Raw genomic sequence first — 230,686 nt, 5'->3', positions numbered from 1 at the left:
TCCTGATGGTCAGATGTTGTAACGCTACCGCCAAGTTGTTGAACCATTGTTTGTTGGCCATAGCATATTCCCATTACTGGAATACCCATGGTAAACAAACGCTCTGGCGCACGCGGTGTGTCGGCATGGGTTACTGACGCGGGGCCGCCGGACAGAATAACCCCTTTGGGTGCAAAGTCGTCTAGAATTTCGTCTGCTTTGTTGAACGGAACAACTTCACAGTATACGCCAGCTTCCCGCACACGACGGGCAATTAGCTGTGTAACCTGAGAGCCGAAATCAATGATGAGAATATTATCGCTCATTCTGTGCCTCTATCATCTTGTATAGTCTGAATGCAAAAAAGGCCCAGACGTGTCTAGGCCTCTTGTTGATTATTCGCCATCCTTTTTAGGTGGCTCAACGGTTCTGATGTGCAACTCGCGTAGTTGCTTAGGCGACACTTCAGAAGGCGCCTGCATCATCAAATCTTCTGCCCGCTGGTTCATCGGGAACAGGATGACTTCGCGGATATTTGGTTCATTTGCCAGCAGCATTACAATACGGTCAACGCCTGGTGCGATACCACCGTGTGGAGGGGCGCCATATTTAAAGGCGTTCAGCATGCCGCCGAACTCTTCTTCTACCACTTCTTCCGAATATCCGGCGATACCAAAGGCTTTGATCATGATATCTGGGCGGTGGTTACGAATGGCACCGGAAGACAGTTCAATGCCGTTACAAACGATGTCATATTGGTATGCTAGGATGCTAAGAGGGTCTTCGTTTTCCAGCGCTTCCATACCGCCTTGTGGCATAGAGAATGGGTTATGAGAGAAGTCAATCTTCTTATTGTCTTCGTCGTATTCGAACATTGGATAGTCAACAATCCAACAGAACTTAAACTCATCATCCGGAATAAGACCCAGGTCTTCACCAACTTTTGTACGGGCAACGCCTGCAAGCTTGGCTGCGCCTGCTTCTTTATCACAAGCAAAGAAAACACCGTCGTTATCGCCTAGGCCAAGTTGATCAATAATTGCCTGTGTGCGCTCTTCACCGAGATTCTTGGCAATCGGACCACCAGCTTCACCATCAGTGATTTTAATATAGCCAAGACCTGCAAATCCTTCCTTCTTGGCCCAGTCGTTAGTGCCGTCGAAGAACTTACGAGATTTTGCACCTGCACCAGGCGCAGGAATTGCACGGACAACAGCGCCGTTTTCAATCATGCTGGCAAAGATACCAAAGCCAGAGCCGCGGAAATGTTCAGTGACGTCCTGAATGATCAACGGGTTACGCAGGTCAGGCTTGTCATTCCCGTATTTCATCATGGATTCAGCAAATGGAATCCGCGGGAAAGCGCCACCGTCAATCTTCTTATCTGAAAACTCGCGGAAAACGCCGGCAATAACAGGTTCAATGGCGTTGAATACGTCTTCCTGCGTAACGAAGCTCATTTCCATATCCAACTGGTAGAATTCGCCTGGGCTACGGTCGGCACGCGCATCTTCATCGCGGAAACAAGGGGCGATCTGGAAGTAGCGGTCGAAGCCAGAAACCATGATGAGCTGTTTAAACTGCTGCGGTGCCTGTGGAAGCGCATAGAACTTCCCAGGGTGTTGCCGTGCAGGTACCAGGAAGTCACGGGCACCTTCCGGGCTGGAAGCAGTCAGGATAGGTGTCTGAAACTCGGTAAAGCCCTGATCAATCATGCGGCGACGCAGGGACGCGATAACATTACTACGTAGCAATATGTTCTTGTGCAAACGATCGCGGCGCAGATCAAGGAAGCGGTACTTAAGTCGGATATCTTCCGGATATTCCGTTTCGCCAAATACCGGCAAAGGAAGTTCCTGCGCGGCGCTTTGAATTTCAATAGCGTCCACAAAGACTTCAATGTCACCTGTTGGCAGGTCTTTGTTTACAGTCTCGTCGGAGCGTGCTTTGACACGTCCGTCAATTGTAATAACGCTTTCAGAGCGTAGCGCCTCGGCAGTATCGAATGCCTTACTATCAGTATCCAGAACGAGCTGCGTAAAGCCGTAATTATCTCTCAGGTCGATAAACAGGACACCGCCATGATCTCGCTTCCGGTGAACCCAGCCTGAAAGTTTTACAGTGTCACCTACGTTTTCTTTACGAAGGTCGTTACATGTATGCGAACGATACGCGTGCATGGTGCTATCTGCCCCTTTGTTTAAGATACAATTTCGCCGGAAAAGCGCACGAAACACTATGAATGTCAAGCATTGAGGCGAAAGAATTCATAGAAAGCGTGACGAATGACCTTTTCCTGTGTATTAGAAGCACTTATTACAGCTTTGCTGCCGTGTTTGGCAAAATAAAAATTTTGGAATGGTTTAATGCCGATTACTTCTACTGATGCCCTGAATAGCTTGTGTGAGCGTCTATCTAAAGCGGAATATGTAACAGTCGATACCGAGTTTTTACGCGACAATACATATTACTCGAAATTATGTCTTATTCAGGTGGCAGATGATGAAGGGGCCCACGCTATTGATCCTCTGGCAGAGGACATTGACCTGACTGCATTTTTTGACCTGATGAAGAATACAGGTGTTCTGAAAGTCTTTCATGCGTGCAGGCAGGATATCGAGATTTTTTATAATCTTATGGACGGTGCCCTGCCCGAGCCTATTTTCGATACTCAAATAGCCGCGATGGTTTGTGGATTTGGCGACTCGGTTGGCTATGAGACACTGGTAAACAAGATTGCACGTGCGCAATTGGATAAAACGGCACGGTACACAGACTGGTCTAAACGTCCCCTGTCAGAAGCTCAGTATAATTATGCGCTCGGTGATGTGACGCACCTTCGCAAAATCTACATGAAGCTGAAATCAGAGCTTGAGAAAACAGGACGGACAGAATGGGTTGCCGAGGAAACTAAGTACCTCCAGGACCCAACTCTTTATGTCACGGAGCCTGATGATGCCTGGAAGCGTCTGAAAGTGCGCACAAACAAGCCGCGCTTCCTTGGGCTTCTTACAAAGGTTGCAGCTTGGCGGGAAAAAGAGGCAATTCGCCGTGACCTGCCCCGAAATCGTATTGCCAAAGATGAAACAATCCTCGAGGTTTGTGCGCATCCACCAAAGGACGAAACTGGCCTTGAGCGTGTACGCGGTCTTCCTTCTGGTTTCAGCAGATCACGTGCGGGTAAATCGCTTCTTGCCGCAATTGAGGAAGGTATGGCAATTCCGGATGATGATTTGCCAAAAATTGAACGGACTAAACCACGTCCGGCTACCCCGCCAATGGCTGATCTATTGAAAGTCCTTCTGAAAATAAAAAGTCAGGAGACGAATGTTGCGCCGCGCATGATTGCCAACTCGCAAGAGCTAGAGGCACTTGCGGCTCAACCATCTGCAGACAGTAAAATCATGCAGGGCTGGCGCAAAACTATTTTTGGGGACGATGCCCAAAAGCTTATCCAGGGAACCCTTGCCCTGACAGCCAACAACGGTGACATCGAGGTCGTTGAACTGATGGACGATGAATAAGCCCCATAAGATCTGAAGGTTTGTGCCTATAGATCTTATGAGCTAGCTATATTCTTCCATGTGCGCGAGGCTGACTGATCCAACTTGAATTAATGGTTTTCTGCCAATGAGTTGAGCCAGGTTGCTAAGGCGTTTTTCTACGACTTCATTGGCAATGTCTCGTTGAGCCGTTGATATTTTCAAGATTAATTTTGATTTGGTTACAATGAGTGAACTTGCCTCCAGCGCGACCTTCGCCCCGCCCGATAAGCGCTGTGCCAATCTGATTGCTGCCCCCATCATCCGCGCTTCCTGCATATCGCCGACGGTCAATAGAGGCAGTACTTTCGCGATGAGTTGTTGATCAATGGGCGCACCGTAGACATCATTTAACGCCACTCCGATATAAGACCGGTCTGCGTGACTAACTCCGAAAAAGTTACCGTGCAGAATTGTCTCTACTGCTCGTTCAGCTCTGAAGTCAGGGTGTCCCCGCCATGCAATGTCTGCGAGGAGACAAATAGCTGTATGAAGCCTGTGTTGACGTTTGATGTTTTTAACCTTGTGGGTTTCAAATATTGGTCTTGTCCAGTCAAAAAGAAGATCTGCGTGTTCTACAAACCTGCAACGTTCCTCTGCCAATTCCCGGCAAGTATATAAAAATGGGTCCAATTTCTTCTTGGGTTTGCTTAAGTGATCAAATAAAAATCCCTCACGAAGGCCGTAGGATGACAAAATGACAGACTTTGGCTTTGTAATGGAAATCAATTCTTTCAAGATCAAAGCAGCCATTGGTAATACATCCCTCCGGCGCGCGGACAGCATTTGTCCAAACGGGAGGTCCTCGGGCCGTACACCACTAATGCGGCGGCAATAATCCGACATTTCTTTCTGGCTTGTTTCAAAGCCGTGAAGGATAGGCAAAGGTGCTGCACGTTCCCGCATCATCAGCTTTGAAATGTTTCGCCATGCACCACCCACGAGATAGAGGTTGTTGCCACCATTTTCCTGCAGCCAATCAATTGCAGAAAAAATGGACCGCAGTTCTTTTTTGAGGATTCTTGTGCTTCTTCCATGTTTGGCGGTTAACCGCAATGGACCAATAGGCAGGCTGATTTTTTCGTGAACCTGCCCTTCTGCCACACGCACCAGTTCCAGAGAGCCGCCCCCAAGGTCGCCGACAATGCCAGTGGCCGTTGGCTCGCCAGATATGACGCCGAGAGCAGAAAGTCTACCCTCTGCTTCGCCGGAAATAATTTCTATTGGCAGACCACATTCCTGCTCAACTTTCTTTTTGAAAGCTGGGCCGTTTTTTGCGTCTCGCAGCGCTGCTGTTGCAAGGGCATAGACTTCTTTAACTTCCATCTGATGACATAGTGCCTTGAAACGTTTCAGCGTAGACATAGCAAGTTTCATGGAAGCTTTGCCCATATTGCCAGTAGTGCCAACATCAGCGCCAAGACCGCAAAGTGTTTTTTCGTTGAAAATGATTTCCGGCACTCTGTGAAAGCCGGAAAAAACAACTAGGCGAACGGAGTTAGAGCCAATGTCGATTACGCCAACATAATTGTTCGGATTTTTACTCAATGACAGTTTTCCCGTGGTCATAGATTGGTGAAACTTCCTCTCCTTTCAATGCTGTACCCATTCCGGACATTGAAGGATTGGTCATGAAATAATGATGGGCACTGAAGGGAGCTATGCCTTCGGTAAGTGTAACCCGACTGTAGTTGCCGTCACAGTCCATCGTCCAGGTTTGCTGATTGTCCATTAGATTCGCGGCCATAACTTGCCCCATGATCTGATTATGGACAGTCTGGTTTTCTATAGGGACCAGCGTTTCAACGCGACGATCAAAATTGCGCGGCATCCAGTCAGCAGAAGATATAAAAATTTGTGCAGATGTTGACGGTAGTCCACTTCCGTTGCCAAAGCAGCAGATGCGGGCATGTTCTAGGAACCTGCCGACAATGGAGCGTACGCGAATGTTGGAACTTAGCCCCTTTATCCCCGGGCGCAGCGTACAAATACCGCGCACGACCAAATCTATTTGAACACCGTTTTGTGACGCTTCATACAGTTTGTCGATAATTTCAGGATCTAGAAGGGAGTTTAATTTAACCCAAATAGCAGCTGGTTTTCCTTCACGTGCGTATTGAATTTCCCGTTCAATCAGATCAATAAGGTGTGACCGCAGGTTAAACGGTGACAGCGATAGTTTTTCGACGCCTATGGGCTCTACATATCCGGTCAGATAATTGAACATGCGGTTAGCATCGCGCGACAAGGCCTTGTCGTCGGTGAAAAAGGACAAGTCTGTATATACTTTGGCCGTGATAGGGTGATAGTTTCCTGTGCCAAAGTGCATATACGTATGCAATTGCCCTTCTTCGCGGCGCACTACCATCGAAACTTTTGCATGTGTTTTCAAGTTGATGACACCGTACACTACGTGCACTCCCGCACGTTCCAGGTCCCTTGCCCATTTGATGTTCTGAGCTTCATCAAAGCGGGCTTTCAGTTCAACGACGGCGGTAACGGATTTTCCATTTTCTGCGGCTTCGATAAGTGCGCGGATGATCTGGGACTGTGACCCTGCCCTGTATAATGTTTGTTTGATAGCGACTACATCAGGATCATTTGCCGCCTGCACTAGAAACTGGTGGACAACATCGAAGGATTCGTAAGGGTGATGAACGACAAAGTCTTTGGACTTGATGGCCTTGAAAATATCACCACCAAAATCACGAACCCGTTCCGGGAAACGGGCGTTATATGGGGTGAAAATCAAATCTGGAAAATCATCCACGATAAGCTGACTTGTTTCATTAATACCAAGAATGCCGTCAACGAGGATTACTGATTCTTCATCCGCATCCATTCGCGATATGACGAGATTTCGTAGTCTTTCTGGCATGTCTACATTCATCTTCAGGCGAATGACACGGCCTTTTCTGCGCCGTTTGAGCGCACTTTCAAAGACACGAACAAGATCCTCTGCTTCTTCTTCAATTTCCATGTCACTATCGCGAATGACACGAAACACGCCGGTGCCGTTAATCGTATATCCTGGGAAAAGTTGGTTCAGGAACATCTCCAGAATACGCTCGATCGCAATAAATCGTACTTCTGATGTATCAGATTTTGGCAAACGGATGAAACGCTGCACCTGATGCGGGACAGGCAACAAAGCAACCATATCATGATTGTCAGTATTGCGTGTCAGCGACAGAACCATGGTAAAGCCCTGATTCTGGATGAAGGGGAATGGATGCGCGGGGTCAACAGCGATTGGTGTTAGTACCGGTAGAACAGATTCAAGGAAATAATTCTCTACCCAGGAAAATTCCTCAGGGGTGATTTCTTTTGGGTTCAGAAGAATGATCCCATTCTCGCGCATTTCCTTAATCAGCTCGGCCCAAATTTCCTGCTGATGCACCATCAGTTTGTCTGTGGTTTCATTGATGCGAACGAGCTGCTCGGCTGGAGACAGACCATCATCAGAGCGCACTGACACGTCCATATAGGACTGGCCCTTCAAACCGGCGACGCGCACCATGTAAAATTCATCAAGGTTATTGCCCGAAATTGACAGGAAACGCAGTCGTTCCAGTAGCGGGTGGTTAGAGTTTCTAGCCTCTTCAAGTACACGGATATTAAATTGCAACCAGCTAAGTTCACGGTTCAGGTATTTATCTGCACCGCGTAAATTGTTGATTTTTTCACGAATCTTTTCACGTGAAATCTGCGGTTTTACCTTATTCCCGTCCATGCTCTTATCCTGTTTATTAAGAGATAGTATATGACCAATTATTGATCAGCACAATCAAACAGACTTTTGTGACAATAACGTTACAGGACAGAACCTTAATAGAGTGTTAGCCCTGTTATACGTCCTGACTGGCAGAATACGCCGGTGAGGCAATATATTCGCGAACTAAAGGTATGCTTATTTTTTGCTTTTTCGCCAGGGCAATCTGGTCAAGCGCAGCTACCATTTCTTTCAGTGCCTGAAAAGAACGTTCTGTCCTAGATAGGATATAGTTAATAACTGGAAGATCAACCTGTAACTGCTTGTCTGAAAACATTTTAAACAGAACAGCAGTCAGTGTACCATCATCTGGTTCGTCCATTGTGTAGGTGGATACAGTCGCCAGTCTGGACGACAAATCTGGTAAGGATATGGTAAGATGATTCATGGGATAGCGGCTCAGGATAAGAAGAAAGCCACCTGTCTCCTTAACCCAGTTGAAAAGATGGAATAACCATGTCTCATCTAATGGTTTTTGTTCCTGTTGAAAGGGCGATAAATCAAGAAGGATGCATTCCTCTTTTGATATTTGCGAAATATCGTTGCCCATCTGAATAACCTTGCCACCTGTCCGGCTTAGCCAAACAGCAGCCAGGTGGCTCTTACCACTGGCGGCTGGGCCAACAAGCGCAGCAGCATGGCTTGGCCAGTTCGGCCATGCCATTATATTTTCGACAGCCATACGGTTGCAGTCTGCAATGAAAAAGTCAGCGAGGTCATAGCTTTCGCTATGAATTAGCTTCAGGGGAAGCTGGCTGATTTTCGGCGGCATGTTCTGCATTATTTTTCTCTGTGCCTTCTATACTGTCTGCGGCCGGAAGGCCAAAGTTACCAATTTCGTGATGTTCCAGATAGCGGTCTATAACAAACCTGACAAGAACTGCAATAGCAGCCGCCGCGGGCAGAGCCAAAAGAACACCAACAAAGCCCATTAGCTCTCCGCCTGCAAACACGGAAAATAAAACCCATACTGGATGCAGGCCGATACGTTCACCAACAAACTTGGGTGTCAAAAAGGCACTTTCAATAACCTGAACAATACCAAAAACCCCAAGAACAAGTCCCAGTTGAAGCGGGTCTGCCCCCCACTGTCCCAAGCCAATTAAGAGGGCAATGAACACCGCGAACAGCGATCCTACAAAAGGAACAAAGGCTAATACACCGGCTAGAACGCCAAGTAGCAAACCGAAATCTAGACCGACCAGTGACCAGCCAATGGCATAGAGTGTACCCATAGCAAGGCTAACCAGAACCTGGCCGCGAACGAAACCGGCAAGAACCTCGTCCACCAATTTGAGTTGTTCCCGGATAATGCCTGCATTCTTTGGGGGTAGCCAACTATTGGCCTTGGCTACCATCAAGTCCCAATCACGCAACATATAAAAGGCAACGACAGGCGAGATAATGAGAAGCGACAAAAGACTGAAGAAGGCAAGACCGCCGCGCAGTATGCTCCCGGTTGCGTCCTTGGCCCGGTCAAGCAGAGTGCCGGAATACTGGGACAGTATTTGGTCAATATCCGTTTCCAACGTCAGGTTAAAACGTTCCGCAAATGCAGTTGCTGTTTCTGTAAACCACGGCCGTATGGCAGCCAGTGCTTTAGGAATAGCGATGATTGCACCTGCGATCTGTGATTGGATTATAGGCCACATGGCCAGAAATACACCAACGATAATCAGGAAGAAAAACAGCAGAACGAGAACGGTTGCAATTGATCTTGAAACGCCTTTTTCTTCGAGCTTGTCAGCAACAGGATCAAGAAAATAGGCTACGGCCAAACCTGCGAGAAAGGGAAGCAGTATCCCTTTGGTTAAATAAAAGAATAATGCAGTTGCAGTCAATATAACTGCTGTCCATATTCGAGGTGCTGTCCAGAATGGTGTTGCCGTCATCTTAGGTAATCCCCCATTGCCTAATATTAAATAAATTTATTGGTTCGCTAGCTGGAGCATCTTGCCGTCCACAGTATTTACAAGTTCCAGTCCTGCATAGCCCAGAGCCAGTTCTAATTGACTTTCAGTCCCTTTATACTCGATTTCCAGAATGCTGACGGGGACTTTCACTGAGACAACTTGGTGTTTTGTTATCAGGGATATGCCCGCAATTCTATCCGTAAGGTTTATGAAGTCTTTCAAAGCCGGGGTCGCAATAATCAGTGTTATGCTGCCTGTGATATCTGTGTCGACTAGTAATTGTGCTTTCCAGCGTTCGTCTATGTCGTCCAGGATATTTCTATACATTTTGATAAGCGCAGTCTCTTCGCTTTCCAAAGTTACGCCAGGTACTTGAATATGGTCTTCTGTGATACCCCCTGCCCGTGTCGTACCATATTTATAAGTAAGTCTTGAGGTAACACTTTTATAGTCGCGGGTGATGCTGCTGGAGATAAGCAGAGCCGAGGGCATGTTAAAGTTTCGTAAGCGCGACGCGATAGTTCTATGATCAATGCTAGAGACCGCCTTGAAAGGAAAATTCATGCGAGCATTATGGGAACTTTCAAGAAGAATGGGTTGCCGGATTCGGTTTGACCAGTCAACGGCCGCTCGCGCTTTTTCAAGGGTGGTATCGTCCTCCCACAAGATATTTTTTACGCCGCGGGTATGGGCATGAAGTATCATCAATCGACCACCAGCTTCCAAAATATGTGGAATGTTATAGGTGTCAAGAAGTTCACTTACCAAAGCAGGTTCGAACCTTATATTCACAGTTGCCAGATATCTGCGACTGGATGTTTTTTCATCCAGAAAGTCGATACCAACCATCAACGTTTGTTTTTCACGCCGAGAAAGTGGGGGGAGTTTGTCCTTGTCACTTTGACGGATAATCTTGGAAAGCAATATGTCAAATGCTTCTGATTCTGCTTTTTCAATGGCAGCACTTCTCGCCTGAAAAGCCGAACTGGCTGTTTCGTCCAGTTGCAGGTTTCTGACGGTGAACAAGGTGTCGAGGCTGGTGTTAACAGCCTGCGCCTGTGCAATAGGTGCTATAGTAACACAGGCAAAAAGGGAAGCTGCAAGTACACTGGCCAGAAAGGATAGTTTCCGCAAAAAGTCTAAACGTAGGAAATGAAACATAAGAGCTTTCAAAATGTGCAGGGCCCGACTATAACGCCAATAAATTTTATAAGTGATTCTTTTATACAATCCCTATATGGATTAGTACATAAGACGTGTTTAAAATAGAAATATGGCATTTCTATAAGAACTTCAATGATTGTGACAGGTATCCCCGTGACCGATTCAAAATCCTATACATATAAAGATGCTGGCGTAGATATTGATGCTGGTGAAGCTCTTGTTGACCGAATTAAGCCAATGGCTGCCAGTACCAAACGCCCTGGCTCAGACGCAGACCTTGGCGGCTTTGGCGGCTTGTTCGACTTGAAAGCTGCTGGATTTAAAGACCCTATTCTGGTTGCCGCTACTGATGGTGTTGGCACCAAATTAAAAGTGGCTTTGGATGCAGATATGCACGACACGGTTGGCATAGACTTGGTTGCCATGTGCGTAAACGACTTGGTCGTTCAGGGCGCAGAGCCGCTGCTGTTTCTAGACTATATGGCGACCGGCGAGTTGAATGTTGACCAGATGGCAAGTGTTGTATCTGGCATTGCTGAGGGCTGCAGACAGTCTGGCAGTGTTTTGATCGGTGGCGAAACAGCAGAAATGCCCGGAATGTATGCTGGCAATGATTATGACCTGGCTGGCTTTAGCGTAGGTGCTGCTGAACGCGGTACAATGATTAATGGATCCACTGTTTCTTCCGGTGATGTACTGATTGGCCTGGCATCCAGCGGTATTCACTCTAATGGGTATTCACTGGTTCGTAGAATTGTAACGGATAAGGGTTACAGCTACTCAGAAACTGCGCCTTTCGATGACACTAAAACGCTTGGTGCAGCACTGCTGGCACCAACGAAAATCTACGTCAAAAGCTGCCTGAAAGCTATCCGTGCAGGCTACGTTAAAGCCCTGTCACACATCACAGGCGGTGGTTTTCTGGAAAACATGCCGCGTGTTTTGCCGCTGAATACACAGGCGGTTATCGATATATCTGCATGGGATCTGCCGCCTGTATTCAGTTGGTTGCAGAACGAAGGCAATATTGCCACCAGGGAAATGGCCCGGACTTTCAACTGCGGTATGGGTATGGTCGTTGTCGTTGCCGCAGAACATGCTGAAGCTGCCTTGGAAATTCTTCGCGCTGAAGGTGAAGATGCCCGTGTTATCGGCTCGGTGAAGACTGCTGATGGCAAACCCACCTGTTTGGTACATGGTCCCGCTGGTTCTTGGGGCTCTTCCGAGGCATGGTCTGCAGTTACTGAGATCGAAGGATAAGCAGAATCATGCGGAAGCTGAAACTCGGTGTTCTAATTTCTGGATCCGGAACTAATTTGCAGGCGTTGATTGACGCGGCGGCACAGGGTGATTATCCCGCAGAAATCAATGTTGTCATTTGTAATCGGCCGAATGCGGGTGGCATTGAACGCGCTAAAAAGGCCGGTATCCCTGTAGCGGTGATTGACCACACAGAGTATGAAATTCGCGAGAAGTTTGAAGCGGCACTGCAAGAATGCCTGATGGAACATGGTGTACAACTTGTTTGTCTTGCTGGTTTTATGCGCATTCTAAATGCTGATTTTGTAAATAAATGGCGTGACAGAATGATCAACATTCACCCAAGTTTATTGCCGGCCTATAAGGGGCTGCATACACATGCCAGGGCGCTTGAAGACGGTGTGCGTTTTGCCGGATGCACCATTCATTTTGTCAGGCCAGAGATGGATAATGGTCCCATTATAATGCAGGCAGCCATACCAATTCTGCCCGTAGATACCCCTGAAAGCCTTGCTGCCAGAACATTGACCTTTGAACATCAGATGTATCCAGCAGCCGTACGATTGATCGCGGAAGGCAAAGTAAGGGTTTCCGGGCACAAGGTCGTTATCAAGGAAGCCGATATACCGCCGGGTGGGATGATTAGTCCCGTCCCCTGATTACCCTGCATATCAATAAAAAAAGCCCCGGAAAGTTCCGGGGCTTTTCTTTTAGGTGACGGTTAGAATTAACCGACGATTTCGTTGCCTGCAAAGAACTGAGCAATTTCAATCGCTGCAGTTTCAGGAGCATCAGAACCGTGAACAGAGTTTTCACCGATTGATAGAGCAAACTCTTTACGGATTGTACCTTCTGCAGCTTCTGCTGGGTTAGTTGCACCCATAACTTCGCGGTTTTTCGCGATTGCGTCTTCGCCTTCAAGAACCTGAACAACTACTGGCTCAGACGTCATGAACTCAACCAGTTCACCGAAGAAAGGACGCTCAGAGTGAACAGCGTAGAAAGTTTCTGCCTGTGCAGTTGTCATGCGAATACGTTTCTGAGCAACGATGCGCAGACCAGCTTCTTCGAATTTAGCGTTGATAGCGCCAGTCAGGTTACGCTTAGTTGCGTCAGGCTTGATGATAGAAAATGTACGTTGAATAGCCATTTTGGACTTTCCTTTAGTATTCTGTCGCCCTCTAACACTTAGCTGGCGGGTTAATGATTCGGGCGCCTTATAACTTTATTAGCACTAAAATCCAAGCCCTTCGTTGCAGAGCGCATACCTCTATGATACTGGACTGCCATGTTACATGTTACAGACTTGGTTTATAGAATTGGTGACCGTGTTCTTCTGGACCGCGCAACCGTTGGGATTCCGGCTGGTCATAAGGTTGGTTTTGTCGGGCGAAATGGTGTTGGGAAATCAACACTGTTGAAGCTCATCCTTGGTGAGATTGCGCCTGAATCCGGTGCGGTGAAAGTTAGACCAAGTGCGCGCGTGGGCCACGTTGGTCAAGAGGCCCCAGATGGGCCGCAAAGTCTGATAGCAACGGTTTTAGAATCAAACAAAGAACTGACTGCGCTGAATAAAGAAGCAGAAACAGCGACTGATCCCCACCGAGTTTCAGAAATCCACACTCGTCTTGCTGACATAGGCGCCCATACAGCCGAGGCGAGAGCTGCCACCATTCTGTCAGGTTTGGGTTTTGATGAAGATGCACAGGCGCGCCCATGCCAAAGTTATTCAGGTGGCTGGCGTATGCGTGTTGCGCTTGCATGTGTTTTGTTTAATGAACCAGATTTGCTGCTGCTTGATGAACCTACAAACTACCTTGATCTTGAAGGGGTGATGTGGCTGGAGAATTTTCTCAAGACATACCCCTATACTGTTGTGATTGTGAGCCATGACAGGGACTTGCTGAATAAAGCGGTTAGCCATATTGTCCATCTAGAGAACGGCAAACTAAACCTATATACGGGTGGCTATGATACGTTCGAGAAAATGCGCCGTGAAAATATTGAACGGCAGATGGCGCTGAAAACACGTCAGGAGAGTGAGCGGCGCCGTATTCAGGCATTTGTGGATAGATTCCGTGCAAAGGCCAATAAGGCGAAACAAGCACAAAGTCGCGTCAAGCTTCTGGAAAAAATGAAGCCAATAGCGACAATGGTGGAGGAAGGGACTATTCCTTTTAACTTTCCAAAGCCTGACCCACTTTCGTCCCCTTTAATTGCCCTTGAGAATGTATCGGTTGGGTATGATGTTGGGCACCCTGTTCTAAAAAACCTTGATCTTCGAATTGATATGGATGACCGGATTGCACTACTTGGGGCAAATGGTAACGGTAAGTCCACATTCGCCAAGTTGCTGGCAACCAAGCTTGCACCGATGGAAGGTAAGCTAAGAAAGTCTCGTGTGCTCCGGGTTGGATATTTTGCACAGCACCAGTTGGATGAACTCTCCCCTAAGCAGTCACCGTTAGATCATTTGGTGAAGTTGATGCCTGATGCTATTGAGGCAAAAGTAAGAGCGCGTCTTGGTTCCTTTGGGTTTGGCGCTGACAAAGCGGATCGGTCAGTCGAAAGTTTGTCCGGTGGCGAAAAAGCAAGATTAATGTTTGCGCTGTCAACTTTTGAAAATCCGCATTTGCTAATTATGGATGAGCCAACAAACCATCTGGATGTAGATAGTAGAGAAGCCCTGATTCACGCCATCAATGAATATGATGGTGCAGTCCTTTTGATCAGTCACGACAGGCATCTGGTTGAAGCCTGTGTTGACAGGTTATGGATTGTGGAAAAAGGCGACGTGAAAAGGTTTGAAGGTGATCTGGAGGATTACCGGGATAAACTTTTGGCAGACCGTGCAGGTGAACGCAGGCAGGGCAAAGATAAAAAGGTAAACCATCAGAAAGTAAACAGAAAAGAACAGGCGGAAGCACGGGCAAAGCTGGCGCCGCTTAGGAAGGCTGTTTCTGATGCGGAATCCCGCGTGGAGGCGCTTGCAAAGAAACTGGCAATTGGGGAAAAAAATATGGCAAACCCCAAGCTTTATGAAGACATGTCTTCTGAAGGCGCTGCGAAGATTGCCAAATTCCAGGCCGCTATTGCAGAAGTGAAAAACGAGCTGGAGGAAGCTGAGGCTATTTGGCTGGACGCTGAGACAGCTTTGGATGAAGCCATACAGCAATCAGCAGAATAAGAGTCTGAGGGCTTGCGCAGGTTTCTCTTTAGCTCTGAGCTTTTTGGTAAACATCCCAATCTACTATTTCCATCAGAATATCGGGATTTTTCAGGTCGTTAAAACCAAGTTTTCTATAAAGAGACTGCATATCCCTTGTTGCCAGCATCAGGCGTCTTAGCCCTTGTAGGTCCGGGTGCTGCATGAGTGTTCCCACCATGAATTCAGCCAGTTTTTGCCCTCTGTGCTGCTCAAGGATGAAAACATCCCCCAGATACGCGAAGGTTGCCCGGTCTGTTGTCATACGGGCTGCTCCGATTGTTTCGTTACTTTCAGTGAGGAGCACAATTGAAATCGAGTTGTGAAAAGACTTGATTACTGTTTCTTTGGGAATGCCTTTAGACCAGTAAACGTTTGTCAAAAAAGCATGTATAATGTCAAAGTTAAAGTCCTCTAGCTGATAGCTCAACCTGTACGGCAAGACGGGGTGTGTAATTATTTCCATGAATTTTCTGTCTCTTGGAACGATACGTCAGGCCTTTTGTTCCCAGCCGCCCTGCTCTCGCTGTTGCCAGTATGACATGTCAATTTGAAGTTCTTTATAGGATTTCCAATGACTGCGGGCTTTATCTACAATGCTGTCATTGCGACCATCAAACATATATAGACAGCGCTGATATTTGGGAATGTGTTCACTGCCTACGGCATTTATTAAAACGAGAACCTCTGCATTATTGTCGTTTCCATCTTCAAGAGTTAACAGAAACTGCTGTTCCGTTGGATGAGCGCAGTTTGCAGTATCGTGTGGGAGGAAACTGGCTGCATCGTATGTCCACAATATAGTGTTCAGATTGTCCATGGTTTCCTGGTCCGGACATTTTATCAGCGCACGCAGGCCCGCCCCTTGAACACGTTCAAGAAGGCGGGGAAGTGCTTCTTCCAAAGGCTGCTTCTGCAGATGATAAAAGCGGATGTCCGCCATACTCAGTAGCCCCTGCTTTATTCTTCGTAATTATCAGCTACGAAGCGATCAAGAAGACGAACACCATATCCGGTGCCGCCTTTTTCACTCAGCGGAAGGTCTTTGTCGGACCAAACTGTACCAGCGATGTCAATATGAACCCAAGGCACATCGTTCGTGAAACGTTTCAGGAATTGCGCAGCTGTGATGGAGCCCGCACCTTTTCCGCCAATGTTTTGCATGTCTGCGATCTGGCAATTGATCTGCTTGTCATAGTTTGCATGTAGTGGCATCCGCCATGTTTTGTCGCCTGTTGCATCACCAGCAGAGAAAAGCGCGCTTGAAAGCTCGTCGCTATCGGTAAAGTGCCCTGCATATTCATGGCCCAGTGAAATGATCATCGCACCGGTTAGGGTTGCCAGATCAATCATAAACTTAGGCTTGTAACGGTCCTGGCAGTACCAAAGCGCATCAGCGAGCACCAAACGTCCTTCAGCATCGGTGTTAAGAACTTCGATTGTTTGACCGGACATGCTTGTAACTACATCACCGGGTCTTTGTGCTGTGCTGGACGGCATATTTTCCACAAGTCCGACAATGGCAACAACATTTACCTTGGCTTTCCTGGAAGCGAGCGCCTTGACAAGGCCTACTACTGTACCTGCACCGCCCATATCCCACTTCATCTGTTCCATACCTGGCCCAGGTTTTAGTGATATGCCGCCGGTGTCAAATGTAACCCCCTTACCGACAAAGGCGATAGGCTGTGCATCAGGATCAGAGGCCCCATTCCAGCGCATGATTGCTAGCTGTGACTCTCTTGCAGAACCCTGCCCGACACCTAACAGCGCCCCCATGCCGAGTTCTTCCATTTCTTTTTCGCCGAGAACTTCTACTTCTACGCCCAGACCTCCGAGATCACGGATGAGGTTCGCAAAGCTTTCAGGATAGAGGATGTTTGCGGGCTCGGTAATTAGGTCGCGGGTGAAGAAAACACCAGATGCTACAGCTTCTCGAGTTTTGAAATCATCAGCGGCATTTTTTTGGTCTGTAGCGACTTTAACGTCCTGCAGGCTAGGTTTTTTATTTTCAGGCTCTTTTGTGCGGTACTTATCGAATCTGTAGGAGCGCAGCAGAGCACCCTCTGCAATTGCAGCGGCATTTAGCTCTTCGAGATCTGCGATAATGCTGACTTCTGTACTGCCACTTGTGATTAATTTTGCAACGACGGTCGCTCCAAGTTCCAAGTGATCAATTTCCTTCAGTTCAGACAGTTCACCAGTGCCAACAAGTAGAATGCGATCAAGCTCAGTTCCAGCAGGTGCCAGTATCTCAAGTGACGAACCTTTGCCGCCATTAAAGCGGCTGTTTTTCATAGCGCGGGTCAAGCTACCATTTGTAGTTTCATCAAGAGAGGCCCCTGCCCCAGATAACACATTATCCTTGGCAACAAAGATGGCGACTGCGCCGGATTCTGGAATGCTCACTGATGCAATTGTGACTTTCATTGGGTACCCTCAATATAAAATGTTTGAAAATTGATAGCGTCATTGCTTGTTCTGACATCTTCATACCCCTGTCGAAAGGGATAACGCAAGCATCTGCCGTTAAATTGCCTACTTTTTACTGCAATGGGACAATCTAATCTATTGCGGCAGACAAGCGCAGAGGGTATCAAGGTGTCGATTATCCAGTGGAATAAGCAGTTACGTGACTAAAACAGCCAAAAAAACTTTATTGTCGTCTGTAGTTGATGGCTGTGCAGCGGCCATTGCAGTTGGCATTTTTTGCGCGCCGTCTGTGGGGGCACAAGCAGTGTCATCTGCCGAAGTCTTGGGCTTGCAGTCCAGCGTTGATTTTAGCGCTGATAAAATCACCTATAACGCTGAAACAGGTGATGTTCGTGCTTTGGGGCAAGTTGTACTTAAGCGGGACGGTTTTACGCTTTTGGCAGGCGAAATCCGTTACAACGAACAGACTGGTAAGGCGGTTGCGCTTGGTGCGGTTGAACTACAACTAAAGGATGGCTCCCGGATTGTGGCACCTAGGCTGGAGATGAACGATAATCTGAAATCCGCATTTGTGCAGGACATCCGCTTTGTCATGACAGACGGTGGCCAGGTTGCTGCCGCAGAAGGGTCGTATGACCAGGACAAGGCAGAAACGGTTCTAAAACGCGCTGTTTATAGTCCTTGTAAAGTCTGTATCGACGATCCGGATGACGAGCCTGTCTGGCAAATCAAGGCTGTTAAGGTGACGCATGACAAAAACAAACGTCGCCTCTATTATAAAGATGCCTTTCTGGAGTTTTTAGGTGTGCCTGTTTTGTGGACACCTACCCTGTCTCACCCTGATCCAACGGTTGATCGAGCTTCGGGCTTTTTGCCGTTTGAGATAAAAACCAATAAACATCTGGGTCTTGTTTTGGGCGCACCTTACCATCATGTTTTCTCTAAGAGTAAAGACATGACAGTTACTCCAATCCTGACAACACAGGAAGGGCTGGTGGTGACGGGCGAGTACCGCCAGCGTTTCTCAGATGGTCAATTGGTAACCGACGGCAGTATCACATACGCTGACAAACGTGATCAGAATAACATTAAGTCTGGGGGGCAGGAATTCAGAGGAAATATCTCCGCTGAAGGATATTTCAATCATAGTGATACCTGGCGATCAACATTTGATTTGAACTGGGCATCTGATGATACATATCTCCGCCGATATGATTTCTCCGACGCTGATACACTCGTTAATGACTATAAATTTGAAGGATTTTACGGGTCATCCTACATATCTGCGCGTGCTCTTGCCTTTCAGGGGTTACGTCTTGAGGATGTAACAGGGCTTACGGCGTTCGCGCTTCCTCTTATTGATGCTGAATTTATACCTGATTATAGGCCACTGGGTGGTGTTGTGCGCATTGAAGGTAATGCGCTTGCATTGCACCGACTGGACGGACTTGACACGCAAAGGGTAACGGCCGCCGCGAGTTGGGAACGACGTTTTGTGTCCAGTGCAGGCGTTGTTCTTGATGTCAATGCCAGCGTTCGCAGCGATGCTTACAATATTGATGATATAGAGTATCCTGATGATCCTGCATATGTTGGTAACGCTGAAAGTGATGTCAGGACTATGGCGCGCCTGTCGGGTCGTTTTAGCTGGCCACTTGTCAAGTATGGGGAAACAAACAGCCATACTATTGAGCCAATAGTAGAAGTCACCGTTGCCCCAACACGCAGAAATGCACAGTCGTTTATCAATGAAGACAGCAGGTCTTTTGAGTTAACTGACAGAAATATATTCTCTCTGGACAGACCAACTGGCTATGATCTGTATGAAGACGGTAGTCGTGTCACGTATGGTTTCCGGTGGCAATATGATGGCGAAGATGTGCAAACCGAAGTCATGCTTGGACAAAGTTGGCAGGTATCCGGTGATTATGGTGCCTTGTTCACAGGGACGGGTCTAGACGGCGATAGCTCTGACATTGTTGGTCGGACGCAGGTATCATACCGGGATTGGCTGTTCCTAGATCACAGGTACAGGCTTGATGATAGCAAGCTGGCTGTTCGCCGTAATGATATTGACCTAACCATTGGTAACGAAGAACGGTCTGTGACTTTGGGCTATTTCAAGCTTAATCGTGATTTGACGGACTTTGTAACCGGAGACCGCGCTGACAGAGAAGAAATTCGTGCGACAGGCAGCTATCGTTTCTATAAAAACTGGCACCTTTCGGGTGGAGTTATTCAAGATCTGACGAGTGGATTTGACGGTGTTGAATATAATATCGGTGCAAGTTACAAGGACGAATGTATCGAAATTGGTTTGCAATTCAGGGAAACCTATACCCGTGACAGGGACATTGTTCCGGGCACCTCAATATTATTTCGTTTAAAATTGAAGAATTTGGGCTAGTGCTAAGGACTGAAACTGTCTAAAAGGCTAGATGGTCGATTTGATAGTAACCAGAAAAAACAACAAGGCTAAAGTGTGAGCATTAAGAAAATTACAGGGTCATTCATCAAATACCTCAGAACGGTTGCAGTTTTCAGTGGCTTGCTGGTTGCACCAACAGTATGTGTATCTGCACAGCAGGCACTTAACAGTGTTGAAGTTCTGGTGAATGATGAACCAATCACTAGTTTTGATATTAATCAGCGTTTGAGGTTGGTTGTTGCTATTTCTGGTGGAATCAGATCAGAAGAAGAATTTCTGAAAGTGCGTGAGCAGGTTATCCGGTCAATGATCGATGAACGCTTACAGTTGCAGGAAGCAGCGGAACTGGAATTCTCTATTTCTGATAGCGAAGTAGAAGGTTTCTTTGTACGCCGTGCACAAGGTGTTGGCCAAACACCTGAGCAGTTTGAAGCTGCATTGCAGCAGATTGGCTCCAGCAAAGAAACGCTCAGCATGCAGATGAAAGCTGAATTTGCCTGGTCACAGATTGTTCAGGGACGCATGGGGTCTTTTGTAAGTGTTTCTGACGAAGAAGTAGAAGCCCAGATCCAACGTATCCGCGATAACAAGGGTAAGTTCGAATACCGGTTGGCTGAGATTGTGTTACAGGTCTCTAATCCTGATCAGGAAGCAAGTGTTGCCGCAACCGCAGAGCAGCTGGTTTCTCAGGTCCGTGCGGGCTCTTCCTTCCCGGAAATAGCCCAGCAGTTGTCCGCCTCTCCTACGGCTGCGGTCGGCGGTGATCTTGGCTGGATTACAGCGGATGAGATGGCGGAAGAGCATGCCGCTATTATTGAGAATCTTGATGTAGGACAGGTCTCTGATGCGATCCGTACGCCGGGTGGTTATTTGATATTGGCCCTGCGCGACCGCAGAAGAATCCTTACCGCTGATCCTCTGGATACGCGTCTAAGTCTCCGTCAGGTATATCTGACAAGTGAACAGCTTCTTGAGGACGGCCGCAAAGAAAAGTATGAGAGCTATGTTAATGCCCTCGATCCATCTTCCACTAATTGTGGTCAGGTTCAGCGCTATGCAACAGAGGCAGGTGCTGATGAAAACACTGAAATCGGAATTATCCGTTTGCGTGATTTTAATGCTGAGTTACGGGCGTATGTAACGGACCTTCCTATTGGCCAACCAAGTGAGATTGTAAAACTGGAAGATGGCTGGCGCACTTTCTTTGTCTGTCAGCGAGAAGAAGCGCAAATTCAGGAACCGGATTTTGACGCAATCTACAGTCAAATCGAACAGCAACGCCTTTCGATGATGGGTCGCCGTTACCTACGTGACCTGCGTCGTGATGCGATCATCGACTACCGGTAAGTTTAAAGATGTCAAACGCCCCGCTGGCAATTACGATGGGGGAACCGGCAGGTGTCGGTCCTGAACTAATTGCCAAGCTGTGGCAACAGAGAGACGAAGTCAGTCTTCCTTTTTGTTTTTATATTGGTATGGCATCTGCACTACCTGACGTTATCCCTGTTATTAAAATTGAAAAGCCATCAGATGCTTTAGGTGTATTTGATAAGGCTTTACCCGTAATGGAGACCACGTCATCTGGTAGCTTTACGCTTGGAGCGCCGTCACCAAGTTCAGGTAAATCTGTGATTGAAGCGATTGATCAGGCTGTTGCGCTGTGCAGATCTGGAGATGCTGGCGGTATGGTTACTGCCCCCATACATAAAGCTGTCCTGTATGAAGCCGGTTTTTCATCACCGGGACATACGGAATATCTCGCGTCTTTGTGTTGCATGTCCTCTGATAGCAGTGTCATGATGTTGGCGGTAGAGGGGCTACGTGTTGTCCCTGTGACAGTTCATATGTCAATCAAGGACGTACCAAGATATTTAACTGTTGATAAGATTGTACATACTGCATCTGTTACTGCAGCTGACCTGCGGGACCGTTTCGGCATTTCCCATCCCAGACTGGCTATTGCCGCACTTAATCCACACGCAGGTGAAGGCGGTACCATGGGTATGGAAGAGGCAACACACATCACCCCTGCGATATGGCAGCTCCAGGATATGGGGATTGATGCCCAAGGCCCCTACCCGGCAGATACGTTGTTTCATGAGGATGCACGGGCAACATATGATGCCGTCATTTGCATGTATCATGATCAGGCTTTAATACCTCTCAAAACACTCGATTTTTGGGGCGGTGTTAATATAACTCTCGGGTTGCCTATCATTCGTACTTCCCCTGACCACGGCACTGCGCATACGATCGCCGGTAAGGGCATTGCAAGAACTGATAGCATGCTTGCTGCTATCCGAATGGCAGATAGAATGGCAAAATCGAACAAAGGCACAGCCCCATGAATGACCCATTGCCGCCTCTTAGGGAAGTTATTCGAGAATATGATTTAAGGGCAAAGAAGTCATTCGGTCAGAACTTTCTGTTAGACCTCAATCTTACCAGAAGAATTGCCCGTATTCCCGGCGACTTGTCAAAAGCGGTTGTTTATGAAGTTGGACCGGGGCCTGGTGGATTAACCCGTGCGCTTTTGATGGAAGATGCTGGTCGTGTGCTATCTGTTGAAATGGATAAACGGTGCCTCCCTGCCCTTGCGGATGTTTCAACGGCATTCGGTGACCGTTTGACTGTTGTTGAAGGAGATGCCCTTCAAATTAATGAACCAGAGGTGCTAGGCCTGTCTGACACTCAGTCAAGTGGTGTGACGGAAGCCCATATCGTATCGAATCTACCGTATAATGTGGGCACGCAACTGTTGATTAAATGGCTAACACTGGCTGACTGGAAGCCTTGGTACACATCCTTGACCCTTATGTTCCAGCGTGAAGTTGCCGAGAGAATTGTAGCCAAGCCCGGCACCAAGGCTTATGGACGGCTGTCTGTTCTTGCCCAGTGGCGGGGACAAGTAAAGATCGCAATGAAAGTGCCAGCAGCTGCATTTACACCGCCGCCGAAGGTAGAAAGTGCCGTAATACATTATAGACCATCAGAGCCGATTGATGCTGATGTAAAGCTTGGTGACCTTGAAAAGGTTGTTGAGAAGGCCTTTATGCAGCGCCGTAAGATGCTGCGTGCCAGCCTTAAAGGATTGGTACCAGATACAATATCGTTGATCGAAGCAGCTGGTCTGGAGCCCACTCAGCGTGCGGAGACTGTGTCGGTTGAGCAATTTGTGAGGTTGGCAAAGGTTTACAGAAGAACACTGGACGGTACCGCCTGATCTGTTTATCAGGCGGTTCGCTATCATTATTTATTTGTTTTTGGGCCGTTCATCCATAAGTTTTCTTACAAATTCAGATAGACCCGGACGTCTGCGGCGGCGTTCTCGTTCCGCTTTGATAATAACCTGCAAGCGCTCAAACGTATCCTCCAGGTCGTCATTCACCAGAACATAGTCATATTCAGCCCAGTGACTGATTTCGCTCTCAGCTTCGGCCATTCGCTTTTGAACGACATTTTCCGGGTCCTGAGCTCTTTTGCGTAAACGGTTTTCCAGTTCGGCAACGCTTGGAGGCAAAATAAAGACGCGCACCAAATCATCGCCAGCACTTTCTGCAAGTTGTTGTGTGCCTTGCCAGTCGATATCAAAAAGAACGTCTTTGCCTTCGTTTAGTGCCTGCATAACGGGACCGCGGGGTGTTCCGTACCGGTTTTCGAAAACAACTGCGTGTTCAAGGAGTTCACCGTGATCGATCATTTCTCTGAAGCGTTCATGTGTAACAAAGAAATAGTCTTTTCCATTTTCTTCACCAGGGCGTGGTTCGCGCGTTGTCGCCGATACGGACATCACGACAGAAGAGTCAGATTCGAGCAACCGCCGGGACAAAGTAGTTTTCCCTGCGCCAGAGGGTGAGGACATGACGAGCATCAAGCCACGCCGGGAGCTAACAGATTTAGTAGTCATAAATCGCCCTGTTATTATTCAATATTCTGGACCTGTTCACGGAACTGATCAATGGTTGTCTTAAGGTCTAGCCCAATACGGGTCAAGCTAACATCCCCCGCTTTTGAACAAAGAGTGTTGGCTTCGCGGTTAAATTCCTGACACAGAAAATCCAGTCTGCGGCCGATAGGTTTACCCGAATCGAGCAGGCTGATAGCTTCTTCGATATGGGCATAAAGCCTGTCTATTTCTTCCCGAATGTCTGCTTTGACTGCAAGCATGGCTACTTCCTGCGCCAGACGTTCCTCAGGCACTGGTTGGGCAATGCCGCTTAATTTCTCCAGTTGGCTGGCAAAACGGTCCCGCATTGATTGAATACGGTCATGTGCAGCCTCTTTTGCCGAGGTGGTCAGCGCTGTAATCGTTTTTATCTGATCGCGTAAAGCGTTTTCCATACGCTGGCCTTCATCTTCCCTTGCTGTAACAAGCTGATCAAGGCAGGCATCCACTTCTGTAAGTAAAAGCGTTTCGAGATCTTTACGCTCACTGTCGGTAATATCTTTTTGCAGTATTTCAACCACGCCTTTGACAGCAAGTAATCCGTCCAGCGATGCAGGTGTCACACCTTCGACATCCTTGTATTTCTGAGCGACGTCGAACAGCGTTTTAAGTCTATCTTCGTCAACATGACATTTTTCAGAGCCGCCATCCTGCTGGCAGTTCAGGCTGAAAAATACAGATCCGCGTGCGAGCTTTTTCCCAATATGTTTTTTCAGCGTAAGGTCAAAACCATCAAGAAAGGACGGCAGTTTGGTGCGAATATCCAACCCTTTGTTGTTGACGCTTTTCAGTTCCATGGTCCAGGTAAAGCCGGCACCGCTGTTTGATGAACGGGAAAAGCCCGTCATGCTCTTTATTGTCATTGTCTTGTCCTGTGCAGGAGTGTTTTATCCTTGATATCGGCCTTGCGGATATATCACAAGTTTTTCTCAATTTGTCGCCATTTTGCCACGTTTCGATTATGTTCTTTCAGGGTTTTGGCAAAGGCATGGCCCCCACTGCCGTCCGCCACAAAATAGTAGTAGGGAACATCTGGTGGGTTCAGAACTGCCTTGATAGAATCCAGTCCAGCATTTGCGATAGGACCCGGAGGTAAACCGTTTATTCGGTAAGTGTTGTAAGGTGTTTCAGTGCGAAGTTCAGATCGGGTTATGCCGCGTCCAAGTGGTAGCCCCTGTGTGATGCCGTAGATAATGGTCGGGTCAGACTGAAGGCGCATACCCTGTCTTAGTCTATTGATAAAGACTGCGGCGACCAAAGGACGTTCACGGGCTACGGCTGTTTCCTTTTCAACAATACTAGCGAGTATGATTGCTTCTGCCTTTGACTTGATAGGTAAATCATTTGCACGTTGATCCCACAGTCGCTCCAATTCAGATGCAAGCGCTGTTTGCATCCTGCTAATGATCGCGTCAGCTGTCTCTCCGCGTTCGTAAAAATAGGTATCTGGTAGGACACTACCTTCTGAAATTGTAATAGGTCGACTAACTTCAATGCCAAAACTGTTTTCAACAAGAATGGCTACCTGTTTCGAAGACAACCCCTCTGGCACGACAAGGCGTCGCTGAATACGCTCCCCTTTAACTATGCTATTTAGAAAGCTTTCTAACGTTTGGTCTGGTGTAATTCTATATTCACCGGCTTGTAGTCTACCGCTCAGTCCAAGTGCTTCTGAAGTTATGACGGTGTGCCACAGTGCACGAGTGGCTCTTTGGTCCCACAGTTGGTAGGCCAGACGTAACAGGCCGTCCCCCTTTGCTAAATATACGGTGCGACTTTCATTGCCGCTGATCAGTTTTTGTTGGCTGATCGCAGTCCATACACCCCACCCTAAACCAGAGGCAAGGGAAAGAAGAGCCACTACAAGCAGGACTGAAAAATAAAATCGCCTTCGAATCATTGAAAGAGTTTAACAGCAACTCTTCTTTTTCGAAGACGATTTTTATGTTTTTTGCCACCCAGTATTTGTTAGGTGCGATGCGCCTATATTTTAGTCGCCATTATATTCCTTAACGATGATTGTGGCGTTGGTGCCGCCAAAACCAAAGCTGTTGGACAATGCAATTTTAACATCCTTTTCCTGTGCTGTATGAGGTACCAGATTGATTCCAAAGCAGCTATCGGAAGGGTTGTCGAGGTTCAGTGTCGGCGGAACTATATTGTCGGTGATCGATTTGATGGCAAAAATACCTTCAACTGCCCCTGCTGCCCCCAGCAAGTGTCCGATCGCTGACTTGGTAGAGGACATGGCAACAGAACCTGCTGCATCACCAAGGAGGCGCTTAACTGCACCAAACTCAATCTCATCACCAAGCGGAGTAGAAGTACCGTGCGCATTAATATAGTCAATGTCTGCAGTGCTAATGCCAGCACGCTTAACAGCAGCTTCCATAGCGCGGTAGCCGCCATTGCCGTCGGGTGCAGGTGCCGTCACATGGTACCCATCACCGGACATGCCGTATCCAATGATTTCCGCATAGATTTTGGCGCCGCGTGCTTTTGCGTGCTCCAGCTCTTCAAGAACAACAACGCCTGAGCCTTCACCCATGACGAAACCATCACGGTCTTTGTCCCATGGGCGTGATGCCTTTTCGGGTGTGTCGTTATATTTGGTAGACAGTGCACGTGCCTGAGCAAAGCCGGCAGTGGCTACAGCACAGATTGTACCTTCTGCACCCCCGGCAATCATCACATCAGCATCATCAAGCGCTACAAGGCGTGCTGCATCACCAATCGCATGTGTACCAGTTGCACACGCAGTTACAACAGCATGGTTTGGACCACGGAATCCGTATTTGATGGATACATTACCGGATACGAGGTTAATGATAGAACCCGCAATAAAATGTGGGCTTACACGGCGAAGGCCGCGTTCTTTAAGCGTGACTGCCGTATCGGCAATCCACTGAAGGCCGCCAATCCCGGAGCCGATCATTACACCGGTACGAAGACCTTCTTCCTCGCCAGGGTCGGTCCAGCCAGCATCTTCGATCGCCTGCGTGGCTGCGGCCATACCATAAACGATGAAATCATCGACGCGACGCTGATCTTTAGGAAGCATCCAGTCGTCAGGATTGAAGGTGCCGTTCGTGCCGTCTCCAAGCGTGACTTCACAGCCGATTTTGCAAGGAAAAGTTTCCGCATCAAATTTTGTAATACGGCCTGCACCGGATTCACCGTTAATCAGTCGGGTCCATGTTTCGTCCAGGCTGGAAGCCAATGGAGAAACCATACCCATACCAGTTACAACAACACGTCTCATAGATCATCCCTTTACTGATAGAGCTTATAGATTTGTGTACCCCATCTTCATAAAAAAAGGCAACAGCCAATCCCGTATGGGAGACTATTGCCTTTAGAATTCATTTTCCTAACCGAATTAGGAATTCGCGCTGATGAAATCAATTGCGTCTTTTACAGTTTGAATTTTCTCAGCTGCGTCATCAGGAATTTCGATTCCGAATTCTTCTTCAAACGCCATAACCAGCTCAACTGTGTCCAGGCTGTCAGCGCCAAGGTCGTCGATAAAGCTTGCAGTTTCGGTTACTTTGTCTTCGTCAACACCAAGGTGCTCGACAACGATTTTCTTCACCTTTTCGGCGATATCGCTCATTGCTCATATCCTTAATTTTCACGTCTTTTTCTTTTTGGGCTTCAAGTATGCCCTGGAAATAAACGTATCGGTTAATAATTCCGTGCCGGCTATTCGTCACACCCGGGTGCAAGTACCACAGTTTTTTCTCTTTGAGAAGTCAATGTTACTGATTTATTGCTCTTTTGACGTAAAAGTCCTCATCCGGGTCAAAGAATATCCTTTTAAATCATAGCCATACCGCCGTTCACATGGAGTGTCTGGCCGGTTACATAGCCACCTTCATCACTTGCAAGATACAATACTGCGGCTGCAATATCCTCTGGTGTGCCAAGCTTACCAGATGGAATATTGGTTGTGATAGCGGCCTTTTGGTCGTCGTTTAGTTCGTCTGTCATAGGCGTGACAATAAACCCGGGAGCTACACAGTTAACGGTTAGGCCGCGGCTTGCTACTTCCTGTGCCAGTGACTTCGACATACCAATCATACCTGCTTTACTAGCTGCATAATTTGCCTGCCCCGGGTTTCCTGTAACACCAACAATAGATGTAATGTTAACAATCCGGCCCCAGCGTGATTTCATCATTCCGCGCATCAGGCCTTTGCTAAGGCGAAATGCAGTTTCAAGATTAACCTGCATAACGCTGTCCCATTCGTCTTCTTTCATACGCATGGCAAGATTGTCGCGTGTAATGCCTGCATTGTTAACAAGAATGTCAATGGTCCCTGCTACAGCTTGCGCGTCCTTGATTAAAGCATCAACACTTTCACGCTCAGACAAATTTGCGGGTACCACATGAACGCGGTCCCCTAACTCGTTTTTCAGTTCTTCAAGTTTTGCAGCGCGTGTGCCTGAGATAATGACTTCTGCTCCGGCACTGTGTAGTGCCCGCGCAATTGCAGCGCCAATGCCGCCTGTAGCACCTGTTATGAGTGCTTTCTTACCTTCTAGATTAAACATTGTTTCCCTCTTTAATAATGTTCTTATTCAGTCAGCCTATAAAGACTCAATGAAAGCTTCCAGATCTTCAGGGCCTTGAATGTTCGACATTTCAAGACTGCGATCGATTCTGCGGATCATGCCGCTTAGGGCTTTGCCAGCCCCTACTTCGGTGACTGCACTGATCCCCATATAAGCAAAGGAGGCGACGGATTCTCTCCACCGAACCGAGCCAGTTACCTGCTCTACCAATAGTTTTTCTATTCCTTCAGGTTCTGAAATAGGTGCAGCAATCACATTTGCGACCACCGGAACAGTTGGTCTGTTGATCTTTACCGACTTGAAAGCCTCAGCCATTTCAGCAGCGGCAGGCTTCATCAGAGGGCAATGGAAAGGGGCAGATACAGGCAGTAGCAGTGCACGTTTGGCGCCTGCGCCTTTTGCAGCTTCGGCTGCAGCTTCCACCGCGGCGGTTTCACCAGAAATAACAACCTGCCCGCCACCGTTGTCGTTTGCCGGAACGACGATTCCGTGCGTAGATGCTTCTTCGCAAATTTTAGAAACCTGATCCATTTCCATGCCGAGGATTGCTGCCATCGCACCCTGTCCTACTGGTACAGCGCGCTGCATTGCTTGTCCGCGCAGCTTCAGGAGACGCGCCGTGTCTGAGAGGCTAAAAGCGCCAGCTGCACACAGTGCCGTATATTCACCAAGTGAATGCCCTGCTACATGAGAAGCAATGTCAGTAACAGTTTTACCGTTTGCTTCAAGCGTACGAATGATGGCCATTGAATGCGCCATCAAAGCTGGCTGGGTATTCTCTGTAAGCTTCAGGTCGTCTTCAGGGCCTTCCCACATGATTTTGGATAATTCTTGGCCCAGGGCATCATTGACTTCCTCAAAAACCAGACGTGCGGGTTCAAAGGCATCAGCCAGGTCTTTACCCATTCCTATATACTGGCTTCCTTGTCCTGGAAATACGAGTGCTCTTGACATTACTGTCCCTCCGCTGTGATTGGATATGTGCTAAAATATAGCGTCGCTCATGACATAGCCAAGGTAATTTTATCAAGCCAAATATCTTGATAGCTAAAAAATAAGAGTTTTCCTTGCGTTCGCGGGCTTCTGGCGGTATGTAAGCGCGTCCTGATTCACAAAAGACCATTCGGGTAGTGGATAGAGGGCCATTGGAAGCGAGCTGGAGGCACCAGAAATAAAGACCTGGTGAGCGATCAGCACATAGGAGAGAAACATGGCTTTATATGAGCATGTTTTCATCGCGCGTCAGGAGATTAGCTCCTCGCAGGTGGAAAATATTGTAGCCGATCTCACTAAAGTTCTGGAAGAGAACGGTGGGAAGGTTCTGAAAAACGAATACTGGGGTCTGAAGACTCTTGCCTACAAAATTAAAAAGAACCGTAAAGGACATTATGTTCTTTTGAATCTTGATACACCATACCCTGCTCTGGCAGAAATGGAGCGTCAGGTTCGCCTTAACGAAGATATCCTCCGCTTTATGACTGTAAGCGTTGAGGAACTCGAAGAAGGTCCATCTATCGTACTTCGTAGTAAAGCTGATAAAGAACGCCGTGGTCCACGTGGTGATCGTCCAGCACGTAAGGAGGCTTAATAATGTCTGCACGTCGTCCTTTTTTCCGTCGTCGTAAAACTTGCCCGTTTTCTGGCGACAATGCACAGGTAATCGATTACAAAGACGTCAAGCTGCTTCAGAAATATGTTTCTGAGCGTGGAAAGATTGTCCCAAGCCGTATTACTGCCGTATCAGCCAAGAAACAGCGTGAGCTTGCGCGTGCTATTAAGCGTGCACGTAATCTTGCTCTGCTGTCTTTCATGGTTCAATAGTCGCGTCATAGAGGAGAATTAAAATGGAAGTTATCCTGCTAGAACGCGTTGAGAAGCTGGGTCAGATGGGTGACACTGTCACTGTTAAAGACGGTTTCGCACGTAACTACCTGCTGCCACAAAACAAAGCTATGCGTGCTACAGTAGCAAACAAAGCTGTTTTTGAAGCAGAGCGTGCTCGTCTCGAAGCTGAAAACCTTGAGCGTAAGTCTGAAGCTGAAGCTGTAGCTGCAAAAATGGATGGTCTGAAATCAGTACTTATCCGTTCTGCTGGTGAATCTGGGCAGCTTTATGGTTCTGTTAACAGCCGTGACATCGCAACTTCTGTTACAGAAGCTGGTGTTGCTGTTAGCCGTAGCCAGATTGTTCTGGACCGCGCTATCAAAACTCTGGGTCTGCACGATGTTATCATTCGTCTGCACCCTGAAGTTTCTGCAACCGTTGTTATCAACATTGCTCGTTCTGAAGAAGAAGCTCAAACTCAGTTTGAAACTGGTTCGATCGTTTCCTCATCTTTTGATGATGAAGATGAGCTGGATGTTTCAGCTGAAGAAATCTTCGAAGAAGAAGCAGAAGTTGATGTGGAAGTATCTGAAGAAGCTGAAGAAGAAACAGCTGAGTAAGACTGCTTACACTTTGAAATTAAGAGGCGGCTCCTTGTGGGCCGCCTTTTTCTTTTATCAATAAGCGTATATTGATAAAAGTTATCCCCATAATTATCCACCTGTGGAAAGAATACCGGGGGAAAAGTAAAATACTCCTGACAAAAGTGTCAGCGTTTTTGTATATCAGTGCACAGCTTACTATTTTTACTATTGGGGTGAACATTTTTTATGAACGGCACCAAACCACAACCAGCGAATGACATCGAAGATCGTGGCACAGGCAGCAATACATTAAGTTATCGTCAGCCACCACATAACCTGGAGGCAGAACAAGCACTTCTGGGCGCAATACTGGTTAACAATGAGGCTGCGCAGAAAGTGCAGGGTTTTCTGGAGCCTGAGCATTTTTATGAACCTGTTCACGGTAAAATTTATCACTCGGTCCTGAAACTACTGGATAAGAATCAGATCGCAGACCCTGTTAAGCTTAAACCATTCTTCGATCATGATGAGGCATTAAGTGATGTGGGCGGCGCACAGTATCTTGTCAGGCTGGCAGCAAGCGCGGCGACTATCATTAACGCCGAAGACTATGGACGTACAATTTACGATCTGGCGCTGAGAAGAGCATTGATTCAGATCGGTGAAACTATGGTCAATGATGCATATGATGCAGAGGTTGATGCAGAAGCAGCGGATCAGATATCGGAAGCAGAGAAACAACTCTTTGATCTTGCTGAAATGGGACAAGCTGAATCAGGTGCGCAGTCCTTCTCGAAGGCGCTACGAACGGCTGTCGAGAATATTGAAAATGCCTACAGGGACCCGGACAGCCTTGCAGGTGTTACCACAGGCCTGACCCGACTAAATGAAAAAATCGGTGGCTTGCATAATTCTGACCTTGTGATTTTGGCGGGGCGTCCTGCTATGGGTAAAACTGCTCTTGCTGCAAATATTGCCTTTAATGCAGCCAAAAGATACGCGGACGACCGGGACGCCGGCCTTGAAGTAGAGCGCAGTAAAGGCGCCGTAGTGTGTTTCTTCTCTCTGGAGATGTCAGCGGATCAGCTTGCAGCCCGTATTTTGTCTGATCGTGCCAATCTTCATTATAATGGCCCAGATTCTATTCAGTCACACCATATGCGACAAGGGAAACTGACGCAGGAGCAGTTCGAAGCAATCGCCCGCGCGGCAATGGAATTGGAAGACACGCCACTATTCATTGATGATACGCCTGCACTAACAATTGCAGGACTTCGTACAAGGTCCAGACGTTTAAAGCGTCAGCATAACCTTGGTTTGATTGTTGTCGACTATTTGCAGCTACTGCGTGGTTCCAGTAAAGGCGGCAGTGAAAACAGGGTTCAGGAGATTTCTGAGATTACACGTGGACTTAAGGGGTTAGCGAAAGAACTTCACGTTCCCGTTCTCGCCCTTTCACAGTTAAGCCGTACCGTTGAGCAGCGCGAGAATAAGCGCCCTATGCTATCTGACTTGCGTGAATCAGGCTCGATTGAGCAGGATGCCGATATGGTGATGTTCGTATTCCGTGAGGAATATTATAAGGAAAAAGAACAGCCGTCAGAAGCAGACTTAGAAAAGCATTCTAAATGGCAGGCGGAGCTGGAGTCGCTCTACGGAAAGGCTGAAGTCATCATCGGCAAGCAGCGTCACGGTCCTGTTGGTACAGTTCATCTGGCGTTTGAGAAGGATGTAACACGCTTCTCTGACTTGGTTGAAGATGATCATCTGCCAGAACGGTTTGAGTAGATCAGGAGTGATTTTGCTTTGAATGATAGCTAAGCATTAAGCTAGTCCAAGGTCAGAACCCCATCATGTTCCGGCTTTCCTTGGGCAGTTTAACGCGCATACCGTCCATATCCTCTGAAACGATGACCTGACATCCCAGACGTGAGGTGGATGTTAGCCCTGGCGCAAGGTCCAGCATCTCTTCTTCTTCCTCAGAGGCTTCTGGTAGTTGTGCGAAATGTTCGCGGTCAATTATCATATGGCAGGTCGAGCATGCCATATTCCCTTCGCATGCGCCTTCGATATCTAGCCCCTCTTCCTGCGCTAACTGCAGTAAAGAAACCCCTGGTGCCGTAGTTGTGACTAACTCGTCGCTGTCATGTTTGATGAAGGTTACGGTTACATGTGTCATAAACAGCGCCTTTCTTTTTGGTCTTTGACAGCGGTGATAATACAGTCCGCAGCTTTGTCGAGTTCTTCGTCTGTTGTAAATCGTCCAAAACCAATGCGTATAGATGATTTGGCGTCTTCTTCCGAAACGCCCAGAGCTTGCAGAACATAAGATGGTCCCGACACAGCAGACGCACACGCAGCCCCGGAAGATACTGCAATCATCCGTGTATCAGCGAGAAGTAAATCGCCGTCGACTTTAGGAATTGTGATATTCAGATTCCCTGGCCAACGATGTTCCATAGATCCATTAATCTTGAGGTCAGTAATGTTATTTGTAAGACGTTTGATAAAACGTTCCTGCATTCCTTGTAGGCGCGTGTGTTCCTGACGCATATCCTCGGATGCCAGTTTGGCAGCAGCACCAAGGCCAGCTACAAGTGCAGGCGCCTGTGTTCCGGATCGAAGGCCTGCCTCCTGACCGCCACCGTTCATCTGCGGTGTCAGGGTAACTGCGCGCGCATTTCGTTTATAAAGAGCCCCTATCCCCTTTGGACCATAGATTTTGTGGCCAGAGATACTAAGAAGATCAATGTGCATCAAGTCGACATCAAGGGGGATTTTCCCGAATGCCTGCGCCGCATCACAGTGAAAAAGTGCACCAGCTTTTTTTACTATTCTGCCAATGTCTTCGAGCGGTTGGATAACGCCGATCTCGTTATTCACTGCCATAATACTGACTAGCGCTGTGTCTGGACGGATAGCGCCCTCTAACACATCTAAATCAATTAAGCCATCTGCGTTTACTGGCAGGATTGTAACGTCACAACCAAGCTTCTTTGTAGCGAGCGCAGACTCTAGAACGCATTTGTGTTCTGTCTCAACTGTAATCAGATGCGGTTTCTTTGCTGCCCATGTTTCCATCAGTCCTTTGATGGCGAGATTGTTCGACTCTGTTGCACCAGAGGTAAAGAGGATTTCTTTCGGCTCTGCCCCGATAAGCTCTGCAACTTGTTCCCTAGCAATATCGAGGGCGATATCCGCTTCCCAGCCAAATTTATGGGTTGATGAATGCGGGTTGCCGAATTTTTGTGTCAGGTACGGAAGCATAACCTGAAGGACCCGGTCATCCAGTGGAGTAGTCGCCTGATAATCCAGATAAATTGTCTCGTTTGCAGTCATTACCGGCTTGCTCGATTATAAAGGCTTTCCCAGGCATTAATGGCTGCGTCTACATCTTCCTCAGTCGTTTTGTAGCCAAGTGAAATGCGGATTGAGTTTTGGGCTTCATCATCGCTAAACCCCATAGCTGTTAGCACGTGTGAGTTTTTCACTTTGCCTGACGAGCATGCAGAGCCGCTTGATATGCAAACACCGTTTAAGTCAAAATGCATAACTTGGGTTTCCCCCTTAACACCAGGCATAATGATGCAGGACGTATTGCCAAGACGTTCTGTGTTGGAGCCTGGAATAATGACTGTATTACAGAGACTTCTGACTGCCGTCTCAAGCTTGTTACGATAGGTTGCGATCGCATTCATCTGGCTGAGCTGGGTAAACGCAGCGACTGCGGCTTCTCCAAATCCAGCGATGCCAGCAACATTTTCTGTGCCAGAGCGGCGACCAAGTTCCTGTCCGCCCCCGACAATAAAGGCATCAAGGGGTGCTGTCGGGTGCATGGCAATCGCCCCAACGCCTTGTGGTCCGCCAATTTTGTGGGCAGAAAGTGTCATATACTGAACACCTAGCTTCTGCATATCCAGTGGGATTTTCCCCGCCGCCTGTACAGCATCGGTGTGAACGCGAGCGCCGTGTTTCATGGCAACTGTCGCAATCTCAGAAATTGGCTGGATAACGCCGGTTTCATTATTGGCAAATATTACGGAAACAAGTGTTGATTGGTTTGAGTGTTCAACTAGCAATTGCTCAAGCTTTTCCAGATTTACGATGCCGTCAGCAGATACCGGTAAAACCGAGACTTCTTTACCACTCGCCTTTGCTGCTGCAACGGCACTTTCATGCTCTGTTGCAGAAATAATAATATGATCAGCACCGGTAGATCGCAGCACAGCATTATTGGCCTCGGTCCCACTTGCTGTAAAGACGATGTCCCGAGCGCGGGCCCCCACAAGTGCTGCTACTTTTTCCCGTCCTTCATCCGCAATAGATTTAGCGCGACGACCAAATGCATGGACAGAAGATGGGTTACCAACTTCTGACATTGCCTGGCATACACTGGTGATCACAGTTTCGCGAATCGGTGCTGTCGCGTTATAGTCAAGATATACAGGCTTTTTCATGGTTTAACTATTTCTGCTATCACTTTGTATTTGTTGATATATTGTTGTTTGGTAAAATCAGAAAGCTTGCTCTTTATACCCTAAATTGGATATAGAAGGTGGACTGTATCAAATCCTGAGTTCACGAACAGCCGTTATGTGACCGGGAAAACGAGAAAAAGACATAACATATGCCGGAAATTATTTTCAATGGACCTGCGGGTCGCCTCGAGGGCCGTTATCAGCCAGGCAAGGATAACAGCGCACCCGTTGCCCTAATTCTTCATCAGCATCCGCAGTATGGCGGCAACATGGATAATAAGGTTGCATACTACCTCTACCACATCTTCGCGCATCGTGGCTTTGCGACACTTCGGTTCAATTTTCGCGGCATAGGTCGAAGTCAGGGCGAATTTGATAATGGAGTTGGGGAGCTTTCAGATGCTGCCGCTGCCCTTGATTGGCTTCAGAGTATGAATGCCAATTCAAGCAAAACATGGATAGCGGGATTTTCTTTTGGAGCCTGGATTGCGATGCAGCTTCTGATGCGCCGCCCTGAGATTGAAGGGTTCATTTCTGTGGCGCCGCCAGCGAACCTTTATGATTTCTCATTTTTGGCGCCTTGTCCGTCATCAGGATTAATTGTCCAGGCGGAAGATGATGATCTGGTCACACCGCATTCCATCGAGAAACTGGTTGAAAAGCTTCATATTCAGAAACAGATCACGATAGATCATTCCACAATTTCAGGTGCCAATCATTTCTTTGAGAATGAACTGCAGCTACTTGTGAAGTCAGTGAATACATATTTGAACAAGCGTTTGGGTACACCCTAGGCTGAGTTGTGACAGACTGATATGAAGAAGGGGCCACATGGCCCCTCTTTTATTTATATAACCTTTACCGTTTAAGCCGCCGGCCGATTGGCTTATGCAAAACGCCGCCTGTGGTCGGGGTCTGGCAACCTGTTGTTGCAGGAATAGTTAGTGGTAAGTCGCGCACGGACCGTACTGCAAGAAAAGCAAAAGCCTCTGCTTCCAAGGCATCGCCGCGCCAGCCTAGTGTCTCGACGGGCTCTAACAGAACGGGAAAACGACGCCGCAGACGCCGCATGAGCGTTGCATTGTGTCGGCCACCACCACATACATACCAGGCTTCCGGAGACTTTGGAAAATGGCTCTGTGCTGAAACCATTGATTCAACGATTACTTCGGTAAGTGTCGCGGCCCCGTCTTCGGCTGATAAACCACGAACCGGCTGCGTGTTAAAATCATCGCGGTCCAGTGTCTTTGGGGGTGTTTCATCAAAATAGGGAGACGCCATCAGACCCATGACAACTTCTTTGTGAATGATGCCGCGGGAGGCCAGGTTTCCATCAGTATCGCACGGTGTACCTGTATGAATTTCCGCCCAGTCGTCCAAAATTGCATTACCTGGACCTGTGTCAAACGCCATGATCGCTGGATTATCTTGATCTTTTGAAAAGTCTATCCATGTAACGTTTGCAACACCGCCAATATTCAGCACGGCAACAGTATTATGTTTGTGATGCCGTGTCAGCAGCGCCGCATGATACAAGGGCACTAGCGGCGCCCCTTCCCCACCTGCACGCATATCTGCGGATCTGAAGTCATTAACAACGGGTATGCCAACACGGCCCGCCAGACGACCACCATCACCGATTTGCCACGTCCATTTTCTATCAGGGCGGTGCATGATTGTTTGGCCATGAAATCCTACGACATCAACTGATTTTGGGTCTTGACCTGTAACGGATAACAATTCAAATACGGCGTCAGCGTGCAGGTCGGTTATGTCCTGTTCCAGCAGTTTTATCTGCGGATCATCTTGCTTGGGCTGAAGACAGGCACTGGCAACTTGCATTGCTTGTTTAATCCGGTCCCTGAGGCCATCCGGGTATTCGATTGTAATAGATGGTCCCAGACGTTCGACTGATACACCGTCGGTGAAAATCATTGCAGCATCAATACCGTCCATTGATGTACCGCTCATCAAGCCGATTGCGCATTTTATTTGTCCCGGCTGTCCCAGCGTTGACATAGATTGAAGGCTCCTACTCTGTGTATTGGCTATTGTTTCTTTGCCTTTGGACCAGCTTATGCTACATCACCGCACACTTGAAGACATTTGTTAGCTTTTTGGACAAAACATCATGACTACACTTAAATCCGAATTTTTACAGATTTTGACTGAACGCGACTTCATTCATCAGACAACCGACCTTGAAGGTCTGGATGCCAAGATGGCGGAAGGCCCAATTTCAGCATATATAGGATTTGATTGCACTGCACGTTCACTACATGTTGGCGGGCTTGTACAAATTATGATGCTTTATTGGCTCCAGAAAACGGGTAATCGCCCTATTGTTCTTCTGGGTGGTGGTACAACACGTATCGGCGATCCGTCAGGTAAGGATGAAAGCCGTAAACTGCTGACTGACGATGCTATCGCAGACAATATGGCGGGTATTCGCACGGTTTTTGAAAAGGTACTTTCCTTTGGCGATCAACCAACAGACGCGCATGTTGTCAATAATGATGACTGGCTCAGTGGTTTGAACTACATCACTATGCTGCGTGAAGTTGGGACACAGTTTACGATCAATCGGATGTTGACCTTTGATAGCGTTAAGCTTCGCCTTGACCGGGAACAGCCGCTTACATTCCTTGAATTCAATTATATGATCCTGCAGGCATATGACTTCATGGAACTTGCACAGCGGGAGAATTGTATCCTGCAGATGGGTGGTTCTGACCAGTGGGGTAATATCGTTAATGGTATTGAGCTGGGCCGCAGGAAACTCCAGAAGCAGCTATTTGGCATTACGACCCCCCTAATCACGACTGCAGACGGTAAGAAGATGGGGAAAACGGCTGCTGGTGCTGTTTGGCTAAATGAAGATCATTTGCCAGCCTATGACTACTGGCAGTTCTGGCGTAATACACAAGACGCAGATGTCGGTCGATTCCTACGGTTATTTACAACACTACCAATGGATGAGGTACGCCGGCTGGAAGCACTGCAAGGTGCTGAAATTAATGAGGCAAAAATCATTCTGGCAAATGAAGCTACTGCCATTTGCCGTGGTCGTGATGCTGCGATAAATGCAGAGAAAACTGCCACTGAAACCTTCGCCAACAAGGGCGCAGGTGATGACCTGCCTACAGTTTCAGTAGCAGCAACATCGTTGTCAGCAGGTATCAATATTGTAGATTTGTTTCTTGAGGCCGGTCTGGGTAAGTCAAAGGGTGAAATCAGACGTCTGGTTCAGCAAGGTGGCGCAAAAATTAACGATGAAAAAGTTGATGATATTGATGCGACCATTACTGCCAATGATTTGGATGGTGACCATATCAAATTATCTGCGGGTAAGAAGCGTCACGCCCTCGTTAAGACTTCATAAGTCAGTATATGCTGAGTTTATAAAAGCTCCTGGGTTTTCTCAGGGGCTTTTTTTATGCAGGAACGTGTGACGGAATTGTATCACCTTCGCCTTTGCTTTGTGCCTGTTCTGTATCTTTGGCGTTTTGATCTGGATCTTCAGGTTTTTTCTCTTTTTCTTCTGGTGTCTGTACGTTCGATACTTTGCCTTTTGCACCCTCGAAAAGTAAGCGCAGGAAGCCAGGCGCCAGACCAGACAGGGGATTTACGTTGAAGGCAGGATCATCAATTGTACCCTTTACACGGTACGAAAATCCGAAGATACCTTTACCGGCCCCACCGGTTAAGATTGCGCCGATGACAGGGATTTTTCCAAAAAGTGCATTCAGGCCATAGGCGGGAACAATCACACCGTTCAGGTTAACTTTGTTTTCCCCAGTGTGAATTTGACCCTCAAGCGTCATCCCCAAAGATGCACCGTTTGCCTTTACTGAATCGAAGTCAAGCAGCCCCTTGTCATATGATAAGGAGATAGTGGTTTCTGTCAGGCTAATGGGATCCCCTTTCAAATATTCGTCCAGTCCCTGAATTACGCCTTCGGTTACATTGTCACCAAGCTCATCGGACGATTGAACCAGAATGTTAGACTTTGACCCTCCTTTTCCTTTTAGATACAGGGTACTGCCCCATCCTGACGTCTCCCCGGTAAATTCCATGGACCCTCCATTGAGGTGGGAGAAAAGTCCCATGCCGCGCAAAAACGCTCCGGCATCATCTGTTTTGATTGTGAGTGCATTTACGGTGTTTGCTTGAGGGATGACTGCAAAAGAAACTGCAGATTGACTTTTCTCTAGCGTGCCAGTCAGTTCAATGCTGTCAGGTTCATGACCTTTGAAAACAGTTTCAAGCTTAACGGCTTGAAGTATTTCATCGTTTAGAAGTAATAGTTTCTTTGCCTCAAGATTGACTGTAGTCATCGACACTGCAGGAGTATCGTCAGTGTTGTCAGCCTGTTGTAGTGGCACTGTTTCCTGCTCGTGGTCATCTGTAAGGATAGGACGTGCATCAAAAACATCTGCCCTAAGACGAATGTCAGCGCTGTTATCGTTATCAACAGAAAAACCAAGGATAAGATTTTTCGTGTCATTCAGTTCCGTAAAGTGTAATTGACCAGTCACACCGCCGATGGCTGAGGGACGAATAAATATGTTGCCAGTTGCGGAGAGGTTCTGTCCACTAAGGGCAAGAGTGTTAACCGAAGTGCCTGTTTCAGCGAAGCTAACGTCCCCGGCAAAAGCAAAAGGCATATCTGACGGACGCTGGTAAGCGAGTTCTTCAATCTTTAATGTTGCGCCACTGGACTCTCCTGCGAAGTCAACATGTTTCAAGTTCATGGACCGTCCAGTGAAGGTAGCGTTGCCTGTAACTGGTCCTTCTACAAATTTAGTAATATCTATCTGTAGTGCCTTTAAGCTATCGGCAGAAGCCGTGGCATGGGTGATCAGAAGTGTAGTATCTGCGTCTGGATCATCTCGCCCTGTCTTAAAGTCTTCAATCCAGTGCATATCAACTGAAACGCCGTTTAACATGGCAGTACCGCCAATGGTCAAAATGTCAGGGTCTAGGCCAAGTGATAAATCACCGTCACTGATCCCGTCACCGTTCAAAATGTCTCTTACAAAAGCATTGTCGATGTCCGCGCTAACTGTATATAGAACATCCTCCGTCGGAAGGTCTGGTCGAAGCGGGACATGAATTTCTGCCTCAACAGAGGCGTTCCCACCAATCCTGTCTAGATCAAGGGCAATTTTCTGGCTGATATTTACTGGATCAGTATCGATAATATTTAAAATCTGCCGCACGGGCCCTTCTAAATTGATGGTGAAGGTCCCGGTAGCGTCTATGCCTTTATCAATATCTTCAAGCAATACACGGCTATTGGTGACAGGCAGCCCGTCAATGGTTGCGGTATTGATTTTTATATCCAGAGTATGTTCAGTTAGAACCCCACTACCTTGAGCATTGATAATTGGGGTCATTTCCTTCAAATAATTCGTCTTAATATCGTCAAAGCCGAAATCCAGGCGAAGTTTACTTCCCCCTTCAAAACCACCTTGCCCTTTTGGGTCAATATTCAATGAAAATACTGCATTACGACCTGTTCCTGAGATCATATTTTGGCTCACCCAGGCACGTCCACCCCTTTGGCTGCCGTCAGGGTGATATTTTGCAGGCCAGTAGCGCAATATTTCATCAAGACTGGCCTCTGGTGTCTCAATAGTAAACTGAACGCCAGGCTTTGAGATATCATCGCTCCAGTAGAGCATGCCGCCGCCTGAAACAAGCCTGGTGCCTGTCGATGCCTCGAATTCATCAATGGTGAAAACTTCGGCTTGGGGGTCAAAGGTGCCTTCCAATGCAGCGTATTTAACTGGTGCAAGTTCAGGGAACATCAGTGGGTCGTCTAAGAAACCTTCGCCGATATCTGCTTTGATGTCAGCCTTTGTTAAGCCGGCAGTGGAGGATAATGATGCGTTGATTTCGAAAGAGGCCGGAATGTTAAAGATTTTGACCATTTCAGGCAGGTTGGCTGCCTCATGAATGTGAGCAAGGTTAATGTCGTGAATCCAGAAAATCACGTTCAGGATTTTGTCTTCCAGACTGGTGGCGCCGTATGTCGAAATTTGTATCGGCTCGCCGCCAATGCGTGCATCAATAAGCGCATCAAGCGTAATATCCTGCACGTCATTTTTTGTCAGGAGAAGTCTAGGGGCATTGACGATGGCATCTTCAAACCCTTCGTCGCGTTTAATTATGACCCTGGTGTTTGTGAACCGAATTGCATCAAGATCAGGTGTAAGTCTGATCATTCTGCTTTTTACACGAAAAAATGCATTCGTCAGTGGTTTAAAGATCTCCAGCGTCGGGGCGCCTGAGTCTGCGAAAAGGTCATCGAGCATTCCCGGACTGGCTGGTACGTTTTCATCAACAGCATAAAGCCCGGCGATATCCTTGATCACGACAACCGCATTATCGAGATTTATCTGTGCAGGTGACACAACACCGGCAAGAATAGTACGATCTAGGCCGAGCTTTCCTGTAGGGACGTCAATAGTCAGCCTACCCCTTTTGTCTGTAAGTTTGATATCTTTAACCTGTATCCAGGGTCTGAGGTCAGACCAGTCCCAGCCGATTTCAGAGGTTGAATAATCAATCTCCCAATTGGGGAATAGCCTGGATACCTGCTCAGAAACGACAGGTTGGGCAAAGGATAAATCAATTGGCGCGTATAAAAGCCGAAGTGACACTGCACCAAAGGCCAGTAGAAAAATTGTTAGAGCCCACCAGAAGACTGCGTTTAAAAATTTTCCGGCTAATTTCACTTATTATACCTCGTCAGCCCTATGGACCTTACCGGATACCATTTTATCGGTTGCACCGTGCTATCAAGCAGTTACTAATGGGTCAAGGCAAGAACATTTTCATCACGAGTTAATTATGTCTGACCCTGACACTATATCAATTACCTATCAGTATAGCGAAAAAGCAGACGAAATTTGGGCAGAATTGGCTAAAGGTCATACAAAATTTGCCCCAGATACTGAGTTTTCCAAAGATTGGCGCGCTATCGCAGCTCACAGTCCGTTTCTACTGGAATTGCTGCCGCGCAATATCGAAGTGCTTGCGGCAATTGCAGATCATGGGCCAGACCATGTCTTGCAGACTGTCATGGCTGACCTCCGGGGCACAAGGCCAGAGGGCGAGCGTAAAGAAGATTTGATGATCTTTCTGCGTCAGATGAAAGCGCGCATATCGCTGGTCTGTGCCTATGCTGATATTACTTCGCAGTGGACAGTTGAGAAAGTTACAAGAGCATTAAGTGAATTTGCAGATGCATGTATTAACATTTCTGTGGCGCATCTACTTCACGCGAGAATGCTAAAGGGAGAACTTGCATGGCCCGCCGGGGATATTGAGGGTGTTTCACCAGCTTTAACCAGGAACAGTGGTCTGATAATTCTGGGCATGGGCAAATTAGGGGCCTTCGAATTAAATTATTCGTCTGACATTGACCTGATTATCTTTTTTGACCCTGATGTCGCCACTTATACTGGCCGCAAGTCTTTGCCCGAATGTTACGTTAAGCTAACGCAGGAACTGGTTCAAATACTGGATCAACGTACAATGCACGGCTATGTTTTCCGTACTGATCTGCGGTTACGGCCTGATCCTGGAGCAACACCTGTCGCTATTTCAATCTATGCAGCAGAACATTATTATCATTCTCTGGCCGCAAACTGGGAGAGATCTGCCATGATCAAAGCGCGCGCCGTAGCGGGAGATGTTTCCGCAGGTGAGGCTTTTCTGGAGCTTATGCGCCCCTGGGTCTGGCGTAAAAATATGGACTTTGCGGGGCTAAGCGACATTGCTGCCATCAAAAACCAGATCAATCGTCACTATGATCAACAGGAAGTTCATTTTTCTGGATTTGATGTCAAACTCGGACAGGGGGGTATCAGGGAAATTGAGTTCTTCGCGCAGGTCAACCAGTTGCTTTATGCCGGGCGGCATCCCGAACTGCGTATCAGGGGCACGTTGGAGGCTCTCTCTGTCTTGGCTGATCTGGGGCTTATTACTCAAGAAGCGTTTATGTTTCTCACGAACGCATATAAATATTTAAGAGCTATCGAACACCGCATTCAGATGGTGGAGGACAAACAAACACACACTATACCCGTTGATGAGCGAGCACAGGAAAATCTGGCCAGCTTCTGCGGCTATAGCTCTACACAGGCCTTTAGTGATGAATTAATGTCTGTTTGCTCCCGTGTTCAATCAATTTATGATGGTCTGCTGCCTGAGCAGTCCGAGCAGGACTCTGGCATTTTGAATGATGACCAAATACTCCAATTGCTGGAAGATGCTGGTTTTCCTAATCCAGATGCTGCCTTCTCTTCACTTGAAAATATGTTGCGTGGACGTTACCGGGCGTTAAAGACGGAGCGAGCACGTCGGCTATTTTTTCAGTGCCTGCCTGGTTTGATTGAGGCTTTTTCTACTGCACCTGATCCACACGCGGCCTGTGCAAGATTTGATGGTTTTGTATCCAAACTACCTGCAGGAGTTCAGCTTTTCTCTATGCTTCGTGCTAATCCCGGTCTTTTTGGACTAATGTCCCGCATAATGGCGTTAGCACCTGCGCTTGCAGAGACGCTTAGCAAAAATACGGCGCTGTGGGACAATGTGCTGGAACCGTCCTTTTTTGAGCCTATTGAATCGTATGAAGTCTTAATGAAGGAATTAAATCATCTTCTAAGAGCAGCTAGTGACTATCAGGATGTTCTGGATATCGTGCGAAGATTTGCAGCTGATTACAAGTTCCGCTCGGGGGTGCATTTGCTGGAAGCACTTGCAAATGTGCGGGAGACAGGGGAAGCCATGACAAGAGTTGCGGATACTGTTTTGCAGACGCTTGTTCCCCATGTTGAAAAGGAATTCGCACGGCGTCACGGCCGTTTCCCTGATGGTGGAATAGCTATACTGGCACTTGGTAAATACGGTGGTCGGGAACTGACACATACCTCTGATCTGGATATTGTATTTCTGTATCATACAGAAGACATGTCATCGGTGTCTGACGGGGACAAGCCGCTGATGCCCAGTCAGTATTTTTCTCGTCTTGGTCAGAATATCATTACGGCCATTACAGCATTGACGACAGAAGGCCGCCTGTATGAAGTAGATACACGACTGCGTCCATCCGGGTCACAGGGGCCCCTTGTTGTGACATTGGAAACTTTTGAGAACTATTACGAGCAATCTGCGTGGACGTGGGAGCATATGGCGCTTACCCGTGCCCGGATTATATTGGCGCCAGAAAAATTACAGCCCAGTCTTGAAAAAGCAATTCAACATGTTTTGTGCGCCCCGCGTGAGGATGATAAGCTTGTCGTGGCAGTTGCTGATATGCGGGAAAAACTATTTTCTCAATTTGGAGATAGCAACCCATTTAACATCAAGCACTGTCGAGGTGGTTTGGTTGACATAGAATTTATCATTCAGTTTCTTCTTTTGAACAACGGATCCGAAACGTCAGGCTTGTTTGCGCCAGAGTTGGATAAAGCGATCAACGCGCTCAGTAGTTCCAACTATTTATCGGAGGACAGAGCAACGCTTTTAAAAGAGGCTCATACCTTTATGCAGAATATTCAGTCTGTGTTGCGGCTATGTTTAGGGGATAAGGAGCCACAATATTACGACGGTAAAGCAGACATTGCGGATGCTTTGCAGACTGTTCTTGCCAAGGCAGCTGAACAGGATAGTTTTGAACAAATGCTTGCCAAGCTGGTTGAAACACAGAACGAAATATATACTTTGTATGAAACATTGATTGCGGCCCCTGCCCGCATGATTAGTGATCAAAATAATTAGGAGTATTCAATGACTTTAGAGGTTGGACAGCCTGCACCAGATTTTACGCTTCCCGGTGATGGCGGTACGGATATCAGTCTGGAGGATTATAAGGGCAAAAAACTTGTACTGTTTTTCTACCCCAAAGATAGCACGCCTGGGTGTACGACAGAAGCTATTGGCTTTACAGAAGCACTTTCGGACTTTGAGGAAGCCGGTGCTGTTGTGGTAGGCATGTCCAAAGATAGTGTTAAACGTCACGATAATTTCATTGCAAAGAATGACCTTAAAGTGCGTCTGGCATCTGACGAGGAAGGTACGACGATCGACGCCTATGGTTCCTGGGTTTTGAAGAAACTTTATGGCCGCGAATACATGGGTATTGATAGATCAACATTTCTGATTGATGAAACTGGAACAGTTCGAAAGATTTGGCGTAAAGTCAAAGTCAAGGGACATGTTGAGGAAGTATTAGAAGCAGTTAAGTCTCTGTAGGAGACTTAAAGCAAATGAGCACTGAAATATACCAAGCATTAGATCAAGCCTGTCTTGCTGTCCTGTCAGAACCTTCACCCATGGAGAAAGCATCGAAAGCAAGGCAGGTAAAAAGTCTTTGGATGGAAGGTGCACTACAGCCAGTCTACCATGTGCCTGCTCCTAAAAGACCTGCACGCCCTGCCCGGCCCGTTTTAATGGCGCCCGGCGCAATGCCAAAACGCCGCAAAGGTGGGAATCTGGCAAATAAACAAGCATTGTTACACGCAGTCGCGCACATAGAATTAAACGCAATAGATCTTGCATTTGATATAGTTCTGCGGTTCGGAGGTAGCATGCCAAAAGCCTTCACTGACGATTGGCTGCTGGTTGGGGATGATGAGGCCCGGCACTTCATGATGCTTGAAGATTGCTTGTCACATCATGGCATATCATATGGTGACTTGCCTGCGCATGACGGTCTGTGGGAATCTGCTATACAAACCAGTCACGACCTTGATGCACGACTTGCGATAGTTCCGATGGTACTGGAAGCAAGGGGTCTGGATGTTACACCTGATATGATAAAACGCTTTGAACGATTTGGCGATCATAAAGCGGCGGAAGTTCTTGGCGTTATTTACGAAGAAGAAAAAAGTCACGTCGAAGCTGGTAGCAGATGGTTCAAATATCTCTGTGGTCAAAAACAAATGGATGAAGAACAATATTTTCATCAATTAGTCAGGTCTTACTTTGCTGGATCATTGAAACCCCCTTTTAATAAACCAGCAAGAGATGAAGCCGGCATGCCGCCAAGCTTCTATGAACCCTTGGTAGAGATGTTGCGGATATCCAACTAAAGTTGCTTCTGGCAACTAAAGACTTGACCTTAGGGTTCAAAATCTGTGCAATGCATCAATCCTGTGGGGTGTGGCTGGTTGATCATAGTTTTGGGGAACTTATCCTAGTCATGTATAATAGATTAATAAAATTAGGTAACTAATTGAATACGAATAAAAATATGTCAGCAAGGCTTGCGGCTTTTCGTGATAAATATTTCCCTGTACGTCAGCTATTTCTTCGTAGCGAAGGGCGCGTGCGATTCCTTACGTTCAGTCCAAATTTTCAGATGGCGTCGGCTTCTGTGCTTGTTATCTTTATGGTTTGGGCTTCGATTACAAGCGTCGCATATCTGACGCGTGACCTTGTTTTAGAAGAAAAACAACGTACGATTAAGAATATTTCAGCGCAGTATGAAAGCCTGTCTACTGACTTCTCTACACTGGAAAAAGAGGTTGAGTTTCGGGCTGCTGAACTGGAAACCCGACAAAAAATTCTAGAAGACATGTTGGTCAGAACACCGACACTGTTACAGCCAGCGTCCCTTTCAGAGGAGGCCGCTCCCTCCGAAAAGGTGGAACAGGAGACTGATGAAGATTCTGGACCTTCGAAGTCAGATACCAAAGATGATGTATCCCGTCCGATAGCTTTTCTGCAGGAAGTATTTGGCAGTCACCCAGCCGTTGCCTCTGATGAGGACGTAGGTGATGAAATGGCCTCAACACAAGATCGCCGCCGTATTTTGTTGGAAAAGCTTGAGAAACTGGCCTTAGATCAAGAACTGCTTGCAGAACAGTTGGTTCGTCAGGTTACCCTGGACCGGAAACATCTTGATGACTTATTACTACCTGCAAAGATTTCATCAGATTTATTGATCGCACGTGTGGGAACAGACGACGCAGCTGTTGGTGGCCCCTATATCCCGGAAAGTGACCCTACACCTATTTTTCGTGATAATGATCATTTAGCATTTCAAAGCCTTATAGAGGAAAGTCATAACCTCGATAAATTACTGACGGCTCTTTATAGTTTTCCTGTGGTCGTCCCTGCTGAGAAATATTATGTTTCCAGTCGTTTTGGCCGCCGTAAAGACCCATTTAAGAAAACCTGGGCCCGGCACTCTGGTCTGGATATGGCTGGGTGGCCCGGCACGAAAATTCTGGCAGCTCAGGCTGGCAAGGTTGTGAAGGCTGGTGCATGGGGCCCTTACGGCAACATGGTGGAAATTGATCACGGAAATGGTTTTAGGACACGATATGGCCATATGCGCAAGGTAGTAGTCAAGCGCGGACAGGAAATGGAAGCGGGCCAGCATATCGGTGATATGGGGAAAAGCGGTAGAGCTACTAGCTCCCACCTACACTATGAGGTCTGGTTTGATGGCAAGGTAATTGATCCTACGCCAGTTTTGAAAGCCGCTGAAACTATCAGGAAGATTCAAGGGATTGAAGATGAAAAAGAGAACACTTAGTAACCCTGGCAGCGGCCTAGCGCCCAGCCATACGCCGTCAATCATTGGTGCAGACGTTGAAATCACCGGTAATGTCAAAACGTCAGGTGAGTTGCAGCTTGATGGCGCTATCAGCGGCGATTTATCGTGTGGTGGCTTGGTGATGGGCGAAACGGGCAAAGTTAAAGGCTTGATTTCAGCAGAAAGTGTTACCATCAGAGGGCATGTGCAAGGTGAAATACGCTCCAAATCTGTTCGTCTTGAAAGTACAGCAACTGTAGACGGTGATGTATACCATGAGAACCTATCCGTTGAATCCGGGGCAAAATTAAATGGTCGTTTTGCTCATTCAAGTGATTTGTCAGCGGCACCCGCCCCTAAATCAGCTGATGAGTTAGCTGCCCCGTCATTCCTGAAGCCGAAAGCTGACGCGGCAGAATAAATAATCTGATCATCAAATAGATAAGGGGGCATGCGCCCCCTTTTTCTTTTGATAACTGTGCATCATACCCGTTAATCAATATCTTCAACCACAGTATCAGAGCCGTGTACTCTTGCAGCTAGTGCAGCCCTCATAAAGGGGTCCAGAGCTCCATCAAGAACTGAGTTGGGCTGTGAAGATTCCTCACCAGTTCTTAGATCTTTCACCATTTGATATGGTTGCAGCACATAAGATCTGATTTGGTGGCCCCATCCAATCTCACTTTTTGAGGCATTGACCATATTTGCTTCTTCTTCACGACGGCGCAATTCTTCTTCATACAGACGTGCTTTTAGCATCGACATGGCAGCCGCACGGTTTTTATGCTGGGATCGTTCGTTCTGACACTGGACAACCACACCGGTAGGGACGTGGGTAATCCTGACCGCACTATCAGTTGTGTTGACGTGCTGACCACCTGCCCCACTGGCACGGTATGTATCTACTTTCAGGTCACTGTCATTAATTTCAATCTCAATTGAGTCATCAATCACAGGATAAACCCATACTGAAGCAAAACTTGTATGCCGTCGTGCGTTAGAATCGTACGGAGAGATGCGAACCAGCCTATGAACACCAGACTCGGTTTTAGCCCATCCGTAGGCGTCTTCACCCTTAATAATGATGGTCGCAGATTTAATGCCTGCTTCTTCACCTGGCATATATTGTACAGTGTCTACCTTAAAGCCTCTGCTTTCAGCCCACCGTGCATACATTCGCAGTAGCATGCTTGCCCAGTCCTGGGATTCGGTCCCGCCAGCGCCAGAGTGAATTTCGATGTAGGTATCGTTACCGTCAGCTTCACCAGAAAGCAGTGCCTGCATTTCAGCGTCTTTTGCTTTTGATGCAAGCGCATGAAGGCTTTCAAGGGCATCAGCTTCCATCTCTGTGTCGTCATCAAGCTCAGCAAGCTCGATAATTTCAACAGTGTCACGCAAGTCTTCCTCAATCTCCAGTACTGCGGAAATTGACTGATCAAGTTTTGTACGCTCGCGCATGAGCTTCTGTGCAGCCTGAGGGTTGTCCCATAGTGTAGGGTCTTCACTCAGCGCATTTAGCTCCTCTAAACGAAGGGTAGCACGGTCCCAGTCAAAGATGCCTCCTCAGCAGCGATAAAGACTGCTTGAGTTTGTCTACGGCTGCCTGAGCTTCGGCACGCATAGATATTCCTTTCAAAAGTATGTGGGTGATCACCCTGACTAATAAATTCCGCCAGTTCCTTTACGGACGGAGCTTTTGCTTTTACCCAAAGAATCGACGCCGTCAAGTACTGCGAGCTGTCCGAACCGTGGTTCTGTTCCAGGTTTAAAGGCTTCAAGTATCACGGATTTATCATTTGTTTGTGCTGGCTGGCCATTTTCAGCGTTGATCCATACCATACGAATACCGTTTGGTGCCCGGAATGGAATGCCGGGTTGACCGGCGAGTGCGTCTTTCATGAAATCCCGAAAGACCGGAACGGCGACACTGGACCCTTCTTCATATGTCCCAAGGGATCTGGGGCGATCGAAACCAACATAAACTCCGACGGCCAAGTCAGCAGAAAAACCAACAAACCAGGCATCGGTAGAATCATTTGTTGTGCCTGTCTTGCCAGCAAGGGGTTTACCGACTGCACGAATTTTGCGACCTGTGCCGTTCTGGACGACTCCTTCAAGCATAGATACCATCTGATAAGCTGTATGCGGATCAACAACCTGTTCTCTGTCATCAGGGATTTCTGGTTCCTGCGAGGATATTTGCCAGCTCCTCTGGCAGGACACACAAACTCTATCGTCGTGGCGATATATTGTTTTACCTCGGCGGTCCTGAATACGGTCTATAAGGGCGGGCTGAATTTCTTTGCCGCCATTCACAAGCATGCCGTATGCGGCTGTCAGGTCGAGGAGTGTGACCTCGCCTGCTCCTAACGACGCAGCAAGTGTTGGCTCCATATTGTCTTCAAGGCCGAAACGCTTTGCATAGGACATCAACGTGTTCATGCCCAGATTCTGGGCAAGTCGAACCGTCATCAGGTTCCGGGATTTCTCAATACCTAGTCTGAGTGTGCTCGGGCCGTAAAACTTGTTCGAGCTGTTTTTAGGTTTCCATTTGGCTTGCCCCTCGCCCTGGTCAATAACAAAGGGAGCATCCAGAACGAGGCTGGCAGGTGTGAAGCCTTTGTCCAGTGCCGCAACATACACAAAGGGTTTAAAGGCACTACCCGGCTGACGCTGTGCTTGTGTTGCGCGGTTATATTGGCTGGACGCATAGGAAAACCCGCCTGACATGGCCAAAACACGACCAGTATGCGGATCAAGTGCGACCAGCGCACCATTAACGTCAGGAATTTGTTGCAGGCTGTAAACTGGAAGACTGGCTGAGATCAGCCCTTTCTGTGTCATGATGTTATCAAGCTGTATCTGTGGCTCATTCTGTATGGCCTTAACGGCAATGATGTCACCCAAATTAAGAACAGACGCGATATCTGTGATCTTGGGGCCTAGTCTTTCACGCGGCTGCCACGCACGGGCCCATTTAACTTCCTCCAAAGGAATCACACCGTATGTGCCGTCAGTGAAGCCGATAACGGCGACCTGTTCGCGCACTTCATGAACCACTGCCTTACGCCAATTTTCAACACCAAGTCCTATGTTCTTGGACTTCAATGTATCTTGCCACGCATCATCAATTTGCATGCGGCTTAGGGGGCCACGCCATCCGTGGCGGCGGTCATAGGCTATCAAGCCTTCTTGAAGACGTTTTTCTGCAATTTCCTGCAAACGCGGTTCAAGGGTAGTTCTTACAGACAAGCCGCCTTGGTAAAGAGTTTTCTCACCATATATTTTCAGCACGCGGCGCCGTACTTCCTCAGAAAAATAGTCTGCGGTGAAACGGTCTTCACTATTTCTCTCCCGCATTACCAATTCTTCATTAATAGCAGTCTGATAGTCAGAATCTGAGATGTATCCAAGGATATGCATGCGTGACAAAACCCAGTTTCTGCGGGCGGTAGCACGAGCCTTATGGCGAACAGGATGGTAATTGTTGGGTGCCTTGGGGACGGCTGCCAGGTATGCGGCTTCCGCATATGTCAGCTCTGACAAAGGTTTGTCAAAATACTTCAGGGAGGCAGCTGCTACGCCGTAGGCCAGACCAAAATTGATTTCATTAAGGTACAATTCCATGATCTGTTCTTTGGAAAAAGTACGCTCAATGCGGAGGCTAAGTATTATCTCTTTAATCTTACGGTCAAGGCGCTGATCCAGTGTTAGCAGGAAGTTTCGTGCAACCTGCTGCGTAATGGTTGACCCACCTTGCAGCGGGCGACCCGTCAGCATATTGCCGACGTTACGGATGTTCCCACGAACCATGCCGAGGTAATCAAGACCGCTATGTTCGAAGAAGTTTTTATCTTCTGCTGAGATGACAGCATGAATAAGCTTGTCTGGAAAAGCGCTGTAGGGAACGAAAATTCTTCGCTCTGTTGAATATTCTTTTAGAAGGCTACCGTCACCGGCATGCACCCGTGTCATGACGGATGGTTCATAGCTGGCCAGCTGACGATAATCAGGAAGATCACGACCATAGTAGACAAGCGCCCACAGAATGACGCCTGTCACGGCTATTAAACCGACAGCAGACAGTATAAGTCCGACTTTGAATAAGCGTTTGAACCAATGCTTTTTTGTTTTTTCTGACACTGTAGTTTTCTGCTTTGGGTTTTTATCGTCGTTTTTGTTGACGTTGTCAGACATTCTAAATCCCTGATACTTAGGTAAGTCTAGGTATCATATATTCGGCAATTGTGACAATGTTTTGGCTGATTGATAGTATATCTGCTTATCTGCCCATGGCGCGCATCTGACCAAAATACTTATCAAACGCTCTTACCATCGCCTGCCCTACTTTTCGTTGGTAAGATTTTGTGTTCAAAAGTTTGGCATCTGTTTTGTTTGATAAATATCCGGTTTCGACCAGGATAGAAGGTACAGTTGGTGACTTGAGAACCATCAGGCTTGCATACCGGTGCGCACGTTTGTGCATTTTAATGTCGCGCCGCATTTCCGGGACAAGAAATTCTGCGAGTTGAGCAGACAGGTTCAGTGTTTCACGCTGTGCTAACTCCACGAGTATGTTTTGAACCTCATTATCATATTCAGCCATTACAACACCGGCTATCAGGTCTGATTTATTCTCACGTGCAGCAAGGCGGCGTGCTTCATCATCGGAAGCCTTGTCATTTAGCGTGTAGACAGTCCCACCACGCACGTCTTTGTTTTCAATCGCATCAGCGTGGATGCTCACAAAGAGGTCAGCTTCTAGTCTTTGGGCCATTTCATAACGCTGCCTGTGCGGAATATAAATGTCTCTGTCCCTAGTCAGATGCACTTTATACCGTCCGGTCGCTTCCAGTTCGCGTTTGATCTCCCGCGCCATGTTCAGAACAATTACTTCTTCATTCACACCCAGAACACCAATGGTGCCAGGGTCTTTGCCGCCATGACCTGGGTCAAGCACAATAACGTGCTTAGCAGACTGCTGGATTTGGGCGCGCTGTGATTGTTGTGCTGGTTGTGTTGATTTAGGTTGGCTGGCAGACGGCGTAGCCTTTGCAAATTGTTTGGCATTACTGGCCCGTAGAGGTGCCTGTTTCGTGTCAGCGACTGCCTGGGCAAAACGGCTTGTTGATGTCTGTTCCAAATCAATAACAAGGCGTGGTCCAAACTGCCCTTTGGCGGGCAAATGAAACAAGTCACTGACTATGACGGGACGTTTCAAATCCAGTACAATACGGTAGATATTAGATGTAAATTGGCCGTGTCGGTAGGACCGAATGTCACCCATCGCTTTAACACCGCCTCTAGCATTCCATTTCGCATTAGGCAGATCAATGACAATACGCTGAGGGTTTTCCAGTAAAAACACTCTTGGGTCGGTAGTTTCACTTAGATCAATAACAAATCGAGTGCCATTATCCTGAACACCCATCCGTAATCCCGTAATATCGGACGCACTAGTCGATATGGAGGATAAGAGCAGTACGCAAAAGAAACTGAATACAAGATAGAGTCGTCTGATCATGTGTATACCCAACCCAAGCACTTATTTATTCATGACTGTTAGGACCGTTTACCCTTCAAATACTTAATATCACCTGAATGAAATAAAGGAAAGAAAGTTAAATTCTCTTGCAGGAACGAAAACTTTTATTTATTGGTCGAATGTACCGCAGTAGATTTTAAAATACTTCGGCACATAATGTAAGAAAAGAATTTTGACCGTGCGGAGGTTTCTGACCGGTCAATTGACAGCCAAGTGATCAGGAGCCAGATATTGGAGACAATCATTTGACTGTCCCCAATGGACTAGAACCCGGAATGCAAACCTGGCGCGCATACAGGCATCAAGCCACTCTGCCAATCGGCACAGAACTGCAGGACATAACCATGTCCCACACGCCCGCGCATACGGCTATCGCCCATCCTTATTATTACACTGTTTTAAAACCCAACCACAGGTTTGCCAGCGCCCGCCAAATATTTGAGGCAAGGAAGCGCGGCTCCCTGAATGGAGACGAATTGTATGTCTACAAGAATGCTAATAGACGCGCGTCACGACGAAGAGACGCGGGTTACGATTGTCAAAGGAAGCCGAGTTGAGGACTTTGACTATGAATCATCCACACGCCGTCAATTAAAAGGTAATATATATCTTGCACGTGTCACACGTGTGGAGCCTTCGTTACAGGCCGCGTTTGTGGAGTACGGTGGTAATCGCCACGGCTTTTTGGCTTTTAGTGAAATCCATCCTGACTATTATCAAATTCCTACACAGGACCGTGATGCAATTGTTGCAGAAGAAATGGCTGCTGCGAAAGCTCGTGCGAAACGTGAGGAAGAAGAAGATGATCATAAACAGCGTAATCGCCGTCGTCGCCGTTCCAAAGCAGTAGAGCCTGATGAGGTTTCTGGTGATACTGATTCAGAAGATACGGATGTATCTGATCTTATTCCTGATGATGAAACTGACAATGTCACTGATTCAGAGGCTGCATCTTCTGATGATGAAATCAGCACATCTATTGCAGAAGACGCTGGAACAGATGAGCCTGCGATAAAAGAAAGCGAAGAAGAAGAGAAAGATCAGGAACTTGAAGACGCTTCACTGCGTCGTCAATCGCTTCGTGCTTTGAAACGCCGCTATAATATTCAGGAAGTCATCAAAAAGCGTCAGGTCCTGCTTATTCAGGTCGTGAAAGAAGAGCGCGGCAACAAAGGTGCAGCGCTGACAACCTATCTTTCGCTTGCGGGTCGTTACTGTGTGTTAATGGCGAACTCTACACATGCTGGTGGCATTAGTCGTAAAATTTCCAACGGTTCTGATCGTAAACGTCTTAAGAATATTATTTCATCGCTTGATGTTCCATCAGAGATGGGATTGATCGTTCGTACAGCTGGCTTGCAACGTACAAAGGTCGAGATCAAACGCGACTATGATTACCTGGTCCGATTGTGGAATGGCATTCGTGAACTGACTTTAAAGTCCATTGCCCCTGCCCTGATTTATGAAGAAGGTGATTTGATCAAGCGGACTATTCGTGACCTGTACACGCGCGATATTGATGAAATCCTCGTCGAGGGTGAAAACGGATACCGTTCTGCCAAAGACTTTATGAAATTGTTGATGCCTAGTCATTCAAAGAAAGTTCAGCATTACAAAAGCAGAATTCCTTTGTTCCATAGATATCAGGTGGAGACGCAGCTGGAGAATATGTATTCACCAGAAGTTCATCTAAAGTCTGGTGGCTATATTGTGATGAACCCGACAGAAGCATTGATTTCAATTGATGTGAACTCTGGCAGGTCGACAAAAGAGCACAGCATTGAAGAAACGGCCCTTCGCACTAACCTTGAGGCTGCTGAGGAAATTGCGCGTCAACTCCGCCTTAGGGATTTGGCTGGCCTGATCGTTATTGACTTTATCGACATGGAAGAGCGTGCAAATAACCGTGCGGTCGAGCGTCGTATGAAAGAAGTCCTTAAAAACGATCGTGCTCGGATACAGGTTGGTAGAATTTCCAGCTTTGGGTTGATGGAAATGTCACGTCAGCGGCTGCGTCCTAATCTACTGGAAGCAAGTACTGTCACGTGTCCAACATGTGAAGGTGCTGGCATTGTCCGGTCACTTGAATCAGTAGCACTATTGGCGCTCCGTCAGCTGGAAGAAGAAGGTATCCGTGCCCGCAGTGCTGTCGTTCGCGTAGGTGCACATCCTGATATTGCCATTTACTTGTTGAACCAGAAGCGTAATGACCTTGTGCGCCTGGAGGAGACATACAATTACAGAATTGAAATACTGGCAAGCAGGGATGTGCCTCTTTCTGGTGTTGAGATTACCCGTGAAGCGGCACCAAATGGACAGGTAACTAATGATGCTGCGTCAGATATTGTTGTAACGCCTGATACGATAATTGATGTGTCTGATGATGTTGAAGAAGACGATGTCGAAGAGACAGTTGATTCTTCTGAGAATAATAGTCAGGAGGAGCGCGGGCGCCGCAAGCGCCGTCGCCGTCGCCGCAACAGACGCGATAGAGACGACAATCAAGACCAGGCTGAGACGTCCGAAACATCATCAGACGAAACTGATGTTGAAGTCTCTGATTCTGAGGCTGACAAGGATCAGGATGAAACCAGCGAGCAGAAAGAAGGACGTTCCCGTCGTCGTCGTGGTCGTCGTGGTGGCCGTCGTCGTGGCCGCAAGGATGATACTGTAACTGAAGAGTCTGCAGAAACTGAATCATCACCAGCACCAGAAGATACAGGCGATAAGCAAGTAGCTGAAGGAGTTGGAGCGGAAACAGACGTAGATGCCCCGGTTGACGACAAACCGAAGCGTCGTCGCCGTGTACGCCGTAAGCCGACTGAAGATTCTGCTGTATCCACCGATGATGCGGAGAAAGCGTCTGATGAAAAGGCAGCTGAGACTGCTCCGGCCGATGACACAGCGGAACCTGCGAACGAAGAAAAGCCAAAGCGTCGTCGCAGAACAAAAAAACCTGAAGCATCAGATACTGATACTGCAGCAGTGAAAGTGGTGGCTGAAACGTCCAGCGATGCGCCTGAAGCTGCCGTTGTCGAAGAAACAGCTGAGAAGCCAAAACGTCGCAGACGTCGTGTTAAAAAGGACGAAGCAGAAACCGCAAACGCTGATGCTGTAGATGCTTCATCTGAAAATGCCTCACCTGAGGAAAAAACAGAAGAAAAGAAACCGCGCACTCGCAGGAAAGCGGCACCAAAGAAAACAGCTGAGGCTGCTGAAACATCTGTTGATAAAGCTGATGCAGTGGAAGCAGTTGCTGAAGAAAAGCCAAAGCCAGCCAGAAAGCCCCGTGCAAAGAAGGCAAAGCCAGCGGAAGCTAAAGCGGAGACTGTTGAGGCAAAAGCTGGCCCGAAAGCACCCAAATCGAAGGTTGCGGCGGAGGAAAATACCGCTGTCCCTGCTTCCGCAAGTGTAGAGAGCACTAAGAAGCCAGCAGAATCTACAGATGACGCACCTGACGCACCTAAGAAAAAAGGCTGGTGGAACCGAACCTTTGGATAGGTAAGGAAATTAAACAGTATAATAATAATGGCGAGGATTTTCTCCTCGCCATTTTTTTGACGATTAATCGTGTTATCACAACATAGTTAGGCCGATGTTCATTGACCGTTCATGAGCAGCGTTATAGCGTGTGATAAATGTTGGGAGAATATGGTTGTTGATTAGTGTTCGCCATTTTTTATGTATAGTATCTCTGTTGCTTGCAGGGTTTATTCCTGTGCAAGCGCAATCCATTTTGCGAGATGCCGAAACAGAAGCGTTTTTGCGCGAATTGACAAATCCCATATTCAGGGCAGCCAATATGGCGCCTAATAGTATTCAACTTGGATTGATTCACGATAATAGTATCAATGCTTTTGCTGCCGGTGGAACCTCAATATATCTTCATTCGGGGCTTTGGATGGCAGCGGATGATGTTGGTGAACTGCGTGGTGTATTGGCACATGAAGCCGGTCACATCGCAGGACGGCACTATTCCCGAACCAGAGATGCATACCAAACAGCGGGCATGACCAGTATTGTTTCAATGGTACTTGGTGCTGCTGCGGTTCTCGCAGGTGGTGGTGATGCCGGTATGGGCCTTATCATGGCGGGTCAGGGTATGGCGCAGGGGCAGGTTCTTGCGTATTCCCGTGCACAGGAAAGCACAACTGACCAAGCAGGTGCATCCTATTTGGATGACATCGGAGTCAGTGGTAAAGGAATGATCTCTTTCTTTGAGAAGTTGCGTTCCCAAGAGATTTTAGCGCAGGTACGACAAGACCCCTACATGCGCTCCCACCCGTTGAACAGCACGCGGATAATGAATTTACGGGACATTCTTGAGAAGAGTGAACATTGGGATAAACCGGTGGAGCCTGACTTGAATGAAAAGTTCTTGCGGTTAAAAGCGAAGCTTGCCGGCTATCTACAGCCTCCATCAAGGACATTGAAACAATATCCACTGACCGATACGTCAATTTCAGCCCGTTATGCACGTGTTTATGCCTATCACAAGGCACTGGAATGGGACTTGGCATTGGCAGAAGCTGACGCTTTGATCGCATTAGAGCCAGATAACGCCTATTTTTATGAAATTAAAGGCCAGATCTTATTTGAAAATGGCAGAGTTGAGGAAGCCCTTCCGGTGCTTGAAAAAGCCGTCCAGACTGCCCCGCAAGAGCCGCTGATCATGACTGCCCTCGGTCAGGCACTTGTAAGCCAGGAAAACCTTGACTGGATGGCGCGTGCTGTCCCCATTCTGGAAGACGCTGTAAGGCTGGACCGGTCAAACAGTTTTGCGTGGTTCAATCTAGCACGTGCATACAGTTGGCTTGAACAGGACGGCGATGCCGCGCTAGCCACAGCCGAACGATTTTATTCGGTGGGTGCAGCGCATCTCGCATTGGGGCATGCAAGAAAAGCAATGCAAGAGTTTAAAGAAGGTACTCCTAAATGGTTGCGAGCACAGGATATTTTATTCGTATCCGAAGAGGCAGCAGCCAAAATATTAAAACAGCAGCGCCGTCAACGCCGTGCTGCAGTAGTTCACTAAAATCAGATAGGAAAAGTATGCTCAGAAGTATTTCGTGCGTTCTGTTTTCTTCCCTTATTGCCCTAAGTCCTCTTAGTGCGCAGGAAGATGTAGCTGTTACACCACAAGAAAAGGCCAAGATACGGTCAGCATTGATAGAGATTTTTGAAGAAAACCCTGAAATTGTTATTCGTGCAATTCAGGAATTTCAGCGGAGGTCGCAGGTCGCATCCATGCTGCCAAAAATTGATATGTACCGAGGGTATCTGGAAAGCGATCCTTCCCTGCCCGTGCTTGGTAACCCTAATGGCGATGTTACGATCGTAGAGTTTTTTGATTACCGCTGTGGCTATTGCCGTCGTCATTTTCCTGAACTGATGCGGTTGGTCAAAGAAGACGGCAACATTCGTTTGATACCACATCAATTACCCCTTCTGGACCGTCCTGGCCAAACGCCTGTGTCACGTCTTGCAGCACGTGCGGCAGTTGCAGCCCATAAACAAGGGAAGTTCAGTGAATTACACTTTGCCATGATGTCAACGCCGACCAGCCTGACAGAAGACATGATCTATTCACTCGCGGAAGATCAGGGTATTGATGTTGAGCGTCTGAAAAAAGACATGGCGGATAAACTGATTGATAAAACTGTGGGTAACAGTGTGGCGATTGCGCGGGATATTGGTTTTGAAGGAACGCCAGGCTATATCATCGGGAATGATGTTGTTCTGGGGGCCGCAGGCTTTGACCGCATGAAAGAGGCCGTTGCCCGCGCCCGCGCAGAAAATAAGAAAAATTAAATCAAGCCAGCTAACGGTGAGCTTGGGTCAGCGTATTTTTTCTTAGGCATACGGCCTGCAAGATATGCTGCCCTGCCCGCCTCTGTCGCCAGCTTCATAGCCCGGGCCATTTGGACCGGGTTTTTTGCTTCTGAAATTGCGGTGTTCATCAACACGCCGTCACACCCAAGCTCCATTGCAATTGCAGCGTCTGATGCTGTCCCGACACCGGCGTCAATGAGAACAGGCACAGATGTTTGTTCAATGATCAGGCGAAGCTGCACGGGGTTTTGAATACCAAGGCCGGAACCGATCGGCGCACCAAGAGGCATAATCGCGACACATCCAAGGTCTTCCAAACGTTTGGCCATGATTGGGTCGTCAGAACAGTAAACCATAACCTTGAAGCCGTCTTTGATAAGGACTTCTGCAGCTTCCAGTGTTTCAACCATGTTGGGATATAATGTTTTCTGGTCGCCTAAAACCTCAAGTTTAACCAGGTCCCAGCCCCCTGCTTCGCGCGCCAGACGAAGGGTGCGGATAGCATCATCTGCCGTGAAACAACCAGCGGTATTCGGCAGATAGGTTATTTTTTTCGGATCAAGATAGTCGACCAGCATAGGCTGGTTTGGGTCCATCACATTGACACGTCTAACCGCCACAGTTACAATTTCTGCGCCCGACGCTTCAACAGCAGCAGCAGTTTCTTCGAAATCTTTATACTTGCCTGTTCCAACGATCAGCCTGGAACCATAAGTCTTGTCACCTACCTGCCAAGTGTCTGTAGTATCGGTCACGCGTTGTTTCCTCCGCCTATAAAATGAACAATCTCGAGAGTATCCCCTGCGGATAGTACCTGTGTATTGAATGTCGACTTAGGTGCAATTTCGCGGTTACGCTCTACTGCTACCTTTGTAGGGTCAAACCCCAGACCAATAATATAGTCTGCGATCGTCTGACCTTCAGAAATCCGTTTTTCATCGCCATTGACGGTAATGGTAATCACAAAAGACATCCCTAAATAACCTGATGACAGTCTCATTGCTGTCTTGCATGTATTCAATATGGCATTATATAAGGTGCATCAAGTTATCTAGTCACCTTAACTGTAAAAATATAAACGGAATGCAAGGTGAACAGGGGGAAACATATGGCAGATGCTGCTCAAAAGCGCATTTTGGTTCTGAATGGTCCTAATTTAAATATGTTAGGCACACGTGAGCCTGAAACCTACGGAACAATGACTCTTCAAGACATTGAAGCACTTGTGCGCGCAAAAGCAGATGCGCTTGATGCTTCTATTGACTGGCGTCAATCAAATTCCGAAGGTGAACTGGTTTCCTGGATACAGACTGCCGGTGAAAATGCAGATGCTATTATCCTGAATGCAGCGGCCTATACACACACATCGGTTGCTATTCATGATGCAATTGCGGCCATTCAAATACCCGTGGTTGAAGTGCATCTGTCCAATGTCTTTGCCCGTGAAGAATTCCGTCACCACTCTTTCATCTCGGATGTAGCCGTAGGTGTTATTTGTGGTTTTGGTGCTGATGGTTATGTGCTTGCACTTCAGGCAGTAACGTCTATGCTGCCGCGCAGCGTTTAATCAAGCTCAATATTGATCAATCGATAAGGATCATTGAATGTCAAAACTTAAAGAATATAAAGAACTAATCCGCGAACTGGCGGAATTGTTGGACAAATCTACACTTTCTGAGATTGAGGTTGAAGAAGATGATTTCCGCATCCGTGTTGCTCGTGAGAGTGCAGAACCAGTAGCGTATTCGCTGCCGCCTGCCCATATGGCCGCACCTGTCATGCAGGCTGCTCCTGCTCCTGTAGCTGCCCCTGCAGCTGCGGCTCCTGCGGCTGCCCCTGCGGCGGAAGATCATCCAGGTGCAATTTCTGCCCCAATGGTAGGAACTGCATACACTGCGGCACAGCCTGGCGCGGATCCTTTCATCAAGGTTGGTCAGCAGGTCAAGGAAGGTGAAACCATTCTTATCATCGAAGCGATGAAAGTGATGAACCAAATTCCTGCACCGAAATCCGGTACTGTTAAAGAAATATTCTTCTCGGATGCTCAGCCCGTCGAATACGGTGAAATTCTCTGCATTATTGAATAGGAATTAGCATGTTCGAAAAAGTCCTGATAGCTAATCGCGGTGAAATTGCTCTGCGTATTCACCGTGCTTGTCATGAAATGGGCATCAAGACTGTAGCTGTTCATTCAACAGCTGATAGTGAGGCAATGCATGTTCGTCTTGCTGATGAATCTGTATGCATTGGACCGCCTGCGTCTAAAGATAGCTATCTCAATATTCCGTCCATATTGGCTGCGGCAGAGATCACTGGTGCAGATGCTATTCACCCTGGCTACGGTTTCCTGTCCGAAAATGCACAATTCGCTGATATAGTCGAAGACCATGGTATAACTTTCATCGGTCCTTCCGCTGATCATATTCGCATGATGGGCGATAAGATCATGGCGAAAGAAACAGTTAAAAAGCTTGGTATTCCAGTTGTCCCGGGTTCTGACGGTGGCATTACTGAAGATGATGAAGCTTTTAAGGTATGTAAGGAAATTGGCTACCCTGTGATTGTTAAAGCGGCTGCCGGTGGTGGTGGTCGCGGCATGAAAGTGGTTAGGTCTGAAAGTGAACTTTCATCTGCCCTTTCTTCATGCCGTACAGAAGCCAAGGCGGCTTTCGGTGATGATGCAGTTTATATTGAAAAGTTTCTTGGTAAACCACGTCATATTGAATTTCAGATAATTGGTGACCGACATGGTAATTGCATCCACTTAGGTGAACGTGACTGTTCCTTGCAAAGACGCCACCAGAAAGTTCTGGAGGAAGCGCCCTCACCCGTTATCGATGCTGAGACACGGGCACGGATGGGCGGAATTGTTGCAAAGGCAATGGCAGACTTTGGATATGTCGGTGCTGGTACAATTGAGTTCCTGTATGAAAATGGTGAATTTTACTTCATTGAAATGAATACACGTTTGCAGGTTGAACACCCTGTAACAGAGATGATTACTGGTATCGATCTCGTACGTGAGCAGATTAGTGTAGCCGCGGGTAACCCATTAGCTTACAAACAGGAATGGGTAGAATTCAAAGGCCACGCAATTGAATGTCGGATAAATGCCGAACATCCATTCAATTTCACGCCAAATCCGGGCAAGGTGACAAATTGCCATGTTCCTGGCGGTTTGAATGTTCGCTGTGATAGTGCGGTGTACACCGGCTATAATATCCCTCCTTATTACGATAGCATGATCGGTAAACTTATCGTTTCCGGCTATACGCGAGAAGGCTGCATTCTGCGTCTGCGCCGTGCGCTTGAAGAATATGTAATTGAAGGGGTGACAACGACGATACCTCTTCACCAGACGCTGATTGACAATGAGGATTTCAGGGCTGGTGATTACGATATTCACTGGTTGGAAAAATTCCTAGCTGATAATCCTGAAGGATAGCCACAAGGAAAAAAATGAAATATAATCGGGGGTATGCCACATGAAGTCATTACCCCCGATATTCTTTTAAATGCCTATGCTTCTGGCATTTTTCCGATGGCGGAAGACCGCCTGGACCCTTCTCTGTTTTGGCTAGACCCTGAAGAACGCGGCATTATACCACTGGATATATTCACAGTTAGCCGTTCTATGCGTAAGATCGTTCGAAAAGACAAATTCACAGTCACAATAGATCAAGCGTTTCCAAAAGTTATGGAAGCTTGTTCTGCGCCCTATGATGACCGTCCTTCTACCTGGATCAGTGAACGCATTCAGAGCCTTTATACTGATCTGCATCGTTGCGGTTTCGCGCATAGTATTGAATGTTGGAATGACGGCAATCTTGTAGGGGGCTTATACGGTGTTAGGCTAATGGGGGCTTTCTTTGGGGAAAGTATGTTTCATACTGAAAGGGACGCAAGCAAAGTTGCGCTTGTGCACTTGGTCGCACTGTTGAGGCGTGGAAACTTTACCTTACTGGATACACAGTTTGTTACGGATCACTTAAAACAGTTTGGCGCTGTGCAGGTTGAGCGTGCTGATTATAAGGGGCGGTTGGCAGAAGCGCTTGAAAATGCGGAAGCAGAGTTTCCTGAAAAAGGCTATTCTGTGTCTGGTGAAGATGCCTTGCAGTTGAGCACCCAAACATCATAGACAGGGTGTTCAAACGAATTTAGTGCAGGACTTGATGCAAGCATCCAACCGCTAAACACATCTTTTGCAGACCCGTCGCGTTGTATCTCGTAGATATCAAGGTACGCATAGGTCTCAGGTGGTTCAATCGGCGGTGTTGTTCTGCAATATCTGGCTGTTAATGTCAGAGAACCCAGCGAATACTCTTCGCCTATACGTAGCTCAATTTCTTTGATACGAGCTGTAACTTTATCCAGCGTACGCAGGACAATCGTTGGGCTTTCAATTTCAATCGCAGTAGCACCCGGAGAAGTACCCTGCGTTTGTTGCGCATATAGTGGTAGTGTAAAGCATGCTGCGAACAACAAAGGGGTAAAAAGCGCAGAGATAACGGATTTGCCCGTTATCTGATGCCTGAGGTCAGTTTTAATTGGATGATGGCTTTTCATCATTACTGCCATACATGAATTTACCAATTAGCCCTACCAGATCGACAGCATCCTGAGTTTCAGAGATTTCATCGCCGTCTTCGAGTAGTTCGTCGTACCCGCCTGGTATTAGACTAAGATATGCACCGCCAAGCAGTCCTTCAGACGTGATTGCCGCTGCAGTATCTTCTGGAAGACCGATTTTATCCTGTACGGTAAAGGTTACCACCGCCTGATAAGTAGCAGGATCAAGTTCCTGCCGAATAACGGTGCCGACTTTAATGCCGCTAAGGCGAACGTCACTACCAATGTTCAGGCCGTCTACACGGTCGAATTTGGCGACAAGAGAGTAACCGTCACCGCCAGCTGCCATGTCCGTGCGTTCATATGCAAAGACCAAAAACCAGCCTGCCACTACTAAAACAACAGCACCAATTATTGACTCAACAAGATTGCCAGACATAGACCACCCTTACATTGTTTATCAGATATGTAGTCATCAACTACAGTCGGAATACGCCCTAATTATGGCTTCCAAGCTTCATAGTCTGATGTTGTTGCTGCGCGATCACCCTGAATGCGCTTACTGCCGGCCGGAGCATATGCGGCCATAGTACCTGTCAGGTTTGGCAGGTGATCTTTCTCCCAGTCTTTAACGACGGGCGGCTGTTCAGATGGTGGAACGTCCACAGTATAATGAAGCCATCCGTGCCACTCTGCTGGTACGCGGGAAGCCTCCACAGGGCCGTTCTTATAGATTACCCAGCGGCGCGGACCATTTTTTTCCTTATAATAGATATTACCTTCTTTATCCTCGCCAACTTTTACACCTTTGCGGCTGGTAAACAGGCGCGTGCCAAAAGTGGCAGAATTCCACCATGTGAAAACTGGGGATCCAAAAATCTTATCTAAAAGAGTAGCCATAATCTTTACATTCCAGATTGTGATTAAGCGATTAGCGGATCGTTTAGCATACTATAAGAGTCGGGGAAAGAACCCTTTGGCATTTTTTGCTCGTTATCAGTCCAGAATACTGATTGTGTTGAAAGCAGCGCAGAATTTCTTTGTATGACAATGGGTTCCTCTGATCCCTTAAACTAAGTGTGAACGATGCAGATTTATTGCGCGATTTTGCTAGTCATTTTCTGGTAAATTTTTTTTAATGTAAAATCATCGGTCGACTCATTGAAGGCTAACGATTCGTGGCTTAACCTTGGCCAGTTCACCATTTGTCAAACGCATTTTTGGCTTGTCTATGCAGCCCCTCACACATACAGTTGTGTTCGCTTGATGGGCGCACCACAAGATATAGTATAACTTAAAGGGGGCGTGTTGTTAGGCGGGGGATTGGTGTTTTGGGTGCTGGGCAAATGGTCAACTTCGGTTGATCACGGCGGGGGCTGCCGCTTTATTGTCTGATCTAACGTGCCTTATCTCCTTTAAAAATGAATTTATAGACACACGTTACTTATTCGGGGGCGCCTTATGCGTATTGATCGTCGTTTTACCAACACTGATGCTTGCCCATATTCCGGTATGGAATGGAGAACCGCTGTTAGCGAAATTCGAAACCCTGATGGGTCGGTAGTTTTCCATATGGGTGAGGTTGAAGTGCCAACAAGTTGGTCACAGGTGGCGACGGATATTATTGCACAAAAATATTTTCGAAAAGCTGGCGTGCCGAAGGCATTAAAAGTTGTAGAAGAAAATACTGTGCCAAGCTGGTTATGGCGCAAAGAGGCAGATGAAGAGGCTTTGCTGTCCCTACCGGAAGACAAGCGATATGGATCAGAAACATCCGCTAAGCAGGTGTTTGATCGTTTGGCAGGCACCTGGACCTATTGGGGTTGGAAAGGCGGCTATTTCGATAGTGAAAGTGACGCTCGGACCTTCTTTGATGAAATGCGCTATATGCTAGCGTGTCAGATGGCTGCGCCAAATAGCCCGCAGTGGTTCAATACGGGCCTTCACTGGGCATACGGTATTGATGGTCCGGCGCAAGGTCATCACTATGTTGATTTTGAAACTGGCAAACTTGTTAAGTCTAAAAGCTCCTATGAACACCCACAGCCGCATGCATGTTTTATCCAGAGCGTATCAGATGATCTGGTAAACGAAGGTGGCATTATGGATCTTTGGACCCGAGAAGCCCGCTTGTTTAAGTACGGTTCTGGTACAGGCTCTAACTTCTCTAATATTCGCGGTGACGGAGAGGGCCTTTCTGGTGGTGGCAAGTCTTCTGGATTGATGAGCTTCTTGAAAATTGGTGACCGCGCTGCTGGTGCAATCAAGTCAGGCGGTACTACACGCCGTGCTGCAAAGATGGTTGTCGTTGATATTGACCACCCGGATGTTGAGGAATTTATCAACTGGAAGGTCGTCGAGGAACAAAAGGTTGCTGCCCTCGTCTCTGGTTCCAAATTGAATGAAATTCATTTGAATAGAATCATGAAGGCGGTGCATCAGAATGCTTCAGACCTTGGGGAAGACACCTATAGCCCCAAGGTAAACAAAGAGCTTAAAAAAGAGATCATTGCAGCAAGGAAAGTGATGATCCCGGAAAACTATATTCAGCGGGTCATCCAGTTTGCCAAACAGGGCTACGCATCGATTGAATTCAAGACATATAATACTGACTGGGATTCGGATGCGTATTTGACTGTATCAGGTCAAAATTCAAACAACTCTATCCGTGTATCAGATGCCTTCATGAATGCTGTGGCAAAGAATGATAACTGGCAGCTAATCAACAGAAAAGACGGTACGGTTGCCCGTGAAATGAGCGCCAGGGATCTTTGGAAGGACGTGGGCCACGCTGCCTGGGCCTGTGCAGACCCTGGTATCCAGTTCCACACAACAATCAATGATTGGCATACGTGTCCGGCAAGTGGTGAAATTCGGGCTTCTAACCCCTGCTCCGAATATATGTTTCTTGATGATACAGCTTGTAATCTGGCATCTCTGAATTTGATGACATTTAGAGGCGATGATGGCGGCTTTAAAGTCGACGACTTCCGTCATGCAGTCAGATTGTGGACAATGGTTTTGGAAATTTCTGTCCTGATGGCACAGTTTCCATCAAAAGAAATTGCAAAATTATCTTATGAGTTCCGTACTCTTGGTCTGGGTTATGCCAATATTGGTGGTTTGCTAATGAGCCTGGGGCTGTCGTATGATAGTGACGAAGGGCGTGCTCTGTGCGGTTCCATCACAGCACTGATGACGGGTGAATCCTACGCTACATCTGCTGAGATGGCAGGTGAGTTGGGCGCTTTCCCCGGGTACAAGAAAAATGCCGATCACATGCTGCGTGTTATTCGCAACCACAGACGTGCAGCGTACGGACAAGACAGTGGGTATGAAAAGCTGCATATAAACCCAGTTCCTCTTGATATTGAGAATTGCACAGATTCGCATATTGCAGTTGCCGCGGCAGAAGCATGGGATCGTGCACTGACACTTGGTGAAGAACACGGCTACCGCAATGCTCAGGTTTCAGTGATTGCGCCAACAGGCACAATCGGTCTGGTCATGGACTGTGATACAACCGGTATTGAGCCTGATTTTGCCTTGGTGAAGTTTAAAAAACTCGCAGGTGGCGGCTACTTTAAGATCATCAACCGTATTGTACCTCAGGCATTGACCACGCTTGGCTACACTACTGAGCAAATCAAGGAAATCGAAGAGTATGCAGTCGGGCATTGCACACTGAAAAACGCACCAGGGGTTAATCACGACAAACTAAAGGCGAAAGGCTTTACCGACAAAGAAATTGATGCGGTAGAAGCCCAGCTAAAGAATGCCTTTGATATCAAATTTGTCTTCAATCAGTGGACGCTCGGTACTGATTTCTGCAAAGAGACGCTGGGTCTGAATGATGATCAGCTTAATGATTATAATTTTGACCTGTTAGCTGCGATTGGCTTTTCAAAAAGCGAGATAGAAGAAGCCAATTTATTCTGTTGTGGTGCGATGACACTTGAGCAGGCGCCGCATCTTAAAGAAGTGCACTATGCCGTTTTTGATTGTGCGAATGTTTGCGGGAAAATCGGCACGCGGTACCTGTCATGGGAAAGTCATATCCATATGATGGCTGCGGCACAGCCGTTTATTTCTGGTGCAATTTCCAAGACAATCAATATGCCGAATTCTGCAGATGTTGATGACTGTACCGCTGCATATGAACTTTCATGGTCACTGGCCCTGAAAGCTAACGCTCTTTACCGGGATGGCTCCAAACTCAGCCAGCCTCTGAATGGTTCACTCCTTGAGGATGAAGACCTGGAAGAGGAAATTGCTGAAAAGTCATCAACTGAAAAAGCAACAGTTGTAGCAGAGAGAATTGTTGAGCGTATTGTCGAAGTTGAACGAGAGGCAAGTAAACAGCGTCGTCGCCTGCCTGAACGCCGTAAGGGATACACGCAAAAAGCCATCGTGGGTGGTCATAAGGTGTATCTTCGTACCGGTGAGTATGATGATGGATCTGTCGGTGAAATCTTCATTGATATGCACAAGGAAGGTGCAGCATTCCGTTCTTTGATGAACAACTTTGCCATCGCTATTTCCATTGGGCTTCAATATGGTGTGCCACTTGAAGAGTTTGTCGACGCCTTCACATTCACACGTTTCGAGCCATTTGGCCGTGTTGAAGGCAATGACACGATCAAGATGGCGACATCTCTTCTTGATTATATCTTCCGTGAACTTGCCATCTCCTACCTCGGCAGAGAGGATCTTGCGCATGCAACGCCAGCGGACCTAATGCATGATAGTATGGGCCGTGGTGACAAGCAGGACGGTTTGCCAGAAATGGATAAAGACGTCACAGAAGCACTGGAGCGCGTACAGAAGTTTGCTTCTTCCGGCTATGTCCGCGGTAATAATCTGGTTGTTTTAAAGTCTAAGCAGACCAGCAGGGACAAAGACAGTGAACTTGAAACTGTTGCTGTAGCAACCGGCACTACAGATTCTGTATCCATATCTACAGGTTCAGCTATGGTGAACGGCGCAACAGAAGCAACAGCAAATGCACGCGTTGAGGCTCGGATGAAGGGCTATGAAGGCGACGCATGCGGCGACTGCGGTAATTTCACGCTGGTTAGAAATGGCACCTGTATGAAATGTGATACTTGCGGTTCTACCAGCGGGTGCAGCTAGTAAATAAAGATTATGAATGTGCTATTTGCTAACCCGTCCCAGCAGATAGCATATCCTCAGGGGGAGGCTAGCCTTCCCCTTTTTTCTAACTGTTTACATAGCAATCAAAAAATTTTGTTTGATAAGTGTTAATTAGTCTTTCTTTTTACCAAATCTTTACTAGTGTGGACGCAAGGTGGCTGTACTGCAGTGTAAACAGCAGTCAATTTTATCAGGTAATTTGTCAAAAGGGGCCGAGTGTTGACGGACTCGCGCGAAAAGAAAATCTCCCATATCTCAGATCACGCTTCTGGCAAGGGTTTTTCCGCACGTATTGTAAATACTAGTGCCGTAATTGATAAACTGCCTATCGGTGTCATGGTTATTGGTAAAACCGATACTGGTTTGGTGGAGACTATTTTCATCAATAGTTTTGCCCGTAACATTTTCGCCATTCCTTCCACATTTGAAGTGCCGTGCCAGATAGAGACTATTTGGGGCGCTAATGATGCAGTCGCCCTTAAAAATCAGGTATTTGAGGCATTTTCTTCAAGCATGCCGTCATATTTTGAATGGTCAATTTTGTCCGGCGGGATGGAAAGGCATATCAATAGTCAGCTGATTCCCCTGTCTGATCATGAAGGACAGGTTACGCAGGTAATCTGTACACTCGAAGATCAGACTGCCGAAAAAATGGCGGAAAAGAATTTGTTGCATCATGCCTTTCATGATGCTCTCACTGGCCTACCTAATCGTGTTTTATTCAGATCAAAACTGGAAGAAGCCGTAAGTGAATTTAAGTCAGGAGAAGCAATCGACGGCATCGGATGTGCTGTCCTGATTATCAATATTGACCGGTTTCAACAGATTAATGAAAGCTTTGGCCACAGTGCCGGCGATCGTTTTCTTGTGTCAATGGCAGCAACCTTGCGCCGCTGCATTCGGTCTTCTGATACATTAGCTCGCCTTTCTGGTGATGAATTTGCTGTCCTTGTTTCTAAATGCAGAGACCTGGAAGAACTGTGCATGATTGGGGAGCGTATTCACGATGCGATGCGCATGCCGTATGATCTGGACGGGAATGAGGTATTCACATCGGTGTCTATTGGTGTTGCGACGACCCTTTCCAGCGCCATGCATCCAGAGGACCTTATTCGTGATGCTGATTTTGCAATGCATAGCGCCAAGACAGCAGGTAAAGCGCGGACAGAGATTTATAAGCGAGAGACTCACAGACGTGCGCAGTCACAATTCCACCTGGAAACAGAGCTTAGACGAGCGGTAGAACGTGATGATCTAGAGCTTCATTATCAGCCAATTATTGATCTTAAAACCATGAAGCTTAAAGGTTTTGAAGCCTTAACACGGTGGGTTCACAAAGATAAAGGCTTCGTCTCTCCAGCAGAGTTTATCCCCCTTGCAGAAGAAACAGGGGTGATTGTTGACTTAGGCAGGTGGGCCATGCGTACTGCCTGCTCACAAATCAGAAGCTGGATTGACACTTACGGTGAAGAAAAAGCTGTTCCTGTAAATGTGAATGTATCAGGTATTCAGTTTGCACGAGATGACGTCGCCGCGATGATTCGGGAGACGATTGAAGAGTTTGGTATCCGCGGCGAGATGATCAGGATTGAACTGACTGAAAGCGCCATCATGGCCAACCCTACCAGGATATCTGAAGTGTTGACCGAGATCCGGAAGCTTGGCGTTAAAGTAGCACTGGATGACTTTGGTACCGGTTATTCCTCCTTGAACTATCTACATCAGTTCCCTATCGACATAATTAAAATCGACAGAAGTTTCATTGCACAGCTGCGCAAGGGTAATGAATTATACAAGATTTTGACGATGATTTCCCAGCTAGCGAATTCACTAGGCCATGAAGTTGTTGCCGAAGGGATTGAGGATATCGAACACCAGGGAATGTTACGGGATATGAACTTCCAGTTTGTTCAAGGGTTTTATTATTCCAAACCGTTGCCAGCTAAAGATGCCGGTGATCTCCACTCTGGGAATGTACCCTGGATAAAGTCCTGATTGGACATTTAGTCCGCTAGCTTGATATTTCTGCACTCTTTCCTACATACAAAATATGAAGTTTTCTATATAAAGGCTTCTAGATATCAACATATGTCTAATTGTTTAGGATAATAAGAGGCAAAAATGAGCGAGGACAACAAATCATCTCAACCTGAAGATAAAGCAACTTCAGAAACAGTTAAAAAAGCCCCTGCGCGTAAAAAAGCTGCATCAAAGACAGCGGCGTCTAAGCCTAAATCTGCAGCTAAGACTTCATCTACCCGCAAGACAGCTACCAGAAAGCCGGCTGCAAAAAAAGCAAGCACCAGCAAGGCTGCTACTGCCAGTAAGGCAACGAAAGCATCTGCGGAGAAGGCAAATCAGCCTGTAATTGAGGATGTTGAGGTAATTGAACTCGTCGAAGATACTGTGTCTTCAGATAAGAAAACGGATGAGAAAGCTTCAACTGAACAAAGTGACGCTTCGTCCAGTCATGCAGACTTTCTGAATGATCTTCAGGATCGTGATTGGTCCTATATTGCCAAGCGTGGTTTGATGATGGTTTTTTACGGTATCATTGCATGGCTAACAATTGGTGTTGCCCTTACACTTGTGTTCGTTCACTTCATTGTCGCGATCTTACTGGATGGCCCACATAAGGAACTATCAAGCTGGATAAACACCTGTGGCTCCTACTTGCGACAAATATTTAGTTATCTCAGCTATAAAACAGATGATCAGCCATTCCCGCTTGGATCACTGCCTAATGAGGACTAACAAATAAGACATAGTGAGGGGCTTTAAGCCCCTTATTTTTTGCGCTCTATCATTATTTAGACTTGACGGTCTATAAAATATAAATTCAACTATCTGAATGTTGGAAATTGTTTCACTGTTGGCAATTATTGCTTTGGCGTATCTGACTGGATGGTTGTTCCCCAATCGTCTTCAGTTAACAGAGGAACGTGTTCGTCGTAATTTTCTCAGATGTTATCCGGATCAACAGATCGCTGAAATATTTATTGATGATGAAGGTCGGACAGCCCTCCTCCGATTGCAAAATGAACAGAGTGTAGGCTTGGTCCTTCAGCCCTCTGATAGAATTGTTTGCAGAATGCTTACAATTCCCGTTCAGTTTGATATCTCACCTACTGATGGAGCGTTGATAATCAAAGTGCATGACTATGTGGTCCCAGATGTACGCTTTTCCATTGGCAACATAGCACCGGATAGACTGGAAGAAATGCTGCGGGCCGGCCACGATAATAAGGGGGGGCAGTATGCCACTTGATCTGCCCAAACCAACAGAGTGGGCAATCCCTTTGTTCATTCTTTGCATTCTTATCGAGATTGCGTATGGCTACAAAACTGGTCGTGCCGTTTTTGAGAAAAAAGATACATTCACGTCAATGGTGATGGGGCTTGGAAGCACAATCGTCAGTGCGTCACTTGCTGGTATTACAATTGTGACAGCTTATTGGGTCTGGGAAAACTTCCGCTTGTTTGATTTAGGAGCAACTATTCCAGTATTTCTTGCTGCATTGGTGCTTGATGACTTCCGATATTACTGGATACACAGATTCGGGCATAGAATTCGCTGGATGTGGGCGGCACACGTCATCCACCATTCCAGTCAGCACTATAACCTGACTACAGCTTTACGGCAAACCTGGACAAGCCCGTTAACGCCTGGATTCTTGCTTGCTTTTCCGCTCTATATAATCGGGTTTGAACCTGCGATTGTGTTTTTTGTAAGCGGTTTAAATTTAATATACCAATTTTGGATTCATACAGAGGCTATTGACCGCATGCCTCGCTGGTTTGAGGCTGTCTTTAACACTCCGTCCCATCACCGAGTGCATCATGCAACAAATCCCAAATATCTTGATTCCAATTATGCGGGCATTTTTATTATTTGGGATAAGATGTTTGGAACGTTCATACCAGAAGACAAATCCCTGCCCTGCAGATATGGATTGGTTCAGGATTTGGGGACCTATAATCCCTTAAAAGTAGCCACGCATGAATGGGTAGGTATTTTTAAAGATATGTGGCATGCAAAAGGCATCAAAAATAAACTGATGTTCTTGTTAGCTCCGCCCGGCTGGACACCTGATGGATCAAGATTGACCAGCGATATGATCAAGGCTCGTGATCTTAAATATAATCCCGTAAAAACTCCAAAATCCTGATCACGCAGTATAGTCATAGATTATTCACAAAAATTTTCCTTGCCAAATAGCGGGCGAAGTGAAAATCTAGCGCAAATGCTGCACTGCGAAAAATTATAATTATTGTCTAGTATCAGGAGAAATTTCATGTCCAAAGACTCCATCGTTATTGTTGGTATGGCTCGCACCCCTATGGGCGGCTTGCTCGGTGACTTGTCCGCTGTTAAGGCGTCAGAACTTGGTGCAACTGCTATCAAGGGAGCAATTGCGCAGTCTGGGGTAGCGGCCGATAATGTTGATGAAACTATCATGGGCTGCGTCCTTCCTGCCGGTCAGGGTCAGGCTCCTGCGCGCCAGGCAATGCGTTCTGCAGGCCTCCCTGACGCAACTGGCGCTGTAACAATCAACAAAATGTGCGGCAGCGGTATGCAGGCAATGATGCAGGCACATGACAGTATCAAAGCAGGTACAAACTCTATTGTTGTTGCTGGTGGTATGGAAAGTATGTCTATTGCACCGCACCTACTTCCTTCTGGTCGTACCGGGACCAAATACGGCAATACACAATTAATTGATCATATGGCAAATGATGGCCTGACTGACGCTTATGGCGGCGAACCAATGGGTGTATATGCGGAGAAGTGTGCAGAGCATTATCAATTCACACGTGAAGCGCAGGATGCATATGCTATCCGTTCCACTGAACGTGCACAGCGTGCAATCGCTGAAGGTGACTTTAAAGCAGAAATCATCCCGGTTACTATTACGTCCCGCCGCGGTGAGACTGTAGTTGATACAGATGAACAGCCAGGCAAGGCAAGACTGGACAAAATACCGTCCCTGCGTCCTGCATTTAAAAAAGATGGTACTATCACTGCAGCAAACGCCAGCTCAATCTCTGACGGTGCGGCAGCCGTGGTCATGATGCGGGAAGAAGAAGCCGAAAAGCAGGGTTTAAAACCGCTTGCACGCATTGTCTCCCACGCAACTCACTCACAGGCTCCGGAGTGGTTCACGACAGCTCCTGTTGATGCTATCAAAAAGGTCTTGGATAAGGCTGGTTGGTCAAAGGATGATGTTGATCTGTTCGAAGTTAACGAAGCGTTCGCAGTGGTTGCTATGGCGGCAATTCAAGAACTTGGCCTTGATGAGGATAAAGTCAATGTAAACGGCGGTGCTTGTGCGCTTGGCCATCCTATCGGTGCCTCTGGTGCACGCATTTGTGTAACATTGATTAATGCACTTAAGACCCGCGGCCTGAAAAAAGGTCTGGCTGCTCTTTGTATTGGTGGTGGTGAAGCAACAGCAATAGCGCTTGAACTCGTAGAATAATACGATACCTTGTCGGTTATGAAATTGACCGAAGAACAACAAATGATTCAGGATATGGCCCGTAGCTTTGCGCGGGACCGTATCCTGCCAAATGCTGCCAGTTGGGAAAAAGCTGGCTGTATTCCAGATGACTTCCTTGCAGAAATGGGTTCACTTGGCCTGTTTGGCATGACTATCCCAGAACAGTGGGATGGTTCTGAGACAGATTATGTCTCATATGCTCTGGCGCTTATTGAAATTGCAGCCGGTGACGGTGGCCTATCCACATTGATGAGTGTTACTAATGCGCCTGTAGGTGCTGCAATCATGCAAAATGGAACGGATGCTCAGAAAGAACGGTTTTTAAAACCGCTCGCGCGCGGAGAACATATCGGTGCATTCTGTTTGACCGAACCGCAAGCGGGGTCTGACGCTGGTATGTTAAAAACCCGTGCTGTCCGTGCAGAGGGAGGCTGGGTTATAAACGGCACTAAGCAGTTCATAACCTCTGGTAAAGTTGGCTCTACTGCAATCTTGTTTGCTGTCACTGATCCGGAAGCTGGCAAACGCGGTATCAGCGCTTTTGTAGTTCCTATGGATACACCGGGCTTCAGGGTTGCAAGCGTTGAACATAAGTTAGGCCAGAAATCTTCTGACACCTGTCAGATAGTCTTCGAGGAGATGTTTGTATCTGATGACTGCTTGTTAGGCGAAGAAGGCAAAGGTTACGGTATTGCTCTTGCTAATTTGGAGACAGGCAGGATTGGTATTGCTGCTCAGTCAGTTGGTATGGCGCGTGCTGCCTATGACTATGCCCTTGAATATGCCAAGGAGCGGGAAGCCTTTGGTGGACCCATTATACAACATCAGGCAGTTGGTTTCCGTCTGGCTGATATGGCAACCAAACTACAGGCTGCTGAATTAATGGTTCTTCATGCAGCAGGCCTTAAAGATGCAGGCCAGCCCTGTTTGAAAGAGGCGTGCATGGCTAAACTATATGCAAGTGAGGCAGCCGAGGAAATATGCTCAGCCGCCATTCAGACACTTGGCGGTTATGGGTATTTGTCCGAATATCCGGTTGAAAAAATATACAGAGATGTCAGGGTTTGTCAGATTTATGAGGGCACATCTGATATTCAGCGCATCGTTATTCAGCGAGAACTTTTACGCTAAGGTGCTTTTCAATGACAGGAAGGGCGGTATCTGCCGCCTTTTTGCCTAACTCAATTAATTGATTGGCCTTCGTAAAATCCGCGATCTCAATATGTCCGATAGCAGGCGTGATAATATGGTCAGCCAAATCCAGCTTCATGCGCGCCTTGCCCAGTGAGGAAAGAGCTAAAAACAACCCTGCCCGCGCTACTTTCACGGCAGACGGACGCTTCTTAGAGCCATTTTGTAAATGCATTCTTTCGACTCGCGCCTGAAAGTCCCCTTGAAGATCAACGGCAATTACATAGTCAGCGCCAAGGCGTCGGGTGGCATCCACTGGAACAGGATTAACTACCCCGCCGTCTACAAGTAGTTTTTCACCATGTTTAATTGCAGGTAATAAGCCAGGTACTGCAGATGATGCTTGCAGCGCAGTGACAACGTCCCCTTTGTCGAAAACAACTTCATCGCCTGTATAGAGGTCAGCAGCTATTGCTGCGAACGGTTTTTGTAGGTCTTCTATCTTACTGTCTGCGAAATAACTTCGAAATTGCGCTTCAATTTTGCTGCCACCAATAACACTTGATGATTTAAACCCAATTTCCGACCACAGGAGCATTTCCTTGAAGGTAAATGAACGTGCAAGCTGCTCAAGGTCATCTAGCTTACCGGCTGCGTAAGCGGCACCAACGATTGATCCAATGCTTGTGCCTGCAATATAATCAATGGGTATCCCTGCATCTTCAAAACGACGAATAATACCAATGTGCGCCCAACCAAGACCCGCACCGCCCCCAAGAGCCAGACCAACCTTTACCATAGAGAATTAGTTCCTTTGTTGATGGTCTATTGGATATGGGGAGCATCTTTCTGATGTAAAGTGAGCAAACAAAAAAGGGCCACGATGTGACCCTTTATGCATGTTGAATAGATGACAGTCTTTAGAATGGGATCTCGTCGTCCAGATCGCCACCACCCATTGGAGGATTTGACTGACCGCCGCCTTGATTTCCACCGCCAAAACTCTGACCATAGTCATCGCCACCAGCATAGCCGCCACCCTGGCCTGCACCGCCTTCGTTGCGGCCATCAAGCATGGTCAGTTCACCACGGTAATTCTGGAGAACGACTTCAGTTGAGTATTTTTCCTGACCGGACTGGTCGGTCCATTTGCGTGTCTGAAGTTGCCCTTCGACATAGACTTTAGAGCCTTTGCGGAGATAGTTTTCAGCAACTTTGGCAAGGTTCTCGTTGAATATAACAACACGGTGCCATTCCGTTTTGTCACGACGTTCGCCCGTGTTGCGGTCACGCCAGCTTTCACTTGTTGCGATGCTCAGGTTCACTACCTTTGATCCGTTTTGCATGGTGCGGATTTCTGGGTCACGCCCAAGATTACCCACGAGAATAACTTTGTTTACGCTACCGGCCATTAGTGCCCCCTTGATGTTAGAATATATTTTTTAGACTTCGTAAAGAATCACGACATTTGCGCGACTGTACAAAAATGAACGTCAAAAACCTAGAGTAACTTTCAGAAACTCGGATAATCTTTTTGCCCATATGCGCGCTTTTCACACCTGTGCTAATGTAGTCTGTGTGGTTTTCTGTGCTTTGATGGATTTGGTGGTGGGAGATTACTGATGAAAAAGAAATTCATATTCATATTCACACTAATTGCTGGGGTAGTTTCTATGCCTACTCACGCGCAGGCTACTGCTGATAATATCTGTGATGCACCGCCATTCCACGATTTTGATTTCTGGCTTGGTGACTGGGAAGTGACAGATGCATCAACAGGCAAAGTTGCCGGTGAAAATACAATCGTATCTATTGAGAATAACTGTGCCCTGCTGGAAACATGGACCAGTGCGACTGGTGGAACGGGACGCAGTTTAAATTTTTATAATCCAGAATCCGGTAAATGGCGGCAATTATGGATTTCTGCGGGGGCATACTCTATTGATTTTGATGGAGGGTTAAAAGACGGCAGTATGGTTCTGGAGGGCACCATTTGGTATTACCAAAATAACCAGACCGAGCAATTCCGCGGTACATGGACCCTTCTGGAAGACGGTAGTGTTCGCCAGTTTATGGAGCAGTATAATCGTCAAACCAATATGTGGGACGTTTGGTTTAATGGCATATATAAACGTAAGTAATTACCTAGGTTTAGCCTTCCTCTTTAAACTGTTCTGCTGATTCTATCGCTGGTATGTCATTCATACGTGACCGGGTAAATATCTCATAAGAAATGTGTATGTCTGACATGTCATCCAGGGTGCATGTTGCGATGCTGATGCGTTCTGGATAATCACGCCCTTCCCACGTTAAAGAGGTCCCGCATTCTAGGCAGAACCTTCGTGTGGCCTTGGGGCTTGCCATGAATTGACCTTTGGGGCGCTGAAGCCATGTAAACTGATTACGGTTCACTGACGTATATGTACCACAAGGTGCACCATGAAACTTCTGGCAATCGCGACAATGGCAATTGCTAGTTTCTGCATTCTCCAGATCAATAACAAAGCGGACTTTTCCGCACAAACAACCACCTTCACGGACCACAGGAAATTCCTTAGAAAATTAATAATTGTTCTTTATTTGTTCGCATTCACAGTTTAATGTCAAGGCTAATAATTAAAGAGCCAGTGTAGGCTTGACTCTCTAGGGAAGCAGGTCCACTTCAACTCAGTAAAGTATTTAGATTAAAGGTCACATATGTTAACCGAAATTTCTGTTCGCGGCGCAAAAGAGCATAATCTCAAGTCAGTTAATGTGGATATACCGCGTGATAAGCTAATCGTTATTACGGGGCTTTCCGGTAGTGGTAAATCTTCGCTGGCATTTGATACCATTTATGCAGAAGGACAGCGCAGATATGTTGAAAGTCTTTCTGCGTATGCGCGCCAGTTTCTGGAATTGATGCAGAAACCGGATGTTGAACATATCGAGGGCCTATCACCGGCAATTTCAATAGAACAGAAAACGACCAGTAAGAACCCACGTTCAACAGTAGGGACTGTCACGGAAATATACGACTATATGCGCTTACTATGGGCACGTATTGGTGTGCCCTATTCTCCTGCCACTGGACTTCCTATCGAAAGTCAGACTGTGAGCCAAATGGTTGACCGCATTCTTGACCTGGAAGACGGGTCGCGTTTGTATCTTCTGGCTCCTATCGTTCGTGGCCGCAAGGGTGAATATAAAAAAGAATTTAAAGAACTGCAGAAACGCGGCTTCCAGCGCGTCAAGGTAGACGGTGAATACTATCTGATTGATGAAGCCCCTACCCTTGATAAAAAATTTAAGCATGACATTGATGTGGTTGTAGACAGACTTGTCCTGAAAGATGGGTTATCACAGCGTTTGGCTGAAAGTGTTGAAACAGCCCTCGAGCTCTCAGACGGTTTGGTGGTAGTTGAGACCGCGGCAAAGGGTGACGAAACACCAGATAGAATGCTCCTGTCAGCTAAATTTGCCTGCCCTGAGTCTGGTTTCACAATCGAAGAAATTGAACCAAGGCTGTTTTCATTTAACAATCCCTTTGGGGCATGCCCAGACTGTGATGGGTTGGGAAACAAGCTTTATTTTGACCCTGAACTTGTCGTTCCTGACCATAGTAAGTCCGTTAAAGAAGGGGCATTGGCTCCCTGGTCAAATAAGGCACAAAATCCTTCCCCATTTTATTTCCAGGCCCTAAGTGCTGTTGCCGAGAAATACGGTGCAGACCTAACGAAACCCTGGAAAGACTTGCCAAGCGAGGCACAGAAAGCATTTCTATGGGGTACAGGATCAAAACCAGTAACCATCATTTATCAGGACGGGAAAAGACGGTTCGAAGTCAATAAACCTTTTGAGGGCGTGATTCATAATATTGAACGACGCTGGCGGGAGACAGATAGCAACTGGATGCGGGAAGAGCTTGGAAAGTATCAGGCGTCAACCACCTGCTCTACTTGTAATGGTGCACGCTTGAAACCGGAAGCCCTGGCTGTGAAAATCAACACCTGTAATATCGGTAACATTACTGATTTATCGGTTAAGAAAGCCCATGACTGGTTTGTTGATTTGCCCAGTAAGTTGACGGCTCAGCAGAATGCAATTGCAGAAAAAATCTTGAAAGAGCTGCAGGAGCGACTTGGTTTCCTTGTAAATGTCGGTTTGGATTACCTGTCCCTTTCCAGATCCTCTGGTACTTTATCTGGTGGTGAAAGTCAGCGTATTCGCCTGGCATCTCAAATCGGTTCTGGTTTGGCGGGTGTTTTATATGTGCTGGATGAACCTTCGATCGGACTTCATCAACGCGATAACGACAGATTATTGGAAACCCTCAAGAACCTACGAAACCTAGGAAATACTGTGCTGGTTGTTGAGCATGATGAAGACGCTATTCTGACCGCCGATTATGTAATTGATATGGGCCCTGGCGCCGGGGAGCACGGTGGACAAATCGTTGCCGAAGGTACGCCAGACGTTATTATGGCATCCCCGGACAGTCTGACAGGGCAATATTTATCTGGTGTCCGTTCCGTCCCTATTCCTGAACAACGCAGACCTGGTCACAAGGGTAAATTTCTGACGATCAGTGGCGCACGTGCAAATAACCTTAAGGACGTGACGGGGGCAATTCCCTTGGGCACAATGACATGTATTACCGGTGTATCAGGGTCAGGAAAGTCCACTTTTACGATTGAGACGCTGTACAAAGCTTCTATGAAAGCACTGCACGGTAGCCGGGTTATCCCTGGCGACCATGACACAGTCGAAGGGCTGGAACATATTGATAAAATCGTTGATATTGACCAAAGTCCAATAGGTCGTACACCGCGCTCGAACCCGGCAACATACACCGGGGCTTTCGGCCCAATTCGTGATTGGTTTGCAGGGCTTCCAGAAGCACAGGCACGAGGTTATAAACCTGGTCGTTTTTCCTTTAATGTAAAGGGTGGGCGCTGCGAAGCCTGTAAGGGGGACGGCGTTATTAAAATTGAAATGCACTTCCTGCCAGATGTCTATGTTCAGTGTGATCAGTGTAAAGGTAAACGCTATAACCGCGAGACTTTGGAGATACGGTTTAAAGATAAGTCTATCTCTGACGTTCTTGATATGACAGTGGAAGACGGCGTTGAGTTTTTTAAAGCCGTACCAGCCATTCGTAACAAGCTTGAGATGCTGGACAGGGTTGGACTGAGCTATATTCGCATTGGCCAGCAGGCAACGACATTATCCGGTGGTGAGGCGCAGCGTGTTAAGCTGGCAAAAGAATTGTCAAAGCGTTCTACAGGTAAAACTCTTTATATCCTAGATGAGCCAACAACAGGGCTGCACTTTGAAGACATTAAAAAGCTTATGGAAGTGCTCCAGCAATTAGTGGATCAGGGCAATACTGTTGTTATTATCGAACATAACCTTGAGGTTATTAAGGTCGCTGACTGGATCATAGACATGGGACCTGAGGGCGGTGACGGCGGCGGTGAAATCATCGCAACAGGTACGCCTGAGGACGTCGCTAAAACTGCAGGAAGTTATACAGGGCGATATTTGGTCCCTATACTGGAAAAGGCCAAGGCATAACTGACTTTTGGTTATTAAAAACTGCTGCCGGGCGCTTTCAGGAATTCAATTTCATCCGGTGTGCTTTTGCGCCCAAGTAGAGCATTGCGGTGTGGATACCGACCAAATCTGTCAATTATTGCCTTATGGCGATATTCATAATCCAGGTTTGTTTCCATGCCCGGCTGACTAAAAAGCCGGACCGCTTCTTCATGGATGGCTTTGCTTTCGCTGTGCATAAAAGGCATCTGCAGGAATATTTTCTCATTGGGAGAGAGTAGCCCATAGTTCTGATCTTTAACGGCTTCCTGCGCCAGAATTAATGCGGCTATGTCTGTTTCAAAAGCTTTTGCCGAATCTCTGAACATATTACGAGGAAACTGATCAAGAACAAGTATTTCTGCCAATCGCCCTTTTATGCTGGACCGCCAGTGTCCACATTCGCCCTTGGCAGCCAGGGTATAGATAGTCTGAAATCTGCGTGTGATATGGGCATCAAGGTCCTTCGACTTGGTCCACCAATCTTGTGGGGTCAACTCATGAAACCAAAATGTTAATATGTCTGTATAGCGCATTCTATGTATATCCACTCAACGTCAGTCATGAGAACGTTCTTTCGCTGACTGTAAGGTAAGGGCCGACCTAACGACGGCCTCTCCATATTCAATGAGGATACTTACTGTTTCAAGCTTTTCCTCTGAAGTTGACGGAGGTGCCGCATTTGCGTTCAAGTAACCGCTGGTGATGGTGACAGAGGTCATACCTGCCCTTGTGAACCAGATACTATCAAAACTGTATCCTAGTTTTGTGCATGCCTGAATCTTGGGGAAGAGCTTGTTCCCTGCCAGAAGTGATGCAGTCTGAACCATGATGCCATTTTCGTGCACGGGGGATAAGCTCCCGTATGTCCTACTGAAAGCAACGCTATTCCCCTTAAGCATATCAACGTTCAGAACATAGACAGATCGCCCCTCAAATTCCTCACGGTGTTGATCCAGATAGTGCTGGGTTCCTAAAAAGCCGGATGACCGGCCGGTTGATATAAGTAGACGTACTTCCGTATCATCTGGCATATCGCGCCACAGACGGCGGACGATAGCCACCGCACCTGCAATGCTCATATCTGCTTGCTTGGATGCACTGCTGGCAACAGTTACACTATATACAGTGTACCCCAACACGATAAGTAAAGCGGCAGTTAACAGCCAAACAAGCACCGCTGGGATATACACATCCATAAACAACAACCAGGAGACAAGTGACGGCATCAATCCCAGTAGAACGATGAACATCATCATATGATGCTGCGTGAATCTCGTTAGCCAATGTGGATGCCACTGTATACGTCTTGGTTCCAGGTTAGAAATAACCAAAACAAGATTACTCCCCTTCCCTTTGGATGCGGTTAAATTCGCTGTAAATTGTCTTCCCAGAAGCCATGTAAAGGGGGCTTTTTGATTGTCTATACTTCGCATCCAGCTCAGAAACAGCATCATGGATGTTATAGCTGCCAGAAAAGGATATGCTGGCGCAAACAGCAGAATGATACACTGTAGGAATGTCAATATCACAGATGTTTGTAACGAACTGACAGGGGCTCTGAAGCCTTCTTCTGTCATAAAGATGCCAGGCTCGCCCGCTAATTCAGCAGAAAGTGCTTCACGCGCTTCTTCTTCAGCCGAACTACCCATCCGGCGATTGGGCCATTCTGTCAGTAAGTCCAGTATATGCGCAGCGGTTTGGTTCATACGGAGCAGCATAAATAGACGTGCGATAAATGCATCCTTTTTCTCTTAACTTGGATGCGTATTAAGAGTACAAGCGGACCAAATTAGAGCAAAAGGGCAATAAAATGTCAGATACTACATCCTACAAACCGATACACGTAATTGGAGGTGGCCTTGCAGGCTCAGAAGCGGCTTGGCAGATTGCAAATGCAGGCGTGCCTGTCATTTTGCACGAGATGCGCCCTGTTCGTAAAACTGATGCTCATCATACAGAGGGTTTGGCCGAACTTGTATGTTCAAATTCATTCAGGTCGGATGATACTGAAAATAATGCTGTTGGCTTGTTGCATGAAGAAATGAGGCGCATGAACTCCTTAATCATGGATGCTGCAGCAAAGACCAAGGTCCCTGCTGGTTCTGCCCTTGCCGTTGACCGTGATGATTTTTCCAAGACAGTGACAGAAACGCTTGAAAATCATCCCTTAATAACGATTGAGCGTGGTGAAATTGATGGGCTACCACCGAAAGAGTGGGATAAAGTTATTGTCGCCACCGGTCCTTTGACGTCACCCGCCTTATCTGAAGCTGTTCTTGAGTTATGTGGCGAAGATGGTCTGGCCTTCTTTGATGCGATTGCACCAATTGTCTACAAAGACAGCATCGACTTTGAAACTGCCTGGTATCAAAGTCGCTATGATAAAGGGGACGGTGCGGATTATATCAATCTTCCCATGAATAAAGAGCAGTATGAAGAATTTATTCACGATCTGAACACCGGTGAAAAAGCAGACTTTAAACAGTGGGAAAAAGATACCCCTTATTTTGAAGGCTGTATGCCCATTGAAGTTATGGCAGAGCGTGGACCCGAGACTTTACGGTTTGGTCCTATGAAGCCTGTAGGCCTTCAAAGTCCTCACACTAACGAGCAGTCCTATGCCGTTGTTCAATTACGTCAAGACAATAAATTTGGAACACTCTACAATATGGTCGGTTTCCAGACTAAGCTGACTTACGGAGAACAGACCCGTATTTTTAAGAAAATACCAGGCCTGGAAAACGCGCGTTTTGCACGTCTGGGCGGATTGCACCGCAATACATTCATCAATAGTCCACTGGTGCTAGATGATTTGATGCGGATGAAAGCTGATCCACGCTTACGTTTCGCGGGTCAGATTACAGGGGTCGAAGGCTATGTTGAAAGTGCAGCAATGGGATTGATGGCTGGACTGTTTACGGCGCTTGAGCGCAAGGGCCAGATACCTGTCGCCCCACCAGTCACAACTGCCTTTGGCGCGCTTATTCATCATATCACCGGGGGGGCTGACGCAAAAACCTTCCAGCCTATGAATGTTAACTTCGGTCTATTCCCGCCTATTGAAGGGCGTATGAAGAAGAAAGACCGCAAGCCTGCTAAAAGCGCCCGTGCACTTACAGATCTTGCTGCATGGAAAGAAAAGCTGGATTTATAATCTTAATTGGCGTCATGCAAGGTCATGCTTTGCCTGACGTAGCCAGAATAAATTATGTAGCGTTATCAGAAGTTGTTGCTTCTTTAGTCTCATTAGCTTCTTTTTCTTGATCAAAACGGTAGGCTTCAATTGCTGTCTCCGTCTTTTCCAAGGCAGCGCACCCATTAGGACATAGCTGGCTAAGCTTCAGACGATTATCGTCTGCCTTTTCTGGCATGTCTTTTAGCAAGAAAGCCAAAGCCTGTTCCGTAAGTGCTGTCCGGTCATTTGGATCAAGTTCCAGTGCTTTCCTGTAATATTTTAGGCTGCTACCAATGCGACCAACTTTTTCATACGTTCTGGCTATACCGATCATTGCCTGAATGTTTGATGGGTCAGCAGTTAAAGCACGTTCATACAGACTGCGAGCTTCCGCTGCTTCAGAATCCAGAACAGCATTGGCTTCGGCAACTAGATGCTGGGAAATCGATTGGTACTTCTCGCTCGTTTGTTGGCTGATGACAGCAGTTGTTGCTGCTGTAGATAACATCGCAGATACGATTACTGTAGATAAGAAACGCATACTTCCCTCTTGCTTTGACAGATCATAGCTTATTGTAGGCTAACTCTTGTGACTACTGTGCTATTTTTCGGTAGAACGTTCAAGTATGCAGACGAAAAAACCATCTGTATTGTGAGTTCCTGGACTTAGACAGAGTGCTTCTGGAATATTGCTAAGTGTTTGTGGCATTACCTTTAGGTGCTGTTTTGCATTCCAGACATCCCGATAATCGATCAGGCTAAACTTCGAATTTGCCTGTTCGGTAAATCGGTGTATCTGTTTTTCATTCTCAGAGGGAAGCAGAGAGCATGTCATATAAATCAGACGACCGCCCGGTTTGACTAGTTCAGCGCCTTCCCTAAGTAGTTGTTGTTGAAGTTCCAATATATCATCAAGGCGTTTACCATCGAAGCGCATACGAAGGTCGGGACTACGACGCCAAGTTCCTGTCCCAGAGCACGGCACATCCAGGATAACCCGGTCCATCTTTTGGGTATAAGGCGCAAGCATGTGTTGACGTGTCTGTTGATCTTCCGGGATTACTTTTTGCTGAATACAGTGCACACCTGCACGTTTGGCACGCTTTGATAACCCAGCCAATCTGCTTTTATGGGTATCAAAACAGTAAATTTGACCCTGATTATTCATATCGGCAGCCACTGCAAGTGTTTTTCCGCCTGCTCCAGCGCACAAATCTACAATCTGGTGACCAGCTTCTGCATAAACCAGCAAACTGGCTATTTGTGCAGCTTCATCCTGTACTTCTATCTGACCTATTTTATAAGGCTTGCATCCTTCCAGATTTATAGCTGTATCTGCTGAAATGCAAAGCCCAGAAATATTAGATTTAACAAAGACTTCCTCGTTTTTATTAAGGCAAGGTAACATATCTTCCATGTCTGCTTTAAGGGTATTGACACGCAGACATAACGGGGCTTTGGTGTTCAGGGCGCTTGCTTCATTGGCAAAGGCTACTGAAAAGCGTGCGTGCATGCCCTCTGCTGCCCATTCTGGTACGTTGAGAGCTATATCTTCAGGAACAGCAAAATCAGCATATAGCTCTCTGGTATTCTCATACCAGATGGTTTCTTCTGCTGACCAAGGTGCAGGCGTAAATGTATCACCCACATCAAATTGTGGCAGAGACGCTTCTGAGATTATAAAGTGCGCTAACAATAACGATCGACCTGAAACATTTACTTGCATGGATGGGTTTACTTCCAGCAGGTATCGATGACGTTCAAAGTCGCGGATAATTTTATAAACTATTTCATTTACAGCACGACGGTCTTTTGATCCCGCATAGCGCCTTTGGCGAAAGTAGGATGCCACTATTTTATCGGCCGGCGCACCATTTGATTGTGCCCCGGCCAGAATTTGATCCAAAAGTTCGATGACTGCCTGTAGTCGCGCGTCAGGTGTCATTACTTGCTTGGGTAATTTGGAGATTCACGTGTGATCGAAACATCGTGAACATGACTTTCAGTCAGGCCGCTATTTGTAATCTGTACAAACTTACAGTTCTTGCGCATATCTTCGATCGTCGAATTACCTGTATATCCCATACTTGCGCGTAGACCACCAACAAGCTGATGCAGAACAGCACTGGCTGGTCCTTTATAAGGTACCTGCCCTTCTACACCCTCTGGAACAAGCTTCAGGCTGTCTTTAACGTCCGCCTGGAAATATCTGTCCGCTGAGCCGCGCGCCATTGCGCCAACTGAACCCATGCCGCGATAGGCTTTGTATGATCTGCCCTGATACAGGAAGACCTCGCCCGGTGCTTCTTCCGTCCCAGCGAGGAGAGAGCCAACCATACAGGCACTGGCACCCGCAGCGATTGCTTTGGCAATATCACCCGATGTACGCAGACCACCATCTGCAATACACGGGATGCCTTGTTTCTGTGCTTCATTGGCAACGTCATTGACTGCCGTTAGCTGCGGTACGCCAACACCGGCAACGATGCGTGTAGTACAAATGGAACCAGGTCCAATGCCAACTTTGATGCAGTCAGCACCAGCGTCGATAAGTGCTTTGGCTGCTTCTGCAGTTGCTACGTTACCCGCTACCAACTGAACATGGCCCCAGTTTTTCTTGAAGCGTTTTACTTGTTCAATAACGGTTGAGTTATGGCCGTGTGCAGTGTCCAGTACCAGCAAGTCGACTTCGGCATCTACAAGCGCTTCTGCCCGGATAAAACCTTTATCTCCAACGGTAGTAGCCGCCGCAACACGCAGTCTGCCTTTGCTGTCTTTACAGGCATGTGGGTTTGCAACCGCTTTTTCCATGTCTTTGACAGTTATCAGGCCCACGCAGCGGTTAGCATCATCAACGACGATCAATTTTTCAATTCTATGCTGGTGAAATAGTCTTTTAGCATCTTCTTCAGATGCTTTGCCCTCTCGAACAGTCACTACTTCCTTGGTCATCAACTCTGCAACGGGTTGCTGCATATTATCAGCAAAACGCACATCCCTATGGGTTAGAATACCAACAAGCTTTTGTGGGCCTACGTCTGTGCCGCGTTCAACAACAGGAATGCCGGATATCTTGAACCGTGTCATCAGCTCCATCGCATCTGCAAGTGTCTGGTCCGGATACATAGTAACCGGATTAACGACCATACCTGATTCAAACTTTTTGACGCGGCGAACCATCTCCGCCTGCTCTTCCTCTGTAACATTGCGGTGAAGAACGCCAACACCGCCTGCCTGTGCCATGCCGATGGCCATGCCAGCTTCTGTAACTGTGTCCATGGCAGCGGACAAAAGCGGCATATTCAGAGTGATTTCTTTGGTAAGCTTCGTGGTTACGTCTACCTGCGCAGGCATAAAGTCAGTTGCAGCAGGTACGAGGAGAACATCATCAAAAGTCAGGCCGGTGCGAATATCCATTATCATTCCTATCTAGAATCAAGGAGCATGGATCCGCTAACGAACAAGATTTAAACCTGGGTCACCTGGTGCCACGCTCAAGATGTTCGCCGTTGCATACCGTGGACTGTATGAAAAAACAATGAGTTTTATGGAGAAAGGTCAAAAAAATCAGTTTTCGGATTTTAGACCCTTAAATCCCTGCGCCACGACAAACCATTCCTTACTATCCTGACGACTTGATGGCGGTTTAGCATGTTTCACAGTCTTGAAATGCGTCTTCATTCTGTTCATCAGTTCTGAGTCGGATCCACCCTGGATTACTTTGGCAACAAACGAGCCGTCTTTGGCCAGGACTTTCAGTGCAAAATCTAACGCAGCCTCGCAAAGAGCCATTGTGCGAATATGATCTGTTTCTTTATGTCCCGTAGCAGAATTAGCCATATCAGACAAAACTACATCTGCAGGGCCATCAAGTTCATTCATTAAACGTTGCTCTGCATCAGCTGACAAAAAATCCATCACCCAAATTTTGGCACCCTGTACTGGCTCTACTTCCTGTAAGTCAATGCCGAGAACTTGAGTATTAGGTTTGACAGTTTCCATCAGCACCTGTAGCCAGCCACCTGGTGCACATCCCAAATCAACAACACGATTAGCGCCCTTAAGGAAGCCAAATCTTTCGTTAAGTTCTTTTAACTTGAAGGCAGCACGTGACCGATATCCGAGACGCTGTGCCTCAGCAACATACGGGTCATTAAGTTGACGTTGAAGCCAGCGTGTAGATGAATTTTTACGTCCACGGGCGGTCTTTACCTTGACTTTTGCCCCTCTGGTTCTGCTGCGTGTTTCAGATTGTCTATTCCAGCCTTTAGCCATGGAAACTACCTTTTTGTTTGCCGTGAACCACGAAACTGTCGTGTTCTGGGTGGCATGTCGACTTGCATAAGACCTCGTAGGATGCCTTCCCGTATGCCCCGGTCAGCTACCCGTAGGCTTGATACGTGCCAACGATTGAGGATAGCCTCTAAGATAGCACAACCAGCTATGACCAAATCAGCGCGTTCTTTACCAATACAGGGTTGATCTATACGCTCTTGATAGCTCATGAGTGATACTTTACGGGATAACTCTTTAATACGTTCACTATCCATCCATGCGCCGTCAACACGGCTTCGAATATAGCGTGGTAATTTAAGTTGAAGACTTGCAAGTGTTGTAACAGTTCCTGACGTTCCAAGAAACTGGATTTGCTTACGCCTTACAACATCTGAGATGTTATATGCAGTTTCGAAACCGATCAGATGGTGATCAACTTCGTTTATCATTTCGTGATAAATAGCAGGATCCAGCGTAGATTCGTGTGACTGGAATGTCTCTGTTAAATTTACAACACCCCAGGGTATCGACATCCAGCCCAGTATTTCAGTTCTGCGTCCGGGTAAGACTTTTACATAAATCAGCTCGGTACTACCGCCACCAATATCAAATACAAGTGCATGTTTATTGCCAGGGGCAATTAGCGACTGACATCCCATCACAGCAAGTCTGGCTTCTTCAGCAGCAGAGATAATGTCTATATTCAGGCCGGCTTCACTTTTGACACGCTCAACAAATTCATCGGAGTTGTCTGCAATGCGACAAGCTTCTGTTGCGACATGGCGCATACAGGTGACATTGCGGTGTGCTATTTTATCCGCGCAAACTTTCAGGGCTTCAATAGAACGGTCCATTGCTTCATTGGAAAGACGACCGGACGTTGCAATGCCCTCGCCTAACCGAACAATTCTACTGTAAGCATCGATAACACGGAAACCCTGCCTTACGGGTTTTGCAACCAGCAACCTACAATTGTTGGTGCCGAGATCAATGGCACTGTAGACAGCTTTATTGCCGGGATATTTAATTGGAGCCGGTCCCACACCAGCTTTAGGTGCAGGATATCGTTTTTCTGACTTAATGATGTTCTCATCAGAACGTCTCTTTCTTTCAGAAAGGTCATTCTGTCGAGATGGAGACTGCTCCTTAAGCTCGCCTTCAAACACTGACATATTATTCTCATTATTTTTACCGCAGGAATAGCCTGCTCACTTGATACTATTCTTACCATCAGACATAGAGGCTTGGCAATTCAAGAAATCGTTTACTGCATAATGTTCTTTTTTTGTTCTTGACTGAAGCGATTAATTACAATAAGAACATTACAAGAACATAGTGGAAGGTAAAAGACATGACGATCTATCATCTTTTTATTTTGTTAGCATTTATCGGCTTGGGCGCTTTGGGGCTGGCTGCATTTCAGGAAGCGTTTTCTGAAATACTTACCTTCTTGAAAGACTATCGGAAAAAACACACAAATAGTTCAATGGTAGCGCATCTTCACTGCTATCAAGCAAAAGGCGCAGCCAACGAAATACGTTAGACTGCGCCTTATTACCGAGTTAGCCCCCCAGAGTATACTCGGGCCTTCCGAAGATGAGGCAGCCAGCGTTGAAGCGGCGCCATATTTAATGCGATCTCCCCAGTTCACATTAATATCTTCAGAAGACACAATGACTTTCATTAAAAAGCCCCCCTCTTGTCAAGTACTGCAATGAAATTAAATGATTAAATAAGAACTTCTAATCAAAGTGTATCAATTTTGATACAGTTTTTGCGTGTAATCGAAAGGCTTTAGTCTATTTTAACTAAGTCAGTTTTTGTTTGGTGATATTCCAGTGACGGTGTGATGGCTTTTTACACATCTATGATTTGCCGCAGATAAGATTTACTTACAGACGAATCATGCAGCAAAAATTGATCAATTGTTAGATAACGCATTGCCCATATATTGCGTTGCTTCACAATATTGATCAGATGCTCTGTTCTTGATCTCGGCGCACGCTCTCGCAGCTTCATCGAGACTATCATAAGGGCCAACCAGCAATCGCAAAACGCTGCCAACACCGCTTTGATTGTCTTCTGCCACGCGTGCATTTTTGGCATCTAATATAGGCGAAAGTGCATTTCTGAGTATATCCCAACCGGCTTGAGCCTGAGCACGGGCACGATAAGATGCAACATGAATTGAAAATTTCTCTTGAATAGCCCGCATTTCTGCACGTTTAGCTGCATCTGCCTTGGCGGATGCATTCAGGCGTTCTGCTGCATCAATTTCAAGAGCATGCTGTTCTAATTTTGCAATACGTTCTTCAAAGTTTTCCAACGTTATGTTTACGTTTTCCAAGGCTGATTGAAGGCGTGCAATTGAGGCTCCTTGTGCATTCATCTGATCTGAATTTGGGACGGATGCACGTGTTTCCTCTAACCTATTGGCTGTATTTCTGACTTCTATACCAAGTACGCGTAAAGCCTCTTCTAGTTGTGTAAATTTGTTCTTTTCTTCTCGGCTAGTCATTTGTGCCGGTATTGCGGGTGCTTGGTATTGTGTGCTTGGAGCGACTTGAGGGGTACCTTGCTGTCCAGAAGGAACAGGTTGATATGCAACAGGTTGAGGACCGCTAGGAATATAAAGACGATCATCGTCTGGTTCCGTTAGCTTATGAATGGTTGAACAGCCCGCCAGCCCTATTAATAACAGGGAAGATACTGCCGACTTTAGCAAAAACTTCTTGTTGAAATTCCAAAGTATCATTGGCTTTTCCTTCTTTCAGGTGCTGTTCTGGCGCATTCACTACATGAAGTGTAATGAATGCAAATGAAATGCCAACAAAAAGTAATCAAGGGAGGGGGGATGAAATTACCGTCTTGCGTCTACTTGCTGCTTTCTCTTTTTATAGGAGACAAGACTAAGGGGAATAGACACAAGATATAAAGCACCAATGGAAAGTAAAACAATCCATGGTTTTGCAAACAGGCCAGCAAGTATTGCACCGATTACCAACATAAAGGGTACAAACAGGTCTTTCTTAACGCGAAAGGCCTTCATGCTAATGGTCGGGAAAGTAGAGACCATTAAAATCGCAATAAATATCGCATACCCTGAAACAATCAGTCCAAAGTTCGAAATCTGCCCTTTGCCCAGTATAAATTCCAGCATCAGAGGTGCAAGTAACAGCCCTGCCCCCATCGGTGCTGGTACACCTGTCAGAAAGCCGAGACGTCTACGCGGTTCATCCTCGTCTTCCATTCTGGCATTAAAGCGCGCCAGTCTTAAAGCCATTGCGATAGCATAGATGAGAGAAACGGCCCATCCAATACGGTCAAGAGACTGAAGCCCCCACAAATAAAGGATGACGGCAGGGGCAACGCCGAATGCTACTACATCAGAGAGGGAATCCAGTTCCGCGCCGAATTTGCTCGTACTTTTCAAAAGGCGAGCAACGGTACCATCCAGTCCATCCAGAATGCCCGCAAGGATAATCGCAGTGACAGCCATTTCCCACCTATCAGAAAGAGCATACTTTATAGCCGTCAAACCGGCAACAAAGGCCATCATTGTTACCACATTTGGCAACACAGTCCGGATAGAAAACCCTTGAAGTAACGGCTTGCGTTTATTGTTGCTCATCGAATAGGCACCTGAATGTCAGAAATTTATTTTGCAGATTTACGTGCGATTACCGTTTCGCCGCCGATCATCAATTGACCTATCTTAACAGCAGCTTCCTGACTTTTGTCCAGATAAATGTCAGTCCGACTACCAAAACGTATCAGACCAAATCTATCGCCGCGATCGACTTCCTGCCCTTCTTTGAGGTTGCAAATGATTCGGCGTGCAACCAGTCCTGCAACCTGGGCAAAAGCAATATCAGCCCCGTCTTCGGTTGTCATGCGGACTAACTGACGTTCATTTTCTTCAGAAGCCTCAGTTGCAGCTGCATCTAGAAACTTTCCGTGCACGTACGATAAACCTGTTATCGTCCCTTTTGCTGGTACACGATTCACATGTACATTAAAGACAGAAAGGAAAATCGATATACGGATACGTTCTTCATCGCCCATATTTAATTCTGCAGGCGGCACAGCTTTAACGATGGCACAGACCGTACCGTCAGCGGGACTGACGAGAATATTTTTATCATCCGGGATAACGCGCTCAGGGTCTCTGAAAAAATACATACACCAGGCTGATACTATCAACCCACAAATTCCCGCAACAGGGCCGAAAATAGCCCAAATAATTATAGAAATTACAAAGAAAAGAGCGATGAAAACATGCCCTTCTTTGTGAATAGGTGTTTTTATAACATCAAAGGAATTCATTCTTTTATCCCGAAACTCGACCAAACCAGCATTATAGCAGGTAAATTTTTTCGACACACTGACTTTTTCCATAGGCTACGTCAAGTCCCGCTTGTGATTAACGAGATTAATTAGACTAGAACGGTTGTATTATTCAGATAGAGTTTTCACAAAACATCTGTACATTTTAACGACTGGTTAATAGCTCAGTTGCCATAGTGCAGTTCATAACGTTTTCGCCCGAGGTCATATGAAACTTTCTAAAACTATAGAACAGGCACATAGTCATTTAGAGCTTGTGCAAGACTCCCAGATAGAAGAACTTGATTTTGTCTGGGAAGGTATAAAGTTTCACGCCGTGACATCAAGTGCGCCCGATGGCACAGGTGTAGTTCGGTTGAGCGCAAAGCTTGGGGCACTTTATTTTACGATTGAAGATTCGTTGCAGCGTTCCCTTGCCATAGAAAAAGTCTATTCGACCAATCGCGGCATTGATGGAACATATTCCATAGAGCGAGACGGTACGGTATATTTTCACAGTGTCACGGCGACACAGAAGAAAATGTCTGGCAAAGAATTAATCAGCGCGATGACTTTGATATTGCTAGAAGCTGAGACGCACTTACGCGGCTTAAAAGCACACCTGAAGTCACCATCAGATTTACCTACATAGCTTATACAGTATGCAGAAATGTGAATTGAAGTTAAGATTCGTTGCTCGGCAAGGTGAAAAGCTGTCCAGGATAGATTAAGTCCGGGTCAATGATCTTTTCACTGTTTTCCTTAAATATCAGTGTGTAACGCACGCCGCGACCATACAGTTGGCGTGCAATTTGCCACAGAGTATTTCCGGGTTGTACGATGACACCGCTTTCGGCGAGCGATACATCAATTGCTTCGCCTGTAATAAAGGGTTGTTCTATCCTAAGTTGAACCTGACCTTCCCTTATGGTTTGATCAACTCTTAAAGTATGCTCACCTGCTGGAATTGATTGGCCTTCCATTATGACCGACCACCGACCCTCATCGTCTGCCCGGTGGCTGCCAACAAAGTGACCATCAAGGTAAACACGCACATCAACCCGCGGCAGTGACCGACCAGAAATTACCGGCGCATTCCCTGCCCCGTAATCAATAGTGTCGACAAAGAGGCTTTCCCCAACCTCGGCAAAGGCAGCAGCCCCTGGTTTTTGCAAGATGGTACTGCCGCCCTCTCCTGACTTTGACGAAAGAACTGCCACCACACCATTATCAACAGTTTCCATGAAGCGTGTATCGTCGCGTTCTGGGACAGAAACTACAACGACGTCTTCCGCTTCATAAGGCGTATCGCTATCATCTAGTGTTGCAATCAGATTTAATTCAACAGATCCTGAAGCTAGCGGCTCTTCAAGGATAATAACCCACTCGCCGTTCTCGTCCGCAATGACTTCGCCTCTAACTGTTCCATTGGCTAGTAGCTGTACTTTGGCACCTGGTGCCATCCTTCCAGCGACAACCCCCGTTCCACCCCGTGATATTCGTACAAGGTCAAATGCGGGTTTCACATAATCTGCAGGAGATTCAGAACTGGCTGTGTCACTTTGCGTGGTTTGTGTATCACTTGATGATTGCTCTGAGGATGAGTCTCCGCACGACACAACAGCCAATGAAGCAGACACAATAAGAGCCCGCAACAAAAATGCTTTTAAGCTTTCAAACAGGAAAAAATTACGTACTCTCAAATCAGGACACCATCTTAGGGTAAACAGTCTTACTTGTTTAACATTCAGCCCGTATAATTAAAGATAATTTTCGAAAAACTTGTCAATACTGTGGCAACAACAAAAGGAAACACTGTGTCAGTTGCAAAGATTAAAAATATTTGTGTGTATTGTGGTTCTCGCGTCGGCACTAGCGAAGTTTATGCCGATGCAGCAAAGGCACTTGGCTCAGGCATGGGAGAACGTCAGCAAAATTTAGTATACGGTGCTGGCAGTATTGGTTTAATGGGAATCATCGCCAGGGCAGTCACTGCGAGCGGTGGGGACGTATACGGCATTATCCCTGATCATCTGGATGCTGTTGAAATAACCCAGTCCGGTCTGGCTGAAACGGTTATTACTGAAAACATGCATGAACGCAAAAAGCTTATGTTTGATAAATCTGATGCCTTCATAGTGTTGCCCGGTGGTCTGGGAACACTTGATGAAACGTTTGAGATTATTACATGGGCCCAGCTGTCCTTACATTCAAAGCCTATTATAATCCTAAATATTGATGAATACTGGACACCTTTCTTAACACTGGTTGAAAGTGTAATTGAAAAGGGATTTGCAAACCCTTCAGTTAGAGACTTATTCAAGGTCACAACTACTGTAGAAGAGACATTTGACCTGCTGGATTGCCTTGCCAGGTCAGACGATAAGACAAAAAGTCACCTTTTTTGACTATAGTAACCATAACAGAACATCTTTTTTGTCTTTTGTCCCTTCAATAACGTGAAAACTGGTGATAGTGTGCGGCCAACTTAACGAGTCGGCCAACCGACCGGTTTTCATCCATTACCTGTTCAGGGTACAACTATTGAGGAACAAATGAGCAAAATTAAGGTCAAAAATCCTATCGTCGAAATAGATGGCGATGAAATGACACGCATCATCTGGCAATGGATCCGTGAGCGTCTTATTCAACCCTACTTGGACGTGGAACTGCTGTACTATGATTTGTCTATCCAGAAACGTGATGAGACAAATGATCAGATTACGATTGATTCAGCAAATGCCATCAAAGAGCACGGCGTCGGTGTAAAGTGTGCAACCATTACACCTGATGAGCAGCGCGTTGAGGAATTCGGCCTTAAGAAAATGTGGCGCAGCCCGAACGGTACAATCCGTAATATTTTGGGCGGTACTGTTTTCCGTGAGCCAATCATCATGCAAAACGTACCGCGCCTTGTGCCGGGTTGGACACAGCCGATCGTAATTGGCCGTCACGCATTTGGTGATCAGTATCGTGCGACGGACTTCCTTGTTCCTGGTAAGGGTAAGCTTACCATGAAGTTCACGCCAGAAGATGGCGGTGAAGTTATTGAAAAAGATATCTATGACTTCCCGGATGCTGGCGTTGCTATGGGTATGTATAACCTCGATGAAAGCATCAAGGACTTCGCCCGTGCATGTATGAACTACGGCTTGGACCGTAAATGGCCAGTGTATCTGTCAACCAAAAACACTATCCTGAAAGCCTATGACGGTCGTTTCAAAGATCTGTTCATGGAAGTGTTTGAGACAGAGTTTGAAGAAAAGTTCAAAGAACTTGGTATTTCGTACGAGCACCGTCTGATTGATGACATGGTTGCATGTGCTATGAAATGGTCTGGTGCCTTTATCTGGGCTTGTAAAAACTATGACGGTGATGTTCAGTCAGACACCGTTGCCCAGGGCTTTGGTTCGCTTGGCTTGATGACATCTGTTTTGATGACGCCAGACGGAAAAACTGTGGAAGCAGAAGCTGCACACGGTACGGTTACGCGTCACTACCGCCAGCACCAGGAAGGTAAAGAGACTTCAACTAACCCGATCGCCTCTATTTTCGCATGGAGCCGTGGTCTGAAATTCCGCGGTAAGATGGACGGCACCCCTGAAGTTACAAAGTTCGGTGAGCTGATCGAGAAGGTTTGTATTGAGACTGTTGAAAGCGGCAACATGACCAAAGACCTTGCACTTCTTATTGGTCCGAACCAAAGCTGGATGACTACGGGTCAATTCTTTGACAAGATTGATGAAAATCTTAAAGCTAAGATGTAAGCTTTTTAAAATAGTAAAACAAAAAGACCCCTATGCATTTAGGGGCCTTTTTTATGGTCAAAATTAAATAGGACAGCCGATCATCGGCTTAATTTAGCGTCCAGCACAGTCAAGAGTTCCTGACTTTCATCAGAGCTAAGGTGACCCCCATCAACCATTTCCAGAATACGAACACGGGCGCTTTCCATGAGCTGTTCACCAATATCAGCGTTCATTGATAAAAACAGATGCAGGTCTGGGCTTTCCAACCAAAGCACCTTGCATTTGGTCCGGGACACTACAGTTGCCTGACGGCCGGCATCACTTAAAAATCCTACTTCCCCGAAAAAGTCTCCTGGCTGCAGGGGAATTGACCTTTGATGAAAATAGGCTGTTGCTTGTCCTGATATCAGAATAAACAAACCATTTGCTTCATCCTGCCTATGGGCCAGAACTGTCCCGACCGAGCTTTCCATCGTTCGCATACGAACGCCCAGTTCGTGCATTTGAGTAGGCGGTAATTTGTGGAACAGACCAGTTGCCAAAATCACACTGCGAGAGACTACAAATTCTTTACGGTGAACTTCATTTGAAAAGCCGGATGCAATGATACCAATAGGGATTGCGTAAAAAGCCAACCCGAAAATCATAAACAGACCGCCCACTATTTTACCCGCAGTAGTTACCGGCACGACATCCCCGTATCCAATTGTGGTCAGAGTGGCTAGTGAAAACCAAAGTGAGGATGGTATGCTTCCAAACTCGTTTGGCTGCGCCTCCCCTTCAATATAATGCATCAGGGACGCGGAAAAAAACAAAAGCCCCACCATAATGATGAGCGCCGCCACCAATGCACGGCGTTCTGCATACACAACACGAACGAGGGATAAAACACCAGGCGAGTAGCGAACAAGCTTCAGTAAACGTAAAAGCCTGAACACACGAAGAAAACGTAAGTCAGCCGTAAAGAGCGTCCATAGGAAAAACGGCAGGATTGCAGCGAGGTCAACGATCGCCATCGGCGTGAAAATATATTTAACCCTGCTCTTCCAGTTCTGATCAGCGACAAGTGCCTCACGCTCTACACAGGACCAAAGACGAACTAAATAGTCAGCGCTGAAAACAGTGACGGAAAAGACTTCAAAATACCAAAAAGTTTGCTCATGTGCTTCCCATATATGAGGCACGCTTTCGAGCGCAACAACAACGATATTGCTTAGGATCAGAAACACCATGAACCACTCAAAGAGGCCTGCAACAGGGCCGGCAAAACTACCCATCTCAAGGAAGTCATAGGTTTTTCTGCGAATATCTTTCAGAGAAAGGGTCTTGTCGACTTGCTGTAAGCTCATATGAAATGCTTCTTGGCAGTTATTCTTTGTGAAACAGTAAGTATTTAAAAGCACAATGGCAATGAGCGATATAGAAAAGTAAAAAGCTCCGAGGATGGACCTCAGAGCTTTGATGAGTATTCTACAGTGGTTTAGATACTATGCAGCAATGGCATTTTCGATGGCTAGAAGTGCTTCCGTGGCTTTGGCGCCGTCTGGACCACCAGCTTGCGCCATATCCGGGCGACCACCACCACCTTTGCCGCCAACAGCCTCTGCACCGACGCGAACAAGGTCTACTGCATTAACGGTATCCTTCAGGTCATCGGTTACGCCGACCAGCAGGCCTGCTTTACCGTCATTCACCGCGATCAGTGCCACCACACCTGAACCTATGGTCTTTTTCGCATCATCGGCAATCCCGCGCAAATCTTTGGGACTTACACCATCCAGGACCTGTCCGATGAATTTTATGCCATTGATTTCCTTGATCGCAGGGCCGCTGGAAGTGCTGCCTCCCATGGCTGCCTTTTTGCGGGCATCTGTTAACTCACGCTCCAGAGTTTTGCGTTCTTGCAACAAAGCACTCAAGCGTTCCTGAATATCTTCAGGCTTAGTTTTAAGCGTAGATGCCGCCTCTTTCAGTAAATCTTGTTGCTGCAGAAGATGATCATGTGCAGCGGCACCAGTAAGGGCTTCTACCCTGCGTACGCCTGCAGATACGGCACTTTCAGAAACGATAGTGAAGAGACCGATCTCTCCTAGTTGAGAAACATGCGTTCCACCGCATAGTTCAACGGAATACCCGCTTTTCTTTGAACCTGTGTCGCCCCCCATGGAGACAACACGAACCTCATCGCCGTATTTTTCTCCAAACAAAGCCATAGCACCAGCGTCAATAGCATCATCATAAGTCAAAAGGCGTGTTGAAACCTCACCATTTTGTCGAACGAGCGCATTTACCTCACGTTCAATGATTTTTAGTTCTTCCGCGGAAATTGCCTTTGGGTGTGATACATCAAAACGGAGTCTGTCAGGTGCAACCAAAGACCCTTTTTGTGTAATATGCTCGCCTAGATTTCGGCGCATTACCTCATGAAGGACATGGGTTGCCGAGTGATTAGCACGTAATTTTTGACGCCGGTCTGCGTTAATTTTCAAATCAACCGCATCCCCAACTTTTACTTGCCCTTCGGTAATAGTTGACCGGTGTACATGAAGACTGCCGACCATTTTCAAGGTATCCTGAACAGCCACGTGACTATTTTGTGTGGATATCGTGCCCGTATCACCCATTTGGCCACCAGATTCACCATAAAACGGGGTTTGATTGGTCACGATTAATACATCATCCCCTTTTGATGCGACGTCAACACGCTTGCCGTCTTTTACTAGCGCGTTAATAACCCCTTCAGATTGACCTGATGCATACCCAAGGAAATCAGTTGCACCGAATTCATCTTCGATATCAAACCATACTTTTTCTGTAGCTGTATCACCAGAGCCAGACCAGGCTGCACGTGCCTTGGCACGCTGTTCTTCCATCGATTGATTGAAGCCGGCAACGTCCACTGACATGTTTTTGTCACGCAGGGCATCCTGGGTTAAGTCAAGCGGGAAGCCGTACGTGTCATAGAGCTTAAAGGCAACATCACCAGGAAGCGTATCTCCTGAAAGGTTACTTACTTCATCATCAAGTAACCGCAGCCCTTTATCGAGCATCTGCCTGAAGCGGCTTTCTTCTAACCTGAAAGTTTCTTCAATCAGTTTCTGCGCTCTTGGCAATTCAGGAAACGCCTGACCCATCTCAGAAATAAGTGTTGGTGTAAGCTTGTCCATGACCAGATCTTTAGCGCCGAGAAGATGCGCATGACGCATTGCACGGCGCATGATACGGCGCACCACATAGCCACGGCCTTCATTAGACGGTAAAACTCCATCCGCAATCAGAAAGCTGCAAGCCCGCAAATGGTCAGCAATGACACGGTGTGAAGCGCGTGTTGCTTCTGTTTCTGCTGCGCCAGTCACCTCAACGGACGCCGCAATAATACGCTTGAAGGTGTCGATTTCGTAGTTATCGTGTGTCCCCTGCAACACTGCGGCAATACGTTCGAGCCCCATACCTGTGTCGATACTAGGTTTTGGTAAGTCGATACGTTCCCCACCTGCCAATTGCTCATATTGCATGAAGACCAAATTCCAGATTTCTACAAACCTGTCTCCGTCTTCTTCAGGGGAGCCAGGAGGGCCACCCCAAATATGATCGCCATGATCGTAGAAAATTTCAGAACATGGGCCGCAAGGGCCTGTGTCACCCATGGACCAGAAGTTATCGTTGGTCGCAATGCGAATGATACGGTCATCAGAAAAGCCAGCGATCTTTTTCCAAAAATCAAAGGCAACATCATCTTCATGATAGACGGTTACCGTTAGCTTATCTGGGTTTATACCAAAATCACCTGTGATCAGGTTCCATGCATGCGAAATAGCTTCTTCTTTAAAATAATCGCCGAAAGAGAAGTTCCCCAGCATTTCAAAGAATGTATGGTGCCGCGCAGTATAGCCAACATTATCCAGATCATTATGCTTACCACCAGCACGCACACACTTCTGTGAAGATGTTGCACGCGTGTAATCACGTGTCTCTGTACCTGTAAACAGGTTTTTAAACGGCACCATTCCGGCATTTACAAACATCAATGTTGGGTCATTGTCTGGAACCAATGGGGAAGACGACACAATTTCGTGTCCATTTTTCCCGAAATAGTCCAAAAACGCCTTACGGATATCATTAGCCCCTTGCATGGGATTACCCTCAATCTAAATTAAACTTATGTCTGAACGCATTATACATACGCAATTTTACGTTCTTGTACTCGGCCATATGGTTTCTGTCCAGTAGCAGCACAGTATTCAGGATAGAAAACAGAAAAAGGACGACACGTGTCGTCCTTTTGCATCATTAGTAACTAAATATCTGCGACTATTTATTGTTATTCTTCTTCAACAGTAGGGTCTGTCAGCATCGCATCCTTCACCAAGCCTGCATTCTGACGAATTGCTGTTTCAATCTGGTTTGCGATATCACTGTTTTCCAGAAGGAACCGTTTTGCATTTTCGCGACCCTGGCCTATACGCTGGCTGGAATAACTGTACCAGGAGCCTGATTTCTCGACCACATTGGCCTTAACACCCAAATCAAGTATCTCTCCTGTCTTTGAAACACCCTCCCCATACATGATGTCAAACTCTACCTGCTTGAAGGGAGGTGCAACTTTGTTTTTAACAACTTTGACCCGTGTTGTGTTTCCAACAATATCATCTTTATCTTTAATCTGACCAACGCGGCGGATATCAAGGCGGACCGATGCATAAAACTTCAAGGCATTACCGCCAGTCGTTGTCTCCGGGCTGCCATACATAACACCAATTTTCATCCGAATCTGGTTGATGAAAATCACAATTGTATTGGACTTGCTAATAGAGGCGGTCAGTTTACGCAGTGCTTGGCTCATCAAGCGAGCCTGAAGGCCAACATGACTATCCCCCATTTCGCCTTCCAGTTCGGCGCGCGGTGTAAGTGCGGCAACACTGTCTACGACCAAAATATCAACAGCACCGGAGCGAACAAGCGTGTCTGCAATTTCAAGTGCCTGTTCACCCGTGTCAGGCTGACTGATCAGCAGTTCGTTGACGTCAACGCCAACTTTTCTGGCATATACCGGATCAAGAGCATGTTCGGCATCAACAAAGGCAGCAATTCCCCCTGCCTTTTGACATTCAGCAACAGCATGCAGTGCAAGCGTTGTCTTACCGGAGCTTTCAGGACCATAAATTTCAATGATCCGCCCCTTTGGGAACCCACCAATACCAAGAGCAATATCCAAATTAAGGGAACCAGTTGAAACTGCCTCGATCTCGATAGTGTTTTCACGTTGGCCCAGTTTCATTACTGATCCTTTGCCAAACGCCCTGTCGATTTGTCCCAAAGCCGCTTCCAGCGCCTTACTCTTATCCATAGATGATCCTTTAACCAATTGTAATTCTGGCATTGCCATAGTCAGCCTCCCTTATTCCATAGGCGTTCATTGGTTTCAATGAATCATTTGTATCACATTTGTTCTTTTTATCAAGGGCAAATGTTCTTTTTATGTTCTTTGCCAAGGAAACATTAAAAGTTGTCAGAAATTGGGAAGGCTCAGGAGCGTTCTTCCAGTATGTTTTTAACAGTTTCTGCCAGGTCTTTCAGTGAGAACGGCTTTGGCAGGAAATGAAATTCTTCTGCTTCCAGATTATCTCTCAAAAGATCTTCTGCGTAACCTGAGATAAAAATCACCGGTAGATTTGGGTTCAGTTTTCGAGCCTCTGTCACAAGAGTGGGACCATCCATATTGGGCATGACCACGTCAGAAATCAGAAGATCAACTTTTGTATCGTCGGACTGGAGTATCTCTAACCCCTTCTCGCCCGAAGCTGCTTCATGAACGGTATATCCTTTGTTCGTTAAAGCGCGGGCCGCAAACATCCGGACAGGATCTTCATCTTCGACAAGAAGGATAGCGCCTTTTCCGCTTAGATCCATCGGAACTGATATTTCCTGATGGTCAGTAGAAGCCTCTATCACATCCTGTGCTTCGTGCGCTTTAAGCAAGATCATAAACGTCGTACCTTGGCCGACCTTGGATTCGACGAATACATACCCTCCAGTTTGTTTTACAATACCGTATACTGTTGAAAGACCCAATCCGGTCCCCTGCCCGACTTCTTTTGTAGTAAAGAAGGGTTCAAAAATTTTCGCGAGATTATCCGGATCAATGCCGTGTCCTGTATCGATAACTTCGATCATGATATATTGTGAGGGGTCCAGGGCCTCATACTTGGAAAGGATAGGACTATCATACTGTACAAGTGATGTCCGTATCTCGAGCTTACCGCCTTCTGGCATTGCATCTCTGGCGTTGACTGCCAGATTAATGATCACCTGATCCAACTGCCCCTGATCGACTTTGACCGGAAGTAAGTCACGGCCATGTGTGACTTTGAGTTCTATGGTTTCCCCGATGAGGCGTCTCAGTAGGTTAGACAACTCTGCTATGACATCTGTTACCATCAACACTTTTGGCCGCAGTGTTTGTTGCCTTGAAAACGCCAATAACTGACGTACCAAATTAGCAGCACGGTTTGCATTTTGCTTGATCTGAATAAGGTCAGAGAAGGATTGATCCCCTGCGTCATGCCGAACGAGCAACAAATCACAAAAGCCGATAATTGCTGTCAGTAGATTATTAAAATCATGTGCTACACCACCTGCCAACTGTCCTACTGCCTGCATTTTCTGGGCCTGAACAAACTGGCGCTCCAGGCTTTTCTCCTGAGTTTTATCGGTTAGATACATAACGGTGCTAAAAACATCGTTCAGGAGCACAGACGAAAAATCGACACGGCCTTGTCGTTCAGGCTGGCAATTATACCGGATATCAACCGGTGGAATGTCCACGTTCCCTTCTTGCACATTTTTAATGGCATCTTCTACCAGGCTTCTATCGTCAGGGTGGATAACATTTAAGATGCTATCTCCAATAGCAATCTCACGTCCTGCAGGGTGCTGCCCTAACGCGAGATTAAATTCTTTCACTTTCATATCATCTGTTAAGACAGCGGTACTGATTGGCGAGGCATCAGCAAGTGGTCCCATGATATTCTCAGCGGTGACAATGCCAGGCACCAAAGTAGGCTTGCTCTGAGGCTTAGTGAACAAGCGGTATTGGCCAGCATTTTCACTAGTTCCACGGGTCATTACAGGAAACTGTGTTACTTCGGCTTCTACGCGCTGGCCGCGAGCAGTCATCAGCGATCTGGTTTCTTCGTCATAGCGGATTGACTGCGGATACACACCTTCTGCATGTTCCTTGCCTAGCCATTTGAGGATAACAGAATTCGCGAACAGGATTTTCCCGTTTTTGTCTTCTAGAACGAAGCCAACATCTAATTGTTTTAAAAGGGGGGCTGCCCAGTCTCTGGCTAGCTCAATTTCACGCTTCAAGCGTCCTGCTTCATCATTAATACTGACATTCCATAGAATAAAATCACCTGTTCGGCGCCCCGTGATTCTAAAGCTTTGCTCGGTATCACCTTGAAAAGGAAACTCTTTTTCACCTTCTCCTTTTCGCCGAACCTCGGAGATTAGTTCAGACAAATCCTTTGCAGATTGTTCGTCAGGGATAAGGTCCACAAGGCCTGCACGCATTCGACTTGGGCGAAGTTTGGTAAATGCCTCGTTTGCTTCCACACGCGCACCACTTAGATCAGAGATCATAGTCGCCCGTCTGTTCATAGACATGAGAGAGCCAATGAGCACACGGTCAGACAGTTGTGCTTGCCCTGTTGGCATATCAAATTGCCTGAGCGATATAAACAGCCCGGCAGCTGTCAGCAATAGCGCGCCACTAAACCATGCAATACCGGCTGACCCACTAACATAGTATAATGACAATATACCGCCACCTATGGCAACAAGCACGCCGCCAAGGGCAAGTGTTAAAAGCCGAAGGCCCGCTATGTTAACTTCTTTTTCCATTAACGCCATGTTGGCTTTAGGTAGACGACTATCCATGAGGCCCCTCTTAATCCTGCCGGTGTGCAATAAAAACTACCGCGAGCACCAATGAAAACGCAAGGACTAAAGAGGGTTACGGTCGTGTATTGAGAGAAGTCGAAAAATAACAGCCGGCAGATTCAGTAAATCAGCGAAGTCCAGCGCGCTTAAGTTTCATCACATAACCAATGACTTCGGCGACTGCCTTATAATGATCCGGCGGAATCTCATCATCCACTTCTACCGTAGCGTATAGCGCTCTGGCCAGAGGCGGGTTCTCCACAATAGTAATTTTATGTTCTTCAGCGACTTCCCGGATTTTCAGGGCAACCGTATCTACGCCTTTGGCTACGACTTTGGGGACTTCCATCTCTAAATGCTTATACTGTACTGCAATCGCGTAGTGTGTTGGGTTTGTGATCACCACATCTGCCTCAGGAACAGCCGCCATCATACGCTGTCTTGAACGCTCACTTCTAATTTGCCGCAGACGCGCTTTGACCATAGGGTCACCATCTGTTTGTTTATATTCGTCCTTAATTTCCTGTTTCGACATCCTCAGTTGTTTATGATGCTGGAACTTTTGGTAAGAAAAGTCGATCGCTGCAATAACTGTCATGACCGCAAGAACACCACCGAATAACTGGATGGCAATCGTTAAAATGATTTCAAGCACATCGGTAAGGGGCACCATCATCATAGTGTCCAGCATATCGCGCTGCGGCCAGACAATAGCAAATAGCACGGCCAGAACAGTGATAAGTTTCGCAATGATTTTAGCACCTTCAACGAGTGTCCGCGTTGAGAAAAGCCGTTTTAAACCGCCGAGAGGAGAGATTTTATTCATCTTCGGCTTCATTTTTTCAAAGGTAAAAACTGCCGGATGCTGAATTCTGTTACCTAGTATTCCACCAACAACAAAGGCGGCAAATGGTATCATCATCACAATGAAAATCTGCCAAACAAGTATTTGCATGGGGTTTTCTATACTTGTGTCTTCGACGCTCATATCATGAATATTGGCTAAAAAACCACCAAGTGGCACAGCAATCGATTCCGCAATATAGGAACCGGAAGACGCCAATAGTATCGTAGCAACAAGCAGCATGGCCCAGGTTTTGAATTCCTGGCTGGTGGGCACCTGCCCCTTATCCAAAGCTTCCTGCAACTTTTTGGGCGTGGGCTCTTCTGTTTTCTGAGAGTCGTCTTCGTCTGCCATGTCTGCCCCCTACCCCAGCATCTGCAAGAAATATTGCTCAAAGTGATCAAGAAAAACCATCATCATACTTGATACCACGACCATAAATAGCGCAAAGCCCAAAAAGATATTCACGGGCATACCAATGAAAAATACCTGAAACTGTGGCATCATACGTGCGACAAGTCCTAATCCAAGATTATAGACCAGAGAGTACACAATGAAGGGCGCAGCCAGCATAATACCAAGCGTGAAGGATGTTGCTACATAGTGCTGGGCGATCCCTGCAAAATCCGCAAACGGAATAGATTCTGTGATCGGGAATATATAGTAACTGTTGACCATACCCATGATCATTAGATGATGGATGTTCGTCACCATAATAAGGGTTACAGCCATTAGAGTCATAAGCGTTGATATGATGGCGCTTTGTGTACCCTGGTTTGGGTCAAATGCCTGCGCTGCGGCAAGGCCAGACTGAAAGGCAAGTACTGTGCCCGCGGTATGTACAGCGGTCATGATCAAACGTGCCATAAGCGCAATCATAATTCCAAGTGCAATTTCACGACCAATCAGTGCGGCAAGTTCAACCGACCCCGCAGGCATTTCTGGTAATGACTGTCGCACAGATGAATAGACAACAAGGGAAAGAAGAAATCCGAAACTGACACGAATACGGCGCGGAACGGACTGCTCACCCAGTGCAGGAAGGAGCATAACAATCGCAGCCATGCGACAGGTAACAAGAAGAAAGGCAAAAGCTTCAGACGGTAAAATTGAACTCAGCAAGGCCTATCCCCCTGCCACAATACGTTCCATCAGACGCAACATAAGGCCATTCATAATACTCCCCATAAAGGGTAAGAACAGAAGTAGGCCGGCAAAAACGGCGATGATTTTCGGAACAAATGTCAGGGTCATTTCCTGAATTTGAGTCAAAGCCTGAAAAAATGCGATAATAAGACCGACAAACAGAGCAACACCCAGCACCGGCCCTGACATTAACAGAAGGGCGTAAATAGCTTCTTTTGCGACATCTAGGACGTCTGGTCCTGTCATAGAATTTCTGCCTGTTTTGGTAGTAGCGCTATCCTAGATTGGCATTTTCAGGATGTCATTATAAGCAGATATTACTTTATCACGAACGGCAACTACCGTTTGAACAGTCAGCTCAGCATTTGAGACTGCGGTCACGACATCAACCATATCAGCTTGGTTCACGAGGGACTTCGCACTGGTAACTTCCATATTTGCAGAAGACGCCTTAATGTCACTGACAGCGTCTGACACCATATCTGCGAATTGTGAAGACAAACCGTCCGCACCACCGTCCCGGCCAGATACGCCGTTTCCTGTCAGGTTTTTGCTGGCCTGACCATATGCATTAACAGCATCTAATTGCTTGATATCCATCTCTTAATTCTCCTAGCGCAGAAGATCCAGAGTCATTGTAGCCATTTTTCTGCTGCCTTCCAAGGCATTTAGATTAGATTGATACGATCTTTGTGCTTGACGCATATCCATCATCTCTACAAGGCCGTTCACATTTGACTTAAAAATATACCCGTCTTCGTCCGCTGCGGGATGGCCTGGGTCATATTTTCTGCTGAAATCACTTTGATCAAAAGCAGTCTTCCCGGGCGATACCAGCTCTACCCCCATGACATCATCCAGCTCAGACTGAAATGTTGCTACCTTTCTGCGGTATGGGTCAACACCAGGGGCCACGGAAACACTGTCCTGGTTCGCTAGGTTTTCTGAAATAATACGCATGCGGACAGACTGTGAGTGAAGTCCACTTGCTGAAACCATCATTGCTTTTTGCAAATCCATCGTTCTTCTCCTTATGTCAGCGCGTTACGCCTGACCGCCCTTACCAATTGCAATTTTCATAAGACCCAGATTCTTTTTGTAGAGGTTAACAGCTAACCCATACTGCATCTGGTTGTCGGCAAGTTTGATCATTTCGTTCTCTAGAACAACGGCGTTACCGTCTTTATTCTCTTCATATTCAGCAACATCCCGTGTGGAAAGTTCCTGCTGGCCTTGTTGGGCGCCCAGATGTGCAGGGTGTGTTGCCTTCATGACAAATGGCTTAACACCGCTTGCACGACGTGACTTACCTTCAAGGGACTGGATAAGAGAAGAGAAATCCTGCTTTTCAGCTTCCTGTGCATGATAGCCAGGAGTGTCAGCATTCGCGACGTTCTGTGAAATCAACGCCTGATTCTTAGAAAGATAGGACATCCGCTGTTTCAGTGCAGACATTAGAGGAATTGAATTCAAATCCATTTTTTCGCCTTTCCCAAGTCGACAATCCGACTTCCACTTACATTTTTAAAGCTACAGCCCATTTTATAACCCGGCATTTATTGCCTTCTTTTTGGGGGCTTAATCTTACTCTTGCAAAAATGATGCAAGTTCAGTTCAATGGGGCATGGAAAGTGATAAAAAATCAGAGATTATGTCAAAAGCTGCCTTGGCAGTTAAGAAAGAGGAAGATGCCCGGGCACCTAAAATTACTGCCAAGGGCAAGGGCTATAATGCTGTAAAAATTCTCGATCTTGCTTTTGAACACGGTGTTAAAGTCAGACAGGACGCAGAGTTAACATCAATCCTGAAAGAACTGGACGTCGATAGTCCAGTCCCTCTAGAGGCTCTTGATGCTGTGTCCATTATCCTGCAAAAAGTATATGAAGCCAATGCAAGTCTGAAAGCAAAAAAAGACAATGAAGAAATTGAATAGTAAGGAATTATTTCAATATGTTAATTGAATTTCTTGGCGCATTGACTGCCTTGATCTTTGTATTAGGTCTGATTTTCATAATCACATGGGCCGTCAAAAAGTTCGGGCTGCTTCCAGGCTCCTATCAGATTAAAAAAGAGCACAGAGAAATAGAGATATTGGACAGCAAAATGATTGACGCCCGGTCGCGTGTTCTAGTGGTGCGCTGGCGCGATAAAGACTATTTGGTTGGTAACAGCCCGTCTGGATTATCGTTGCTTGATTCTGTTGACGCCCCCTCCATGACCGTGCATGACTTGTCTGAGAGTGAGCAAAAGGGCAGCCCATCAAATGACTAAAACAATGTTACTTAAAATGCTTCCAAGCAAGAAAGAACGCTGCTTATTTCTACTGGGACTTTTGCCCGCGGCAATAATTGCCTGCACATTTATTTATGCTCCTGAGGCAGCTGCACAGTCACTAACGCTGGATTTGGGCGAAAGTGGAAGCCTGACTGGAAGAGTAGTGCAGATGCTGCTACTGCTCACGGTGCTGTCACTGGCACCCAGTATTTTAGTAATGATGACAAGTTTTACGCGCATCATTGTTGTTTTATCTTTGCTCCGCTCTGCACTGGGTACACAGCAGACACCGCCAAACATCGTTCTTATCTCACTGGCGTTGTTTTTGACGGGATACGTCATGTCCCCTACTTTGACTGCGGTTTGGGATACGGGTATTCAGCCCCTGATCAATGAAGAAATAGATGAGCAGCAGGCCTATGATCGCTCAATAGTTCCAATGCGTGCCTTCATGATGTCTCAGGTTCGGGAAAAAGACCTTGAGCTTTTTCAGACGCTGCGAGAGGCACCGGTCGAAGAATCTCTGGATGAAATTCCGTTAACGTCACTTATACCTGCGTTCATGATCAGTGAACTGCGTCGGGCATTCGAGATTGGGTTTCTATTGTATGTGCCATTTCTTGTTTTGGACATGGTGATCGCTTCAGTTTTGATGTCCATGGGTATGATGATGTTACCACCTGTTATGATCGCCCTGCCCTTTAAATTGATTTTTTTCGTACTGGTTGACGGCTGGAATCTAGTGGCAGGTTCTCTGGTTCAAAGTTTTGGAACATCCCCGCCGCCAGGCATCAGTTAAAGTCATTGTTCGACGTTACGGTCACGCTAGTAAGGGGACGTGACGATACCGATTTGTGGTGCTTCAAGGCTGCCCAAATATAATTTATCGCCGACCTGCTCAACGCTAGTGACCATATAGACTTTCTCGCCCTTGGGGTCATGCAGTGTTGTAAGAACTTTACCGTCCCTGTCTAGGCCAACCACCGTACCTTGCCGGATGGCTCCTGGGCGCAGGAAAGCAGGTAATTTTGCCAAAAGTGAACGAATAAATGGCTTTTCACCGAGACTATCCACAAGCGGGTTTGGCGGTGAGGCAATAGCGACCCAAAAGACATCTTTTTCGTTGGCTGAAATACCGTCAGGATAGCCAGGAAGGCCGTCTATAAATATTTCTGACGTACCTGCCTTATCCCCTGTTAGCCAATAACGGGTAACACGATATTTCCATGTCTCATTGACAAGAACAAAACTGTCATCACTTGAAACTGCTATTCCGTTGGCGAAATACAGATCATCTAAAAGAACTGTCGTTTTCTCTGTTTTGGGGTCGTATGATAACAAACGTCCATGTGGCCTACCTTCAAGAAGGTCTAGCGCATAGTCGGGCTGATTATAAACATCACTGGCGTCTGAGAAATAAATGACGCCGTCAGAAGCTATATCGAGGTCATCAGTAAAGGCAAAAGGTACGCCGTTCGCTTCAGTGGTAAGAACAGTTATCTCGCCCGCCGGATTAATAGAAAGAAGGCCCTTCCAGGCATCCGCGACGATCAGGTTATTTTCCCGGTCGAAATGCAAACCAAGTGGCCGGCCACCCGTGTCAGCAAAAGTTTCTTGCTGGCCGTCAGACAGTATCCTGACTATTCTGCCGTCATGCAGGCCGCCGTATATACGACCCTGGCTATCCACGGCAACATCCTCCGGTCCGGTACCGGATTTAAGACTGATCACCTGTGCATTTCTAAGCTCTGTATTCTCTGCATACACACCAACATAGGAAGATGATTTGGCGCGTTCAGTTTTGACCGGATTGATCACTGAAGGTGACACCACAAGCACGAGCACAAGAAGAACTAATAAACCTGCTAAAACCTTTATAAATTTAAACATATAACCCCCATACAGATTTTGGTTAACAGTGCGGGGCAACTTATACAAAAAAGGGTGGCGAGACCACCCTTTGTTAGCTTAAAACTATGCTACAGTATGATAATTAAAAGATTTCTTCCTTCGTCTTCAAAAACTTCAGACTAGGGTAATCATCTTTTGCCCTATCGAGATGCCAGCTATTACGTGCCAGATAGACTGGTGCACCTGCATGGTCTACTGCCATCGATGCTCTATTGCTGTCACTGAATGCTTTTACTTCTCTCGGTTCACCTTCAACCCATTCAGCTGTCATCAGTGTAGTAGGTTCAAATCTACACGGAATTTGATATTCCGTCCTGATGCGATCAGACAAGACATCAAACTGCAATGGTCCAACCACCCCGACAACCCAGTCGCTACCCAGATTGGGCTTAAACACGCGTGCGGCACCCTCTTCTGCTAATTGCTCAAGCGCACGGCCCAGGTGTTTAGCTTTCATCGGATCATCTGCACGAACTTTTTGCAGGATTTCTGGCGCAAATGAAGGAACGCCCGTGAATCTCAATGTTTCACCTTCGGTCAGCGTATCGCCAATACGTAGATTACCGTGGTTTGGAATACCGATGATGTCGCCAGCAAAAGCTTCCTCGGCTATCTCCCTGTCCTGTGCCAGGAATAATTGCGCATTATGAACAGCCATTATCTTGCCACTGCGCACATGTTTAAGTTTTGCACCCTTCTTAAAGCGACCAGATACAATTCGAACAAAGGCAATCCGGTCCCTGTGTTTGGGGTCCATATTCGCCTGAATTTTAAAGACAAGTGCAGACATCTTTTCTTCATTAGGGGCAACCGAGCGCTCAAGCGCTTTGCCAACCCGCGGTTTTGGAGCGAACTGCCCAATACCCCTAAGAATTTCCTGTACACCGAAGTTATTGATAGCGGACCCAAAAAAGACCGGAGTCATGGTGCCTTCCAAATAGGCGTTCACATCAAATTCGGGGCAAAGGCCTCGCACCATATCTACATCTTCACGCAGTTTATTCAGTGCGTGATCAGGCAACAGTTCAGCTAGCTTGGGATCGTCTAGCCCTGAACATTTGATACCCTCCTTTATGGTGTCCCCTTTTGACCGGTCAAAAAGGTTAAGTTCATCCTTCAGCAAGTCATAACAACCAAGGAAATCACGCCCCATTCCGATTGGCCATGAAACGGGCGATACATCCAGTGCCAGTGTTTGTTCAATTTCATCAAGAAGGTCGAAAGGGTCCTTGGTTTCACGATCCATCTTGTTGACGAACGTTGTGATCGGCATATCGCGAAGACGACAGACTTCAAAGAGCTTGCGTGTTTGCGTCTCAATACCCTTGGCGGCATCAAGCACCATAATTGCACTGTCTACTGCAGATAACGTACGGTATGTGTCTTCAGAGAAGTCCTCGTGACCTGGCGTGTCAAGCAGATTGAATGTGCGGCCTTCATAATCAAAGGTCATGACTGAAGATGCAACGGAGATACCGCGCTCCTGCTCTACCTTCATCCAGTCAGATCTGGCACGGCGGCGTTCACCTTTCGCCTTGACCTCGCCAGCCATCTGAATAGCACCACCAAATAGAAGCAGTTTTTCAGTCAGGGTAGTCTTACCGGCATCAGGGTGCGAGATAATGGCGAATGTACGCCTACGATCAATCTCATTTTCAAAAGCCATTTGGCTTCCTCCAAAAGTAAAAAGGACGGCGATTTACGCTGTTAATGGGGCGCAACCTAGCTGTTTTAATGCAAAATGGAAGTAAAAAAGTAGAAACCGGACCCCAGGGGAGAAGTGGGTCCGGTTTCATTACATACCACCTTGGTGGTCACTTTTCTCATGCTCTGACAGGAAAGGGAGGGGGAGATGGGAAGAGTTCCAGTCAGAAATGTTGAGAAAAGGTATCTCTATTTAGCTGTAGCAGCCTTGATTTCCTCTGCGCCAGCAGCATAACGATCCTGTAGAACCGCAATGACCTTCTGGTTAGATTCAACAGCAAGATCAGCAACAACACGCGCATCTTTGACGCTTTTCTGCATGAAAGCCTGAGCAGTTTCAAACGACTTGTCAAAACCAAGCTCACTTGCTTTGCCGTTAAACATCTTTGTCGCATGTTCGTTTACTTCGGCGATATTCTCTTTCGCTAGCTCAACGTTTTTCTGCGTCAAAGACTTGGAACCTTCAAATGCCAGACGACCAGCTTCAGCAAGAGCTTCAACATTCTTTTTATGGAACTCGGTTACAGCTGACAGATCAAAAGCTGGGACTTTGAACATGTCGGAAAATGCTTCAAAACCAAATACAGGTGTTTCAGTTTTCGTAGCCATTATATTAGCCTTTCAAAATTCATTTATATTGTGCGCTGCACAACGTAGGGCTAATATATGTGCGCCGCACAATTTAGTCAAGATAAATTTTTGTGCGCTGCGGCATAATTGATTTATTCTGGGTTTGATCTTCACCTTCGGGGTCGCATAATGCTTTAAAGCCAGCAGCCATAAACGGTATCATTCTCTTGCATGCTGCCTGTAGGTCGGTAGATTTACACAGCCCTTTTGAATAATGGTCAATTCGACCAGTTTGTGCAAAGCTCAGTGTTAGTGCCCCGGAAAAGAAATGATAACACCAGTATAGATCTTCATCTTTTGCTTTTGGTAAGGCTCTTTTCCACGCCTCCAGATATGCCTTAAGAACAGGTTCAAAATATTTGGTCATGGCATCCCTGCCCCATTGTCCTGAATTATTGACATAGGCGACTAATCGTAAATAATTTCGCCAACCATCAGTCAGTGGCATATCTGGATCAAGAACCGGCCTGATTGATATTTCCATCAATGTTTCAATGTCCGGTCCTTGGGGCCCAGATTCTTCAATACATTTGTTAAGTACGTCCAAGCGTACTTTATTCATGAATTCTGCACGCCTAGTCAGGGCAGCATCAAACAGTCCTAGTTTGTTGCCAAAATGATAACTTGCGAGGGCTAGATCAACACCGGCCTCATCTGCAATTTGTCGCAATGTAACTCCGTCAAATCCATGATCTGCAAATAACTTTTCAGCAGCATCTAGTATTTTATCTTTGCGACGTCCCTTTGATATTGTTTTTTCCTGATACATTTCCTGCCTCAGTCCCCAATTTCGCAAGATTCAGTTTGAATGTATACAAATTATTTTTCAACAACCATTGAAATTTTCTTGATATTCAACGCCTGTTGAATTTATAGTGCTTTTCACTAAAGATAGTCTGTTTGGAGAGGCAGGCGTCTTATAGGGAGGATATAATATGAAATCATCTACTTTTTTAAAGTCAGCCCTGATGGCTGGCGTGGCGCTGCCACTTGGTATTGCGTCTGCTACCTCTGTATCAGCTCAAGAAGCTGCGGCCGATGCTCCAATTGGTCTTGAGGAAATAATGGTTACTGCGCGGAGACGCTCAGAATCTCTACAAGATGTTCCGATTGCTGTAACTGCCTTTTCCGGTTCCGATCTGGAAATGCAGGGTACAGCCGATATCACAGAACTTGCCCTGTCTGCACCTAGTGTCACACTGGAAGCATCGCGTGCGACTAACAGCACTCTGACAGCATTTATCCGCGGTGTTGGTCAGCAGGATCCACTTGCAGGTTTTGAGCAAGGTGTTGCGCTCTATGTTGACGATATTTACATGGCACGTCCGCAAGCTGCCCTGCTTGATGTTTATGACGTAGAACGCATCGAAGTACTACGTGGTCCACAGGGCACGCTTTATGGCCGAAATGCTGTTGGTGGTGCTATTAAATATGTAACGAAACGCCTGTCGGATGAGCCTGAACTTAAAGTCAAAGGCAATCTGGGTACTTACGAGCAGATTGATGCAATCGTTTCTGCATCTTATCCTGTATCAGATACGTTTCGTATTGGTGGTGCTGTAGCAAGCCTGAACCGCGGTGGTTTTGGTGAATATGTTACCAACGGTGACGAGCACTATAATAAATCTATTCTTGCCGGTCGTATCAGTGCTGAATTGATGCCATCTGATTCTTTATTCATTCGTTTGGCTGCAGACTATACAAAAGACAAATCTAATCCTAAGTCTGGTACGCGTGTTAATCCTGGTGCCGTAAGTGGTTTGCCAGTTCTGGATAGTGTCTTTGATACATATGCAGATGCACAAAACCATCCGTCAACAGCTGCCCTTGGTACAGACAATGACATTGAAGCGAAAGGTGTTAATGCTTCGATTGAATGGGAAGTTAACCCGTCTGTCACGCTGAAGTCTATCACGGCGTACCGTGAAGATTACTCAAAAGGTGTGATTGATTTTGACAGCCTGCCAATTGATGACATGGACACTCCTGGCATCTATGATAACGAACAGTTCAGCCAGGAATTCCAGCTTGCTTACACAGGCGACAAACTGACTGGTCTGATTGGCTTTTTCTATCTGGATGCCTCTGCATCAAACGAATTTGACGTGGTCCTTGGTCAACTCGGTCGCGTAGCATTCGGTTCTGAACTAGCAGCATACACATACGGTCTCATCGATACGAAGGCATGGTCTGTATTTGGTGATATGACGTACGAAGTCACAGAAAAACTGTCACTATCATTTGGTGGTCGTTATACAAACGACAAGCGCGATGCTGATGTTTTCCGTGAAAACTATCTTGGTCAGAATTCGCCTGCATTTGGCAGCCCGAACGCAATAGGCCTTGGCCCTTCATCTGACTTCGAAGCCAGCAAAACATTCAAGGACTTCTCACCAAGAGTGGTTCTGGACTACAAACTCAACGATGACGTAACCGTTTATGGTGGTTTCAGTCAGGGCTTCAAGGCAGGTAGCTTTGACCCACGCGGCGCCAACTTTATCGCGCCAGAGGTTGTGGATGGTTTTGATCCAGAAACATTGAACTCCTTCGAAGCAGGCTTGAAAGCTACATTCGCTGATGGTCGTATCCGTACAAATATTGCTGTATTCCACAGTAAATATAAGGATATGCAGATTCCAGGCTCTATTCCGGTCGATTCTGACGGCGACGGCACCAATGATGGTTTCGTAGGTTCAGTAACGAACGCAGGTAAAGCAACCATCAAAGGTATCGAGTTCGAAGGTGACTTCCTTCTGACAGAAAACCTGACGATGAGAGCTTCCATGAGTGCACTGGATGCCGAGATTGATGAATGGTTGGTTGAGGGTGTGAATATCGCTGATCAGCGTGAAATTCAGAACACACCGTCCTTCACATCCTACGTAGGCTTGAACTACGCAATGGATATCGAAAACGGTACTGTGAACTTCCTCGGTAACTGGTCTTACAAAAGCTCGATAGTGCAGTTTGAGACGCCGGTACCTGAAATCGATCAGGATGGGTACAGCCTGTTCAATGCAAGCATTGTATGGACGTCAGAAGACAACAAATACACAATTGGTCTGCACGGCAAGAATCTGTTTGATAAGCTTTACAAGACTTCCGGGTATAACTTCCCTACCCTTGGCCTTGAGAACAACATCACAGCTTTCTATGGCCCACCAAGAACTGTCACAGCCTCTTTCGGCGTGAAGTTCTAGTTCTAAACATATGATTGTGGGGGACTTCTGGTCCCTCACATTATTCTGAATCACCCTGTTTTCATGATATTTTCTCCTTTCTAACTGACGGACTTTTCACTTGTCAGGGCAACAGTCTGCAATCTCAGTCAGGAAGAAGGAAATGTGATTAAAGCATGATCTGTGCTTGATCTTATAGGGGATGAAGTGCGCTAGAATACTACGCGGGAACTGCGTAGAGGTTACGGAGAAGATTAGATGACTGACTATATTGACGGCTGGTTCACCACAACAGATGGCCTTAAATTGCATTATCGGGACTATAATAATGCTCCTGCGGGCTCGCCGACCGTATTCTGTATGCCAGGTCTGACACGTAACTCGCGTGATTTTGCGGAAATTGCATCCTACCTTTCCCCTAACTACCGTGTAATAGCCACCGAGCAACGCGGCCGTGGTGATAGTGATTGGGACCCAAATCCAGAGAACTATCTGCCCCCCACCTACGTGGCAGATATGTTAAAGCTTATCGCTGAACTGAAACTGGAAAACATCTTTGCGCTGGGGACTTCACTTGGCGGTTTGATGTCCATGATTTTGCAAGCGACAAATCCCGGGCTCTTCAAAGGCATTATCCTGAATGATATTGGCATGGAACTTTCCGATGAAGGTGTTGCCCGGATCAAGGGTTATGTAGGCAAATGGAATAATATTCAGACTTGGGAAGAAGCCATCGAATCTGTCGTTGTACCAAACCGCGTTGTGTATCCAGACTTCACAGACGCCGAATGGGAATGGTTCACCAAGAAACTTTATGTCGAAAAAGACGGCATACCGGTAGCAGCCTATGATCCGGCCATATCAAACAATATGAATGACAGAACCGAAGAAGCAGCCCCTTCCCTATGGCCATACATGGATCTGTTGAAGTCAACGCCCATGCTGGTACTGCGCGGAGAACACTCGGATATTCTTAGTGCAGAAGTAGCTGAGAGAATGGCGAAAGAGCATCCAGATTTGAAAGTTCTTACTGTACCGCGCGTAGGTCATGTTCCATTAATGAATACAGAATTAGAAAAAGCAGAAATCAGCCGCTTTCTTTCTGCGTAATATTATTTCTTTTTAAATCTAGTTTCTTTACATAAGGGACGCTCTGTGGCAGTTGTGCGCATCAATATGTCGCAGAGCTAAGTACCTTCTTAAAGAAACGAATACCTTATGACAGACAAAAAATTACCAATCACGCCCGAAGACGTAATCGCCGCAGAAAAGGCTATTAAGGGTGCAATTAATCGTACCCAAATGACAAAGTCTATTACCCTGTCAAATATAACAGGGGCTGAGTGCTGGTTGAAGTTTGAGATATTTCAGTTCACCGCCGCTTACAAAGAGCGCGGGGCCTTGAACAAGCTTCTGTCTTTGGATCCTGAAAAAATTAACGGTGTTGTCGCCATGAGCGCGGGCAACCATGCGCAGGGCGTTAGTTACCATGCTGCACGCCTAGGCATCCCGGCTACTATCGTGATGCCACTTGGCACCCCGTTCAATAAGGTCAAGGGTACCGAAGAATTGGGTGCAAGGGTTGTTTTAGCAGGTGCTACACTTGAAGAAGCGACGCAGGCAGCTCTGGATATCGCAGAGGAAGAAAATCTTGTCTTCCTGCACCCCTTTGATGATCCGCTGGTGATGGCAGGCCAAGGCACTGTTGCGCTTGAAATGCTGGAAGATGCACCAGACCTGGATACTCTTATCGTTCCTATCGGTGGTGGCGGTTTAATTTCTGGTATGGCAACCATAGCAAAACACCTTAATCCCAATATACGGATTATCGGCGTGCAAACAGAAGCTTTCCCATCCATGAAAGAAGCCATGGACGGTAGCAAGCTCGGCGGATCAAATATAACCATAGCAGAAGGTATTGCCGTCAATAATCCTGGTAACCGAACACAAAGTGTTATCCGTGAATTAGTGGACGAAATCCTCGTTGTGCCAGAATCCCGTATTGAAGCGGCCCTGGTTCTGTTGATGGAGATTGAAAAAGTCGTAGTAGAGGGTGCAGGCGCTATCTCGCTGGCAGCACTCATGCAGTATCCAGAGAAATTCAAGGGCCACAAAGTCGGTATGGTCCTGACTGGTGGCAATATCGACAGCAGGCTACTTGCGTCTGCTATCATGCGCGGTATGGCGCGTGATGGCCGTCTATCCCGCCTTCGTATTCAAATGCTGGATCAGCCGGGTGCCTTGGCTGAAGTTACAGCCGCTGTCGCACAGGTAGGTGCGAATGTTATTGAATTACGCCACCAACGTGAATTTGGTGCGGTGTCCTTGAAGATGACTGAAATGGAGCTGGTTATCGAAGCGAAAGACAAGGATCACGCCAATAAGCTGATAACAGCACTTGAACAAAAAGGCTTCAAGGTATCAGCAGCTAAAACTGTTTAATTTAAAGCTATCCTTCACAGTGAAAAGAAAAAGCCAGGATATCACTATCCTGGCTTTTGCATTTAGAGGTGAAGACAACCCGTTTATTCTGCAGGCTCACCTACACCAGACTTTTCACCATCTTCTAGTTTTGACAATTCGTCAGCAACATGCCCGGGTGACCGCGTATATTTGGCCAGCATGTCATAGAATGTCGGCACGATGAACAGTGTCAGGAACGTTGCAACAAGTACACCGCCAAAGACGACTACGCCGATTGTGTTGCGGCTTGCTGAACCTGCGCCCACGGCCAGCATCAGCGGAAGCGCGCCCATGGCCGTTGACAAGCCCGTCATCAAAATTGGGCGTAGTCTTTTAGTTGCAGCATTAATAAGCGCCTCACGCTCTGACATACCCGCATCACGCATTTGATTGGCAAACTCTACAATCAAAATACCGTTTTTCGCAGCCAGACCGATAAGCATGATCAATCCTAATTGGCTATATATATTCAAGGTACTACCCGCGATATATAACCCTAACAGACCGCCCATAAGCGCAAGTGGTACCGTCAGCATAATCACAAACGGATGGATAAAGCTTTCAAACTGTGCAGCTAGAACCAGGAAGACAACAACCAGTGCCAAAATGAAAATGAAATAAATATCATTCCCTGCTTCAACATATTCACGTGTCGCGCCTTTATAATCGATACTGGTAGCGTCTGGAATTACATCTCTGACCGTATTTTCCATATAGCGAAGAACTTCGCCCATATTATAGCCGTCAGCAATATTCCCAGATATAGTAAGTGCCCTTACCCGGTTAAAACGGCGGAGTGTACCAGCCCCAGATTCTTCTGACACTGTTATCAGGTTTGTAAGCGGTATAAGCTTTCCAGAACGACCTGATTCCACATAGATGTTCTGCATATCAAGTGGCTGTCTGCGGTCACTTTCCTCAGCCTGCAGAATAACATCATATTCTTCGCCGTCATTGACAAACGTAGTAACTCGCCGTCCACCCATCATCGTTGATAAGGTCCTACCAATAGCCTGAATAGACACACCCATGTCAGCCGCACGGTCACGGTTGATCTTAATATTATATTGGGGCTGCGTTTCCTTATAGTCCGCATCAACGTTAACCAAGCCCGGATAGTCGGCAATTTCTTCGAGAATGATGTCTCTGTACCGACCTAGTTCTTCATATGTATTGGCACCAATTACAAATTGGAAAGACTCAGAGGATCCACCACGTCGTGACAGACCAGATGTCATGATCGGGATCGCCTGCAATCCAGCTACATTGGCATTAAGGCGTTGACGTACTTCTGCTACGATCTCGTGTGCTGATCGTTCACGCTCATCCCATGGTTTAAGGATAACAAAACCAAAGCCGCCTCCGGCATCTACATTCAAAAGAACGCGCACAGCCTCGCCGCTTTCCACGATCGGCATGATCTGTTTTTCTACCTGCGCAATTTCCTTCTTCATATAGTCGAAACTTGCACCCTCAGGGCCGCGAATTCGCATAAAGAAGGCAGAGCGATCCTCCACAGGGGCTAATTCATCAGGAATGTTTTGTTGTAGACCGATTACAACTGCAAAACACGCAAGAAAACTAAGCACCACAATCAATTTATTCTCGAGACAAACCTCCAGTAATGCAGAGTATTTTTGTTGTACAACATTAAAGGCTCGATCCAACATGCGTGCAAAGGCAGGCTTCTTATTTCTGCGTTTTACAAGGAGAGAACACATCATGGGGGTTAGCGTCAAAGCAATCAAACTGGAAAATGCTACAGCAGCTGACATGGTGATCGCTAACTCGCCAAACATCCTGCCGATGTTTCCGCTAAGGAACATGATCGGTACGAACACCCCAATCAAAACAAGTGTTGTTGCTATCACTGCAAAACCAACCTGGCGTGCACCCCGGTAAGCAGCAAGAAGACCAGGCTCGCCCTCTTCTACCCTTCGGTAAATATTCTCAAGCACCACAATTGCATCATCAACAACCAGTCCAATTGCAAGCACAAGACCGAGAAGAGTGATCAGGTTGATAGTCACACCCGCAAAGGATAGCACCCAGAAGCTGGCAATGATACAAACAGGAACGGTAACCGCTGGTACAATCACTGTTTTAAGGTTTCCAAGGAATAGATACAAAACCAAAACAACCAGCGACATTGCCACCATCAGTGTGAAATACACTTCCTTGATCGCTTGATCGATGAAAACGCTGCTGTCATACGATGCAAGAAGCTGCATACTTTCAGGCAGTGTAGCCCGTATCTTATCAATCTCTTTATGCGCACCTTGGGCGACAGACAAAGTATTTGCGGTAGACTGTTTGATAATGCCAATACTGATTACTGACTTTCCAGTTGAGCGAAACTCCCGCTTGTCACGCTCTGAGCCAAGCTCAATGCGAGCAATGTCACCTAACCGAACAAAACCACCGTCAACACCCTCTTTGATAACCATTGAGCCAAAAGATTCAGGCTCACCATACTCGCGGTTAATCCGGACAACAGTATCACGATTGAGGGATTCAATTTTACCGGCGGGCAGTTCAATATTCTCATTTCGCAGGACATTTTCAACATCTGACACGGTAATGCCACGTGCGGCCATTGCCTGACGGTTCAAATGTATACGGATTGCATATCGTTTGCTGCCACCAATACGAACACCTGCAACGCCGTCCACAACAGACAGTCTGTCGACAATGTTCCTTTCTGCATAATCCGTTAATTGCAGAACATCCATCGTTGGGCTGGTAATATTATAGTAAAGTATAGGACGTGTATCATCATCGGCCTTGGAAACTTCCGGCGGTAGAACGTCCTCTGGCAGATTATTTAAAACCCTGCTTAGCCTGTCTCGTACATCGTTTGCTGCCGCATCAATATTACGGTCCAATTCAAATTCGATATTGATGGAGCTGCTGCCGTCACGGCTGTTGGACGAAATTGTCTTAATCCCAGGAACACCCGCAATTGAACTTTCAATGATCTGCGTAATTCGCGTTTCAATGACCGCAGCATTAGCCCCCGGATAAACCGTTCTAATCGATACAACTGGCGCATCAACATCAGGCAATTCCCTTACAGATAATTCCCCAAATGAGATTACACCAAATGCAACAAGCAAAAGACTGATTACCGTTGCAAAAACCGGGCGTTTAACAGAGACATCAGACAGTATCATGATGCTGCTCCTGGTCTTCCAGTGGGCTCACCGCCTTCGGGGCTGGGCGAGTGACCTTGCCTGTTCAGAATACGTACAGGCATGCCGGGCCGCGATAACCTCAGTGTACCGGCAGTTACAACCTGGTCCCCTTCTTCAATACCTTCAAGTACTTCTACATATCCGGGGCGTCTCAGGCCCAACTTGACTTCATTCTGTTCGGACTTGCCGTCTTTTACTGTGAAAACATACATTTTACCGCCAGTTGGTACGACTGATTCTTCCGGCACTGAAAGGGCGGTCCACGTGCGACTGGTTACCTGTACAGTCATCAGCATGCCCGGGCGGAGCAGAAGATCCGAATTATCAACCTCTGCGCGGACAATAACAGTACGCGTTGCTGGATCGACACGGCTATCGATGGATGTGACAACACCCACAAATGTATGTTCTGGATATGCGTCAACTTTCGCCGCTACTGTTTGCCCCTGCCCGACGGTTGCAATGAAACGTTCAGGCACGGAAAAATCCAGATATATCAGGTTGATTTCGTCAATTGTAGTTATCGGGGTAGACTGTGTGATAAGCGACCCTTCACTAACCTGACGAAGGCCCAGAACGCCATCAAACGGCGCTGCAATCACTCTGTCCTGTAAGCGTGCCTGAGCCGCCTCAAGCCGTGAGCGTGCCTCCGTTAATTTACGCTGCTGTGCATCAAGAGTTGCCGTAGAAGCCGTACCTTTTTTTACAAGATCCTCAATTCGCTTGAACTGGCTTTCAGCTTCTTCAAAGTTTGCCTGTGCTTCATGCACCTGGGCCTCTTCTTCTAAACTTGTCAGTTTAACAAGAATATCGCCTTTCTTGACATGTTGACCGTCATTAAAAAGTACATCCGAGACAGTATCTGAAACCCGGGAAGTCAATGTAACAGACTCGTGCGCTTTTGCGGTTCCCAGTGCCTCAACAATATCGGAGAATTCACGAGAAGTTACGTCAGCCACCTCAACGGTAACCATTCTGCCACCAAATTGCCCTCTGGCTGCGTCTTTGGAATCTGCCGTAAATAAATAAACAGCGAAGCCAGCAATCAGGATTAGAATGGCTGCTAAAAATATTCTACCTTTTATCATAAAGGTGTTGTCCCCAGACTATTTAAATAATTATTGCCCCAGCGTCCTTAGTAGTCAGACACAAATCAAAGTCTATACCTTCCAAATACTGTTAACTCTAAGTTGGATAAGTAAAAACTTCGTGAAACATGGTTTCGAGAAGTATGGACTATATACGGTTAGTCTTTCTTACGTCCTTCGATTTTCTTTGGATTTCTTCCAACTGGAAATCACATGATTCTGAAACAAGCTTCCAAGGTGGCCCAGCTCATCTGTTTGCTCATATTTTGGCAGGAACAGCCCAATAGTTCGTTCATATTGAAATTCACTTAAAGGCAAGGCTGTTAAACGTTCGTCAACCAGGCTTTCAGGTACAACAGTAGCGCCAAGACCTGCTGCGACCATAGCAAGTGCACGCGCATCATTTGAGGTACGACAGGAAAAACGCGGCCTGATATTTCTGTCAGTGAAATATCTACTGGTTTCACTCAGTATTTCGCAGCGAGAACGAACGATCATATATTCATTCACCAGGTCTGATGCTGCTAGCTGCTTTCGTCCAGCAAGTGGATGATCTTTTGCCAATACCATTAGATATGGTTCACAGTACAGCGGTACAGCGGTCTCGGCCTTCTCACCTCGGTAAATGGACAAAGCAAAGTCAATCGACCTGTCCTCCAGTCTATTCATCAGTTCTTGCTCAGTACCATCCTGAATTTCAAACGCTAAATCTGGTTGAAGCCTTCTAAACTCTGACAGCATTTCCCCAATACGGCGATTAGGCAAGGTGCGAAGCAAACCTAGTCTTAAAACGGCAGGTCCTTTACTGTCCTTAACCGCCAGCATTGCAAGATTACACTCATGAAGAATCGCCTTAGCACGTGGAAGGAACCGGGTGCCGGCCTCCGTTAAAAAAACACGTTTATTAGACCGCTCGAAAAGGGGTTTTCCTACTTGCTCTTCCAGCTTCTTAATCCCAGCTGATAAAGTAGGCTGACTAACAAATGCCTTTTCAGCAGCACGGGTGAAGGTACCGCTTTCAACGACTGCCACGAAATACCGGATCAAATATAAATCTATCATAGATGCTGTCTATTCACATTATAACTCAATTCGATTTTACCTATAGCAAGACCCGGTGTATTTTGTCACCTCTATTTCACTACACAACATATCAGAAGTAAGAACAGGGACAGAGTATGAGCGTTATTCACTCAAAGGTTCAAGTCAACGCGGAAGACTTCTCTGACAATTACCAGCACCTAGAGACGCAGGTTAACGATTTGAAAGACAAGGTTGCAGAAATAAGCCAGGGCGGTCCAGAGCGTGCCCGGGCCAAGCACCTAAGCCGCGGCAAGTTGCTACCCAGAGAGCGCATTAATCGCCTTATTGACCCTGGCACCGCATTTCTTGAACTGTCCCAATTAGCGGCTTTTGGCATGTATGATGCCGATATCCATGCTGCAGGTGTCATAACCGGTATTGGACGTGTAAGCGGTACTGAATGCATGATCGTTTGTAATGATGCGACTGTTAAAGGTGGCACATACTATCCGATGACTGTGAAGAAACACCTTCGCGCTCAGGAAATCGCAGAAGAAAATCACCTTCCCTGTATCTACCTTGTGGATAGTGGCGGTGCAAATCTGCCCAATCAGGATGATGTGTTCCCTGACAAGAACCACTTTGGCAGAATATTCTATAATCAGGCTAATATGTCAGCCAAAGGCATTCCGCAAATTGCTGTCGTTATGGGTAGTTGTACTGCTGGTGGCGCCTATGTTCCAGCCATGGCGGACGAAACAATCATTGTACGTAACCAGGGTACGATTTTTCTCGGCGGTCCACCGCTCGTGAAGGCTGCAACAGGCGAGGTTGTCACTGCAGAGGACCTAGGCGGCGGCGATGTCCATGCACGTATCTCAGGTGTTGTGGACCATCTTGCACAAGACGATACACATGCACTTGGTATCGCGCGTCATATCGTCAGCAACCTAAACCGTACCAAGGCAAACCAGCTTGCCATGAAAGAACCAGAGGAACCGCTGTATGCTGCCGATGAAATTTACGGCATTATACCCAAGGATAGCAGACAGCCTTTTGATGTGCGTGAGATTATCGCTCGTCTTGTGGATGGCAGCCACTTTGATGAATTCAAAAAACTCTACGGCGAAACACTGGTATGCGGGTTTGCTCATATCTGGGGGCATCCTGTTGGCATCGTTGCCAACAACGGCATCTTATTCTCTGAAAGTGCCCTGAAAGGTGCACATTTCGTGGAACTTTGTGCGCAGCGCGGCATTCCCCTGTTGTTCCTGCAAAATATCAACGGCTTTATGGTTGGGAAGAAATATGAGAACGGCGGCATTGCACGGGACGGTGCGAAGCTTGTCACAGCCGTTGCCTGCGCAAAAGTTCCCAAATTCACCATTCTCATCGGCGGAAGCTATGGTGCTGGCAACTACGGGATGTGTGGGCGTGCCTATCAACCACGGTTTTTGTGGATGTGGCCGAATGCTCGGATTTCCGTGATGGGCGGCGAACAAGCAGCAAACGTTCTTGCTACTGTCAAACGGGACGGCATGGAACTTCGCGGAGAGGAATGGTCAGAAGAAGAAGAAACGGACTTTAAAAAGCCTATTCTCGAGATGTATGAAAAACAAGGCCACCCTTACTATGCCAGTGCCCGCCTTTGGGATGATGGCGTTATTGATCCAGCTGACACGCGGCGTGTCGTTGGCCTTGCTTTATCAGCAACCATGAACGCCCCAATAGAGCCGACGAAATTCGGCATTTTCAGAATGTAAGCGGGGATTTCGTATGTTAGAGATTTCAAAATCCCCAGAAGGGATAGCGCGTATCAGGCTTAATAGGCCAGAAGTGCATAATGCCTTTAATGCAGAGCTCATTGCGCAACTGCACGCAGCTTTTGTTCAGTTAGGAACGGACAATGATGTGCGTGCAATTATACTCTCCGGCAATGGTAAGTCATTCTCCGCAGGTGCTGATTTATCGTGGATGAAAGATGCCGCTACCTTTACTCACGCCGAAAATTTGGAAGATGCGGAAAAGCTATCTGCCATGCTGAACAGTATCTATACATGTCCAAAACCCGTTCTGGCCTTGGTGCACGGCGCAGCAATGGGGGGCGGTGTCGGCTTGACAGCTTGTGCTGATATTGTGCTTTGTGTCGAGGGCGCAAAATTTGCCCTATCTGAGGTGCGTCTGGGCTTAACACCGGCGACCATCTCACCTTTTGTCGTCGCTGCAATAGGCGAACGACAAGCACGGCGTCTATTCATAACAGCTGAAAGGTTTGATGCAACTACCGCCAAAGACATTGGCTTGGTTCATGAAGTATATCAGACACTGGACGACGCAGAAGAAGCCATGAGCAACATACTACAAGACATTTTAGCTGGCGGGCCACATGCAATAGCCGATGCTAAACATCTCGTCTTATCAGTTAGTGGCAAGCCTATTGATGCTGGCCTTAGAAGTTTTACTGCGGAACAGATAGCAACACGCAGAACAAGTCAGGAAGGACAGGAAGGCTTGGCAGCTTTCTTTGAAAAACGGTCTCCTGACTGGATATTAAAAAGTTGAGAAACATCATGGAACCAATTGTAAATATTCAAAAAATATTAATTGCTAATCGTGGTGAAATTGCCTGTCGTGTTATCGAAACATGCCGGAAGATTGGCATTAAATCAGTTGCTGTCTATTCTGATGCAGATGTCGCAGCCCGCCATGTAAGACTTGCTGATGAGGCTGTCCATATTGGTCCTGCGTCGGCCTCTGAAAGTTATCTTCAGTCTTCACGCATCATTGATGCCGCAAAACAGACAGGTGCTGATGCAATTCACCCTGGGTACGGCTTTTTGTCCGAAAATCCTGATTTTGCAAATGCCTGCAAAGAAAACGGCATACGCTTTATCGGTCCAAGTGCAGAAAGCATGAAAGCCATGGCCCTGAAAGGGGCTGCGAAGGCGCTAATGATTGAAGCCAATGTTCCTGTTGTGCCTGGTTATCATGGTGATGACCAATCTTTGGAAACGCTAACGCTCGAAGCAGAGCGCATTGGCTATCCTGTACTATTGAAAGCCGTTGCGGGTGGTGGCGGCAAGGGCATGCGCCGTGTAGACAACAGTAAAGACATTGCAGCTGCTATTGATAGCGCTCGTCGTGAAGGCGAAAATTCCTTCGGTAATGGTCAGTTACTTGTAGAAAAACTGATCGAGCGCCCCCGTCACATCGAAATTCAGGTTTTTGGTGACAGTCACGGCAATGCGGTTCATCTATGGGAAAGAGACTGTTCGCTGCAACGCCGACACCAGAAAGTGGTAGAAGAAGCCCCTGCCCCGAATATGCCTGAAAATGTACGCAAAGCCATGGGGGGTGCCGCGGTCAGAGCAGCACAAGCAATCCAGTATGCTGGCGCGGGAACAATAGAATTCATTGTTGATGGTTCAAAAGAGCTTTCTGAAGACAGTTTCTATTTCATGGAAATGAACACGCGGCTTCAGGTCGAACATCCTGTAACTGAATGTATTACAGGCACAGACTTGGTTGAATGGCAGATACGGGTCGCAGATGGACAACACCTTCCAAAATCCCAGCCAGAGATTGACGCGCAAGTATCAGGGCATGCCTTTGAAGTCAGACTGTATGCAGAGGACCCTTACAACGATTTTATGCCAGCTATCGGATCAGTTAAGAAATTCAAGCATCCTGTAAGCACATCATCAATGCGCATCGATACAGGCATTGAAACAGGTGATGCAATAAGCATTCACTATGATCCCATGGTTGCTAAGTTGATCTCCTATGGCGCAGACCGTCAACAAGCCCTGATGGCCATGAAAAGCCTGCTGGAACAAACCAGCCTTATCGGTTTGACCTCAAACAGAGACTTTCTAAAGGCACTAATCAGCCATGAAGACTTTGGTCGAGGTGATGTGCATACTGGCTTCATTGCAGATAATAGCGAACAGCTACTCACGTCGCCTGCTGTAACATCATTGGAATTCGGCTTTGCAGCCCTCGCAACACACCTAAACCGCCCAACTAGTCACCTCACAGACGATCCATGGTGTGGTGGAGATGCGTTCCGGTTAAACATGTCCGGCGGCTATACTGAACGGTTTGAAGACGGGGATGGCGTTGAAGTTGCTTGCTATATCTCAGCTTCAGCAAACGAAATTACTGTTACAGCATTAGACGAATGTCACTCTTTCACTGTGCTTTCACATTCTTTAGATACACTGGAGGTACGTCACAGTGGCAAACGCCTATTACTAACAACCGCTGTTGAAACAGATACAGTAACGGTTGTCACACCTGACAAGACAATAACGCTTAAGCGTCACAGCATGAACGCCGCCGATGATCAAGCCACAGAAGGCCCAGGTAACCTGATGGCGCCTATGCCAGGCAAAATTCTGGAGGTACTTGTCAGTAACGGAGATGCCGTTGAGGCAGGACAGCCACTACTGGTGATGGAAGCCATGAAAATGGAACAAACATTATCAGCACCAAGGTCCGGCACCATTGCCGGTCTAAACCTTAAAGCCGGTGATCAGGTGGGTGATGGCTCCCTGCTCCTCGAAGTACATGAACAGTCAGAATAATCTGCCAGTAACAGGAAAATAGTTATGCTTGAATTCCCACATCTTTCCTTCGGTCACAGTGAAGAAATTGAAATGCTCCGTGATACTGTTCGCAAGTTTGCTGAAACAGAGATTGCTCCACGGGCTACTGAAATTGACGAGACAAACCTATTCCCTCATGACCTATGGCAAAAAATGGGCGAGATTGGCATCCTTGGCATGACTGCACCTGAGGAATTTGGTGGCGCCAACATGGGCTATCTGGCGCACGTGGTCGCAATGGAAGAAATTAGCCGTGCATCAGCATCGGTTGGTCTTAGCTACGGTGCACACTCTAACCTTTGTATCAATCAGATCACAAAAAATGCATCACCTGAACAACGGGCAAAATATCTTCCCAAGTTAATTACTGGTGAACATGTTGGTGCGCTTGCAATGTCTGAGCCCGGCGCAGGGTCAGATGTAGTATCCATGCGGCTTAAGGCAGAAAAGAGAAATGATGGTTTCCTGCTGAACGGCAATAAAATGTGGATCACCAATGGCCCTGATGCAGATGTGCTGTTGGTTTACGCCAAAACTGATATGGATGCAGGTGCTAAAGGAATTACGGCCTTCCTCATTGAAAAAGACATGGAGGGATTTTCAACTGCGCAAAAGCTGGACAAACTGGGCATGCGCGGATCAAACACCTGTGAATTGGTATTTGAAAACTGTCTCGTACCTTTTGAGAATATCGTGGGCGAAGAAGGTAAAGGCGTAAACGTATTGATGTCCGGCCTTGATTTCGAGCGTGTAGTCCTGTCTGGCGGCCCACTTGGGATTATGCGTGCGTGTCTTGATATCACGATCCCTTATGTCCATGAACGTGAACAATTCGGCAAACCAATTGGTACGTTTCAGCTGATGCAGGGCAAGATTGCTGACATGTATTCAACATGGGGTGCGTGCCGTGCATATGTATATGCCGTGGCCGCTGCCTGTGACAGGGGTGAGACAACGCGCAAAGATGCAGCGGGCTGTATTCTCTACAGCGCAGAGAAAGCTACCTGGATGGCAGGCGAAGCAATTCAGACACTTGGTGGGAACGGTTATATCAACGAATATCCGACGGGGCGTTTGTGGCGTGATGCCAAGCTCTACGAGATTGGTGCCGGCACTTCCGAAATCAGGCGTATGTTAATCGGGCGGGAGCTCTTTAACGAAACCCGATAGAAAAAATTATTCCTCTAAAACGGCATCATACAGGTAACTGAATTTGATGCCGTTTTTCTATGACGGCTTCCTTGGAATTTCCTCCCAAGGTGCATTTAGCAATAAAATTTCAAAAATCTGTCAGTATCACTGTCATTTTCCTGCCAAGTACTAGCAATTTAGACAGCCAATTTCGTGTTCTTTCTGGCATAATATACTTTCTGTCAGAGTGTCGACACGGGAATCTGTTTCAGTGGATGGGAGACAATCATGAGCCACAAGGTATCATTACAAGACCGCTATGAACTACGTGAAGGTAAAGCCTTCATGACAGGTGTTCATGCGTTAGTCAGACTACCAATGGTGCAAAGGTGGCGCGATGAAGCAGCCGGCCTGAACACCGCCGGGTTTATCTCAGGGTATCGCGGGTCACCTCTTGGCACATACGATATGGAGTTGATGCGCGCCCAGAAATATCTGGACGAAAATCATATTGTCTTCGAACCAGGACTGAATGAAGACCTTGGTGCAACTGCTGTTTGGGGATCTCAGCAACTGATGATCCACCCTGAAAACAGTAAGTATGATGGTGTATTTGGGATATGGTATTCCAAGGGCCCTGGCATTGACAGGTCAATGGATGCGCTGAAGCATGCAAACTTTGACGGCACCAGCAAGCATGGCGGTGTCCTGGCGATCGCAGCTGATGATCACGGCGCAAAATCATCCACACTGCCCAATCAGTCTGATCATAACTTCATGGCAGCCTTTATGCCTGAACTGTATCCAGCTTCCGTCCATGAATATGTTGAATATGGTCTGCTTGGTATCGCCATGAGCCGCTTTTCCGGCATGTGGGTTGGCATGAAATGTACCTCAGAAACAGTGGAAACTGCTGGGTCAGTTGATCTTGGCGTTGAAAAGCGTTCAATCATTATGCCTGAAGACTTTGAAATGCCAGAAGGTGGTTTGGGTATTCGCTGGCCTGATGTTTGGCGCGAAAAAGATACCAGAATGCAGCGGTACAAGGGCTTCGCAGCTATGGCGTTTGCCCGTGCCAATAAAATTGACAATCTGGTATGGGACTGCCCTAATCCAAAATTTGGCATCATTACAACCGGTAAGTCTTATCAGGATGTTCGTCAGGCACTTTACGAGCTTGGAATAACAGAAGATGTCGCCAAGGAAATCGGCCTGCGTCTTTATAAAGTTGGTATGCCCTGGCCACTTGAACCACAAGGGGTGAGAGAATTCTGTGAAGGACTGGACGAAGTCTTGGTTGTTGAAGAAAAGCGTGAGATGATCGAACATCAACTCCGCTGGCAACTATACAACTGGAAAGAAAATGTCCGCCCCACTGTTGTAGGCAAGCATGACGAATCTGGCAACTGGCTCCTTCCCCCAGAAAATGAACTGGAAGTTGGTACAATTGCACAGGTCATCGCCGACCGAATGTCCAAACTCTATAAATCATCGGACATTAAGGCGAAGCTTGATTATTTCACGGAACGCAAGCGCGCTTTTGCTGGCTACAAACCTGAAGTCGCACGCACGCCTTACTTCTGCTCTGGTTGTCCGCACAATTCTTCTACTGTGGTACCTGAGGGTAGCCGTGCCCTCGCTGGTATTGGTTGCCACATTATGGCAATTAACATGGATCGTGGTAACGAGACCTTCACCCACATGGGTGCCGAGGGTGTAACCTGGGTTGGTCAGGCACCGTTTTCCAATGAAAAACATGTGTTTGCAAACCTTGGAGACGGCACCTATACGCACTCTGGGACTTTGGCCATCAGGCAAGCTGTCGCCTCTAATGTCAATATTACGTACAAAATTCTGTATAATGATGCAGTAGCAATGACAGGCGGTCAGGAAGCAGAAGGTAGCTTTACCGTTCCAGAAATTGCTGCACAGTTAAAAGCAGAAAAAGTAAAGCGTGTTGTTATCTTAACAGAACGGTTTGCTGATTATGCGGCTATTACGTTGCCTGCTGGTGTTGAGGTGTATGACCGCAAACTTCTGATGAAAATTCAGAACGAGTTAAAAGAAATTGAAGGCGTTACTGCCATCATCTACGATCAGGTATGTGCAGCTGAAAAGCGCCGCCGTCGCAAACGGGGTAAGATGGATGATCCAGACCGCCGTGTTTTCATTAATGATGCAGTTTGTGAAGGATGTGGCGATTGTTCAACACAGTCCAACTGTATCTCCATTGAGCCGCTTGAAACAGACCTTGGCCGTAAACGCGTCATCAACCAGTCGACTTGTAACAAAGACTTTAGCTGCCTTAAAGGCTTCTGCCCATCTTTTGTGACAGTACGTGGTGGCACGCCCAGAAAATCAAAAGCTGGTACAGGCGACCTTGCTGAGTTCAACCTTCCAGAATTGCCGAGCCCAAACCTTCCTGATTTCGACAAGGAATTTGGTGACTATAATATTCTGGTGACAGGTATTGGCGGTACTGGCGTCTTAACGATATCCGGTGTCCTGGGCATGGCGGCCCATCTCGAAGGGAAGGCCTTTTCAACGCTTGATAACACCGGCCTTGCGCAAAAAGGTGGTGCGGTTATGTCGCATCTACGCTTGGCAGATGATCAGGACAAACTTCGCTCTTCTCGGATTGTTACTGGTCGTGCAAACCTTCTGATGGCATGCGACAGTATTGTTGCTGCCTCTGCCGATGCTGCGAACCTTCTCCGTCCAGACCGTACAAGTGCCGTGATAAACTCGCACCTGTCCCCTATCGCTGATTTCGTCCGAAGTCGTGACATTGATTTCCGTCAGGAAGCGGTCCAAAAACAGTTGGACGGTGTAACCTGCGAAGATCGTCGTTACCGTATTCCTGCACAGGAACTTGCGTCTGCACTAATGGGCGATTCCATTGCAACTAATACATTTGTGCTTGGCTATACGTGGCAAATGGGGTTGATCCCGCTGAAGCTGGAAAGCATAGAAGAAGCGATCCGGCTGAATAAAGTTGCAGTAGAGACAAACCTCCGCACCCTGTATTGGGGCCGTATGGCTGCGCATGATATTGATGCTGTCTTGGGTGTGCTGAAAGGGTCTACTCTTGATGTGCCTGCACCGATCACAGACCTTGACGACATTATCGCGCACCGAGAGAAACATCTGACTGACTATCAGAATGCTTCACTAGCCAAAAAATACCGTACATTGGTCGACAAGGTCAGAGCTACTGAGAAAGCTCTGGGTGTAAGCGACCTGAAAGTAACGAAGGCTGTGGCAATTCAGTACGCTAAAATACTGTCCTACAAAGACGAGTATGAAGTGGCACGCCTCTATTCAACACCAGAATTTCGTGCAAAGCTCAAGGCACAGTTTGAAGGTGATCTGAAGCTGTCACTCAATCTCGCACCACCACTTCTTCCTGGCAAAGACGAAGCAACCGGGCGCCCCAAGAAACGCGAATTTGGGTCCTGGATACTGCCGGTCTTTTCCGTGATGTCCAAGTTCAAAGGTCTAAGAGGAACTGCCCTTGACCCGTTTGGCTATCATGAAGAGCGTGTCATGGAACGTAAATTAATACGCGACTATGAACGAACCCTTGACGCCATGCTTAAAGGCATGACAAAGGACAATCACGAAACTGCTTTTGAAATTGCTAATCTACCAGAGGGTATTCGCGGGTTTGGACCTGTCAAAAAAGAATATCTTCTGAAGGCTAAAGCAAAGAAAGCTGAACTTTTTGCAGACTGGCCGGTAGATCATGAACCTGATGAGTATGTGCCTGCACAATCCGCGACCTAAGAGAATTAAATTAACTGGAGTAACTCAGCATGCCCGTTTTTGACTCACGTAGTTTTATGGACCACGAAAATGTATCTTTTTTCAGCGATGCTAAAACTGGTCTTAAGGCCATTATTGCGGTGCATTCCACGGCTCTAGGTCCGGCCACAGGCGGCACACGGTTTTGGGACTATGCTGCTATACACAAATCAGCACCATCAGATGTCGCGCAAACACGTGGTGAGCAGGACGCGGTATATGACGTACTTCGTCTGTCACGTGGGATGAGCTATAAAAATGCTATGGCTGGCCTTCGCCTGGGTGGCGGTAAGTCCGTTATTATCGGCAATCCGAAAAAGCTGGCAACTGATGAGTTTATGCAGGCATTTGGTCGGGCCGTAAATACTCTGGGCGGCGCTTACTATGCCGCTGAAGACGTCGGCACCTCAGTTCCCATGCTAGAGGCTGCAGCTACTGCAACCCCCTATGTTTGCGGTCTGGACAGTGGTGAACACGGCACAGGTGACCCATCACCACATACGGCACTAGGTGTATTCACCGGCATTCAGGCGTCTGTACGTCATAAACTAGGTCAAAATGACCTGACAGGCATCAAGGTCGCAGTCCAAGGGGTTGGTCACGTTGGACATGCGCTTGTTAATCACCTTCGTGAAGCTGGCGCTCAGGTCTTAATTGCAGATATTGTTGATGCACACATCGAAGCAGTGCTGGCAGACGGTCCGGCAACTGTAGTGGCGCCTGACGCTATTCATGCAGCTGACTGTGATGTGTATGCGCCGTGTGCTCTTGGTGGTACGCTTAATCCAAAATCCCTGCCTGAAATCCAGGCTAAAATTATTGCGGGTGCTGCAAATAATCAGCTTGAAACTGAAGGTGTGGAAGATGAAGCACTTCGCAAGCGCGGCATTCTTTATGCACCTGATTATGTTATCAATGCTGGCGGTATCACAGCAATCGAAACAGAAGTGTACAAAGAGCCAAAGAATGAAGCAGCTACGCGCACTAAGGTCCTGCGTATTGGTGACACTCTTACCCGTATTTTTGAAGCAAGCGACAAAGAAGGTCGGCCAACGGGTGTAATCGCTAATGAAATGGCGGAGCGTATTATCAGTGCAGCAAAAGAAGCCAAGCTGAAGGCCGCAGAATAAAGCTGAATAAATCAGTTCTGCTCAGAACTGTTATACTCAAGGAAAGCCGGGTTATCCCGGCTTTCTTTATTTAAAAATCTAAATGTGTTGTGCGGTATTATTCATCTGTAATCGTTGTGATGGGTTTACCTACAGTGAATTCAGATCCGCTGGGCACTTCATAGTCATATCCCAGTATTTTTGCAGCTGTAGAGGCGACCTGATGAAGACTAACTGGTGTTCCTCCTTCAATCTCGCCCAGAGGTTTGATATTTGGACCTATGGCTCCAATCCAGATGCCTTCATCGCCTGGCTTTCCTCCGTGGTGTTTCCAGTCTTCAAGTGTTTCATTGCCGCGGCCATGATCAGTTGTGAGTAACAGTGTGGTCCTGCCCTGATATCTTTCATCATTTTGGACAAAGTCCCACAATTGTGAAATCAAACGGTCATTTCTATTGGCTGACGTCAGATAATGATCATAAAACCCACCGTGTGCAAAATCATCGGTTTCACCAAGACTGATATAGACAAACCGTAATTTGCGTTCCTTCATTGCTTCTAACGCAAAACCCATCGTCAGGGCATCATACCGGACAGAATGCCATATATGTGGCAGTTCTGATTGAATCGCATTCATTGCTTCCACACGGTCGCTCTTAACTTCTGTATAGGCTTCAAAGCCTGCGTTTACAGGTATGCCGCTTCGGTCTTCATTAATGATAAACGGGAAGACATCCCAACTGGTAAATGCCTCGACTTTACCCTTGTACTCAGGTTTATTATGCAGCCATTCAAGCACTGTTACATTAGGGTTTAGGACCTTTTCATTACTGTCTATGCGCGGGTCCGCAAAACCTGTTAAAATTTCACTATATCCCGGATAAGAAAAATGAAATTTGTTAGTATAGTATCCAATACTACCCTTGTCCTGGTTGCCATACAGTTGTCCTTGTTGTGCAACTACATTCCAAAAGAAAGGCATTAGAGCTTTTCGGCGATCTGTCATGGTACCTGTTGCATATTTCTGCTGCAGGTCATTTTTGTCGCCTTTGTGGAACAGAAACTTCTCATCGTGCAAGAAAGCATTATCTGCCCCGCGAAAGACCTCTTCCCACCGCATACCGTCCAGCGTTACCAGAATAACTGTATCTGAATGATTTGGCTCTGCCGCAGTTACAGAAACCGACAGAAAACCCATAAAAATAATTGATAATAGCTTGCGCATTTAATCCCTCATCAAACTCATGTTTCAATAGTTTGCGGGGATACTAGAGTGTGTTTGTTACACTTAATTGGCATAAGGCCCCCGAATTAATCAGGGGCCTAACATTTGTTTAAATACTTTTATATTGCTGGCGTGTCTGGCTGATTTTCAGGTGCAGCATCAATAAACGCCTGAAGCTTATTGGCATTATCCCTAATTGATAACAAAGTCGGGAAATCATCCAGTGCGGTTTTGAAACGCTCTGCATTCCATATCTGAGGCAGTAGGTACACGTCTGCCAATGTTGGGTCATCACCAAATAGAAATTCACCAGATGTGTTTTTTGACAATTTTTCAATGGCTTGAAAGCCTTCTTTAATCCAGTGATGATACCAAATAGCAATATCCTGATCAGAAGCAGAAAAGTCACCCTTTAGGCGCTGCAGTACTGACAGATTATTCAGCGGATGAATATCACAGGCGATTATATTGACTATCTGACGAATAAAGGCCCGATCTGCTGCTGCCTCTGGCAACAATGGAGTTTCCGGATATACCTCTTCAAGATATTCTAAAACCGCTGGTGACTGAGCAATTTTTACATCCCCATCAATAAAGAAAGGGACCCTGCCCTGTGGGTTCAGCGCAACATACTCTGCTTGTTTCTGGCCATCCTCACCAGGCTTCAGGTTAACTGAAACATGCTCATAGTCTAACCCTTTCAGGTTAAGCGCTATCCTGACACGGTATGCAGCAGAAGACCGATAGTATCCATACAGAATGCGTGACACGGTCTAGCCTTTCTTTTGTACTGTTTGATCAATTGAGCCAAAGATAGACTGACCGGATGCATCAAACATTTCAATTTTAATGGTGTCCCCGAACGACATAAAGGGCGTTTTTGGGGCACCTGTTTCAATTGTTTCAATCATTCTGATCTCGGCAATACAGCTGTAGCCTACTCCGCCATCAGCGATCGGGCGGCCCGGGCCGTCATTAAGTTTGTTAGAAACAGTTCCAGAACCAATAATACTACCTGCTTCGAGAGGACGAGACTTCGCAGCATGTGCAATCAATTGTCCAAAATCAAATGTCATATCAATACCGGCATCTGGTTCACCAAATTTTTCGCCATTATAATATGATACCAGTGGTAGCTTCAGTTTTCCGTTCTGCCATGCATCACCGAGTGCATTAGGCGTTACGCAAACCGGTGAAAAAGCACTGGAAGGTTTAGACTGAAAGAAACCAAAGCCTTTGGCAAGCTCGCCAGGGATTAGTCCGCGAAGTGACACATCATTCACGATCATCACAAGACGAATATATTTAAGCGCATCCTCGGCAGATACCCCCATAGGTACATCCCCAGTAATGACAGCAACTTCCCCTTCGAAATCTATACCCCAACCTTCATCGGTAGGCATAACAATCGGATCATGTGGTGCCAGAAAACTATCTGAACCACCTTGGTACATAAGAGGGTCTGTCCAAAAGCTATCTGGCATTTCTGCTCCTCTGGCCTTCCGCACCAATTCCACATGATTGACATAAGCGCTACCATCTGCCCACTGATATGCCCTTGGAAGCGGTGAATGACATGCAGTTTGATCAAATGCTTCACCCTCTATAGCCCCTGACTCTAATGATTCAGCCTTTGCCCGTAGTTTTGGGAAACAGTTTTTCCAATCATCCAGTGCAGCCTGAAGTGTAGGCGCAATTTCCTGTGCAGATGTCATTCGTTTAAGATCATTAGATACCAGAACAAGAGCTCCGTCACGGCCTTCTTTTAAGCTCGCCAATTTCATAAAAACTGTCTCCTATATACGGTCGGGATTTACAGATGCTGCAAGATATTGCAGGTTAAGGAGTATTCGTAATACTTCCAGCTTAATTTGTTAATTCAATATTAGTTACATTAGAAACCTTTTTCAAGAGTGACGGTACATATGTCAGAAAAAATAGACTCCCCTCTTAAACTTCATAATTTCCTGCCGTACCGCCTTTCTGTGCTTTCCAACCGGGTTTCTCAGGCTATTGCTGATAAGTATAATCAACGGTTTGACCTGTCTTTGCCTGAGTGGAGAATTATGGCAGTTTTGGGGGAGTTTCCGGACATTTCAGCAGGAGAAGTTGCTGAGAAAACAGCCATGGATAAAGTTGCTGTGTCCCGCGCCGTTAGTAAATTGCTTGATAAGGGTAATATTGAACGTCACTTTGCAGAAGATGATAAACGCCGCTCCGTTTTGGCGTTATCAGAAACTGGTATCAGTATTTATAACGAGATTGTACCGATTGCCGTTGGCTATGAAGATTTAATTCTCGACCATCTTAGTGATGATGAAAGAGTGTTACTACGCAATCTGTTTGATCGTCTGGATCAAATTCAGCTGCAGATTTAGTAGTATGTTTTCAGACTTTTCGGATGTTTGGAAAGATGTAACAGTAATATCATGTGTAATGCTAAACAGTTTGAGCAATTCTTATGAACTGCTCTTTCCAATCATCCCGACCAGAACCTAACAGCAGCGCTAATAACAAACGCGCTTTTCTGCTATCTAGGCCACCCGCAGAAATCAGTCCATTAGACTGCAGATCGATTTCAGCGCCTTTGTATCCATACGTTTGACTGAAAACACGCCCTTGCCCTGCCCGGCTGGCCAAGACAACGGGTATTTTAGTAGCAAGCGATATCACTTTATCCCGCCACACTTCAGACACATGTCCAGCACCATAGGATTCGATCACCAATCCTGCATACCCCATTTGAGGCAGCGACTGTAACATCCTTCCATCATCCATAAGGCTTATGGCCTGCAAGGCTACATTCGCAAATTTGCAGGTGTGATCTAGCCCTGTGCTGATAACAGCAGGCACAGAAAATTGATGAAGTTTCCCCTCAACTATTTCCCCAACGGGCCCGTGAGAGGCAATAAACGCAGATTTTTTTGATGTATGGGCTTTTCGCACATACAGTGCATCCATCAGGTCACCGTCCATAGCAACATAAACACCTGCAGATGCCTCTGTTGCAGCAACAACTGCATTATAAAGATTTTGCGGGCCATCTGCACCGAGTTCAGACGGATTGACCATGGCACCGGTAAAGACAATCGGAATATCCCCGCAATACATCATGCGCAGGAGAAACGCAGTTTCTTCCATCGTATCAGTACCTTGCACCACGACGATGCCCCTGTAGTATTTGGGGTTTTGCGCATATTCGGCAATAGTACGTAGGTGGTCTATCGATATATTGGCGCTTCCCAGTCGGGCCAGTGTTTCCACGCGGAGGTTCGCAATATCATGGATACCCGGAATAGACGAGATCAAGTCATCACCCGTAAGTGATGGAACAACACCGGCAGCAGTACCAGGTGCCATTGAAATAGTGCCGCCAAGGGCAAACACTTGTATCGGAGACAAATTAACCATGTCTCCGATATACTCTCTTTTTAAGGAACTGCCAATTACTTAAAGTAATCTTGCCTTAGCTTGCGATTACTTCTTCTGCAGGACGGTATGCTAGGTTCTGATCACGCGCTACGGCTTCGTATGTAATATCGCCTTTGTAGACATTCAGACCGTTCAGCAGGTGTCTGTCATCAGACAGCGCTTTCTTCCAACCCTTATTCGCGATTGCAACCGCATGCGGAAGCGTCGCATTGTTCAGCGCGAGTGTAGATGTACGCGCAACGCCGCCTGGCATGTTAGCAACACAGTAATGAACCACTTCGTCTACAACATATGTTGGGTTTTCATGCGTTGTTGCCTTAGATGTTTCGAAACATCCGCCTTGGTCGATGGCAACGTCAACAAGTACAGAACCGCGCATCATCGCAGATACCTGATTGCGTGACACTAGTTTCGGTGCCGCTGCACCTGGAATCAGAACCGCACCAACAGTAAGGTCAGATGCCAGAACGTGCTCTTCAACTGCATCCTGTGTTGAATATACGGTCTTCACACGGCCACGGAAAATATCGTCCAATTGCTGCATACGGCGTATAGACCGGTCAAGAATAGTAACATCAGCACCAAGGCCAACTGCCATGTGCGCAGCGTTTGTACCAACGACACCGCCTCCAATGATTGTTACTTTTGCCGGTGCTGTACCAGGCACACCACCTAGCAGAACACCGCGACCACCCTGGCTCATTTCAAGGGCGTGTGCACCCGCCTGAATTGACATGCGACCTGCAACTTCAGACATTGGCGCCAACAGTGGCAGACCACCATAATTATCAGTAACTGTCTCGTAAGCGATAGCAATACAGCCAGACTTGATAAGGCCTTGTGTTTGTGCTGGATCCGGCGCGAGATGAAGATAGGTGTATAAAATCTGATCTTCACGCAGCATTTCACATTCAACTGCCTGTGGCTCTTTGACCTTTACAATCATATCAGCACGGGCAAAGACATCAGCTGCATTAGGGGCAATAGTTGCGCCCGCTGCTTCATACATGTCATTAGTAAATCCGATCGCTGCACCTGCGTCTGTTTCTACAACCACATCGTGACCATGGCCGATCAACTCGCGCGCTGAAGCCGGAGTTAAACCCACCCGGTATTCACGGTTTTTAATTTCCTTTGGAACGCCCACTAGCATAATCTATCTCCTTCGTTCCGGTGCCTTCCCTTTGCACCGTAATCATTTCAAATCATCGCCGTAAAAATATCAGATGCCTCGTGGTGTGTCCTTGCGAAGTGTAGCAAAATCAGTTAGAAATTTCGCAGATTATTGCGCGAATATAGAATTATACTAAGGATACTGCGAAAATTGAGACTAGATGCCATTGATTATGCGATTCTGGAACACCTTCAGGAAAACGGCAGAATATCAAATGTTGAATTAGCAGACAGCGTTGGTTTGTCCGAGTCAGCCTGCTTGCGCCGGGTAAAAATACTGCATGATAATAATGTCATTGAACAGTATAGCGCCCATGTGAACCCAAGTAAGGTAGGATTGCCTGGTTCAGTTTTTGTAAGCGTAACCCTGGACCGTCAACAAGAAGGCCAATTAGGTGACTTCGAACGACAGGTCAGAGATGTTGACGAAGTGATGGAATGCTATCTGATGAGCGGTGAGGTGGATTATATGATCCGTGTAGCCGTTGCGGACGCAACAGACTATGAACGCATCCACAACAAGTTAACTCGATTACCCGGTGTATCCCGTATTCATTCCAGCTTTGCGCTGAGAACCATATTGAAACGAAATAAATTACCAGTATCACCCGAATTCAAAACAAAGAAATAACCCCCTTGCTATAGCCAGGACGGTACAGGAAGCCCTTTATCTCTTAGGAATTCAGGATTAAATAGTCTGGACTGATAACGAAGACCACTATCACAAAGAGTAGTTACAATTGTCTTGCCTGGGCCCATTTTTTTGGCGAGCTCGATCGCGCCGGCAACATTGACGCCACTGGATGTGCCAACACATAAACCTTCTTTTTGAAGAAGATCAAATGCTAGCTGCACAGCGACTTCATCTGTAATCTGAAATGCTTCGTCGATTGGTGCGCCTTCTAGGTTTCCGGTAATTCTGGATTGGCCAATTCCCTCAGATATTGAACTACCTTCAGACTTCAATTCACCAGTTGTATAATAGCTGTAAAGTGCAGCACCCATTGGGTCAGCAAGCGCTGTAACTATGTTAGGATTTTTTTCTTTTAGCCCTATCGCAGTACCTGCAAGCGTACCACCAGTGCCAACAGCATGCACAAATGCGTCTACCTTGCCATCTGTCTGATTCCAGATTTCTTGGGATGTGGTTTTGATATGAGCCTCTCTGTTCGCGGTATTATCAAACTGACGCGCCCAAATAACTCCATGTTTTGATTTTTGGGATAGCTCTTCAGCAAGTCGTTTCGCAACATGCTGGAAATTATTCGGATTGGAATAAGGTGCTGCTGGTACAAGCTTCAGTTCTGCGCCTAAAATTCGCAAAGTATCAATTTTCTCCTGCGACTGCGTCTCAGGCATCACAATAAGAGTTTTATAACCTTTGGCATTCGCAACAACTGTCAAGCCAATACCTGTGTTACCTGCAGTCCCTTCAACGATCAAGCCACCAGGCTCCAACAGCTTCTTATCCTCGGCATCCTCAATGATATTTAAGCCGGCACGGTCCTTAACAGATCCACCCGGATTTGCATATTCTGCCTTAGCATAAATGTCACACCCCGTAAGCTCAGACGGATACTTGAGCTTGATCAGTGGGGTGTTACCAATTGCGGACAATGCCGTGCTTTCGTATTTAGACACATTAAATTCCTTTTTCTATATTTCAGGAAATAATGCAGCCACAATAGAATAACAACCCACTTTATTGTTACTATAGAAATATTTTTCTATTTTTGTGCATCGATCCATGATTGAACACGGGCTTCAAGGATAGTCAAAGGCACACCACCTGCAGACATTATCCGATCATGAAACGCTTTGATGTCAAACTTTTCACCCAAAGTTTCCTCGACAAGTTTGCGTAGTTCGAGCAATTTAAGCTCTCCCATTTTGTAGGCCAAAGCCTGACCCGGCCAGGAAATATAGCGATCAACTTCTGTCCTGATATTGTGGGTTGAAAGCGCTGAGTTTTCCTCTAGCAGTAACTGCGCCTGTCTTCTGGTCCAGCCCTTTGAATGAATACCAGTATCGATCACGAGCCTGCAAGCCCGCCACATCTCATACGTCAGGCGTCCAAATTGCTCATAGGGGGTCTCATAGATATTCATGTCCAGCCCTAGTTTTTCACTGTACAAACCCCAACCTTCGCCAAATGCATGAGGATAGAGGCCAAGACGGAACTCGGGCACATTCTCCAGCTCTTTAGACAGTGCATTCTGTGTATGATGCCCCGGTGCCCCCTCATGCAACGTCAAGGCCGGCAAGGCATACAATGGGCGTTTATCCAGGAAGTGTGTGTTGACCCAGTAGTAACCCCCACGGTCAGCGGTAAGCGGTGCACCAACATAGCGCCCTGTGGTGTAATTAGGCGCGATAGCGTCCGGCACGGCCTCCACACCATAAGGCTGACGCGGCATTTTACCAAATAGCGCAGGCAAACGGCCATCAATTTTCTTGGCGATATAGCTGGCATGCATCAATAGTTCTTTTGCAGACTTGGCGTAGAACTGCTCATCTGTCCGCAAAAAGGTTAAGAACTCTTTGAAGGTTCCTTCATAGCCAACCTCCTTGATGATTTCTTCCATTTCAGACCTGATGCGGGCAACTTCCTGCAAACCCAGCTCGTGTATTTCGTCCGGCGTAACGTCTAGAGTAGTGTAATATTTCACAAACTCTTTATAAATTTCATCACCATTTGGCCACTCTGACGCCCCCAGGCTTTCACGTGCCGCTGGATAGTATTCCTCGTTCATGAAAGTATTCAATTTCACATAGGCCGCATTCACACTGTTCATTACAGCGTCTTTGCCTTTTGCCCTTAATGCTTCCTTTTCTGCATCCGACAGAAACTTCGACATGTTCATAAATGGTTTGTAGAATGCACTATCTTCAGCTTTTTCAACTATTGGCGCCGAGAAAGTAGACAATAAACCATCAAGCACGATTTTTGGCATGGTGTAGCCGTCCTTGATCCCAATGCGCATATTGGCGATATGATCGTCAAAATACCGCGGGATATCATTTAGACGTGCAATATATGCTTCATAGTCTTCTTTGCTTTTGAGACTAACCATAGAAGCCATTCTGGGGAGGTAACTATGGAAGCCACCGTCACTGACAAACGGCATACGCCAATTTCGAGTATTCTCAAAAATCAAACCTGAGTTCAGGTAATATACAAACATATCATAGTTTAGCTGGCTTTCTTCCTCCAGCTTTGAACGATCAATTGAACCCAATTGATCTTTTAGAGCCTGCAACTTTGCTTTGTGCGATGCATGAAAATCGGCACTTACAGGGGCCATTCTATCGGCAACAGGACGTGGCTGTCCCTTTGGGGCCGTACCGGGATTGACAGAATAATAATATGCTCGTTCTTTAGCAAAAAGATCCTCTAGCGCATTTTCTGTAGCAGTATCCGCAGACGTTGGTATGAAACCTGCCAGTATAATAGCCGTTGTCAGTAAGTATTTTTTCATTATCGCCCCTCATTTATGCTTAGTAAATTTTCCTGGCAAAAAAGACTGCCATTATTTGTACGAATTCAAAATTGTATGCCTTTGGTAAAGCCGCCGTCTACTTTCACATTGGTACCGGTAACCCATGACGCTGCCTCGCTGGAGAGAAAGGCAACAACATTTGCCACTTCATCTGCCGTTCCCAGCCGTGCCGAACCGTGTCGCGCCTCAACAGCGTTGTACATTTCTGGATTTTGCCTTTTAACCTGCCCCCAAAAGCCGTCCTCGATATAAATGGGACCAGGCGAGACACTATTGACGCGCACATGTTGTGTGACAGCGGTCTCAGATAACTGTGCAGCATAGCTGATCAGTGCAGACTTGACTGTGCCGTAAGCGGACACACCGCCAGTTTGCTCCAGTCCGGATATACTGGAAATAACCGTAATCGCACCCCCGCCAGTATCAGCAATAAGCGGCAGCGCCACTTCGCATGTGGTAACCGTGCCCATCAAATCAGTTTGAACAGCAGACTGCCAGCCTGCCTGCCCGGGTGTCGCACCACCCGAAACATTCGGCACTACTATGTCAAGACCATCCAGCATATCGGCGGTTTCAAGAATGAATTGTGCCAACGATTCACTATCTGAGACATTACAGGCACCACCAGTAACCTGCCCTGGCAGATCACGGCATGCATCAACTGCCCTATCAATGTCAGACTGTGTGCGTGCACAGAACCGAACATTAGCTCCCTCACTGGCCAATTTACGAACAGTAGCAAATCCGATACCGCGGCTACCGCCCGTAACAAGTGCACGGCGGCCTTTTAGTCCTAGGTCCATATTCCCCCCTTCCCTTAGGAGGCAAAGTCCCTGATTGCCTGATCTCGCAACTCTCGGCGCAGAACCTTACCAACTGGTGATTTTGGCATTTCATCGATCATAACGACGACTTTGGGTACCTTATATCCAGTCAGGTGCTCCCGGCAATGATCAATAACATCCTGTTCTGTTAAATTTTGGTCAGCCTTAATGACATAGGCAATAAGTTTTTCCCCCGTATGATCATCTGATACACCCACGACGGCGGCTTCAGCGATAGCTGCGTTCATCATCAAAGCATCTTCAACCTCGGTTGGGTACACATTAAATCCCGACACAATGACCATATCTTTAATCCGGTCGACAATTTTCAGATAGCCTTCATCGTCAATTACCGCCACATCTCCGGTTTTAAGCCACCCGTCGACTATTGTTTCCTGTGTTGCTTCAGGCTGGTTTAAATAGCCTTTCATTACTTGTGGCCCTCTAACCCACAACTCCCCTGCTTCCCCAACTGGCAAGATATTACCCGCTTCATCAGTTACTTTGAGTTCGGTACCCGGGGCCGCTTTGCCACAAGTTCCGATTTTAGGGTCTCTATCTAGCGGCATCGTCGCCACCATACAGGTGCTCTCTGTAAGACCATACCCCTCGAAGATTTTGCAGTTAGTTAGCGCACTCCACTCCTGTGCAATGGAAGTTTGCAACGGTGCGGCACCAGAATAGCAATATTTAAGCGTCGTAGGCGGTTTAGCTTTAAACCATTCTTCTTCCAGAAGTCCTAGGAAAAGCGTATTAACGCCCGGCAGGATCGTAATATCGAATGTCTCGAAAACTGGCTTAAGATTAGAAAGCGGCCTAGGCACCGGTACCAGCACCATATGACCACCAGCATACATGCCAGAGATCATCCCGACAGCAAGAGCATAAACATGATAAAGTGGAAGTACGAGCAACAATGTCTCATTCGTTTCTTCTGCAAGTGCCTCTTCTTTTTTCTTGGCTTGCGATATATTCGAAACAATATTCCTGTGGGTTAACTCCGCGCCCTTACTGCGTCCAGTGGTGCCACCTGTGTACTGATAGATAAGTGTATCATCCAACGTAACGTCTTTGCGGTATGATGGAATATCAACACCGCGTGATAAGTGCTTGTTACCTATTTTTAAAATTGACGCCAGCGACCCATGAAACCCAACAGACGCTTCAGGGATAATCTTTTTAACCCGTTTCATTGCAAACTTTAGAATGCCCGCCTTCACTGTCGGAAACAAATCAACCAATGACAGGGAGAAAACTTTCTCTACATCCGTATCCTTAATTGCGGAGTCTAATTTGTCCCCGAACAAATCTACCACAAACAATATCTTAGCCTTACTGTCCTGCAACTGATGCTGGGTTTCTTCTGGCGTGTATAAAGGGTTGATATTAGTTATTTTGATGCCTGCCTTAAAAGCACCAAATGCAACAACAGGATATGCCAGCATATTCAATGACTGTATGGCGATTACGTCATTTGTATTAAGCTTCAATTCCTCCCTAAGGAAAACCGCCATAGCGTCTGACAGTCGACCAACTTCAGCATACGTCAGAGTATGGTGGTGGCCGGAAGGCAGGACACAACTAACACACGGCATATGTGGATTACGTTCAACACATATGTCGATCAGGTTGCCGGCATTAGATGCCAGCATATCCGCATCGGTAAACTCTTCACCCTTAATGATCATTGCTGTACCTCCCCTTACGTTGTGATCATGGCGCTGCTTCAATACAGTCCATTAATTTATCATGTGACTGCAGAAGGTTCCCCAACTCTTCCTCTAGCCTTCTGCTTTCGCTAATAACTGTTTTCCAATACGTCAGCCTTTCTGCGTCAGGCATTTCAGTGAAATTGGATCGTTCTGGAATTTGCTGATACGGCAGAGATGCAACAAAATCGTCTGTCGGACATAGCAACAACATATCATCCCAAACATCACCGCGGACACGGCGTGAAACTCTACGCTTATCGAACCAACCTGGTATTAAGTGGGGGTAAAAGTGAGGATACAGTATAATCCCGTCACCAGTTTTCCATGACACATCAAAATGGTAGTCAATCACGCCACCGTCACGGTAAACACCCTCTGGTGCACCCGGGATGTTCACCACAGGATCAATGACAAACGGCACAGACCCGCTCGCCATCAAAGCTTGTGGCAATAGTGCTCCACCCAGTTTTATGTCTACCCTATTATAATCCTGCCACTGTTCTGATAACATGGGCTGTTCATGGCTATGAAAAACCACGCGATCAAAAAACAGACCTAACCCTTTTCTATCAACCGCATTGAAAACTGCGGAAGAAAGCAGGCCAATGAATTCAAACAGCTTAATCCTACTGGCCGTTAGGCCTTTGCACCTTACAGCTACTATATTTAAATTTCTTTGGGGGTTATTTGTAAGGGCAGCCTTATCATCGTCAGGGAAAACGGTATCAAGTATTTCGTAAGATTGCCGGGTTATTTCCGCCGCGGTTACCCCATTAGAGGAACGATAGGAAAGATAACCATCAATAAACTCATCAACCTTTCGGGAAGGTTCCGGGTGCGCCGCAAGCGCCATGCGCCACGCACCAATTGATGACCCAACCAAATCAATCTTCTGAGATGCCATTGGAAGCCATGCACCAAAAAGAAAACGGTCAAGCGCCTGAAGTACCAGCCATTTGGGGCCACCAGAAGCACCTACAACAGCACGCACAAGATCAGGAGTTAATCCCCTGTCCTCTATCCGCTGTTTGGCATTTTTACCTGCAATAATACGTAAGGCCGACATCATATATCCCTAATTAGAAATATGAGAATATCGGCCTTTGTATCTTTTTCAAGACTAACTAGTCCATAAAATACGATTATGGCGTAATAATTACTTTTCCTTTGGCTCTTCGCTCTGTCAAACAGGCATAAGCATCCTTTATTTGGTTAAGACTGAAGACATCATTGACCAGAGGCGCAATTGTACCTTTTTCAAGCATTGCAAACATTGCTTCCATATTCTGACGTTGCTCTGCAGGGTGTGCTGCTGCCCATGCGCCCCAGAACACTCCAACGATTGATGTTTGTTTAATAAGACACAGGTTGATAGGAATTTTTGGGATATCACCAGCAGCAAAACCGATTACTAACAAACGGCCACCTGGTTTTAATGTACGAAGCGCCGTTTCTGAATAATCCCCACCCACTGGATCATAAACAATATCACAACCACCAAGCTCTTTCATGCGGGCCTTCAGGTCATCGGTAGAATAATTGATCAGCTCATCAGCACCTGCCTTCTTGCACACTGCAAGCTTCTCATCACTGCTTGCAGCCGCAATGACCCGCGCCCCCATGGCCTTAGCGAGCTCCACCGTTGCCAACCCCACGCCGCCAGCTGCTCCAAGAACCAGGACTGTCTCTCCTGGCTGAATATTTGCACGCTGTTTCAGGGCATGATAGGTCGTTGCATATGTTATCGTGAAACCTGCCGCGACTTCAAAACTCATCGCCGCAGGAATTGGGATACAAACGGCTGCATTTGCGACTACTTTCTCTGCAAAGGCACCCGTATTATTTGTGAAAATAACCCTGTCGCCTACTTTTAAGTGATCTACACCGTCACCCACTTGACTTACAACACCTGAACCTTCCCCGCCCGGCGTAAATGGCAGTGGTGGCTTAAATTGATATTTACCTTCAATAATCAAAGTATCCGGGAAATTAAGCCCAGCTGCCTTTACATCAATCAGCACCTCACCCTTGCCTGGTGTTGGTGTATCAATTTCCATCACCTGCAACTTTTCAGCAGGCCCTAATTCCGTACACAATACAGCTTTCATTGCCGTCCCCTATTCCGCTTTACACTATTAATGGTAAAAAGGGGCCGTAGGCCCCCTTAAAGATATATTAAACGACTTCGAACAAGCCAGCAGCACCCATGCCGCCGCCAACACACATCGTGCAGACAACATATTTGGCGCCGCGACGCTTACCTTCGATCAAGGCATGGCCAACCATGCGCGCACCAGACATACCGTAAGGGTGGCCAACGGAAATAGCACCACCATTCACATTCAGCAGATCATTGGGGATACCAAGCTTATCACGGCAGTAAAGTACCTGAACGGCAAACGCTTCATTTAGTTCCCAAAGACCGATATCATCCATAGTCAAGCCGTTTGCTTTCAATAGCTTTGGCACTGCCCAAATTGGTCCAATACCCATTTCGTCTGGTTCACACCCAGCAACCGCAATACCTCGGTAAATACCAAGCGGATTTAGCCCTTTCTGTTCGGCTACCTTCGCTTCCATCAAGACAGATGCAGACGCACCATCAGAAAGCTGGCTTGCGTTACCCGCCGTGATGGTACCGCCTTCAATAACCGTACGCAGACCCTGCAAGCCTTCCAGAGTTGTCTCTGGTCGGTTACCTTCGTCTTTTTCAAGCGTTACATCATGGAAGGTTATCTCACCTGTTTCTTTGTTCATGACACCCATTTTGGAAGCCAGAGGCACGATTTCGTCGTCAAACTTGCCTGCTTGCTGTGCAGCCGCAGTCCGCATTTGGGACTGATAGCCATATTCATCCATTGCGTCGCGACTAATGCCGTAGCGATCTGCAACCACCTCTGCCGTTTGCAGCATTGGCATATAAATATCCTTGTGCATCGCAACCAGACTTTTGTCGACCATCATGTGCGTGTTCATTTTGTCATTTTGAACGAGAGAGATGCTATCCAGACCAGCACCAATAGCCACATCCATTCCGTCATGAACAATTTGCTTGGCAGCAGTTGCGATCGCCATCATGCCACTAGAACATTGACGATCAAGTGTCATACCTGAAACCGTCACAGGCAAACCAGCACGCAAGGCCGCTGTACGTCCTATATTACCGCCAGAGGTGCCCTGGGTTAAGGCACACCCCATAATCACATCTTCAACCTCCGCGCCGTCTATGCCAGCCCGTTTGACTGCATGTTCAATAGCATGACCACCAAGTGTTGGTGCCTGTGTCGCATTAAAAGCACCACGGTAAGCTCGACCAATCGGTGTACGCGCGGTAGATACGATGACTGCTTCACGCATTGTCATTCTCCTTCTGATGTTTCTTTAGTTATCCGAGTTTCACGCCATTGGCGGCAGCAGCATGCTGCAAAAACTTCATTGTTTGTTCGCCGCCTGCTTTAAGTTCTTTTTGTTCGCTATTAGCAATCGCATCCCAATTAGCTGCAATATTTTCTGCTGTTGCTTCGCCTTCCGCGAACGCCAGGCCTTCTGTTTCGTTAACTACTGCACGTGCAAAGTGGCCTGCCCCTGCAGCGAGAATTGTGCGGTTTGGTCCTTCATCTGAGACTAGATATAATACAGCCGGTGTCACAAGTTCAGGCTTCAAAAGATCAAGCGCCTCTTGTGGCATCAACCCTTCCGTCATGCGTGTTGCTGCACATGGGCTAAGACAGTTTACATTGATGTTATATTTAGCACCTTCAAGGCAAAGTGTGTTCATCAGTCCCACCACGCCCATTTTGGCTGAACCGTAGTTTGCCTGCCCAAAATTACCATATAGTCCGGATGAAGACGTTGTCATGACGATACGACCAAAGCCCTGATCGCGCATAATATCCCAAACAGCCTTTGTACAGTTCATGGATCCGGTTAAATGCACATCCACAACCATATTGAAGTTTGAATGTTCCATTTTGGTAAACGTTTTATCGCGCAGGATACCTGCGTTGTTGACCAGAATGTCAATACGGCCCCATTTATCCATGGCGGCCTGGACCATTGCTTCTACTTCGTCGACTTTGCAGACGTTTGCACCATTGGCAATTGCCTCACCACCCGCAGCTACAATCTCAGCCACTACAGCCTCTGCAGCCGTCGCAGAGCCACCCGCGCCACTGACGTCACCACCAAGATCATTAACAACAACTTTTGCGCCTCGTTTAGCAAGCGCCAAGGCATGTTCCCGTCCCAAGCCGTTACCTGCACCAGTGACGATAGCCACACGATCATCAAAACGAATAGTCATAAAAATAACTCCAAATCCAAAGCGTTGAGTAGAAATTAAGCGACGAAGGCCAGGAATAGCCATTCAGCAATCAATGCCGGAGTATCCTCGCCTTCAATCTCAATTGTGAATTCATTTTTCATCAAAAACCGGTTACCAGGTTTTTCGGTCACTTCCTTCAATACCACACGGGCACGAATTCGACTGTCTACCTTGACAGGCGCAAGGAAACGGACCTTGTCCAGGCCGTAATTGACACCCATTTGGGTTCCTTCAATCCCGACACATGCCTCAAGAGAAAAATGACTAAGTAAGGACAGTGTCAGAAAGCCATGCGCAATTGTCGTACCGAATGGTGACTTTGCCGCAGCCTCAGGGTCAACGTGGATAAATTGGTTATCCAGCGTAACATCGGCAAAAACATTAATGCGTTCCTGATCAATGGTCAGCCATTCAGACACCCCGGTTTCCTTACCGACAAAGTTCTGTAATTGATCCTTTGTTACTGCTTTCATAAGTATTATCCTCTCTTATCTTTACGGATTTGCGGACATACCGCCATCAAGGGGCAAAATCGCACCCGTCACATAGGTTGAAGCCTTTGACGTTAAAAATAGCATCATACCTGTAATGTCATCTGACCTGCCGAACCGCCCGAGTGGGACAGCACTTTCCTGTTGCTTTCTCAGGGCGTCATTTTCTGCAACGAAAGCCATCATTCTGCTTTCAAATGGCCCTGGGGCGATTGCATTGACCAAAATATTCTGACTGGCAAGTTCACTGGAAAGCATCTTGGTAAGGTGGTGGACTGCAGCCTTGCTGGGCGCATAGCTATACGCCATATTTGACATAGGCCTCGTGCCCACTACTGAACCAATGTTGATTACTCTTGCCGGGTCTTCTTTATTGCCGGCCGTCTTTAACAGTGGCAAAAGCAACCGTGTCAGGTCTGCCACTGCAGTTACATTCAGCGTAAGAACCTGATCCCACTTATCTCGCGGGAAATCTTCTAACTTTGCCCCCCATGTCATACCGGAGTTATTCACCAGTATATCAAGGCGGTCTGTTTGCTTTTTGACGGCCTCTGCTAATGCTTCTGTACCAGCTGCCGTCAGCAGGTCAGCCTGCAATGGGATAACTTTTCCCGGCCCAATATCGTTGAGTGAAGCGGCCGTCTTAGCACATGCTTCTATTTTTCTCGAAGCTATAAACACCTTACATCCGGCACGGACCAGTGTTTCTGTGATCATCGCCCCAATGCCAGAGCCGCCCCCGGTTACAAGGGCGACTTTACCACTGATATCAAAAAGCGATACCTGGTCCATTCTATTATTTCTTCACAAAATTAGAACGATAAGACTTCAGCTCTTCCCGGGCGATAACCATCCGGTGCACTGCATCAGGTCCATCGGCAAAACGAAGCGTACGCTGTCCGGTGTACATGTGCGCAAGTGGCGTATCCTGACTAACCCCCAGACCGCCGTGCATTTGCATAGCTTCATCAATCACCTTAAGGCTCATACGCGGTGCAACTACCTTAATCTGCGAGATATAGGGCTGTGCAGCCTGTGTGCCGATCGTGTCCATCATATAAGCAGCCTTCAGACACAGCAAACGGGCCATTTCTATTTCGATCCGGCATTCAGCGATTATGTCGTAGTTTGCCCCAAGCTTTGCTAGGGGCCGCCCAAACGCCTCACGGCTTACAGATCGTTTACATAGCAGTTCCAATGCTTTTTCTGCCTGACCAATAGACCGCATACAGTGGTGAATACGGCCAGGTCCCAAACGCCCCTGTGCTACTTCAAAGCCACGACCACGGCCGAGAATCAGATTTTCTTTTGGAACGCGAACATCAGTGTAGCGTAAATGCATGTGGCCGTGCGGTGCATCGTCATTGCCAAAAACCTGCATTGGACGCAGCACTTCTACCCCTTTGGTGTCCATTGGGACCAGGATCATGCTGTGCTGACTATGACGGGAAGCATCCGGGTCAGTCTTGACCATGGTAATCAGTATCTTACAGCGTGCATCACCAGCGCCTGAAATCCAGATTTTCTCTCCGTTTAGAACCCACTCATCGCCCTCGAGAACTGCAGACATAGAAATATTGGTCGCATCAGAAGAAGCATGATCCGGTTCAGTCATGGAATAGGCAGAGCGAATTTCACCTGCAAGCAATGGCTCCAACCATTCTTTCTTCTGTGCTTCGGTACCGTATCTCGCCAATACTTCCATATTTCCCGTATCAGGCGCACTACAGTTAAAGACCTCAGACGCCAGATGGCTTCTACCCATCTCTTCGGCAAGGTAAGCATATTCTACGTTCGACAGACCGAAATCATCGTCATAGTCTGGCAGGAAAAAATTCCATAAATTCTGTTCCTTAGCCTTTTTCTTTAAACCTTCCAGAATCTCAGTCTGGCGCTTGGACTGCGTCCAGCGATCACCATCAGCACCAACCGCAGCATAATATTCAACATCCAGGTCACCAATTTCTTCGTCGATGAATTTTCTGATTCGATCTCTTAGTTCCTGACCACGTGGCGATAATCCCAAGTCCATTGACATGTTTCCGTTCTCCTAATTCTTGCTGCGGATTAAGACGCGGCAAATTTCTCTCTAAAACTTTGTTTGATATTTTTCCGGTCTAGTTTTCCAGAAGCGATTAGCGGCAACTCGTCTTCCTGCAACCAGATATGTTCTGGTACATTAAACGATGCTAGGTGCTTACTGACCTCATCTATGATTTGTTCACGCGTCAGTGATTTGGTAACAACAACTGCGCCGACCACCTCACCAAGACGCTCATCCGGCAGACCAAAAACCATTACATCGTCTACGCCGTCGATTGCATGAATAACGGCTTCGACTTCAAGTGTGCTGACGTTCTCGCCACCACGAATTATGATGTCTTTCAATCGGTCAACAATATAGAGGTACCCTTCATCATCAAGATACCCCACATCGCCTGTGTGGAACCAGCCATCCCGGAATGCAGTCTCTGTTGCTTCTGGGTTTTTCCAGTAGCCGATTACATTGACCATTCCTTTGATGCATATCTCGCCTCGTTCCCCGGTTTTTAGCGTGTTGCCGTCCTGATCTATGATCTTGAAGCTCATCAGTGGCGGTGTCGCCATACCTGTACTGGTGGGGCGCGCGGTATAGTCATCCCCGCTGATAACGGACCCTAGTGCGTTAGTTTCTGTCAGGCCGTACCCAAGTCCTGGACGAGATCCCTTGAACTTTTCCGTGATCATTTTGACATGTTCAGCGGGCCGTGCGGCACCGCCTGCCCCAAGATCAGTCAAAGTAGAAAGGTCATATTTTTCTGTAACAGGAGACGATGCCAATTCATACGACATGGTTGGCACACCAGTAATAGAACTGATTTTTTCCTGTTCAATTAGCTGACAGGCCCGTTCGACATCCCATTTGTGCATTATCACCAGTTTGCGGCCGATAATCGCGGACACCATCATCATCGGCAACAAGCCCGTTACATGGAAAAATGGAACACCCACAAGCATCGAGGGCTGAAAGTCATCTGGCACCGGATTTGCTGCGGTCATTTTTGTATAAATCGCAAGGCAAATCCATGTCATCAATACACCAATCACGGCCTGATGGTCTGAATAGGCTCCTTTGGGAAAGCCTGTTGACCCTGAGGTATAGAGCATATGCGCTACATCTTCCGGCCCCAATTCAACAGGCGGCCATGTCATCGGCTTTTTGCTGTCTAATAGCGCATCATTATAGTGCGTTACGAGGGAATGCCGCACATCAGCGTCACGTACAAGAATGGTAGGCAGCTTCATTTTTTCAATGACTTCACGACCACGTTCAAATCTGAAACCATCAGTGATCAGGAGTACTGCATCACTATCATTCAGTGCCCATTCCATCTCTTCTGACTGCCACCATGCATTCATCAGACAGGCCACACCCCCAGCACCGACAATTGCCATGTAAGCGATCACCCATTCGGGATAATTACGCATAGACAGGGCAACACGTTCCCCTTTTTTTAGTCCCATGTCATCGACAAGCACCTGAGCGAGACGCGCAGCTTTGTCTACGACCTGCTTGAAAGAGAAACGCTCTCCCTCATAAACCAGAAAGTCCTTGTCACCGTGGGTAAGCACGATCATCAAGGCGTCTCTAATGCTTTTTGGTTGATTTTTAAACGCGGTGTAAGTTGCACCGCGTATTTCTCTCTCCTCCAATTCAAACATTGGAGATGATTTAACAATCATCGCCATTACCTGATCAAAGGGTGTCCCTTCGGGAATAGCAGGTAGGTCAAGTGCATCCAGCATAATAAGCCTACCTTTCCTTAGTAACCTGACAATGAAGCAAAACGATCTGTATGATAGTTATAGCCGCCATACAGATTTTGCACTGCCCGGGCTCGCTTGATGAAGAAACCGATTTCAAATTCATCGGTCATACCTATACCCCCGTGCATCTGAATGGCTTCATTCGTCGCCAGTTCAGCAACTTTACAGGCCTTTGCTTTAGCAAGGCTTGCAAACCATGCCGGGTTGGTACCTGCATCCACGGCCTGCAGCGCTTTCAAAACAGCAGACCTGAGAATCTCCACCTCGCTATAGAGATGAGCTGCGCGGTGCTGCAACCCCTGAAAAGTCCCAATCAATGTGCCAAACTGCTTTCTTTCCTGCAAATATTGAACGGTACGGTCCAATACTTCCTGGGAAATACCCAACAGTTCAGCAGATAATACGCAGCGACCGACATCAAGGGCCTTGTCAAGCACAGGAAAAGCCTCGCCTACAGTACCAAGGACTGCATCCTCGCTAACAATTACATCTTCTAAGGTAACCTTACCCCAGTTGCGACTGTCAGCCATAACAGTTTGGTCAATGATCAGCCCAGACTGCCCTTTGTCAATGATGAAGAGACTAAGCCCCTCTGCATCCCCCTTTTCGCCTGCCGTTCGCGCTACGACAATGATCTTATCTGCGACATGGGCGTCAGGTACGAACGTTTTCATGCCGTTAAGCACGTAACTATCACTGGATTTAACTGCTTTCAGCGTCGTTGATGCAGGCCCGTGGTGTCCGGTCTCATCGACTGCTAGTGTTACAATCACTTCACCTGATGCTATTGCAGGCAGTATGGCTTCTTTCTGTGCCGTACTTCCTGCATGCTTAATTAAAGATGCACCAACAATCGCACTTGCAAAAAACGGCGATGCACTAAGGTTTTTGCCCATAGATTCAGCCACGATACCAGCACCAATGGCACCAAAATCAACACCGCCCTCGTCCTCTGACATAAGAAGACCTGCAAAACCCATCTCGGCCATTTCAGACCATAGTTCTTTGCTGTAGCCGGTCTCATCCCGGTCATCACGCAGTTTACGCAACTGAGAAACAGGTGCTTTCTCTGCGAAAAATCCATCAGCTGATTCTTTTAGAAGCTGCTGCTCTTCATTCAATACTAATGCCATGATCAATACTCCCCCTTATGACGGTAAATTCAGAATGCGCTTGGATATGATGTTCAACATCACTTCTGATGTTCCACCCTCAATGGAATTGGCCTTGGTCCGTAACCAGTGACGTGCCACCTCCCCATTATTGGAGAATTGACCTTCCCATTCCAATGCATCTGATCCCATTACCTTCAGGATCATTTCATGACGGTCTTTGTTAATTTCTGTGCCTGCATACTTCAGCATTGAAGAAAATGCTCCGAGACTTGCCCCAGCCTTTGCTTCATCTGTTGCACGTTCCATAGTGAACATGAATGCAGCAGCATCAATTTCGTGCCGCGCAACATCTGTCCTTAGTGCCTTATCTTCCATTTGCCCATCAGCAAGGCCAAGCTTTTCTTTGGCAATCACATTAAGCGGTGTTGGAACACCCTGATCACCAATCATGGCCCGTTCATGGGTCAACAGATATTTGGCAATCGTCCAACCTTTACCGCGCTCACCAACGATATTCTCTTTTGGCACTTTAACATTATCAAAAAATGTTTCGCAGAATGGTGAATTACCAGAAATCAACTTGATAGGCTTTGTTGAAACACCCTCAGTTTCCATATCGAACAACAAGAAGGAGATACCTTCATGTTTGCTTGCCTCGGGCTCAGTTCTGACAAGACAGAATATCCAGTCAGCCTGATCTGCATAGGATGTCCAGACTTTTTGGCCATTGACGAGGAAATGGTCGCCCTTATCTTCACCCTTTGTCGCCAGGCTGGCTAGATCAGACCCTGCATTCGGCTCTGAATACCCCTGACACCAACGAATTTCCCCCCGCGCAATGGGCGGCAAGTAATGCAGCTTCTGCTCATGCGTTCCAAACTCTAACAGAGCTGGGCCAAGCATCCAGATACCAAAGGATAGCAAAGGGGGACGCGCACCAATCCTACGCATTTCTGCAGCAAGAATCTTAGCCTCTTCTTTGCTTAATCCGCCACCACCATATTCTTTTGGCCATGATGGAACTGTCCATCCACGGGCAGCCATACGGTCCAGCCATACTTTCTGATCGTCACTTTGGAAAACATAATTACGTCCGCCCCAGCAAAAGTCCGTATCGCCTTTCATTGGCTTGCGCATTGCTTGCGGACAATTGTCCTCCAACCATGCACGGGTTTCTTGCCTAAAAGTATCTAAATCGCTCATCCCACTATCCCTTTTTAAAACGATAATTCTGCAACCCTCTTCCCCAAGGGCACCCAAATTTCAAATCTATCAATTTGACCTTAGAGTATGCATTTTTGACTCTTTAGTATTTTAATCTGAAATTTTCAAGTTATATTGCTCCTGAATTCGATAATTTTGATCGTGTAACGGAAATGCTTCACGGCCTCATCATCCGTGTGCACATCACCTGACAGCATGTCAGACTGGAAATATTTGTAAACTGTATGACAAAGACGCAAAATCTTCAAATCACCTACGCGTCAGTCTGGGAACTGGCTGGCCCCAACGTCATTAGTAATATTTTGATGGTGGCAGTTCCTTTTGCGCACTTATGGATTGTATCCCCGCTCGGTCCAGAAATCAGTGCTGCAGTAGTCGCAGGCGGGCGAATTAATTTTCTCTTGATGTCGGCTGTTATGGCTTTATCCGTTGCCACAACCGCACTTGTTGCACGGGCCTGGGGTGCAGAAAATGCAAAAGAAGCCTCATCGGCCATGTCCGCGTCTTTATGGATGACATTTTATCTTTCAATATTTCTTGCATTTCCGACGTATCTTACCGCTCCTTGGGTCGCCAGCATCTTTAATCTGGACCCGCACACAACCAAGGAAGCCATTGCCTATATACGGCCGCTTGCATTTGTAAATGGCATCTTTGCTTTTATTCTCAGCATTACAACGGCATTCCGAGCAATTGGTGACGTCATTCGTCCTATGAAATACACCGCACTGACTACTGTTCTTAGCATAGTTTTCTCCTATGCAGCCGTGCACGGTATATTGGTGCCAGAGTTAGGCGTAAGCGGTATTCCAATCGGCACCGGTGTGGGCCATCTATTCAGTCTGATACCGTATTTCTTTTTCATCTGGCGCAAGAAATACAAATTACACTTCACCACAGGTGCCTACAAAGACGGTCGTAACATTAGGCAGCTTATCAAAATTGGCATGCCTGCAGCGATTGAACAAGCTATTATCCAGACCAGCTTTATTGTGTTTTTAATGATTGTTAGTGATTTTGGCACTGCTGCCTTTGCAGCATACGGAATTGGTATAACGATCCTAAGTGTTTGCATAGTAGTCGGTCTTGGCATTGGCGCGGCAAGCAGCACCTTGACCGGGCAAGCACTAGGCGCAAAAAACTATATTGCAGCCTATTCAGCTGGCTGGAAATCAATGCGACTTGCAATATTCATCATGTCGGTTCTGGCACTGGGTATCTTTCTTATGAAAACACCGCTGGCTGCATTACTGTCCGCTGACAATGAAGTGCGAGACCTGACTGAGTTTTTCATCATCATTCTGGCGGTTATACAGCCTTTAATGGGGATTGAATTTGCAATTGGCGGTGCACTACGGGGCGCAGGAGACACCAAGTATCCTCTTTACGTAAGCCTGGCTGGGATACTGTTTGGCCGTTTGGCACTTGGTATTATTGTAATAGCCACCAACGGCACAGTCGAATTGTTATATAGTGTTATCATCGTAGATTACGCCATCAAGGCAGCGTTACTCGTACAGCGTTTTCGCGGCAATGCGTGGCTGCAAATTGGGGAAAAACATATCCCTGCTGCCGTGCAGTCTGAAGCGGGTGTCAGTAGAGAAGCAGTAAGATCTTATTATCGCGGACATTCCAGCAAATCGCAGAATGCCGATAAAACCAACCAGCAAGGAAAATAACATCATGGCAAATACATATAATCACCTTGCCAAACTGGCTATTGAAAAGCTGGATACCAATCTATTTCGAGGGCAACCCAATGACTGGCCCAACCGTCACGTCTTTGGCGGACATGTGGTTGCACAGGCCATTCTGGCTGCAACTGAGACAGTTGATGACCACTTCTACCTACATTCCCTGCATTGTTATTTTCTGCGCCCCGGCATTGCTGGTCAGGATTTGATATATGATGTTGATCCCATTAGAAATGGCCGTAGTTTCTGTACAAGACGCGTAAATGCCATTCAAAACGGTGAAGCCATATTCAGTATTTCTCTCAGCTTTCATATAAAAGAAGAAGGCCTGGTTCACCAACCTGTTATGCCAGTGGTAGCCCTGCCAGATGACCTGCTGGATGACGATATCTACTTCAACAAACTTCTCAGACCTAAAGACGGACCACCTATTGACAGAAAGTCCTTCTTTCCTTTTGAAACAAGAGCGTTAGAACATCTGGACATTGAAAATCCTGAACCGAAAAGCAGCTCCACAGGGTTCTGGTTCAAGCTTATTGAAACCCCTGACCAAACAGTAGCACTAAATGCCGCCTTGCTTGCCTATGTTTCAGATATGTCATTTCTGTCCAGCACGCTACGTCCGCACGGCTTAATACCACGTCACAAACGCCTGAAGAATGTCGCCAGTTTGGATCACAGCATCTGGCTGCATGAAACTGATTTTGATTTGACAGACTGGGTATTCTACCAAACTGATGGTGAATGGACTGGTAATGGGCGCGGACTTGCCAGGGGCCGGATATTCACGCACGACGGTAAGCATATTGCCTCCACCAGTCAGGAAGCGCTGATCAGGCTTTGTCAAGAATAAGGGGACTTTAAAGTCCCCTTATAACAGATTGGATTCATTTCATATTAAATATCTGACTTGTTGATCAGATCGCGGGCATGATTACCCAAAACATTCACAAAAGCTCCAAAGCCAGCAAAGGCTTTATTCTGTGATTGCCCGTGATAATACCGGTAATAGATTTGCTGAAGAATAGCCGCATTTCTGAATATACCATACACATGGTAATAGCTGAATTTGCTAAGGTCCAAGCCTGTTTTTTCCGCGTAGAAATCACAAATCTCCTCGCGCGTCATCATCCCGTCATCCAGACAAGGCTGCATCGTCGTGTTCAGCAGGAACTCAGGATCACCTTTTTGTGTCCAATACGCAAGTGTATTACCCAGATCCATTAATGGGTCCCCAAGCGCACTAATTTCCCAGTCCAATACAGCTGCTATCTCATGCGGGTTAGATTTGCACAATATAACATTATCCAGTCGGTAATCCCCGTGCAGAACCGAATGCCCTACTTCGGTTTCAGGCATTTTTTCCACCAGCCAGTCACGTACATCCTGAAAGTCTTCGACATCATCGGTCCTTGCGCGTTCAAACCGTCCGTTCCAGCCAGTAATCTGTCGTTCTACATAGCCTTCAGGTTTGCCAAAATCCCCAAGGCCTGCTGCCTTATAATCAACCGCATGCAGTTCAATCAATTTAGAGAAGAAATTCTCACAAAGTGTACGGTTATCAGATGCTGAAAACTGCAGAGAAGGCGGCATTGTTTTTTCAGGTTTATACCCATCTACAAGCTCCATCACATAACATTCGGCACCAAGCGGACTGTCCTCGTCACTTAGATAAAAATACGTGTCCGGCACAGCTGAAAAGGCATCTTTAAGGCCATTCATCACCTTGTATTCTCTGATCATCGAATGCCCGGACTTTGGTTTCGTGCCAAACGGTGGGCGTCTCAAAACAAAACGTTTGCTGCCATACTGTATTGCGTACGTAAGATTTGAATGCCCACTGGCAAACTGGCGAATTTCTGGATCGCCAGTAAGGCCGCTAATATGACTTTTCATCAAATCATCTATAAGGCCAACATCAAGCTCTTCCCCCGACCGTACATCGATGGTTTTGTTTAATTCATCTGACATTGTGATACTCCACTATATGGGACGGCCTGTTGCGTCCATAACGTTGCGCCGTAGCTTGCGCATTCCACCAACCCAGCGATCATGATTGGCTGCCTTATTTTGAAAATAACTTTCCACCTGTGCATGAGGACGGATCATGAACTGGCCATCCTTCATTGCCGCAACTGTTTTTTCTGCCAATTCTTCTGCGGGCATAATACCGTCAAGAGCAGCACTACTGCCTTCCGCACCTTCGGTCATCTTTGATACAACAGCCTGCGGGCATAAAACACCAACGTACAAATCATCACCGTGCGTAATAGCCACGCTTTCAGCCAGGCCAAGGGCCGCATGTTTTGTGGTGGAATATGCCGTATCTCCGATCTGACTTAGAAGACCTGCGGCGGACGCAGTAATCATAAAACCACAATTGCCGCGCTCGATCATATCAGGCAGCACCGCACGAAGTGCTAAAATGTGCGAAAATACATTAACTTCCCAAATTTTTTGCCACTGCTCATTTGTTTGGCTAATGGCAGTCCAGTCAGGAGCATCCGAAAAAGCAATACCAGCATTGGAGAAATAAAGGTCCACAGGCCCTGCCCAGGCAGTTACTCTGGCTACTACTGACTTCACTGAACCCTCATCCGTGACGTCTAGTTGAAAAGCCTTTGCCTGATCACCAATCGATTGGGCAACCAGCTCAGCGCCTGCGATATCAAGATCGACAACGGCAACCGCCTTAGCACCTTCTTGCGCAAATCTTTCTGCCAGGGCCTTTCCAATACCGCTTGCAGCACCTGTTACGATAATGGTTTTATCTTTTACTTCCATTGACTTAGCCACAAGACCTCCCCTTTAAATCGACATCTCCTCCAGAACATACCGAAGGGTCGAATCTATATTTACTGGTCTCCGTGTGGCCTTGTCTACATAAACATGAATAAAATAACCTTGGGCAGCCGGATCAGTATCGCCCTCTTTGAAAAGACCGATCTCATAGCGTACACTGGAATTACCAATATGCGACACTGCAACACCGGCAAGAACAATATCAGGAAATTCTAATGACTTCATATACTTGCAGGATGTTTCAACAACCAGGCCGATGGTCTGACCATGCAAGTAGTCCAATACGTCCTTTTCTATCAAATAGCCATTAACAGCAGTATCAAAGTAACTGTAGTAGGTGACGTTATTAACATGCCCGTAAGCATCATTGTCCATCCATCTGGTAGGTATGCGACGTATTATCGGATAGTCCGACAATAATCTTGTGTCTGTTTCCACCATTACCATGCCGCCTCATATATTCTCCGGGCATCTTCCAGAGTAACTTCACGTGGATTGTTGATGAGCAGTCGTTCCTGATTCATGGCATCAGTTGCCAGCATTTCTATATCCTGTGCCTTAATTCCAACATCACGTAGGCGCTGCTCTATACCTGTGGCAGCAGACAGGTCAGCAAGCCATGTTGCGAAAGCATCTGCCCTGCCCGCCTGCGTGGATGCTTCCAGGCCAACTTCATGTGCAAGCTCCGCATAATATATTTCAGCTGACGGCATGTTGAAAGACAGTACATGTGTCAAAACCAGTGAGTTCGATAAACCGTGCGCTACATGAAAATGCCCTCCTATTGGATAGGCAAGAGCATGAACTGCGGCAACAGGGGCATTGGCAAAAGCACTACCAGCAAGCATAGCCCCAATAAGCAAATCCCGACGCCCTTTCAGGTTTGAACCGTCTTCACATACATCAAGAAGCGCGCAGCCAATCATGCGAAGCGCCTTAACCGCCAAGGCATCAGATAAAGGATTTTTCTTATGTTTGCTTGTATAGGCTTCAATCGCGTGCACCATGGCATCTATTGCTGTTGCTGCTGTTGCTGCGCGCGGCAACCCTAATGTTAAGGTGGCATCAAGAAGCGCCAGATCACAGTACAGTGCCGGGTCTGACACGCCCATTTTGGTTGTTTCACCAGTTGTAACAATTGATATGGGGGTAACTTCTGATCCTGTACCAGAGGTCGTTGGAACTTGCATCAAAGGTAGCCTGCCCCCTTGGATATTTCCTATGCCGTATATATCCCCAAGATGTTGATTACTATTGGTAAGAACAGCTACCAGCTTGGCCACATCCATTGAACTGCCACCACCAAAACCAATGATACAGTCTGCTTTGATTGTCTTAGCCACATCAACAGCAGCCAAAACGGTTGTATCTGGCGGGTCAGCCACAACATCATCAAAGATCGCGACCTTGTAGCCTGCCTGATCAAGACTGTTTAATGCAGGGTTTAGAATACCCAGACTGCGCAACATCTTATCAGTAACCAGCAGTACTGATTTGCCTGCGGTTATCATCTGCACATAGGTTGCAATACTGCCTGACGCCCCGTCTTCACAAAGTACTTTCGGAACGCTTTGAAAGCTAAAACCTGTCATGACCACTCCTCTAAAGTTGGCGGTTCACTGTCTTTCTTAGCTTATCAGTATACGGAGGAACAGCACCGATAATATTGGAAATATTTATTTTTGAATGTCGCACTATGGATTTTTGATGGGAAAATTCCAGAAAACCATCGTACCCATGGTATTTACCAATACCGCTATTACCGACACCGCCAAACGGTAGATTATCATGTCCACCATGATACAAGCAGTCATTCACAGTAACACCGCCAGAGGTCGTACGTGTCAGAACGCGGTTTTCTTCAGCCTTATCATCACCAAAGTAATATAGGGCAAGCGGACGTTCTCTATCGTTGACATAATCAATCACTTCATCAATCGCCTTGTAGGTGCGAACTGGAAGTATGGGGCCAAAGATTTCCTCCTGCATGATTTTCATATCATCTGTGGCACCCAGGACTAGTGCTGGTGGTATTTTGTTGGTTTTATTCTGTCCCTTAAAGTCCTCTTGCGCGGGATTGATGATCCGTACGTCCGCCCCTTTTGCGCGGGCATCTTCCAGATATCCTTCAATACGCTCCCGGTGCCGGGATGTAATGATAGAGGTATATTGTTCGTTATCCAAAAGAGTTGGGTACATTTGACTAACACGTTTTTCGAATTGGTCCGCAAATTCGTGTTGCCGGCCTTCATCAATATTCAGATAGTCCGGCGCCAGACATATTTGACCTGCATTCAGCGTTTTAAAAGTCCCTACTCTTTCTGCGACCATAGCCAAATCAGCACTGCGTCCAACAACAACAGGACTTTTACCGCCAAGCTCAAGTGTTACTGGCACTAGGTTTTCACTGGCTGCACGCATGATAAGTTTGCCGACCACTGGCGCCCCGGTGAACATTAGGTGATCCCACGGCTGGCTTGCAAACGCCTGAGACGTTTCAACCCCACCATTCATGACAGTGATTTCGGTTTCATCAAAATATTTGGCGAATACTTCTTTGAAAAAGGCAGAAGTGCGAGGCGTCCACTCAGAAGGTTTTATGATCACCCTATTGCCTGCAGCCAACATTTGTGCAAGCGGTACATACACCATGGTAAGCGGAAAGTTCCACGGCGTGATGAGGCCAATAACACCCTTGGGCTGCGGAACCACCTGAGCCTTTGCACCTAAAAGCCCCAACGGAAACATTAAAGAGCGTTTGGACGGCTTCATCCATTTGTCGACATGTTTCAGTGCATCCTTAATCGCACCAACACTTGCACCCACATCTGTAAAAAAGCCGGCATCATTTGATCGGTTGCCAAAATCTTCGCTAATAAGATCAAGGAATTCATCCTTGTTATCCATCAAGCTTGCCAGAGCGCGTTTAAGACGGTCCTTACGAACCTCTGAGGTGACAAAGCCTTCCTTCAAATAGCTAGTCCGTTGTTTGTCCAGTGCCGCCTTAATCTCATTTGCTGTCGCACCTGACATTTGCATTCCGTCCATGATCTTTCCCCGATTCAAGATACCACGAATTGTGGCCCCATTCCTTAGTCCACAATAAACGTAATTTACTGGACTAACAAGTATGAATAATAACTACACCCCGTTCAAGTGTCATTAAAAACGGGAGCATTTCTTATGGGTAGAGAGTGGAAACAGACCATCCACCATCCTTTTGATCATACTGAAGTCTTTCATGTAGTCGAAATTTTTTGTCGGTCCAGAATTCAAATCGTTTGGGCTGTATTCTAAAACCTGACCAAAAGTCCGGGCGCGGTATGTCGCCAATTCCAAATTCTGCTGTGAATTTGGCTATCTTTGCTTCAAACTCAAATCGTTCAGCCATTGGGGTCGATTGCTTCGATGCCCAAGCACCGATACGGCTAGTACGCGGTCGCTGCTGAAAATACTCATCTGCCTCGGCTTCTGTAACAGGTGTTACAACCCCTTCTGCCCTTACCTGTCGCCTTAGAGATTTCCAGTGAAAAAGAATAGATGCTTTCGGGTTTTCTATTAATTCCTTAGCCTTTCGGCTACCAAGATTTGTATAAAATACAAAACCGTTTTCATCATATCCTTTCATTAGGACCATACGCAGACTGGGGAAACCGTCAGACGTGGAAGTAGCAAGTGCCATGCCGGTTGGATCATTTAACTCACTTTTCTCTGCTTCTTTCAACCACTCGCCAAATCTGGTGTAGGGCTCTGCGTGGGGAACTAATTTCTCAGTCATAAAACTCTCATTATCTGTATTTGACAAAAAATTGGATTGATAGGCATTCAATATTGTATGCTGTTGCAAGTCCACTATATACTGAAAATTCAATAGCAATTGATGTGTTCAGGGTATAAATAAACTTTATGCGAGACCTATACAGCATTTTAGACGTTCCCAAGTCTGCCTCTGAAGCCGATGTAAAAAAGGCTTATCGGCAACTTGCGAAGAAGTATCATCCAGATACGAACCGTAATGACGCCCGGATCGCAGAAAAGTTTAAAGAGGTTTCTGCGGCCTATCATATCCTTGGCGACAAGACACTACGCGGTAAATATGATCGTGGTGAAATTGACGAGAATGGCAACGAGCGTGCGACGTTTGCTGGTGCACAGGGTTTTGGCTCACAAGGGTTTCGTTCACATACTTCAAGGCGTGGCGGACAAGCTCGTGGATTTAGTGATTTTGACTTTGGCGATGCTGAAGACATATTTGCTGACTTTTTCCGTCATACTGGCGGCGCTGGTTCCCAGAGAAATACACGCAGCGGTCAGCGTTCTGGTACTCCGAACCACAAAGGCCTAGACATCACTTACTCCATGACGATTGGTTTTGAGGAATCAATCACAGGTGGGAAGCGTCGCTTAACGCTGAATGATGGACGCAGTATTGATATAAAAATTCCAGAAGGCATCCATGAGGGTCAGGTAATCAGATTATCTGGACAGGGTGGCCCAGGTCTTGGTGGCGGTAACAAAGGCGATGCACTTGTTGAAATTCACGTCGCTGACCACCCCTACTATCGTCGAGATGGTCTGGATATACTGCTGGATTTACCAATCAGCATTGATGAGGCTGTCCTCGGGGGGGATATTGAAATTCCCACACCGCGAGGACGACTGACCATCCGCATACCCAAAGGCTCATCAACCGGAAAAAGACTTCGCCTGAAAGGCAAAGGCGTTAAAAAAGGTGACAAGCAGGGAAATATCTTCGTCACGCTTAAAGTCACCCTGCCTGCAGAAAGAGATCCTGACCTGGAACAGGCGATTAAAGACTGGGGCAAGCGCCAAGGAGCTGACATCAGGAAAAAATCAGGCTTATGAAAAGCCTGAGAAGACATGCCAGCGTCTGGAAAACTGCCTTTGTTCAGTTTATTGTAAATGACGGCATGACAGCCGCTGGCAATATGGCTTTTCTGGCGATGCTTTCTCTATTCCCTTTTATAATTTTTCTTGTCGCAATTTCCGGAACACTTGGCCAAACAGAAACCGGTATTGAAGCAATAAACTTCATGATGAGCGTATTGCCGCCAGAGGTAGGCACTGTCCTGCAGGGGCCAATAAACGGCATTATCAAATCCACGGGTGCGGAAATACTGACAGGCTCCATTCTGTTTGCGATATGGACAGCCGCAAATGGTGTTGAATGTGCTCGGGGCGTTCTTCTAAAAGCCTTTGGATGGGAACATGCCCATGCAATTTGGATCAGACGTCTCGAAAGTCTGGCGGTCGTTATATTCGGCGCCATAACCATCATTATTGCCATGTCTATTCTGATTATAGGACCGGCTTTATTCAAGGCAGCAACAAACCTTTTCCCCGATGCTATGACAGACGGCATTTCGGGCTTATGGCACTACATAAACTTCATGCTCAGTCCCGCTGTCCTTCTACTTGGACTGTACGGAATATTTCTCGCCCTTACACCAAGATCTGTTAACAACCCAAGCAGACTTCCGGGAACACTCCTGACCCTGACCATATTATTTGTCGCGGCCAAAGGTCTGTCGTTTTATTTATCTTATGCAGATAATTACGACGTAACCTACGGATCCCTTGCCGGTGTTGTAATCACGCAGATTTTTTGTTTTGTCGTAAGCATGGGGTTTGTGCTTGGCGCTGAACTGAATGCAGCTTATTCCAAATCCCGGCAGGAACAAAAATCTGTGGAAACAAAAAGCATACCAGCGTAAAAATACTTAAAAGCATGGTCCGCATTGACGCATAAGTCCGATTGTGTAGGATGCGCGACCACTATAAGGGACATAACCCGATCAGGAAGGATACGAATATGACTGGGCTAATGGCAGGTAAAAAAGGTCTTATCATGGGCGTTGCTAACAACCGCTCAATGGCTTGGGGCATTGCCCAAAAATGCGCCGAACAGGGCGCTGAACTGGCCTTCACATATCAGGGTGACGCTCTGGAAAAACGTGTTCGTCCGCTGGCTAAATCTCTTGGCTCTACAATGATAGAGGAATGCGATGTTTCAGACGGGGCGTCCATTGACCGGGTATTCAAAACGCTTGAAGATGCATGGGGCGAAGTGGATTTCGTTGTTCATGCCATTGGGTATTCTGACAAAAGTGAACTGACGGGCCGCTTTGTTGATACATCTGTAGACAACTTTCTGATGACGATGAATATCTCCGCCTACAGCTTCGTTGCCGTGGCACAGCGCGCAGAAAAACTGATGAAAAATGGCGGTAGTCTCTTGACCCTCACATACTACGGTGCAGAAAAAGTGGTACCCCACTACAATGTTATGGGGGTTGCCAAAGCTGCACTCGAAGCAAGCACTCGTTATATGGCGCGGGACTTGGGTGAAAAGAACATTCGTGTGAATGCCATTTCCGCTGGGCCAATGAAAACACTGGCAGCAAGCGGCGTTGGTGACTTCAGAATGCTCCTGAAATATAACGAGAGAAATGCCCCGCTGAAACGAAACATCACCATGGATGACGTTGCTGGTGCTGGTCTCTATATGCTCTCTGATCTGTCATCTGGCGTGACAGGCGAAGTACATTTCGTTGATGGCGGTTTCAACACCACTTGCATGCCTACCGATGAAGAATCGATGCATCATTTACTGAACAATATTTAAGCTGGTCTCTTATGTCGTATAATACTTTTGGAAAACTGTTTCGCTTCACAACATGGGGGGAAAGCCATGGCCCAGCACTTGGCTGTACCCTTGATGGTGTACCACCTGGTATTGATCTGTCGGAAGCGGACATTCAAAAGTATCTGGACGAACGCAAACCTGGCCAATCAAAATACACGACACAACGACAGGAACCTGACCAAGTAAAAATTCTGTCTGGCGTTTTTGAGGGCAAGACAACGGGAACACCAATCCAGCTAATGATCGAAAACGTCGATCAACGGTCCAAAGACTATGGCGATATCGTTGAAAGATATCGCCCCGGCCATGCTGACTACACATATATTGCCAAATACGGCATACGTGATCACAGAGGCGGTGGCCGTTCTAGCGCACGTGAAACCGCCGCCCGTGTTGCAGCCGGTGCCGTTGCACGCAAGGTTCTCGGCCAGACCATTACAATCCAGGCAGCCATGGTCCAGATGGGACATACCAAAATTGACTATAGCCGTTTTGACTGGGCTGAAACACGGCAAAACCCTTTCTTCTGTCCTGACGCGGAAACTGCACAGGTTTGGGCAACTGAGCTTGATCAGATCCGCAAAAGTGGGAGTTCCATTGGAGCCGTTGTGGAAGTCGTAGCCGATGGCGTCCCAGCGGGATGGGGCGCGCCTGTATATTCAAAGCTGGATTCTGATTTAGCAGCAGCCCTGATGTCCATTAACGCAGCCAAAGGTGTTGAAATCGGCGCAGGAATGCTTGCAGCCACACTGACCGGTGAGAAAAACGCTGATGAAATGCGTCCCGGCACAGACGGCAATCCTGAATTTCTATCTAACAATGCTGGCGGTATACTTGGCGGCATATCCAGTGGCCAGCCCATTGTGGCCAGATTTGCAATAAAACCAACAAGTTCAATACTGACTCCGCGCAAGTCAATTGACCGTCAAGGCAACCCTGTCGACGTTATGACCAAGGGACGTCATGACCCCTGTGTTGGCATCAGGGCAGTGCCCGTCGCAGAAGCCATGATGGCTGCAGTTCTGGCGGATCATATGCTGTTGCATCGTGCGCAGTGCGGTTAAGCATATTTTTACAAAAAACTTAACAAATACTGTGCCTTGTTAAGAATGCTGTAACTAATAGTTGTCAGATTATTCCCGCTAAATACGGGAGATCAGACGCAATGGACGACCAAATCCAATCAGCAGATTTACATTCAATCAGACTGAATATTAAAAAACTGTGCCTACTGTTCATTTGGGCACATATCCCTGCTGGAATAGTGCACGGTTTATACACCGGATTTGAACAGATGTGGCTGGCTGTCGGCTTCATAGCCTTACTGGCCATTGCTGGCACAGTAATCGCCAAATCAACGCTCCCTCTCAGAAACCAGAGTTATGCTTTATCCGTTATTATGATTGGTGTCGCTGCCAGTCTCGTCTGGATATATCAAGGGCATCCATGGCAGGCAGATGTCCACCTGTATTTCTTTACCATCATTGCCCTGCTTGCGGCCTTTGCCTCCTGGCAGACAATTCTGACAGCTACAATCACTCTTATTCTGTATCATGTTGCAACGCTTGTTGCATGGCCAACCCTGTCAATGCCTGCCGAAAGCGAAATCCTGCGTTCAGGTTTTCACTTACTTGCACTTCTTGTCGAGGCTGCTGGCCTGATGTGGGTCACAAAACAAATTGAACAAGCATTTGACGCATCAGCCAAGTCACATAGCGAAGCTACTGCCGCCTTGTCTGATGCCACAGTGGCCAAGGAAGAAGCGAATACAGCAGCGCATCAAGCACAAGAAGCGTTGAAAGCAACAAAGGCTGCAGAAGAAGAAGCACGCCAACTTCGCGAAGCACAAGAAGCGAATGCTCTGGCTCAAAAACAGCGCGAAGAAACCATGCGCAAAGAGCTAGCTGCATCGTTTGAACAAAGTGTACAGGGTTCTGTTGATAGTGTCGCAGAGATGGCTCAAACACTGATCGAAGCGGCACGTCAAATGCAAGTGATGGCTGACACTAGCAATCGTGCGGCAGGTTCTATCGAAGCCGCAGCGCAAAATGCTTCTGATCGCGTCTCCTCTGTTGCGGGTGCCACGTCTGAACTATCGGCCTCAATAACTGAAATTGCACAACAGGTTGAACAAAACCGCAGCATAACAACGCAGGCTGTTGATGAAACCCAGCTTATCTCGAAACGTGTTGCAACCTTAAACGAACGGTCAAAAGAGATTGAATCCGTTCTGACTTTCATTTCTGAAATTTCCGAACAGACAAATCTGCTGGCACTGAATGCAACCATTGAAGCTGCTCGTGCCGGCGAAGCAGGTAAAGGGTTTGCTGTTGTAGCGAACGAAGTGAAGAATCTTGCTAATCAATCTGGACAGGCTGCTATTGAAATTCAGGAAAAAACCCGTGCGATGCAGGATGCAACCGATGAGGCGGTAACCTCTGCGCAGGGCATTGCCACTATCATTGAAAGCATCAATGCAAACTCTGGCACTATCGCGGCTGCCGTTGAGGAACAGGACGTTACTACACGCGATATCGTCCATAATATTGATGATGCGTCACGCAGTACCCATGAAGCAGCGTCAGAAATCCACGGCGTTGCCAACACTGCACAAAAAACCGAAGAAGCAGCGGTGAATCTTTTACAAACAGCAGAAACTCTTGATCAACTTGCGAAGTCACTTGATCAGCAAACAAAAGGCTTCCTGCGTAGCATGGCTGGGGACGCATAGTCGTCCCCTCTTATCTGATTATAAGATGATTATGTGTCAGACTGTTCTTTTTTGAAGACACCGACCAATTCGACATGCGGCGACCACAGAAATTGATCAACTGGTAGAACAGAGATCAACTCATATCCTCCATCAGCAAGTATTCGCGCATCACGGCTAAATGTATTTGGGTTACAGGAAACCCCTACTACCGTAGGAACCGAGCTTCTTGCTATTTGTTCAACCTGATCTTTTGCCCCTGCCCTGGGCGGGTCAAAAATAATCGCATCAAATCCTGCTAGTTCCTCTGCCAGTAATGGACGACGGAATAAGTCCCGATGTCGTGTGACAATTTGTTTAATGTCAGACGCATAATTCGCCCCTTTTCTCAAAGCATCAAGCGCACCCTTAGACCCCTCAACGGCAAGCACCTGAGCGATCTTTGCCGCAGGAAACGTAAAAGTTCCGATACCACAAAAAAGATCAATCACGCGCCGTGAGTTTCCCAAAGCTGCAGTGACTTCACTAATTAAGGCGTTCTCACCACATCCAGTTGCCTGAATAAAAGAAGCGGGCGGCAACGGCACAGAAACGCCCGAATACCGCATCGTGGGCTCACGGCGAATAATAACTGGATCCAGAAAACCTTCATCCTTCCAATTTAGCGCAGCGAGATCATTTTCTGTGGCGAAAGTAACGAGCAGTTCCCTGTCGTCCAACGTCAACGCATAGGGTGCTTCGACAAGCATATCAACACCGGTTGCAGTCGCTGTTAAATGAACTGTCGCATTAATACGGGTAGTAAATATCCTTGAAAGGACAGATTTGATTTGTGGGAACAGTGATGTGATCACTGGCTCAGTAACCGGGCATTCTTCCAGATCAACCAACTGGTGGCTTTGCTTAGAAGCAAAGCCCAGAATAAGTTTGTTACCTGTTTTTAGTGCCTTTAATGCTATTCGACGCCGTGTTGCAGGAGAACTAATAAACGGGTCTTTCACAAGGTTTGCTGGAAACCCATGATGTGCAAGGGCTGCTACTGTGCGGCCTTTAACCCAGCTTTTGTATGAAGTATCACCAATATATTGTAGTTGACAGCCACCACACTTCTTAAAATGCCTGCATTTAGGCTCAATCCTATCATGCGCAGGCGTGTCCAATGACGTCACCCGGCCTGTCCAGCCGTTCCTGCGCTTTTCAAGGATATCAACAGTCACTGCATCACCGGGCATTGCACCGGGTACAAATACCTGTGTACCATCCTCTAGCACACCGACACCATCTCCCTGAGCTCCAAAATCAGTGATTGTTAGTTGGTAAGTCTCAGTCACTGACTTTTACTCCATATAGCAGGAATTCTACATTACCTTCCGGGCCTTTGATCGGGCTCTCTGTAATGCCCTTGGCTTCCCAATCCGGAAGAGCGTTCAGCCAATCTGTCATGTCTTCACAAACCTGCCGGTGCAATTCAGGGTCACGCACTACACCGCCTTTGCCCACATTATCCTTACCCACTTCAAACTGTGGCTTGATAAGAGCAATCATTTGTGCACCGGGTTTGGCAAGTGCCATAGAAGCAGGAAGAACTGTTCGAAGAGAAATGAAGCTGGCATCGCAGACTATCAAGTCAGGGGCATCGGGTATTTCTTCCTGCGTTAAATATCGTGCGTTTGTTTTCTCAAGGACAATAACGCGAGCGTCTTCCCGGAGCTTCCAGGCAAGTTGCCCACGCCCGACATCTACTGCATAGACCTTAGCAGCGCCATTAGCCAAAGATACGTCAGTAAATCCGCCTGTCGAAGCGCCGACATCAATAACAATCTTGTCACGAGCGTCTACCTGAAAATGATTTAACCCCTTTTCAAGTTTGAGACCTCCGCGAGATACCCAAGGGTGATCCTTGCCGCGAACTTCCAGTGGCTGATCTTCCTTGATTTGTTGACCAGACTTAAGAATTTTCTCTTCTGCTGTGAAGACAACACCCGCCATTATAAGGGCCTGCGCCTTGGCTCGGCTTTCGACAAGCCCTCTGTCTACCAAGGCAACATCAACACGGGTTTTCTTTGACTTTGATGGCATGGCTGCCTCTTCTAATCAGGCAGATGCAGACTGACCTACGTCATTCTTTCCAAGCGCTTTCAGGATCGCTGCCACAATCCCTGCCGCATCCAGCCCAGCAGCTGCATACATATCATCAGGATTACCATGATCCTGAAATGTATCAGGCAATTTTAGGGTCCGCACCTTCAGTGGCCCATCCAGAATGCCGTCATCGGCTAGATAATCAAGTACATGCGCACCAAAGCCACCTATTGACCCTTCTTCAATAGATAAAAGAAGATCATGACTAACTGCGAGGTCTCGGATAAGCGCATCATCTATTGGTTTTGCGAAACGGGCATCAGCGACAGTGACGGACAAGCCGCGAGATTCAAGATCGTCAGCAGCTTTCAGTGCTTCCTGCAAGCGAGCCCCCAGAGACAAGATAGCAACCTTTGACCCCTTGCGAATTATCCGGCCTTTACCAATTTCCAGAACTGTACCTTCGTCTGGCAATTCACAACCAACGCCAGCCCCGCGCGGGTAACGCACGGCAGACGGTTTATCATCAATACTGGCAGCCGTAGCGATCATATGCTTCAGGTCAGCTTCATCAGCCGCAGCCATAACCACCATATTCGGCAAGCTGGCCAAATAGGTTACATCAAAGCTACCGGCGTGGGTTGGTCCATCCGCACCAACAAGACCTGCACGGTCAATCGCAAACCTAACAGGCAGGTTCTGTATCGCAACGTCATGTACTATTTGGTCATATGCCCGCTGCAGAAAGGTCGAATAAATCGCGACAAACGGCTTGTATCCATCGGTCGCAAGCCCTGCTGCGAAAGTAACCGCGTGCTGTTCTGCGATGCCAACATCAAACGTACGGTCCGGGAATGCTTTTTCAAATTTGTCCAAGCCAGTGCCTGACGGCATAGCCGCTGTAATGGCAAGAATTTTTTCGTCTTTGCCTGCCTGCTTGATCAATTCATCAGCAAAGACTTCTGTGTAGGATGGTGCAGCAGGTTTTGACTTCTGACGTTCTTTCGTGACCAGATCAAACTTTGGCACTGCATGATATTTTTCACCGTGCGGCTCTTCGAAGGGGTGGCCGCGGCCTTTCTCTGTCACAACATGTACAAGAATTGGCCCATCCTGCGCATCACGAACATTCTCAAGAATTGGCAGCATATGATCCATGTTATGACCATCAATTGGACCAACATAATAAAAACCGAGCTCGTCAAATAATGTGCCGCCTGTCGCGATGCCGCGAGCATATTCTTCGGCCCGGCGCGCGGTATTTGCGAGCGATCGTGGTAGTTTGGAAATTAGCTTTTTGCCAATATCACGCAAGCTCAGGAATTGATGGCTACTCAGAATCTTTGCCAGATAGGCGCTCATAGCACCTACCGCAGGGGCAATAGACATATCATTATCATTTAGGATTACGACCAATCTGTTGCCTGCCTGTTCGGCGTTATTCATTGCCTCATAAGCCATACCCGCACTCATGGCCCCGTCACCAATTACTGCGATGGCTTTATCAGGCCGGTCAGACATTTTACTGGCGACCGCCATACCAAGCGCCGCACTAATGGAGGTGGAGGAATGCCCTGCTCCAAACGGGTCATACTCACTTTCACTTCGTTTGGTGAAGGGTGACAAACCGCCTTGTTGCCGAATTGTACGAATTTCTTCACGGCGTCCCGTAATGATTTTATGGGGATACGCCTGATGTCCAACATCCCAGATAAGCTTGTCCTGCGGGGTGTTAAAGACATAGTGTAGTGCGACTGTAAGTTCGACGACACCAAGACCCGCACCAAAATGCCCACCTGTCACACTGACAGCACTGATCATTTCCTGACGCAGCTCTTCTGCCAATGCAGAAAGATCCCCGCGCTTGAAAGCACGCAGGTCAGCGGGCGTTTTGACTTGATCAAGTAGAGGTGTATCTGGACGAATGCTCACGACGTATTTCCAACCTAGTATTTTCTTACGGGCGTCTTTAGCAGCCTATGCACTAAAGTGCAAAATAAACCGACCCTACAAAATAGCCATGCAAGACAATATCGACACCATTATGACGACCTATGAACCGCAAAATGTGCAACAGCACGCAATAATGATGCTTTATTATCAAATCCGGATAAATGCTCAATTGCCTGATCAGACAGCATTTCAGCTTGTTGGCGTGCTCTTTCTACACCCATTAGGCTAACCAAGGTTGCCTTACCGCTATCTGCATCTTTACCCACAGCTTTACCAACGGCTTCTTCGCTGCCTTCAACATCCAGAAGATCATCTGCGATTTGGAAGGCGAGTCCGAGACCGCGCGCATACGCCTGCAAGGAGTGTCGTGCCTTTTCAGTGGCATGCCCCATGATTGCACCCGCTTCAGCTGCAAAACTAATAAGGGCCCCTGTCTTCATTTGCTGAAGACGACAAACGGAACGTTCATCCCAGTCACTTGTATTTTCAGCGTAAATATCCAGCATTTGACCCCCAACCATTCCCTGATGACCAGAGGCTTTTGCGAGCGCAGAAATAAGTTCAACACGGACCTTTGGGTCACTATGTGTTTCCGGATCAGCCAGTATCTCAAAAGCAAGAGTTAACAAGGCATCCCCTGCAAGGATTGCGGTTGCTTCATCAAACTGTTTATGAACGGTCGGTTTGCCACGGCGCAAATCGTCATCATCCATGGCTGGTAAGTCATCATGAATAAGGCTGTAGCAGTGCACACATTCTATTGCAGCTGCAACACGTAATGCACGGGGTCTGGCGACATCAAAAAGTTCCGCACTGGAAAGAACAAGAAACGGGCGTAAGCGCTTCCCTCCGGAAAAGACGGAATACCGCATCGCTTCAACCACACGTTTTTCATTGCCCTCGGGCACAGCTAACAAAGGGTCTAAAACCCTTTCAACGGCTTTTGAAGTAGCTTGCAGCGCCTCTAGGAGTGGATCATGCCCCATAGTAAACCCTATTCAACATCAAGCGGGGTAGCCCCCGAAGCCTGCCCATCAGCACCTACAGTAATTTTCTCAATCTTTGCCTGTGCATCCCGCAGCTTAGTTTCACAGTATGCTTTCAGTTCAGTTCCATATGTATATAAGTCTATGGAATCCTCAAGTGCAGCATTGCCGGATTCCAGTCGAGACACAACCTGTTCCAAAGCTGCCATGGCTTCTTCAAAACTCATCTCAGAAATAGGTTTAGACTTGTCGTTCATATTGTCCCCTGTCGGTCGAAACTGCTCCTAAATTTCCTTTTGCTTATAGGACGGGATTACAGCAACAGTAAAGCCATTCCGGCTAATTCCGGCAATCTAACCCGTTTAACAGTAGTAGAGACAACTATTGCCAGCTTCAAAAGCGGTTTATAAGTAGCTAGAAAGAAAGCTCTACTAATTTCTCTTCGGGCAAATTCTCAATGGCTTTTCTTGCTGAAGGCTCATCATACGAGCCAATTGACCTGTAGTACTCTACACCCTCAACGATGTTTTTCTCTACCAGGTCCAAACTAAGCAACAAGCTTAAATGTGCACGGGCTTCACCAAGTGCCAGAAAAAAATCTACTCCCGTAATTTTTCTGCGGAACAAATATTTAAAAGTTTCAATCGGCGTATGCCATTCCTCTTTCAGGCTATTATGCAATTTATCAAGTCTTTCGAAGTGACCTTCAATTACGGCAGACACCCTGCTCTGCAACCCTTTAAAAACCGGACCATGTGCTGGCAGCACCAAAGGGTCACCAGGAATTTGAAGCAACCTGTTTTTAGTATTAATCCACTGTGCGAGCGGATTGGCATGGGGGTCACGTGCGTGAACGGACACATTCGATGTAATCTCAGGCAGCACCTGGTCCCCTGAAATGAAGATTGGCTCATCCAGACAGTACAAACATGCATGTTCAGGCGAATGACCGCTCCCAATAATGACCTGCCAACTGCGACCGCCCATCGAAAGGATAGCACCCTCTCTCAGACGGGTATAAACTGGTGGCAATCGGTGAACACCGCGTTTGAAATGACCAGTACCATGTGACCGGATCATAGCCTCTACCTGTCGGTCCACCCCACCAGAAAAGAAAAAGTCCAACTCGTGCTGGGGAAACTCACCATCACTTTCGAGCCAAAGCACCTGTGCGAGCAGATATTCTGCTTGTGTCATGCAAAACTCTGCACCGTATTTGTCAACCAACCAGCCAGCAAGGCCAAGATGGTCTGGATGCATGTGTGTCGCGATAACTCTGGTTATTGGACGGCCTTTCAGGACATTTTCTTCAAGTAACTCCCAAGCCTCACATCCCCGTTTTCCCTGTGAACCTGTATCAATAACTGTCCAGCCGTTTTCTTCCTCGATCAAATACACATTTATATGATCCAGCGACCAAGGCAGCGGAATTCGCGCCCAAAAGATTCCCTTTGCGACTTTGATAACAGCACCAGTCTCTGGAACATCACCAAACGGTATTTCGCGAACACCTGTTTTTCTGATCACCGGTTTTCCTGACCGGTGATCAGTAACGGATGGCAATTCAGAATTCTTACCTGGGGCTGGACTACCCATTATCTGTTCTCGCAGAAATCAATGTCATCGATTTCCATCAGGCTTGCACTGCCTGCTTTGATTGGTCCAAGTAGCGCAGTTGCTGTTGGAAGAATTTGTTCCACATAAAATCTGGCAGTTGTAATTTTTGCACGCAGGAAAGCAGGATTGCCATCATGTGCTGCAAGGCGTCTTTCTGCTTCCGTTGCCTGCTTACAAAGCAAATAGGCACCAACAACGGTTGAGAATAAACGCAAATACGGTGTTGCCGCCGCGGCGGTATCAACAATATTCTCGAAACCATTCGCAAACAGTGTTGTAGCCGCGTCTTCAAGCGCCGTTACTGCATCTACTAAAGTATCCTTATATTCTTTCATGCCGCGGTCCATGCCCTCAGCAAATTCCTTCATTTCTTCGATTAAGGATTTCCAGTGCTCTCCGCCTGCATCGTTTAGCTTACGACCTGCTAAATCAAGGGCCTGAATACCATTTGTTCCCTCGTAAATAGGCGCAATACGACTGTCGCGGTAGAACTGGGCGGCACCTGTCTCCTCAATGAAGCCCATCCCGCCAAACACCTGAAGTGCCAAAGATGCACCTTCAACGCCGATATCTGTCGCATATGCTTTGGATAGTGGTGTCAATAAATCTGCCTCGCCCTGTGCTTTGCGGCGCACTTCTGGGTCACTGGCATGGTGTGCTCGGTCGAATGCCCAAACATTCCGGTAAATGATGGCACGTGCAGCTTCAACAGTTGCACGGGTTGTCATCAATAGACGCCGCACATCTGGATGGCGGATAATAGCAACGGCATCGCGGGTCTTGGCACCGATTTCTGCAGATTGAATGCGTTCCTGAGCAAAAGCTGCAGCATGTTGATATGCACGTTCAGCCACTGACACACCTTGCAAGCCAACACCTACGCGGGCATGGTTCATCATGGTGAACATATTCCGCATACCCTTGTTTTCTTCACCGACGATATAGCCGATACAATTATCGTTTTCGCCGAATGCCATGACACATGTGGGACTACCATGAATACCCAACTTGTGTTCTAGGGAGACAACACGAACATCGTTGCGGTCACCAAGACTACCGTCATCATTCACATGAAACTTCGGCACCAGGAACATTGAGATACCGCGTGTGCCTTCTGGGGCACCGGGAAGACGCGCCAGAACCAGATGAATGATATTTTCAGCCAGATCATGATCGCCCCACGTAATAAAGATTTTCTGCCCCGAAATCTTATAGCTTCCGTCTGGCTGTTTCTCTGCTTTTGCCTTCAGGGCACCTACATCAGACCCTGCCCCCGGTTCGGTCAAATTCATGGCACCAGTCCATTTGGCAGAAACCATGTTCGGCACATATTTAGCGATCTGTTCTTTGGAACCGTGTGCAATTATTGCCTCGATAGCACCTGAGGTAAGCAGCGGCTGCAGACTAAAAGCCATATTGGCAGACGTAACCATTTCCGTAATTGCAAACGCCAAAGTACCAGGCAGCCCTTGCCCGCCCAGGCTCTCTGGATATGCCAGCGTTGACCAACCTCCTTCAACAAAAGCTTCCTGAACCTTCTTAAATTCATCTGGGGTAACAACTGTATCGCCTTCGATATGAGCGCCTTTAAGGTCACCAATAACATTGGTTGGGGCAATTATTTCATTGGCAAGTTTGGCAGCTTCATCAAGAACCGCAGCAACCAGATCTTCACCTGCTTCTTCAAAACCCGGTGTATTGACCCATTCATTCAATCCGCCACAGGTTTCCAGTGCGAATTGAATTTCTTCGAGAGGCGCGCGATAATCAGACATGGCGTTGCTCCTAAACATACCTAAATGATTGAATTACAGATGACAAAGAGCTACCAATTGGGAACCTTCGTCATATTTCTCAGGCAAGATAGAATTTGTGCATGGCAAAAACAACAAAATATCTGGAAAATTCGGATAATCTATCACTCATCAAAAATGCAACTGACATTCTTGACGGTGGTCAACTCGTTGTTATTCCAACTGAAACTGTTTATGGACTTGCTGCTGACGCCACAAATTCAGAGGCCGTAAAATTAATCTATTCCGTTAAAGGACGCCCGTCACATAACCCGCTAATCTGTCATGTGTGCAGCGCAGCAATGGCATCAAGGTATGTGGAGACGCCACCAGCCGCACTCAAATTGATGGATAGATTCTGGCCAGGCCCTTTAACGATTGTTCTCCCTCTTAGGCAGAATACAGGCATATCGTCCATGGTTACAGCTGGCCTGACCACTCTTGCTGTCCGTTCACCTGATAACACAATCACACAAGACATCATTGCAGCACTGGATAAACCTATTGCGGCACCCAGTGCTAACCCATCCGGAAAATTGTCACCCGTGACAGCCCAAGACGTTGAGGAGACACTTGGAGACAAAATCCCTTTGATTATCGACGGAGGGCAAACCCGGGTCGGCATTGAATCTACCATTGTTGCCGTTGAAGACGACCACATCACTCTTCTTCGTCCAGGCACTATTACCGCTGATGAAATTGCAGAGGCGACCACGCTAGCCGTTCATGACCGTCAGGACACGAAAATCTCGGCCCCGGGTCAATTAGAAAGCCACTATGCACCAAACGCTGCGGTTCAAATCAATGTTAAGTCACCAACCGGCAATAGTGTTCATATTGGTTTCGGAGAGTGCGCAGATGCTGTTCTGAACCTAAGTGAAACTGCAGACCTCGCAGAAGCAGCTCATAATCTGTTTTCCACGCTTAAAACAGCAGACCAGTTGGCCGGACATAAAACGATCACGGTTGCCCCTATCCCAAACGAAGGTATTGGAATAGCCCTTAACGACAGGCTAAGGCGCGCAGCGGCGCCCCGGGATGCATAATATGATTGAGAAATCTCACATTGATCATCTTGTCAGCCTTCTTGGTCCCGAATGTGCGACCACGGATCAGGACAGGATTGCACCCCTGTTGCGTGAATGGCGGGATAAATATTTTGGTCACACACAACTACTTTTAACGCCAAATAGTGCTGAACAACTTTCAGATGCCCTTCGTTACTGTAATGCGCATGGCGTAGCCGTTGTTCCACAAGGTGGAAATACAGGCCTGGTTGGTGCCGGACTACCCGGCCTTGCCAATCGGGATGAAGTCCTTATATCCACGCAGAGAATGAATAAAGTTCTGGATGTATGCCCTAATGATTACTCCATTACCGTAGAGGCAGGGGTCACAATCAAAGAAATTCAACAATCAGCAGAAACCGCCGACAGATTGTTTCCTCTTTCCCTAGCTTCAGAAGGATCCTGTACGGCAGGCGGGACAATCGCAACAAACGCCGGTGGTGTGCATGTTATTCGATACGGCAGCATGCAAGCCCTGACAATGGGCGTAGAAGCTGTTCTGGCGGACGGAACAATCTATTCAGACCTGTCTCCGCTGCGCAAAGACAATACTGGCTATAAGCTGTCTTCTTTGTTCGCAGGATCCGAAGGCACATTAGGGATCATCACCAAAGCAACGTTGAAACTATATCCACCGGAACGCCACCGGATAACCACATGGATTGCCATCGACGATATTAACAGTGCACTGAATATACTGGAAAAGTTAAGGGACGTGACTGCTGACCGGGTATCTGTTTTCGAAATTATGCCCCATTCGGGACTGGAATTGGTTCTAAGGCACATACCTTCCACACTCCCTCCTTTTCCGGGCAAGGAATTTCCCTGGTACATATTGGCTGAGATCGGTTCAAGCATACATGATCCAGTACTGGAAGAGACGGTCGAAGACTGCCTGTCCAATATGATAAGTAACAACCAAATTGCTGATGGCATTATCGCACAGTCGGAACAGCAACGTCTGGAATTATGGAAATTACGGGAAAGCCTGAGCGAAGCGCAAAAACATGAAGGTGGCAGTATAAAACATGATATTTCCGTGCCCGTAAGCCAAGTTCCTGAGTTTGTTAAAACTGTAGCACCGGAAATAGAACAAAGATGGACAGGTAGTCGTGTGATACCTTTTGGTCACTTAGGAGACGGGAACCTTCATTTTAATGTCATGCAGCCATCAACCATGGATAAACAAGCTTTTTTGGCAAACTGGGAGGAAATGAACCGTTTCGTCCATGACAGAGTTACAGACTTTTCCGGGTCGATATCTGCAGAACACGGCATCGGTTCCATGAAGGCACAGGAATTGAAACGATTGAAACCTGCATCATCCCTGCATGCCATGCAGATGATTAAGAAGGCACTGGACCCGAATAATATTTTGAATCCAGGTGCACTTTTTACACGCGATTAGATGTCTTCCTGATTTCTGGGTTGAATACCTCGTTTGCCAGCATAAAACGCCTGAATCTCTGCCATATCTGCCTCCATATCTCCGGTAGGATAAAATAGATGCGACAGCCCGATTTCACGGGTGGAAGAATCCAGATATGCTAACAATATTGGCACATCTGCGGCGACCGCGATCCGGTAAAAACCAGTTTTCCATTTTGTAACGGACGAGCGTGTCCCCTCTGGCGCAATGGCAAGTATCATTTCATCAGCATCAGCGAAAGACGCCACAGCAGTCGTCACCAAATCTGATGCAGAGCGTGAGCCTCGCATGACTGGAATACCGCCTAACCACGGAAACAACCATCCACCAGCCCCTTTAAATAAAGTATCTTTTGCTAAAAACCTGACCGACAAACGGAAATGACCAACAATGGAAAAAAATGCCGGAAAATCCCAGTTGCTGGTATGGGGTGCCGCTATTGCAACAAACTTCTTGGCACTAGGTACTTCGCCAACAACTTTCCAACCAGCAAGTTTCAGATAGAGACGTGCTGTATAATGCAGAAACGTCACCCAGAATGGACTATTATAGATCAATGATTTGGACACCCAACTAAACCCTTAACATCCCCCGTCTCGAGCATAATCATTATTTTCAGATTTAAGTCAAACATCCACAAAAAGAAAAGGCGGCCAGTAGGCACTGACCGCCAAGTGTAGGGACGAGACTTATCAGGCAAACAGCCCCGCCCCATACTCGAAACATAGACGCCTCTTAGATCTCAGGCACAAATCGTAAAAGGCACTCTCATATTTGCAGAGGCCGTGCCAAGTTATTTTACCTATATAATTCAGCGGCTTAAAAATTATGCCATTCTGAACGTATCAGAATGGCACATGATTACTATGAATTGATTGTCTCATAATGAGACATGTATCATTTTGGCACACCTGGCAAATTAGCCATTACCTTCGGATAAGTCTATTAGCCTACCGCGGTCTAAAATATTGATTGTGTGAGCATGATCAATCGAAATGACACCATTTTTTTTCATGCGTGAAAAGGCGCGACTTACAGTTTCCAGTGTAAGCCCCAAAAAGTCAGCAATGTCTGCGCGCGTCATTGGCAGCCATATAGACCCCGGCATGGTGTCTGACACCGACTTTCTGTCCATTTGATACACAAGAAATGACGCAACACGTTCCAGAGCATTTTTCCGGCCTATCGTAAACACCAGATCAAGCATGTCATCAAGCAGGCCGGCCGTCATGTGATGAAACTGCCTTTCAAAGCGTGGATATGTTGACAAGAGACCCTGAAGATCCTCGCGTCTAAATCGGCATACCTTCAAATCAGATAAAGCCTCTGCAGACAGAGTATATTCTGATCGACTGGTATGCCCCAAATAATCCCCAGTTGTCAGAAAGCCCAGCACTTGCCGGCGCCCATCCTGGCCCAGACGGGATAAGCGCAGAAACCCTTCGATCACATTATATACGTATGTTGATCTATCCCCTTCGATAAAGAGGTTTTCCCCTTTCTCGAGTGTGACTTTAGATGAAATTGCGTTCAGTGCCGGCAGAAACTCATCATCCAGACCAGCACACAGCATTCGCGGTCTTGCCGGGCATGACAGACATGTTGCTTGCGAGTAGCCCCCGCCTCTTACACCAATTGATACCATAATGTTTATCCCTATTCGTCACATAGCATAACGTAGATTACATTTGTTAACTAGATGATTTTTAAGATTTATTTGTGATATCAGCCCGCGAACACTGCAACCCATAATAGATCACAGCCATAAGGTATGCCCGGTATTATCGGAACATACGCTCATATGCGATCATCAAGACACCAGACACTGATTGAGAATATCCACATTGGCGCAACAGTTTGGATAATACCTGCTTATCGCCTTTACCCAACACACCTTCCAGTTTGTCTGCAGGTAAATCAAGAACGACTGCAAGAGAATAAATGAATAAACGCATGTGGTTATTCTGCAGGTAAGTCAGCATAACGTTGGGGGTAAGTTCTTTAATTTTATGTAACCCACCCAAATAATTCATTACTTCGTGCTGAGGGGAAACCTCTAAAGCCTGCGCGAATACTTCTCGTTCAGTCAGAGACACAAGATATGATGCATAGTCAGGCGCCAGATTAAACCGCTGCATCAGATACTGACCATACTGCTCAGACACTTTGAAGATGATTTTTTCCACCATATTCAGTGGTAAATCAGACCGTTTGGCAAGACATTCCAGAATAGAGGCATTCGTTCCGAAACGTTTGACAACGCGGTCACAGGACCGCTCTGAAACATCTGCGCTCTCATTCTCCATAAGAGCCTCAACTGCCTCTTCCGTGCCTTCATCACAAAGAGCAAAGCAAACGATTTCTGATATACCTTTTCGCTGAGCTATAGCTTCCTGCACTTCAACATTTTCGTGAGACCGAATGATGCTCTCCAGCAGCGCATCATCAACAGCTTTTGACGCCATCAAAAATGGCATCGATACCTGAGAAATGTCTTCTGCAATCGTTTTCACCACTTCTTTAGGCAAAAACAAACAGTCTACAACCGCTTTTGACATTGCTTCGCGCACGGACACAGAAACATCCTGAACCAGTAAATTAGCCAGTTCGAGGGCTGCGTCCATATCCTCTGCTGACGGCTTTCTGGATAGTATGCGTCCTACCTTGCGAGCAATCTCAACACGTGCGACTAAGCTTACATGCTTTAACTCGTCAGCATTTATCAGTTTCGAGGGCATAGTGATCCTTATCGGAGCTTGTTACGCTGTTAAGTATTGCACGTAACGTCATAAAGTAAAGTACAGCTCAATAGTTAACTTTTTCAAGTCCAGAGGTGAATCTTTCTGAATTTTTTTCGTAAATCTCTGCGCTTTCTTCAATCATAGATATCTGTTCTTGCGAAAGTTCTCGCACAACGCGAGCTGGGGACCCAACTATCAGCACGCCATCCGGGAATTCTTTGCCTTCAGTAACTAGACTATTCGCACCAACTATCGAGTTTTTACCGATCTTGGCACCATTAAGGATAGTCGCCCCCATACCGATCAATGAGTTATCACCAATGGTACACCCGTGCAGCATTACCTTGTGACCAACAGTTACTCCGTCACCAATATTTAAAGGATAGCCGACATCGGAATGGAGCACTGAACCGTCCTGTATGTTGGTTCTTTCACCAATTACCATTGGATCATTGTCACCGCGAATCGTCACACCGAACCATACGCTGGATTTCTTTTTCAGACGGACATTTCCAACAACCGCCGCATTATCAGCGATCCAAACACTGTCATCATCAATTGTTGGGCTGATACCGTCTATTCTATATATCATAGTCAAAATCCTGTTACCGTGCTTTCTGAAACTACTATACTTATAACAGGCATATATGTATGTGAAAGCCTTATGACGAAATCTTCAAAATTTATGGTTCAGGAAGTGGGAGTTTCCGACTTGACCAGACGCGGAAACGCGCCTGTTTCTCCTGTCTTTGATGATGTTTATTATTCAGCTGATGATGGGATTGCGGAATCAAAATTTGTTTTTCTGGACGGTATCAACTTTCCCGCTTGCACCTACGGCACACATTCATTCACTATTGGCGAGACTGGTTTCGGCACAGGTCTTAATTTTCTACTTACTTGGAAAGCCTTCTTAGAGGCCCCAGATAACCGTCTTGGTACCAATCATTTGACCTTCATTTCAATTGAAGGATACCCCTTATCCCTCGAAGCCCTACAGGAAGCACATAAAGACTTCCCAGAACTTGCTGAATATGCAGAGGAACTACAAAAAGCATGGCCCCCAGCAGCAGAAGGGTACCATCTTCGTCAGTTCAGTGGCGGGCGCGTTAAACTACTATTACTGTTTGGAGATGCCGCAAAGACACTAAAGACTTTAGAGGCAAATATTGATGCATGGTTTCTGGACGGGTTTGCACCATCAAAGAATAAGGCCATGTGGTCAGAAGACGTCTTGTTTCATATTGGCCGGACATCAAACACTGGTGCTAAACTCGCTACCTTTACCGCAGCTGGATTTGTCAGGCGCGGTTTAGAGGCCAACGGATTTGAAATGCAAAAAGCACCAGGCTTTGGCCGCAAAAGAGAGCGGCTCCTGGGAGTGAAACGCTTAAACGAAGATCAATCTAACACTCGCAAAAAGGAATGGGCACTCCTCCCAAAGGCCACAAACGGCATCATCACTGTCATTGGCGGAGGGATAGCCGGAGCATGGATTGCCTACACACTGCAGTCGAAAGGGAAATCGGTTCAGATCGTTGACGAACCACATGATCATAGCGCACGCCATTTACCGGCGGCCCTGATTGCGCCTGCATTTTATTTAGAGGATAGTCCTCGTGCTACGCTCCTTGAGATGATGTATTTATACACCTGCCAGCATCCCCTTATTAAGAAGCACACAACCATGACCGGTGTGGAAATTCTGGCAAACACCATTGGAAAAGCTGAGAAATTCAGAAAACTCGTCGAGAAACTCAAATGGGGGAATGCCTTTATATCAAGTAATGAACAAGGTGACCTTTCCCTGCCTATCAGTCCGGTGGTTGATGCAGAGGGGCTAATCGCTGGACTGAAAACCGATATTCACACTATTCGGGCAACTGTTGACCAACTTGAGCGACATGATGCCACTTGGCAGTTATACGATAAAGACGGAAAGCACATTACATCAAGTGACACAGTAATCATCGCAGCCGGGGCAGCAAGCGAACGACTTCTGGGTAATAACTGCCCAGAAATGCGACTGCGCGCGGGTCAGGTAGAAGTTTTACAGCGTGGTACGGCTGCCGGGACATCAAACATATTGCCCGAAAAGAGCCTTTCCTACGGTGGGTATTTAACGGTATCCGCTGACGGCCACCCTACCGCAGGGTCGACTTTCGAAAAACTGGAAGACCTTAGAGATTTCGATCGTCAACCGAACGAGAAATCGAGACGAACAATACTCAGGGACTTGGTGTCTGCTTTAACCTATCTTGGCAGGCTAGAGGAAGATCACCAGTCTGACTGGTCAGACATTCTAAGGACTGATCATAGCTGGCGCGGTGTAAGGGCAACAACGCCTGACCATCTTCCTTATGTTGGTCCTGTTCTTAATCAGTCTGCCACAACAGACAAATATCAAAAATTGAAACAAGACGCAAAAGCGACTGGTCTTGGCGCCCCCTGTCTGCAAGAAAATCTTTATGTATTTAGTGGCTTTGGATCAAAAGGGTTTCAGTATGCGCCCTTGCTAGCAGAATATTTAGCAGCCAGCTTGGACGGCACCCCCTCTCCCCTACGGACCGATCAAATGCACCTTCTTCACCCAGGCAGGGATTTGATCCGTAAACTGTCCAAAGGGTACCATTAAAGCTTACAAAAAGACGATGAGCAGAGACTATGCCCATCGTCAGGTTTGGGAAGTTTTGGGAGTTTTATTTTTATTGGTTTGCCGCAAGTGTGCGGAGGTGCTTGTCACCTTCTTGCATTGCAGTGAATTGTGTAATAGCCGCATTTACAATTACATTATCGGGCTTAAGGCTATAGGCTTTATCATAATCCAGCTTTGCAAGGTCATAGTCACCCTGTGCCGCGTGAACATTGCCGCGGTTTACATACCCCCGCCAGTTGATGCGGTCCTTGGCTAGCAGGTCGTCACAGGCTTTTTTCGCCGTATCAAGTGACCCAATGGCATAATCAACCGCACAAACGTTATTTAATGTTGCTATTAAATGATCGTCTGACAAATTGCCATCCAGTGCACGATGAAAATACAGGGAAGCACGATTAAGATCTTTGGCATTCAAGGCCTGAACCGCCTTTTTGATGTTGCTGTCAAAGTTTATGTGGATTACCTGCGCTTTTGCAGTGGTTGATATTAACATCAATCCAAAAGCAGCCAAGGTAGCCACAAACGTTTTTCGTGGGAGAGACATTTTATAAAACATTTTTCTATCCTCGTTTGATGATGTCGCTACTCATTTACAAAAAACACTGTATTCAATTCAATTTTGTTTGTTAATACGCTTTTATTTGATATTAACTATACACAAATGAATTAGCTAACAAAGCAACAACAGCAGGGGTACGCGCATGCTTAACTGGAATGATTTGAAATATTTTCTGGCTATGGCTGAATCAGGAAGCTTGTCGGGAGCCGCGAAAAAATTAAGAGTTAGTCAACCAACACTATCCAGAAGATTGACAACATTAGAGGAAAGTATTGGAAAAGACCTGTTCGCACGGACCCGCAATGGTCTGGAACTTACGGCCATAGGTGAACAGCTTATTCACCACGCGCAACATATGAAAGATGATGTGCATGCCATCGAACGTCTGGTAACGGGTGAAGATCAGGCCCTGAAAGGCAGTGTATCCATTTCTGCCATTGAGATGATTGGAGCCGGTTGGTTAGTAGAGCAGATGAAGCCCTTTCACGATCAGTTTTCCAACATCACAGTTGAGATCAATGTGGAAAATAACACAGTCGATCTATTAAGGCGCGAAGCAGATATTGCCCTTCGTATGTTTCGTCCTAACCAGAGCGACTTGATAGCGCGCAAAACAGTCACTATTCATTACAGCTATTATGCCAGCAAAGACTATATCGAGAAACACGGCATGCCTACATACGACAATCTAAAAGATCACAATGCCATTATCCCCGGCGATGAAATGATGGCACGGGTTAAAGCCGGCCCCATCAAAAGTAAACTATTTGAAATGAAACCGGTTTTTAGATCAAACAGCCTGATGTCTTTATATTCGGCGGTTAAAGCTGGGTACGGTGTCGGAGCCTGCATCTGTATCTTTGGTGATAATGATCCTGACCTAGTGCGTCTATTTGACAACCATATTGTCGTATCTACGGACCTGTGGCTTGTAAGCCATGCTGAATTGAAACGCAGCGCCAGAATACGAGCCGTATATGATTATTTAGGTGACATGCTGCTTTCCAATAAAGCCGCGTTTGCAGGACTAGCTTGAAAATTTTAATCAGATGTCTAATGCTGATACGTATAAAACAATTACTAGGATCAGATCATGCTGACCAAGCTCTATTCACGCAGAGAAAAAGTAAAAAAAATGAAGAGGACGATAGATGTTGGATGGGTGATTAAAACCCAGAAAACAGATATCATGTGGTATGAACCTGAACCCTTCCGTCAAAATGTACCAGTAAACCCAAACGCAAAATCCGTGCAAAAGTGTCCTAGCGCGATCGACTTTGATAATCGTCATTTTGTTGTTAAATGTCCGTATGATCTGCATCTGCGTATAGGCAAAACAGCCGACGGTAAGCCACAGCTCTTAAATGTTCAGGGAAATAATTCTGCTGTACGTCCCAGTGTGATGAATCAAATTATGATGCTGCACCCGCAAGAAGAATGGCGTCATCCCGAACGGCCATTACTGCAGTTTGTAACACCTTATATTCTGGTCGCTGATGACCCCGTATGGGTTAACCAACTGCCACCTTATCTGGACTTTCTGAAAACTCACCGCCCCGGTGTAATGGTGTCGGGCCGTTTTCCAGCACATTTATGGCCAAGACCATTCATGTGGGCGTTCGAATGGCATGACATTAACAGCGACCTGATACTTCGACGCGGGGAGCCCTGGTTTTATCTGCGTTTCGAAACGGAAGATCCAACCATGAATATCCGTATGGTCGAAGCCGAGTGGACCGAAGAAGTAGCTGCGTTTGCACAGTCAATTCTTGATGTTTCAAACTTTACCAACAGAACATATAGCCTGTTCAGAGCAGCGGAGTCCAAACGCCCGATCAATTTGCTGAAACCAAAGGCATCATCAAAAACCTAAAGGAAAAGACAAGGCCTGTTATGTCAGGTCGTACCGGGCTTTGACGCGATTTCCCGGCGTGATATAGCGTAAATCAGCAAAGCAGCCCTGGGCGATTACTATCCCCCGGCCATGCTTGCTCTTGTTATCTACTTTACCAGTCGAAAGCACTGCAGCGCTATCAAAGCCTTTGCCCTGATCAAGGATTTCAAAGAACAAACTGTGTTCCATTTGCCAAATTTTCAATTCTACGAATTTGTCAGCATATTCTGGATGCATACGACGTTTGTGGATTTCCTCAACAAACGCGCCCTCCTCTATTAGCCTACCTTTTGTTGCTCCATCAATGCCAAGGCAACCATGCTCGATCCCGTTTACAAGTAGCTCTGTCAAGCCAGCTGCAAGCTTTGACGAGCCACCAGCCAGTGTGCGGGCAACCGCATAAGACAAATCACGGGCATGATGTCTTGTTTGTACGCGAAATACACTTTCATGAACGATCTTAGTAGGATAAAACAATACATCCGAACGTTTAGCGTCCTGACTTTCCCTGATCAGGCCTGATGTTACTGTTGCGATATAGCTCCGTATTTCGGGAATGCTAAGTGTATTCGCAACGACGCCCTTTACACCCAACCAAGTGAGTTCGCTTTCAGGGTCTATGGCCGGTATATCTGTACAAACTAAAATGACAGGCACTGACCCCAGCATGTCACTAGATTGGACTTCTTGAATAATCTGCTGCGCTATGTGACCATCAGACCCGCCATCCAAAATCAAACAGACAGGAAAGTTAGTATTATTTGATATACTTTCATACCAATCTTTACGTGTCTCAGCTGCTTGCGTAAACTTCCTTACAGAAACTGAATAATCCGGGCAAGATAAGCTTTGATAGAAACGCTGCCGTTCTTCAGTGTTGGCATCACCGTAGGTAAATACAACAACATTTGGACGTTGCCCAATTATGTGCAGTTGCCCCGTCACCTTTGTATCCTGTGAAGTGCAATTGCTGTCATATCATCTGGATGACTGGGTCCAAACCGCTCATTAAAGGCAGACACAAGCGTGTGCACCAAGCCTTGACTGCAGCTGGCTTCTTTGGCCGCTGTTACCATGGATAGAAATCCCGCTTCCCCTAGCAGCGTTTCATCATCACATTTGGCTTCAATAAAGACATCTGAATAACACAGAATACATTCACCCGGATTAATCTGCTCCGACTTTGTTTCATATTTTGAATCTATTGAAATACCCAGTGGCACCCCTTCAGTATGAAGCAGTGACAAACCCCCGCCTTCTTTCATAATAACGGGTCGTGGTGCCCCTGCACCTGCATAGGATAATTGCCCTGTATCGACGTCAAGTACCAGACAAACCATGGTGGCAAATTGTCCTGTTGGCAAAGCATCACACAGAACAGCATTCAGGCTTTCCATAAATTTTCCGGGGTCAGCTTTTTCGTCACGAAACCTGTCCATAATAGCATGGAGTCTGAATGTATTCAGCGCAGCGCTAACACCGTGCCCAGAGACATCAAGTAAATACATCCCTAAAGATGACGGTGATTGCTGCCATATACCCCACAGATCGCCGGCAAGTGCCGCAGTTCCTTCATATTCAGTTTCGATTTTAACATCGAATATTTCCTCGAAGCTGGCAATTGCCTTCCGCTGAGGCAAAATAAGGCGCTGCATATCCTGCGCTAGCATCAACTCCTGTTCCATATTTTGCTGATATTGGGTCAGGCTTTCTATTAGAAAGCTCTTCTCTAAATGCAATCGAACACGGGCCAGCAACTCTGGCTGATTAATGGGCTTAGAGACGAAGTCGGTTGCGCCAGACCTGAAAACTTTCGCACGTTGTTCAGGTTTTTCGTCAGCAGACTGCACCAAAATAGGAAGTGACTTCAGAAGTGGATTTTTCCGAAGGCGTTCACACACTTCAAACCCATCAAGCCCCGGCATTTTAATATCCAAGATCACCAGATCTATGGGCTCTTGCTCTGCAATCTTGATTGCTTCTTCACCGCTACTTGCAAACAAAACAGTGCGGTACCCTGCTCCGGTCAGACAATCCCCGATCAAGTCACGCATCAGGGATATATCATCAACGACTAAAATCTTAGCAGAGTAAACGTCACACTCGATTGACTGCGATGCCGTATGAGGTAACGATTTGGACGATGTTGCCACTGTGTTACCCCTTTCCCTGAAGTTATGCTTGATTCAGGATTTTTGACAGCTGTGTTAAATTAAGCATGTCAGCAACATGGCCCGTGGCACCCGTCACCTGCAGTGCCCAACCTTCATTATCTGCGTTTTCTTTTGCAATTAAAAACATACCAAGACCTGCGCTATCAATCATAGAAACGCCTGACAAATCAAAAGTGCACGCACTGTATTTACCAGCAGAAACATCCGAAAGCATACGCCTAAATGTATAATTTTCTGAGAAAGTTATATCACCCTGGAACCTGATTGTTGCCTGTGCTCCGTGGTGATCAATTTTATATTCCATATGAATCCAGCCTGATGTTACGTTAGAACAGTGGCCAGATATCAGCTCCCCACTGCTCATATGCCTTCATATAATAAAATTGAATGCTGCAATGCAATAGCTAGATCAGAATTAAACGGCTTCAGGCGGTGTCAGTGTTTTACGTTCAGGGTTATAAAAGGGGCCATCCATCACAACCGCTTTTGCCCAGCGGCGGTTCCAGCGCAGCTCCTTTTGGTAATATATTTCCACCCATACCGTACTGCCCACTTCTCCATACGGCATATCAACAAAACCCAGAGCAACATTCTTTTTAGCTGTCGGCGCCCATGCTGCGCTAGAGACGTGTCCAATGGTCTTACCCCCCTGCCTGTCAAAGATATATGCACTGCAAGCGGTTTTATTCCCCTCAACATCCAGTCGAACGAACCTGTATCGTGGCCCCTTATTCCGTTCCTGTATAAGTGCACGCCTACCGTTAAAGACAACGCCTTTATCCAATTTTACAAGCCAGTCCAAACCTAGTTCATAGGGTGATTTAGCATGCCCGGGGCGTACAGTACTGGTCGCTGGAGAGAAATCTTTACCTGCCATCAACAAGCCGGCTTCAATTCTGGCGATTTCCAGTGCGTCACCACCAATGGCTTTGACATTGTAATTCTTACCTGCCTCAAACAGAGCATCCCATAAGTCGCCAGCATTTTCAGGGTTAATCCACAATTCATACCCTAAGTCACCCGTATAACCCGTGCGAGAAATCATTACTGTAGTTCCAGCAAAGGCAAATTCTTTAAGGTCGAACATTTTAAGCTGATCTATACCTTCAAAACCCACTTTTTTCAGAATCGTGCATGTCAGCGGCCCCTGAAAAGAAAGAGCCGCAATATCATCTGAGACATCATCAAAGGAGATATCAAATCCAAGAGCATTTCGCTTAAGCGTTTCCAGCTGACGTTCCTGCGCACACAATAAATATTCATTTTCCGAAGTTCTGAAAACTGTACCGTCGTCAATGACCATACCTTCATCATCACACCACACGGAATAGCCAACTCTGCCAACCCGTAACTTGGTCATATCCCTTGTCAAAAGACGGTTCATAAAATCAAGCGCGTCTGGCCCCTTAATCCGGTATTTCGCCATAGGGGTAATATCAAAAACACTGGCTGAGTTCCGAATAGCAAAATATTCAAAGGTGACATCATTTAACACATTAGGGACAGTATAGCCGCTCCATCTGTGCCACTCATTCATGATATCAAGTTCTTTTTGCCTGCTGTAAAAAGGGGTCTTTTTCAAACCCATTTCATAATGCTCTTTGGCTAAACCTTGACTGCTCATGACTTATCCCCTCTCAGAATAGCATTGGCCGCATTTCTGCCTGCTGACCCCATGACACCACCACCAGGGTGAGCACCAGCACCACATAAAAACAACCCATCAAGCGGCAAGGCGTACCGAGAGGCCAAAGGCACTGGGCGCATCATTAACATCTGATCAAGGGTAAACTCCCCGTGATGCCAATTACCTCCCTGCATGCCGATTTCATTTTCCAAATCTACTGGTGTCAGAAGAAGCGATTGTTCAATGCTGTCTTTCAGGCTCGGTGCAAATCGTGAAAGTGTGTCAATGCAGATATTTTTAAAAGCTTCTTTGGCTTCATCAGTCCAGCCACCCTTCAGTGAATATGGGGCATACTGTATTGTGGCACTTAGAACATGACCATTTTCTGCTAGGTGCGGATCGTTCAGTGTTGGAATGGAAAACTCTATCACGGGGGATGATGACCATTCATTGTATTTTGCCGGATTGAATGAATTTTCAACATAATCAGCACTGTCCGCAATGACCACACGACCAGCCAATGCCTCTGATCCTAGTCCAGAAAATTCAGGGATACTGTTTAAGGAAAGGTGTAGCTTACACGAATTACCGCGCATTCTGATAGTATTTATGCGGTGCACGAAGTCAGCTTCGAAATGACGACTGCCCACCATATCAAACACAGTTGTTTTAGGGTCCGCATTAGATACGACGATAGGAGCATTATACACGGTACCACAACTAGTCCTCAACCCCACAACCCGGCAGTTGTCAATCAAGACTTCACGCACATGCATACCTGTTAGAATATCCGCACCCTTTGCCTGTGCAGATGCCGCTATAGCTTTTGATACTGCCCCCATGCCACCTTTAGGCACCAGGGTACGCCCTTTTCCCCCACCGATCTGGCGGTACAGATAGGTCAGGATTGTTCCCGGTGATCGTGGACCGGCATGCGTGCCCAGCACAGAATCAACAGAGAGAAGTGCTTTTAGCCTGTCATCTTCCAACTCTTCATTGATCAGGTCATATATATTCATTCCCACGATCCGAAGGAAGTCGGACATTTTTTCTGCCCCCAAACCAAACCGCAATTTCCAACCCAGTTTCAGGGCGGACAATTTATCCTGCATATCAGGATCAAAAATATCGATGGGCGGTATATCAGCAAGAAACCCTAGAGTTTCAGAGAACTCCTGCAGCCTTGTGATAAGTATCTGGAAAGCCTTTACTTCATCTTCTGCAACGTCCCCTTCGACTTGCCCGTCAAAACTAACTGTCAGGTGACGCCCATCGTTAGAAAGCAAACTGGTTCTACAGTCAGTATCAATAAACTCCAGTCCGAATTCTGATAATTTCAGATCGTCCGCAATGCGCGTATTAAACTGATGTAAAAACTGAGCACACAAAGAAACGGACTTACCGGGGAAAACTTCTTTGGTGATAGCTGCCCCACCGACTATGTCATTTTTTTCAAGTACCAGCACCTTTTTGCCCGCTTTGGCGAGATAGGCAGCACAAACCAATCCATTATGGCCACCCCCGGCGATAATAATATCATATGCCTTAGTCATCGCCTTCATCCTCCGGAACCGTATTACCCAACTTTAAATCCATCAGTATTTCTCTGGCAGCATTTGCACCAGGGGCCGCCATCACACCGCCACCAGGATGCGTGGCTGATCCGCACATATACATTCCCTGCACAGGACCACGATACTGTGCGTAGCCCGGGAATGGACGGTTAAACAAAAGCTGATCCAGAGTTAATTCTCCCTGGAATATATTACCCTCAGTCAGCCCAACCTCAGATTCAATCTCACGCGGGGTACGAATTTCCACATGCTCAATCAAATCTTTCAGATTGGGGCTATATTTTGCCAATTGATTGATGACCGTATCGCCAAAAGCCTGCACCTGATCATCCGTCCAGTCCTTGCCTTCTACTTTTGGCGGACAATATTGCACAAAAACAGACAGAAAATGTTTGCCCTCGGGCGCCATCGTGGGATCTGTCAGTGACGGCATCAATGCATCCACATACGGGTCTTTGGACCATCTGCCTGCCTTCCAGTCATCATAGGCACGCTCCATCCTCTCCAGACTATCAATAATATGAAAGTCACCTTGTATGAGGTCACTGCCCTTGGGAAGGGCAGGAAATTCAGGAATCCCGTTCAAGGCAATATTCAATTTACCTGACGACCCTCGTATTTTGAAGTTTTTAGCAGCCTTAACGACTTTTTCGCCCGCGTCTTTAGGATCCATCAATCCAAGGAATGTGCGTTTTGCATCCAGATTAGACACAACCCGCTTGGCAGATATTTCTTCCCCGCTATCAAGAACCACACCGGTAACAGTTCCATTTTTGACTGTAATCTGTTCTACACCTGCATTGGTACGGATTTCACCGCCGTGTTCCTGCAGTGCACCAGCAAGCGCATTTGAAACAGCCCCCATTCCACCGCGGGCAAAGCCCCACGCACCGACACTGCCATCAACATCCCCCATATAATGATGCAGCATGACATAGGCGGACCCTGGTGACATAGGGCCAAGGCCTGTGCCAATAATACCTGACCCGGCTTTATGCGCTTTAATCAAATCTGATGTAAAATACTGATCCAGATAATCAGCGACGCTGATGGTAAAAAACTTCATAAAATCATGAAGATCACGGGGGCCTAAATCAAGAAACTTTCTCGCTAAGAACCTAAGCTCATCAAGATCACGGAATTTGAAACTGGTTGGATCAGGTGGTGTTCTAAGTAACATTGGTCGAATGAAACGACACCATTTGGATATGTCTGTCTTGAAACGGTCGTATGCATCCACATCTACCGGACTGTGCCTATAAATCTCCCGCCGCATAATCTCGGGATCATTATAGCTGCCGATATAATCACCGTCCTGTGTTAAGGTAAAACCACCATTGTATGTAATTACCTGCAAACCATGCTTTGCCAGATTAAGCTGCCTGTAGATTTCCGGCCTAAATAAACTGCAAACATAGGAACAGTTGGAATACATCCAGTCTTTATGAAGATTGCGACTAACAGCGGCACCGCCGATGTGCGGATTTTTTTCAACTACCAGCACATCAAGTCCAGCCTTGGCCAGGAAAGCAGCATTTGTAAGCCCGTTATGACCGGCTCCAATTACGATTACATCATACGACTTCATCTTCGCCCCCCGAGGCATGACTAATTTTCCATATCTTTACCGAACACTGCGGACCGTAAAGAATCACACAAAAACCATGGCAGCATCTAAAGACATTGTCCAGTTTTTGAATGAATGAATATTCATTAAATAGTGCTATTTTATTGTTTTTATGTGTTATTTTGTATGTTATTATTCAACGATGATCAATGCAACACATCAAAATAATGGACAAAGGCGCGCCTCCAAAGGCTATCGCAAGCGCCAACTGATAGAGGCCACGATCCATGAGATTGCACGGTGCGGCCTCAGTGATCTGACACTCTCTGGTGTCGCCTCCTCTGCTGGATTAAGCCAAGGCATCATAAATCTGCATTTTTCCTCTAAGGAAAACCTACTGACAGAAACCCTTTCCTATCTGCGTGATGATTACACAACATCCTGGCAGGACGCACTTAGCAAAGCCCCCGACACCGCGGAAGGCAAGCTTGCCGCGCTTGTCAAATCTGATTATTCAAGCAATACGGCCGACCCCAAAAAGTTAGCTGTATGGTTTGCCTTCTGGGGGGAGGCAAAAGCACGCCCAACCTACAAGAAGATTTGCGTTGAACGAATGAAAGACTTTGAAACCACTCTGAAAACACTTCTTCACGAAATATCAGAACCCTCTGGTGCGCAGGTTGGTGAAATAGACGAAATAGCAGACGGCATCATGGCTATGGCAGACGGGTTATGGTTGAATATATTACTGCATGGGCGTTCATTCCCGCGTCAGAGAGCTACGAAAATCATGATGCAGCATCTTGCCAGAACTTTCCCTGTACACAGAGACACCTTCCTCAAACAGTAACGGCCCGTACCGTCAAAATTCAGACCCTAACAAGGCCATGTTTAGCTGGCTTTTCCAGTACAGCAGTATTATCTATTACAAAAATACATCAACCAACCGCATATTGTAGCGTCTGTCTGGCCAGGAAAATTACTGATGAAAACCGTTTTTGTAATGATCAAATGTGAACTTGGAAAAACTTACGATGTCGCAGCAACGCTTGCTGACGAAATTGCAGAAGTGCGCAGTGTTCACTCAACTTCTGGAAAATACGATCTGTTAGCGCAGTTTGCGCTTGATACAGAACAGGAAATCGGACGGTTTATTGCCAACAAGGTACAAACCGTATCTGGCGTTAAGGACACCTACACCATCATTGGTCTGAATGCCTTTACAGAAGATGGCCCGCGCGGTGGCCCTGATAAAATCTAAAGCAGTTGCCACTTGCTATCTGCAACGCAGGACTGGAATAAAAGGAAAAAAGGCGCAGAATTCTGCGCCTTTCTTGTGTGTTAAGCTGATATTCTTAGTTTGAATATACTTGCTCACCTTCCAGATAGGTTGCCTTGACAGTTATTTCACTGATGTCATAGGGCTTTACCTTATAAGGATCAGCAGACAGGATGATGAAATCCGCTAGTTTTCCTGCTTCCAGAGTACCTCGGATGTCATCTTGCCCCATAATCCATGCACCGTTTCTGGTAAGCGCGACCATCATGTCATCAACCGTTAGCTTTTCTTCCGGAATCCACGGAGTGTCCTCTGCGTTGTTTGGATCCTGTCTAAGGACAGCCACTTCGATCGACATAAACGGGTTACTTGTTGATACTGGCCAGTCACTACCCCAGACAAGCTTGGCTCCGGCGTCTTTGAAGCTCTTGGCCGGGTATATCCAGCGATGAATCTCTGGCTTCACGAATGGTTCTGTAAGCTCAGAGATATATGGATCATTAAAGTGCCACAGACTTTGAATGTTAGCGGCCATGCCGGGTACATCAAAACGCTTGAAAGACGTTGGCGTCAAAAACTCTAAGTGCGAGATATGGTTGCGCCTGTCCCGTGCAGGGTTTGCTTCCATCATCTGCTCAAACGCTGTTAAAGTTGCATCAATTGCACGGTCTCCCATCGAATGGGTCAATATATTAAAACCCTTATTATCCAGCGCAGTAACATATTTTATTAACGCATTTTCAGTTAGATTCATCACCCCGCGATGATCTGGGCCTTGCGGTACACCAACATATGGGTCATGCATTGCAGCCGTGAAATTCTCAGGAACACCATCCACAAAGATCTTGACAGACTCCGCATCTACCCTGCCTTTGTTCGCTTCACGGAATTTTTGTCGACGTTCACTTAGTGTCTCGACCACTGCATCTACGTTTTCTTCAGTTACGATTGAAGAAACTGAATGATCAGACGCCAGCAAAGAAACTCTGAAACGCTGTGGATATTTTGGATCGGTCGCAGCATCCAGATATGCCTGCTCTTCCATATTTGCGCTGATCGCCGCGTCGATAGAACCCACAATACCGTTACTTAGCTGAAATTCCGCACCAGCACGCAAGTTTGCCACCATATCTGCTTTCGTAACTTCAGGCAGGATACCAGCCATCAGTTTCATAGCTGATTCACGTAGCGTACCCGATGGTTGGCCGTCTGCATCTTTTTCGATATGCCCCGCAACCGGATCAGGAGTGTCAGCAGTAACACCAGCCATTTCAAATGCTTTGCTATTTACCCAGGAATTGTGACCATCAGCAGCAGTAAGAATGACGGGCCTGTCTGGAATAATTTCATCCAGCAAGGATTTATGAGGGTTTCCTGCCTCAAAGACATTCAATTCCCACCCAAATCCTGTGATCACAGGCATGTCAGGGTGTGCATCAGCATAGGCCTTGATCTTCGCCAACATCACGTCAGGGGTTTGTGCATCATGCAGGGTTAAACCGCGCAACCCTTCACCGCCACCGGCCACATGGACATGCGCATCGGTAAACCCTGGAAATACAGTCGCTCCATTAAGGTCAATTGTTTGGGTGGCGTCACCACTATACGCTTGCATTTCATCAACGGTACCCAAGGCTACGATCTTGCCGTCTTTTACTGCCATCGCAGACGCAACTGTCTGTGACGTATCCATTGTATAAATGGTACCGCCGGTCAAAATAGTATCGGCAAATGACTTATCTGTATTTGTTTCAGTGTTTTGTGCGCTACAAGCCCCCAGTGCCAACAACATTGCACCGGAAATAATATAAATATTCCGCATTATTTGCTCCCTCAAAAAATGTGATCACATTATTGAAGGAGCAAGTCGGTGTTAGAGTCAAGCCTCTAATCATAATTAGGAAATATCAGACAGCCTTACTGTGCCGAACCTGTGCATTATCCAGATAGCCATCAAAAGCAGATGCAACAACGCGCACTAATGATCTGGCCGCTGGCATTACAGTGACATTGTAGCCTTTTACCCGGCAAAGACCGTCACGCACCAATGGAACCAGTTTTGCCAGATCTTCTTCGAAGTCTGTTGCCCAAACCCCATATTTTTCGCAGATACGGGTGATATTAACATGGTAATTACACATCAAAGTCATGATAATTTCAGACCGTATCATATCATCCTGTGTGATCGGCACTCCTTTTGATGCCCCACTACCACCGTTTTTAGCGACCAGTTCGCGATACTTCCCAGTGTGAGGATCATTTTGCACAAACCCGCCTGGCAATTTACTGATGGCCGAGGCACCAAATGCCAGCAAATAGTCTGCAGGATCATCCGTGTACCCCTGAAAATTGCGTCGCAGGCTCCCTACTCTGGCAGCCAATGCAATTGAATCTTCTGGTTTGGCGAAATGATCAAATCCAATCGCTTCATACCCTGCAGCAATCAAAGCATCACCAATGATTTTTTCCTGTTTGGCCCGTGCATCCAAATCTGGCAGTTCCTCTTCATTCAATAATTGCTGATGCTTTTTGAACCAGGGAACATGTGCATAACCAAAAACCGAAATACGGTCTGGTGACATTGCAACCGCCTTGGAGACAGTTTCAACAAGTGTTTCTTCTGTCTGGCCAGGCAGGCCATACATCAAATCAAAGCTGATATTGTCAATACCCCGATCACGAAGCCATTCAACGCTATCTCTTACCAAGTCCTCTGTTTGAACTCGGTTGATTTTGGTCTGAACTGCCAGATTGAAATCCTGAACACCAATTGACACACGGTTCACACCTGCAAGCACCATCGCATCCACTTTATCTTTGGACAGTGTACGTGGGTCAACTTCGACGGCCACTTCTGCATCATCTGCAAAGGTGAACGTCTCCCGCGCCAGCATCATGACATTCATGAAATCATCCCCTGACAGGAATGTCGGTGTACCGCCACCAAAATGCACATGTTGCACTTTGGCGCCTTTTGCTACCTGTGAACCTACGGCTTTTATTTCTGCTACAAGGCTATCCAGATATTCGCCCACTCGGTCGTACCCATTCGGAACACTGGTGTTGCACCCGCAATACCAACACAGTGACTGACAGAAGGGAATATGGAAATACAACGACAGGCTATCTGTGTCACTAATCATAGACAGCCAGTTTTGTTGCTGTTCAACACCCACTGACTCGCTAAACTGCAAGGCAGTTGGATAACTGGTATACCTTGGCACCCGGGCATTGGCATATGTATCAAAGTTTTTAATCATGTGTACTTTATGCCGGTTGAGAAGAAAGCAAAACATGACCTAAATCAAATTTGATACACTGCGACACCTTGCCACGGTAATTCCCGATATAGCAGAAACCGCCCCCTGGTGCTTGCAATCAAAAAACTCTGGTAAAGCCAATGTTTATGCGGTGACGGTCATAATCAAACAAAGTTATGTTCGACATTGAGCGGAAATAATCATACCGAACAACAGGCGCAAAGCCCCAAATATTGATATCTCGTTTGGTAAAACCCACACCCGTACTTATTGTATGATCTGTTCTTTTCTCGCCATAAAGAATAGAAAAGGCATCAAACGGCCTGTATGTAAATGAACCAGAGAGTGTAGCCGTTAACCCCAATCCAAGTTCACGTGCATAGCCAAACCCAATCCGATATGTTGTATTATCAAGACTGGCTTCTTGCGTTTTCTCCAGGTTAATTCCTGCATACGTCCTAAACGAACTTACCCGAGACAGGGAATAATTGACTTGACCTGTAAGGGAATAGTTTTCTCCGTCTCTATAATCAATAGTGGTGTAGTTCATCTTGTCGACACCAACCAAAATAGAAGCCTTCAGTCTGTCATTTAGCTGCCGCTGAGCCGTCACCTGCATGCCCGCAGATGTATAGTAGCTGCGTCCACCAAAGCGTGCATATCCCGCTGCAGCCAATACCCTGACCTCTGACCGGGCCGTATATACTCTTGGCCCCATATGAGCCCGCAAGTATGTTTGGTCAAAAGAACTGGAGTTTAAATATTCTGTATGTCTTGCGGCACCACCTACATCCACTGCAAGCCCCTGTCTCAGGTCAAAGCGATAGCCCGCTGAAACATCACCAGTAATGCCAACGCCAGATGACCTTTTAGCGTCATCAGACAAATCAAAAGGCAATCCGTATAACGTCACTCTTTCTGAGGCGGTCGCGGTATTAATATTGGTATCGGGCGCCGCGCTGAACGAAACATTCAAACTCCATTTTTTCCTGGTATATATTACAGCTAAAAAGCCACGGACATTAGTCCTGACCTCGGCGGGTAATTGGTCACTCGCCAGAACCAGTTCAAATTGACGTTTCGCATTGTCGTAATCTGCTGCATTGAAAAATGCACGTGCCAGCTCCAGGCGAACTCGAAGTAAGGACGGATTGCCAGCCAGAATTCCTCTATAATAGCGAATGGCCATTGGCCAATCATCATTTTGGCCAGCAATAGTCCCTCTTAGAAAGTCTATCTGTATCTGATCAGCGCCGGAGTGTTCTAGCTGAGACAGTAATGTCAAAGCAGCTTGGTGCTGTTTTGTTAAAATCAAATGACTAACAGTTTCAAAAACCTGATCTTGTGTTAGGGGAATACGGTCAAAGCTTTCTTGTTCACTCACATCTGCTGCGCTCACCGCCGGCAAGCACTTCACCACCGCACTAACAAACAGGGCCAGGATACTATTAAATTTTCTAGTCACGCGAAAAGATCAAACCCATAGAAAGCCCGCCCCTAAATTCTTTCTTATTATTTTAATAAAAATGGTAACAATACAAATATTTAGCAACTAATAGACAGCCGTTAAAATATATGGTTATCATATGTTAATTAGTCTTGCCTATAGGGTAAAATATCAAAAGCAATGTTTCAGATATCGCTTGGGGGATATAAAATGAAGCTCACACCTAGCCTGTTCGCACTAACATCCATGCTGACGTTGGCAGCATGTGGCGGCGACTATCAGACAAATGGCGAATTATTCAGCAGAACTCCTGTACCGCCACCACCTCCGCCTCCTCCCCCTGAAGAAGAATATGTTTACGACAAACTTGACCTGACGGAATCTACAACGTTTGGAGCGTCCTCCGTAACGATGGACCTAGTTCTAAATATTGATGACGAGACCGACCCTACTCTTGTCAGCAGCAATGGCAATGCTACTGTGCATTATGACACATCTGATGGCAGTTTCAGCATAGATGTAAGTCAGGGGAATATTACCTTCTTCCATAACTTCAGAGAATTTGAGAGAGACACTGAAGTTACAGATTCTCTAGTGTACTCTTCTGTTGGTGAAGATTTAGATGACGCAAACGAACTTCTATATCATCTCAACCTGACCAAGCCTGGCACTGCCAGAGATGGTTTACTATTGAACTACATGTCGTTTGGATTATGGAGCGCGCTCGTGTACCCTCTCCCTATCGAAGGCTGGCGTGAAGCTGTTGGTGGAATTGCTTTCGGCAATGAAACACGCCCAGAAGACATGCCAACGACCGGAATTGCATCCTACACTGGCAAGACAGTAGGCATTCTAGATGAAAACGATATTGAACTTGGAGTGCATGATCAGTATACCCTCGCTGGTGATGTTGAAATCACTGCTAACTTTGATGCTTTGACGCTGAATGCCTTCATGAACAACATGATGCGTACACATGTAATTTCTGGTGTCACCACCCCTTGGGAAGACTTTCACTCCTCTCTTTCTCTTACAGAAGGCTCTAATAAATTTATCGGCGTTGCCAGTACGGATGTCCCCTACTTACATGGTGAAATTCGCGGTACATTCTATGGCCCTGTAGACAGCGGAGCCCCTGCAGAAGTTGGCGGTATCTGGTCTCTATTTGACCCAGGAGAGAAAACAGTCAGAGCTATCGGCTCATTCGGTGCGGTACACGACTAAAAGACTGACATCACACACCACAACGCTACTTAAAGAAAAAAGGCGCCTGCAGTTCGAGGCGCCTTTTTTATATGCTTTTACGGACGACTGTTACTTAACGTCAGCCTGAACCTGTTTAATGGCTTCATGGAGCTTTTCTTCAAGAAGCTTTTCAATACGGTGATCTGAAAACTCAACACCGGCAGCTTCAAAATCAGCCTTCAGCTTGCGAATAACATCGTCATCACCTTCTTCTTCGAGATCGGCAATAACCACTGACTTTGCGTATGCCTCTACTTCGTCATCCGCTTTTCCAAGCTCTTTCGCAGCCCATTCACCGACTAAACGGTTACGGCGCGCCCGTGCTTTAAACATTAATTCTTCATCGTGCGCGAATTTATTTTCAAACGCTTTTTCCCGATTATCGAAGGTTGTCATGGAAATACTCCTTTATCCCGATTCTTTTCCCATATGGCCCTAAAATGCCGTTTTGCCAAGACCTTTTCTCTAATATCCTCGCAATAAAAGTGCGATTTCACTGAATGAGGATAAAACTTCTTTCTTTTTCCGTAAATGACTACGGAAAATGTTACAGAAATATTGTTATACAGTGCCTGTTCGGCTATGGTCGCGCCGCGATTATAACTTGCTGTTCTGCAGATGCAAAACGGCCTTCTCGAAAGTCGGATTAAAATGTCCCGCAAGAATAAAATTTACGAAGGAAAGGCCAAGGTTCTCTTTGAAGGACCAGAGCCAGGTACCATTGTTCAGTATTTCAAAGACGATGCCACAGCTTTTAATGCCGAGAAAAAGGGCACCCTTGCAGGGAAAGGCGTCGTAAACAATCATATTTCAGAGCACATTTTCACTGCCCTTTCTGGCATTGGCGTGCCAAACCATTTTATTAAACGCCTCAGCATGCGTGAACAGCTTGTGAAGGCAGTTGAAATCATACCGGTTGAAATGATTGTGCGTAACGTGGCAGCGGGAAGTCTTTCCAAACGCCTTGGCATTGAGGAAGGCACAGAACTTCCTAACACGCTTGTCGAGTTCTGCTATAAATCTGACGAGCTTGGTGATCCACTGATCGCAGAAGAACATATTCTGACTTTCGGCTGGGCCGACGAGAATGAAATCGACGAAATGGTTCACTACAGTCTGCGTGTCAATGACTTCCTGTCCGGCATGTTTGCAGCAATCGGAATCAAGCTGGTAGATTTCAAACTGGAATTTGGCCGTTTGTATGATGGCGATGAGTGCATGGTTGTTCTGGCAGACGAGATCAGCCCGGATGGTTGTCGTCTTTGGGACCTTGCAACCGGCGAAAAGCTGGATAAGGACCGTTTCAGACGTGACCTAGGTGGTGAAATGGAAGCCTACCAGGAAGTTGCTCGTAGACTTGGTATCCTGCCGAATGCCGACGTAACCGAAATTGCAGACCACATTAAAAAAGAGAGCTAATGCTCTCTTTTTGCTTATATTTTGTACTTTAAAATATCTGATAAGGATCTCATAGTCATGAAAGCTAAAATTCACGTAACCCTGAAGAACGGTGTACTTGACCCCCAGGGTAAGGCGATTGAACATGCACTTGGAACATTAGGCTTTGACGGCGTAGATGCTGCACGCCAGGGAAAATACATTGAACTGGACCTGACAGAAACTGACAAGGCCAAAGCCCAGGCTGCAGTTGAAGAAATGTGCAAGAAGCTTCTGGCGAATACAGTCATTGAAAACTACAGCATCGAGCTGGAGTAAAGATTATGAAATCAGCAGTAATCGTCTTTCCCGGATCAAACTGTGATCGGGATATGGCTGTTGCCCTTGAGAAAATAACCGGGCAAAAGCCACAAATGGTCTGGCATCAGGATACAACATTCGATGACGTAGACTTTATCGCCCTGCCCGGCGGTTTTTCTTATGGTGACTATCTCCGTTGTGGTGCCATGTCTGCACGGTCGCCAATCATGGCGGAAGTTATCAAACGTGCTCAGGCTGGTGTTCCGACACTTGGCGTATGTAATGGTTTCCAGATTTTGACAGAAACCAAACTGTTACCTGGCGCGTTAATGCGTAATGCACGGCTTAAGTTCGTCTGTAAGGACGTTGCCTTGACCGTCGAGAACGACACAAGCACCTTCACCAAAGACTACTCCAAAGGACAGGAAATCCTTATTCCTGTGGCACACCATGACGGTAATTTTTATGCCGACACAGAGACCCTCGACCGTTTGGAAGGTGAAGGCCAGGTAGCTTTCAAATATGCTGAAGACATTAATGGCGCCCAGCGTAACATCGCCGGTATCCTGAATGATAAGGGTAATATTCTGGGCATGATGCCACACCCTGAGCGGATGATCGCCAAGGAACTGGGCGGCACTGACGGATGCGCGCTCTTTACCTCAATTTTGAACACACTCGGTTAAGGGGCACTTGACATGACTGACGTAAATTCAATCAAAATCACCCCGGAGATCGTTAAGGAACACGGCCTGACGGAAGAAGAGTATCAACGCATTGTCGGTGCGATGGGACGTGAACCTAACTATACTGAGCTGGGTATCTACAGTGTAATGTGGTCCGAGCACTGCTCATACAAATCTTCCCGAATTCATTTAAAGAAACTGCCAACCAAGGCACCTTGGGTCATATGCGGACCTGGCGAGAATGCCGGCGTTATTGACATAGGTGATGGACAGGCGGCGATCTTTAAAATGGAAAGCCATAACCACCCTTCCTACATTGAACCTTATCAGGGTGCAGCGACAGGCGTTGGCGGTATTTTGCGTGATGTTTTCACAATGGGTGCACGCCCTGTCGCCAATATGAACGCCCTTCGTTTTGGTGAACCAGAACATCCAAAAACACGGCACCTTCTGGCCGGTGTTGTTGAGGGAATTGGTGGATACGGCAACTGTGTGGGCGTACCAACTGTGGGCGGAGAAACCAACTTTGACCCATCCTACAACGGCAATATTCTTGTCAACGCCATGACCGTTGGTCTGGCTGATGCTGACAAGATTTTCTACAGTGCAGCCGCAGGTGTCGGAAACCCGGTTGTCTATGTAGGCTCCAAGACTGGTCGTGACGGTATTCACGGTGCCACAATGGCTTCTGCAGAATTCACAGAGGACAGCGAAGAAAAACGCCCTACTGTGCAGGTTGGTGATCCGTTCACTGAAAAACTGCTGATTGAAGCATGTCTTGAACTGATGGCAACCGATGCCATTATCGCCATTCAGGATATGGGCGCAGCTGGCCTGACATCTTCTAGCGTGGAAATGGCGTCCAAAGGCGGAGTTGGCTTCGAACTTAACCTGGACAATGTTCCACAGCGCGAAGAAAACATGACACCTTATGAGATGTGTCTGTCAGAATCGCAGGAACGCATGTTGATGGTTCTGAAGCCTGGCCGGGAAGAAATGGCAAAGGCCATTTTTGAAAAATGGGAACTGGACTTTGCCGTGATCGGTGAAATTACGGATACCGGTCGCCTGACGCTTACCTTTGGCGGTGAAATTGTTGGCGATATGCCAATTGCAAGTCTTGTTGAAGATGCACCTGAATATGACCGGCCACATGTCCCTACACCGGTCCGGGAAACAGTGGACGTTGCTGCGCCTGCTGACCTGAACAAGGCCGTACTTGATCTTATTGGCGGCGAACATCTTTGCAGCCGCCGCTGGATCTGGGAACAGTATGACCATATGGTTATGGGCGATACAATTGGTCGTCCCGGTGGTGATGCAGCCGTTGTGCGTGTGCACGGCACGGAAAAGGCTTTGGCCATTTCCACAGACGTAACACCACGCTACTGCTACGCAGAACCCTATGAAGGCGGCAAACAGGCAGTTGCTGAGACATGGCGTAACCTGACAGCTACTGGCGCCAAACCACTTGCGATTACAAACTGCCTGAATTTTGGCAACCCTGAGCGACCTGAGATTATGGGGCAGTTTGTAGGATGTCTGGAAGGCATGGGAGACGCTTGCCGGGCACTAGATTACCCAATCGTTTCCGGTAACGTTTCACTATATAACGAGACAAATGGCACAGGCATTCACCCAACCCCTGCTATTGGCGGTGTTGGTTTAATGCAAAACAGTGACAAAATGGCGTCTGTTGCCTTTAAGGCAGACGGTCAAACAATCCTCTTGATTGGTGAGACCAAGAACGAACTGGGTGCCTCCATCTACCAGAAAGCCATCCTTGGTGAAGATACGGGTCGTCCACCACTTGTGGATCTGGATCTGGAACGTCGTAATGGTGACTTCGTGCGGGCGTTGATTGAAAATGGCCAGGTAGATACCTGCCATGATCTGTCCGACGGTGGTTTGATTGCAGCACTGGCCGACATGGCTATTGCTGGTAAAATCGGTGCTACAGTTACAGTTGACGATAGTCTTCCTAACCATGTGCACCTGTTCTCTGAAACGCAGGCACGCTATCTGATCGCAGCAGACGCTACCGTTGCTGAAACTATCTATAAAGAAGCGCAAGACGCCGGTGTCCCAGTATCCAAACTGGGAGTAACAGGTGGCGATACTCTAACTGTTGGTGACGCCGTTTCTCTTACAATTGCAGACCTGACTGCAGCACATGAAAATTGGATGCCTGATTTTATGGCGGCGGCTGAGTAACACTGCGGTACAGATGAAAACATTATATAAGCCAGCCTTATGGGCTGGCTTATTTCTTTGAAGATCTTCGAATTTTGCTGGCTGTTAGAAACTTGATCCAACATCTGATCCACTACAGCGTATCAATCGACTATCTTCTACGCCTGCCTGTCTGTGCTTGACAGCAATCTTATAAGCAGGGTCCGTAACCATCTCAAGAAAGGCACCTGCATGCGGGTACCATGCCACGAATATCTGGTCCCAAACCATATGATCAGGACCGATCAACATAACCTGTGGAATACCGCGCCAAATAATTTTGCCGCCCACACGAGAGAAGACCGGACCGGATTCGCGACCATAGGCAGCATAAGCATCTGCGCCAGACATATCACGACCGTCCTCATATGTGGCTTTATCCTTAAACTTAATCAGATTCAGCATATGAATTGGCTCGTCCCTCGGTAGGTTTTTAAAGACCTCAAACTGTTCTCTTTCGGGGTCAATATACGGGGTTCTTTTCATCCTTGCTCTTCTCCTGTTTTACTAATCCAGTCACTTATGGATTGTGCCACACCCTTCGGTTTCTTTGCCCAGTTAAAATGCCCCAGGTATTTACCTTGATGTTCTTCTGTCAACTGAACACGGTCGACCTTGGCAGCAGTAAATCCAGAGACGGCCAATTCCAGCCCCTGGTCCGTTGCATAGTCATCCTGGTCCATTCGAATAGATACCACCTGCCCGGTAAAATTAGACATTTTTTGATTAATATCCTTAAAGTCTGCAGTATCAAAACACCCTGATCTTGCCCACATGCGCCAGTCTTGCATCACGCCCAAATATTCATTACCGCCAAACCCAACCAGTTTGCCCGGATAGTACCCCCAAAACAGTCCAAACAAAGGAATAAGGTTACATAACAAGCCTATCTGCCTGCCAGTTCTGCCGGGATACGCGCCCTTAAAGGGAAAACTGCAGGCAATATGGACTATACCGTCAATTTTCTCTGGGAATAAGGCGCTAAAAACACTGGATAAATGACCGCCAAGGGAATGCCCACCCATGAGAAGGGACGCACTGGGATATTTTCCCCTGATATGGTCGAGCAGACAAACCATGTCTGTTGTGACATAGTCATGGAAATTAAATTTCTCTCCGCGCCCGGGCCTGTAGGGACTGCATCCGTGTCCCCTTTGTTCCGCCAACACCACTGTAACACCTAAGCACGCTAGCTCTTCACACAAAGATTCGTAAAATCGAGCCCGTACACCAAGCGCTGGCCACAAGATTAAAACAGTTTCAGATGGTTCAGTAACGCCAAATTCCTTAAACGGAATATTTGTTCCGTCAGTAGCTTTCAGCGATTGCCAACCTTGCACCCCTATTCCCCACAAAATACTCGATTTATTAATTATCGATATTGATCATAGCCACAGGGATGCCATATTGTCTTATAGAAAGTACACAATCACGTTGGGAAAAAGTTATGGCAATGTCTGCAGAAGCAATTGAGTTATTAATTAAACAAGGCCTACCCGGCGCAACAGTCAGGATCGAAGATCTTCGTGGAGATGGCGACCATTACGCCGCGCACGTGATTTATGATGGGTTTCAGGGCAAGTCCCGTGTACAGCAGCACCAAATGGTTTATAAAAGCCTGAAAGGCCGCATGGGCGGAGAATTACATGCCTTGGCTCTTCAAACATCTGTGCCGGAGTAACCCTTCCGAACGGCGACTATCATTTTTTACTGCTTTTCCTACCAAGATGGTTGGATTTTTTACATAAATCCCTATGTTATGGAAAACGCGTCAAATAATTAAACCAGCCTGATCATAGATAAATAATCAGGCATCGTAATCAGGAATTTAGAATGAGTGACTCCCCAGTATCTGAACGCATTAAAGAGTATGTAACACGCGACGACGTGGTTCTTTTCATGAAGGGCACACCAATATTCCCGCAGTGTGGTTTTTCCAGTGTCGTAGCACAAGTACTGCAGCATATTGGCAAAGACTTTGAAAGCTACAATGTTCTGGAAGACCCAGAACTGCGTGAAGGCATTAAAGAATACTCTGACTGGCCAACGATACCACAGCTTTATGTACGCGGTGAGTTTGTAGGTGGCTGCGATATTGTCCGCGAAATGTTCGAAAGCGGTGAACTACAGCAGTTAATCGCTGGAACTGAATAATCACAAATCAATTATAGAAAACAGCGGTACCCAGTGTATCGCTGTTTTTGCATGGGGGATTAAGCATGGAAAAGCGACAACTGGGCAACACTGATTTGCAGGTCAGTAAAATCTGTCTTGGAACCATGAACATGGGCACCATGAACACAGAAGAAGAAGGGCATCGCCAGCTAGATATGGCGCTTGATTACGGTGTTAATTTTCTTGATACGGCTGAGCTATACCCTGTGCCCGGCACCATAGAACGGCACGGCAAGACCGAAGAGATTATTGGAAACTGGATCAAAAAAACCGGGCGCAGAGATGAGTATATCATAGCAACCAAAGTTTCAAGTCTGGCAGAGACCATGCCCAAATACCGTCCCCATATTGGGGACGGCAATAATCGCCTGAACAGGGCACATATCAGAGAAGCCGTTGAAGGTAGCCTGAAACGTCTCGGTATTGACTGTATTGATCTGTACCAGTTGCACTGGCCGGAACGGGCTACCAATTTTTTTGCCACCCGATATTACAGGCATAGAGAGAATGATACAGCAACACCTCTTGCAGAGACTTTACTTGCACTTGGCGAGCTTATCCGAGAGGGGAAAATTAAGCATATTGGACTATCGAACGAAACACCGTGGGGACTGATGGAATGTTTACGTCAAGCTGAACAAAATGGTTTGCCACGAGTCCAGTCTGTTCAAAACCCTTATAGCCTTCTTAATCGTTCTTATGAAGTTGGCATGGCAGAAATATCAATCAGGGAAAAAGCAGGCCTACTAGCATACAGCCCACTCGCAATGGGCGTTCTATCGGGCAAGTATCTAGGTGGGAAAGAGCCTGAAGGTGCGCGCCTTACCCTCTATAAATATTTTAGCCGCTACAAAACTGGAAATGCTGAAATACAAACTCAGCGATATATGGATCTGGCGCAGGAACTGGGTATGTCTTTGGCAACACTTGCGCTGGCGTTCGTTAATGATCGCCCCTTTGTGACCAGTAATATCATCGGCGCAACCAAACCAGAGCAACTTCAGGAATGTCTGGAAAGTGCAAATGTTTCTTTGCCAAATGATGTTTTGAAGCGGTTGGACGAGATCGAAGAACTGTCGCCGATGCCCTGCCCTTAAAGTACACAGACTGGTAAGGTAATGAACTCTTACCAGTCTTATTTTTTACAGCGTCTATTTTTTGATAAACTTATACACAAACCTGTCCGAGCTGTAACGCACCTCCGCACCGAACCAAGGCTTATCTGGTGAATCTGCCGGATTTCTTAAAAAGTCTGCCTCACCTGCATATTCAAAGCCTGCTGCCTCCAACTCGCTACGAACACGCTGCGGGTCAATGCGGTGAATTTTGCCAATTTCAGCCTCGTCTGCACCTGCAACACCAATATGATCAATCACAATAAGGACACCGCCCGGTTTAATCGCCTGGTACAGAGACGCATTGATGGCCGAACGCAGCTCCCCTGAAGATGCTTCATGCGACATGAAATAATCATGATACGCCAGTGCATTCAGTGCCACATCTACACTATTTTCCGGCACATCAAAGGCTTCTTTGCCGTTGTGGATTTCAGTAACGTTTTCCCGCTCAGCCAGGCCCGCCGGTGAAGTTTCCTTCATAAATGCCCAATAAACAGGACCGTTATGGGCAATAACATGCCCTTCTGCCCCTACAGCGCTAGACAGGATTTCAGAATAATATCCCCGCCCTGAATTGATGTCGAGAACTGTCATGCCAGGCTTAACACCGGCAAACTCTAGTATCATTGCCGGTTTCCGCTGCGGGTCATGTTGCATATGTTCCGCCGTTCGGTGGCTACTCTTGACTGCTTCTTCTATGGACTGCATAGCATTGTCAGCAAGCAGAGAAGCTGTTGGCACCATTAATGCCGTCGCCAGTAAACCAGTTTTCAGTATTTTAGCGAACTTCATCACCGTTTATCTCCCTATTGTCACGGTTAACAAAGCCTACGCATATCGTTACCGGCCCGTCCATACACATACCCGTGAAATAAACCATTGTTAAAACCCTGCCAATTTGGATCACAGGGCTGTATTCAGACGGTAAGAATACAAAAAGAAAAGCCCCGCAATAAACTGCGAGGCTTTAAAATTAACTTCTTACAAACGTTTGGAAGACTTATTCTGCTGCATCCTTTGGCTGATATATTTCCGAACCTTGTTCCTTGAACTTTTTAGACATTTCTTCCATGCCTTCTTCGGCTTCTTTAGCTGCGGCAAAATCCCGTACTTCCTGTGAGATTTTCATAGAGCAGAACTTCGGCCCGCACATAGAGCAGAAATGCGCTACCTTGTGCGCCTCTTTTGGAAGTGTCTGGTCATGAAAGTCACGTGCTGTCTCTGGATCAAGTGACAGATTAAATTGATCTTCCCAGCGGAATTCAAATCGTGCACGGGATAATGCGTCATCACGTGCCTGTGCCGCGGGGTGACCTTTCGCCAGATCGGCTGCATGCGCAGCTAGCTTATAGGTAATCACACCCGTTTTAACATCGTCTCTGTCAGGCAGCCCCAGATGCTCTTTCGGCGTGACATAGCAAAGCATAGCCGTGCCGTACCAACCAATCATCGCAGCGCCAATAGCACTGGTAATATGATCATACCCAGGTGCAATATCTGTTGTTAGTGGCCCAAGCGTGTAGAAAGGAGCTTCATGACAATGCTTAAGCTGTTCGTCCATGTTTTCCTTGATCTTGTGCATGGGAACGTGTCCCGGGCCTTCAATCATCACCTGAACGTCATGTTTCCATGCAATTTTCGTCAATTCACCCAGCGTGCGAAGCTCTGCAAACTGAGCCTCATCATTCGCATCGGCAATTGAACCGGGACGCAGTCCATCTCCAAGAGAGAAAGAAACGTCATATTGCTTCATCAATTCGCAAATTTCTTCAAAGTGCTCATAAAGGAAACTTTCCTTATGATGTGCCAGACACCATTTCGCCATGATTGACCCACCACGGCTAACAATGCCTGTTACACGGCTTGCTGTCATCGGTACATACGCAAGACGCACACCAGCGTGGATCGTGAAATAATCAACACCCTGCTCACACTGCTCAACCAAGGTGTCACGGAAAATTTCCCATGTCAGGTCTTCTGCAACGCCGTCTACTTTTTCAAGGGCCTGATAAATTGGGACCGTTCCAATTGGTACAGGTGAGTTCCGTAAAATCCATTCCCGCGTATTGTGAATATTACGGCCCGTTGACAGGTCCATCACATTGTCAGCACCCCAGCGGGTTGCCCAAACCATTTTATCAACTTCTTCGGCGATCGAAGACGTAACCGCAGAATTACCAATATTCGCGTTGATTTTAACCAGAAAATTTCGGCCAATAATTTGTGGCTCAGCCTCTGGGTGGTTAATATTACTAGGGATAATCGCACGACCTGCAGCGATTTCATCACGCACAAACTCAGGAGTAATAAAGTCCGGGATAGCGGCACCGTACGGTTCACCATCACGCTTTAACGCATGTTTGCACTGCGCTCTGCCTAGGTTTTCACGGATTGCTACGAATTCCATTTCTTTGGTCACGATACCGCGCTTGGCATAAGCCATCTGCGTAACAGCAGCGCCGTTTTTACCGCGTAGTGGCTTTATCTTCACCGGGAATTCAGGCGCCAGATATTTTTCACCGGCATTGCCATTATCTTCTGGCTTAATATCACGGCCGACATACTCTTCTACGTCACCGCGATCCCTGATCCACTTTTCCTGCAAACGCGGCAGGCCTTTATAAATATCAATTTCCTGATTTGGATCCGAATATGGACCAGAGGTATCGTAGACGCGCACCGGCTGCTCGTTTGCAGTTGGGTGCAGGTCAATTTCCCGCATTGGTACACGGACAGTTGGGTCCGTATCAGAAGATATGTAAATCTTGCGTGAGCCTTTCAGCTCGCCGGTGGTAACAGAAAAATCAGTATTCAGATCGTCAGGCATGATGTCGCTCCGTTCCTACGCTGGTTTGATCCAGTTCAGGTTCTAAGGGTCTATCCACCTTCGTAGATACTCTCAGCCAGTATGGCTCCCCTCGAAACACAATAATGAAATATTGGTGTAGTCCCCTACCCCGAATAGTACAAGGAAAATCGGTTTCTCCTATACCCACCTGCACTCTTAGAAACACCTCAGGAAATACTACCAAAGACTGCATTCAAGTACTTATTAAAGCATGTAAATACACATCAAGACTTGATAAACCCCTATGTTTAATTTGTTTTTCAGACTTAATTAGTAACATTTGAAAAATGAAACTTATTCAGTAAATACAACTATAGACTTATTTTTACTTCTTGTAATTGCATTTTAATCGGGTATTTTATCGGTGTGGGATTTGTGTTGGCCATGATCATAGCCAGCATAACTTAGCAGAGGGGCGAAGGGGTGAAACCATTACCGGAATCCATGACTGCACGGTTGCTACGCGCCGTGTCAGACGCTGTAATTATAATTAACGATCAAAGCATAATACAGGATGTAAACCCGGCAACAGAAGATTTGTTTGGCTATAGCGAGGCGGAACTGCTGGGGCAGCCAATTGGTATCCTGATGCCCGCGAAATACCGGGACAGTCATGCTGCACATGTCGGCCTTTTTGCAAAGAGTGATACTAACTTTGTCGCCCGAACAATGCGCCCAAATGTTCCTGCCCGCACCCGTGATGGCCGTTCACTTGATCTGGACATAACCATTCAAAAACACATAATTGACGGTAAGCAGGTATTCACCGCGATCTGCCGTGACGTTTCTGAAATCAAACAAAGGATAGAAGCCCTTCAGATTAGCGAGGCACGCCTGGCAAGGGCACAAAGAATTGCCCAACTTGGCAATTGGGAATGGGATATTCGAAGCGGTGATCTGTTATGGTCTGTGGAAATATACCGGATATTCGGTCGGGACCCTTTCTTCTTTGAAGCAACCTACGACAATTTTCTCGAATGCATCCATGAGGAAGACCGTGACCGTGTAGCGCAGAAAGTGTCCCACTGTCTGAAGACAGGGGAAGAATATGAAATCATCCACCGTATTGCCTGCCCTTCCGGGGAAATTAAAGTCGTACAGGAACGCGGTGATGTCCTGTATGATGAAAAAGGCAATCCGGTACGTATGGACGGCACGGTCCAGGACATAACACCACTGTATGAACGGGAAATGCGCATCCGTGACCTGGCGGCCAAAGCAGAAGTTGCAAATGCAGCAAAGTCACAGCTTCTTGCTATTATGAGCCATGAACTGCGCACTCCGCTGAATGCGATCATCGGCATGAGCGAACTAATGCAAAATGAAGTGCTTGGCCCCCTTGATAGCCGCTATATTGAATATGCACATGATATTCAGGAAAGTGGCCGCCAACTGTTTGGTCATATTAATAATATTCTGGCCAGTTCCAGCTTTGATTTAGGGTCCATTCGTCCCAAAAGATTAACGCTTATGGTGCCAGAGTTGATTGATCAGATCATCAAACATTTTGCCCACCCTCTCGCCAACAAAAAAATAGACCTGCGGGTCGAGCGGTCGGATCACTTTGATGAAATGCTGGTTGACCCCGTCCATACACATCAGATTTTGATTAACCTGATATCAAACGCCATAAAGTTTTCCGAAGAAGGCTCAACCATTATTCTAAGGTTATCAGAAACCGAGACCAGCTACACCGTATCTGTACAGGACTTCGGCATTGGGTTTTCTCTGGAGGCACTTTCCAATCTGTTGCAGCCGTTTACCCAAATACAAATGGAAACCAGCCGCAGTTACGAAGGCCTAGGACTTGGTTTATCGATTGTAAAGGGCCTTGCCGAGGCGCAAGGCGGTAATCTGGATATTGATAGTGAACCTGGTCAGGGAACAACTTGCACGGTCTTACTCCCCAAACCAGAGACAGAAGACGTAGAAGACCTCCTGTTTGGCTAACGTATGCAGCAAAGCCTTGCCGCCGTGTAAGTGGATGGTCTTTTGTATTGGTTCCTTAAAAACTGGCTCGCGATCTAATGTGTAACGAACCAGTATTTTAACGCCTGATATGACGATTATGATGAATGAAAGAAAATATTAACGCTTGCGCTGAACACGGCGACACTGGAAAGTAATATGTGTTGGATTGCCTGTTACTTTTTCATTACCTAAATAAAAATCTGGCTTAAAAGCTCGTGTTAACATGCCGTCATTATATTTTATAAAACACCGACCATCTCGCGCAACATAATCATCAACATCCTGCCAGAACTTTCCAAAGCCCCCACACTCATCACCCTTGCACCACTTATCAACCTTTTTTAAACTCATCCCAAAGCCCAACATAGTCTTAAAGCCTACAGTCACTTCGCCTGTTCTGATGTAACCATATTCGTCAGCATTTGCTGGTGCGGTCATAAATAAAAGGCAAATTGCAAATTTCTTCATAATCTGCAAACTCGTTTTATCAGCGCACTTCCTGCACCAAAATCACGTGCAAAAGTATCCGCAGCAAATCTATAGGCATCACCCCAATTAGGGTAAACTTCCATACAAACGGTCATCAAATCACAAATAGTAGCTCGTATCACTTCAGCATCGTCGCTATCTTCAGTAATTCCATCAAGCCTCATAGCCGCAACCAATTCAGCCAAACCGACCTCAAAGGCCATAAGCGCATCGCGCTTCTTATCTCGCCCCAAAAATGGTTTCTTATTTTTGTACTTATCGCATTTAGCCATTTTCGTTAGCAGATTGGTTAAGGCTATATGCGTGTGTGGAATTTTTTCATCTAGCTGTGCAGCTGCATTATAATCTGTAGTAGCCATTATGCTGCTCCTATAAAAAGTAGGAAATCGCAGTTAATCCTAGCGCCATCAAAAAGTAAGAAAACCAACTAGATGCCTTACTTGTATACCATTCAAGCAACTCAACTGACGCACCAGTGCTTTTCATATGTTGCCCCGCCTTAGCGATAGTGAAATATTTATAGAAACAAAATAAAGCGGCACAGCCACTTACATAATATAGCTCCATCACCATTCCTCCCGCATAATAAAAAAACCGCCCAACAACTGTTGGACGGTTTAATTTCTACTAATCTTAGAATGATTGCAAGCTGCAACCAGTCAAATTTATTAGCGGGAATAGAATTCCACGACCAGGTTTGGTTCCATGATCACTGGGTAAGGTACTTCGTCCAGTGTTGGGATACGCACGTAAGTCGCTTTAGTACCTTCTGCAGAGATATACTCAGGTACTTCGCGCTCTGGGCTCTGAAGAGCTTCGAGAACCATTGGGATCTGACGTGACTTTTCACGGACTTCTACAACATCACCCGGACGAACCAGACGGGAAGGAATGTTACAACGCTTGCCGTTTACGAGAACATGACCGTGGTTCACGAACTGACGTGCAGCAAATACAGTTGGTACAAACTTCGCGCGGTACACTACAGCGTCCAGACGGCACTCAAGAATACCGATAAGGTTTTCACCTGTGTCGCCTTTACGACGCACTGCTTCTTCGTAGTAGCGGCGGAACTGCTTCTCAAGAATGCTGCCGTAGTAGCCTTTCAGCTTCTGCTTCGCGCGCAACTGGATACCATAGTCGCTCAGCTTGCCTTTACGGCGCTGACCGTGCTGACCTGGGCCATATTCACGGGAATTTACTGGTGACTTTGAACGGCCCCAGATATTTTCGCCCATACGGCGGTCGAGTTTGTATTTCGCTTGGATACGCTTGGACATTGAATCGCTCCTTTATTTCCATGGCGCCGCAGACGTGTGCATGTCCATTTATTAAATGATAAGGCACTGTATTGTCTGCGCGGACAGGGACACCATTGCCCTGACCATTCGTTACGATCGCGTGATTACTGTCTTGGGACTGGCTTGTCAAGCCGAAATGCCGACTTTGCCTGATATGTCACGTCATTCAGTGTGAAATCGGGCTAATACCTCTGTGACACACTCAGGCTGTTTAAGTGATCGAGGATAAAATCACGGCAGCAGGTTCATACCCTGGCCATAGCTGTAATGCTCTGCGTGCTTTGTTCGCTGCTTTTTTGGGCTGTCTGGATGACAGTGCAAGTTCTGCTTCAAGTGTCAGGGCTTTGGCCTGCCAATACTGCACGGCTAATTCTGTTTCATTCAGACGCCTGACAACAGCCTCCAACGTTTCGTCTGACCATACGTTAGCGGTTTCCCCTGCTGTACCAGCAGCGTCAAGTGACGGGTCAGATAACGGTAAACCGTATTCAGACCGAATATAATCCAGCCCCTCCCGCATGGTATCATCCATCATAAGGCCGTCCATATAGGATCCCATGAACTTTACACCGGGAATATCGGAAAAGTCCGCGGACAATGCCCGCTCCGGATTAGGAACACCGTCTTTTAATACCGGATATAACACGTTGCGTGCATTCGACAGCAACACCGCCTCGTAAGAAAGGCTCTGATTACTGTCTGGTATTTTTATCTGATCTGCAATGTCATCCGCCAGACCAATAATCTGGCAAAAATCAAAAACACTATCGCTTCTGTATAGGGTGTCTCGGTCAAACTCGCGAACAATCATATTGTCCTTACCGAACACAGCTGCGAACTTCTTTAATACACCTGGCGCATAGAATTTAAAGGAACGGCGATCCTTAAATGTATCCATGCCAGTCTTGATGCCCTGCTGGAACGAGGAGACGGCATGACTTATCGGGTGCCGGACATAGTATACTACTTTAACATCGTCTGATAGCGAATTAAGATACCTATATAATTCTGGAATCTTTTCTTTATCAGTACTAGGAAAAAATTCCGACGAAATAAGCAAAGTATGGGCTGTAGTGTCTGCAACCTCATTCTCAAACTTTTCCATCATCTCAGTATTAAACGCAGTAATTTCCTCGATGCTTTTTCGTCCGGCTGCTTTATGCATCCACATTTTCTCAGGGTGCGTGCGGAATGCAGATGCCATAAATCCATGATTGGCTGACTGAGAAGGATAAAAATACCCCTTCTCTGCCAGAATAGCACGGTTGGCAAAACAGCTATCCTGAATACTGGAGGTACCGGTTTTAGTGGCTCCAATGTGCAGATAACACTGTTTAAACTTTGCTGCCATGCCCGTTGCTTTCCTTTCGCCGGATATTACCCCCGAAACCGACGGATCAGACTGGATGTATCCTGCCTGTTTCCACCCATTCTTTGAACATCCGCATAAAACTGATCTACCAGTGCCGTTTGCGGCAGGGAAATACCAAGATTTTTTGCTTCTGCGAGCACGATACCCAAATCTTTTCTCATCCAGTCAACAGCAAAGCCAAAATCAAATGAGCCATCAATCATGGTTTCTGCACGATTTTCCATCTGCCAGCTTTGCGCAGCGCCTTTACTGATCACATCCACAACGGCTTTGGCGTCAAGACCTGCTTCCAGTGCTAGGTGCAGGCCCTCTGACAGCCCTTGGACAATACCGGCAATACAGATTTGGTTGACCATTTTGGCCAATTGCCCTGATCCGACGGGGCCAAGCAGTTTGGTCATCCGGGCGTAGGCATCCATGACAGGCTCAGCCGCTGCAAATGCTTTCGCATCTCCCCCGCACATGACAGTCAAAACACCGCCGACTGCGCCTGCCTCACCACCTGACACCGGTGCATCAATAAACGCCACCCCTGCAGCAGTTGCTGCCTCTGCCATCTGTCTGGCACACTCAGCAGATGCAGTCGTATGGTCAACAAAAACAGCACCCTTTCCCATTGAGGAGAAGGCACCTTCGTCGCCTGTGCAGACTTCCGCGACATCTTTATCGGCACCCACGCAGCAAAATACAAAATCAGCGTCCGCAGCAGCACCCGCAGGTGTTGGGGCAGCACAAATTTCACCAGAAGAACAATCTGCATATTCCTCAACCCATGCTTCTGCTTTCGCGGTAGTACGGTTATAAACCGTAACATCATGCCCCGCAGCAGCCAGATGCCCAGCCATCGGATATCCCATCACACCCAAGCCCAAAAATGCTGTTTTCGCCACAATTGCCTCCACTTGGACTTGTCAGTCCACTAAATCTGTTTATGGTTATGCCTATGTCTATTCCCGCCGCACGGGCGAAGGCAAGGGTAAAGTTGCGCATCTAGCGACCAGATATCATACATCGGTCTTTTCGGCACACTGAAGATGGGGAATTGGGGATGAAGAAATTAATTAAACTGTTACTTGGCCTGTCACTTCTGGCTACGCTAACATTTGCAGCAGGGTATATTTACCTGCGCACCAGCCTGCCAACAATTGACGGCACGCAGCTGGTTCAAGAGGCAGAAAACGACATTACAATTGCCCGTGATGGTTACGGCATTCCTCATATTACCGCACAGTCCACGACAGATTTATATTTTGGTTTAGGCTTTGCCCACGCCCAGGATCGGTTATGGCAGATGGATATGAACCGTCGCATCGGGCATGGTCGCCTGTCCGAAATCGCTGGAGAATCTACACTTTCAACCGATAAATATATGCGTACATTAGGCTTCTCCGAGCGCGCACAATCAGCCTTTGATGCCAGCCCAAAAGCAGTACAGGATAAATTAACTGCCTATGCCGACGGCGTGAATGCTTACTTAAAGACAAGACAAGGTGCTCTGCCGATCGAGTTTATTCTGACACGTACAGAGCCTGCACCTTGGAAACCCGTCGATACACTGGTGTGGCAAAAACTAATGTGGCTGGACCTGAGCGGGAACATGCGCCATGAAATTGAACGCGCCAGATTGCTGACAAAACTCAACGCGGATCAACTTGCCAGTATTTATCCGCCTTACCCTGGCGATACGGAAGCCCCCTTCCCCGCCCTGCAAGATCTGTATGCCGCCATTGACATGGACGCGCTTGCAGACACCGTTGGGGCTGAGCCGGAAGAAAGTATCGGCTCAAACAATTGGGTAGTGTCTGGCGCCAGAACAGAAAGCGGCAAACCGCTTCTTGCTAACGACCCCCACCTTGGTCTGACCACACCGTCTATCTGGTACCTAGCTAGATTACATAACGCTTCAACCGGCAAAAACACAGTTGGCGTAACTTTTCCCGGAAGCCCCGCCATAATCATTGGGCGCAATGATAAAATTGCATGGGGCTTCACCAATACGGCACCAGATATTCAGGATACATTCATAGAAAAATTGATTGGCGACGATCAATATCTAACGCCGGATGGCCCTGCCACCTTCTCATACAGGAAAGAAACTGTATCCGTTAAGGATGCAGCGCCTCATACCTTCACGGTGCGGGAAACGCGTCACGGCCCAGTGATATCAGATGTTATAGGTACTACCGAGGACTTCCTGAAGTCCGGTTATGTTCTGGCATTGCAGTGGACAGCACTTGCCCCAACAGACAGCTCAATACAAACCTTCACAGAGCTTCCAGCGGCCGAAAGCTTTGAAGACTTCGTTAAAGCAGGCCAGACGTACATGGGACCAGAACAGAATATGATCTATGCTGATACCGACGGCAATATTGGGTATCACGCCCCGGCCATGATCCCCGTGCGTCATGCTGAAAACACCATCATTAATGGGCGCTTACCGTCGCCAGGCTGGCTAAGAAAATATGACTGGCAAGGTTTCATTCCAATGAATGAAGTCCCTAAACGCTTTAATCCTGAAACCGGCATCATCGCGACCGCCAATGAAAAAATTGTTGGCCCAGACTATCCCCATTATATAACCCGGGACTGGGCACATCCTTTCAGAGGAGATCGCATCAGAAACCAGCTGGAAAGTAAGGAAAAGCACTCTCTGGAAAGCTTTGCAGCCCTACAATATGACATGGTGTCTGATAATGCCCGTGATCTGTTACCGTCCATCCGTGCCGTTCTGGGTGCTAACACATTCCCGAACTGGAACGGGGATATGGACAGGGACAGACCAGAGCCCCTGTTGTTTCACCTTTTCCTGCGCAAATACCAGCAGGAAATTCTGGAAGATGACTTGGGTACTATGTATGAAGGGTTCACGCGGTTCAGACCTGCACTTGTAAAAAGCACTCTTTATTGGTCTTCTCAGACACCGCCAGAAAATTCTGAGTATTTTTCTCTGCCCGTCCTTCCCAAAAGTGATGCTCTCGCATGGTGCGATAATCAATTGACGAATGACATAACAGAGACATGCCCTGCTTTGGCGCAGAAAGCATACAAGGAGGCAAAGGCAGAACTAAACGAGAAATATCCGAATGGTTATCGTTGGGGTGATGAACATATTGTCAGGCAAACGCACAGACCATTTTCCGAGATCAAAGCCTTACGATCTGTTTTTGAGTTGTCTGCTCCTCTAGGCGGTAGCCGGTACACCATCAACGTTGCCGGAGTTAGTTCAAGCGATAAGACGCTACACCAATCAACACACGGTGCCAGCTACAGAGGTCTTTTCGATCTGTCTGATTTAAATAAATCTCTCTTTATTCAACCAACAGGCCAGTCGGGAAATCCTCTGTCTAAACACTATAATGACCTGTTCCCGCTTTGGCTAAACGGTGACTATATTACGATACCGACAGACACAGTAGTTCCGCAAAACGCAGCAGGCATACTGACATTAAAGGTAAAAAATGATTGATATCAGCCCTACTATCTTTACATAATGGCAGAGCATGGACGCGTTTTGTGCAAAAGTGGCGTTATTTCATATGGATAACGCCCATGTATCAGGTGGAGAAACATCGTGGCTGATGATGGCGAAAGACCGATAATCAAAAAGGTTATCAAGAAGGTTGAAGGCGGGGCCCATGGCGGGGCCTGGAAAGTTGCCTACGCCGACTTCGTGACCGCAATGATGGCTTTCTTTATGCTATTATGGCTGTTGAATGTTGCACCGCCAGAGACACTTTCTGGGCTAGCTGATTATTTCAAACCAACGTCTGCCGTTATCCAAGGGGGCACCCCTGGCGAAACTGAGGGCGGTGTCATTGTGCGAATTGCTGATGAAAATACAAGTAGCGCTGGTCAGGACAATGACGACCAACAAGGCTCGGGCACTGAAGAAACTGACGATGCCGAAGCTATTCTGGAAAAAATTAAAGAGCAGGAAGATATCGCGTTTGCGCAACTGCAAGAAAAAATCAGAATGGCAATTCAGGAATCAGCCATGCTTCAGGAGTTGAATGACCAGGTGATCATGGAAATCACCGAAGACGGTATGAAAATTCAGCTTATTGATAAAGACAAACGCGCCATGTTCCGGTCTGGTTCTGATGAGCTGTATAATTATGCCAGAGCCATGATTGAGCAGGTAGCCATGACCGTGCAGGATGTTCCTAACAGAATAACAATTCAAGGGCACACTGATGGCGGTAGTTTTTCTGCGGGCGGTGAATATACGAATTGGGAACTAAGTGCAGACCGCGCGAACTCGGCACGTCGTGTGCTTGCTGTAACAGGCGTTACTGATGATCGTTTCTCTGAAGTGATTGGCAAAGCGTCAACAGAGCCCCTTTACCCGGACAACCCCAGCCGGCTTGAAAACCGCAGAATTACTATTTTAGTCTTGCGGGAAGCCCCGGTCGTACCACCAAATCTAACGCTTACCGATTAATATTTTGCACGCAAAAAACTTGTGCAGCAGGTAGCATGTCGGTAAAGCTGATATTGAGATTAGATTAACTCAGGGAATGCTAGGCCACTATGGAACTTATTGAACCCACACTACAAATGTGGCTGACCTTTGTCGTCATTTCCGGTGCGATTATCGCCTATTCATACGATAGAATACCGCTGGAAATATCCTCCATTGCGACTGTCGCTATTCTCTTGGTCATATTTCATGTTTGGCCCGTTCTTGATCAGGATGGTTCAAAACTGATCACCAATCGAGATCTTCTGGAAGGCTTCGCTGACCCTGCCCTGATAACCATCATGGCATTGTTGGTTGTGGGACAAGGCCTTGTTCAAAGCGGCGCATTGATGGGACCTGCGAACCTGCTGGTTAAATATGGCCTTAGGTCACCCAAATCTATCCTTCTTATATGCTTCATAGTGGTTATGACCGTCTCAGCCATTATGAACAATACACCTGTTGTCGTAATGTTCATTCCCATACTCGCCACACTCGCCGAGAAACTGGGCAAGAAAACAGCCATGGTGATGATGCCTCTTAGCTTTGTTGCCATCCTTGGCGGTAACATGACGATCATCGGCTCCAGCACCAACCTCCTTGCCATTGGGAGTTATGATCAAATCCGCGCTTCTTTCGACGGGCCGGTGATAGGTTTCTTTGACTTTACCATTCCAGGGGCTTTTCTGGCACTCGTAGGCCTGCTGTATGTCGTGCTAATTGCGCCGCGATTATTGCAGGACCGATCATCTATGGCAAACCAGCTGGCCGGTACAGGTGGCAAGCAATTTCTGTTTCAAATGGAGCTAGGTGCAGACAGCCAAAGCCTGATAGGACAGCGTGCAGTCGCAGGCATGTTCCCGGGACTGAAGGACATTACAATCCGCATGATCCAGCGCGGAACAGAAAAAATCCTTCCGCCCTATGACGATGTTACTTTGTCTGAAGGGGATATTGTCCTTCTGGCAGCTACCCGCAGCACCATGACCGAAATCCTGAACGCTACGCCGCACCTGGTGTCAGATGCAGAAGGCGAGAATGGAGACGAGGACGAAACGTCAGACCCGGACAAAGTTGACCGTCAACGCCGCGTAATTGCAGAAGCCATGATTGCTCCGGCCTCCCGCATGGATGGCAGAACACTGGCTCAGACAGGGTTCAGGGCAGAAACAGGTTGTACGGTTTTGGGAATTCAGCGCCGTAGCCGCATGATCCGTGCTGCGATCTCGCAGCTACGCATGGAAGCCGGTGATGTTCTTCTGATAATGGGCAGCCGCGCAAACGTTTTGGCACTTCGTAATAACCGTGATGTATTGTTGATGGAATCGTCCGCATCTGAAATGCCGGTTACTGCCAATGCTCTCCGTGCCCAAATTATTTTCACCGCAGTGGTTGCAGTTGCTGCAACGAATGTACTGCCAATTGTGACCGCATCCCTCTTAGGGGCTGCTTTAATGCTGGTAACACGCTGTCTTAACGTACGGCAGGCCGGCCGTGCGATTGACCGCCGTGTATTCACGATCGTCGGTGCCGCGCTAGCGCTGGGGACTGCTATGCAGGCTACTGGCGGCGCAAGCTGGCTGGCGCACTCTGTCATTGAACTGCTTATGGGGGCTCCCATCTGGATTGTCCTGTCGGGCTTCTTCCTGTTGGTCGCGCTTCTGACGAACGTTCTATCAAACAATGCGACTGCCGTGCTGTTTACACCAATTGCAATCTCTATCGCGTTAGAGCTTGGCGTCGAACCGATGCCCTTCCTGCTGGCTGTCATTTTCGGGGCAAACTGTAGCTTTGCTACCCCGATGAGCTACCAGACAAACCTACTTGTTATGGCGCCGGGCCACTATAAATTTTCCGATTTCGTGAAAGTTGGTACACCATTGATCTTTATCATTTGGATCGCATTCACTATATTCATACCGTGGTACTATAATTTATATTGATAGGTTGAATGTGCAGCGATGACAGATCAGGGCTTACAATTTCCAAAGTTTTTTGTGACTGCCCCGTCACCCTGCCCGTATCTGCCCGACAGGGTTGAACGTAAAGTTTTCACAGAATTACGCGGTCCTGATGCTCCTGGCCTAAACGAAGCACTTGGTCGCGTTGGTTTCAGGCGTAGCCAGTCAGTCATTTACCGCCCGGCGTGTGAAACCTGTGTTTCCTGTGTGTCAGTACGTGTCAAAGCGCAAGAATTCAGCCCCAGTAAATCTATGCGGCGGATCTTGCGGCGGAACAGAGACATCAAAGCAGAAATGATCCCGCCTTTGGCCAAGCAAGAGCATTATGACCTTTTAAGCCAATATCTGAATAGTCGTCACGGTGAAGGTTCCATGGCGGACATGACCTTTGAAGAATATCAGGAAATGATTGAAAGCAGCCCGGTACCGACTGTCCTGATTGAATACAGAAAGGTGCTGGATAATAGTTTGTTAGCAATCGCCCTGACCGATGAACTTTCAGACGGCCTCTCTATGGTTTACAGTTTCTTTGACACATCTGAGCCTGACCGAAGTCTGGGCACCTATATTATTCTGGATCATATTGAACGTGTTCGCATTGAAAACCACCCATATGTGTATCTAGGGTACTGGGTGGATGGTAGTCCCAAGATGGCCTATAAAAACCGTTTTGCTCCACTAGAATATTTAGGCCCCGATGGCTGGCACGAAAAAACGACAATTACTGCTGATAACAGCCCGTCTTGACTTGCTCCCCACTCTGATCCCTGTATAGTGCCGAAAACAGGTAGTAACGGGGAGAGTTATGTCATCAAAGGATAAAACAGTTTCAGAAACTGTGATGGATCGTCGGCGTATGCTGCGTGCGACCGGTTTTGCAGGCGCAGCAGCGTTTCTGGCAGCATGTGACAGTGGTGGTGGCAAGTCAGAAGCAGACACAAAAGGTGCCCCTGCCATCCTTGGAAAAAAGCGCAATCTGAAAATTGTAACAACTTGGCCCAAAAATTTTCCAGGCCTTGGCACAGGTGTTGAACGTTTTGCCAAGCGGGTCAATGACATGTCTAGCGGGCAAATCACAATCAAAGTTTACGCCGCGGGTGAGTTAGTTGGTGCGCTAGGTGCCTTTGATGCTGTCTCTCAGGGGAAAGCGGACATGTATCACGGCGCTGAATATTACTGGCAAGGCAAGTCTCCGGCCTTTAATTTCTTCGCAGCAGTTCCAATGGGTATGATTGCCTCTGAAATGAATTCATGGATCCGGTTTGGTGGCGGACAGGAACTTTGGGACGAATTGTCCGGCAAATTCAATGTCAAACCCTTCATGTGCGGAAACTCCGGCGTCCAGATGGGCGGATGGTTCAAAAATGAAATAAACTCCATTGATGACTTCCAAGGGCTTCGCATTCGGATGCCTGGTCTTGGCGGGGAAGTCATGAAACGTATCGGGGCAACACCTGTAACAAAATCCGGCGGGGAAATATTCCAGGCATTAAGCCAGGGCAATATTGATGCAACCGAGTGGATTGGCCCATGGAATGATCTTGCCTTTGGTTTCCAGACAATCGTGAAGAATTATTATTATCCCGGCATTCATGAGCCAGGCTCCACATTAAGCCTGGGCATCAATCTGGATGTCTGGAATGATATGTCTCAAATGGAAAAGGCTATTATTCAGGCTGCTGCAGATGCCGAAAACGACACAATGCTGGCGGAATTTAACATCAACAATGCCCGCTCTCTTGATACTTTGATTTCAGAGCACGGGGTGAAGCTGCACCGGTTCAGTGATGATATCCTGCGCAAGCTTGGCGAAGTTTCAGCAGAAGTTGTTGCAGAAGCTGGCAGCGCAGATGACCTGTCGAAACGTGTTTTTGACAGCTTCAACACAGCCCGATCAAATGGCATGAAATGGGGGGCAATCGCAGAGCAGGCCTTTGCCGCCGCCCGTGACCTAGCAACAGCAAAGAATACATAATGGCTAGACTATTGAGCTTCCTGGACGCAGTGACCGAGCGCACAGGAAGTATCTTGTCTTTTCTGCCCATTATTTTGGTTCTGGTGCAGTTTATGGTCGTTCTTGTTGTTTATATATTCTCAGAGGGCAGCATAAAGTTGCAGGAAAGCCTGCAATATATAAACGCCGTAATGTTTCTGGGGGCTGCTGGTTATACGGCGCTCCACGATGAACATGTGCGGGTAGACTTGCTCTACAGTAAGGCATCACCCCGCACAAAGGCGTGGATCAACCTTGCAGGCACACTCTTTCTCCTACTGCCTTTTTTAGGGCTACTGTGGTACACGACCCTGCCCTATGTCATGGATAGTTGGTCTATTCAGGAAAAAAGCGTCGAAGCAAGCGGCCTGCCTTTTGTCTATATACTAAAGTCCACGATCCTGTTGTTTACCCTTACAATGACACTGTCTGCCATTGCTGACTTACTTCGTTACACCACCACACTTTTCGGGAAGAAGCATTAATGGACATGCATTTGTTTTTAACATCAGCAATGTTTTTATCGCTGATTGCTATTTTAATGACCGGGTTTCCAGTTGCCTTTGCTCTTGGGGGGATTGGGTTGCTGTTTGGCACTATTGGGATGCTGGCCGGCACACTTGATTTCACCTTTATGGAATTCATGCCAAACCGTATCTTCGATAACATCATCAGAAACGAGCTACTGTTTGCCATTCCTCTCTTCGTTTCAATGGGCGTAATGCTCGAGAAGTCTCAAGTCGCAGAAGAGCTTCTTGAGAGCATGGGTAAATTGTTTGGGTCACTGCGTGGTGGGCTTGGCATCTCTGTAACCCTTGTTGGCGCCCTATTGGCAGCCTCAACCGGTATCGTTGGCGCCACAGTAGTCACCATGGGGCTATTGTCCCTGCCTACCATGTTGCGAAACGGCTATTCGCCGTCACTGGCAACAGGTGCCATTGCTGCGGCAGGTACACTTGGACAGATCATTCCACCATCCATCGTGCTCATTCTTCTGGCTGACGTCATGTCATCAGCATGGCAGCAGGCACAGATGAATTCCGGTGTTTTCTCGCCGTCTCCGATGAGTGCCGGTGAATTATTCGCTGGAGCCCTCATTCCCGGTTTACTGCTCGTCGGCATGTATATTCTTTACCAAATAGCTGTTGCCATTTTCAGCCCCAAGAGTAGCCCGGCAATCAAAGACGACAGCAGTGACAGAATTGACGGCTCTTTACTTTTGAAACTATTTTCAGCCTTGCTGCCGCCACTTGTATTGATTATTGCAGTGCTCGGTTCAATCCTTACCGGGGTGGCCACCCCAACAGAAGCGGCGTCCGTTGGCGCCGTGGGCGCTATCCTTCTTGGCGCAGCGCGGGCCAACAAGTCGGCCAAAACAATCAGTATCGTCAGTGTAGTGTTACTTGGACTACTTTTCCTGATCGCAGGTTTTTTCGACCTACGAATGGATGTATCAAGTGTGACAGTCAGTGATCAAACCGCTTATTATTCAGCCATTGCACTAACTGGCATCTTTATGCTGTTACTGTTTAAAAGCCTGCATACGACTTGGAAAACAGGCGTTCTATCAGAAGTAATGCATTCTACCCTGCGCATTTCCAGCATGATATACGCCATCTTGATTGGTGCAGCGCTTTTCTCTCTGGTGTTTAGAGGCCTTGGCGGTGATGAGATTATTGAAGAGTTTTTGACTGGACTCGCCGGCGGCTATGTGACGGCACTTCTCTTCGTCATGCTTCTAATGTTTATTCTTGGTTTCTTTCTCGACTTTATCGAGATTACCTTTGTAGTGGTGCCCGTTGTGGCACCCGCCCTGCTTGCAATGGACGGCATTCATGGCCCCATCTGGCTGGGTGTCTTGATGGCCCTTAATCTGCAGACCAGTTTCCTGACGCCACCGTTTGGGTTTTCGCTGTTTTATTTGCGCAGTGTAACGCCTGATAGTGTTCCAACAACTGCTATGTACAAAGGGGTGATCCCTTTTGTGATAATCCAGGGTATTGCTCTGCTGATCGTAGCGCTATATCCGGGGCTTGTAACCTGGTTGCCAGACCTGCTTTTTAAATAGGGATACAAATGTATTAAAGCCGCTTCATGAAGCGGCTTTAACTGCCGTTTTAATGTCTTTAGATATGAACGCCATTGTCAAACACTGCGGGATCGAACGGATTTACAGGCAAATTCTTTTC

Annotated in this window: 201 protein-coding genes, 1 pseudogene and 1 riboswitch (2 of these 203 cut by a window edge); of the genes and pseudogenes, 84 read left to right on the top strand and 118 right to left on the bottom strand. The window is 46.9% G+C overall.

Annotated features, from left to right (window positions below; translation table 11 throughout):
- Together guaA and aspS are read right to left on the bottom strand one after the other, a co-directional pair.
- Nucleotides 1–305: the start of a glutamine-hydrolyzing GMP synthase gene (gene guaA, locus IE181_RS11795; protein WP_191253200.1), read on the bottom strand. Its footprint begins 1,243 nt before the window's first position; only the first 305 of its 1,548 coding nucleotides appear in the window; the start codon lies at nucleotides 303–305; its stop codon lies beyond the left edge, outside the window.
- A 69-nt stretch (nucleotides 306–374) separates the two neighbouring features.
- Complete coding sequence (aspS, locus tag IE181_RS11790; RefSeq protein ID WP_191253198.1) at nucleotides 375–2,159, bottom strand: aspartate--tRNA ligase; 1,785 nt, start codon at nucleotides 2,157–2,159, stop codon at nucleotides 375–377.
- A gap of 186 nt (nucleotides 2,160–2,345) precedes the next feature.
- Here aspS and rnd point away from each other — a divergent pair, with 186 nt between their 5' ends.
- Complete coding sequence (gene rnd / locus IE181_RS11785; RefSeq protein WP_191253196.1) at nucleotides 2,346–3,503, top strand: ribonuclease D; 1,158 nt, start codon at nucleotides 2,346–2,348, stop codon at nucleotides 3,501–3,503.
- 42 nt (nucleotides 3,504–3,545) lie between these two features.
- Here rnd and IE181_RS11780 read toward each other — a convergent pair whose 3' ends face one another.
- The 5 genes from IE181_RS11780 to IE181_RS11760 form a co-directional block, all read right to left on the bottom strand.
- Nucleotides 3,546–5,069, bottom strand: a complete 1,524-nt coding sequence (locus tag IE181_RS11780) for a Ppx/GppA family phosphatase (RefSeq protein ID WP_191253194.1) — start codon at nucleotides 5,067–5,069, stop codon at nucleotides 3,546–3,548.
- On the bottom strand, nucleotides 5,062–7,254 hold the full coding sequence (locus IE181_RS11775; RefSeq protein WP_191253192.1) for an RNA degradosome polyphosphate kinase: 2,193 nt from the start codon (nucleotides 7,252–7,254) through the stop codon (nucleotides 5,062–5,064). The genes IE181_RS11780 and IE181_RS11775 overlap by 8 nt, the downstream gene beginning before the upstream one ends.
- A 115-nt stretch (nucleotides 7,255–7,369) precedes the next feature.
- The gene (locus IE181_RS11770) at nucleotides 7,370–8,074 is read right to left on the bottom strand and encodes an HdaA/DnaA family protein (protein ID WP_191253190.1); all 705 of its coding nucleotides are present in this window, start codon (nucleotides 8,072–8,074) and stop codon (nucleotides 7,370–7,372) included.
- A complete protein-coding gene (locus tag IE181_RS11765; RefSeq protein ID WP_191253188.1) occupies nucleotides 8,022–9,185 on the bottom strand; it encodes an AI-2E family transporter in 1,164 nt (387 codons plus the stop codon). The genes IE181_RS11770 and IE181_RS11765 overlap by 53 nt, the downstream gene beginning before the upstream one ends.
- A 36-nt stretch (nucleotides 9,186–9,221) precedes the next feature.
- Nucleotides 9,222–10,367, bottom strand: coding sequence for a hypothetical protein (locus tag IE181_RS11760; RefSeq protein WP_191253186.1), 1,146 nt, complete (start codon nucleotides 10,365–10,367; stop codon nucleotides 9,222–9,224).
- 135 nt (nucleotides 10,368–10,502) lie between these two features.
- Between IE181_RS11760 and purM the strand changes: the two genes are divergently transcribed.
- Nucleotides 10,503–11,630: a phosphoribosylformylglycinamidine cyclo-ligase gene (purM, locus tag IE181_RS11755; RefSeq protein WP_191253185.1), complete on the top strand. Its 1,128-nt coding sequence runs from the start codon at nucleotides 10,503–10,505 to the stop codon at nucleotides 11,628–11,630.
- 8 nt (nucleotides 11,631–11,638) lie between these two features.
- Nucleotides 11,639–12,289: a phosphoribosylglycinamide formyltransferase gene (gene purN, locus IE181_RS11750; protein ID WP_191253184.1), complete on the top strand. Its 651-nt coding sequence runs from the start codon at nucleotides 11,639–11,641 to the stop codon at nucleotides 12,287–12,289.
- A gap of 68 nt (nucleotides 12,290–12,357) precedes the next feature.
- Here purN and ndk read toward each other — a convergent pair whose 3' ends face one another.
- Nucleotides 12,358–12,780, bottom strand: a complete 423-nt coding sequence (ndk, locus tag IE181_RS11745; RefSeq protein WP_191253183.1) for a nucleoside-diphosphate kinase — start codon at nucleotides 12,778–12,780, stop codon at nucleotides 12,358–12,360.
- Between the two features lie 138 nt (nucleotides 12,781–12,918).
- On the opposite strand from ndk, the gene IE181_RS11740 reads away from it, so the two are divergent.
- The gene (locus IE181_RS11740) at nucleotides 12,919–14,817 is read left to right on the top strand and encodes an ABC-F family ATP-binding cassette domain-containing protein (RefSeq protein ID WP_191253182.1); all 1,899 of its coding nucleotides are present in this window, start codon (nucleotides 12,919–12,921) and stop codon (nucleotides 14,815–14,817) included.
- 28 nt (nucleotides 14,818–14,845) lie between these two features.
- Here the strand turns inward: IE181_RS11740 and IE181_RS11735 are convergent, their stop codons facing one another.
- From IE181_RS11735 to IE181_RS11725, 3 genes are read right to left on the bottom strand one after another with little or no spacing between them, the layout of a single operon-like run.
- Nucleotides 14,846–15,301, bottom strand: coding sequence for a GNAT family N-acetyltransferase (locus IE181_RS11735; RefSeq protein ID WP_191253181.1), 456 nt, complete (start codon nucleotides 15,299–15,301; stop codon nucleotides 14,846–14,848).
- Nucleotides 15,302–15,328: 27 nt separating this feature from the next.
- Nucleotides 15,329–15,778 carry a DNA polymerase III subunit chi gene (locus IE181_RS11730; RefSeq protein ID WP_191253179.1) on the bottom strand — a complete coding sequence of 150 codons (450 nt, stop codon included), beginning with the start codon at nucleotides 15,776–15,778 and terminating at the stop codon, nucleotides 15,329–15,331.
- Between the two features lie 17 nt (nucleotides 15,779–15,795).
- Nucleotides 15,796–17,265 (bottom strand): leucyl aminopeptidase, encoded by a 1,470-nt coding sequence (locus IE181_RS11725; protein WP_191253177.1) that lies wholly within the window; start codon nucleotides 17,263–17,265, stop codon nucleotides 15,796–15,798.
- Between the two features lie 202 nt (nucleotides 17,266–17,467).
- Between IE181_RS11725 and IE181_RS11720 the strand changes: the two genes are divergently transcribed.
- The 4 genes from IE181_RS11720 (at nucleotide 17,468) to rsmA (ending at nucleotide 22,919) form a co-directional block, all read left to right on the top strand.
- Nucleotides 17,468–19,675, top strand: a complete 2,208-nt coding sequence (locus IE181_RS11720; RefSeq protein WP_191253175.1) for an LPS-assembly protein LptD — start codon at nucleotides 17,468–17,470, stop codon at nucleotides 19,673–19,675.
- 75 nt (nucleotides 19,676–19,750) lie between these two features.
- Entirely contained in the window at nucleotides 19,751–21,043 is a 1,293-nt protein-coding gene (locus tag IE181_RS11715) for a peptidylprolyl isomerase (protein WP_191253173.1), read from the top strand.
- An 8-nt stretch (nucleotides 21,044–21,051) separates the two neighbouring features.
- On the top strand, nucleotides 21,052–22,044 hold the full coding sequence (pdxA, locus tag IE181_RS11710) for a 4-hydroxythreonine-4-phosphate dehydrogenase PdxA (RefSeq protein WP_191253171.1): 993 nt from the start codon (nucleotides 21,052–21,054) through the stop codon (nucleotides 22,042–22,044).
- Nucleotides 22,041–22,919 carry a 16S rRNA (adenine(1518)-N(6)/adenine(1519)-N(6))-dimethyltransferase RsmA gene (gene rsmA, locus IE181_RS11705; protein WP_191253170.1) on the top strand — a complete coding sequence of 293 codons (879 nt, stop codon included), beginning with the start codon at nucleotides 22,041–22,043 and terminating at the stop codon, nucleotides 22,917–22,919. Before pdxA ends, rsmA begins: the two co-directional genes overlap by 4 nt.
- Before the next feature lie 30 nt (nucleotides 22,920–22,949).
- Here the strand turns inward: rsmA and gmk are convergent, their stop codons facing one another.
- From gmk to fabD, 7 genes are all read right to left on the bottom strand, one after another.
- Nucleotides 22,950–23,603, bottom strand: coding sequence for a guanylate kinase (gene gmk, locus IE181_RS11700; protein WP_191253168.1), 654 nt, complete (start codon nucleotides 23,601–23,603; stop codon nucleotides 22,950–22,952).
- A 14-nt stretch (nucleotides 23,604–23,617) separates the two neighbouring features.
- Nucleotides 23,618–24,505, bottom strand: a complete 888-nt coding sequence (locus IE181_RS11695; RefSeq protein WP_191253166.1) for a YicC/YloC family endoribonuclease — start codon at nucleotides 24,503–24,505, stop codon at nucleotides 23,618–23,620.
- A 53-nt stretch (nucleotides 24,506–24,558) separates the two neighbouring features.
- Complete coding sequence (gene mltG / locus IE181_RS11690) at nucleotides 24,559–25,503, bottom strand: endolytic transglycosylase MltG (protein ID WP_191253164.1); 945 nt, start codon at nucleotides 25,501–25,503, stop codon at nucleotides 24,559–24,561.
- Between the two features lie 129 nt (nucleotides 25,504–25,632).
- On the bottom strand, nucleotides 25,633–26,904 hold the full coding sequence (gene fabF / locus IE181_RS11685) for a beta-ketoacyl-ACP synthase II (RefSeq protein ID WP_191253161.1): 1,272 nt from the start codon (nucleotides 26,902–26,904) through the stop codon (nucleotides 25,633–25,635).
- 117 nt (nucleotides 26,905–27,021) lie between these two features.
- Nucleotides 27,022–27,255 (bottom strand): acyl carrier protein, encoded by a 234-nt coding sequence (locus IE181_RS11680; protein ID WP_191253159.1) that lies wholly within the window; start codon nucleotides 27,253–27,255, stop codon nucleotides 27,022–27,024.
- Nucleotides 27,256–27,458: 203 nt separating this feature from the next.
- Complete coding sequence (gene fabG, locus IE181_RS11675; RefSeq protein ID WP_191253157.1) at nucleotides 27,459–28,196, bottom strand: 3-oxoacyl-ACP reductase FabG; 738 nt, start codon at nucleotides 28,194–28,196, stop codon at nucleotides 27,459–27,461.
- Nucleotides 28,197–28,232: 36 nt separating this feature from the next.
- Complete coding sequence (gene fabD / locus IE181_RS11670; protein ID WP_191253155.1) at nucleotides 28,233–29,171, bottom strand: ACP S-malonyltransferase; 939 nt, start codon at nucleotides 29,169–29,171, stop codon at nucleotides 28,233–28,235.
- A gap of 256 nt (nucleotides 29,172–29,427) precedes the next feature.
- Here fabD and rpsF point away from each other — a divergent pair, with 256 nt between their 5' ends.
- The 4 genes from rpsF to IE181_RS11650 all read left to right on the top strand — a co-directional run bounded on the left by rpsF (nucleotide 29,428) and on the right by IE181_RS11650 (nucleotide 32,413).
- Nucleotides 29,428–29,805 carry a 30S ribosomal protein S6 gene (rpsF, locus tag IE181_RS11665; protein ID WP_191253153.1) on the top strand — a complete coding sequence of 126 codons (378 nt, stop codon included), beginning with the start codon at nucleotides 29,428–29,430 and terminating at the stop codon, nucleotides 29,803–29,805.
- Nucleotides 29,806–29,807: 2 nt separating this feature from the next.
- Entirely contained in the window at nucleotides 29,808–30,038 is a 231-nt protein-coding gene (gene rpsR, locus IE181_RS11660; protein WP_191253151.1) for a 30S ribosomal protein S18, read from the top strand.
- Nucleotides 30,039–30,061: 23 nt separating this feature from the next.
- Nucleotides 30,062–30,661, top strand: coding sequence for a 50S ribosomal protein L9 (gene rplI / locus IE181_RS11655; protein WP_191253149.1), 600 nt, complete (start codon nucleotides 30,062–30,064; stop codon nucleotides 30,659–30,661).
- A 210-nt stretch (nucleotides 30,662–30,871) separates the two neighbouring features.
- The gene (locus tag IE181_RS11650) at nucleotides 30,872–32,413 is read left to right on the top strand and encodes a replicative DNA helicase (protein ID WP_191253147.1); all 1,542 of its coding nucleotides are present in this window, start codon (nucleotides 30,872–30,874) and stop codon (nucleotides 32,411–32,413) included.
- 52 nt (nucleotides 32,414–32,465) lie between these two features.
- Here IE181_RS11650 and IE181_RS11645 read toward each other — a convergent pair whose 3' ends face one another.
- The 3 genes from IE181_RS11645 to IE181_RS11635 are packed head-to-tail and all read right to left on the bottom strand — an operon-like array spanning nucleotide 32,466 to nucleotide 35,082.
- Entirely contained in the window at nucleotides 32,466–32,804 is a 339-nt protein-coding gene (locus IE181_RS11645) for a 2Fe-2S iron-sulfur cluster-binding protein (RefSeq protein ID WP_191253145.1), read from the bottom strand.
- Entirely contained in the window at nucleotides 32,801–33,964 is a 1,164-nt protein-coding gene (locus IE181_RS11640) for a cysteine desulfurase family protein (protein WP_191253143.1), read from the bottom strand. The genes IE181_RS11645 and IE181_RS11640 overlap by 4 nt, the downstream gene beginning before the upstream one ends.
- Nucleotides 33,964–35,082 (bottom strand): cysteine desulfurase family protein, encoded by a 1,119-nt coding sequence (locus IE181_RS11635; RefSeq protein ID WP_191253141.1) that lies wholly within the window; start codon nucleotides 35,080–35,082, stop codon nucleotides 33,964–33,966. Before IE181_RS11635 ends, IE181_RS11640 begins: the two co-directional genes overlap by 1 nt.
- Before the next feature lie 170 nt (nucleotides 35,083–35,252).
- Between IE181_RS11635 and IE181_RS11630 the strand changes: the two genes are divergently transcribed.
- Nucleotides 35,253–35,897 carry an alpha/beta hydrolase gene (locus tag IE181_RS11630; RefSeq protein ID WP_191253139.1) on the top strand — a complete coding sequence of 215 codons (645 nt, stop codon included), beginning with the start codon at nucleotides 35,253–35,255 and terminating at the stop codon, nucleotides 35,895–35,897.
- A gap of 64 nt (nucleotides 35,898–35,961) precedes the next feature.
- Here the strand turns inward: IE181_RS11630 and IE181_RS11625 are convergent, their stop codons facing one another.
- Nucleotides 35,962–37,122, bottom strand: coding sequence for an anhydro-N-acetylmuramic acid kinase (locus IE181_RS11625; protein ID WP_191253137.1), 1,161 nt, complete (start codon nucleotides 37,120–37,122; stop codon nucleotides 35,962–35,964).
- A gap of 112 nt (nucleotides 37,123–37,234) precedes the next feature.
- Between IE181_RS11625 and tyrS the strand changes: the two genes are divergently transcribed.
- Nucleotides 37,235–38,485 (top strand): tyrosine--tRNA ligase, encoded by a 1,251-nt coding sequence (gene tyrS / locus IE181_RS11620; protein WP_191253135.1) that lies wholly within the window; start codon nucleotides 37,235–37,237, stop codon nucleotides 38,483–38,485.
- Nucleotides 38,486–38,537: 52 nt separating this feature from the next.
- Here tyrS and IE181_RS11615 read toward each other — a convergent pair whose 3' ends face one another.
- Nucleotides 38,538–41,771 (bottom strand): YhdP family protein, encoded by a 3,234-nt coding sequence (locus tag IE181_RS11615; protein WP_191253134.1) that lies wholly within the window; start codon nucleotides 41,769–41,771, stop codon nucleotides 38,538–38,540.
- Between the two features lie 190 nt (nucleotides 41,772–41,961).
- Between IE181_RS11615 and IE181_RS11610 the strand changes: the two genes are divergently transcribed.
- The 5 genes from IE181_RS11610 (at nucleotide 41,962) to IE181_RS11590 (ending at nucleotide 48,080) form a co-directional block, all read left to right on the top strand.
- Entirely contained in the window at nucleotides 41,962–44,895 is a 2,934-nt protein-coding gene (locus IE181_RS11610; protein ID WP_191253132.1) for a bifunctional [glutamine synthetase] adenylyltransferase/[glutamine synthetase]-adenylyl-L-tyrosine phosphorylase, read from the top strand.
- 9 nt (nucleotides 44,896–44,904) lie between these two features.
- Nucleotides 44,905–45,369 carry a peroxiredoxin gene (locus tag IE181_RS11605; protein ID WP_191253131.1) on the top strand — a complete coding sequence of 155 codons (465 nt, stop codon included), beginning with the start codon at nucleotides 44,905–44,907 and terminating at the stop codon, nucleotides 45,367–45,369.
- A gap of 14 nt (nucleotides 45,370–45,383) precedes the next feature.
- Entirely contained in the window at nucleotides 45,384–46,208 is an 825-nt protein-coding gene (locus IE181_RS11600) for a ferritin-like domain-containing protein (RefSeq protein ID WP_191253129.1), read from the top strand.
- 161 nt (nucleotides 46,209–46,369) lie between these two features.
- Nucleotides 46,370–47,659, top strand: a complete 1,290-nt coding sequence (locus IE181_RS11595) for a M23 family metallopeptidase (RefSeq protein ID WP_191253127.1) — start codon at nucleotides 46,370–46,372, stop codon at nucleotides 47,657–47,659.
- Complete coding sequence (locus tag IE181_RS11590; protein ID WP_191253125.1) at nucleotides 47,640–48,080, top strand: bactofilin family protein; 441 nt, start codon at nucleotides 47,640–47,642, stop codon at nucleotides 48,078–48,080. Before IE181_RS11595 ends, IE181_RS11590 begins: the two co-directional genes overlap by 20 nt.
- Before the next feature lie 71 nt (nucleotides 48,081–48,151).
- Here IE181_RS11590 and prfB read toward each other — a convergent pair.
- The 3 genes from prfB to IE181_RS11575 all read right to left on the bottom strand — a co-directional run bounded on the left by prfB (nucleotide 48,152) and on the right by IE181_RS11575 (nucleotide 53,090).
- Nucleotides 48,152–49,280 (bottom strand): peptide chain release factor 2 gene (gene prfB / locus IE181_RS11585; protein WP_191253123.1). Its coding sequence is split into 2 segments (ribosomal slippage): nucleotides 48,152–49,210 and nucleotides 49,212–49,280, totalling 1,128 coding nucleotides; the frame shifts between segments, so codons are not numbered across the junction.
- Nucleotides 49,281–49,318: 38 nt separating this feature from the next.
- The gene (locus tag IE181_RS11580; protein ID WP_191253121.1) at nucleotides 49,319–51,856 is read right to left on the bottom strand and encodes a penicillin-binding protein 1A; all 2,538 of its coding nucleotides are present in this window, start codon (nucleotides 51,854–51,856) and stop codon (nucleotides 49,319–49,321) included.
- An 85-nt stretch (nucleotides 51,857–51,941) separates the two neighbouring features.
- Nucleotides 51,942–53,090: an N-acetylmuramoyl-L-alanine amidase gene (locus tag IE181_RS11575; RefSeq protein ID WP_191253119.1), complete on the bottom strand. Its 1,149-nt coding sequence runs from the start codon at nucleotides 53,088–53,090 to the stop codon at nucleotides 51,942–51,944.
- 594 nt (nucleotides 53,091–53,684) lie between these two features.
- Between IE181_RS11575 and IE181_RS11570 the strand changes: the two genes are divergently transcribed.
- The 3 genes from IE181_RS11570 (at nucleotide 53,685) to IE181_RS11560 (ending at nucleotide 59,015) form a co-directional block, all read left to right on the top strand.
- Nucleotides 53,685–56,705 (top strand): ribonuclease E/G, encoded by a 3,021-nt coding sequence (locus tag IE181_RS11570; RefSeq protein WP_191253117.1) that lies wholly within the window; start codon nucleotides 53,685–53,687, stop codon nucleotides 56,703–56,705.
- Between the two features lie 130 nt (nucleotides 56,706–56,835).
- Complete coding sequence (locus IE181_RS11565) at nucleotides 56,836–58,239, top strand: M48 family metalloprotease (RefSeq protein WP_308430911.1); 1,404 nt, start codon at nucleotides 56,836–56,838, stop codon at nucleotides 58,237–58,239.
- Nucleotides 58,240–58,256: 17 nt separating this feature from the next.
- Nucleotides 58,257–59,015: a DsbA family protein gene (locus IE181_RS11560; RefSeq protein WP_191253113.1), complete on the top strand. Its 759-nt coding sequence runs from the start codon at nucleotides 58,257–58,259 to the stop codon at nucleotides 59,013–59,015.
- Here the strand turns inward: IE181_RS11560 and thiS are convergent.
- A pseudogene (thiS, locus tag IE181_RS11555) lies at nucleotides 59,012–60,009 on the bottom strand (sulfur carrier protein ThiS). The gene IE181_RS11560 and the pseudogene thiS sit on opposite strands and share 4 nt — an antisense overlap.
- A 135-nt stretch (nucleotides 60,010–60,144) precedes the next feature.
- Between thiS and aroQ the strand changes: the two are divergent.
- The 4 genes from aroQ to aat are packed head-to-tail and all read left to right on the top strand — an operon-like array spanning nucleotide 60,145 to nucleotide 63,174.
- Nucleotides 60,145–60,603, top strand: coding sequence for a type II 3-dehydroquinate dehydratase (gene aroQ, locus IE181_RS11545; protein ID WP_191253108.1), 459 nt, complete (start codon nucleotides 60,145–60,147; stop codon nucleotides 60,601–60,603).
- A gap of 37 nt (nucleotides 60,604–60,640) precedes the next feature.
- Nucleotides 60,641–61,123: an acetyl-CoA carboxylase biotin carboxyl carrier protein gene (accB, locus tag IE181_RS11540; protein ID WP_191253106.1), complete on the top strand. Its 483-nt coding sequence runs from the start codon at nucleotides 60,641–60,643 to the stop codon at nucleotides 61,121–61,123.
- An 8-nt stretch (nucleotides 61,124–61,131) separates the two neighbouring features.
- Nucleotides 61,132–62,481, top strand: a complete 1,350-nt coding sequence (gene accC, locus IE181_RS11535) for an acetyl-CoA carboxylase biotin carboxylase subunit (protein ID WP_191253104.1) — start codon at nucleotides 61,132–61,134, stop codon at nucleotides 62,479–62,481.
- 33 nt (nucleotides 62,482–62,514) lie between these two features.
- A complete protein-coding gene (gene aat, locus IE181_RS11530) occupies nucleotides 62,515–63,174 on the top strand; it encodes a leucyl/phenylalanyl-tRNA--protein transferase (RefSeq protein WP_191253102.1) in 660 nt (219 codons plus the stop codon).
- Here aat and IE181_RS11525 read toward each other — a convergent pair.
- The 3 genes from IE181_RS11525 to IE181_RS11515 form a co-directional block, all read right to left on the bottom strand.
- On the bottom strand, nucleotides 63,123–63,614 hold the full coding sequence (locus IE181_RS11525; protein WP_229819381.1) for a DUF2155 domain-containing protein: 492 nt from the start codon (nucleotides 63,612–63,614) through the stop codon (nucleotides 63,123–63,125). The genes aat and IE181_RS11525 overlap by 52 nt on opposite strands.
- A complete protein-coding gene (mlaD, locus tag IE181_RS11520) occupies nucleotides 63,580–64,044 on the bottom strand; it encodes an outer membrane lipid asymmetry maintenance protein MlaD (protein ID WP_191253100.1) in 465 nt (154 codons plus the stop codon). The genes IE181_RS11525 and mlaD overlap by 35 nt, the downstream gene beginning before the upstream one ends.
- Before the next feature lie 62 nt (nucleotides 64,045–64,106).
- Nucleotides 64,107–64,505 (bottom strand): NADH:ubiquinone oxidoreductase subunit NDUFA12, encoded by a 399-nt coding sequence (locus IE181_RS11515; RefSeq protein ID WP_191253098.1) that lies wholly within the window; start codon nucleotides 64,503–64,505, stop codon nucleotides 64,107–64,109.
- A gap of 561 nt (nucleotides 64,506–65,066) precedes the next feature.
- On the opposite strand from IE181_RS11515, the gene IE181_RS11510 reads away from it, so the two are divergent.
- The 7 genes from IE181_RS11510 to IE181_RS11480 all read left to right on the top strand — a co-directional run bounded on the left by IE181_RS11510 (nucleotide 65,067) and on the right by IE181_RS11480 (nucleotide 75,391).
- Nucleotides 65,067–68,738 (top strand): vitamin B12-dependent ribonucleotide reductase, encoded by a 3,672-nt coding sequence (locus tag IE181_RS11510; RefSeq protein ID WP_191253096.1) that lies wholly within the window; start codon nucleotides 65,067–65,069, stop codon nucleotides 68,736–68,738.
- Nucleotides 68,739–68,978: 240 nt separating this feature from the next.
- Nucleotides 68,979–70,754, top strand: coding sequence for a putative bifunctional diguanylate cyclase/phosphodiesterase (locus tag IE181_RS11505; RefSeq protein ID WP_191253095.1), 1,776 nt, complete (start codon nucleotides 68,979–68,981; stop codon nucleotides 70,752–70,754).
- Between the two features lie 126 nt (nucleotides 70,755–70,880).
- Entirely contained in the window at nucleotides 70,881–71,513 is a 633-nt protein-coding gene (locus IE181_RS11500) for a DUF4389 domain-containing protein (RefSeq protein WP_191253093.1), read from the top strand.
- Between the two features lie 118 nt (nucleotides 71,514–71,631).
- The gene (locus IE181_RS11495) at nucleotides 71,632–72,027 is read left to right on the top strand and encodes a hypothetical protein (RefSeq protein WP_191253091.1); all 396 of its coding nucleotides are present in this window, start codon (nucleotides 71,632–71,634) and stop codon (nucleotides 72,025–72,027) included.
- On the top strand, nucleotides 72,017–72,928 hold the full coding sequence (locus IE181_RS11490; RefSeq protein ID WP_191253089.1) for a sterol desaturase family protein: 912 nt from the start codon (nucleotides 72,017–72,019) through the stop codon (nucleotides 72,926–72,928). The genes IE181_RS11495 and IE181_RS11490 overlap by 11 nt, the downstream gene beginning before the upstream one ends.
- A gap of 126 nt (nucleotides 72,929–73,054) precedes the next feature.
- Nucleotides 73,055–74,239, top strand: coding sequence for a thiolase family protein (locus IE181_RS11485; protein ID WP_191253087.1), 1,185 nt, complete (start codon nucleotides 73,055–73,057; stop codon nucleotides 74,237–74,239).
- 18 nt (nucleotides 74,240–74,257) lie between these two features.
- Nucleotides 74,258–75,391: an acyl-CoA dehydrogenase family protein gene (locus IE181_RS11480; protein ID WP_191253085.1), complete on the top strand. Its 1,134-nt coding sequence runs from the start codon at nucleotides 74,258–74,260 to the stop codon at nucleotides 75,389–75,391.
- On the opposite strand, the gene IE181_RS11475 is transcribed toward IE181_RS11480, so the two are convergent.
- Together IE181_RS11475 and ssb are read right to left on the bottom strand one after the other, a co-directional pair.
- Nucleotides 75,366–76,190 (bottom strand): patatin-like phospholipase family protein, encoded by an 825-nt coding sequence (locus IE181_RS11475; protein ID WP_191253083.1) that lies wholly within the window; start codon nucleotides 76,188–76,190, stop codon nucleotides 75,366–75,368. The genes IE181_RS11480 and IE181_RS11475 overlap by 26 nt on opposite strands.
- A gap of 121 nt (nucleotides 76,191–76,311) precedes the next feature.
- Nucleotides 76,312–76,803 (bottom strand): single-stranded DNA-binding protein, encoded by a 492-nt coding sequence (gene ssb / locus IE181_RS11470; RefSeq protein WP_191253081.1) that lies wholly within the window; start codon nucleotides 76,801–76,803, stop codon nucleotides 76,312–76,314.
- A gap of 210 nt (nucleotides 76,804–77,013) precedes the next feature.
- On the opposite strand from ssb, the gene IE181_RS11465 reads away from it, so the two are divergent.
- Entirely contained in the window at nucleotides 77,014–77,532 is a 519-nt protein-coding gene (locus tag IE181_RS11465; RefSeq protein ID WP_191253079.1) for a hypothetical protein, read from the top strand.
- Nucleotides 77,533–77,542: 10 nt separating this feature from the next.
- Here the strand turns inward: IE181_RS11465 and IE181_RS14785 are convergent, their stop codons facing one another.
- Nucleotides 77,543–77,935, bottom strand: coding sequence for a GFA family protein (locus IE181_RS14785; RefSeq protein WP_191253077.1), 393 nt, complete (start codon nucleotides 77,933–77,935; stop codon nucleotides 77,543–77,545).
- A 153-nt stretch (nucleotides 77,936–78,088) separates the two neighbouring features.
- Here IE181_RS14785 and uvrA point away from each other — a divergent pair, with 153 nt between their 5' ends.
- On the top strand, nucleotides 78,089–80,947 hold the full coding sequence (gene uvrA / locus IE181_RS11455; RefSeq protein WP_191253075.1) for an excinuclease ABC subunit UvrA: 2,859 nt from the start codon (nucleotides 78,089–78,091) through the stop codon (nucleotides 80,945–80,947).
- A 14-nt stretch (nucleotides 80,948–80,961) separates the two neighbouring features.
- On the opposite strand, the gene IE181_RS11450 is transcribed toward uvrA, so the two are convergent.
- Both IE181_RS11450 and IE181_RS11445 read right to left on the bottom strand, forming a co-directional pair.
- Complete coding sequence (locus IE181_RS11450) at nucleotides 80,962–81,501, bottom strand: DUF924 family protein (RefSeq protein WP_191253073.1); 540 nt, start codon at nucleotides 81,499–81,501, stop codon at nucleotides 80,962–80,964.
- Nucleotides 81,502–81,522: 21 nt separating this feature from the next.
- Complete coding sequence (locus tag IE181_RS11445; RefSeq protein ID WP_191253071.1) at nucleotides 81,523–82,674, bottom strand: hypothetical protein; 1,152 nt, start codon at nucleotides 82,672–82,674, stop codon at nucleotides 81,523–81,525.
- Between the two features lie 104 nt (nucleotides 82,675–82,778).
- On the opposite strand from IE181_RS11445, the gene trmFO reads away from it, so the two are divergent.
- On the top strand, nucleotides 82,779–84,122 hold the full coding sequence (gene trmFO / locus IE181_RS11440; RefSeq protein ID WP_191253069.1) for a methylenetetrahydrofolate--tRNA-(uracil(54)-C(5))-methyltransferase (FADH(2)-oxidizing) TrmFO: 1,344 nt from the start codon (nucleotides 82,779–82,781) through the stop codon (nucleotides 84,120–84,122).
- A gap of 52 nt (nucleotides 84,123–84,174) precedes the next feature.
- Here the strand turns inward: trmFO and IE181_RS11435 are convergent, their stop codons facing one another.
- The 5 genes from IE181_RS11435 to IE181_RS11415 form a co-directional block, all read right to left on the bottom strand.
- Nucleotides 84,175–84,684 carry a tetratricopeptide repeat protein gene (locus tag IE181_RS11435; protein WP_191253067.1) on the bottom strand — a complete coding sequence of 170 codons (510 nt, stop codon included), beginning with the start codon at nucleotides 84,682–84,684 and terminating at the stop codon, nucleotides 84,175–84,177.
- Between the two features lie 60 nt (nucleotides 84,685–84,744).
- On the bottom strand, nucleotides 84,745–86,088 hold the full coding sequence (locus IE181_RS11430) for an RsmB/NOP family class I SAM-dependent RNA methyltransferase (protein WP_191253065.1): 1,344 nt from the start codon (nucleotides 86,086–86,088) through the stop codon (nucleotides 84,745–84,747).
- Complete coding sequence (gene guaB / locus IE181_RS11425; RefSeq protein ID WP_191253063.1) at nucleotides 86,088–87,560, bottom strand: IMP dehydrogenase; 1,473 nt, start codon at nucleotides 87,558–87,560, stop codon at nucleotides 86,088–86,090. The genes IE181_RS11430 and guaB overlap by 1 nt, the downstream gene beginning before the upstream one ends.
- Before the next feature lie 150 nt (nucleotides 87,561–87,710).
- The gene (locus IE181_RS11420) at nucleotides 87,711–88,418 is read right to left on the bottom strand and encodes an RlmE family RNA methyltransferase (RefSeq protein WP_191253061.1); all 708 of its coding nucleotides are present in this window, start codon (nucleotides 88,416–88,418) and stop codon (nucleotides 87,711–87,713) included.
- A 5-nt stretch (nucleotides 88,419–88,423) separates the two neighbouring features.
- Nucleotides 88,424–89,590 (bottom strand): Ppx/GppA phosphatase family protein, encoded by a 1,167-nt coding sequence (locus tag IE181_RS11415; RefSeq protein WP_191253059.1) that lies wholly within the window; start codon nucleotides 89,588–89,590, stop codon nucleotides 88,424–88,426.
- Between the two features lie 179 nt (nucleotides 89,591–89,769).
- On the opposite strand from IE181_RS11415, the gene IE181_RS11410 reads away from it, so the two are divergent.
- Complete coding sequence (locus tag IE181_RS11410) at nucleotides 89,770–89,961, top strand: hypothetical protein (RefSeq protein ID WP_191253057.1); 192 nt, start codon at nucleotides 89,770–89,772, stop codon at nucleotides 89,959–89,961.
- A gap of 378 nt (nucleotides 89,962–90,339) precedes the next feature.
- Here IE181_RS11410 and IE181_RS11405 read toward each other — a convergent pair whose 3' ends face one another.
- The 3 genes from IE181_RS11405 to IE181_RS11395 all read right to left on the bottom strand — a co-directional run bounded on the left by IE181_RS11405 (nucleotide 90,340) and on the right by IE181_RS11395 (nucleotide 92,744).
- Nucleotides 90,340–91,173: an SPOR domain-containing protein gene (locus IE181_RS11405; protein WP_191253055.1), complete on the bottom strand. Its 834-nt coding sequence runs from the start codon at nucleotides 91,171–91,173 to the stop codon at nucleotides 90,340–90,342.
- 105 nt (nucleotides 91,174–91,278) lie between these two features.
- The gene (gene pssA / locus IE181_RS11400; protein ID WP_191253053.1) at nucleotides 91,279–92,049 is read right to left on the bottom strand and encodes a CDP-diacylglycerol--serine O-phosphatidyltransferase; all 771 of its coding nucleotides are present in this window, start codon (nucleotides 92,047–92,049) and stop codon (nucleotides 91,279–91,281) included.
- Between the two features lie 26 nt (nucleotides 92,050–92,075).
- The gene (locus tag IE181_RS11395) at nucleotides 92,076–92,744 is read right to left on the bottom strand and encodes a phosphatidylserine decarboxylase (protein ID WP_191254222.1); all 669 of its coding nucleotides are present in this window, start codon (nucleotides 92,742–92,744) and stop codon (nucleotides 92,076–92,078) included.
- A gap of 229 nt (nucleotides 92,745–92,973) precedes the next feature.
- On the opposite strand from IE181_RS11395, the gene IE181_RS11390 reads away from it, so the two are divergent.
- Nucleotides 92,974–93,396: a hypothetical protein gene (locus IE181_RS11390; protein ID WP_191253051.1), complete on the top strand. Its 423-nt coding sequence runs from the start codon at nucleotides 92,974–92,976 to the stop codon at nucleotides 93,394–93,396.
- Nucleotides 93,397–93,427: 31 nt separating this feature from the next.
- On the opposite strand, the gene IE181_RS11385 is transcribed toward IE181_RS11390, so the two are convergent.
- Nucleotides 93,428–94,384: a LysM peptidoglycan-binding domain-containing protein gene (locus IE181_RS11385; protein ID WP_191253049.1), complete on the bottom strand. Its 957-nt coding sequence runs from the start codon at nucleotides 94,382–94,384 to the stop codon at nucleotides 93,428–93,430.
- Between the two features lie 177 nt (nucleotides 94,385–94,561).
- On the opposite strand from IE181_RS11385, the gene IE181_RS11380 reads away from it, so the two are divergent.
- Both IE181_RS11380 and IE181_RS11375 read left to right on the top strand, forming a co-directional pair.
- On the top strand, nucleotides 94,562–95,152 hold the full coding sequence (locus tag IE181_RS11380; RefSeq protein ID WP_229819377.1) for an LOG family protein: 591 nt from the start codon (nucleotides 94,562–94,564) through the stop codon (nucleotides 95,150–95,152).
- A 147-nt stretch (nucleotides 95,153–95,299) separates the two neighbouring features.
- A complete protein-coding gene (locus IE181_RS11375; RefSeq protein ID WP_191253048.1) occupies nucleotides 95,300–96,511 on the top strand; it encodes an NADP-dependent isocitrate dehydrogenase in 1,212 nt (403 codons plus the stop codon).
- An 80-nt stretch (nucleotides 96,512–96,591) separates the two neighbouring features.
- Here the strand turns inward: IE181_RS11375 and IE181_RS11370 are convergent, their stop codons facing one another.
- The 10 genes from IE181_RS11370 to flgB form a co-directional block, all read right to left on the bottom strand.
- Nucleotides 96,592–97,842 (bottom strand): cyclic nucleotide-gated ion channel, encoded by a 1,251-nt coding sequence (locus IE181_RS11370; protein ID WP_191253046.1) that lies wholly within the window; start codon nucleotides 97,840–97,842, stop codon nucleotides 96,592–96,594.
- Nucleotides 97,843–97,980: 138 nt separating this feature from the next.
- Entirely contained in the window at nucleotides 97,981–100,626 is a 2,646-nt protein-coding gene (gene alaS, locus IE181_RS11365; RefSeq protein WP_191253044.1) for an alanine--tRNA ligase, read from the bottom strand.
- Between the two features lie 188 nt (nucleotides 100,627–100,814).
- Complete coding sequence (gene recA / locus IE181_RS11360) at nucleotides 100,815–101,879, bottom strand: recombinase RecA (RefSeq protein ID WP_191253042.1); 1,065 nt, start codon at nucleotides 101,877–101,879, stop codon at nucleotides 100,815–100,817.
- A 140-nt stretch (nucleotides 101,880–102,019) separates the two neighbouring features.
- Nucleotides 102,020–104,434: a PAS domain-containing hybrid sensor histidine kinase/response regulator family protein gene (locus IE181_RS11355; RefSeq protein WP_191253041.1), complete on the bottom strand. Its 2,415-nt coding sequence runs from the start codon at nucleotides 104,432–104,434 to the stop codon at nucleotides 102,020–102,022.
- 130 nt (nucleotides 104,435–104,564) lie between these two features.
- Nucleotides 104,565–105,635, bottom strand: a complete 1,071-nt coding sequence (flhB, locus tag IE181_RS11350) for a flagellar biosynthesis protein FlhB (protein ID WP_191253039.1) — start codon at nucleotides 105,633–105,635, stop codon at nucleotides 104,565–104,567.
- Between the two features lie 9 nt (nucleotides 105,636–105,644).
- Nucleotides 105,645–106,403 carry a flagellar biosynthetic protein FliR gene (fliR, locus tag IE181_RS11345; RefSeq protein ID WP_191253037.1) on the bottom strand — a complete coding sequence of 253 codons (759 nt, stop codon included), beginning with the start codon at nucleotides 106,401–106,403 and terminating at the stop codon, nucleotides 105,645–105,647.
- A 3-nt stretch (nucleotides 106,404–106,406) separates the two neighbouring features.
- A complete protein-coding gene (gene fliQ, locus IE181_RS11340; RefSeq protein ID WP_191253035.1) occupies nucleotides 106,407–106,673 on the bottom strand; it encodes a flagellar biosynthesis protein FliQ in 267 nt (88 codons plus the stop codon).
- A 33-nt stretch (nucleotides 106,674–106,706) separates the two neighbouring features.
- A complete protein-coding gene (gene fliE / locus IE181_RS11335; protein ID WP_191253033.1) occupies nucleotides 106,707–107,027 on the bottom strand; it encodes a flagellar hook-basal body complex protein FliE in 321 nt (106 codons plus the stop codon).
- 12 nt (nucleotides 107,028–107,039) lie between these two features.
- Nucleotides 107,040–107,447, bottom strand: a complete 408-nt coding sequence (gene flgC, locus IE181_RS11330; protein ID WP_191253031.1) for a flagellar basal body rod protein FlgC — start codon at nucleotides 107,445–107,447, stop codon at nucleotides 107,040–107,042.
- Nucleotides 107,448–107,471: 24 nt separating this feature from the next.
- A complete protein-coding gene (gene flgB, locus IE181_RS11325) occupies nucleotides 107,472–107,906 on the bottom strand; it encodes a flagellar basal body rod protein FlgB (protein WP_191253029.1) in 435 nt (144 codons plus the stop codon).
- 145 nt (nucleotides 107,907–108,051) lie between these two features.
- Between flgB and IE181_RS11320 the strand changes: the two genes are divergently transcribed.
- The 3 genes from IE181_RS11320 to fliP are packed head-to-tail and all read left to right on the top strand — an operon-like array spanning nucleotide 108,052 to nucleotide 109,500.
- A complete protein-coding gene (locus tag IE181_RS11320) occupies nucleotides 108,052–108,360 on the top strand; it encodes an EscU/YscU/HrcU family type III secretion system export apparatus switch protein (protein ID WP_191253027.1) in 309 nt (102 codons plus the stop codon).
- A gap of 17 nt (nucleotides 108,361–108,377) precedes the next feature.
- A complete protein-coding gene (locus IE181_RS11315) occupies nucleotides 108,378–108,698 on the top strand; it encodes a FliO/MopB family protein (protein ID WP_191253025.1) in 321 nt (106 codons plus the stop codon).
- A complete protein-coding gene (gene fliP / locus IE181_RS11310; RefSeq protein ID WP_229819373.1) occupies nucleotides 108,691–109,500 on the top strand; it encodes a flagellar type III secretion system pore protein FliP in 810 nt (269 codons plus the stop codon). The genes IE181_RS11315 and fliP overlap by 8 nt, the downstream gene beginning before the upstream one ends.
- Nucleotides 109,501–109,526: 26 nt before the next feature.
- Here the strand turns inward: fliP and IE181_RS11305 are convergent, their stop codons facing one another.
- From IE181_RS11305 to IE181_RS11290, 4 genes are all read right to left on the bottom strand, one after another.
- Nucleotides 109,527–110,591: an SMP-30/gluconolactonase/LRE family protein gene (locus IE181_RS11305; RefSeq protein WP_191253022.1), complete on the bottom strand. Its 1,065-nt coding sequence runs from the start codon at nucleotides 110,589–110,591 to the stop codon at nucleotides 109,527–109,529.
- Nucleotides 110,592–110,694: 103 nt separating this feature from the next.
- Nucleotides 110,695–112,278, bottom strand: a complete 1,584-nt coding sequence (locus IE181_RS11300; RefSeq protein WP_191253020.1) for a peptide chain release factor 3 — start codon at nucleotides 112,276–112,278, stop codon at nucleotides 110,695–110,697.
- Between the two features lie 227 nt (nucleotides 112,279–112,505).
- Complete coding sequence (phaP, locus tag IE181_RS11295) at nucleotides 112,506–112,925, bottom strand: phasin family protein (protein ID WP_191253018.1); 420 nt, start codon at nucleotides 112,923–112,925, stop codon at nucleotides 112,506–112,508.
- A 73-nt stretch (nucleotides 112,926–112,998) separates the two neighbouring features.
- Entirely contained in the window at nucleotides 112,999–113,715 is a 717-nt protein-coding gene (locus IE181_RS11290) for a TetR/AcrR family transcriptional regulator (RefSeq protein WP_191253016.1), read from the bottom strand.
- A 166-nt stretch (nucleotides 113,716–113,881) separates the two neighbouring features.
- Here IE181_RS11290 and IE181_RS11285 point away from each other — a divergent pair, with 166 nt between their 5' ends.
- The 3 genes from IE181_RS11285 to IE181_RS11275 all read left to right on the top strand — a co-directional run bounded on the left by IE181_RS11285 (nucleotide 113,882) and on the right by IE181_RS11275 (nucleotide 118,567).
- Nucleotides 113,882–116,146, top strand: a complete 2,265-nt coding sequence (locus IE181_RS11285) for a TonB-dependent receptor (protein ID WP_191253014.1) — start codon at nucleotides 113,882–113,884, stop codon at nucleotides 116,144–116,146.
- Between the two features lie 237 nt (nucleotides 116,147–116,383).
- Complete coding sequence (locus tag IE181_RS11280; protein ID WP_191253012.1) at nucleotides 116,384–117,235, top strand: alpha/beta fold hydrolase; 852 nt, start codon at nucleotides 116,384–116,386, stop codon at nucleotides 117,233–117,235.
- A 108-nt stretch (nucleotides 117,236–117,343) separates the two neighbouring features.
- On the top strand, nucleotides 117,344–118,567 hold the full coding sequence (locus IE181_RS11275; protein WP_191253010.1) for a threonine ammonia-lyase: 1,224 nt from the start codon (nucleotides 117,344–117,346) through the stop codon (nucleotides 118,565–118,567).
- An 83-nt stretch (nucleotides 118,568–118,650) separates the two neighbouring features.
- Here the strand turns inward: IE181_RS11275 and IE181_RS11270 are convergent, their stop codons facing one another.
- The 3 genes from IE181_RS11270 to IE181_RS11260 form a co-directional block, all read right to left on the bottom strand.
- Nucleotides 118,651–121,761, bottom strand: a complete 3,111-nt coding sequence (locus tag IE181_RS11270) for an efflux RND transporter permease subunit (RefSeq protein ID WP_191253008.1) — start codon at nucleotides 121,759–121,761, stop codon at nucleotides 118,651–118,653.
- The gene (locus IE181_RS11265; protein ID WP_191253006.1) at nucleotides 121,758–122,870 is read right to left on the bottom strand and encodes an efflux RND transporter periplasmic adaptor subunit; all 1,113 of its coding nucleotides are present in this window, start codon (nucleotides 122,868–122,870) and stop codon (nucleotides 121,758–121,760) included. Before IE181_RS11265 ends, IE181_RS11270 begins: the two co-directional genes overlap by 4 nt.
- A 168-nt stretch (nucleotides 122,871–123,038) precedes the next feature.
- Nucleotides 123,039–123,932, bottom strand: coding sequence for a LysR family transcriptional regulator (locus IE181_RS11260; protein WP_191253004.1), 894 nt, complete (start codon nucleotides 123,930–123,932; stop codon nucleotides 123,039–123,041).
- Nucleotides 123,933–124,048: 116 nt separating this feature from the next.
- On the opposite strand from IE181_RS11260, the gene IE181_RS11255 reads away from it, so the two are divergent.
- From IE181_RS11255 to IE181_RS11230, 6 genes are all read left to right on the top strand, one after another.
- A complete protein-coding gene (locus tag IE181_RS11255) occupies nucleotides 124,049–125,656 on the top strand; it encodes a carboxyl transferase domain-containing protein (protein ID WP_191253003.1) in 1,608 nt (535 codons plus the stop codon).
- A gap of 13 nt (nucleotides 125,657–125,669) precedes the next feature.
- Nucleotides 125,670–126,455 (top strand): enoyl-CoA hydratase/isomerase family protein, encoded by a 786-nt coding sequence (locus tag IE181_RS11250; protein ID WP_191253002.1) that lies wholly within the window; start codon nucleotides 125,670–125,672, stop codon nucleotides 126,453–126,455.
- Nucleotides 126,456–126,463: 8 nt separating this feature from the next.
- Entirely contained in the window at nucleotides 126,464–128,479 is a 2,016-nt protein-coding gene (locus tag IE181_RS11245; RefSeq protein WP_191253001.1) for an acetyl/propionyl/methylcrotonyl-CoA carboxylase subunit alpha, read from the top strand.
- A gap of 24 nt (nucleotides 128,480–128,503) precedes the next feature.
- The gene (locus tag IE181_RS11240; protein WP_191253000.1) at nucleotides 128,504–129,670 is read left to right on the top strand and encodes an isovaleryl-CoA dehydrogenase; all 1,167 of its coding nucleotides are present in this window, start codon (nucleotides 128,504–128,506) and stop codon (nucleotides 129,668–129,670) included.
- Nucleotides 129,671–129,919: 249 nt separating this feature from the next.
- Nucleotides 129,920–133,417, top strand: a complete 3,498-nt coding sequence (locus IE181_RS11235; protein WP_191252999.1) for an indolepyruvate ferredoxin oxidoreductase family protein — start codon at nucleotides 129,920–129,922, stop codon at nucleotides 133,415–133,417.
- Between the two features lie 29 nt (nucleotides 133,418–133,446).
- The gene (locus IE181_RS11230) at nucleotides 133,447–134,565 is read left to right on the top strand and encodes a Leu/Phe/Val dehydrogenase (RefSeq protein ID WP_191252998.1); all 1,119 of its coding nucleotides are present in this window, start codon (nucleotides 133,447–133,449) and stop codon (nucleotides 134,563–134,565) included.
- A gap of 97 nt (nucleotides 134,566–134,662) precedes the next feature.
- Here the strand turns inward: IE181_RS11230 and IE181_RS11225 are convergent, their stop codons facing one another.
- The 3 genes from IE181_RS11225 to IE181_RS11215 form a co-directional block, all read right to left on the bottom strand.
- Nucleotides 134,663–135,769: a phosphoglyceromutase gene (locus IE181_RS11225; RefSeq protein WP_229819372.1), complete on the bottom strand. Its 1,107-nt coding sequence runs from the start codon at nucleotides 135,767–135,769 to the stop codon at nucleotides 134,663–134,665.
- Nucleotides 135,770–135,888: 119 nt separating this feature from the next.
- On the bottom strand, nucleotides 135,889–136,539 hold the full coding sequence (gene maiA, locus IE181_RS11220; protein ID WP_191252996.1) for a maleylacetoacetate isomerase: 651 nt from the start codon (nucleotides 136,537–136,539) through the stop codon (nucleotides 135,889–135,891).
- Nucleotides 136,540–136,542: 3 nt separating this feature from the next.
- Complete coding sequence (locus IE181_RS11215) at nucleotides 136,543–137,553, bottom strand: fumarylacetoacetate hydrolase family protein (protein WP_191252994.1); 1,011 nt, start codon at nucleotides 137,551–137,553, stop codon at nucleotides 136,543–136,545.
- 141 nt (nucleotides 137,554–137,694) lie between these two features.
- On the opposite strand from IE181_RS11215, the gene IE181_RS11210 reads away from it, so the two are divergent.
- A complete protein-coding gene (locus IE181_RS11210; RefSeq protein WP_191252992.1) occupies nucleotides 137,695–138,147 on the top strand; it encodes a MarR family winged helix-turn-helix transcriptional regulator in 453 nt (150 codons plus the stop codon).
- 61 nt (nucleotides 138,148–138,208) lie between these two features.
- Here the strand turns inward: IE181_RS11210 and IE181_RS11205 are convergent, their stop codons facing one another.
- Both IE181_RS11205 and ald read right to left on the bottom strand, forming a co-directional pair.
- A complete protein-coding gene (locus IE181_RS11205; protein WP_191252990.1) occupies nucleotides 138,209–139,180 on the bottom strand; it encodes an asparaginase in 972 nt (323 codons plus the stop codon).
- 55 nt (nucleotides 139,181–139,235) lie between these two features.
- The gene (gene ald / locus IE181_RS11200; protein ID WP_191252988.1) at nucleotides 139,236–140,354 is read right to left on the bottom strand and encodes an alanine dehydrogenase; all 1,119 of its coding nucleotides are present in this window, start codon (nucleotides 140,352–140,354) and stop codon (nucleotides 139,236–139,238) included.
- A gap of 171 nt (nucleotides 140,355–140,525) precedes the next feature.
- Here ald and IE181_RS11195 point away from each other — a divergent pair, with 171 nt between their 5' ends.
- Nucleotides 140,526–141,005 (top strand): Lrp/AsnC family transcriptional regulator, encoded by a 480-nt coding sequence (locus IE181_RS11195; protein ID WP_229819369.1) that lies wholly within the window; start codon nucleotides 140,526–140,528, stop codon nucleotides 141,003–141,005.
- Nucleotides 141,006–141,013: 8 nt separating this feature from the next.
- Here the strand turns inward: IE181_RS11195 and IE181_RS11190 are convergent, their stop codons facing one another.
- From IE181_RS11190 to IE181_RS11125, 14 genes are all read right to left on the bottom strand, one after another.
- On the bottom strand, nucleotides 141,014–142,015 hold the full coding sequence (locus tag IE181_RS11190; RefSeq protein ID WP_191252986.1) for a cysteine synthase A: 1,002 nt from the start codon (nucleotides 142,013–142,015) through the stop codon (nucleotides 141,014–141,016).
- Nucleotides 142,016–142,101: 86 nt separating this feature from the next.
- Nucleotides 142,102–143,853: a DUF885 domain-containing protein gene (locus tag IE181_RS11185; protein ID WP_191252984.1), complete on the bottom strand. Its 1,752-nt coding sequence runs from the start codon at nucleotides 143,851–143,853 to the stop codon at nucleotides 142,102–142,104.
- Between the two features lie 65 nt (nucleotides 143,854–143,918).
- Complete coding sequence (locus tag IE181_RS11180) at nucleotides 143,919–144,677, bottom strand: SDR family NAD(P)-dependent oxidoreductase (protein WP_191252982.1); 759 nt, start codon at nucleotides 144,675–144,677, stop codon at nucleotides 143,919–143,921.
- Between the two features lie 14 nt (nucleotides 144,678–144,691).
- Entirely contained in the window at nucleotides 144,692–146,386 is a 1,695-nt protein-coding gene (locus IE181_RS11175) for an AMP-binding protein (protein ID WP_191252981.1), read from the bottom strand.
- 25 nt (nucleotides 146,387–146,411) lie between these two features.
- Nucleotides 146,412–147,479, bottom strand: a complete 1,068-nt coding sequence (locus tag IE181_RS11170; protein ID WP_191252979.1) for a patatin-like phospholipase family protein — start codon at nucleotides 147,477–147,479, stop codon at nucleotides 146,412–146,414.
- 73 nt (nucleotides 147,480–147,552) lie between these two features.
- Nucleotides 147,553–148,518 carry an NADPH:quinone oxidoreductase family protein gene (locus IE181_RS11165; RefSeq protein WP_191252978.1) on the bottom strand — a complete coding sequence of 322 codons (966 nt, stop codon included), beginning with the start codon at nucleotides 148,516–148,518 and terminating at the stop codon, nucleotides 147,553–147,555.
- 67 nt (nucleotides 148,519–148,585) lie between these two features.
- Nucleotides 148,586–149,767: an acetyl-CoA C-acyltransferase gene (locus IE181_RS11160; RefSeq protein ID WP_191252977.1), complete on the bottom strand. Its 1,182-nt coding sequence runs from the start codon at nucleotides 149,765–149,767 to the stop codon at nucleotides 148,586–148,588.
- A 28-nt stretch (nucleotides 149,768–149,795) separates the two neighbouring features.
- Nucleotides 149,796–150,713 (bottom strand): SDR family NAD(P)-dependent oxidoreductase, encoded by a 918-nt coding sequence (locus IE181_RS11155; RefSeq protein WP_191252976.1) that lies wholly within the window; start codon nucleotides 150,711–150,713, stop codon nucleotides 149,796–149,798.
- Between the two features lie 35 nt (nucleotides 150,714–150,748).
- The gene (locus tag IE181_RS11150) at nucleotides 150,749–151,207 is read right to left on the bottom strand and encodes a MaoC family dehydratase (protein ID WP_191252975.1); all 459 of its coding nucleotides are present in this window, start codon (nucleotides 151,205–151,207) and stop codon (nucleotides 150,749–150,751) included.
- A gap of 21 nt (nucleotides 151,208–151,228) precedes the next feature.
- Nucleotides 151,229–152,017, bottom strand: coding sequence for an SDR family oxidoreductase (locus tag IE181_RS11145; RefSeq protein ID WP_191252974.1), 789 nt, complete (start codon nucleotides 152,015–152,017; stop codon nucleotides 151,229–151,231).
- Nucleotides 152,018–152,021: 4 nt separating this feature from the next.
- Complete coding sequence (locus IE181_RS11140; protein ID WP_191252973.1) at nucleotides 152,022–153,263, bottom strand: acyl-CoA dehydrogenase family protein; 1,242 nt, start codon at nucleotides 153,261–153,263, stop codon at nucleotides 152,022–152,024.
- 29 nt (nucleotides 153,264–153,292) lie between these two features.
- Nucleotides 153,293–155,011 (bottom strand): class I adenylate-forming enzyme family protein, encoded by a 1,719-nt coding sequence (locus IE181_RS11135; protein ID WP_191252970.1) that lies wholly within the window; start codon nucleotides 155,009–155,011, stop codon nucleotides 153,293–153,295.
- A 17-nt stretch (nucleotides 155,012–155,028) separates the two neighbouring features.
- Complete coding sequence (locus IE181_RS11130) at nucleotides 155,029–156,165, bottom strand: acyl-CoA dehydrogenase family protein (protein ID WP_191252968.1); 1,137 nt, start codon at nucleotides 156,163–156,165, stop codon at nucleotides 155,029–155,031.
- 15 nt (nucleotides 156,166–156,180) lie between these two features.
- Nucleotides 156,181–157,350 (bottom strand): acyl-CoA dehydrogenase family protein, encoded by a 1,170-nt coding sequence (locus IE181_RS11125; RefSeq protein ID WP_191252966.1) that lies wholly within the window; start codon nucleotides 157,348–157,350, stop codon nucleotides 156,181–156,183.
- Between the two features lie 245 nt (nucleotides 157,351–157,595).
- Here IE181_RS11125 and IE181_RS11120 point away from each other — a divergent pair, with 245 nt between their 5' ends.
- Nucleotides 157,596–159,050 (top strand): MATE family efflux transporter, encoded by a 1,455-nt coding sequence (locus tag IE181_RS11120; RefSeq protein ID WP_191252963.1) that lies wholly within the window; start codon nucleotides 157,596–157,598, stop codon nucleotides 159,048–159,050.
- 4 nt (nucleotides 159,051–159,054) lie between these two features.
- A complete protein-coding gene (locus IE181_RS11115) occupies nucleotides 159,055–159,918 on the top strand; it encodes an acyl-CoA thioesterase (protein WP_191252961.1) in 864 nt (287 codons plus the stop codon).
- Between the two features lie 44 nt (nucleotides 159,919–159,962).
- Here the strand turns inward: IE181_RS11115 and IE181_RS11110 are convergent, their stop codons facing one another.
- From IE181_RS11110 to pdxH, 6 genes are all read right to left on the bottom strand, one after another.
- A complete protein-coding gene (locus IE181_RS11110; protein ID WP_373308376.1) occupies nucleotides 159,963–161,042 on the bottom strand; it encodes a phosphotransferase family protein in 1,080 nt (359 codons plus the stop codon).
- 6 nt (nucleotides 161,043–161,048) lie between these two features.
- On the bottom strand, nucleotides 161,049–161,861 hold the full coding sequence (locus IE181_RS11105) for an SDR family NAD(P)-dependent oxidoreductase (RefSeq protein ID WP_229819368.1): 813 nt from the start codon (nucleotides 161,859–161,861) through the stop codon (nucleotides 161,049–161,051).
- Between the two features lie 12 nt (nucleotides 161,862–161,873).
- Nucleotides 161,874–162,308, bottom strand: a complete 435-nt coding sequence (locus IE181_RS11100; protein ID WP_229819366.1) for an acyl-CoA thioesterase — start codon at nucleotides 162,306–162,308, stop codon at nucleotides 161,874–161,876.
- Nucleotides 162,308–163,459 (bottom strand): iron-containing alcohol dehydrogenase, encoded by a 1,152-nt coding sequence (locus tag IE181_RS11095; protein ID WP_191252955.1) that lies wholly within the window; start codon nucleotides 163,457–163,459, stop codon nucleotides 162,308–162,310. The genes IE181_RS11100 and IE181_RS11095 overlap by 1 nt, the downstream gene beginning before the upstream one ends.
- 10 nt (nucleotides 163,460–163,469) lie before the next feature.
- Nucleotides 163,470–164,915 carry a coniferyl aldehyde dehydrogenase gene (locus tag IE181_RS11090; RefSeq protein ID WP_229819364.1) on the bottom strand — a complete coding sequence of 482 codons (1,446 nt, stop codon included), beginning with the start codon at nucleotides 164,913–164,915 and terminating at the stop codon, nucleotides 163,470–163,472.
- 133 nt (nucleotides 164,916–165,048) lie between these two features.
- A complete protein-coding gene (pdxH, locus tag IE181_RS11085; RefSeq protein ID WP_191252953.1) occupies nucleotides 165,049–165,645 on the bottom strand; it encodes a pyridoxamine 5'-phosphate oxidase in 597 nt (198 codons plus the stop codon).
- A gap of 128 nt (nucleotides 165,646–165,773) precedes the next feature.
- On the opposite strand from pdxH, the gene IE181_RS11080 reads away from it, so the two are divergent.
- From IE181_RS11080 to IE181_RS11060, 5 genes are all read left to right on the top strand, one after another.
- Nucleotides 165,774–166,733: a DnaJ C-terminal domain-containing protein gene (locus IE181_RS11080; RefSeq protein WP_191252951.1), complete on the top strand. Its 960-nt coding sequence runs from the start codon at nucleotides 165,774–165,776 to the stop codon at nucleotides 166,731–166,733.
- Nucleotides 166,730–167,602, top strand: coding sequence for a YihY/virulence factor BrkB family protein (locus IE181_RS11075; RefSeq protein ID WP_191252949.1), 873 nt, complete (start codon nucleotides 166,730–166,732; stop codon nucleotides 167,600–167,602). Before IE181_RS11080 ends, IE181_RS11075 begins: the two co-directional genes overlap by 4 nt.
- A gap of 98 nt (nucleotides 167,603–167,700) precedes the next feature.
- Nucleotides 167,701–168,513, top strand: coding sequence for an enoyl-ACP reductase FabI (gene fabI / locus IE181_RS11070; RefSeq protein WP_191252948.1), 813 nt, complete (start codon nucleotides 167,701–167,703; stop codon nucleotides 168,511–168,513).
- A gap of 11 nt (nucleotides 168,514–168,524) precedes the next feature.
- Complete coding sequence (gene aroC / locus IE181_RS11065) at nucleotides 168,525–169,598, top strand: chorismate synthase (RefSeq protein WP_191252947.1); 1,074 nt, start codon at nucleotides 168,525–168,527, stop codon at nucleotides 169,596–169,598.
- 101 nt (nucleotides 169,599–169,699) lie between these two features.
- Nucleotides 169,700–171,265, top strand: coding sequence for a methyl-accepting chemotaxis protein (locus tag IE181_RS11060; protein WP_229819361.1), 1,566 nt, complete (start codon nucleotides 169,700–169,702; stop codon nucleotides 171,263–171,265).
- Nucleotides 171,266–171,294: 29 nt separating this feature from the next.
- Here the strand turns inward: IE181_RS11060 and rlmD are convergent, their stop codons facing one another.
- The 7 genes from rlmD to IE181_RS11025 form a co-directional block, all read right to left on the bottom strand.
- Entirely contained in the window at nucleotides 171,295–172,575 is a 1,281-nt protein-coding gene (rlmD, locus tag IE181_RS11055; RefSeq protein WP_191252943.1) for a 23S rRNA (uracil(1939)-C(5))-methyltransferase RlmD, read from the bottom strand.
- Nucleotides 172,568–173,323, bottom strand: a complete 756-nt coding sequence (locus IE181_RS11050) for a TlyA family RNA methyltransferase (RefSeq protein WP_191252941.1) — start codon at nucleotides 173,321–173,323, stop codon at nucleotides 172,568–172,570. Before IE181_RS11050 ends, rlmD begins: the two co-directional genes overlap by 8 nt.
- Before the next feature lie 15 nt (nucleotides 173,324–173,338).
- A complete protein-coding gene (dxs, locus tag IE181_RS11045) occupies nucleotides 173,339–175,258 on the bottom strand; it encodes a 1-deoxy-D-xylulose-5-phosphate synthase (RefSeq protein ID WP_191252938.1) in 1,920 nt (639 codons plus the stop codon).
- Between the two features lie 110 nt (nucleotides 175,259–175,368).
- Nucleotides 175,369–176,265 carry a polyprenyl synthetase family protein gene (locus IE181_RS11040; RefSeq protein ID WP_191252936.1) on the bottom strand — a complete coding sequence of 299 codons (897 nt, stop codon included), beginning with the start codon at nucleotides 176,263–176,265 and terminating at the stop codon, nucleotides 175,369–175,371.
- An 8-nt stretch (nucleotides 176,266–176,273) separates the two neighbouring features.
- Nucleotides 176,274–176,522: an exodeoxyribonuclease VII small subunit gene (locus IE181_RS11035; RefSeq protein WP_191252935.1), complete on the bottom strand. Its 249-nt coding sequence runs from the start codon at nucleotides 176,520–176,522 to the stop codon at nucleotides 176,274–176,276.
- Nucleotides 176,523–176,679: 157 nt separating this feature from the next.
- The gene (locus tag IE181_RS11030) at nucleotides 176,680–177,792 is read right to left on the bottom strand and encodes an MBL fold metallo-hydrolase (RefSeq protein ID WP_191252933.1); all 1,113 of its coding nucleotides are present in this window, start codon (nucleotides 177,790–177,792) and stop codon (nucleotides 176,680–176,682) included.
- A gap of 68 nt (nucleotides 177,793–177,860) precedes the next feature.
- The gene (locus tag IE181_RS11025) at nucleotides 177,861–179,657 is read right to left on the bottom strand and encodes an acyl-CoA dehydrogenase (protein WP_191252931.1); all 1,797 of its coding nucleotides are present in this window, start codon (nucleotides 179,655–179,657) and stop codon (nucleotides 177,861–177,863) included.
- Nucleotides 179,658–179,758: 101 nt separating this feature from the next.
- Between IE181_RS11025 and IE181_RS11020 the strand changes: the two genes are divergently transcribed.
- Nucleotides 179,759–180,721, top strand: coding sequence for an L-threonylcarbamoyladenylate synthase (locus tag IE181_RS11020; RefSeq protein WP_191252929.1), 963 nt, complete (start codon nucleotides 179,759–179,761; stop codon nucleotides 180,719–180,721).
- Between the two features lies 1 nt (nucleotide 180,722).
- Nucleotides 180,723–182,150 carry an FAD-binding oxidoreductase gene (locus tag IE181_RS11015; RefSeq protein ID WP_191252927.1) on the top strand — a complete coding sequence of 476 codons (1,428 nt, stop codon included), beginning with the start codon at nucleotides 180,723–180,725 and terminating at the stop codon, nucleotides 182,148–182,150.
- Here IE181_RS11015 and IE181_RS11010 read toward each other — a convergent pair.
- The 4 genes from IE181_RS11010 to IE181_RS10995 form a co-directional block, all read right to left on the bottom strand.
- Nucleotides 182,147–182,740: a lysophospholipid acyltransferase family protein gene (locus IE181_RS11010; RefSeq protein ID WP_229819360.1), complete on the bottom strand. Its 594-nt coding sequence runs from the start codon at nucleotides 182,738–182,740 to the stop codon at nucleotides 182,147–182,149. The genes IE181_RS11015 and IE181_RS11010 overlap by 4 nt on opposite strands.
- A gap of 350 nt (nucleotides 182,741–183,090) precedes the next feature.
- Nucleotides 183,091–183,816, bottom strand: a complete 726-nt coding sequence (locus tag IE181_RS11005) for a Crp/Fnr family transcriptional regulator (protein ID WP_191252925.1) — start codon at nucleotides 183,814–183,816, stop codon at nucleotides 183,091–183,093.
- Between the two features lie 136 nt (nucleotides 183,817–183,952).
- The gene (locus IE181_RS11000) at nucleotides 183,953–184,909 is read right to left on the bottom strand and encodes a DUF2336 domain-containing protein (RefSeq protein ID WP_191252923.1); all 957 of its coding nucleotides are present in this window, start codon (nucleotides 184,907–184,909) and stop codon (nucleotides 183,953–183,955) included.
- 67 nt (nucleotides 184,910–184,976) lie between these two features.
- The gene (locus IE181_RS10995; protein WP_191252921.1) at nucleotides 184,977–185,504 is read right to left on the bottom strand and encodes a gamma carbonic anhydrase family protein; all 528 of its coding nucleotides are present in this window, start codon (nucleotides 185,502–185,504) and stop codon (nucleotides 184,977–184,979) included.
- A gap of 72 nt (nucleotides 185,505–185,576) precedes the next feature.
- Between IE181_RS10995 and mnmC2 the strand changes: the two genes are divergently transcribed.
- A complete protein-coding gene (mnmC2, locus tag IE181_RS10990; protein WP_191252919.1) occupies nucleotides 185,577–187,547 on the top strand; it encodes a tRNA (5-methylaminomethyl-2-thiouridine)(34)-methyltransferase MnmC2 in 1,971 nt (656 codons plus the stop codon).
- Between the two features lie 70 nt (nucleotides 187,548–187,617).
- Here the strand turns inward: mnmC2 and IE181_RS10985 are convergent, their stop codons facing one another.
- Complete coding sequence (locus tag IE181_RS10985; protein WP_191252917.1) at nucleotides 187,618–188,124, bottom strand: tetratricopeptide repeat protein; 507 nt, start codon at nucleotides 188,122–188,124, stop codon at nucleotides 187,618–187,620.
- 145 nt (nucleotides 188,125–188,269) lie between these two features.
- On the opposite strand from IE181_RS10985, the gene IE181_RS10980 reads away from it, so the two are divergent.
- Both IE181_RS10980 and IE181_RS10975 read left to right on the top strand, forming a co-directional pair.
- Complete coding sequence (locus tag IE181_RS10980) at nucleotides 188,270–189,163, top strand: LysR family transcriptional regulator (RefSeq protein ID WP_191252915.1); 894 nt, start codon at nucleotides 188,270–188,272, stop codon at nucleotides 189,161–189,163.
- Nucleotides 189,164–189,262: 99 nt separating this feature from the next.
- Nucleotides 189,263–190,000: a hypothetical protein gene (locus IE181_RS10975; RefSeq protein WP_229819358.1), complete on the top strand. Its 738-nt coding sequence runs from the start codon at nucleotides 189,263–189,265 to the stop codon at nucleotides 189,998–190,000.
- Nucleotides 190,001–190,018: 18 nt separating this feature from the next.
- Here the strand turns inward: IE181_RS10975 and IE181_RS10970 are convergent, their stop codons facing one another.
- Genes IE181_RS10970 through IE181_RS10945 form a run of 6 tightly spaced genes read right to left on the bottom strand, consistent with a single transcriptional unit; the run spans nucleotide 190,019 to nucleotide 196,984 of the window.
- The gene (locus IE181_RS10970; RefSeq protein WP_191252911.1) at nucleotides 190,019–190,966 is read right to left on the bottom strand and encodes an ATP-binding protein; all 948 of its coding nucleotides are present in this window, start codon (nucleotides 190,964–190,966) and stop codon (nucleotides 190,019–190,021) included.
- On the bottom strand, nucleotides 190,963–192,174 hold the full coding sequence (locus IE181_RS10965; RefSeq protein WP_191252909.1) for a PP2C family protein-serine/threonine phosphatase: 1,212 nt from the start codon (nucleotides 192,172–192,174) through the stop codon (nucleotides 190,963–190,965). Before IE181_RS10965 ends, IE181_RS10970 begins: the two co-directional genes overlap by 4 nt.
- Before the next feature lie 22 nt (nucleotides 192,175–192,196).
- Complete coding sequence (locus tag IE181_RS10960; RefSeq protein WP_191252907.1) at nucleotides 192,197–192,559, bottom strand: STAS domain-containing protein; 363 nt, start codon at nucleotides 192,557–192,559, stop codon at nucleotides 192,197–192,199.
- Between the two features lie 51 nt (nucleotides 192,560–192,610).
- The gene (locus IE181_RS10955) at nucleotides 192,611–193,819 is read right to left on the bottom strand and encodes an aminomethyl transferase family protein (RefSeq protein ID WP_191252905.1); all 1,209 of its coding nucleotides are present in this window, start codon (nucleotides 193,817–193,819) and stop codon (nucleotides 192,611–192,613) included.
- Nucleotides 193,816–195,375: a phytoene desaturase family protein gene (locus tag IE181_RS10950; RefSeq protein ID WP_191252904.1), complete on the bottom strand. Its 1,560-nt coding sequence runs from the start codon at nucleotides 195,373–195,375 to the stop codon at nucleotides 193,816–193,818. Before IE181_RS10950 ends, IE181_RS10955 begins: the two co-directional genes overlap by 4 nt.
- Complete coding sequence (locus IE181_RS10945) at nucleotides 195,368–196,984, bottom strand: phytoene desaturase family protein (protein WP_191252903.1); 1,617 nt, start codon at nucleotides 196,982–196,984, stop codon at nucleotides 195,368–195,370. The genes IE181_RS10950 and IE181_RS10945 overlap by 8 nt, the downstream gene beginning before the upstream one ends.
- 181 nt (nucleotides 196,985–197,165) lie before the next feature.
- Here IE181_RS10945 and IE181_RS10940 point away from each other — a divergent pair, with 181 nt between their 5' ends.
- Both IE181_RS10940 and IE181_RS10935 read left to right on the top strand, forming a co-directional pair.
- Entirely contained in the window at nucleotides 197,166–197,813 is a 648-nt protein-coding gene (locus tag IE181_RS10940; protein ID WP_191252902.1) for a TetR family transcriptional regulator C-terminal domain-containing protein, read from the top strand.
- Nucleotides 197,814–197,948: 135 nt separating this feature from the next.
- Nucleotides 197,949–198,224: an Lrp/AsnC ligand binding domain-containing protein gene (locus IE181_RS10935; RefSeq protein WP_191252901.1), complete on the top strand. Its 276-nt coding sequence runs from the start codon at nucleotides 197,949–197,951 to the stop codon at nucleotides 198,222–198,224.
- 94 nt (nucleotides 198,225–198,318) lie between these two features.
- On the opposite strand, the gene IE181_RS10930 is transcribed toward IE181_RS10935, so the two are convergent.
- From IE181_RS10930 to IE181_RS10920, 3 genes are all read right to left on the bottom strand, one after another.
- Nucleotides 198,319–200,064 carry an amidohydrolase gene (locus IE181_RS10930; protein ID WP_191252900.1) on the bottom strand — a complete coding sequence of 582 codons (1,746 nt, stop codon included), beginning with the start codon at nucleotides 200,062–200,064 and terminating at the stop codon, nucleotides 198,319–198,321.
- A gap of 85 nt (nucleotides 200,065–200,149) precedes the next feature.
- The gene (gene hemN, locus IE181_RS10925; protein WP_191252899.1) at nucleotides 200,150–201,502 is read right to left on the bottom strand and encodes an oxygen-independent coproporphyrinogen III oxidase; all 1,353 of its coding nucleotides are present in this window, start codon (nucleotides 201,500–201,502) and stop codon (nucleotides 200,150–200,152) included.
- Between the two features lie 118 nt (nucleotides 201,503–201,620).
- Complete coding sequence (locus IE181_RS10920; protein ID WP_191252898.1) at nucleotides 201,621–202,886, bottom strand: surface lipoprotein assembly modifier; 1,266 nt, start codon at nucleotides 202,884–202,886, stop codon at nucleotides 201,621–201,623.
- A gap of 273 nt (nucleotides 202,887–203,159) precedes the next feature.
- Between IE181_RS10920 and IE181_RS10915 the strand changes: the two genes are divergently transcribed.
- A complete protein-coding gene (locus IE181_RS10915) occupies nucleotides 203,160–204,173 on the top strand; it encodes a transferrin-binding protein-like solute binding protein (RefSeq protein ID WP_191252896.1) in 1,014 nt (337 codons plus the stop codon).
- Between the two features lie 90 nt (nucleotides 204,174–204,263).
- Here IE181_RS10915 and IE181_RS10910 read toward each other — a convergent pair whose 3' ends face one another.
- Nucleotides 204,264–204,590, bottom strand: coding sequence for a DUF1476 domain-containing protein (locus tag IE181_RS10910; protein ID WP_191252894.1), 327 nt, complete (start codon nucleotides 204,588–204,590; stop codon nucleotides 204,264–204,266).
- A gap of 255 nt (nucleotides 204,591–204,845) precedes the next feature.
- Between IE181_RS10910 and purC the strand changes: the two genes are divergently transcribed.
- Genes purC through purL form a run of 4 tightly spaced genes read left to right on the top strand, consistent with a single transcriptional unit; the run spans nucleotide 204,846 to nucleotide 208,792 of the window.
- Nucleotides 204,846–205,613 carry a phosphoribosylaminoimidazolesuccinocarboxamide synthase gene (gene purC / locus IE181_RS10905; protein WP_191252892.1) on the top strand — a complete coding sequence of 256 codons (768 nt, stop codon included), beginning with the start codon at nucleotides 204,846–204,848 and terminating at the stop codon, nucleotides 205,611–205,613.
- 57 nt (nucleotides 205,614–205,670) lie between these two features.
- Nucleotides 205,671–205,910 (top strand): phosphoribosylformylglycinamidine synthase subunit PurS, encoded by a 240-nt coding sequence (gene purS / locus IE181_RS10900; protein WP_191252890.1) that lies wholly within the window; start codon nucleotides 205,671–205,673, stop codon nucleotides 205,908–205,910.
- Between the two features lie 5 nt (nucleotides 205,911–205,915).
- Entirely contained in the window at nucleotides 205,916–206,578 is a 663-nt protein-coding gene (gene purQ / locus IE181_RS10895; RefSeq protein ID WP_191252888.1) for a phosphoribosylformylglycinamidine synthase subunit PurQ, read from the top strand.
- Between the two features lie 12 nt (nucleotides 206,579–206,590).
- A complete protein-coding gene (gene purL, locus IE181_RS10890; RefSeq protein WP_191252886.1) occupies nucleotides 206,591–208,792 on the top strand; it encodes a phosphoribosylformylglycinamidine synthase subunit PurL in 2,202 nt (733 codons plus the stop codon).
- 84 nt (nucleotides 208,793–208,876) lie between these two features.
- Here purL and IE181_RS10885 read toward each other — a convergent pair whose 3' ends face one another.
- Nucleotides 208,877–209,296 carry a DUF1330 domain-containing protein gene (locus IE181_RS10885; RefSeq protein WP_191252884.1) on the bottom strand — a complete coding sequence of 140 codons (420 nt, stop codon included), beginning with the start codon at nucleotides 209,294–209,296 and terminating at the stop codon, nucleotides 208,877–208,879.
- Nucleotides 209,293–210,150: an alpha/beta hydrolase family protein gene (locus IE181_RS10880; protein ID WP_191252882.1), complete on the bottom strand. Its 858-nt coding sequence runs from the start codon at nucleotides 210,148–210,150 to the stop codon at nucleotides 209,293–209,295. The genes IE181_RS10885 and IE181_RS10880 overlap by 4 nt, the downstream gene beginning before the upstream one ends.
- A 107-nt stretch (nucleotides 210,151–210,257) precedes the next feature.
- Between IE181_RS10880 and IE181_RS10875 the strand changes: the two genes are divergently transcribed.
- The 3 genes from IE181_RS10875 to IE181_RS10865 all read left to right on the top strand — a co-directional run bounded on the left by IE181_RS10875 (nucleotide 210,258) and on the right by IE181_RS10865 (nucleotide 212,082).
- Nucleotides 210,258–210,491, top strand: coding sequence for a BolA family protein (locus IE181_RS10875; protein ID WP_191252880.1), 234 nt, complete (start codon nucleotides 210,258–210,260; stop codon nucleotides 210,489–210,491).
- A gap of 152 nt (nucleotides 210,492–210,643) precedes the next feature.
- Nucleotides 210,644–210,964: a Grx4 family monothiol glutaredoxin gene (gene grxD, locus IE181_RS10870; RefSeq protein WP_191252878.1), complete on the top strand. Its 321-nt coding sequence runs from the start codon at nucleotides 210,644–210,646 to the stop codon at nucleotides 210,962–210,964.
- A gap of 65 nt (nucleotides 210,965–211,029) precedes the next feature.
- Complete coding sequence (locus IE181_RS10865) at nucleotides 211,030–212,082, top strand: aldo/keto reductase (protein WP_191252876.1); 1,053 nt, start codon at nucleotides 211,030–211,032, stop codon at nucleotides 212,080–212,082.
- A 54-nt stretch (nucleotides 212,083–212,136) separates the two neighbouring features.
- Here the strand turns inward: IE181_RS10865 and IE181_RS10860 are convergent, their stop codons facing one another.
- Both IE181_RS10860 and thiC read right to left on the bottom strand, forming a co-directional pair.
- On the bottom strand, nucleotides 212,137–212,895 hold the full coding sequence (locus IE181_RS10860; protein ID WP_229819526.1) for a class I SAM-dependent methyltransferase: 759 nt from the start codon (nucleotides 212,893–212,895) through the stop codon (nucleotides 212,137–212,139).
- Between the two features lie 208 nt (nucleotides 212,896–213,103).
- Complete coding sequence (thiC, locus tag IE181_RS10855) at nucleotides 213,104–214,930, bottom strand: phosphomethylpyrimidine synthase ThiC (protein ID WP_191252872.1); 1,827 nt, start codon at nucleotides 214,928–214,930, stop codon at nucleotides 213,104–213,106.
- A riboswitch (TPP riboswitch) is annotated at nucleotides 214,926–215,032 on the bottom strand. (Overlaps the previous gene by 5 nt.)
- 342 nt (nucleotides 215,033–215,374) lie before the next feature.
- Here thiC and IE181_RS10850 point away from each other — a divergent pair.
- Complete coding sequence (locus IE181_RS10850; protein ID WP_191252870.1) at nucleotides 215,375–216,901, top strand: PAS domain-containing sensor histidine kinase; 1,527 nt, start codon at nucleotides 215,375–215,377, stop codon at nucleotides 216,899–216,901.
- 138 nt (nucleotides 216,902–217,039) lie between these two features.
- Here the strand turns inward: IE181_RS10850 and IE181_RS10845 are convergent, their stop codons facing one another.
- From IE181_RS10845 to IE181_RS10825, 5 genes are all read right to left on the bottom strand, one after another.
- Nucleotides 217,040–217,390: a hypothetical protein gene (locus IE181_RS10845; RefSeq protein ID WP_191252868.1), complete on the bottom strand. Its 351-nt coding sequence runs from the start codon at nucleotides 217,388–217,390 to the stop codon at nucleotides 217,040–217,042.
- The gene (locus tag IE181_RS10840) at nucleotides 217,387–217,770 is read right to left on the bottom strand and encodes a hypothetical protein (RefSeq protein WP_191252866.1); all 384 of its coding nucleotides are present in this window, start codon (nucleotides 217,768–217,770) and stop codon (nucleotides 217,387–217,389) included. Before IE181_RS10840 ends, IE181_RS10845 begins: the two co-directional genes overlap by 4 nt.
- Nucleotides 217,771–218,079: 309 nt before the next feature.
- Nucleotides 218,080–218,691 (bottom strand): 30S ribosomal protein S4, encoded by a 612-nt coding sequence (gene rpsD / locus IE181_RS10835; RefSeq protein ID WP_191252864.1) that lies wholly within the window; start codon nucleotides 218,689–218,691, stop codon nucleotides 218,080–218,082.
- Between the two features lie 232 nt (nucleotides 218,692–218,923).
- Complete coding sequence (locus IE181_RS10830; RefSeq protein WP_191252854.1) at nucleotides 218,924–220,063, bottom strand: hypothetical protein; 1,140 nt, start codon at nucleotides 220,061–220,063, stop codon at nucleotides 218,924–218,926.
- A gap of 26 nt (nucleotides 220,064–220,089) precedes the next feature.
- Nucleotides 220,090–220,974, bottom strand: coding sequence for an NAD(P)-dependent oxidoreductase (locus IE181_RS10825; RefSeq protein ID WP_191252852.1), 885 nt, complete (start codon nucleotides 220,972–220,974; stop codon nucleotides 220,090–220,092).
- A gap of 158 nt (nucleotides 220,975–221,132) precedes the next feature.
- Here IE181_RS10825 and IE181_RS10820 point away from each other — a divergent pair, with 158 nt between their 5' ends.
- The 7 genes from IE181_RS10820 (at nucleotide 221,133) to IE181_RS10790 (ending at nucleotide 230,565) form a co-directional block, all read left to right on the top strand.
- Nucleotides 221,133–223,550 carry a penicillin acylase family protein gene (locus tag IE181_RS10820; protein WP_191252850.1) on the top strand — a complete coding sequence of 806 codons (2,418 nt, stop codon included), beginning with the start codon at nucleotides 221,133–221,135 and terminating at the stop codon, nucleotides 223,548–223,550.
- A gap of 105 nt (nucleotides 223,551–223,655) precedes the next feature.
- Nucleotides 223,656–224,525 (top strand): flagellar motor protein MotB, encoded by an 870-nt coding sequence (locus IE181_RS10815; protein ID WP_191252848.1) that lies wholly within the window; start codon nucleotides 223,656–223,658, stop codon nucleotides 224,523–224,525.
- Nucleotides 224,526–224,614: 89 nt separating this feature from the next.
- Nucleotides 224,615–226,486, top strand: coding sequence for an SLC13 family permease (locus tag IE181_RS10810; RefSeq protein ID WP_191252846.1), 1,872 nt, complete (start codon nucleotides 224,615–224,617; stop codon nucleotides 226,484–226,486).
- A gap of 18 nt (nucleotides 226,487–226,504) precedes the next feature.
- Nucleotides 226,505–227,251, top strand: coding sequence for an arginyltransferase (locus IE181_RS10805; RefSeq protein WP_191252844.1), 747 nt, complete (start codon nucleotides 226,505–226,507; stop codon nucleotides 227,249–227,251).
- Nucleotides 227,252–227,345: 94 nt separating this feature from the next.
- Nucleotides 227,346–228,479, top strand: coding sequence for a TRAP transporter substrate-binding protein (locus tag IE181_RS10800; RefSeq protein ID WP_191254205.1), 1,134 nt, complete (start codon nucleotides 227,346–227,348; stop codon nucleotides 228,477–228,479).
- Nucleotides 228,479–228,982: a TRAP transporter small permease subunit gene (locus tag IE181_RS10795; RefSeq protein WP_191252842.1), complete on the top strand. Its 504-nt coding sequence runs from the start codon at nucleotides 228,479–228,481 to the stop codon at nucleotides 228,980–228,982. Before IE181_RS10800 ends, IE181_RS10795 begins: the two co-directional genes overlap by 1 nt.
- Nucleotides 228,982–230,565, top strand: coding sequence for a TRAP transporter large permease (locus IE181_RS10790; protein ID WP_191252840.1), 1,584 nt, complete (start codon nucleotides 228,982–228,984; stop codon nucleotides 230,563–230,565). Before IE181_RS10795 ends, IE181_RS10790 begins: the two co-directional genes overlap by 1 nt.
- Before the next feature lie 58 nt (nucleotides 230,566–230,623).
- Here IE181_RS10790 and IE181_RS10785 read toward each other — a convergent pair whose 3' ends face one another.
- Nucleotides 230,624–230,686 carry the final stretch of an oxidoreductase gene (locus IE181_RS10785; RefSeq protein ID WP_191252838.1) on the bottom strand. 1,008 nt of this gene lie beyond the right edge of the window, so 63 of the gene's 1,071 nt are visible here — the last part of the coding sequence; its start codon lies beyond the right edge, outside the window; it ends in the stop codon at nucleotides 230,624–230,626.

The sequence above is a fragment of the Kordiimonas sediminis genome (assembly GCF_014656395.1).
GTDB lineage: Bacteria > Pseudomonadota > Alphaproteobacteria > Sphingomonadales > Kordiimonadaceae > Kordiimonas_A > Kordiimonas_A sediminis.
This window is presented reverse-complemented; position numbering and strand designations above follow the sequence as displayed.

Coding starts and splice junctions, on each gene's coding strand:
- recA (WP_191253042.1), bottom strand. CDS start 101,879: ATGGCAATGCCAGAATTACAATTGGTTAAAGGATCATCTATGGATAAG.
- mlaD (WP_191253100.1), bottom strand. CDS start 64,044: ATGTCTGGCAATCTTGTTGAGTCAATAATTGGTGCTGTTGTTTTAGTA.
- IE181_RS11765 (WP_191253188.1), bottom strand. CDS start 9,185: ATGACGGCAACACCATTCTGGACAGCACCTCGAATATGGACAGCAGTT.
- phaP (WP_191253018.1), bottom strand. CDS start 112,925: ATGGCTACGAAAACTGAAACACCTGTATTTGGTTTTGAAGCATTTTCC.
- IE181_RS11290 (WP_191253016.1), bottom strand. CDS start 113,715: ATGTATCAGGAAAAAACAATATCAAAGGGACGTCGCAAAGATAAAATA.
- IE181_RS11740 (WP_191253182.1), top strand. CDS start 12,919: ATGTTACATGTTACAGACTTGGTTTATAGAATTGGTGACCGTGTTCTT.
- IE181_RS11650 (WP_191253147.1), top strand. CDS start 30,872: ATGAACGGCACCAAACCACAACCAGCGAATGACATCGAAGATCGTGGC.
- IE181_RS11240 (WP_191253000.1), top strand. CDS start 128,504: ATGCTTGAATTCCCACATCTTTCCTTCGGTCACAGTGAAGAAATTGAA.
- fabD (WP_191253155.1), bottom strand. CDS start 29,171: ATGTCAAGAGCACTCGTATTTCCAGGACAAGGAAGCCAGTATATAGGA.
- IE181_RS11255 (WP_191253003.1), top strand. CDS start 124,049: ATGAGCGTTATTCACTCAAAGGTTCAAGTCAACGCGGAAGACTTCTCT.
- IE181_RS11035 (WP_191252935.1), bottom strand. CDS start 176,522: ATGAACGACAAGTCTAAACCTATTTCTGAGATGAGTTTTGAAGAAGCC.
- IE181_RS11390 (WP_191253051.1), top strand. CDS start 92,974: ATGAAACTTTCTAAAACTATAGAACAGGCACATAGTCATTTAGAGCTT.
- IE181_RS11595 (WP_191253127.1), top strand. CDS start 46,370: ATGTCAGCAAGGCTTGCGGCTTTTCGTGATAAATATTTCCCTGTACGT.
- IE181_RS11280 (WP_191253012.1), top strand. CDS start 116,384: ATGACTGACTATATTGACGGCTGGTTCACCACAACAGATGGCCTTAAA.
- ssb (WP_191253081.1), bottom strand. CDS start 76,803: ATGGCCGGTAGCGTAAACAAAGTTATTCTCGTGGGTAATCTTGGGCGT.
- IE181_RS11095 (WP_191252955.1), bottom strand. CDS start 163,459: ATGACAGGTTTTAGCTTTCAAAGCGTTCCGAAAGTACTTTGTGAAGAC.
- IE181_RS11485 (WP_191253087.1), top strand. CDS start 73,055: ATGTCCAAAGACTCCATCGTTATTGTTGGTATGGCTCGCACCCCTATG.
- grxD (WP_191252878.1), top strand. CDS start 210,644: ATGAGTGACTCCCCAGTATCTGAACGCATTAAAGAGTATGTAACACGC.
- aspS (WP_191253198.1), bottom strand. CDS start 2,159: ATGCACGCGTATCGTTCGCATACATGTAACGACCTTCGTAAAGAAAAC.
- IE181_RS10840 (WP_191252866.1), bottom strand. CDS start 217,770: ATGGCTACTACAGATTATAATGCAGCTGCACAGCTAGATGAAAAAATT.
- purQ (WP_191252888.1), top strand. CDS start 205,916: ATGAAATCAGCAGTAATCGTCTTTCCCGGATCAAACTGTGATCGGGAT.
- IE181_RS11150 (WP_191252975.1), bottom strand. CDS start 151,207: ATGAAAGCAGTAACAAAGGATCAATTACAGAACTTTGTCGGTAAGGAA.
- IE181_RS11230 (WP_191252998.1), top strand. CDS start 133,447: ATGCCCGTTTTTGACTCACGTAGTTTTATGGACCACGAAAATGTATCT.
- IE181_RS11170 (WP_191252979.1), bottom strand. CDS start 147,479: ATGATGTCGGCCTTACGTATTATTGCAGGTAAAAATGCCAAACAGCGG.
- IE181_RS11465 (WP_191253079.1), top strand. CDS start 77,014: ATGAAAAAGAAATTCATATTCATATTCACACTAATTGCTGGGGTAGTT.
- rpsD (WP_191252864.1), bottom strand. CDS start 218,691: ATGTCCAAGCGTATCCAAGCGAAATACAAACTCGACCGCCGTATGGGC.
- fabI (WP_191252948.1), top strand. CDS start 167,701: ATGACTGGGCTAATGGCAGGTAAAAAAGGTCTTATCATGGGCGTTGCT.
- IE181_RS11515 (WP_191253098.1), bottom strand. CDS start 64,505: ATGGCTACTCTTTTAGATAAGATTTTTGGATCCCCAGTTTTCACATGG.
- IE181_RS11185 (WP_191252984.1), bottom strand. CDS start 143,853: ATGAAAAAATACTTACTGACAACGGCTATTATACTGGCAGGTTTCATA.
- IE181_RS11415 (WP_191253059.1), bottom strand. CDS start 89,590: ATGTCAGTGTTTGAAGGCGAGCTTAAGGAGCAGTCTCCATCTCGACAG.
- IE181_RS11020 (WP_191252929.1), top strand. CDS start 179,759: ATGGCAAAAACAACAAAATATCTGGAAAATTCGGATAATCTATCACTC.
- IE181_RS11580 (WP_191253121.1), bottom strand. CDS start 51,856: ATGTCTGACAACGTCAACAAAAACGACGATAAAAACCCAAAGCAGAAA.
- IE181_RS11180 (WP_191252982.1), bottom strand. CDS start 144,677: ATGGACCTAGGACTAAAAGGCCGCCGTGCACTTGTTACGGGCGGTAGC.
- IE181_RS11680 (WP_191253159.1), bottom strand. CDS start 27,255: ATGAGCGATATCGCCGAAAAGGTGAAGAAAATCGTTGTCGAGCACCTT.
- IE181_RS11205 (WP_191252990.1), bottom strand. CDS start 139,180: ATGGTTAATTTGTCTCCGATACAAGTGTTTGCCCTTGGCGGCACTATT.
- IE181_RS11155 (WP_191252976.1), bottom strand. CDS start 150,713: ATGACTATTCGTTTTGATGATCGTGTGGCTATCGTCACTGGTGCAGGT.
- IE181_RS11510 (WP_191253096.1), top strand. CDS start 65,067: ATGCGTATTGATCGTCGTTTTACCAACACTGATGCTTGCCCATATTCC.
- pdxH (WP_191252953.1), bottom strand. CDS start 165,645: ATGACTGAGAAATTAGTTCCCCACGCAGAGCCCTACACCAGATTTGGC.
- IE181_RS11160 (WP_191252977.1), bottom strand. CDS start 149,767: ATGCGTGAAGCAGTCATCGTATCTACCGCGCGTACACCGATTGGTCGA.
- flgB (WP_191253029.1), bottom strand. CDS start 107,906: ATGGATTTGAATTCAATTCCTCTAATGTCTGCACTGAAACAGCGGATG.
- IE181_RS11480 (WP_191253085.1), top strand. CDS start 74,258: ATGAAATTGACCGAAGAACAACAAATGATTCAGGATATGGCCCGTAGC.
- IE181_RS11600 (WP_191253129.1), top strand. CDS start 45,384: ATGAGCACTGAAATATACCAAGCATTAGATCAAGCCTGTCTTGCTGTC.
- IE181_RS10930 (WP_191252900.1), bottom strand. CDS start 200,064: ATGCGGAATATTTATATTATTTCCGGTGCAATGTTGTTGGCACTGGGG.
- fliP (WP_229819373.1), top strand. CDS start 108,691: ATGACTAAAACAATGTTACTTAAAATGCTTCCAAGCAAGAAAGAACGC.
- IE181_RS11315 (WP_191253025.1), top strand. CDS start 108,378: ATGTTAATTGAATTTCTTGGCGCATTGACTGCCTTGATCTTTGTATTA.
- IE181_RS10830 (WP_191252854.1), bottom strand. CDS start 220,063: ATGGCAGCAAAGTTTAAACAGTGTTATCTGCACATTGGAGCCACTAAA.
- IE181_RS11100 (WP_229819366.1), bottom strand. CDS start 162,308: ATGGTGGAAACAGACACAAGATTATTGTCGGACTATCCGATAATACGT.
- IE181_RS11225 (WP_229819372.1), bottom strand. CDS start 135,769: ATGCGCAAGCTATTATCAATTATTTTTATGGGTTTTCTGTCGGTTTCT.
- IE181_RS10910 (WP_191252894.1), bottom strand. CDS start 204,590: ATGACAACCTTCGATAATCGGGAAAAAGCGTTTGAAAATAAATTCGCG.
- ald (WP_191252988.1), bottom strand. CDS start 140,354: ATGCTAGTGGGCGTTCCAAAGGAAATTAAAAACCGTGAATACCGGGTG.
- IE181_RS11775 (WP_191253192.1), bottom strand. CDS start 7,254: ATGGACGGGAATAAGGTAAAACCGCAGATTTCACGTGAAAAGATTCGT.
- IE181_RS10845 (WP_191252868.1), bottom strand. CDS start 217,390: ATGAAGAAATTTGCAATTTGCCTTTTATTTATGACCGCACCAGCAAAT.
- IE181_RS11165 (WP_191252978.1), bottom strand. CDS start 148,518: ATGAAAGCTGTATTGTGTACGGAATTAGGGCCTGCTGAAAAGTTGCAG.
- IE181_RS11210 (WP_191252992.1), top strand. CDS start 137,695: ATGTCAGAAAAAATAGACTCCCCTCTTAAACTTCATAATTTCCTGCCG.
- hemN (WP_191252899.1), bottom strand. CDS start 201,502: ATGATTAAAAACTTTGATACATATGCCAATGCCCGGGTGCCAAGGTAT.
- IE181_RS11005 (WP_191252925.1), bottom strand. CDS start 183,816: ATGGTATCAATTGGTGTAAGAGGCGGGGGCTACTCGCAAGCAACATGT.
- IE181_RS10980 (WP_191252915.1), top strand. CDS start 188,270: ATGCTTAACTGGAATGATTTGAAATATTTTCTGGCTATGGCTGAATCA.
- IE181_RS11140 (WP_191252973.1), bottom strand. CDS start 153,263: ATGTCAATGGACTTGGGATTATCGCCACGTGGTCAGGAACTAAGAGAT.
- IE181_RS10805 (WP_191252844.1), top strand. CDS start 226,505: ATGACAGATCAGGGCTTACAATTTCCAAAGTTTTTTGTGACTGCCCCG.
- pssA (WP_191253053.1), bottom strand. CDS start 92,049: ATGAGCAACAATAAACGCAAGCCGTTACTTCAAGGGTTTTCTATCCGG.
- alaS (WP_191253044.1), bottom strand. CDS start 100,626: ATGCAAGGGGCTAATGATATCCGTAAGGCGTTTTTGGACTATTTCGGG.
- IE181_RS11610 (WP_191253132.1), top strand. CDS start 41,962: ATGTCTGACCCTGACACTATATCAATTACCTATCAGTATAGCGAAAAA.
- tyrS (WP_191253135.1), top strand. CDS start 37,235: ATGACTACACTTAAATCCGAATTTTTACAGATTTTGACTGAACGCGAC.
- accC (WP_191253104.1), top strand. CDS start 61,132: ATGTTCGAAAAAGTCCTGATAGCTAATCGCGGTGAAATTGCTCTGCGT.
- IE181_RS10995 (WP_191252921.1), bottom strand. CDS start 185,504: ATGATATATAGAATAGACGGTATCAGCCCAACAATTGATGATGACAGT.
- IE181_RS11125 (WP_191252966.1), bottom strand. CDS start 157,350: ATGAGCGATTTAGATACTTTTAGGCAAGAAACCCGTGCATGGTTGGAG.
- IE181_RS11695 (WP_191253166.1), bottom strand. CDS start 24,505: ATGACAATAAAGAGCATGACGGGCTTTTCCCGTTCATCAAACAGCGGT.
- purM (WP_191253185.1), top strand. CDS start 10,503: ATGATTGTGACAGGTATCCCCGTGACCGATTCAAAATCCTATACATAT.
- IE181_RS11590 (WP_191253125.1), top strand. CDS start 47,640: ATGAAAAAGAGAACACTTAGTAACCCTGGCAGCGGCCTAGCGCCCAGC.
- IE181_RS10955 (WP_191252905.1), bottom strand. CDS start 193,819: ATGAGCAGTCAAGGTTTAGCCAAAGAGCATTATGAAATGGGTTTGAAA.
- IE181_RS11115 (WP_191252961.1), top strand. CDS start 159,055: ATGGCAAATACATATAATCACCTTGCCAAACTGGCTATTGAAAAGCTG.
- IE181_RS11135 (WP_191252970.1), bottom strand. CDS start 155,011: ATGCTGGATGCACTTGACCTACCTGCTATTCCCGAAGGGACACCCTTT.
- IE181_RS11420 (WP_191253061.1), bottom strand. CDS start 88,418: ATGGCTAAAGGCTGGAATAGACAATCTGAAACACGCAGCAGAACCAGA.
- IE181_RS11250 (WP_191253002.1), top strand. CDS start 125,670: ATGTTAGAGATTTCAAAATCCCCAGAAGGGATAGCGCGTATCAGGCTT.
- IE181_RS11640 (WP_191253143.1), bottom strand. CDS start 33,964: ATGACTGCAAACGAGACAATTTATCTGGATTATCAGGCGACTACTCCA.
- IE181_RS10820 (WP_191252850.1), top strand. CDS start 221,133: ATGAAGAAATTAATTAAACTGTTACTTGGCCTGTCACTTCTGGCTACG.
- IE181_RS11015 (WP_191252927.1), top strand. CDS start 180,723: ATGATTGAGAAATCTCACATTGATCATCTTGTCAGCCTTCTTGGTCCC.
- IE181_RS11645 (WP_191253145.1), bottom strand. CDS start 32,804: ATGACACATGTAACCGTAACCTTCATCAAACATGACAGCGACGAGTTA.
- IE181_RS11060 (WP_229819361.1), top strand. CDS start 169,700: ATGGACGACCAAATCCAATCAGCAGATTTACATTCAATCAGACTGAAT.
- aroQ (WP_191253108.1), top strand. CDS start 60,145: ATGGCAGATGCTGCTCAAAAGCGCATTTTGGTTCTGAATGGTCCTAAT.
- IE181_RS10795 (WP_191252842.1), top strand. CDS start 228,479: ATGGCTAGACTATTGAGCTTCCTGGACGCAGTGACCGAGCGCACAGGA.
- IE181_RS11760 (WP_191253186.1), bottom strand. CDS start 10,367: ATGTTTCATTTCCTACGTTTAGACTTTTTGCGGAAACTATCCTTTCTG.
- pdxA (WP_191253171.1), top strand. CDS start 21,052: ATGTCAAACGCCCCGCTGGCAATTACGATGGGGGAACCGGCAGGTGTC.
- IE181_RS10915 (WP_191252896.1), top strand. CDS start 203,160: ATGAAGCTCACACCTAGCCTGTTCGCACTAACATCCATGCTGACGTTG.
- IE181_RS10960 (WP_191252907.1), bottom strand. CDS start 192,559: ATGAGCAGTGGGGAGCTGATATCTGGCCACTGTTCTAACGTAACATCA.
- aroC (WP_191252947.1), top strand. CDS start 168,525: ATGTCGTATAATACTTTTGGAAAACTGTTTCGCTTCACAACATGGGGG.
- IE181_RS10860 (WP_229819526.1), bottom strand. CDS start 212,895: ATGAAGTTCGCTAAAATACTGAAAACTGGTTTACTGGCGACGGCATTA.
- IE181_RS11730 (WP_191253179.1), bottom strand. CDS start 15,778: ATGGCGGACATCCGCTTTTATCATCTGCAGAAGCAGCCTTTGGAAGAA.
- IE181_RS11130 (WP_191252968.1), bottom strand. CDS start 156,165: ATGGCATTAGTATTGAATGAAGAGCAGCAGCTTCTAAAAGAATCAGCT.
- gmk (WP_191253168.1), bottom strand. CDS start 23,603: ATGACTACTAAATCTGTTAGCTCCCGGCGTGGCTTGATGCTCGTCATG.
- IE181_RS10940 (WP_191252902.1), top strand. CDS start 197,166: ATGATCAATGCAACACATCAAAATAATGGACAAAGGCGCGCCTCCAAA.
- IE181_RS10950 (WP_191252904.1), bottom strand. CDS start 195,375: ATGACTAAGGCATATGATATTATTATCGCCGGGGGTGGCCATAATGGA.
- IE181_RS11320 (WP_191253027.1), top strand. CDS start 108,052: ATGGAAAGTGATAAAAAATCAGAGATTATGTCAAAAGCTGCCTTGGCA.
- IE181_RS11630 (WP_191253139.1), top strand. CDS start 35,253: ATGCCGGAAATTATTTTCAATGGACCTGCGGGTCGCCTCGAGGGCCGT.
- IE181_RS10945 (WP_191252903.1), bottom strand. CDS start 196,984: ATGAAGTCGTATGATGTAATCGTAATTGGAGCCGGTCATAACGGGCTT.
- IE181_RS10885 (WP_191252884.1), bottom strand. CDS start 209,296: ATGAAAAGAACCCCGTATATTGACCCCGAAAGAGAACAGTTTGAGGTC.
- IE181_RS11370 (WP_191253046.1), bottom strand. CDS start 97,842: ATGAGCTTACAGCAAGTCGACAAGACCCTTTCTCTGAAAGATATTCGC.
- trmFO (WP_191253069.1), top strand. CDS start 82,779: ATGTCAGATACTACATCCTACAAACCGATACACGTAATTGGAGGTGGC.
- IE181_RS10790 (WP_191252840.1), top strand. CDS start 228,982: ATGGACATGCATTTGTTTTTAACATCAGCAATGTTTTTATCGCTGATT.
- IE181_RS11435 (WP_191253067.1), bottom strand. CDS start 84,684: ATGCGTTTCTTATCTACAGTAATCGTATCTGCGATGTTATCTACAGCA.
- mnmC2 (WP_191252919.1), top strand. CDS start 185,577: ATGACGAAATCTTCAAAATTTATGGTTCAGGAAGTGGGAGTTTCCGAC.
- IE181_RS11475 (WP_191253083.1), bottom strand. CDS start 76,190: ATGGTAAAGGTTGGTCTGGCTCTTGGGGGCGGTGCGGGTCTTGGTTGG.
- IE181_RS11075 (WP_191252949.1), top strand. CDS start 166,730: ATGAAAAGCCTGAGAAGACATGCCAGCGTCTGGAAAACTGCCTTTGTT.
- IE181_RS11635 (WP_191253141.1), bottom strand. CDS start 35,082: ATGAAAAAGCCTGTATATCTTGACTATAACGCGACAGCACCGATTCGC.
- IE181_RS11040 (WP_191252936.1), bottom strand. CDS start 176,265: ATGGGGCATGATCCACTCCTAGAGGCGCTGCAAGCTACTTCAAAAGCC.
- IE181_RS11575 (WP_191253119.1), bottom strand. CDS start 53,090: ATGGGTGTTCAGGATAATGGCACTCGATTTGTTATTGATCTAAGTGAA.
- rpsF (WP_191253153.1), top strand. CDS start 29,428: ATGGCTTTATATGAGCATGTTTTCATCGCGCGTCAGGAGATTAGCTCC.
- IE181_RS11735 (WP_191253181.1), bottom strand. CDS start 15,301: ATGGAAATAATTACACACCCCGTCTTGCCGTACAGGTTGAGCTATCAG.
- IE181_RS11405 (WP_191253055.1), bottom strand. CDS start 91,173: ATGATACTTTGGAATTTCAACAAGAAGTTTTTGCTAAAGTCGGCAGTA.
- purN (WP_191253184.1), top strand. CDS start 11,639: ATGCGGAAGCTGAAACTCGGTGTTCTAATTTCTGGATCCGGAACTAAT.
- uvrA (WP_191253075.1), top strand. CDS start 78,089: ATGTTAACCGAAATTTCTGTTCGCGGCGCAAAAGAGCATAATCTCAAG.
- IE181_RS11090 (WP_229819364.1), bottom strand. CDS start 164,915: ATGGACGGAATGCAAATGTCAGGTGCGACAGCAAATGAGATTAAGGCG.
- IE181_RS10975 (WP_229819358.1), top strand. CDS start 189,263: ATGAAGAGGACGATAGATGTTGGATGGGTGATTAAAACCCAGAAAACA.
- thiC (WP_191252872.1), bottom strand. CDS start 214,930: ATGCCTGACGATCTGAATACTGATTTTTCTGTTACCACCGGCGAGCTG.
- IE181_RS10935 (WP_191252901.1), top strand. CDS start 197,949: ATGAAAACCGTTTTTGTAATGATCAAATGTGAACTTGGAAAAACTTAC.
- IE181_RS11605 (WP_191253131.1), top strand. CDS start 44,905: ATGACTTTAGAGGTTGGACAGCCTGCACCAGATTTTACGCTTCCCGGT.
- fliE (WP_191253033.1), bottom strand. CDS start 107,027: ATGGATATCAAGCAATTAGATGCTGTTAATGCATATGGTCAGGCCAGC.
- IE181_RS11445 (WP_191253071.1), bottom strand. CDS start 82,674: ATGAACCAAACCGCTGCGCATATACTGGACTTACTGACAGAATGGCCC.
- IE181_RS10800 (WP_191254205.1), top strand. CDS start 227,346: ATGGATCGTCGGCGTATGCTGCGTGCGACCGGTTTTGCAGGCGCAGCA.
- IE181_RS11245 (WP_191253001.1), top strand. CDS start 126,464: ATGGAACCAATTGTAAATATTCAAAAAATATTAATTGCTAATCGTGGT.
- fliQ (WP_191253035.1), bottom strand. CDS start 106,673: ATGACAGGACCAGACGTCCTAGATGTCGCAAAAGAAGCTATTTACGCC.
- IE181_RS11275 (WP_191253010.1), top strand. CDS start 117,344: ATGACAGACAAAAAATTACCAATCACGCCCGAAGACGTAATCGCCGCA.
- fabG (WP_191253157.1), bottom strand. CDS start 28,196: ATGTTTAATCTAGAAGGTAAGAAAGCACTCATAACAGGTGCTACAGGC.
- IE181_RS11375 (WP_191253048.1), top strand. CDS start 95,300: ATGAGCAAAATTAAGGTCAAAAATCCTATCGTCGAAATAGATGGCGAT.
- IE181_RS11265 (WP_191253006.1), bottom strand. CDS start 122,870: ATGATAAAAGGTAGAATATTTTTAGCAGCCATTCTAATCCTGATTGCT.
- IE181_RS11120 (WP_191252963.1), top strand. CDS start 157,596: ATGACAAAGACGCAAAATCTTCAAATCACCTACGCGTCAGTCTGGGAA.
- IE181_RS11395 (WP_191254222.1), bottom strand. CDS start 92,744: ATGAATTCCTTTGATGTTATAAAAACACCTATTCACAAAGAAGGGCAT.
- IE181_RS10875 (WP_191252880.1), top strand. CDS start 210,258: ATGGCAATGTCTGCAGAAGCAATTGAGTTATTAATTAAACAAGGCCTA.
- rsmA (WP_191253170.1), top strand. CDS start 22,041: ATGAATGACCCATTGCCGCCTCTTAGGGAAGTTATTCGAGAATATGAT.
- IE181_RS11725 (WP_191253177.1), bottom strand. CDS start 17,265: ATGAAAGTCACAATTGCATCAGTGAGCATTCCAGAATCCGGCGCAGTC.
- IE181_RS10865 (WP_191252876.1), top strand. CDS start 211,030: ATGGAAAAGCGACAACTGGGCAACACTGATTTGCAGGTCAGTAAAATC.
- IE181_RS11490 (WP_191253089.1), top strand. CDS start 72,017: ATGCCACTTGATCTGCCCAAACCAACAGAGTGGGCAATCCCTTTGTTC.
- rplI (WP_191253149.1), top strand. CDS start 30,062: ATGGAAGTTATCCTGCTAGAACGCGTTGAGAAGCTGGGTCAGATGGGT.
- IE181_RS11625 (WP_191253137.1), bottom strand. CDS start 37,122: ATGTCAACGCTGGGACAGCCGGGACAAATAAAATGCGCAATCGGCTTG.
- IE181_RS11145 (WP_191252974.1), bottom strand. CDS start 152,017: ATGGACCAGGTATCGCTTTTTGATATCAGTGGTAAAGTCGCCCTTGTA.
- IE181_RS11175 (WP_191252981.1), bottom strand. CDS start 146,386: ATGATCATTAAGGGTGAAGAGTTTACCGATGCGGATATGCTGGCATCT.
- IE181_RS11355 (WP_191253041.1), bottom strand. CDS start 104,434: ATGGATAGTCGTCTACCTAAAGCCAACATGGCGTTAATGGAAAAAGAA.
- ndk (WP_191253183.1), bottom strand. CDS start 12,780: ATGGCTATTCAACGTACATTTTCTATCATCAAGCCTGACGCAACTAAG.
- IE181_RS11570 (WP_191253117.1), top strand. CDS start 53,685: ATGTCTACAAGAATGCTAATAGACGCGCGTCACGACGAAGAGACGCGG.
- flgC (WP_191253031.1), bottom strand. CDS start 107,447: ATGGATTTGCAAAAAGCAATGATGGTTTCAGCAAGTGGACTTCACTCA.
- IE181_RS11215 (WP_191252994.1), bottom strand. CDS start 137,553: ATGAAATTGGCGAGCTTAAAAGAAGGCCGTGACGGAGCTCTTGTTCTG.
- IE181_RS11260 (WP_191253004.1), bottom strand. CDS start 123,932: ATGATAGATTTATATTTGATCCGGTATTTCGTGGCAGTCGTTGAAAGC.
- IE181_RS11235 (WP_191252999.1), top strand. CDS start 129,920: ATGAGCCACAAGGTATCATTACAAGACCGCTATGAACTACGTGAAGGT.
- IE181_RS11560 (WP_191253113.1), top strand. CDS start 58,257: ATGCTCAGAAGTATTTCGTGCGTTCTGTTTTCTTCCCTTATTGCCCTA.
- fabF (WP_191253161.1), bottom strand. CDS start 26,904: ATGAGACGTGTTGTTGTAACTGGTATGGGTATGGTTTCTCCATTGGCT.
- IE181_RS11770 (WP_191253190.1), bottom strand. CDS start 8,074: ATGCAGAACATGCCGCCGAAAATCAGCCAGCTTCCCCTGAAGCTAATT.
- aat (WP_191253102.1), top strand. CDS start 62,515: ATGCCACATGAAGTCATTACCCCCGATATTCTTTTAAATGCCTATGCT.
- rpsR (WP_191253151.1), top strand. CDS start 29,808: ATGTCTGCACGTCGTCCTTTTTTCCGTCGTCGTAAAACTTGCCCGTTT.
- IE181_RS11410 (WP_191253057.1), top strand. CDS start 89,770: ATGACGATCTATCATCTTTTTATTTTGTTAGCATTTATCGGCTTGGGC.
- flhB (WP_191253039.1), bottom strand. CDS start 105,635: ATGGCAGACGAAGACGACTCTCAGAAAACAGAAGAGCCCACGCCCAAA.
- IE181_RS11050 (WP_191252941.1), bottom strand. CDS start 173,323: ATGCCATCAAAGTCAAAGAAAACCCGTGTTGATGTTGCCTTGGTAGAC.
- accB (WP_191253106.1), top strand. CDS start 60,641: ATGTCAAAACTTAAAGAATATAAAGAACTAATCCGCGAACTGGCGGAA.
- IE181_RS10985 (WP_191252917.1), bottom strand. CDS start 188,124: ATGTTTTATAAAATGTCTCTCCCACGAAAAACGTTTGTGGCTACCTTG.
- IE181_RS11450 (WP_191253073.1), bottom strand. CDS start 81,501: ATGCGCTATACAGACATATTAACATTTTGGTTTCATGAGTTGACCCCA.
- IE181_RS11000 (WP_191252923.1), bottom strand. CDS start 184,909: ATGCCCTCGAAACTGATAAATGCTGACGAGTTAAAGCATGTAAGCTTA.
- rnd (WP_191253196.1), top strand. CDS start 2,346: ATGCCGATTACTTCTACTGATGCCCTGAATAGCTTGTGTGAGCGTCTA.
- IE181_RS11430 (WP_191253065.1), bottom strand. CDS start 86,088: ATGACACCTGACGCGCGACTACAGGCAGTCATCGAACTTTTGGATCAA.
- IE181_RS11270 (WP_191253008.1), bottom strand. CDS start 121,761: ATGATACTGTCTGATGTCTCTGTTAAACGCCCGGTTTTTGCAACGGTA.
- guaB (WP_191253063.1), bottom strand. CDS start 87,560: ATGGATATTCGCACCGGCCTGACTTTTGATGATGTTCTCCTCGTACCT.
- IE181_RS10810 (WP_191252846.1), top strand. CDS start 224,615: ATGGAACTTATTGAACCCACACTACAAATGTGGCTGACCTTTGTCGTC.
- IE181_RS11285 (WP_191253014.1), top strand. CDS start 113,882: ATGAAATCATCTACTTTTTTAAAGTCAGCCCTGATGGCTGGCGTGGCG.
- IE181_RS11025 (WP_191252931.1), bottom strand. CDS start 179,657: ATGTCTGATTATCGCGCGCCTCTCGAAGAAATTCAATTCGCACTGGAA.
- purL (WP_191252886.1), top strand. CDS start 206,591: ATGACTGACGTAAATTCAATCAAAATCACCCCGGAGATCGTTAAGGAA.
- IE181_RS11500 (WP_191253093.1), top strand. CDS start 70,881: ATGAGCGAGGACAACAAATCATCTCAACCTGAAGATAAAGCAACTTCA.
- IE181_RS11300 (WP_191253020.1), bottom strand. CDS start 112,278: ATGGCTTTTGAAAATGAGATTGATCGTAGGCGTACATTCGCCATTATC.
- IE181_RS11525 (WP_229819381.1), bottom strand. CDS start 63,614: ATGGCAGTAATGATGAAAAGCCATCATCCAATTAAAACTGACCTCAGG.
- IE181_RS11305 (WP_191253022.1), bottom strand. CDS start 110,591: ATGTTTAAATTTATAAAGGTTTTAGCAGGTTTATTAGTTCTTCTTGTG.
- IE181_RS11080 (WP_191252951.1), top strand. CDS start 165,774: ATGCGAGACCTATACAGCATTTTAGACGTTCCCAAGTCTGCCTCTGAA.
- purC (WP_191252892.1), top strand. CDS start 204,846: ATGTCCCGCAAGAATAAAATTTACGAAGGAAAGGCCAAGGTTCTCTTT.
- purS (WP_191252890.1), top strand. CDS start 205,671: ATGAAAGCTAAAATTCACGTAACCCTGAAGAACGGTGTACTTGACCCC.